Source organism: Cupriavidus sp. MEYA8 (genome assembly GCF_059278825.1).
This window is the reverse complement of record NZ_CM181221.1, coordinates 617,154-841,075: the sequence shown is the minus strand read 5'-3', so window position 1 is coordinate 841,075 and position 223,922 is coordinate 617,154. Positions and strand designations below refer to the sequence as shown.

Below are 223,922 nucleotides of genomic sequence, written 5' to 3'. Positions count from 1 at the left end.
GCCGAGGCTGATTTCCTCGTCCACGCGGCGGTCGATCAGCCGCTGGTCGATGGCCTCATAGCGGCCGCACAGCAGGACCAGGCCCGGCCGTTCGGCCAGTTCCATCACCTTGGCGTGCGACAGCGTCTTGCCTTGCGGCGACATCAGCACCACGTGCGGCTGCGGCACGCCGGCCTGCGCCTGCGCTGCCACTGCGGCATCGATCGCATCGTCCAGCGGCTTGGCCAGCATCACCATGCCGGGGCCGCCGCCATAGGGGCGATCGTCGATGGTGCGGTAATTGTCGACCGTGAAATCGCGTGGATTCCAGCTGCGCAACGCATACCGCTGTTGCTTGGCTGCCCGGCTGGTAATGCCCCAGTCGGTCAGCGCGCGGAACATCTCGGGAAACAGCGTGATCACATCGAACTGCATCCGCTCTCCCCTCCTGGGCACAATGCCGGGCCTGGCCCCGGGCTCAGTAATCGAGTCCCCAGTCCACCACGATGCGCTTGCCGGCGGTATCGACCGTGCGCAGGAACGCATCGACAAACGGGATCAGCCGTTCGCCGGCCTTGCCGTCCGGCAGCGCGTACGCGACCTGCAGGATCTGGTGGGCACCGTTATCGATCAGGCCGGATACTTCGCCCAGCAACTCGCCTTGCTCGTTGCTGACGCTGCAGCCGATCAGGTCGACCCAGTAAAACTCATCTTCTTCCGGCGCCGGAAAATCCGCACGCCGGATCCACACGCGACGGCCCCGGAGCGCTTCCGCAAGATTGCGGTCGGCAACGCCGGCGGCATTCGCCACCACCGTACCGCTGTGCTCGCGCGACTGCGCGATCTTCACGCAGACCGGCTGGGCCTGCTGCGCCCCGGCGGCAACCAGCCCCGCCTGCGGCGGCGCCAGCAACCACCAGCGACGCGCATGCAGCAGGGCGGATGCGTCATTGGCATGCGGCTGGACCTTGATCCAGCCACGGATGCCGTAGGCCGCGCCGACATAGCCGACTTCCACCAGGTCTTCCGGCAGGGCGTCGGCATACAGCAGCGCCGTGGGCATCTTGGGGGCCTTGGGGGCCTCACCCTGCGGGCCCTGCGGCCGGTTCAGCGGCCGCTGCTTGCGTTCAGTCACGTGCGCAACGAAGAACGTGCCCTTGCGGGCACGCTATAGTTCGCTCAGTCCGATGGACCGGCGGCAATCAGGCAGCAGCCTTGGTGCCTTGCTTGACCAGGCGGGCAACGGTCGGCGACAGCTGGGCGCCAACGCCTTGCCAGTAGGCCAGGCGGTCTTGCGCCAGGCGCAGGCCTTCTTCGCCTTCCGAAGCCAGCGGGTTGTAGAAGCCAACGCGCTCGATGAAACGGCCATCGCGACGGTTGCGCGAATCGGTAGCGACGATGTTGAAGAACGGGCGCTTCTTGCTGCCGCCGCGAGCCAGACGGATAACGACCATGGGATGATTCCTCAGAAAACGGGTGTCCGGGTGTTCAAACGAACACGAAACGCAAGAGTATAGCCCAGTTTCCGAGGCCAAACAAACACTTAGGTGATTGACGTGCCGGTGCCGTGCAGGCATCGTGGCAAAAACCGCGACGGGAGGCCTGCCATGCGTCCGCATCTGCACTTCTTGCTTCGTACTGCAAGGCGGTCCGCCCTGCTCGCCGTGGTTCTGCTGGCAGGCAGCGCGGCGGCGGCGCTGCCGCTCGAGCAGATCAAGCTGCCGGCCGGCTTCCGCATCGACGTGTTAACGCAGGAGGTGCCGGGCGCGCGCGCCATGGCGCTGTCGCCGTCGGGCACGCTCTTCGTGGGTTCGTTGCGCGAGGGCAAGGTCTACGCGGTCACCGACGCGCTCGGCGGCCGACCGCGCGTGCGCACTGTTGCCAGCGGGCTGCGCATGCCGGCCGGGGTGGCGCTGCGCGATGGCAGCCTGTACGCCTCGTCGGTGTCCAGGATCGTGCGCGTCGACAATATCGAAGCGCGGCTGGACAACCCGCCGGCACCGGTGGTGGTAAGCGACCGCTTTCCGTCAGACGATCACCACGGCTGGAAATTCATCGCCTTCGGGCCGGACGGCTACCTGTACGTCCCGGTCGGCGCGCCCTGCAATATCTGCGCGCCCGACGAGAACCGCTACGCCAACATCATGAAGATGAAGCCCGATGGTAGCGACCTGCAGGTGGCGGCCCGCGGGGTGCGCAATACCGTCGGCTTCGACTGGCACCCGGCCACGCGCGAGCTGTGGTTCACCGACAACGGCCGCGACCGCATGGGCGACGATGTTCCCGACGACGAGCTGAACCGCGCGACGGCGAACAACCAGCATTTCGGCTATCCGTATTGCCACGCCGGCAACGTCGCCGACCCGGAATACGGCAGCAAGCGCCCCTGCTCGGAATTTGTCCCGCCGGTGGCGCGGCTGGGCGCGCACGTGGCCGCGCTCGGCATGCGCTTCTATACCGGCAGCCAGTTTCCGGCGGCATACCGTAACAATGTCTTCATTGCCGAGCATGGCAGCTGGGACCGTAGCCAGCCATCCGGCTACCGCGTGGTGCGCGTGGTGCTGGACGAGTCCGGCAAGGCCGTCCGGCAGGAGGTGTTTGCCCAGGGCTGGCTGCGCGGCAGGCCGTGGGGCCGCCCGGTCGACGTGCTCGTCGCCCCTGACGGCTCGCTGCTGGTCAGCGACGACCTGGCTGGCGCGATCTACCGGATCCGCTACGCACCGTAGCTGGAGACGGCACAAGCGCAGCCCGCAAAGAGCCGCCAAAACACCAGGAATGGCAAGGCCATGTGTCCGAAACAATCCGTTACACCGGTAACTCGCTTGGCATAGCGCGACCTGATGGCCGATGCGTACCATGAACCCATCTTCCAACAGCAACTTAGCGCGACAGGAACCTGGGAATCCGCATGATCACCCGCTCTCTCCTGCGCGACCTGGTGGCTGGCATCCTGGTGGCCTCGGGCCTGGTCGGCGCGGTAGCCGCCAGTCATGCCCAGGTCGCGTTCTGGCAACAAAGCCGTGCTGATGCCCGGCCGGTGCGGCTGCAGGCTGGCGATGGCTGGCAGGTCGCCAGCGTGCGCGCCGAAAGCCGCGACCACGTACAGGCGCAGATCGACCGCATGGAAGCTCGCGCCCGCGCAGACGACCGCCTGAGTGGCCGCCGCGCCGCCGCCATGCAGGGCGCTCGCGACGACAACCGTGTGCGCGCCCAGGATCAGCGCAGCAACCCTTCCGACGCCCGCAACGACTCGCGCCCCACCAGCGTCGGTCCCGGCTGGCAGGCACACGGCCGCGACAACGGCGGACGCTGAATCCCCATGCGGCTGGCGCTCGCGTGGCGCCGGCGCCCTGGGAAGCGCGCCGAGGAACTCGCTGCGGAACTCGCCCCGCGCCCCCATTGTCTTTATCTGAGTGTGTGCCCCACTTTCCGGGTGCCACACACAGGCTGCCGCCCGGCGCTGCCCGGGGCTCACAGCGTGCCGTCCAGTGCAGACGGCAATCGAACTGACCTGCCTCTGCCCGACACCTCCTGTCGGACCCGATCACGACAGCTCGGGCGCAGCCTCCAGAATGACAATAATTCCGTGAGGTTTGTCATGTCACCCCTTCTAAGCGACCTGGTCGAACACGCCGGCCAGTTATCGCTGTCCGTCCTGTTCATGGGTATCCTTACCCTGGTCCTTTACGGCGAAACGCATATCAGCGAACACGCCGCCACCTTTATCAAGAGCCTGCTTACGGGCGGCTGGCATTAGCGTCGCCCTGCGCGTCTGCTGATGCACTTCCACTCCCTGGCCGTAACCGCCGGCGTACAATGACTGCCGGCTGGCACGCGTGTGCCGCCGTTTTTCCCGAACCGCCACGCACGCCCCTACGCCATGCCTGCCGCCACGCCAGCCAGTCCCGCAACCACTCGCGCCACCACCCCGGCACGCGGCAAGTCCAAGCTGCTGACGGTCGCGCTGGCGTTCCTGTTCGGCAGCCTCGGGGCGCACCGCTTCTACCTGGGCGGGCTGCGCGACGTGTACGGCTGGGTTCACCTGCTGGGGCTGCTGGCCGGCGTCGTCGGCATTGCCTCGATGGCGACCGATGCCGGGACGCCCGCGCTCAACTGGACGTTCGCCGTTGCCGGCGGAGTCTCGGTCATCAGCGCCTTCCTTGGCGCCATCGTCTATGGCCTGCGCCCGGACGACAAGTGGGACGCGCGCTTCAATCCCCATGGCAAGCCCACGCGCTCCGGGTGGCCGGTCGTGATCCTGGTGATCCTGTCGCTGCTGATCGGCACCGGCCTGCTGATGGCGGGGCTGGCCATCAGCTTCCAGACCTTCTTCGAATCGCAGGTCGAGGCGGCGCGCGAGCTGTCGCAATAGCCGCGCCGGCGGCATTCACTGCGACCTGATCGACCACGTACGCGGCAACCTGCGGGCGGATGATGGCAGGTGATCCGCGATGCCCACCCTGCCGGCATTCGCTTGAGCACCGCGGCGGGCGCCAAAAGCTGCCTGCATTTGCGCGTGGTCAATGCGGCCGCAATCGGCAATTCCCCTTTCGCGCAAATCGCCCATACTGGAAAGACCGTCCGATCCTGGCGGCGACATGCGCGGCAGAGCGTGGCTCTGGCGGCGCAAAGGAGCACCAATCGACATGCCAACGTATGACGAAGGACGCCTGGCAGCCATCGCCGTCAGGCTGGCGCTGTCCTCCGGACTGCCGCCATCGAGCGCGAAGGCCGCGCTGGACCTGGCCAGCCGCATGATCGGCGACCAGCAGGCCACTGAAGCAGCTCAGAACAAGGAGCCTTGCGGATCGTCCTTGCCGCGTGGTCCCGCGGGCGGCCGGAATCGCGAAGTATCCAGTTCGAACCGGTTATAGCGGAAGCCGAGCCGGTCGGCGGCCTTGTAGAAGCGCTGACGTAGCAAGTCCGCCCACACGCCCGTGCCCCGCATGCGCGTGGCAAAGCTGGCATCGTAGGCTTTGCCTTCGCGCATGTCGCGAACGCGGTTCATGACCCGCTCGGCGCGATCGGGGAAATGCGCCAGCAGCCATTCCTCGAACAGCGGCCGCACCTCCCAGGGCAGCCGCAGCACGATGTAGTTCGCATAGACGGCGCCCGCCTCTCGCGCCGCTTCCAGCACACGCTCAAGGTCAGGCTCGGTGATGAACGGGATCACCGGGGCAATGCTTACGCCTACCGGAATGCCGGCGTCGGTCAGCGTGCGGATGGTACGCAGTCGGCGTGACGGCGTCGCCGCGCGTGGCTCGAGCGTGCGCGCGATGTCCGCATCCAGCGTGGTGATGGTGACCGCCGCCACCGCGAGCCGCTTGGCGGCCATCGGCGCCAGCAGGTCGATATCACGCTCGATCAGTGAAGACTTGGTGATCAGTGCGACCGGATGGTCGTGTTCGCTCAGCACCTCGAGGATGCCGCGGGTAATGCGCTGCTCGCGCTCGATCGGCTGGTAAGCGTCGGTGTTGACGCCCAGCGCGATGGTCTCGCAGCGGTACGAGGGCCGCGCCAGCGCCTCGCGCAGCTTCTCGGCAGCGTTGGACTTGGCGAACAGCCGGGTCTCGAAGTCGAGCCCCGGCGACAGCTCAAGGTAGGCGTGCGTGGGCCGCGCAAAGCAGTAGATGCAGCCGTGCTCGCAGCCGCGGTACGGGTTCAGCGACACGTCGAACGGGATATCCGGCGACGCGTTGCGGGTCAGGATCGTGCGCGCGCGTTCGATGCGTACCTGCGTACGCAGCGGCGGCAATGGCGCTTGCGGTGACGGAGTGGTGTTGGAGGCAGCCTCCGGATGCGCCTGCCCGACGGCAGTCGCCGGCTCTTCCATTGCCGGACTACCCCAGCCGTCGTCGAAGGTCTCGCGCTGGTCTCGCTCGAAACGTCCCTGCAGGTTGCTGACCGCGCCGCGTCCCTTGCGCGCGACGGGCGCCCGCGGGCCCGCCTGCGTATCGGCGGCGGCGGTGGACGTGTCTTTGAAGGGATTGGTGGGGCGCTTCATGATTGCCCGGCTTCGTTGGCCTGGCGTGGGTGGTCAGGTCGGCTGGCTCTTGTCCTCGACCGAGATTGCAAGCGTTTCCTTGATTTCTTCCATGACGACATAGCTTTTCGACTGCGCGGCACCGGGCAGTTGCAACAGGATGTCGCCCAGCAGCCGCCGGTATTCGCCGATCTCGCGGATGCGCGCTTTGATCAGGTAGTCGAAATCGCCCGACACGAGGTGACACTCCAGCACTTCCGGGATGCGCAGCACCTCGCGCCGGAACTGCTCGAACATATTGCCCGATTTGTTGCCGAGCGAGATCTCCACGAACACTAGCAGTGCACTGCCCAGCAGGGTCGGATTCAGCCGCGCGTAGTAGCCCATGATGACACCATCGCGCTCCAGGCGCTTGACCCGCTCGATGCACGGCGTGATGGTCAGGCCGACCGCCTCCGCCAGGTCTTTCATCGAGATCCTGCCGTCTGCCTGCAGCAGCGTCAGGATCCTGCGGTCGAGCCGGTCGAGCGTGCGTACGGGCTGGCGGCTGGTTCTCATTAGTTTTTCCTGTTTTACTGAGAAATTCGGTAACTATGACTGGATTGTATTCAATAGTATAGAGACAAATCCTTCTTCAACCTGAGATCGTAGTTGGGAGCCCCCGAAATGCGTGTTCTCGTACTTGGCAGTGGCGTCATCGGCGTCACCAGTGCGTGGTATCTGGCCAAGGCCGGTCATGAAGTGACCGTCGTCGATCGCGAAGCCGGACCCGCGCTGGGCACAAGCTTTGCCAACGCGGGGCAGATCTCCCCGGGCTACGCGTCGCCGTGGGCGGCGCCCGGCGTGCCGCTGAAGGCGATCAAGTGGATGTTCCAGGACCACGCTCCGCTGTCCATCCGTCCGGACGGCACGCTGTTCCAGCTGCAATGGATGTGGCAGATGCTGCTGAACTGCAGTGCCGAGCGCTATGCCGTGAACAAGGAGCGCATGGTGCGGCTGGCCGAATACAGCCGCGACTGCATCCGCGCATTGCGCGCGGAAACCGGCATCGCTTATGAAGGCCGCCAGCAAGGCACGCTGCAGGTGTTCCGCACCGACGAGCAGCTGCAAGGCGCGGCCAAGGACATCGCCGTGCTGGAAGAAGCCGGCGTGCCCTACCAGTTGCTTTCGCGCGAAGAACTCGCCGCGAGCGAACCGGCGCTGGCCGCTGTCAGCCACAAGCTGAGCGGCGGCCTGCGCCTTCCCAACGATGAAACCGGCGACTGCCAGTTGTTCACGACGCGGCTTTCGCAGATGGCCGAGCTGCTGGGCGTCAGGTTCCTGTACAACCGTTCGATCGACAGCCTGCTGACGCGGGGCGATGCCGTCACCGGCGCCATCGTCAACGGCGAGCCGATCTCCGCCGACCTGGTGGTCGTGGCGCTGGGCAGCTGGTCGACGCAGCTGGTGAAGCCGTTCCTGTCGGGCATGTCCAACCTGCCGGTGTACCCGCTCAAGGGCTTCTCGATCACGGTGCCGCTCAGCGACGCCTCGCGCAGCCCGGTGTCGACGGTGCTGGATGAAACCTACAAGGTCGCCATCACCCGCTTCGACGACCGCATCCGCGTCGGCGGCATGGCGCAGATCGTCGGCTATGACCGCAGCCTCGACCCGGCCAAGCGCCGCACGCTCGAACACGTGGTCACCGACCTGTTCCCCGGTGCCGGCGATGTCAGCCAGGCCACCTTCTGGACCGGCCTGCGCCCGATGACGCCGGACGGCACGCCGATCGTCGGCCCGACGCAGGTACGCGGCCTGTGGCTGAACACCGGACACGGCACGCTCGGCTGGACCATGGCCTGCGGCTCCGGCAAGCTGCTGTCGGACCTGGTCTCCGGGACTTCGCCGGCGATCCGTGCCGATGACCTGTCGGTGGGACGCTATCTCAAGCCCACGCGCCATCACCTGGCACCGCGGCCGGCGCATGCCTGACAACGGCGACACACAGGCAATACAAGGGCGGCCCTACAGGCCGCCCTTTTTGTTTGCTGATATCGCCTACCCCCGTAGCTATCAATAGACGCAAAAAAGCCGTTCGCGGGAGATCCCGGGAACGGCTCCTTTTGCGAACATGGCCGGCCGTATCATCCACCTCACGGCCGGCAAGCTGACGGCATCAGCCCAGCGCGGCCACCAGTTCCGGCACCACGGTATTCAGATCGCCCACCAAGCCGTAGTCGGCCACGGAGAAGATCGGGGCCTCGGCATCCTTGTTGATCGCGACGATCACCTTGGAGTCCTTCATGCCGGCCAGGTGCTGGATCGCGCCGGAGATACCGACGGCGATGTACAGCTGCGGCGCGACGATCTTGCCGGTCTGGCCGACCTGGTAGTCGTTCGGCACGAAGCCGGCGTCAACGGCGGCGCGCGAGGCACCCAGCGCGGCGCCCAGCTTGTCGGCCAGCGGCGTCAGCACCTTGGTGTAGTTCTCGCCCGAACCCACGCCACGGCCACCCGAGACGATGATCTTGGCGGCGGTCAGTTCCGGACGGTCGCTCTTGGCCACTTCGCGCGAAACGAACTGCGAAACGCCCGCGTCGGCCACAGCCGGCAGGGTCTCGACGGCGGCCGAGCCACCTTCGGCAGCGGCGGCGTCAAACGCGGTGCCGCGCACGGTGATCACCTTGATCTTGTCTTCCGACTTGACCGTGGCGATGGCGTTGCCGGCGTAGATCGGACGCTCGAAGGTGTCCGGGGCGTCGACCTTGGAGATTTCCGAGATCTGGGCCACGTCCAGCTTGGCGGCCACGCGCGGCAGGATGTTCTTGCCGTACGGGGTGGCCGGAGCCAGGATGTGCGAGTAGTCGTTGGCGATGGCCAGCGCCTGCTCGGCCACGTTTTCGGCCAGGCCGTCGCCGAAGTAGGCGGCGTCGGCCAGCAGGACCTTGGTCACGCCGGCGATCTTGGCGGCGGCGTCGGCCGCGGCCTTGGCGTTGGAACCGGCCACCAGCACGTGCACGTCGCCGCCGCATTGGGCTGCGGCGGTCACGGTGTTCAGCGTGGCGCCCTTGATCGATTGATTGTCGTGTTCAGCAATGACGAGTGCAGTCATGTTCTATCTCCCCGGCGATCAGATAACCTTGGCTTCGTTCTTCAGCTTCTGCACCAGCGTCGCGACGTCCGGCACCATCACACCAGCGCTGCGCTTGGCAGGCTCGACCACCTTCAGGGTCGACAGGCGCGGCTTCACGTCGACGCCGAGGTCTTCCGGCTTGACGGTATCCAGCGGCTTCTTCTTCGCCTTCATGATGTTCGGCAGCGTGACGTAGCGCGGCTCGTTCAGGCGCAGGTCGGTCGTCACCACGGCCGGCAGCTTCAGCGATAGCGTTTCCAGGCCGCCGTCGACTTCACGGGTCACCGACGCCTTGCCGTCGGCAACCACCACCTTCGAGGCGAACGTGGCTTGCGGCAGGCCGGCCAGCGCGGCCACCATCTGGCCGGTCTGGTTGGAGTCATCGTCGATCGCCTGCTTGCCCAGGATCACCAGCTGCGGCTGTTCCTTGTCGATCAGCGCCTTCAGCAGCTTGGCCACGGCCAGCGGTTGCAGGTCTTCGTTCGACTCCACCAGGATGCCGCGGTCGGCACCGATGGCCATCGCGGTGCGCAGGGTTTCCTGGCACTGCGTGACACCGCACGACACGGCGACGACTTCGGTGACGACGCCGGCTTCCTTCAGGCGCACGGCCTCTTCCACGGCGATTTCGTCGAACGGGTTCATGCTCATCTTGACGTTGGCCAGATCGACGCCCGTGCCGTCCGCCTTGACGCGGACCTTGACGTTGTAATCCACCACCCGCTTGACTGCGACGAGTACTTTCATGCGCTCACTCCACTGATAGCTGATAGTCAGAAATTTTGTTCGCTCGTCATTATAACCACCGGGTTGGCGGCTCTCCTGTTTTTCGAACGATCGTACTATTTTATCGGCAAAATGATGCCGGGCATAGCCCGGCATCCACCAGCCGTCAGGAGATTGTGCCGGAAACTGAGGCTTACACGCATCGTCTGATTGGACGGAAGCCTCAAAGTGACCGGTACATAACCGCGATTGCCAAGGATTACCAGGCGGTGATCACGGATTCCTTGAAGGTCGAATTCACGTATTGCTTGATTTCAGGCGAGTGGTACGCCTTCACCAGCTTGGCCACCCAGGGCTTGCCCTTGTCGGCCTCGCGGATCGCGATCAGGTTGGCGTACGGACCCTTCGGGCCTTCCATGGCGATCGCATCCTTGGTCGGCGACAGGCCGGCCGATTCCGCGTAGTTGCCGTTGATCGCGGCGGCATCCAGGTCATCCAGCGAGCGCGGCAGCTGCGCGGCGTCCAGCTCGACGATGCGGATCTTCTTCGGGTTCTCGGCGATGTCCAACGGGGTCGCCTTCAGGCCGGCGTTAGGCTTGAGCTTGATTACGCCCTTGCTCTGCAGCAGCAGCAGGCCGCGGCCGCCGTTGGTCGGATCATTGGGCACGCCCACGCGCGCGCCCTGCTTGAGCTGGTCGAGCGACTTGATCTTCTTGGAGTACACGCCCATCGGGAAGGTCACGGTGTAGGCGATGTGCGTGAACTTGTAGCCGCGGTCCTTGATCTGGGCTTCCAGGTAAGGCAGGTGCTGGTAGCTGTTGGCATCCAGGTCGCCGGCGGCCAGCGCGGCGTTGGGCTGGATGTAGTCGCTGAACTCGACTACCTGGATGTTCAGGCCGTCCTTGGCGGCGACCTTCTTCACCTGTTCCATGATCTGCGCGTGCGGGCCGCCGGTGACGCCGATCTTGATCGGTTTCTCCTGGGCGATCGCGCCGGTGGCCAGCGAGGCGCCGAGCGCGGCGCCGAGAATCCATTGCAGCAGGTTGCGACGTTGCATGATGTACGTTCCTATTTCTAGAAGTAGTTTGGTTCAGCGGTGGCTGATGCGCCGGACCAGCCAGTCGCCGAAGCTCTGCACGGCCTGCACGAAGATGATCAGGATCACCACCACCGCCACCATCACCTCGGTGATGTAGCGCTGGTAGCCATAGCGGATGCCCAGGTCGCCCAGGCCGCCGCCGCCGATCGCACCGGCCATGGCCGAGTAGCCGACCAGGCTGACGAAGGTGATGGTCAGGCCGGCGACGATGCCAGGCATGGCCTCCGGCAGCAGCACCTTCCACACGATCTGGCCGGTCGTCGCACCCATCGACTGGGCGGCCTCGACCAGGCCCTTGTCGACCTCGCGCAGCGCGCTTTCGACCAGGCGGGCAATAAAGGGAATCGCCGCGATGGTCAGCGGGACGATCGCTGCAGTGGTACCGATCGACGAACCCACGATAAAGCGCGTGAACGGGATCACCACCACCAGCAGGATGATGAACGGGATCGAACGCACCGCGTTGACCACCACGCCGATGGTGCGGTTGAACAGCGGGTGCGACAGCACGCCACCGCGATTGGTCAGGTGCAGCAGCACGCCCAGCGGCACGCCCAGCAGCGAGCCGACCACGCCGGAGATCGCCACCATCAGCAGGGTCTCGTTGAACGAGGTCAGGAACAGGTCAAACATTTCAGACCACATGCTCGAACTCCTCCACCACGACGCCTTGCGCCTGCAGGTATTCCATTGCTGCCTTCACGTCGGCCAGCTCGCCAGTGGCCATGATCGCCAGCGAGCCGAAGGCCTGGCCCTGGATCTCGTCGATGTGGCCGTGCAGGATGTTGAAATCCAGCCCGTAGCGGCGGATCGCCTGCGCCAGTACCGGCTGGTCGACGCCCTCGCCGGTGAAGGCGAGGCGGTAGACGTGGTCGCGGCCATTGCCGAGCCGGCTTTCGACGCGCTTGAGCACGCTCGCCGGCAGCTCCTGCGAAATGACATCGCCGATCATGGCGCGCGTGACGTCGTGCTGCGGACGCAGGAACACGTCGATCACGCGGCCCTGCTCGACCACCTGGCCGGCCTCGAGCACGGCGACGCGGTCGCACACCTGCTTGATGACCTCCATCTGGTGCGTGATCATCACGATGGTCAGGCCCAGTTCGCGATTGATCTGCCTGAGCAGTTCCAGGATGGAACGCGTGGTTTCCGGATCCAGCGCCGAAGTGGCTTCGTCCGACAGCAGCACCTTGGGCTTGCTCGCCAGCGCGCGCGCGATACCCACGCGCTGCTTCTGCCCGCCGCTGATCTGCGCCGGGTGGCGGTCCTTCAGCGCCGACAGGCCGACCAGCTCCAGCAGCGGCAGCACGGTTGCGGCGATTTCCGCCTTGGGCTTGCCCGCCAGTTCCAGCGGCAGCGCCACATTGTCATAGACGGTGCGCGACGACAGCAGGTTGAAATGCTGGAAGATCATGCCGATCTCGCGCCGGGCCAGGCGCAGCGCGCCGTTGTCCAGCGCGGTCAGGTCCTGGCCGTCGACGACGACGCGGCCGCTGCTGGGCCGGTTCAGCAGGTTGATGGCGCGAACCAGCGTGCTCTTGCCGGCGCCGCTGCGGCCGATGATGCCGAAGACTTCGCCCGCTGCAATCGACAGGCTGACGTCCCGCAATGCATGCACGTCGCCAGACGCGCCCGGGAAGCGCTGCGACAGTCCTTGCAGTTCGATCATGTAAAGGTGACCAAAAGAAAACGGCAACAGGCGAGTTTGTCTCGAGCGCTGTTGCCGCACTTATTTTTGTGAAGCCGGTATTTTATGCGATTCGCTTCATACCATAAACGAATTTTTATCGATGTCTTTATGCACACCCAGCATAAAGAACCACAATAAGTCGACTATTCGCCACGCCACGACGGCGTGCGCTTGTCGAGAAAGGCCTGCACGCCTTCCAGCGCCGAGTCATCCATCATGTTGCAGGCCATGGTCTGGCCGGCGAGCTGGTAGGCGGCCTCGATACCCATTTCAAGCTGGCGGTAGAACAGCCCCTTGCCGGCGGCGACGGCCGCTGCCGGCTTGGCGCAGATACTGGCGGCCAGCCGCGCCACCTCGTCGTCCAGTGCGGCGGCCGGCACCACGCGGTTGACCAGCCCGCGCTCGCGCGCGGTGGCGGCATCGATCATATCGCCGGTCAGCAGCATTTCCATGGCCTGCTTGCGGTGCAGGTTGCGAGACAGCGCCACGCCCGGCGTCGAGCAGAACAGGCCGAGGTTGACGCCGGACACCGCAAAACGCGCGTCGTCGGCGGCGACCGCGAGGTCGCACATCGCCACCAGCTGGCAGCCGGCCGCGGTGGCGATACCTTGTACCCGCGCAATCACTGGCTGCGGCATCTTCTGGATCGCCATCATCACGCGCGTGCAGCGGTCGAACAGGCGCCGGTAGTAGTCGTGCGACGGCGTCGCGCGCATCTCGCGCAGGTCATGGCCGGCGCAGAAGGCCTTGCCCGCACCGGCCAGCACCACCACGCGCACGGCGTCGTCGGCGGCTAGCCGGCGGAAGGTCTCGGCCAGCGCGTCCAGCAGGCCTTCGGACAAGGCGTTGAAGGCCTGGGGCCGGTTCATGGTCACCCGCACCACGCCGGCGGCATCGCGCGTTTCGGTCAGCAGCGGCGCGTCCACGCGCGCATCGTTCTCGGCCATGGCGGATGCCTCCTATCGTTCCAGCAGGACTTTCAGGTGGGCCAGCACGCTGCGGCCGAGCGCGCTCAGGTTATAGCCGCCTTCCAGGCAGCTGACGATACGCCCCTGCGCGTGCGTGCGCGCCACGTCGACAAGCTGGCCGGTGATCCACGCATAGTCCTGCTCCACCAGGCCCATCTGCCCGAGGTCATCCTCGCGGTGCGCGTCGAAGCCGGCCGAGATAAACAGCATCTGCGGGCGGAACTCGTGCAGGCGCGGCAGCCAGATGGTCTCGACCACCTCGCGCACGGCCATGCCGTTGGTGTAGGCCGGCAGCGGGATGTTTGCCATATTAGCCTCCAGGTGCTCGGTGCCGCTGTACGGGTAGAACGGGTGCTGGAAGAAACTGCACATGAGCACATGCTCGTCGCCGCGGAAAGCCGCCTCGGTGCCGTTGCCGTGGTGGACATCGAAATCGATGATGGCGACGCGCTCCAGCCCATGCGCCTGCAGCGCGTGGCGTGCGGCAATGGCCACGTTGTTGAAGAAGCAAAAGCCCATGGCGCGGTCCGGCTCGGCATGGTGGCCAGGCGGGCGCACGCAGCAGAAAGCGTTCTCGAACTCGCCCGAGATCACCGCATCGGTCGCTGCCACCGCGGCGCCGGCGGCCAGCTTGGCCGCGCTCAGGGTGTGGGCGTTCATCGATGTATCCGGGTCGATCGGGTAGTAGCCGCTGGCCGGGCTGGTGCTTTCCAGCGAATCGACATAGTCGGGCCGGTGCACGCGCTCGATCTGCTCGCGCGTGGCCGGCGTGGGCTCGCGGCGCTCCAGCAGCCCGTCCAGGCCGTGCGAAATCAGGTGATCCTCGATCGCCTGCAGGCGTTCCGGACACTCGGGATGAAAATGACCCATCTCGTGCCGCTGGAACTCGGGGTGCGTGTAATAGCCTGTCGGCATCTCTTATCGTCGCTCGGTTGTCTCCATTCGCTACGTTAGCACAGGGCGGGCCTTGCCACCCAATGCGCGTCCTCGCTGGCGAGCCCGGGTTAGCCGGTTCGCGCGCCGGGTCGCGCAAGCTGGCGCCGGGTTGCTGCAGTGGCATCCGCTATACTCGGTGCGACTTGCAAAGGACACCATGACCGACCCCCAGCGCTCACTGCGACGCCCCCTGCTGGGCGCCGCGCTTTCCGCTGCCGCACTCGGACTCTGCGGCCTCTCCCCCAGCCTTCTCGCCGCCGGCAAGCGCCGCGTCAGCGTGCGTGAAGAAGAAATCGAACCCGGCCGCTACCGCGACAACCCGCAAACCCGCGCCTTTATCGATGAAATGGTGGCGCGCCACAGCTTCGACCGCGGCGCGCTGCAGGACTGGTTCGGCCAGGCGGTCTATTCCTCGACCGTGGTGCGGCTGATCATGCCGCCCGCCACCACCGGGCGCAAAAGCTGGCGCGCGTACCGCTCGCGCTTTATCGAGCCGATCCGCATCAATGCCGGCGTGCGTTTCTGGCAGGACAACCGCGACACGCTGCGCCGCGCCGAGGCCGAATTCGGCGTGCCGGCATCGGTGATCGTCGGCATCATCGGCGTGGAGACCATTTATGGGCGCGACATGGGCACGTTCCGCGTGCTCGATTCGCTGTCGACGCTGGCCTTCGACTATCCCGACACGCCGAACCGCGCCGCGCGCTCCACGCTGTTCCGCAACCAGCTGGCCGACTACCTGCTGTGGTGCCGCGATACGCGCACCGATGTGTACTCGGTGCTGGGCTCATACGCCGGCGCGATCGGCATCCCGCAGTTCATGCCGACCAGCCTGCGCGAATACGCCGTCGACTACGACAACAATGGCCGCATCGACCTGCGCAACAGCCCGACCGATGCGATCGGCAGCGTGGCGCGTTTCCTGCAGCTGCATGGCTGGGAACCGGGCCGGCCGGTGGTATGGCGCATTGCCGGCGACAGCGGTAGCCTTGGCGTCGCCACCGCGGCCGCGGATGGCGAACCGTGGCCGACGCGCACGCTCAACCAGCTGACCCGCGCCGGCCTGCGCGTGGACGAGCCCATCGACACGGCGCGCGAAGGCGAGACCGGCGTGCTGGTGGTGGACCTGCCCACGCCGGACCAGCCGACCGAGTACCTGCTGGGCCTGCGCAACTTCTATGTGCTGACGCGCTACAACCGCAGCTTCTTCTACGCACTGGCGGTGTACCAGCTGGGCGAAGCGGTCAAGGCGGCAATGGGCTGAGCCACGCCTGACACCCAGACGCAAAAAAACCTCGCTTGCGCGAGGCTTTCTTGTCTGCGGCCGCCGCCCGGATCAGGCCCGGATCAGGCCCGGATCAGGCCGGGAGCAGGCGGGAACATCAGGCCGGAAACACGCCGGTCGACAGGTAGCGGTCGCCGCGATCGCACACCACGAAGACGATGGTGGCGTTCTCCACTTCCTCGGCGATCCGCAACGCCACGCACAATGCGCCGGCCGCCGAGATGCCGCAGAAGATACCCTCCTCAGCCGCCATGCGGCGTGCCATGTGCTCGGCATCGGCCTGGCTCACCGGCTCGGTGCGGTCGATATGCGCGGGATCATAGATCTTGGGCAGGTAGGCTTCCGGCCACTTGCGGATGCCCGGGATGCGCGAGCCTTCGGCCGGCTGGGCGCCAATGACCTGGATCGCCGGGTTCTGCTCCTTCAAATAGCGCGACACGCCGGTGATGGTGCCGGTCGTGCCCATCGCCGAAACAAAATGGGTGACACGCCCGTCGGTATCGCGCCAGATCTCGGGGCCGGTGCCTTCGTAGTGGGCTTGCGGGTTGTCGGGGTTGGCGAACTGGTCGAGGATCACGCCCTTGCCTTCGCGCTCCATCGCGTCCGCCAGGTCGCGGGCGTATTCCATGCCGCCCTTCACCGGCGTCAGGACAATCTCCGCACCGTAGGCCGCCATGCTCTGCCGCCGCTCCAGGCTCAGGTCCTCGGGCATGATCAGCACCATCTTGTAGCCGCGGATGGCGGCCGCCATGGCCAGCGCAATGCCGGTATTGCCCGAAGTGGCCTCGATCAGCGTATCGCCCGGCTTGATGCGGCCCCGCGCCTCGGCGCGGGCAATCATCGATACCGCCGGGCGGTCCTTGACCGACCCGGCGGGGTTGTTGCCTTCCAGCTTGCCGAGAATCACATTGCCGCGCGCGTCGTTGGCGGCACCGGGAATGCGCTGCAGTCTGACCAGCGGCGTATTGCCGATGGTGTCTTCAATTGTCTTGTAAGCCATGGGGGAGGGGGTGGGCGATGGTAGGTCAGGTTCGCCGGCCATTGTAATCCAGTCACCTTTCCCTCGCCGACAGGCGGGATTTGCGCAAACGCGCCCCGCCTCGCTCCCCTTCCCTGCGCTACTCAGTCGGCCTCGTGGTTGCCTTCGCCCAGCAGGTGGTACAGCAGAATGCAGCCAAAGGTTGCGGTACCGATGCCACCCAGCGTCATGCCGCCCAGCTTCAGCGTCAGGTCGCCGGCGGCCACCGTCAAGGTGGCGCCGACCGTGATCAGGTTGCGCGAGCTGGAGAAGTCCACCCTGTTCTGCACCCAGATCCGGCCCGCGGTCGCGGCGATCAGGCCGAACACCACGATGGTCAGCCCGCCGATCACCGGCCCCGGGATGGTCAGGATCAGCGCACCGAACTTGGGCGAAAAGCCCAGCAGGATGGCCACCGCCGCCGCCACCACGAAGATCAGCGTGGAGTAGATCTTGGTGACCGCCATCACGCCCATGTTCTCGGCATAGGTGGTCACGCCAGTGCCGCCGCCGCTGGCCGACAGCATGGTCGCGATGCCGTCGCCGATAAACGCGCGGCCGATATACGGATCGAGGTTGCGGCCCGTCATCACGCCAATCGCCTTGATGTGGCCAAGGTTCTCAGCCACCAGCACGATCGCCACCGGCGCGATCAGCAGCATGGCGCTGACCTCGAACACCGGCGCGCTGAACGCAGGCAGGCCGAACCAGCTCGCCGCGGCAACGCCGGAGAAGTCGATCGGCTTGCCGAGGCCCATCACGCTGGTGCCCACGTAGTAGGCAAGGTACCCCGCCAGTCCGCCGATCAGTACCGGCAGGCGGCCAAGCATGCCCGGCGCGCGCACCGCAACCAGGCCCACGGCAAGCACCGTCAGCAGGCCCACCCAGGTATCGAGCGACGAGCCGCTGACCGCCTTGACCGCAACCGGGGCCAGGTTCAGCCCGATGGCCGCGACGATCGCGCCGGTGACCACCGGCGGCATCAGCTTTTCCACCCAGGCGTAGCCCACTGCCTGCACCACCAGGCCGATCACTGTGTAGAGCGCGCCCGCTGCAATGATGCCGCCCAGTGCCACCGGGATATTGGGGTTGGGGCCGCTGCCGGCATAGCCGGTGGCGGCGATCACCACGGCGATAAAGGCAAAGCTGGAGCCGAGATAGCTGGGCACCCGGCCACGCACGCACAGGAAAAAGATCAGCGTGCCGATACCGGAAAACAGGATGGCGATATTGGGATTGAAGCCCATCAGGATCGGCGCGATGGCGGTCGAGCCGAACATCGCCACCACGTGCTGGATGCCGGCCAGCAGCGTCTGGCCGGCCGGCAGCCGTTCGTCGGGCCCGATTACCCCTTCGGTCTTGAGCCGCCATTTCGGCAGGAAACCCGCGTCCTCGCCATTCGCCATATGTTGTGCTCCCTGTGTCCGGGCGGGCCGCTGCGTCAGCGGCCGCCGCGATTGTGGTTGGTGATCGCCGCCAACCGGCTGCATATTGCCGGCCGGCGCGCGCGCGCGGCAGATCCTGCCGGCGCGGCGTCCGCATGATACTCCGCAGCCGGATGGCTGCGAAGCCGCACAGGTGTAGCACGAGACGTACCAGCAACGACGAGCCCGGACGCATCCGGAGCCGGCACAGGGAGACAGGCTCCGGTTGAAGCTTCAGCGCGCTGCCTTGGCGGCACCGGCTGGCGGCGCGGCAGCCGCCTTGGCGGGCTTGGCAGCGGGAGCCGAGGGAGCCGGTGCAGCAGCGGCGGCGGCGCCGAATACCAGCCCCCCTTCCTGCAACCTGGCCACGGACTTCGGCCCTACGCCGCTGACACGCTCGGCAAGATCGGCGGCATCCTTGTACGGACCGCGCTTGTTGCGCTCGTTGACGATATTGCGTGCGGTGGCGGGGCCGACGCCCTTGACCGACGTCAGCGCGGCCTCGTCGGCCGTATTGACGTCGATGGCGGCATGCGCCGCGCCGCCCGCGCACAGGCACATCGCAGCCAGCAGGGAAAAACGACGGACGAGTTGCCAGACCCAATGCTTGAACATGAAAGCTCCTTTGCTGTGGATGGTGTGAAGTACCACCCCGCCATCGCGGCGAGGCCAGCTCAGGATAGGTTCAGCGCGCCACGACGGCGCATACGGCAACACAAGTTGACACCGGCCGCACGAAAACGTGTCGGCCGGTCATCGGGATCGAGGAAATGCTGGATGCGGTCGTCAGCCGTTGCGCCCGATCAGCCAGCGGCAGTAGCGCGCCACGCCTTCCTCGACCGTCAGAAAGGCCTCACCGTAGCCGGCGCCGCGCAGCTTCGACACATCGGACTGCGTAAAGCACTGGTACTTGCCGCGCAGCGCGTCGGGGAACTTGACGTACTCGACCAGGCCTTCCTGTACCAGCTCTTCCAGCGACAGGCTCGGCTTGCCTTCCGCCTCGCGCAGCGTATTGACCACGGTGACGGCGATGTCGTTGAACGGCTGCGCCCGGCCGGTGCCCAGGTTGAAGATGCCGGACTTCTCGGGATGGTCAAGGAAGTACAGGTTGACCTTGACCACGTCCTCGACCGAGATGAAGTCGCGGCTCTGCATGCCGGGACCATACCCGCCGTAGTCGCCGAACAGCTTCACGGTACCGTCGGCGCGGAACTGGTTGAAATTGTGGAAAGCCACCGACGCCATGCGGCCCTTGTGGTTCTCGCGCGGGCCATACACGTTGAAATAGCGGAAGCCGACGATCTGCGACAGTGCAGACGGCAGCCTGCGCCGCACAATCTGGTCGAACAGGAACTTGGAGTAGCCGTACACGTTCAGCGGACGCTCGAACTCGCGGTCCTCGCGGAACACCTGCGAGGCGCCGTAGGTCGCGGCCGACGAAGCATAGAGGAACTGCGCGCCCTGCTCCAGGCAACTCTCCATCAGCGACAGCGTGTAGCGGTAGTTGTTCTCCATCATGTAGCGCCCGTCGCTCTCCATGGTGTCGGAGCAGGCGCCTTCGTGGAACACCGCGCGGACCTTGCCGAACTGTCCCTTTGCAAAGCGCTCGAGGAAGTCCTCCTTGTCCAGGTAGTCGGAGATCTCGCAGTCGACGAGGTTGTGGAACTTGTCGGCGCGGGTCAGGTTGTCGACGGCGATGACATTGGTCTCGCCCCGTTCGTTCAGGCCCTTGACGAGGTTGCTGCCGATAAAGCCGGCGGCGCCGGTCACGATGATGGTCATGGTTGCTTCAGTAATGGGCGCCGCGCGTCACGGGGCGGTGCCGAACAATTCAGGGTAGGTAACGACGGCGGTGCCGAGCTTGCCGACCACGATGCCGCCGGCGCGGTTGGCATGCTGCACGGCTTCCTTGAGCGTCACGCCCGCGCCCAGCATGGTCGCCAGCGTGGCGATCACGGTATCGCCGGCACCCGATACATCATAGACCTCGCGCGCCTGGGCCGAGACGTGCAGCACTTCGGCTTCCGTGTAGAGCGTCATGCCCTCCTCCGAGCGCGTCAGCAGCAGCGCCTCCAGTTGCAGTTCGCGGCGCAGGTTCTGCGCGCGGATGGTGAGGTCGGCCTCGGTCTTCCAGGCGCCGACCACGGCACGCATCTCGGAGCGATTGGGGGTGATCAGCGTGGCGCCGCGGTAGCGCGAGTAGTCGTCGCCCTTGGGGTCGATCAGCACCTTGCGGCCGGCTGCGCGGCCGGCGTCGATCATGCGGGAAACGTGCGTCAGGCCGCCCTTGCCGTAGTCGGACAGCACCAGCACCTGGTAGTCGTTGATCAGGCCCTGGAACCGGTCCTGTACCGCGGCCAGCACTTCGTGCGCCGGGGCGTTTTCGAAGTCCACGCGCAGCAGTTGCTGCTGGTGGGCGACTACGCGCAGCTTGATAGTGGTATTTAGCTTGGAGTCGCGGTGCAGGTAGGGCTCGACGTGGCTCTCGGCGAGCAGCGCCTCGAGCGTGCGCGCCGGCTCGTCGTCGCCGACGACGCCCAGCATGCCCACGCGCGCGCCCAGCGCAGCGGCGTTGCGCGCCACGTTGGCGGCGCCGCCCAGGCGCTCGTCGCTGCGCTTGACCTGCACCACCGGCACCGGGGCTTCCGGCGAGATGCGTTCGACGTCGCCGAACCAGTAGCGGTCCAGCATCATGTCGCCGACCACCAGGATATGGGACTGCCGGATCTGTTCCTGCGGGATGGTCTTGTTCATGAAGATCCTTGGCGATTGCGAGGCAGCCAGCGCCGCCTCGTCAGCATGTCGTTGATCAGTCGTTGACCCGTGCACGCTCTATTTGTTCGCGGAATCGTGCGCCGCCTGTTGTCCGGGCCGGGCCGCGCGGCCGATGGCGTGGTACTCGACGCCGCTCTCGGCCATCGCCTGGGGCTCGTACAGGTTGCGCCCGTCGAAGATCACCGGCGTCTTCAGCCGCCGCTTGATCTGGCCGAAATCCGGGCTGCGGAATACCTTCCATTCGGTCACGATGGCCAGCGCGTCGGCACCGTCCAGCGCATCCATCTGGTTGTCGTGGAAGCTGACGCGCGCCATCGCGTCCGGCAGGTCGGACAGGTCGGACTCCAGTGCGCGGCGTGCTTCAACCATCGACACCGGGTCGTGCACGCGCAGCGCAGCGCCGCGCGACACCAGCTCCCGCGCCAGGACCCGCGACGGCGCCTCACGCATATCGTCGGTATTGGGCTTGAAGGCCAGCCCCCACATGGCAAAGGTGCGGCCGGCAAGGTCGTCGCCGAAGCGGCGCACGATCTTCTCGCCCAGCACGCGCTTCTGCGCACCGTTGACCGCTTCCACCGCCTCGAGCACGCGCATGGACTTGCCATGGTCGGCCGCGGTGCGCATCAGCGCCTGCACGTCCTTGGGAAAGCACGAACCGCCGTAGCCCGCGCCGGCATACAGGAAACTGTAGCCGATGCGGGGATCCGAGCCGATACCCATGCGCACAAGTTCGATATCGGCGCCGACCTCGTCGGCCAGGTTCGCCAGTTCGTTCATGAACGAGATCCGCGTGGCCAGCATCGAATTGGCGGCGTACTTGGTGAACTCGGCGGAACGCACATCCATGTAGAACGTGCGCTCATGGTGCCGGTTGAACGGCGCGTACAGCGTGCGCATGGTGGCCTGCGCATGGCGGCCGGCGGCGTCCGGGTTACAGCCCAGCACGATGCGGTCGGGGCGCATGAAGTCCTCGACGGCGGCGCCCTCCTTCAGGAACTCGGGGTTCGACACCACCGAGAACTGCAGGTCTTCCAGCCCGCGCGCGGCCAGTTCCTCGCGGATCGCGGCCGTGACGCGGTCGCCCGTGCCCACCGGCACGGTGGATTTGTCGACCACGACCTTGAAGCCGGTCATGTGCCGGCCGATATTGTGCGCCGCGGCCAGCACGTACTTCAGGTCCGCCGAGCCGTCTTCGTCCGGCGGCGTGCCGACGGCGATGAACTGCACGTCGGCATGCTCGACGCTGGCGGCGACGTCGGTGGAAAAAACCAGGCGGCCGGCGGCGCGGTTGCGCTGGATCAGCTCCTGCAGGCCCGGCTCGTAGATCGGCACGCCGCCCGCATTGAGCAGCGCGATCTTCTTTTCGTCCAGGTCGAGGCAGAACACATCGTTGCCCAGCTCCGCCAGGCAAGCGCCGGTGACGAGGCCGACGTAGCCGCTGCCGATAATGGTGACTTTCATGGCTTCAGGTCAGATTCTGTGGTGCTGCGCGCCGGGCTCAGCCGAGCGTCTCGGAACGCCGCGGGGCGTAGGTTTCCCAGCGGTTGCAACCCGGGCATTGCCAGTAGAACAGGCGGGCGCGGAAACCGCATTCGCGGCAGGTGTAGCGCGCCAGGTTGCGCGTGCGCGCCTGCAGCAGGTCGCGGATCGCGCCGGTTTCCTGATCGCGCTCGCTGGCGCCGTCCTCGGCGGGGGCATCGGCACCTGCCGGCACTTCGGCCGAGGTGACGGCGGCCTGCGCCTCAAAGTACTTTGTCAGCGCCAGCAGCGTGGGCTGGCGCCGCAATTGCTCGCGCATCAGGCGCGCCGCGGCCTCGGGGCCGTTCGTTTCGAGCTCGGCCTTGTAGGCGGTGTCGAGCAGTTCCGGCGCGAGCTTGCCCTTGAGCAGGCCGTGCAGCCACTCCAGCGCCGTACCTTCCTGCTGCAGGCTGGCGTAGGCCTTGACTACGCGGTCGGCGACCAGCGGCAGATAAGAGGCGTCCTGTCGTTCGATGCCCAGCCAGTGGCCGAGCGCGGCACGGGCGTCGCCAGCGGCGGCCGCCACGTCGCCCAGCAGGATGGGCGCGCGCACATTGGCCGGATTTTCTTCGATGGCCTGGTTCAGCCACTTCACCGCATCTTCGGGACGCTTGCGCTGCAGCGCATCCTGCGCCAGTTCGCAGCAGAACTGGGCGATCTGCAGGCTGTAGCTCTTCTGCTCCAGCGTCTGCAGTTCGCGCGCGGCGTCGATGGCCTTCTGCCACTCTTTCTCGACCTCGTACAGCTCGAGCAGCACGCGCTTGGCCGAGGCTGCGTACGGGCCGGACATCAGCCGGCGCAGCGACTCTTCGGCGCGGTCCAGCAGGCCGGCGCGCAGGAAGTCTTGGCCCAGTTCGTAGAGCGCATGTTCGCGCTCCGGCTCGGGCAGGTCGGGACGGGTTGCCAGGTTCTGGTGCACGCGGATGGCGCGCTCGGTTTCGCCGCGGCGGCGGAACAGCGCGCCAAGGGCAAAGTGAAGTTCGGTGGTCTCGGGATCAAGGCGGGCCACCTCGATAAAGGCGTCGATGGCCTTGTCGGGTTGCTCGTTGAGCAGGAAGTTGAGGCCCTTGAAATACGAACGCGGCAGCGCGCCCTGCTCGCTGATAAGCTGCCGCACGTCGAAGCGCGCCGCCATCCAGCCGAGGCCAAAGACAAGTGGCAGCGCCAGCAACCACCAGGTTTCAAACATCATGGATCAGACTTTCGGGCCGACTACGTTGTAAGGGACCGGCTTGGCGTCGCGCGGCGTGGCCGTGCTTGCAGCGGCCGGCTGCGGCGATGCTGAAGCGGCGGCCGCCTGCACCTGCGTCAGCGCGCGGCGCAGCTTGGCGACCTCCATGCGCTGGCGCATCAGGCCGGGCGCCACCGAGGCCAGCGCCGCGACCGCGCCAAGCACGAAGGCGGCGAACAGGATCAGGATCAGCGGGGCGTGCCAGACGGCGTTGAAGAACAGCTGCAGCGAAGCGTCGGCGGTATTGCGCAGCGCCAGCACGAACAGCAGCACGAATACGACGATACGGACGATCCAGGCGAACAGTTTCATGCAGGTAGGCAGCTTGGCAGCGTGACGGGCAGCGTGACGTTTAAGCGGCGCCGGCGCTTGCGCGCGGGCCGGCAATGACCCCGGCATTGTAGCGGAATCACTTCCTCGATTCGGTAACGCGGCGGTTACGGGAGGCTAACGCGCGTGGCTCTGCGGGCGCTGACACGTATTGCGCGGCGATGCCTCATCGGGCGCGAGCAGCAAGCATAGCGCTGCAGAATAAAAAAAGCGCCCTTTGGGGCGCTTTTTTTGACTTGCCAGACAACTGGGCAGGCAGCCGATGCTCAGGGCCGGACCAGGTTCAGTCCGCCCTCGTGCAGCGCCGCTGCAGCGGCGCCAGTGCTTGCCTTGCCCGGCACGGCCTGGGCCGTACCGACGGAATGGCCGTTGCCATTGACGCCCGCAGGCGCCGGCTGGCTGCGGTCAACCCGTTCGCGCAACTCCTTACCCGCCTTGAAGTGCGGCACCCGTTTTTCAGGTACCAGCACCCGTTCGCCGGACTTGGGATTGCGCCCCACGCGAGGCGGACGCTTGTTCAGACCAAAACTGCCGAATCCGCGGATCTCGATGCGATGGCCATCGGCCAGCGCCTCGGACATCGCGTCGAGTATCGTTTTGACCGAGATGTCCGCATCCCGCAGCAGCAGCTGCGGGAAGCGGGCAGCCAGTTTTTCGACGAGCTCCGACTTGGTCATGGGCATACGCGCAAGCGCGGGGGCCTGCGATTACTGGTTGTCCTGGCCGAGCTTGGCCTTCAGCAGGGCGCCGAGGTTGGTCGTGCCAGCCGTGCCGGTGTCAGCCTGGAACTTCTGCATCGCTTCTTGCTGCTCTGCGCTGTCCTTGGCCTTGATCGACAGGTTGATATTGCGCGACTTGCGGTCGACGTTCACCACCAGGGCGGTGATCTGCTCGCCTTCCTTCAGCACGTTGCGGGCGTCTTCCACACGGTCAGCGGAGATTTCCGAAGCACGCAGGTAGCCTTCCACGTCGTCAGCCAGCTGGACCACGGCGCCCTTGGCGTCAACGGCCTTGATGGTGCCGGTAACGATCGAGCCCTTGTCGTTGGCCGAGATGAAGTTGTTGAACGGATCGCCCGACAGCTGCTTGATGCCCAGCGAGATGCGCTCCTTGTCGACGTCGATGCCCAGAACCACGGCTTCGACTTCGTCGCCCTTCTTGTACTTGCGCACGGCGTCTTCGCCGGACTCTTGCCAGGACAGGTCGGACAGGTGCACCAGGCCATCGATGCCACCAGGCAGGCCGATGAACACGCCGAAGTCGGTGATCGACTTGATCTGGCCGCTCAGCTTGTCGCCCTTCTTGTGGTTGCGCGAGAAATCGTCCCACGGGTTGGCCTTGCACTGCTTCATGCCCAGGCTGATACGACGCTTGTCTTCGTCGATATCCAGGACCATGACTTCCACTTCGTCGCCCAGCTGGACAACCTTCGACGGAGCCACGTTCTTGTTGGTCCAGTCCATTTCCGACACGTGCACCAGGCCTTCGATGCCGGCTTCGATCTCGACGAACGCGCCGTAGTCGGTCAGGTTGGTCACCTTGCCGAACAGGCGGGTGCCTTGCGGGTAGCGGCGCGAGATGCCGACCCACGGATCTTCGCCCAGCTGCTTCACGCCCAGCGAGACGCGGTTCTTTTCCTGGTCGAACTTGAGGATCTTGGCGGTGATTTCCTGGCCAACCGACAGCACTTCGCTCGGGTGGCGGACACGGCGCCAGGCCAGGTCGGTGATGTGCAGCAGGCCGTCGATGCCGCCCAGGTCAACGAACGCACCGTAGTCGGTGATGTTCTTGACGATACCGTTGACGATGGCGCCTTCCTTCAGGGTTTCCATCAGCTTCTGGCGCTCTTCGCCCAGGGTCGCTTCGACCACGGCGCGGCGCGACAGCACCACGTTGTTGCGCTTGCGGTCCAGCTTGATGACCTTGAATTCCAGGGTCTTGCCTTCGTACGGGGTGGTGTCCTTGATCGGACGCACGTCAACCAGCGAGCCCGGCAGGAACGCGCGGATGCCGTTGACCATGACCGTCAGGCCGCCCTTGACCTTGCCGGTCACGGTACCCGAGATGATCTCGCCGTCTTCCAGCGCCTTCTCGAGGTTCAGCCACGATGCCAGACGCTTGGCCTTGTCGCGGGACAGGATGGTGTCGCCATAGCCGTTCTCGAGTGCGTCGATGGCCACGGAGACGTAGTCGCCGGCCTGCACTTCGAGTTCGCCCTGGTCGTTCAGGAACTCCTCCACCGGCACAAATGCCTCGGACTTGAGGCCGGCATTGACGACCACGAAGTTGTGGTCGATGCGCACGACTTCAGCGGAGATCACTTCGCCAGCCTTCATATTGGAGCGGGCGATCGATTCCTCGAACAGTGCGGCAAAGGATTCGTTAGTTTGCAGGTCGGACATAAACGTAAGGTGAAATCCGCAGTACGCTGGCCGGCGCGACTATCGCGCTCAGTCTGCCAGTGCAGCGGGGTCAGGTTTTACACAAGCCAGCGTCGGGCCGATCAGGCATGTCCGGGCTGGCCCCATCTGGTGCGGGCGAGGTCCGTTCGCTTGTCATGCGTCCGATGCATTCATGCACCGGACCGCACAGCGGCAAACCACTCCAGCACCTGCGCCACTGCCTGATCCACCGTCATGTCGGAGGTATCCAGCAGCTTTGCATCCTCGGCGGGACGCAGCGGTGCGGCGGCGCGGTTGCGATCCCGCGCGTCGCGCGCCTCGAGGTCACGCAAAAGGTCTTCGATATTAGCAGAAATTCCCTTATCAATCAATTGTTTATAGCGCCTGCGAGCACGCGCTTCAACACTTGCCGTGAGGAACACTTTCAACTGGGCGTCCGGAAAGATCACGGTGCCCATGTCCCGGCCGTCGGCGACCAGGCCTGGCAGCTTGCGGAAGTCGCGCTGCAGCTGGGTCAGCGCGTCGCGCACCGGCTGGTGCACGGCGATGGCCGAGGCGCGGTTGCCGATGGCCTCCGCACGGATCGCCAGGCTGACTTCCTCTCCCTGCAGCCAGACCCGGTCCGGGCCGAACTTCACTTCAAGGCGCGAGGCGACCTTTGCCAGGGTGTCCACGTCGGCCAGGTCAACGCCGGCGCGATCGCTGGCCAACGCCACCAGCCGGTACAGGGCCCCGCTGTCGAGCAGATGGAATCCCACCGCGTCGGCGACCTTGTGTGCGACCGTTCCCTTGCCCGAGGCGGTCGGCCCGTCAATGGTGATGACGCTGACAATAGTCATTGGTTATGAAACTCAAAGAAACGATTTATTGTTAAACCAACTGAGAATCATTATCATTTGATTCATGGCGCTTCGCCGCAATCGCGGCCAGCACCCTCCAGTTTTCAGTTGCGAGGCAATCTACCATGGCAAAAACCCTGACGTTCGGCATCATGCACCTCGGCATCGCTTTCAGCGTGACGTATGCGCTGACCGGCAGCCTTGCCATCAGCGGTGCCATCACGTTCATCGAACCGGCCGTCAATACCGTGGCGCACTACTTCTTCGATCGCTACTGGGAACGGCGCGAGCGCCGCCAGGCTCCTGCCAGCGGCGAAGCAACCAGGACCCGCGCCACGACCGGCGACCTGGTCAGCGCGTAACGCCGGCAAATACGCTGAAGTAGTCCGGGAACGTCTTCGCCACGCAACCCGGGTCGTTGATCCGCACCGGCAGCGGCCCGAATGCGGCCAGCGAGAAACACATCGCCATGCGATGGTCATCATAGGTGCCAATGCCGTCCGCCGGGGTCTGCCAGGCGGGCGGCGGCGTCACACGCAGATAGTCCGCCCCTTCTTCCACGACTGCGCCCAGCTTGCGCAGTTCCGTTGCCATCGCGGCGATCCGGTCGGTTTCCTTGACGCGCCAACTGGCGATATTGGTCAGGGTCGTGGTGCCTTCGGCAAACAGCGCCGCCACCGCCAGCGTCATGGCCGCGTCGGGGATGTGGTTGCAGTCGAGCTCGATGCCGTGCAGCCGGCCATCGTCGCGTTCCGTACCGCGCACTTCGATCCAGTTGTCGCCCGCCATGATGTTGGCGCCCATGCGGTTGAGCGCATCGGCAAAACGCACGTCGCCCTGGATGCTGGTCATGCCCACGCCCTCGACCCGCACCGGCCCGCCGCCGATCGCCCCGGCCGCCAGGAAATACGATGCCGAGGACGCATCGCCCTCCACATAGATCTCGCCGGGTGACTGGTAGGCCGCGCCGGCCGGCAGCACGAAGCGTTCCCAGCCCTGCCGCTCGACCTGGATGCCGAAACGCGCCAGCAGGTTCAGCGTGATCTCGATATAGGGCTTGGAAATCAGCTCGCCCACCACCTCGATCTCGATCCGTCCGCTGTCGCTCTGCGCCATCGGCAGGCTCATCAGCAGCGCGGTCAGGAACTGGCTCGACACATCGCCGCGCACGCGGATCGGCGCGTCGATGCGGATGCCGGCGGGCTGGATATGCAGCGGCGGGAAACCTTCATTGCCAAGGTAGTCGATCACCGCGCCGACCTGGCGCAGGCCGTCGACCAGGTCGCCGATCGGCCGCTCGTGCATGCGCGGCACGCCCGATAGCTTGTAGCTGCCGCCCTGCAGCGCCAGCGCGGCCGTCAGCGGGCGGATCGCCGTGCCGGCGTTGCCCATGAACAGCTCGGCCGACTTGTTCGGGAAATTGCCGCCGGCGCCGGCCACGATGTAATCGGCGCCGTCCTGCCGCCACGCCACGCCCAGCGTGCGCAGCGCCTGCAGCATCACGCGGGTGTCGTCGGAATCGAGCAGGTCGCGCACGCGGGTTTCGCCGGTGGCCAGCGCGGCCAGCAGCAGCACGCGGTTGGAGATGCTCTTCGAGCCCGGCAGCCGCACGGTGCCGGTGGCGCGAGTCAGGGGGCCAAGCGTCAGGTGTTCCATGGTCTCGGTAGGCGCCGGGGCGCCTCGGGGTTCGTATTACGGTTCGATATGGTTGTTGCCCGCGGCGCGTTCGGCGCCCCAGGCCAGCCGGGTCTTGCTGGCGCGCGTGAAGATGCGTTCAAGCGCGTCGCCGTCGCCCTTCTCGATCTGCGTCTTCAGGTGCGCAAGCACCGACTGGTAGGTGCCCAGTTCACGCAGCAGCGCCTCGCGGTTGGCTACGCAGATGTCGCGCCACATTTCCGGCGACGAGGCCGCGATGCGCGTGAAATCGCGGAACCCGCCACCGGCAAAATCCAGCTTCAGCGCAGCGTCTTCGGCATTGGCCACTTGCGCCACCAGCGCGTACGACAGCACGTGCGGCAGGTGGCTGACCGACGCGAACACCGCGTCGTGCTGCACCGCCGACATCACGTGGCATTGCGCGCCGGCTTGCTCCCACATTGCGCGGACCGCCGCGACATCGGCGCGCGAATTCTCCTGCAACGGGCACAGCACGGTTTTCTTGCCGACATACAGGTCGGCGAGCGCGGCTTCCACGCCGTTGAGCTCGCGCCCGGCGATCGGATGCGCCGGCACGAACTGCGCGACCTTGTCGCCCAGCGCGGTCTTGGCCGCCATGATCACGTCGGACTTGGTGCTGCCCGCATCGGTGACGATGGTGCCGGGCTGCAGGTGCGGCTCCAGCGCATGCAGCAGCGCAAAGTTCTGCGCCACCGGCGCGCACAGCACGATTACGCTGGCGCCGCGCGCGGCATCGGCGAGCGTCGCCGCCTCGTCGATCACGCCAAGGTCCAGCGCCTTCTGCAGCGACGCGGGCGAGCGGCCCACGCCGACCACCGTGCCCGCCACGCCGGCACGCTTGAGCGCCAGCGCGAGCGAGCCGCCGATCAGGCCGACGCCGACAATGACAACACGGGAAAAATGCAAAGCACTCACGATTTCAGGCCCGACGGGCAGTGGCTCGGCCGGGCCGAGCGATAGCAAAAAGGCACGGCGCCGGGCACAGCGGCCCGGCGCGAATCGCCGCGATTGTAGCGGGGCTTACGCCAGCGCCCGCTCCAGTGCCGCAATGAAGGCCGCGTTTTCCTCGGGCAGGCCGATGGTCACGCGCAGCCAGCGCGGCAGGTTGTAGTTGCCCACCGGGCGCACGATCACGCCCTGCTTGAGCAAGGCCAGGTTGACACGTGCACCGGCACCGTCGTCGTCGCCGACGCGGACCAGCACGAAGTTGCCCGACGACGGCACGTATTCGAGCCCGAGACGATCGCAAGCCTCGATCAGCTGCGCCTTGCCCGCACGGTTCAGCTCCGCGCTACGGCGCAGGAACTCGGCATCGCCCAGCGCCGCGATCGCCGCGGCCTGCGCCACGCTGTTGACATTGAACGGCTGGCGGATGCGGTTAAGCAGATCGGTCAGCGCCGGCTGTGCCACTGCATAGCCGATGCGCAGCCCCGCCAGGCCATACGCCTTGGAGAAGGTGCGCGACACCATCAGGTTGGGATAGCGGCGCACCCACTCGATCGAATCGTATTGCTGGTCGGCATCCAGGAATTCGTTGTAGGCCTCGTCCAGCACCACCACCACGTTCGGCGGCACCGACCGCAGGAAGGCCTCGATCTGCGCAGCCGGCAGGAAGGTGCCGGTGGGATTGTTGGGGTTGGCGATAAAGACCAGCCGCGTATCCGGCGCGATCGCCGCGCCCATGGCATCGAGATCGTGGCCGTAATCGCGCGCCGGCACTTCGATGGCCCGGGCGCCGATCTCCTGTGTCGCCAGCGCATAGACCGCGAACGAGTACTCGGCATAGACGATCGACTGGCCGGGCTCGACCAGCGCATGTGCGGCCAGCTCAAGGATGTCGTTGCTGCCGTTGCCGAGCGTGAGCCAGTCCTCCGGCACGCCGAAACGCGCCGACAAAGCGGCCTTCAGCGCAAAGCAGTTTGAATCAGGGTACCGCCCCAGGTCGGCGACGGCGGCAGCCACGGCGCGCTGCGCCGACGCCGGCATGCCCAGCGGATTCTCATTGGAGGCGAGCTTGACGATGCCGGCCTCGTCCAGGCCGAACTCGCGCGCGACTTCGGAAATCGGCTTGCCGGCCACGTACGGCGAGATCGCCCGCACATAGTCCGGTCCGAACACCGTGCCGCCATGCTTACCCTGTTCTGCCATCTTGTCTCCTTGCTCCGGTTGCGCTGGCCTTGGTTATTCACCTTACTTGCTCGACGGATACGAGCCCAGCACCTTCAGATAGGCCGCGTTGCGGCGCAGTTCGTCGATGGCGCGTGCCACCGCCGGCTCATGCTGGTGCCCTTCGACGTCGACGTAGAAGTAATACTCCCACGCACCGCTGCGCGCCGGACGCGATTCGAAGCGGCACATCGACACGCCGTTCTCGGCCAGCGGCGCCAGCAGCTGGTACACCGCGCCGGCCTTGTTCGGCACCGACAGGATCATCGAGGTCTGGTCGCTGCCCGACGGCTCGGTCTCGTAGCGGCCGATCACGGCGAAACGCGTGCGGTTGTGCGGATCGTCCTGGATATGCGTGCGCACCAGGTGCAGGTGGTAGCGGTTCGCAGCCGATTCGCCGGCGATCGCCGCGACGGTGGGGTCCTCGCTGGCCATGCGCGCGGCTTCGGCATTGCTCGACACCGCCTGGCGCTCCAGGTGCGGATAGTTGGCCGTCAGCCAGTGCTGGCACTGCGCCAGCGCCTGCGCGTGCGCGCGCACCACGGTCACGCCCTTCATGTCGGGCGTCGACGCCATCAGGTTGTGATGCACCTTCAGCGCGATCTCGCCGCTGATCTTCAGCGACGTCTGCAGGAACAGGTCGAGCGTGCGCGACACCGCGCCCTCGGTCGAGTTTTCCACCGGCACCACGCCGTATTCGACAGTGCCTGCCTCCACCGCGCGGAACACTTCGTCGATGCTGGGGCAAGGCACGCCGCTCACCTCATGGCCGAAGTGCGCATACAGCGCCTGCTCCGAGAACGTGCCGGCCGGGCCCAGGAAAGCGACTTCCAGCGGCTTCTCCAGCCCGCGGCAGGCGGACATCACCTCGCGCCAGATCGCGGCCACGCTCTCGCCCAGCAGCGGACCCGGATTGGCACCCTGCACCTTGCGGATGACCTGCAGCTCGCGCTCCGGGCGGAACACGGGCGCGCCATACTTCTTCTTGACCTCGCCAACCGCGAGCGCGAGCTTGGCCCGCTGGTTCAGCATGGCCAGCAGTTCGCGGTCCACCGTGTCGATCTGCTCTCGCAGCGGCGCCAGCTCGACCGACAGGTTGCGTTCGGCCTCGCTCAGGTGGTTGCCGTTGGGCTGCGTCTCCTCGTGCGCAGGGGTGCTGTCTTGACTTGTCATTGTATGAATCCGGTGGGCCGCCGGGGCGCGGCGGCCGGGGAAAAACCTGTCCGCGCCAGCCCGCGCGCGCGATGGCGCGTGGGCTGTGTCGCGGACACGCGCCTCAGGCCGAGGTGCGTTCGAACTCGCGCATGAAATCGATCAGCGCCGTCACACCTTCCAGCGGCATCGCGTTGTAGATGCTGGCGCGCATGCCGCCCACGGTCTTGTGTCCCTTGAGTTGCACCAGGCCATTGGCGCGTGCCTGCGCCAGGAAGGCATCGTTGCGCGATTCGTCGCCGAGGAAAAACGGCACGTTCATGCGCGAACGGCAGCCCGGAGCGATCTCGTTGCGGTAGAAGTCGCTCTGGTCCAGGAAGTCGTACAGCGCCGTAGCCTTGGCGATATTGCGCTGTTCGATCGCCGGCACGCCGCCCTGGCGCTTGAGCCATTTGAAGACCAGTCCGGCGATGTAGATGGCGTACGTCGGCGGCGTGTTGTACATCGAATTGTTCTCGGCCACCTGGCGCCAGTTGAATGCCGACGGGCACAGCGGATGCGCGTGGCCCAGCAGGTCCTCGCGCACGATCACGATGGTGACGCCGGCCGGGCCGATATTCTTCTGCGCGCCGCCGTAGACCACCTGCACGCGCGACCAGTCGATCGGGCGCGACAGGATATGGCTGGAAGCATCGGCCACCACCACGCGCTTGCCCTTGACCTGGCCGATATCGGGAATGTCCTGGAACTCGACGCCAACAATGGTCTCGTTGGTGCACAGGTGCACGTAGGCGGCGTCATCCGACAGCTTCCAGTCGGCAACAGCGGGAATGCGGTGGAATTTTTCCGCCTCGTTGGACGCGGCGATATTGACCGTACCGTAGCGGCGCGCTTCCTGCTCGGTCTTGATCGACCAGGTGCCGGTGACGACGAAGTCGGCCTTGGGCTGCTCGGCATTGCGCAGGCGCATCAGGTTCAGCGGCACGATGCCGTTTTCGCCAATGGCCCCGCCCTGCAGGAACAGCACGCGGAAATTGTCGGGGATATGCAGCAGCTCACGCAGGTCGGCGATGGCCTCGTTGTGGATGCCCTCGAACTCGCGGCTGCGATGGCTCATCTCCATCACCGAAACCCCGGTCCCGCGCCATGACAGCATTTCCTCGGCAGCCTGTTGCAGCACTTCGGCCGGCAGCATGGCCGGGCCCGGGGAGAAGTTGTAGACGCGTTCGGCCAATGCACGCTGCATCATGCCGGCAAGAGCGGGATTCTGGGGATCGTTCATGAGACGGGGAAAGGAAAAATGGCTGCCGGAGTTACCCAAGCAGCCATTATCCCTCAAACCCGTGCCCGGTTGGGCGCCCGGGGTTGGACCCCGGTGCAGCGCCGGCCCGCGCGAGGCGGCCTTAGCGACACATTACGGCGCATTGCGGCGCAATGCCTCAGGCCCCTGCGGCGAAGATCACTTCGACGCGGCGGTGATTTCCTTCTCGGCCGCGTCGCGCATCGACTTGCCGACCTGCGGGCCGTACTTCTGCATCATCGAGCCCCAGATCTCCTGGGTCGCCTTGCCCTGGTTGGCCATGAACTTCTGGCCGGTCGGCGACTTCAGGAACGTGGTCAGATCCTTCAGTTCCTGCGTGGAGTAGTACTTGCCGAAGGCGTCGTAGTGGGCCTGGATGGCGTCCTTGCGGAAACCGTCGGTGTTGAATGCCGTGCCGGCGCCGTCAACCATGCGCTGGACCGCGCCGTTCTTCTTCAGCTTTTCAACCGCGGCCTGCTTCTGCTTGTCGCTCAGGGTCTTGTTCTCGACCAGAACCTGCTCCAGCACCAGCGGGGCTTCCTGCTTGGCGCCTTGTTGCCAGTTTTCTGCCTGGCCCTTGACGGCCTGGTCAGCCTGCATGACGGAAAGCAGTTCCTTGATGGCTGCCGTCTTTTCCGCGTCCTGTGCATGGGCATGCTGCGCCACCATGAAGGTCGGAACGAAAGCGGCCAGAACAGCGATACGTCGATAGGTTTTGAGCATTGTGACTCCCTGGTAAATACGTCCGTTTTAGTCCGGACAGCCGCAAGTCGAGTTCCGGCTGACGTCCTGTTGTTGCAACAATTTACGTTTTAACGCGCGATGGGGCCAATTGGTTACGAATTGGCGTCGGCATCGGCGTTACCGCCCGCCTCTTCCGTCTCTTCCGGGCCGGCGCCATTGTCGGCGTCGCTCTCGACGATGCGCTGCAGGCCGGACAGCTTGGTACCCTCGTCGACGTTGATCAGCGTGACGCCCTGCGTGGCCCGGCCCATTTCACGGATTTCACCGACGCGGGTACGGATCAGCACACCGCCGGTGGTGATCAGCATGATTTCGTCTTCCGGCGAAACCAGCGCCGCCGCCACGACGCGGCCGTTGCGCTCGCTGGTCTGGATCGCGATCATGCCCTTGGTGCCGCGGCCGTGTCGAGTGTACTCGGCGATCGGCGTGCGCTTGCCGTAACCGTTCTCGGTCGCGGTCAGAACGCTGCCACGTCCGCCCGCCTCCGCTTCCTCGGCGGATTCGGCGGGCGCAACCAGCATGGCGATCACGGCCTGGCCGTCCTCCAGGTTCATGCCGCGCACGCCTCGTGCCTGGCGGCCCATGGGGCGCACGTCGTTTTCGTCGAAACGCACCGCCTTGCCGGCATCCGAGAACAGCATCACGTCATGCTGGCCGTCGGTCACGGCAGCACCGATCAGGTAGTCGCCCTCGTCCAGGTCGACGGCAATGATGCCGGCCTTGCGCGGGTTGGAGAACTCGGTCAGCGCGGTCTTCTTGACCGTGCCGCGTGCGGTGGTCATGAAGATAAAGTGCTCGGCGTCGAACTGGCGCACCGGCAGGATCACGTTGATCTTTTCGCCGTCAGACAGCGGGAACATGTTGACGATCGGACGCCCGCGCGAGTTGCGGGAACCCTGCGGCACTTCATAGACCTTCAGCCAGTACAGCCGGCCGCGGTTCGAGAAGCACAGGATGTAGTCGTGGGTATTGGCCACGAACAGGGTGTCGATCCAGTCGTCTTCCTTGGTTGCCGTCGCCTGCTTGCCGCGCCCGCCGCGCTTCTGCGCGCGATACTCGGAGATCGGCTGGCTCTTCATATAGCCGCTGTGCGACAGGGTGACCACCATGTCCTGCGGCGTGATCAGGTCCTCGGTGTCCAGCTCGGTCGCGTTCAGTTCGATCTGCGAACGGCGGTCATCGCCGAACTCGGCGCGGATAGCGGTGAGTTCATCGGTGATGATTGCAGTAATGCGCTCGGGACGGGCCAGGATATCCAGCAGATCGGCGATTTCCGCCATGATGTCGCGGTATTCCTGGACGATCTTGTCCTGCTCCAGCCCGGTGAGGCGTTGCAGGCGCATTTGCAGGATTTCCTGCGCCTGGCCGTCTGACAGCTTGTAGAGGCCGTCGGCCTGCATGCCGAACACCGCCGGCAGGCCGTCCGGCCGGTACGATGCGCGCCCCCCGGGGGTCTCGCTCTCGGCACGTGCAAGCATCTCGCGCACCAGGCCGGAATCCCAGGCCTTGGACATCAGCTCCTGCTTGGCGATCGGCGGCGTGGGCGCGGCCTTGATGATGGCGATGAACTCGTCGATATTCGCCAGCGCCACGGCCAGGCCTTCCAGCACATGGCCGCGTTCGCGCGCCTTGCGCAGCTCGAACACGGTGCGGCGGGTCACGACCTCGCGGCGGTGCGCGAGGAAGTACTCCAGCATCTGCTTCAGGTTCAGCAGGCGCGGCTGGCGGTCGACCAGCGCCACCATGTTCATGCCGAAGGTGTCCTGCAGCTGGGTGTTCTTGTACAGGTTGTTAAGAACGACCTCGGGGACCTCGTTGCGCTTGAGCTCGATCACCACGCGCATGCCCGACTTGTCCGACTCGTCGCGGATATCCGAGATGCCCTCGATCTTCTTTTCCGTAACCAGCTCGGCGATGCGCTCAAGCAAGGTGCGCTTGTTCACCTGGTAGGGCAGCTCGTCGACGATGATCGCCTGGCGCTGGCCCCGGTCGATATCCTCGAAGTGCGTCTTGGCGCGCATGACCACGCGGCCGCGGCCGGTGCGATAACCTTCGCGCACACCCTGGATGCCATAAATAATGCCGGCGGTCGGAAAATCCGGAGCCGGAATCAATTCAATCAGTTCATCCACCGTCGCCTGCGGATTGCGCAGCAGATGCAGGCAGCCGTCGACGATTTCATTCAGGTTATGCGGGGGGATATTGGTGGCCATACCCACTGCAATACCCGAGGAACCATTGATTAGCAGATTGGGAATACGGGCCGGGAGAATAGAAGGCTCTTTTTCGGAGCCGTCATAGTTGCTGTCGAAATCGACGGTTTCCTTGTCGATGTCATGCAGCATCTCGTGGGCGATTTTCGACAGGCGGATTTCGGTATAACGCATGGCCGCGGCGTTATCGCCATCGACCGAACCGAAATTGCCCTGCCCGTCCACCAGCATGTAGCGCAGGGAGAAGTCCTGCGCCATGCGGACAATGGTGTCGTATACAGCAGTGTCACCGTGCGGGTGATACTTACCAATCACATCCCCGACAATACGGGCCGACTTCTTGTACGGACGGTTCCAGTCGTTGTTGAGCTCGTGCATCGCAAACAGCACGCGCCGGTGCACCGGTTTCAGGCCGTCCCGCACATCGGGAAGCGCGCGCCCGACGATCACGCTCATGGCGTAGTCGAGATAGGAGCGGCGCATTTCCTCTTCGAGGGAGACCGGAAGGGTTTCTTTTGCGAATGGATCCATTGCGGCGTGGTTTATGCGGCAGGTTTAAGCGAATGACAGGCCCTTTTGCACGTGGCGCCGGCAGGCGCCTGACGGCTGGGCAACGTGCCATTCTAACATGCCGGCATCCCCGACTTACCGCCCCCGGACAGCCTCGCCGGAGCCAGCCGGCGGCCTTGCCCGAATCCCGGAAACCCTGATGCCACAAGGCTTTGCGGGCGACACAAGACCTATGTTGCACAAACACCACAGGCCCAAAACCCATGGGGCGAATCGAATATATTTACTTCTTAGGAAACGACCCTTGTGGCACAATTCCCCAGCGAAGAGCCAGACATTGTTCGAAGTGGAGCATACACCACATCGAGAATGTTATACTCCGAAGAATGTATGACTTGTTTTCGTCCATTTGCTCGCAGTAACCCTGCGGTGATCTCATCCTGAGAGGAGAAATATGAAAAAATTTGCCAAGCTCGCGCTCGTTGCAGCTACCGCAGTAATGGCTGCATCCGCTCAAGCCCAGTCCGTCCCCTACGAAAAGAAGGCAGTGAACGATAACTGGGGCAACGGTACGAGCGAGTACGTGTGGAAGAATGGCACGAACGAGCTCTGCTGGCGCGACAGCTCCTGGACTCCGGCCACCGCCAATGCCCTGTGCGACGGCGCGCTGGCTCCCGCAGCACCGGCACCGGCACCGGCCCCGGTGGCTCCGCCGGTCGTGTCGAGCGAGAAGGTCACTTTCGCTGCTGACACCCTGTTCGACTTCGACAAGGCTGTCCTGAAGCCGGAAGGCAAGGCCAAGCTGGACGACCTGGTCTCGAAGCTGCAAGGCATCACCCTGGAAGTCATCATCGCCGTTGGCCACACCGACTCGTTCGGCTCGGACAAGTACAACGATCGCCTGTCGATCCGCCGTGCTGAATCGGTCAAGGCTTACCTGGTGAGCAAGGGCGTTGAAGCCAACCGCGTCTACACCGAAGGCAAGGGCAAGCGCCAGCTGAAGGTCGACCCGAAGTCGTGCAAGGGCAACCGCAAGGCCCAGATCGCCTGCCAGCAGCCGAACCGCCGCGTGGAAGTCGAAGTGGTCGGCACCCGCAGCGCACGTTAATCGGATCCTTTCCGATCAAGAAAGCCCAGCGCAAGCTGGGCTTTTTTTTTGATACAGTTGCCCACACACCTCCTCCGCCGGCGTGGGCAGTTGCCGCCGGCCCGCATACGATGACGTTGCCCTCCCAGACCCTGTCCACCCATCCCGATCCGCTGCGCCGGAACGCCGACCCCAAGGAAATCGACAAGTTCAGCGAGCTCGCCCACCGCTGGTGGGATCCCGAGAGCGAGTTCAAGCCGCTGCATGAACTCAATCCGCTGCGCCTGGGCTGGATCGACGGCATTGCCGGACTGGCGGGCAAGCGCGTGGTCGACGTGGGCTGCGGCGGCGGCATCCTGTCCGAGAGCATGGCGCGCCTCGGTGCGACCGTGCGCGGCATCGATCTCTCCGGCAAGGCGCTCAAGGTCGCGGACCTGCACAGCCTGGAGTCCGGCGTTGCCGTCACCTACGAGGAAATCGCGGCGGAAGCGCTGGCGGCGCGCGAGCCGGGCAGCGTGGAGGTCGTGACGTGCATGGAGATGCTCGAGCACGTACCGGATCCGGCCTCGATCGTGCAAGCCTGCGCGACGCTGGTAAAGCCGGGCGGCTACGTTTTCTTCTCGACCATCAACCGCAACCTGAAGGCCTACCTGCTGGCCATCGTGGGCGCCGAGTACGTGCTGAACATGCTGCCGCGCGGCACGCACGATTATGAAAAATTCATCACCCCGTCGGAACTGGCGCGCTTCGCCCGCAACGCAGGGCTTGACCTGATCGAGATGCGCGGCATGACCTACAACCCGCTGTCGCAGGTCTATGCGCTCGGCCGCGACACGGATGTGAATTACATGATGGCGTTCCGCCGGGTGTCGGCATGAGCGGGGGCATCGCAGGCGTCTTCTTCGACCTCGACGGCACGCTGGCGGACACGGCGCCCGACCTGGCCGCCGCCGCCAACCGGCTGGTCGTCGAGCGCGGCCGCCCGCCGGTGGCGTATGAGAAGCTTCGGCCCGTCGCCTCGCATGGCGCGCGCGGCCTGCTCGGCGCGGCGTTCGGGCTGGTGCCCGACGATGCCGACTTTCCGGCGTTGCGGGATATCTTTCTCGACTATTACGAAGCCGACATCGCCGTGCACACGCGCCTGTTCGACGGCATGCCGCAAGTGCTGTCGGCGCTCGAAGCAGCGGGCATCCCCTGGGGCATCGTCACCAACAAGATTGCGCGTTTCACGGTGCCGCTGGTCGCCGCCATCGGGCTGGCGCCGCGCGCCAGCGCAGTGGTCAGCGGCGACACCACGGCCCACGCCAAGCCCCACCCCGCCCCGCTGCTGCACGCCGCCGCGAGTGCCGGTGTCGACCCACGCCGCTGCGTGTACGTCGGCGACGACCTGCGCGACATCCAGGCGGGCAAGGCCGCCGGCATGATGACGGTCACGGCCGCCTATGGCTACTGCGGCGACGGCGAGCCGCCGGAGGCATGGGGCGCCGACCACCTGGTGCGCCATCCGGCCGAGCTGATCCCGCTGCTGGTCCCCGTCGCGGTCGGCTAGCGGCGTGGCGGCCAGCGCACAGCTGGTGGCCATGGAACTCCCCGAGACACTTTCCATCCAACCGGGTACAATCCAGCTTCTTCTCACTGGGGCCGACCTGGTTTCGACGTGGGTTACAAAGCAGTGGAGGGCATACCGAGGACCCGTCACCTCGTTAATCAATGGGAATGCAATAACTGCTAACGACGAACGTTACGCACTGGCAGCCTAAGGGCCGCCGTCCTCGCACTGGCTCGCTGACGGGCTAGGGTCGCAAGACCACGCGAGGTCATTTACGTCAGATAAGCTCCGGAAGTGTCACGGGTCCGGGGACGAAAATTTAGTGACTCGCCGTCGTAGAGCGTGTTCGTCCGCGATGCGCCGGTTAAATCAAATGACAGAACTAAGTATGTAGAACTCTCTGTGGAGGGCTTGCGGACGCGGGTTCGATTCCCGCCGGCTCCACCAGTCAACACTTCGGAGACCTCCATCTCCGAAGCCCGGGAAACCCGTGATGACCAGCGTCTTCACGGGTTTTTTGTTTCCGGCGCACGCGGCGCGGCATGATCGGTTTCCGAGGTGACAACCGGGCGATCAGCCATTCCCATGACTGCGCGATACTACGAGACCAGCCCGGTGGCATCGAGCGGACTCGCAAATATCGTCGCAACGTTCTCGATGAACTACCATTAGCGTTCGCCGAACCGGGAAAGGCGACCGCCGCGCATTGGCGGCGGCACAGCGTTTCCTCGGGCATCCGGACGATTACAATACCCCGCCGAAGTCCTCCACATCTCTCCCCATGTCCGACTATCCCCGCTATACCATCAACCGCGCCATGGTCGCGCTGGTTCCGGAACAGCCGTTCCTGGACTGGATCCAGGCGGTCGATCCACAGCCGGTTGCCGGTCTCACGCTAGAGCAGGTGCGCGAGGACCAGAGCGTGTTCCTGCTGCCCGAAGAACTCGCGGATACGCACGCCAACGCGGTCCACTGGGTCGAGAAGCGCTGGCAGGAGTTCTTCGAATTCATGCTGGGCGAATGGTTCGACGATTCGCTATGGCCCGAGACCCTGACGCTGGAGATGTTCCGGGAGTGGTTCAGCGTACGCTACCACTCCATGGTCTTCGACATGGCGCCAGATGCGCCGATGATGCACGATGATTGGGACGAGGACGACGACTCGTCGGAGATGTTGCATTAGTCCTGCCCGCGCAGGGCACGGGTATTGCATCAACGGGCCGCCGTGGCCCGTTTTTCGTGTCCGCAAGCTGCTGAGCAGCGGTGACATTGTCAGCCTGGGCGCCGCAACTGCCGAAATTTTCCTAACGCATTCGGAATTTTCCGGTCATGGGCACAGAGCGGTACGACTAAAGTTGGCTCGTCCTTCAACCGCAAGGCAGCGCCGACTGCAGCGAACCCGAACTTCGCGCGGTCACAGCCGGCCTCCGCTACTGCCGACACCTATGCACATAGCCCTACCCATCGCCGCTCGCCTGCTCCGTGCGCTCAAACGCGGGCTAATGCTCGCCGCCTGCCTGGCAGCCCCGAGCCTCGCTCATGCCGACTGCACTGCCACGCCTGCCATGCCCTACCTCCAGACCATGAACAACATGGCGGTAGCGGTTAACCTGCCGGTGGGGAGCACCATTCCCGGCACGACGCGCTACTACACATTCACCGGCGCCTGTACCGAGAAACCGCCTGCCGTGGTAGCCGGCGCGCCCATCATCTCCTGCTACTACGGATCAGGCAGTGAAGTCATGCCTGGCGTCTATTCGACCGGTGTGGCCGGCATCGGCATCCGCTTGCGCAACGCCGCAGGGCAGCCGATGACCAATGCGAAAGGCATCAACTGCGATACGCGGACGGCCAACCTTGGCAGCCTGAATAACGACTTGACCTATTCCGTATCGGTATCGGTTGAGTTCGTCAAGACGGGCCCAATCGCAGGCGGCGATCTTGACCCAACCCAGACACGCTTTGGCTTCGGCGTGTACCAAGGCTCGCTTTCAGGCGCGCTCGGTGGCGGCTACGTCAACTACATCGGCTTTTCGGGCAATGCCTCGCCACGTGAGATTGCCTGCACAGTCAACTACCCCGCCGTGGTGACGTTGCCCAATGTCAGCGCCCGCACGCTGGCCACACAAGGCGCCGCCGGTAATACACCCTTCTCGATCCAACTGACCTGCAGCGGGGCTGCCATCGTCGGCCTGACACTGGACGGCGGGGGGAGCACGCCGGTGCAGTCGGCACCCAATGGCATCCTCGGCATCGCTGGCGCCGGCACGGGCGGCGTGGCCAGCAACGTGGGCGTGCAGATCGTCGACGCCATCGGCAGCGCGCCCGTGCCGCTGCAAGTACGGAATGCCATGGGCAACGTTGCCGCCAACGTGCCTTCCACCTACCGCTTCGGTGCGCGCTATGTCTCGCTGGGGGGCGCGCCATCGCCTGGCAGCGTGTCGAGCGCCATGATATTTACGCTCGACTACCAGTAAACGAAACGCTGCGTCGCCAGCCTGCCGTCAAAGGAACCGGTCCAGCAGCTTGCGGCTGTGCTTGTCCAGCGCCATCAGGTCACGGATCAGGTAATGAATGCCGTGGCTGTCGGACACCATCAGCGTGTTGCCTGACAGGCGACGGATCGCTTCTTCCCCGCGCAGCACGAGAGAGGTACGCCCGCGATCAGTCTGCACGGTCCATACGCTCGGCGTGGCAAAGGTCGACACCTCAACGATGCGCTCGATCTCCGGCATGAACTCGCGCGATGCGAGTTCTTCTTCGATCATCCTGCGCTCGTTGGCGGGAAGGGCCTCAAGCCGCGGAATCCACACCACCTCGTGCCCATCGGCGCTCATCATGCCGATGCCGCCTTGCGGCGCGGAGATCGGAAAGGCCCGCACCGGCACCACCCCTTCATAGATCGTGCCGTCGCCATGGTTCAGCGTCAGGCGGCCAAACGGATTGCGCGACAGCGTGAAGGCCGCGCTGGCTGCGGCATTGGTGTCCGCCCAGGTCATATCAGTGGGCATTGGCCACCTCCGGCAGTTCGGTCACGGCTTCGCGCTCGTCGTCATCCTCGGTATCGACGTTACGCGCCTGCGCCTGGTACAGCTTGAAGTAAGCGCCCTCGCGCAACAGCAGTTCGTCGTGGCTGCCGACTTCGACGATCTTGCCGCGGTCCATCACCACCAGGCGGTCGGCCTTGCGCAGCGTCGACAGGCGGTGCGCGATGGCGATGGTGGTGCGGCCTTGCACCAGGTTGTCGAGCGCCTTCTGGATTTCCTTCTCGGTCTGCGTGTCCACCGATGACGTCGCCTCGTCCATGATCAGGATGCGCGGGTTGATCAGCAGCGCACGCGCGATCGAGATGCGCTGGCGTTCGCCACCCGACAGCGCCTGGCCGCGCTCCCCTACCAGCGAGTCGTAGCCGTGCGGCAGGCGCAGGATGAACTCGTGCGCATGCGCGGCGCGCGCGGCAGCGATGATCTCCTCGCGCGTGGCATCCGGCTTGCCGTAGGCAATGTTGTCGGCGATGGTGCCGAAGAACAGGAACGGCTCCTGCAACACCAGGCCGATATGGCGGCGGTACTCGGACACCGGCAGCGAGCGGATGTCGACGCCGTCGACACGGATCGCCCCCTCGGAAACATCGTAGAAGCGACAGATCAGGTTGACCAGCGTGCTCTTGCCCGAGCCGCTGTGCCCGACCAGCCCGATCATCTCGCCCGGTGCGATCGACAGGTCCAGCCCGCGGATCACCGCCCGGTTGCCGTAGCGGAAGCCCAGGTCGCGCATGTCGATGGCGCCTTCGACCTTGTCGAGCTTGGTCGGACGCACCGGCTCCGGCACGCTCGAGACGTGGTCGAGGATGTCGAAGATCCGCTTGGCCCCCGCCGCGGCCTTCTGCGTCACCGAAACGATGCGGCTCATCGAATCGAGGCGCGTATAGAAGCGGCTGATATAGGTCAGGAAGGCAACCAGCACGCCCACGGTGATGGCGCTGTGCGATACCTGCCAGATGCCGAACACCCATACGATCAGCAGCCCGATCTCGGTCAGCAGGGTCACGGTCGGCGTGAACAGCGACCATACCGCGTTGACGCGGTCGTTGATGGCCAGGTTGTGCTTGTTGGCCTCGCGGAAGCGCGTCACTTCGCGCTTTTCCTGCGCGAAGGCCTTGACCACCCGGATACCGGGGATGGTGTCGGCCAGCACGTTGGTGATCTCCGACCAGATACGGTCGATCTTCTCGAAGCCGTGCCGCAGGCGGTCACGCACCAGGTGGATCATCCAGGCGATGAACGGCAGCGGCACCAGCGTCACCAGTGCCAGCCACGGGTTGATCGAGACCAGGATCACGGCCGTCATCACGATCATCAGCACGTCGGTGGCGAAGTCCAGCAGGTGCAGGGACAGGAACACGCAGATGCGGTCGCTTTCCGAGCCGATGCGCGCCATCAGGTCGCCGGTGCGCTTGCCACCGAAATATTCCAGCGACAGCTTAAGCAGATGTTCGTAGGTCGTTGTGCGCAGATCCGCACCGATGCGCTCCGACACGCGTGCCAGCAGATAGGTACGCGCCCATCCCAGGCTCCATGCCACCAGCGCGGCGCCAAGCAGGCCCCCCAGGTACATGCGCACGCGGTCGTAATCGATCGGTACCCCGTTCTGGTACGGAATCAGCACCTTGTCCATCAGCGGCATGGTCAGGTACGGCGGTACCAGCGTGGCGCCGGTGGACAGCACCGTCAGCAGGAAACCGGCCAGCAGCTGCCAGCGGTAGGGCCGGGCAAAGCGCCACAGGCGCAGTAGCGCCCAGGTCGACGGTGGCGTTTCCAGCTCGCGGTTGCACTGCGGGCACTCCTCTTCATCCGGGGGCAGCGGCGCCTTGCAGGTCGGGCACGCGACTTCGCCAGGCTCGCCAATTTCGGTAGCGGAGGTGGCATCGCGGCGCATCTCGAACTGGTCGGCCAGCCGCAGCGCGGCAGGATTGTAACCAAGCGTATATCGCCAGCTGGCCAGCCGACCCTTTGGGCCGGCCAGTTCGAGGGTGCCGACCCCCGCATGATCGGTATGGGAAAGGCGCAGTTCGGGCGAGATGTTCCATTCCCGCACATTTTTTTCACCTGGCGGGCGGGCAACGATGCGCTGGTCCGTCACAACCAGCCACCCTTGGGTAAAATGCAGCCTCGCGTCGAGGTCCAGCACCAGTCCGGCCAGGACGTTTTCGCCGGGACGGAGCCACGTTCCGGATTCGGCACGCCACGGCTCGTCGGCGGGGAAGGTGTTGAGGGCAGGCAGGGAGGACTGGGTCATGGATGGCGCAGCATGCAGCGTCCAGGGGAAAAGGACATAACTTGAAACAAATTTAGGCCGGGCGCCCACTGGCTGCCCGTGAATTCGCCCGCAGTATACATAACGACGTAAATAACAGCGAACCCGCGGGTTGCCCTGATGCACTGCACAAACACTTTTAATCGAAGAAAGTCAACCTGTACTAAGCTGTAACGTTATTGAAAGGTTAGGCTTCCATTTCTCGGGCGTTCCGCCCACTGCCTCAAGCAAATTCAATGAAAAAGAAGGACATTGAGATTTTCGATGTCATGTCGCTGCGCGGCCCGAATATGTGGACATATCGGCCCGTGCTGGAGGCATGGGTCGATATCGGGGAACTGGAGGACTTTCCCTCCAACACGATTCCGGGGTTCTACGAGCGCCTGTCGGCATGGCTGCCCTCGCTGATCGAGCATCGCTGCAGCATCGGCGAGCGCGGCGGCTTCCTGCAGCGCCTGAAGGAAGGCACCTGGCCCGGCCATATCCTGGAACACGTGACGCTTGAGCTGCAGAACCTGGCGGGCATGCCCGGCGGCTTCGGCAAGGCGCGCGAGACTCCGGTGCGCGGCGTGTATAAGGTGATCGTCCGTGCCTGGCACGAAGAAGTCACCCGCGCCGCCCTGTTCAGCGCGCGCGACCTGGTCATGGCCGCGATCGAGGACCGTCCCTTCGACGTCCCCGCCGCCGTGGACAACCTGCGCCGCCTGGTCGACGAGCACTGCCTCGGCCCCAGCACCGCATGCATCGTCGATGCCGCCGACGACCGGGACATCCCCGCCATCCGCCTGTCGGACGGCAACCTGGTCCAGCTGGGCTATGGCGCGCGCCAGCGCCGCATCTGGACGGCCGAGACCGACCGCACCAGCGCCATCGGCGAAAGCATCTCGCGCGACAAGGACCTGACCAAGAGCCTGCTGGAGTCGTGCGGCGTGCCGGTGCCGGAAGGCCGCATGGTCGACTCGCCGCAGGACGCCTGGGACGCCGCCGAAGACATCGGCGTGCCGGTGGTGGTGAAGCCCTACGACGGCAACCACGGCCGCGGCGTCTTTACCAACCTGGTCACCCGCGAGGAAGTCGAGACTGCCTACGCCGTGGCGCTGGGCGAAGGCAGCGGCGTCATCGTCGAGCGCTTCATCCCCGGCAACGAACACCGCCTGCTGGTGGTGGGCGGCCGCATGGTTGCCGCCGCGATGGGCGAGACCGCCTGCGTGGTCGGCGACGGCAAGTCCACCATCGACGAGCTGATCGAGCTGCAGATCAATTCCGATCCGCGGCGCGGCAGCACCGAAGATCACCCGCTGAACCGCGTGCGCCTGGATGCCGCCGCGCGGCTGGAGCTCAAGCGCCAGGGCATGGATGGCAGCTCGGTGCCGGCGGAAGGCCGCACCGTGCTGATCCAGCGCAACGGCAACGTCGCCTTCGACGTGACCGACCGCGTCCACCCGAGCGTGGCCGCGCATGCATCGCTGGCCGCGCGTGTGGTCGGACTGGACATCGCCGGCGTGGACCTGGTGGCCGAGGACATCTCGCGCCCGCTGGCCGAACAGCGCGGCGCCATCGTCGAGGTCAACGCCGGTCCGGGCCTGCTGATGCACATCAAGCCGGCCGAAGGCACGCCGCGTCCGGTTGGCCGCGCCATCGTCAACCACCTGTTCCCCGAGTCCGAGCAGGACGACTGCGGGCGCATCCCGGTGGTCGGCGTGACCGGCACCAACGGCAAGACCGTGGTGGCGCGCCTGGTCGCGCGCCTGCTGCAGCTGTCGGGCAAGCAAACCGGCCTGGCCAGCAGCGACGGCCTGTTCCTGGACCGCCGCCTGGTGCAGGGCGGCGACCGCGCCAACTGGGACGCCGGCCACCGCATCCTGATGAACCGCGCGGTCGAGGCCGCCGTGTTCGAGAACGACAGCGGCAGCATCCTGTCCGAAGGCCTGGTCTATGACCGCTGCCAGGTCGGCGTGGTCACCAACTTCGACCAGCCCGACCACCTCGGCGACTACTACGTCGAGGACGAGGACCGCATGTACAACGTGCTGCGCACGCAGGTCGACGTGGTGCTCAAGGATGGCGCCGCGGTGCTGAATGCGCGCGACGAGCGGCTGGTCGAGATGGCCGAGCTGTGCGACGGCGACGTGATCTTCTTCGGCCTGACGCCCGAGCTGCCCGCGATCATGTCGCATCGCGCCGCAGGCAAGCGCGCGGTGTATGTGCGCGAAGGCAAGATCGTGCTGGCCGTCGGCAGCAAGGAAACGCCGCTGGTCGACGTGGCCGCGGTGCCGCTGACCTACGCCGGCCGCGTGGCGTTCCAGGTCGAGAACGTGCTGGCGGCCGTCGCCGCGGGCTGGGCGCTGGGCATCTCCAACGACCTGATCCGCGCCGGCGTGGTGACGTTCGACGTCGGCCAGGTCGACGTGCCTGGCCGTTTCACGCTGTTCGAGCGCAACGGCGCCACCGTGGTCGTCGACGACGCCCACAACGCGCCCGCGCTGGAAGCGCTGGCGGCCGCGCTGGACCGCTTCCCGTCCGAACGCCGCATGGTCGTCTACGGCGCCGGCGTGCAGCGCCGCGATGAAGACCTGGTGCGCCAGGGCAAGGTGCTGGGCCAGCATTTCGACCGCGTCTTCCTGTGCGAAGACCGCAGCGTCAAGCGCGACCTGCCCGATGCCGAGGCGCGCGCGCTGCTCAAGCAAGGGCTGTACGAAGGCCGCCGCGTGACCAAGATCATCGACGAAGGCGCACGTGCCAATGCCATCGAGACCGCGCTCGGCCAGCTGGTGCCGGGCGACCTGCTGGTGCTGCAGTGCGACGAGGCCGCCACCGCGGCCACCGTCGACCTGGTGCACCACTGGATGGGCCAGCCTGCGCGCCGCGCCTGACGCGGCGCCCGAACACAGCGCATAGAAGACACGGAACCGTTCCATGGAAGTCTCCCGTATCCGGGCCCTGCGGGGCCCGAACCTGTGGTGCCGCCACACCGCCATTGAAGCCATCGTGGCCTGCCAGGACACCGCCGACATGCTGTCGGACCTGCCCGGCTTCGAAGACCGGCTGCGCGCGCGCTTTCCCGAGATCGGGCCGCTGCGCCCAGACGAGGAATCGGGCGAGCTCTCGCTCGCGCACGTGCTGGAAGTCGCCGCGTTGCGCCTGCAGGCGGCCGCCGGCTGCCCGGTCACGTTCAGCCGCACCGCGCAGACGGTGGAGCCCGGCACCTACCAGGTGATCGTGCAGTACAGCGAGGAAGAAGTCGGCCGGCTCGCGTTCGGGCTGGCCGAGGCCCTGTGCCTGGCCGCGCGCGACGACTCCGCCTTCGACCTGGCCGACGCGCTGCATCGCCTGCGCGACCTGGACGAAGACGTGCGCCTGGGGCCCAGCACCGGCTCGATCGTCTACGCCGGCGTGGCGCGTGGCATCCCCTACCGGCGCCTGACGCAGGGCTCGATGGTGCAGTTCGGCTGGGGCAGCAAGCAGCGCCGCATCCAGGCCGCCGAGACCGACCGCACCAGCGCCGTGGCCGAATCGATCGCGCAGGACAAGGAACTGACCAAGAGCCTGCTGCACGCCGCCGGCGTGCCGGTGCCGCTGGGCCGCTCGGTGCGCAGCGCCGAGCAAGCCTGGGCCGCCGCGCAGGAAATCGACGCCCCGGTGGTGGTCAAGCCGCGTGACGGCAACCAGGGCAAGGGCGTGGCGGTGCGGATCCGCACCCGCGAGGAAGTGATGACGGCCTACGAGGTCGCCTCGGACATCAGTTCCGACGTGATCGTCGAGCGCTACATCCCCGGCCATGACTTCCGCCTGCTGGTGGTGGGCAAGCAGCTGGTGGCGGCCGCACGCCGCGACCCGCCGCAAGTGACCGGCGACGGCGTGCACACCGTGCGCCAGCTGGTCGAGGAAGTGAACCGCGATCCGCGCCGCGGCGAAGGCCATGCCACCTCGCTGACCAAGATCCGCTTCGACGATATCGCGCTGGCCGTGCTGGCCAAGCAGAACCTGACCGCCGACTCCGTGCCGGCCAAGGGCACGCGCGTGGTGCTGCGCAACAACGCCAACCTGTCCACCGGCGGCAGCGCCACCGACGTGACCGACGACGTCCACCCGGACATCGCCGCGCGCGCCGTGGCCGCGGCGCAGATGGTGGGCCTGGACATCGCCGGCGTCGACGCCGTGTGCGAGACCATGCTCAAGCCGTTCGAGGAACAGGCCGGCGGCATCGTCGAGGTCAACGCCGCGCCGGGCCTGCGCATGCACCTGCAGCCGTCGTACGGCAAGGGCCGCGCGGTGGGCGAGGCGATCATCTCGACCATGTTCTCCGATGGCGACGATGGCCGCATCCCGGTGGTGGCCGTCTCCGGCACCAACGGCAAGACCACGACGGTGCGCCTGATCACCCATATCATGGCCACCAGCGGCCTGCGCATGGGCATGACCGGCACCGACGGCGTCTATATCCAGGGCGAGCGCATCGACACCGGCGACTGCAGCGGCCCGCGCAGCGCGCGCAACGTGCTGCTGCACCCCGATGTCGACGCGGCCGTTTTTGAAACCGCGCGTGGCGGCCTGCTGCGCGAAGGCCTGGCCTTCGACCGTTGCGACGTGGCCGTGGTGACCAACGTCGGCGAAGGCGACCACCTGGGCCTGTCGTACATCAATTCGGTGGAAGACCTGGCGGTGCTCAAAAGCGTGATCGTGCAGAACGTCGCGCCGCACGGCATGGCCGTGCTCAACGCCGGCGACCCGATGGTGGTGCGCATGGCCGACGCCTGCCCCGGCAGCGTGACCTTCTTCGCGCACGATCCGAACCAGCCGGCGATGGCCACCCACCGCGCGCAAGGCAAGCGCGTGGTCTTTGTCGACGGCGCCGAGATCGTGGCGTCGGAGGGCGATACCCAGGTGCGCATCGCGCTGGCGGAGATCCCGCTGACGCGCAACGGCACCATCGGCTTCCAGGTCGAGAACGCGATGTCGTCGATCGCCTCGGCGTGGGCGCTGGGCATCGACTGGGCCATCATCCGCCGCGGCCTGGCCACCTTCGTCAATGACGCCGCGACGGCTCCCGGCCGCTTCAACGTGTTCGACTACAAGGGCGCCACTCTGATCGCCGACTACGGGCACAACCCGGACGCGATCCAGGCATTGTGCAACGCGGTCGAGACCATGCCGGCCGGCCGCCGCGTGGTCGTGATCAGCGGTGCCGGCGACCGCCGCGACGAGGACATCCGCCGTCAGACGCAGATCCTGGGCGGCGTGTTCGACGAAGTGGTGCTGTACCAGGACCAGTGCCAGCGCGGCCGTGCCGACGGCGAGGTGCTGGCGCTGCTGCGCGAAGGCCTGCAGGGCGCGCAGCGCACCAGCCAGGTCGAGGAAATCCGCGGCGAATTCCTGGCCATCGATACCGCGTTGTCGCACCTGAAGCCGGGCGACCTGTGCCTGGTCCTGGTGGACCAGGTGGAAGAGGCGCTGGGGCATATTGCCAGGCGCATCGCGCAGGGCTGAGCGCGCGGGCCGGCAACGGCCCGCATTGCCGAAAAGAAGAGCCAGCTCTCCGGAGCTGGCTCTTTTGCTTTGGCAGCGGCGCGGCTCAGTGCCTGCCCGGCAGCGACAGCTTGCGCTCCAGCATATGCTGCAGCCCGGACAGCCCGGTGCTCAACACCCAGTAGATCGCCGCCACCGCCAGGTACAGCGGCAACGGCTGGTATGTCGCCGCGATGACCTCCTGCGCGGTGCGCAGCAGTTCGGTCACCGTGATCACCGACACCAGCGACGTATCCTTGATCAGGCTGATCAGGCTGTTCGACAGGCTCGGCACCGCCAGCCGCAGCGCCTGCGGACCCACCACGTAGCGCAGCGCCTGCGCCGGCGTCAGCCCCAGGCTGTACGCCGCCAGCCATTGGCCCCGCGCCACGCCGAGGATGGCGCCGCGCATGCTTTCCGACAGGTACGCCCCCACGTTCAGGCTCAGCGTCAGCACGCCGGCCGGCGTGGGCTCCAGCGCGATGCCGACGCCCGGCAGCCCGTAGTACACGACGAAGATCTGCACCAGCAGCGGCGTGCCGCGCATGATGCTGACGTAGGCGCGCGCCACCGCCTTGAGCGCGCGGCTGTGGCTGATGCCCATCAGCGCGACCACGGTGCCAAGCACCAGTCCGAACACCATCGACCACAACGCGAACTTGATGGTCAGCAGCGTGCCCTGCAGCAGCACGGGCAGGGAATCGATGACGAGCTGGAGAGCGGACATGGGCGTGGCGGCGGACTGAAGGTAATAAAACAAAGCGGCGCGGCAGCCCTGCAGGCCGCCGCGCCGCGACATGATACCGCCCGCCTCGCGGGCCGGCTTAGTTGATCCGCTTACTTGATGCGCTTACTTGATGCGCTTAGTTGACCGGCTTACTTGACCGGCTTGCCGGCGGGCTTGGTCACGTCGGTGCCAAACCACTTCACCGACAGCTTGCCAAGCGTGCCGTCCTTGCTCAGGTCTTCCAGCGCGTGGTTGATGGCCTGCGCGAACTTGGGATTGTCCTTGCGGAACGGGATGGCCACCTGCGTGGTCGCGCCCGCCACGATCGCGCCCGCCCGCAGCGGCAGGTTGGCGGTCTTGACCAGGTAGGCGACCATGAGCCGGTCATTCAGCGCGGCGTCGACGCGCTGTGCCGCCAGGTCGCGCAGGTACTCGGGCGCGCCGGGATAGGTCTTGACGTCGATGCCGGCCACCGACTTGGCCAGCTCGTTGTAGTTGCTGCCCAGGCTGACGCCGAGCTTGTGGCCCTTCAGGTCTTCCAGCGACTTGAACTGGCGCTTGTCGTCCTTGCGCTGGATCAGCTGCGCATCCGAGTAGACGTAGGGCGTGGAAAAGTCCAGCACCTGCTGGCGCTGCGGCGTGACGTTGACCTGGTTGACGATCACGTCGAACTTGCCTGCCTGCAGTCCGGCAATGATGCCGCTCCATTCGGTGGTGACGAACTCGGGCTTGACCCCCAGCTTGCCTGCGACCGCGCGCGCGACATCGACGTCAAACCCTTCCAGCTCGTTCTTGGCGCCGCGGAAGCCGAACGGCGGGTACGTGCCCTCCAGCCCGATCTTGAGCACGCCGGCCTGCTTGACGGTGTCGAGCAGGTCGGCGGCATGGGCCGCGGTGGCCGCCAGGCCGGCCCCCGCCATCAGCGAGGCCGCCAGCAGCGACTTGAACCAGCCAGTACGAATCGATCGCATATGTTCTCCAGTGGATGCGGATAGGCAGTAAGTGGGCAGGCAACGCCGGCTGGCCTCTCGTGGAAGGCTGCCGGCCGGTTGTGCTGCTATGAGCCTATATCGGGCTCTACACTACCGCAAACGCTATCGATGGCGAAATAACGATTCATTATGGCTATATAACCGCCGGGGCGATGCATCCGCCACGGCGGCTATGCCCTTCGCCGTTACTGGTAGGCCTTGTCGTTGGGCGCCGCGAACAGTGCCTTCATGTCGGCCGACAGCGGGTAGTTCATGTTGATGTTGCGGGGCGGGATCGGCGACATGAACCACTTGTTGTAGAGCTTCTCCGCGCGGCCGCTGGTCTGCAGGTCGGCGATCACGCCGTCGGCCAGCTTCTTGAACGAAGGGTCGTCCTTGCGGAACATGCAGGCGTAGTTCTCGATCTGCAGCGGCGCGCCGACCACCATCCAGTCGCCGGCGCTCTTGGCCTTGGTGCGCTCGCCATACAGCAGCGGCTCGTCCATGACGAAGGCCGCAGCGCGGCCGCTTTCCAGGATCAGGAAGGACTGGCCATGGTCCTTGGTGCTGATCAGGTTCATGTTCATCGCCTTCTCGCCGTTCATCTTGACCAGCAGGCGCTCGCCGGTGGTGCCGGCGGTGGTGACCACGTTGCGGTCCTTCAGGTCGGTGAACTCCTTCACGCCCGAGTCTTTCTTGGTCAGCATCTTGATGCCGTAGACGAACAGGCTGTTGGAGAACGCCACCTGCTTCTGGCGCTCCAGGTTATTGGTGGTGCTGCCGCACTCGATATCGATGGTGCCGTTCTGCACCAGCGGGATGCGGTTCTGCGAAGTGATCGGCGTCAGCCGCACCTGCAGGTTCGGCATCTTCAGCTCGCTCTTCACCTTGTCGACGATCTGCAGCAGGATCTCGTGCGAGTAGCCCATCACCTCCTTGCCGTCGGTGTACGAAAACGGGATCGACGATTCGCGGTAGCCCAGCGAGATCACGCCGCTGTCCTTGATCTTCTTCAGCGTGTCGCCGTCGGCAGCCTGGGCCGCGCCGGCGGCCAGCAACAGCGTGGCAGCCGCGAGCATACGTCGGGTGGCAAGGCGGGTGTGCAATGGTTTCATGTCGCGCTCCTTGTAGTGGGGCTTGGTCATTGAGGCTCGTTTTCTCGAGGTAATGCGGTAATGCGAACTCATGGGTACTGCAGGAACCATTGCTTCATGCCGCTGCGCTACGCGCGCGCGGCATCGAAATCCGCGGCGTCGAGGGCCGGGCGCCGCCCCGCCAGCCGGTCGGCCAGCAGGCCGGCGCTGCCCATCGCCAGCGTGAAGCCCAGCGCGCCATGGCCCAGGTTCAGCCACAGGCCCGACACGCGCGACGGCCCGATCAGCGGCAGCCCGTCCGGCGTGGCCGGGCGCAGGCCCGCCCACGGCTGCAGCTGCGCCAGCGGCAGGTCCGGCACGATGCCGTCGAACAAGGCGCGCGTCTGCGCCACCAGCGTGCCGACCCGCTCCGGGTCGATGCGGGTGCCGCCGCGCACCAGGTCGGCCATGCCCGCCACCCGCAGTGTATTGCCGATCCGCGCGTAAACGATCTTGTTGGCGAAATCCGTCACGCTGATATGCGGGGCGCGCGCGCCACTGGCCAGCGGTACGGTGATGCTGTAGCCCTTGAGCGGCCACAGCATCGGCCGCACACCCAGCGGACGCAGCAGCGGCACGCTGCCGATGCCGCCCGCGACCACGACCACGTCGGCCGGCACCTCGCCGGCATCGGTGCGCACCCCGGTCACGCGTCCGCCCTGCTGCTGCAGTCCGTGCACCACGGTGCCGAAGCGCAGCGACACGCCAGTGCGGCCGCCGCCGTGTTGCAGCAACCGTGCCAGCGACACGCAGAAGCGGTGGCAGTCGCCCACCTCCTCGCTCGGCGTATAAATGGCGCCGGCGATCTCTTCGCGGATGCCGGCCAGCGCGGGCTCCAGCGCGACGCAGGCATCGCGGTCCAGCGCCTGCTGCTCGCAGCCCAGGCTGGCCTGGTAATCCAGCAGCCGGCAGGCCGAGGCGAACGCCGCTTCGTCGCGGTGCACTACCAGCTTGCCGCGCCGCGCAAAATCGAAGCCGAAGCCGCTGTCCTCGTGCTCGTGCTGCGCCACGAACGCCTGCAGCTGGTCGCGCGAATAGAAGCCCAGGCGCAGCAGCTTGCGCGTGGTGGCCTCGCTGGTGCCGGCATTGCAGGCGCCCATGAAGGCCGCCAGCCAGCGCCATTGCGCGGGATCGGCCACCGGGCGGAAGCGCATCGGCGAATCGCGCCGCAGCAGCCAGCCCGGCACCTTGCCCATCACGCCCGGCCCGGCCAACGGCGCCACGTAGCTGTAGCTGAGCTGCCCGCCGTTGGCAAAGCTGGTTTCCTCGCCGGGACCCTGGTGCCGTTCCAGCACCGTCACCTCATGCCCGTCCTGGGCCAGGCGCCACGCCGTTGTCATGCCGACCACCCCGGCGCCCACGATCACTACCCGCATTGACTTCCTTGTTGCATCAAAAGACCGATGCCAGAGGGTAGATCAGCGGGGCCGGCTTGCCCAATGCGAATACGTGCCAGAATATGTCTTCAGGCTATGGATGGCCTGTGCCTATCGTTCCAGACGTCCCTAATTCCAGACGCCCTAAGCCAATGCGCCTGCGCCAGATCGAGGTTTTCCGCGCCGTAATGCTGACCGGCACCGTCAGCGAAGCCGCGCGCCTGCTGCACGTGTCCCAGCCCGTGGTCACGCGCGTGCTGCAGCATGCCGAGGCCTCGCTCGGCTTCCGCCTGTTCGAGCGCGTGCGCGGGCGGCTGCAGCCGACTCCCGAGGCCAACGCCTTGTACGGCGATGTCGAAAGGCTATACGGCGAGATCGAGCGCGTGCGCCGCGTCTCGGAAAGCCTGCGCCACAAGGGCGCCGGGCGCCTGCGCGTGGCGGCCACGCCGAGCCTGGCCAACCCGCTGCTGGTGCCGGCGGTGCGGCGCTTCTGCGCGCGCCACCCCGACACCCAGGTGCAGGTGCTGACCCACCATACCGACGAGATCGTCGGCGCGCTGCTGGCCAACCAGATCGACCTGGGTTTCGCCTTCTCGCCGCCGCGCCACGAGGCCATTTCCAGCGAACCGGTGGCCAGCGGCCGCATGTTGCTGGCGGTGCCGCGCGGCCAGCCGCTGCCCGCCGCGGGACGCCGCCGCCAGGTGCCGATGCAGCGGCTGATGGATCGCCCCTTCATCGGCTATGACGACAACAGCTCGCTCGGCCTGCTGGTGCGCCAGACGCTGGCGCGGCACGCGCTCGAGCCGCGCTCGACGCTGGAGGTGCAGACCTATTCGCTGGCGCTGGCGCTGGTCGATGCCGGACTTGGCCTGACGCTGCTGGACCAGTACACCGCGCTCAGCGCCAATCCCGGCCATGTCGCGCTGCATGACGTGGCGCCGGAACTGCCGTTCGAGATCCAGATGCTGCGCGCCAGCCACCGCGCCGGTTCCAGCCTGGCCGACGACCTGCGCGTGCAGTTTGCGCAGGCCGCGCAGGAACTGGCAGCAACGCTGCCGCAACGGCTGGAAGCGCCGGTGGTCAGCCTGGACGGCGCACTGCCGGGCGGCGCCAGGGTGCGCACGGCCATACTGGAATGACGGCCGCGCCGGCGCCGATTTGACAGCTTCACAGGCGGTGCACCATCATCAAGCCGCCTGCACTCGCTGGCCGCATGCGCCACACCGCCTATGTTCGTCCTGACCCTGACCGCCCTTGTCCTGGTCAGCGCCTTCTTCTCCATCTCCGAGATCGCGCTGACCGCCGCACGCCGCACCAAGCTGCAGGTCTTGTCCGAGCGCGGCGATGGCCGCGCCACGCGCGTACTGCTGCTCAAGGAAGAGCCAGGGAATTTCTTCACCATCGTGCAGATCGGCGTCAACAGCGTGGCCATCCTCGCCGGTATCCTCGGCGAGAAGCACGTGTCCGACCTGCTGCTGGAAACGCTGTCGCCGTATATGCAGGTGGTCCACGCGCAGCGCGTGGCCAATATCGGCTCGTTCCTGATCGTGACGCTGCTGTTCATCCAGTTTGCCGACCTGATCCCCAAGCGCATCGCGATGACATTCCCGGAAGCGTGCGCGCTGGCCGTGATCGACCCGATGCTGACGCTGCTGCGCGTGCTCAAGCCACTGGTGTGGGTCTTCAACGCCGCCGCCGATGCCGCGCTGCGGCTGCTGCGCCTGCCGACCAAGCCGGTCGACCAGATCACCACCGAGGACATCGCCGCCATGGTCGATGCCGGCGCCGAGGCGGGTGTGCTGCACAAGCATGAGCTGCACCTGATCGAGAACGTGTTCGAACTCGGCTTCAAGGGCATCACCGCGATCATGACGCCGCGCGACGACGTGGTCTGGCTGAGCCTGGACGAGCCCGCTGACAGCGTACGGCGCAAGCTGGTCAACCAGCCGCATGCGCAATACCCGGTGTGCGGGCACGACCTGGACGATGTGCAGGGCTATATCGATTCCAAGGACATCCTGCAGCTGCTGCTGGCCGACGAGAGCGCCGCGGTGATCGGCAATATCGGCCGCCACCATGACAAGAACGTGCTGGTGATCCCCGACACGCTGACGCTGTCCGAGGGACTGACGCGCTTCCGCGAGATGCACCAGAACTTTGCCGTGGTGATGAACGAGTACGGGCTGGTGGTGGGCATCGTCACGCTCGACGATATCGTCGGCGCGCTGATGGGCGACATCCTCTATTCCAGCGAAGACGAGCAGATCGTGCGCCGCGACGACAGCTCGTGGCTGGTCGACGGCCTGACGCCGCTGGTGGACCTGAAGAAAGCGCTGGAACTCGATGCCCTGCCCGGCGAGGACTATGTCGACACCGCCGGCGGGCTCGTGATCTACGCGCTCAAGCGCATCCCGAAGAAATCCGAGTCGATTACCGTGGCGGGCTATCGCTTTGAAGTGCTGGACATCGACCATCACAAGATCGACCAGCTGCTGGTATCGCGCCTGCCCGCGCCAGAAGAGCCTGCTGCGCAGCAACCGTAGCTGTAACCGCGCCTGCCTGCCGATAACGCTCCAGCGTATCCGGCATGCGGAACCAGGCCACGTAGCCGAACGCCACCACCACCGCGGCTGCCGCCACCGCGCCGAGCCGCCACGGCGCCACCGCATCCCGTGGCGCCGGCACATGGAGCGTATGGTAGGCAGTGCCGAGCAACGCGATCCACGCCAGTCCCAGCGCGTAGCCCGCGGCCACGTCGGACAGCCAGTGCATGCCCAGGTACAGCCGCGACACCCCGATCGCCGCCACCGCCACCACGGTCAGCGCCAGCACCGGGATGCGCACGCGCCATGGCTGGCGCAGGCACAGCAGGAACGCCAGGAAACCGTACGTCACCATGCTGCTGGTGGCGTGGCCGCTGGGAAACGAATACGACTCCAGCCCGCTGTAGATGCTGGCCGGCCGCACCCGCGCCATGCCGAGCTTGAGCGCCATCACGCAGGCGCGCGCGCCCAGCAGCGCCGCGGACCAGTACAGCGCCGTGACCCACGCGCGCAGCCACCACAGCCACGCGAACACCGCCACGCCGACCGCGACCGAGATGCGCGCACCGCCCAGCTCGGTCACCGCGACCATGGCGATATCGAGCCAGTCGCGGCGCCATGCGCGCCCCTGCGCGAACACAAGCTGGTCGAGACGGACCACTTGGTCGCCCTGCGCGATTTCGGCGGCGAGCCAGAACAGCGCTGCCCCGCAAGCCAGCAGCGCGGCGCCGGCCACGAGCACCAGCAGCAATTCGGCGATATCGCGTTCCAGCACGCGCAGCGTCAGCGTGCTCACGCGGCGCGGGCGATCCTGTGCGGCCACGCGCGTCGACAAGGCACCGGCGCCCCAGACGCGCATGCCGTCGAGCCAGCGCACCAGCGGGCGCAACAGCGCCACCAGCAGCGGCACCACGCACAGCAGCAGCACCGTGGCGAGCGTGAACAGGCCGAGCAAACCCAGCGCCGTCCCGGGCGTCAGCCAGGCATCGGCAACCGTGCCCACGCGCGCCGGCAGTTCAGGCACGCGCAGCCTGCGCGCCGCCGATGCGCGCGATATTGGCGCGCGCGGGCGCCTCGCAGTCGGCAAAGGGCGGCGTCAGGAACAGCCGCGGCCGCTGCGCCAGCTCGCCCAGGAAGGCCGCGCGCCGGCGCCCGAACTCCGCCAGCAGCGCATCGCCCTGCAAGCCGGTGCGCGCGGCCAGCATGGCGCGGTTCTCCGCGAAGACATCGGCGCTGTGGGCATCGAATACGTCAGGAGGCGCGGCCAGCCGGAACAGGTCGAGATCGAGCACGCTGTCCGCGCCGTCGATGGTCGGCGTATGCGTGCGCGTGTCGCGCACGATCTGCGCGGCACGATCGAGCGCCGCGCGCTCCAGCGCCGGTGCAATCGTCTCGATCAACGCAGCTGATGCCGATTCGTTGTGCTCGCAGCCCGGCACATAGACCGCGTCGTGGCACAGCACCGCCAGCGCCTGCGCCGGATCCAGCGCGACGCCGCGCGCGTGGGCGACTTCGAACATTTCCAGGATATGGCGGGGGCCGTGGTAGTGCCGGTACGGCGTGTCATGCAGCCCCAGCACATCCAGCACCGTCTTGCGCGGCAGGAAGTCGAGGCAGGCCAGCGCCGCGGGCCAGTCCGGAGCGAAGCGCGGCACCTCTCCGTGCGGCGTCGCCACGGGCTCGCTGAACACGTCGGCGCGGCGCACCCAGAGCAATGCGGGATCGCGCAGCGCGCGATAGACGACTGCCGGCGCGAGGTCGGCCTCCAGGCGTCCGATGCCGACCACCGCATAGGCACCGCCCTTGTGGTGGCGGTACGGCATACCGGCAATCAGATTGGGGTCGTCGGGAAGTTCCGCGGGGTCGCCGTGGAATTCGGCAGGCGTGGGGGATGGCTGTGTCATCGGTGGCCTCGTTCATGGCGGTCCGCTGGATCGCCATGATAGTGCACCGCAAGGCGCTGGCAGCGATGAAACCGACCGCCGGAAAAAACAAAACCGACGCTCACTTCCGCGAGCATCGGTCCGAGTTTTACTACACTGTTGTTGCCTGCCGGCGGTCGAGACCGACAGCTTTTTGTCATGGCGGAGAGGGTGGGATTCGAACCCACGGTACCGTCGCCGGTACGCCTGATTTCGAGTCAGGTACATTCGACCACTCTGCCACCTCTCCGGTAACTGCTTTGCCGTGTGGCGAAACCGAGATTATAGCCACACCGCACCAGCCAGCGCAAGAGGCCGGAAACAGATTTTTTACAGCTCCGGTTCCAGGCGAGTGACGCCGCCCATGTAAGGCTGCAGCGCGGCCGGCACCGTGACCGAGCCGTCGGCGTTCTGGTAGTTCTCGAGGATGGCCACCAGCGTGCGGCCCACGGCCAGGCCCGAGCCGTTCAGCGTGTGCACCAGCTCCGGCTTGCCCTGCCCCGCGCGCATGCGTGCCTGCATGCGGCGCGCCTGGAAGTCGCCCATGTTCGAGCACGAGCTGATCTCGCGGTAGGTATTCTGCGCGGGGATCCACACTTCGAGGTCATAGGTCTTGGTGCTGCCGAAGCCCATGTCCCCCGTGCACAGCACGATGGTGCGGAACGGCAGTTCCAGCTTCTTCAGGATCGCCTCGGCGTGGCCGGTCAGTTCTTCCAGCGCGTCGAACGATTGCGCGGCCGGAACGATCTGCACCATCTCGACCTTGTCGAACTGGTGCTGGCGGATCATGCCGCGCGTGTCCTTGCCGTACGAACCTGCTTCCGAGCGGAAGCACGGCGTATGCGCGACGAAGCGCAGCGGCAGCTTCTCGCCGGCGACGATGGCGTCGCGCACGATATTGGTCAGCGGCACCTCGGCGGTCGGGATCAGGTAGAAGTTTTCGATGCGCTCGCCTTCCTCGCTGCCGACCTTGCGCGGCACCTTGAACAGGTCTTCCTCGAACTTGGGCAACTGGCCGGTGCCGCGCATCGACGCGGCGTTGACGATATACGGCACGTACATTTCGGTATAGCCGTGTTCCTGCGTATGGGTGTCGAGCATCAGCTGCACCAGCGCGCGGTTCATGCGCGCCACGCCGCCGCGCAGCATCGAGAAGCGCGAGCCGGTCACCTTGACCGCGGTATCGAAATCCAGGCCCAGCTTTTCGCCCACGTCGACGTGGTCGCGCACGGCAAAGTCGAACTGGCGCGGCTCGCCCACGCGGCGCACTTCGACGTTCTGGGTCTCGTCATTGCCCACCGGCACGCTTTCGTGCGGCAGGTTGGGGATCGACAACATCAGCTCCGCCAGATGCGCCTGGATCTCGTCGAGCCGCGCGGCCGAGGCCTTGAGTGTGTCGCCGATGCCACCGACTTCGGCCATCACGGCCGAGGCGTCCTCGCCCTTGCCCTTGAGCATGCCGATCTGCTTGGACAGGCTGTTGCGGCGCGCCTGCAGTTCCTCGGTCTGCGTCTGCAGTTGCTTGCGTTCGGCCTCGAGTGCCTGGAACGCCGCCACGTCGAGTTGGAAGCCGCGCGTGGCAAGGCGTTGCGCCACGGCGTCGATGTCTTTGCGGAACAGCTGGATGTCGAGCATGTTGCTTGAGGTGAAGTGCAGGGCCAGCGACATGCCGGCGGACCCGCCATTTTACTGCACCCGCATGGGCCGGGACGAGCGAACTGGCGGCGGAAGACGCCGCTGGCCTGCGGAAGCTACTGGTCCTTGCCGCCGCCCTTGTCACCGTCCTTGCCAGCTTTCTCCCGCGCTTTGACCGCGCGCTGCTCGCGATGCCAGGCGTCGTCCAGCTCGCGCAGGTGGCGCAGCTTCTCGGCGATCTTGCCTTCCAGCCCGCGCGGCACCGGCTGGTACCAGCCCTGCGCCTTCAGGTCGTCCGGAAAATAGTGCTCGCCGGCGGCGTAGCCTTCGGGCTCGTCGTGCGCGTAGCGGTAGGCATGGCCGTAGCCAAGCTCCTTCATCAGCCTTGTCGGCGCATTGCGCAGGTGCACCGGCACCGCTCGCGACTTGTCCTTGCCGACGAAGGCGCGTGCCGCGTTGTACGCGTTGTAGCCGGCATTGGACTTGGGCGCGATGGCCAGGTAGATCAGCGCCTGGCCCAATGCGAGTTCACCCTCAGGCGAGCCCAGCCGCTCATAGGTCTCGGCCGCGTCCAGCGTGATGCGCGCGGCGCGGGGATCGGCCAGCCCGATGTCTTCCCACGCCATGCGCACGATGCGCCGCGCCAGGTAGCGCGGATCGGCGCCGCCGTCGATCATGCGGCAGAACCAGTACAGGGCGGCGTCGGGGTCCGAGCCGCGCACCGACTTGTGCAGCGCGCTGATCTGGTCGTAGAAGGCATCGCCGCCCTTGTCGAAGCGGCGCAGGTTTTCCGACAGCGCGCTGCCCAGCAGCGCGGTATCGATCTGCGCGGCCCCGGCGGTGCGTGCGGCACGCGCCACGATCTCTATGTTGTTCAGCAGCTTGCGCCCGTCGCCATCGGCCGAGGCCACGATCAGCTGCAGCGCCTCGTCCTGCCACGCGATGCCGCCGAGCTCTTCGCTGGCGCGCAGGGCCAGCTGCGTCAGCTCGGCATCGTCCAGGCTCTTGAGCACGTAGACCGCCGCGCGCGACAGCAAGGCGCCGTTGACCTCGAAGGATGGATTCTCGGTGGTCGCGCCGATGAAGGTGAACAGCCCGCTCTCGACGTGCGGCAGGAAGGCATCCTGCTGGCTCTTGTTGAAGCGGTGCACCTCGTCGACGAACACCAGCGTGCGCCGCCCGTGCGCGCGGAACTGTTCGGCGCGCTCCACCGCCTCGCGGATGTCCTTGACGCCCGACAGCACCGCCGACAGCGCGATGAACTCGGCGTCGAAGGCATCGGCCATCAGCCGCGCCAGCGTGGTCTTGCCCACGCCGGGCGGGCCCCACAGGATCATCGAATGCGGCTCGCCCGACTCGAACGCCACGCGCAGCGGCTTGCCCGGGCCCAGCAGGTGCTGCTGCCCGATCACCTCGTCGATGGTGCGTGGGCGCAGGCGCTCGGCCAGCGGTTGCCGGGAACGGTCAGGGGTATCGGAGAACAGCGAGTCCGCCACGTCATCAAACCTTGCGATTGCAGAACGCCACAGTGTAGACCATCGGCGCGCCGCGCTTGGTGCCGCGCCTGGTGCCGCGCCTGGTGCCGCGCCTAGTGCCGGGCCAGCGTGCCGGGCTAGGCGGCAAAGGCGACCACGTCCTCGATCTCCGCGCGGATGCCGATGCGCTCGCCCACCGCGTGGTTGTGGTGCGAGGGCACCAGCGCCAGCACCCGGCCGCCGCTGGCCAGCCGCAGCGTGTACAGGATCTCGGCGCCCCGGAAGGCCTTGTGCATCACCTCCGCCTGCATCGGGCTGGCGTCGTCGTGGACGATGTCGTCAGGACGTACCAGCACGTCGACCGGGGCATCCGCGGGCAGCTGCAGGGGCACCGCCGGGTGCAGCATGCCCAGCTCCACTTCGATCCGCCCATCGCCGCGCAGGTGCCCCGGCATCAGCACCCCCTGCCCGATAAAGCCGGCGACGAAGCGCGACGCCGGGCGGTGGTACAACTCGTGCGCACTGCCCCACTGCTCGATCACGCCGTCATGCATCACGCCGATCTCGTCGGCCATGGCAAAGGCCTCGTACTGGTCATGCGTAACCAGGATGGCGGTGGTGCCTTGTGCCTTCAGGATCGCGCGCACTTCCAGGCTCAGGCGCTCGCGCAGATCGACATCGAGGTTGGAGAACGGCTCGTCGAGCAGCAGCAGTTCGGGCCGCGGCGCCAGTGCGCGCGCCAGCGCCACCCGCTGCTGCTGGCCGCCCGAGAGCTCGTGCGGATACTTGCGGCCCGAGCCGGCAAGCCCGACCAGCTGCAGCACCTCTTCCACCCGCTCCGCACGCTCTGCACGGCCGGCGCGGGTCAGACCGAAACCGACGTTGGCGGCCACGTCCAGGTGCGGGAACAGCGCGTAGTCCTGGAACACCATGCCGATGCGGCGCTGCTCCGGCGGCACCAGCGCGTCCGACGACGACACGGTCCTCCCGTCCAGCACAATGCGGCCGTCCTGCAACGGCTCGAAGCCGGCGATGGCGCGCAGCACGGTGGTCTTGCCGCAGCCGCTGGGGCCCAGCAGGCAGGCGATGTTGCCGCGCGCCAGCGCAAACGACAGGCCCTTGACCACCGCTTGCCGGCCGAACGCATGCCGGATACGGTCGACCTCGATGACGGCGGCGCTGGCGGCAGCCTCGTGGGTGCCGCTGCGAGCCATCGGCCGCGTGCGTGCCTGGGCTTCGGGTAATCGGGAATAGGAATCGGTTCGCATGTGCGCATTATAGGGACGTGGCGTCGCGCCGCGGGCCCTCTAGTGCCCGGCATTGCTAAAATGGGGCAGCCCGCTGCCGCGCCGGCGCCACATTGTCCGGGCGCGCTCCCATCGAATCCACCGCATGCTCCTACCCAGCCGCCGCCGCTTCCACCCCCTGACCCTGGCCACGCTCGCGATGGCGCTGCTGATCGCCGTGCCCGTGCTGGTGGTCGCCTCGGCCGTGCTGCTGCCCGCCGGCGAGACCTGGCGCCACCTGATCGACACGGTGCTGGCAGAGTATGTGATCAACACCATCTGGCTGCTGCTGGGCGTGGCCGCGGGCGTGCTGCTGCTTGGCGTGACCACCGCATGGCTGGTCTCGACCTACCGCTTCCCAGGCCATGCCGTGATGGAATGGGCGCTGGTACTGCCGATGGCGATGCCGGCCTATGTGATCGCCTACGCCTACACCGATGCGCTGCAGTTCGCCGGGCCGGTGCAAGGCTGGCTGCGCGAACTGACCGGCTGGAAGGCGCGCGACTACTGGTTCCCGGACATCCGCTCGCTGGGCGGCGCCATCGCGCTGTTTTCGCTGGTGCTGTATCCCTACGTCTACCTGACGGCGCGCGCCGCCTTCCTGCAGCAGACCCAGAACACGATCGAAGCCGCGCGCTTGCTCGGCCACGGCACCTGGAGCCGGCTCTGGCGCGTGGTGCTGCCGCTGGCCCGGCCCGGCATCGTCGCCGGCACCGCGCTGGCGATGATGGAAACGCTGGCCGACTTCGGCACCGTGGCGTACTTTGCCATCCCCACGTTTTCCACCGGCATCTACCGTGCATGGTTTTCGCTCGGCGACAAGAATGCGGCGGCACAGCTGTCGGCATGCATGCTGCTGTTCGTCGCCGCGATCCTGCTGATGGAGCGCGCCAGCCGCGGTCGGGCGCAGGTCTACGGCAACCAGCGCCGCGCCGCGGCATGGAAGCTCGGCGGCACGCGCGGCTGGCTCGCGCTGGCGGCCTGCGCCGTGCCGGTGCTGCTGGGCTTCCTGGTGCCGGCGCTGATGCTGTGCCGCATGGCCTTTACCGACGGCGACGCCCATTTCGGTCCGCGCTTTGTCGGGCTGGTGCGCAACAGCTTCCTGCTGGCCAGCGCGACGGCGCTGGCGGCCGTGCTGGTGGCGCTGGCGATCGGCTACGCCGGACGCGCCGCGAACGGCCGGCGCGGGTGGCTGATGCGCGGGCTGACGCGGCTTTGCGGCATGGGCTATGCGCTGCCCGGGTCGGTCATCGCCGTGGGTGTGCTGGTGCCGGTGGCGCGCTTCGACAATGCCTTGTCGGCATGGCTGCAGCAGCAGTTCGGGCTGTCGGTCGGTTTGCTGCTGACCGGCGGCATCGCGGCGCTGGTGTATGCGCTGCTGGTGCGTTTCCTGGGCGTAGCGCTGCAGACGGTCAATGCGGGCCTGGGCAAGATCACGCCCAGCATGGACGCCGCCGCGCGCAGCCTCGGCCACGGCCCCGGCGCCACGCTGCGGCGCGTGCATTTCCCGATGCTGCGCGGCAGCCTGCTGACGGCGGCGCTGATCGTCTTTGTCGATGTGATGAAGGAGCTGCCGGCTACCTTCGTGATGCGGCCGTTCAACTTCGATACGCTGGCCGTGCAGGCGTACAACCTCGCTGCCGACGAACGCCTGACCGAAGCCGCGACCGCGTCGCTGGTGATCGTCGCCGTCGGCCTGCTGCCGGTGATCGTGCTGTCGCGCACGATCCGGCGCGAGGCGCAGCGCTGAGCCGCCCCACTAGCCCACTCGCTCAGTAGCCCGCTAAAGTCCCGCCGTGCCGCGCCGATAGCCTTTCATGGCCCGGCGCTCGCCCGGGGACAAGAACAGCGGCACGCCGGATCCTTTCGCGCCTGCCGCCGGAATGCCTGACGGGGGCGTATGCTGCGATACCACATCCTGTTGTTCAAGCTGAACCGGCTGGCCAGCCGCAACACGCTGAGCGGCGTGGAAGAAATCTCGCTGGCCGGCCAACTGGCCGAGATGATCGGATCCGCCGATACCGCGGCGCGCATCATCGACGACCTTGCCGACCACGCCAACCCGCAGGTGCGCCGTATCGCGCTCAACGCCATCCGCCGCGGGCGCCAGTTCACCTCGCCCAGCCTGCAGCCCGCGCTGGTACGCCGCATGGCGGATGCCGAAGCGGCAGTGCGCCATGATGCGGTGTGGATCGTGCAGGAATCGCGCATGGACGGCGCCGAACTGCGCGCGGCGCTGCGCCGGCTGGCGGGCAAGGTGCGGTTGCCATGGGACGCCGAGCGTGCCCGCGCCAATCCCGGCGACACGGCGCTCGCCGCGCAGGTGCGCGCCCGCATGGCGCTGGACAATCTGCTGGAAAAGAGTGCGGCGGAGCGCAACCAGGCGCTGGCCGCAATGGCGCTGGGAACGGTCGGGAACCAGCCCTATGCGGAAGGCACGGTCGGCCACAAGGGCCTGCTGCACCGCGCGCTGATCCGGCGCCAGGCCGGGCGGCGGCTCGACAGCAGCGTCAAGCTGACGTTCCGCAAGGTCGAGCCGGCCGGGGTGAAGGGCAACAAGCGGTTCCTGCTGTAACTCGGAACCGGCCGGCCGCCCTCGTGCAGGGACGGCCGGCCTGACCTGCGGCTTACTTGAAGCCCGCGCGGTCCAGCAGCTTCTGCGCCTGCGGCTGGTACTTGCCCAGCTCGGCCACGTTGATGCTGTCGGCCTTGAACTCGCCGAGCGAATCGAGCGCCGGATTGCTGACCTTCACGCCCTGCACCACCGGCCATTCATTGTTGCCGTCGGCAAAGTAGCGCTGCGCATCGTCGCTGGCCAGGTATTCCAGGAACTTGACCGCGGCCTCCTTGTTCGGCGCGTGCTTCAGCATGCCGCCGCCGGAGATGTTCATATGCACGCCCTGGCTTTTCTGGTTGGGCCACACCACCCCCAGCTTGTCGGCCACGGCCTTGTCTTCCGGCTTGGTCGACTTCAGCAGGCGTGCGATGTAGTAGGTGTTGGAGATCGCCACGTCGCACTCGCCCGCGGCCACGGCCTTGAGCTGGTCGGTATCGCCGCCCTTGGGCGCGCGCGCCAGGTTGGCTGCCACGCCGCGTGCCCATTGCTCGGTGCGCGCCTCGCCGTCGTGCGCGATCAGGCTGGACACCAGCGACAGGTTGTAGACGTGCCCGCTGGAACGCGTGCACACCTTGCCCTTCCACTTGGGATCGGCCAGGTCCTCGTAGGTGGCGATGTCGCCGGCCTTGACCGCGGTCTTGTTGTACGCGATCACGCGGCCGCGCGCCGAGAAGCCGAACCACTCGCCGTTCGGATCGCGGTAGTTGGCGGGAATGCGCGATTCCAGCACCTTGGACTTGACCGGCGCAAACACGCCGGCCTGCTGGGCCCGCCACAGGCGGCCGATATCGACGGTGATGAAGACGTCCGCCGGGCTGTTGGCGCCCTCATTGCGGATGCGCTCAAGCAGCGGATCTTCCTGGCCTTCGATGCGGTTGATCTTGATGCCGGTCTGCTTGGTGAAGTTGGCGTACAGCGCCTCGTCGGTCTGGTAGTGCCGTGCGGTATAGAGGTTCAGCACCTTTTCCTGCGCGGCGGCCGCCAGCGGCAGCGTCAGCAGGGCCAGCGCCGCGACACGCGGCAGCAAGGTTCGGATAGTGGTCTTCACGCGGATGGCTCCCCAGCATGGTTGGGCAGTCGCCAGCATCCGGGACACCCGGGACTGCCCGGTTATTGGATTCCGGACAGCCAGAAACAATATTGATTCTTGTTCAGCCGGTCAAATTACATTTTTGTCATGTTGGCGCATGTTGAGCAATCAATAATTGCGCGCCCGACGCACCATGTGGACGCGCTTGCACATCGCTTCAGCCGCGCCGCACCCACGCAACCTTGCCAGCCTTGATGCCGAGGGTGCGGCGCTGGGGGTTGTAGTCCATCGTGCCGGGAAACTGCTGCCCGTCGCGTTCGCCCAGCCGCCATGCACAGCCTTGCAGCAGGCCGACGGCCTCGGTCTCGCTCTTGCCCACCAGCGTGTCGTCGGCAACCTTGTCGGCGGCACAGCCGGCCGGGGTGCCCCGCGCACCTTGCGGGCCGGGCATTGGTGCCGGCTCGTTGGGCTGCGTCGCGCAACCGGCCAGCAAGGCCGCGCCCGCGGCCAGCCAGAGCAGTCGACGGGCATGTACTGTGGTTCGGATTGCAGGCATGTCGCTTCCTTTTTTGTTTCCGCTTGGATGTGGACGGTTCGACACATGTCCGCTGGCGGCGTTCCAATCGCAACGCATCAGCGCTGAAGCCGGCGCAATCAGCCTTTGGCGCGGTTGGCCAGCCTCTTCATCGCGTCGGCCGGCAACGGACCGTGGCACGTCCGTTCGCCGCCTGACTCGCTGACGACTAACCAGACCTGTTCGGGCTTGCCCTTGGGATGCAGCAGCCAGGCGGGGCCGCGCGCGTTGCTGCTGGGCGGCAGGTCTTCCAGCACGCCGGTGCTGGCGGACTGCAGCATGGCCGCGCATTCCGATGCGGGCACGCGCGTGGACTTCAGGAACTCCGCGTTGCCGAGCACTTCGGGCAACGCCGTGTCCGGCGCGCGCAGGAAGGAATCGACATCGAACTTGCTGGCGCCGCCGCCGACGCTGGCGCAAGCCGCCAGCGCCAGCGCGCCGGCACCCGCCAGGATCACTGCGCCGTAACGTCCGCGGGCAGCGACGATGCGAACGGCCATGGCTGAGTTGGCGATCATGGCGGGCCTCATTGCTTCATCACGTCGGCGCCCTTGGGCACCGTGAACCGGAATGCATCGGCCGCCAGCGGCGGGTTCTTCTGCATGTTCGTGAAGGTCAGCAAGGTGGTGTTGCCGAAGGCGTCGCGCAGTTCCATCGCTTCGAGGTTGCCGCCCTTGAAGCCAATGCCGATACGCTCAAACTGCGTGTCCTTGGCCTTGGGCGTCAGTTCCAGCCATTCCACGCCATCCCGGGTCGGGCCGTTCTTGATGGCGAAGTTCTTTTCCAGGTCGTTGCTGCCGAACAGGATCGCGGCCGGACTGGAACCCAGCGCGGCATCAAGCTTGCGCTCGGTGACCTGGTTCAGGTCCTTGTCGTAGATGTACAGGGTCTGGCCATCGGCCTGCAGCAGTTGCTCGTAGGGCTTGGTATAGCGCCAGGTGAACTTGCCCGGGCGCGCAAACACGAAGGTGCCGCTGGAGTTGCCGGTCACCTTGACGTTGGCGCCCTGCCCCTTGACCTGGCGCTGCGTGAACTCGCCGCGCGCGCTCTTCACACCGGTGACGAAGCTCTGCAGCTGGTCGGTAGCTGCGGCATGGGCCGGCGCCTGGATGGCAAACATCGCCAGCGCGGCGCAGGCCGACACGAGGATGCGGTTGCGCATGATTTGGATCCTGGTTGTTATCGAATGCGTTGACCCTGTGCGGCGTCTGACAGGCAGTCCACTGCACGGTCAACGTGTCTTGTTAGAGCCAGCTGCTGGTGCAGGATTCCGCGCCGCCCCTGCTTCGCGGGTAACCGGATATTACGGCAGATGGTGCGCGAACTGCGCCGGCTCAGGCACGAAAACTCTCAATTTGCGGTAAAGGACCCCGTAAAGCGAATCTCGTATCAGGACGAAACGCTTCTTTACTTGGCGTGGAAGACAATGCAGTGCATGTACGTAGAGCACTCGCCACGCCGCCTCTTGCTCGCTGCTTCGCCGGGAGGCGGCCAAATCCACTGGGCCAGCAATATGACCAACGCCAAACCTGCTGCCGGGCGTCAGCCATTCCGGCACGACGCCAGGCGTCTCGACCGCGACGAGATGAAGAGGATCGCGACACGCCAGGTCAGGATTGAACTCGACGCCTGGCAGGAAAAGACCGCTGCCAAGCCCTTTAATCCCGCCATGGTAGTCACGGGCATTCTGGCCGGTGTAGCGTTCGTCTTTTCCGTGATGTCGTGGCTGAATGAGAGCACCCAGGACAAGATCGAAAAGGCCACCGGTCCGCTCGCCTCTCGGATCACCGAAATGGACCGCCGCCTCACGGGTCGCCTGGACGCAGTTGATTCGCGCATCGAGCGCCTGGAGGTGCGGGTCGAAAAGGGCTTTGAAGAATTCAACGAGAAGTTAGAGAACGTCAACGCCAAGCTAGGGAACGTCAACGCGAAGGTCGACAACGTCAACGCGAAGGTCGACAACGTCAACGCGAAGGTCGACAACGTCAACGCGAAAGTCGACAACGTCAACGCCAAGGTCGACAACGTCAACGCCAAGGTCGACAACGTCAACGCGAAGCTCGACCTACTGCTTAAGCGCCGCTAGCACACTCAGGCTGCGCAATCCACGGCCAGCCTGAATGCCCGCCTCCGCTAGTCACTCATCATCCCGCGCAGCCGCGCCACCGCCCTGCGCCAGGATGTCGCGATTGCCATTGCCCGACATGGCCGAAACCAGCCCCGCCTTCTCCATATCCTCCAGCAGCCGCGCGGCGCGGTTGTAGCCGATGCGCAGGTGGCGCTGCACCAGCGAGATCGACGCGCGGCGATTCTTCAGCACCACTTCCACTGCCTGGTCATACAGCGGATCGGCCTCGCCGCCGCCACCGCCGATACCAGCGCCGCCGCCAAAGCCATCGCCGCCACCATCGTCCGTCAGGCCGCCTTCGAGGATGCCCTCGATGTAGTTGGCTTCCCCGCCTTCCTTCAGCTTCTCCACCACGCGGTGGACTTCATCGTCCGAGACAAAAGCGCCATGCACGCGCACCGGCAAGCCGGTGCCCGGCGCCAGGTACAGCATGTCGCCCATGCCCAGCAGCGTCTCGGCGCCCTGCTGGTCGAGGATGGTGCGCGAATCGATCTTGCTGCTGACCTGGAAAGCAATGCGGGTCGGCACGTTGGCCTTGATCAGGCCGGTGATCACATCCACCGACGGGCGCTGCGTGGCCAGCACCAGGTGCAGGCCGGCGGCGCGCGCCTTCTGCGCGATGCGGGCGATCAGCTCTTCCACCTTCTTGCCGACCACCATCATCAGGTCGGCCAGCTCGTCGATGACGATGACGATGGTGGGCAGCTTGTCCAGCGGCTCCGGCGCGTCCGGGGTCAGGCTGAATGGATTCGGGATCTTCTCTTCCCTGGCCGCGGCCTCGTCGATCTTCTTGTTGTAGCCCGCCAGGTTGCGCACGCCCAGCTTGCTCATCAGCTTGTAGCGCCGCTCCATCTCGCCGACGGCCCAGTTCAGCGCGTTGCCGGCCTGGCGCATATCCGTCACCACCGGGCACAGCAGGTGCGGAATGCCTTCGTAGACGCTCATTTCGAGCATCTTGGGGTCGATCAGGATCAGCCTCACGCTCTCAGGCTTGGCCTTGTACAGCAGCGACAGGATCATCGCGTTGATGCCCACCGACTTGCCCGAGCCCGTGGTGCCCGCGACCATGCAGTGCGGCATCTTGGCCAGGTCGGCCACCATCGGCTTGCCGGCGATGTCCTTGCCCAGCGCCATGGTCAGGCTGGAAGCGCTCTCGTTGTAGACCTGCGAGCCCAGGATCTCCGACAGGCGCACGGTCTGGCGCTTCGGATTCGGCAGCTCCAGGCCCATGTAGTTCTTGCCGGGGATGGTCTCGACCACGCGGATCGACACCAGCGACAGCGAACGCGCCAGGTCGCGCGCCAGGTTGACCACCTGGCTGCCCTTGACGCCGGTGGCCGGCTCGATCTCGTAGCGCGTGATGACTGGCCCCGGGTAGGCCGCCACCACCTTGACCTCCACGCCAAAGTCCTTGAGCTTCTTCTCGATCAGGCGCGAGGTGAATTCCAGCGTCTCGGCGCTGACCGTTTCCTGGTGCGGCGGGATCGGGTCGAGCAGCGACAGCGGCGGCAGGTCCGAGTCCTGGATATCGGCAAACAGCGGCTGCTGCTTCTCGCGTTCCACGCGCTCATGCTTGGGCACGGCCTGCGGACGCACGATCTGCACCGGCGGTGCCTCTTCGATGCGCACGCGCTGCACCTCGACGGTTTCCTTGCGCTCGACCTTGGCGGCCTCGCCGATGATGCGGTCCTGCTTGCTCTCGCGGCGTGCCTTGAAGCCCAGGAACATGGTCTCGACGAAACCGCCGATATGCTCGGCCACCGACAGCCACGAGAAGTGGAAGAACAGCGACAGCCCGATCGCGAACAGCAGCAGCAGCAGCAGCGTCGCCCCGGTGAAGCCCAGCGCCACCTGCATCCAGCCGCCCAGCGTGTCGCCCAGCACCCCGCCCGGCGCGCGCGGCAGCGCGGCGCGCAGCGGGTACATGCGGATCGCCTCCAGCCCCATGCTGGACAGCAGCGTCAGCACGAAGCCGACCCAGCTCACCGTCACGCCCTGGCGATGCTGGCGGTCGTCCGCGCGCTCGGGCAGCTCGGCCGTCAGCGTGCGCCAGCCGCGCCAGCAGCGCCGCACCAGCAGCACCGCCCACCAGTAAGCCGAGAAGCCGAAGATAAAGAACAGCACGTCGGCCACCCAGGCCCCGACACGGCCGCCCAGGTTATGGATATCGGCGACCTGGTTCGCATGCGACCAGCCGGGGTCGGTCTTGCTGTAGCTGGCCAGCACGCACAGGAAACCCAGCGTGACGGCCAGCAGCAGGAACCAGCGTACCTCGCCCAGCAGTTTGCCGATGCGGGATGGCAAGGCCGATGGATCGGTGCGGGTGGTCGTGGTAGCTCGGGCCATGCCTGGATAGGACTCTTTTAGGGTGATTCCGGATGCGTTTGGCGCCGCCGTCGGCCTGAGTCAGCGGACTGACGAGGTAACTGACGAGGTGACTGACGGGCATCGTGGCGGCCATTTTAACGTGGGCGGCGGCTATCGCACCCATTGGAATTTGCAACAGTGGGCAAATGCGGCTCCTCTTATAATGTCGGTTTCGAGCAATGCCGGTGGGCATCATGCCGCACCGGCCACAGGAACGCATCATGGCAAAACACGCAAAAGTGCTGATTCTCGGTTCTGGTCCCGCCGGCTATACCGCCGCGGTCTACGCGGCCCGCGCCAACCTCCAGCCGGTGCTGATCACCGGACTGGCCCAGGGCGGACAGCTGATGACCACCACGGACGTCGAGAACTGGCCGGGCGATGCCAAGGGCGTCCAGGGTCCCGAGCTGATGCAGCGCCTGCTGGCGCATGCCGAAGAGTTCAAGACCGAAATCATCTTCGATCACATCCACACCGCGAAGCTGGTGGATGAAAACGGCAAGCCGGCCCGCCCCTTCACGCTGATCGGCGACGCCGGCGAATACACCTGCGACGCCCTCGTCATCGCCACCGGCGCCTCGGCCCAATACCTGGGCCTGCCGTCGGAAGAGTCCTTCATGGGCCGCGGCGTGTCGGCCTGCGCCACCTGCGACGGCTTCTTCTACAAGAACCAGGAAGTCGCCGTGGTCGGCGGCGGCAACACCGCCGTGGAAGAAGCGCTGTACCTGTCGCACATCGCCAGCAAGGTCACCGTGATCCACCGCCGCGACAGCTTCCGCGCCGAGCCGATCCTGGTCGACCGCCTGCTCCAGCGCGAAAAGGAAGGCCGCATCGAGATCCGCTACGACAACGTGCTGGACGAAGTGCTGGGCGACGATTCGGGCGTGACCGGCATCCGCATCCGCAACGCCAAGACCGGCCAGACCGAAGACCTGAAGCTGGCGGGCGTGTTCATCGCCATTGGCCACAAGCCCAATACCGACCTGTTCGCCGGCCAGCTGGAAATGAAGAACGGCTACCTGGTGACCAAGTCGGGACTGCAGGGCGACGCCACCGCCACCAGCGTGCCGGGCGTGTTCGCCGCCGGCGACGTGCAGGACCACGTCTACCGCCAGGCAATCACCAGCGCCGGCACCGGCTGCATGGCCGCGCTGGATGCGCAGCGTTTTGTCGAAGCCCTGAAGTAATCCCGCCTCTCCGAACCGGCCACCGCGGCCGGTTCACCCCTTCCCCGCAGCCTCCGTGGCTGCCCTGCCCCAGTCGATATAATCCCGGCGAGTACCCGGAGATTTTTCATGACGCAAGGCGCCCGCAAACCCGACCGACCGACCCAGCGCTTCGGCCTGAACGACCTGTCCAGCCTGCGCGACAACCTCAAGGCCGATGCCGAGCGGCGCGAAGCCGAGCGCCTGGCCGCCGAGCAGGCGGCGCAGCGCGCCCGCGAGGAAGCCGACGTGTTTCGCGCCAGCGTGGGCCAGGTCAGCCAATTGCGCGACCGCAACCGCGCCCACCACCCCGTCAGCAAACCCGCGCCGGTACCGGTGCAATCGCAGCGCAACGACCAGGCGGTGCTGCAGGCCTCGCTGTCCGACGAGTTCGATGTCGAAAGCCTGCTGGAGACCGACGAGACGCTGTCGTTCCGCCGGCCTGGCATCGGCATGGACGTGATTCGCAAGCTGCGCCGCGGCGAATGGGTGCCGCAGGACAAGGTCGACCTGCACGGCCTGCGCAGCGACGAGGCGCGCGAAGCGCTGGCCGAATTCCTGCGCCGCTCGGTGCGCAACGGCGTGCGCTGCGTGCGCGTGATCCACGGCAAGGGCCTGGGCTCGCCCGACAAGCTGCCGGTGCTCAAGGGCAAGGTGCGCAGCTGGCTGGTGCAGAAGGAGGAAGTGCTCGCCTTCGTGCAGGCGCGCGAGGCCGAAGGTGGCGCCGGCGCGCTGATGGTGCTGCTGCGCCAGCCGAAGCCCTGATGCGCCGGGCCTGACCAGCGCCACGGATGCATCTCCCGCTCGAATTGCTGATGGGGCGGCTGCCCCTGATCCTCCATATCATGGAGGTCATCGGCGTACTCGCCTTCGCGGTATCGGGCGTGGTCGACGCGCGCAAGCAGCGGCTCGACGTGGTCGGCACCTTCGTGGTGGCGTTCGCCACGGCCTTTGGCGGCGGCACGCTGCGCGACGTGCTGCTGGACCGGCGCCCGTTCTACTGGGTCGAGCATGAAGGCTATGTGCTGCTGATCTTCGCGATGTCGTTTGGCGCGTCATTCGTGCTGCGCGTGGTCAGCCGCGTGGCGTCGGACCGGGCCTTGATCGTCGCCGACGCGATCGGGCTGGGGCTGTTCTCGGTCACCGGCACCTCGCTGGCGCTGGTGGGGCAGATGACGCCGACCGTGGCGGTAATGATGGGCATCATCTCGTCGGTGTTCGGCGGCGTGGTGCGCGACGTGCTGTGCAATGAAGTGCCGATGATCCTGCGCGACCGCTCGCCCTATGCGACCTGCTCCTTCGTCGGCTGCTGGATCTACATCGGCCTGACCTGGATGGAAGTGCAGCAGGAGGCGGCGCTGATGACCGGCGCGCTGGCGATCATCGCGATGCGGCTGGTGTCGGTGCGCTACGGCTGGAAGCTGCCGAGCTGAACAAGCCCCAAAAGAAAGAAAGCCGCCCGGTTGGGCTAATGCCGTTCAGTTAAGTCTGAACGGCATTTTTCTTTGCAGGGGTTGTAAACAAGGTGTCGAGCTGTTAACTTGCCGTTCCGATGCTATCGGAACAAGTCCACGCCACCCTTGAGCTTAGTGAGCCGGCCAGTTTTGCCCGGCTCAGCGAGCACCTGCCGATGGCTTGGATTGAGCAAGCGCTGGCAGCCTCGGGGACAGCGTCCGTTCGCCGGCGCCGACTGCCAGCAGAGCAGGTGGTCTGGCTGGTCATCGCGCTGGCGCTCTATCGGCACCAATCGATTCCCGATGTGCTGGAGACGCTGGACCTGGCACTGCCCAACGATGCCAACGCCTGTGTCAGCAAGAGCGGGATCGCCCAAGCCCGCGAGCGGCTTGGAGACAAGCCTCTGTTGTGGCTGTTCGAGCAGACCGCACGGGCGTGGGTGGCTCAGGATGCTGCGCACTACAAATGGAAGGGCTTGGCGCTTTACGCCATGGATGGGACCACCTTCCGCACTGCCGATAGCCCTGAGAATCGCCTCCACTTTGGCGCGCAGAGCTACGCCAGCGGCAAGGTCGCCAGCTATCCACAAGTCCGCGGGGTCTCGCTCACGGCTGTTCCCACCCATCTTGTTGCCGATATCGCCTTTGGCTGCTATGGGCGCAACGAGATGCTCTATGCCAAGGAGCTCATTGAGCGGATCCCGGATCATTCGTTAACGATCTTTGACAAGGGCTTTCTGGCCGCAGAGATCCTGTGGGGCTTGCGCATGGGCGGCAGCGAGCGCCACTTCCTGATCCCCGCTAAAAAGAATCTGCAGTGGGAGTTGCTCTCAGGCAACGAGGGCGATGGCATCGTCCAGATGAAGGTCTCGCCTCAGGCTCGCCGCAAGAATCCTGCCTTGCCAGAGACTTGGACAGCTCGCGCGATCCGGGACGAGGACTCAGACCGCGTCCTGTTGACCTCGTTGACAGACCGTCGGCGCTTCAAGGCAGCCGACATCATTGGGTGCTACAAGCGCCGTTGGGAAATCGAAACCAGCTATCGAGAACTGAAGCAGACGATGCTCGGGGCCGAACTGACCTTGCGCAGCCGCCAGCCTGAGGGCGTGCATCAGGAAATCTGGGGGGCACTGATTGCGTACAACCTGGTGCGTCTGGAGATGGCCAAGGCTGCGCTCGAGGCCCGCGCCGAGCCCACCGACTTGAGCTTTGTGCTGGCCTTGCGCCTGATACAGGGCGAGTTGATCTGGGCAGCCGGCATGGCCCCAGGCAAGCTGCCGGCCCACCTGCAGCGCATGCGCGCCAAACTTCAGTTGGCGATCGTCCAAAAGCGACGGGGGCGTAAGTGCCCCCGTGAAGTCAAAGCCCTGCCTAAGCGCTACACCGTCCGGTTCCTCAGAAAGGACCTTAACTGAACGGCATTAGCCCGGTTGGGCGGCTTTCTCGCATTTGCAGCCGGCGCTATCAGACCGCGGCTTCGTCCTGCTCGCCGGTACGAATGCGGATCACGCGTTCGATCTCGGTCACGAAGATCTTGCCGTCGCCGATCTTGCCGGTATGCGCGGCCTTGACGATGGCGTCAAGTACGGTGTCCAGCTGGTTCTCGGCCACCACCACCTCGATCTTGATCTTGGGGAGGAAGTCGACGACGTATTCGGCGCCTCGGTAGAGCTCGGTATGCCCTTTCTGGCGGCCAAATCCCTTCACCTCGGTCACCGTCAGCCCGGTCACGCCGACGTCAGCCAGTGCCTCACGCACCTCGTCGAGCTTGAACGGTTTGATGATGGCGGTAATCTGCTTCATGACTGGCCCCTGGTTATGTTTGTTCACGCGCCTGGCGGCGCACCACCGCGGACGCGGCGCTCTCCGGCTGGCATTTTAACAGCCATTGGCGCCATGCATTCCCCGCAATCCCGCGCCGGGCGCGGCCGGAACGTTCGACAGCGCGCATCGCAGGGCCGCGCGATGCCGCTTGTGCCTGTGGACAACCCTGTGGACAGCCCCCGGGAAATCCTGTGCAGAGCCTGTGCAAACCCTGTGCAAATCACCCGGTCACGCCGTGCTGAGGAAGCGGCGCCGATAGTCCGAAGGCGCCACTCCGACACGACGCAAAAAGGCGCGCCGCAGGTTGTTGGGATCGCCAAGCCGGCCAGGGCAGCCACGCGCTTGAGGGGATGGCGCGAACCTTCATCCGGCGCCTGCTTCCATAGCGTGGGGCCGCCCGCCACCAGCAGCGTGTCGATGTCGTCACTGGCGGTCTCCAGCGTCGCGTCCGGTTCGATGCGCATGCCGCTGGAGGCAGTGAGCATCCCAGGCGCCGGCGCGATGATCTCGAACTGGTACGCATCCGGTTGCCCGGCCTGGCGTGCAAATCCGCCAGCTCGGTATGCCTGCCCGCGCGCTGCAACGCCACCAGCCGGCTGCGCTGGTCACCTATCAGCGCAGCGTCGCCGCCGGCTTCGCGCACCCGGGAGGCAACCCGCTTCAGCAGGAAGCGCTCGCCGATCCACCCCTCCGCGGTTTCCACGGTGGTGTAGGCCAGCACCTCGTATGGTCGCGGCGGCTCGCCCCGCATCCAGATGTCGACGCCGCCGACGTGTTCCCGTGCGCCGCCCTGGCGGTGCCGCAGCAGCGGCTCGCCTTCGTGGCGCCGGATCGGCGCCTGGATGCAGGCCGCGAGACCCACGCAGCACAACAGCAGCAGGGCGGGAACCCTGGCCCGCTTCGTCAAAGTTGGCTTCATCTGATTTCCTCTGCTTCGAATGCAAACGGCGCGCAGTCTAGGCAGGAAATCCGGCGCTGCGTGGCCAGTGGCGGCGAGCGCTTGCCGCCTGACGGCGCTCCCGCAGGAAAATGGCCCGCACAGTGCTGGCCATTTCACTGCTCAGCGACACTGGGGCATCAGTCCGGCACCTTCTCCAGGTCCGCCAGCCACACCGCCGACTCCGAATCGCTCGGCGCGCGCCAGTCGCCGCGCGGCGACAGCGAACCGCCCGACCCCACCTTGGGCGCGTTCGGGATGCAGGACCGCTTGAACTGGCTGGTGCGGAAGAAGCGGTCGAGAAAGATCGCGAGGTTGCGCTTGATCTCTGCTAGCCCGTACTGGTTGCGCGCCACCTCGGGCCCGTACGGCCACACGCCGCGCTCGCGGTCGCCCCAGGCGTGCTGGGCCAGGAAGGCGATCTTGGACGGCGTGAAGCCGAAGCGCAGCGTGTAGTAGAGGTTGAAGTCCTGCAGCTCGTACGGCCCGATGGTGCTTTCGGTCTTCTGCTCCGGGCCATGGTTGCTGTCGCCGGGCACCAGCTCGGGGCTGATGTCGGTATCGAGCACTGCCAGCAGCACGTCCGCCCCACCCTCGCCGATCTGGCCGGTTTCGGCGACCCAGCGCACCAGGTGCGAGATCAGCGTCTTGGGCACGCTGGCGTTGACGTTGTAGTGGGACATGTGGTCGCCCACGCCATAGGTGCACCAGCCCAGCGCCAGCTCGCTCAGGTCGCCGGTGCCGATCACGATCGCGCCCTGGAAATTGGCCAGCCGGAACAGGTGGTTGGTGCGCTCGCCGGCCTGCACGTTCTCGAAGGTCACGTCATAGACCTTCTCGCCGGCGGCGTACGGATGGCCCAGGTCCTTCAGCATGGCCAGGCAGCTGGGACGGATATCGATCTCGGTGGCGCTGCAGCCCACCACCTGCATCAGCTTGCGCGCCTGGTCCAGCGTGCGGTCGCTGGTGGCGAAGCCGGGCATGGTGTAGGCGAGTATATTGGCGCGCGGCAGTCCCAGCCGGTCCATTGCCTTGGCGCAGACCAGCAGCGCGTGCGTCGAATCCAGCCCGCCCGAGACGCCGATCACCACCTTGCTGATCTTGCTGGCCGACAGCCGCTGCACCAGCGCCTGCACCTGGATGTTGTAGACCTCCATGCAGCGCTCGTCGCGCTGGCGCGGATCGGCCGGCACATACGGGAAGCGCGCCACGTTGCGTGCCAGCGGCAGCGACTTCTCGCGCGGCAGGTCGAGCGCGAAGGTGACCACGCGGAACGCTTCCACCTCGGCCTTGTGCCGGCGCACCGAATGGCCGAAGGTGACCTGGTGCATGCGTTCGCGCGACAGGCGCTCGACATCGACGTCGGCGAACAGCAGGTGCGAGTCGTCGGAGAAACGCTCGGATTCGGCCAGCATTTCGCCGTTCTCGTAGATCAATGCCTGCCCGTCCCAGGCCAGGTCGGTGGACGACTCGCCCTTGCCGGCCGAGGTGTACAGGTACGCCGCCAGGCAGCGCGCCGACTGCTGCGACACCAGCTGGTGCCGGTAGCCCGATTTGCCGATCACGATATTCGATGCCGACAGGTTCACCAGCACGGTTGCGCCCGCCATCGCGGCGAACGACGACGGCGGCACCGGCACCCACACGTCTTCGCAGATCTCGGCATGGAAGCGGAAGAACGGCAGCCCTTCGATATCGAACAGCAGCCCGGCGCCGAACGGCACGTCCTGGCCCAGCAGCCGCACGCTGTCGACCGTGGCGCAGTCGGCCGCGCTGAACTGGCGCCCTTCATAGAATTCCCAGTAGTTGGGCAGGAACGACTTTGGCACCACGCCCTGCACACGGCCCGCGGCCACCACCACGGCGCAGTTGAACAGCTGGTGCTGCACGCGCAGCGGCATGCCCACCACCATCGCCAGCGGCAGCTTGCGCGAAGCTTCGACGATGGTGCCGAGCGCCGCCTCGCACGCATCGAGCAGCGTGCGCTGGTGGAACAGGTCGTCGCAGGTGTAGGCCGACAGGCCCAGCTCGGGGAACGCGGCCAGCACCGCGCCGCGCTGCGCAGCCTGCGTGGCCAGCGCCAGCGTCTCGCGCGCATTGAAAGCCGGATCGGCCACGCGGCAGACCGGCACGCCGACCGCCACGCGGGCAAAGCCGTGGGAATAGAGGTTGAAAAACGGAGTCTTCATTTCGGGCCCTGGGGTATGGCAGGCATGGGGCGGGTCATCCGCGCCTGAACCTGGGGGTGACGCATATCCGCCATTCTACGTCGCTACCCGGGGGCGCGCCGCCCGTGCCTTGCCGCAGCGCCTGCACGCCGTTTCCGGTAGACTCGAGCCGCGCCATGCGCCGTCGCGCGCGGCAATCCCGTCTCCACCCCTTCAGCTACAGCCCATGCAGTCGGATTCCGGCGACACGGCGGCCACAGGCAGCCGCGCAGACGACCAGAAGGTCCACCAAGCGGACATTTCGGACTACCAGACGCGCATCGTCTCCGACCTGGCCGAGATCGACCCGGCCGCCTGGGACGCGCTGCTGGCGCGCCAGCCCGAACCCACGCCGTTCCTGCGCCACGCTTTCCTGCATGCGTTGCATGCCAGCGGCAGCGCATGCGCCGAGACCGGCTGGCATCCGCGCTTCCTGACGTTGTGGGCGGGCGACCGGCTGGCCGCGGCAATGCCGCTCTATGCCAAGGCGCATTCGTACGGCGAGTACGTGTTCGACTGGGCCTGGGCCGATGCGTATGCCCGCCACAACATCGAGTACTACCCCAAGTGGCTGTCGGCGATACCGTTCACGCCGGTGCGCGGCGCGCGGCTGCTCGCTGAAGATGCGCAGGCCCGCCGGCTGCTGCTGGAGGTGGCGCTCGCGCTGGCGGCGGAAAGCGGCATGTCGTCGCTGCATGTTCTTTTTCCCGACGAGGCCGAAGCCGGGCTGATGCAGCAGGCCGGCATGCTGATGCGGCACGGCGTGCAGTTCCACTGGACCAATGGCGGCGAAGGTGGCAGCAAGCCCTACGCCAGTTTCGACGACTTCCTCGCCACGCTGTCACAGAAGAAGCGCAAGAACATCCGCGCCGAACGGCGCCAGGTGGCGCAGGCCGGCATCACCTTCCGCCACCTGCGCGGCCACGAGATCGATGAAGAGGCCTGGCGCTTCTTCAACCGCTGCTACCGCCAGACCTATCGCGAGCACCATTCCACGCCCTACCTGAACCTGGACTTCTTCCGGCGCATCGGCGCGGCGATGCCGCAGCACCTGCTGCTGGTGGTGGCCGAGCGCGCGGGCCAGCCGATCGCCTCGTCGCTGCTGGTGTACGACGATGCGCCGCAGGTCAGCACGCTGTACGGCCGCTACTGGGGCGCGCTCGAATACCACCCCTGCCTGCACTTCGAGACCGCGTACTACCAGCCGCTGGAGTTCTGCATCGCCCACGGCATCCGCACCTTCGAAGGCGGCGCGCAGGGCGAGCACAAGATGGCGCGCGGCTTCCTGCCGGTGGCGACGCGCTCGGCGCACTGGCTGGCGCATCCCGACTTTGCCGATGCCGTGGAGCGCTTCCTCGCGCGCGAGCGCCACGGCATCGACGCTTACCTGGACGAACTGGGCGAACGCAATCCCTTTGCCCGTTCCTGAGCCGCCGTGGCGCTCAGCGCCACATGCGCCGCAGCGTGTTGTCGCCCAGCATGTAGTGGTGGAACAGCGAAGCCATCGCATGCAGCCCGATGACGAGGTAGAACGCGGTCCCCAGCGTTTCGTGGACGGCCTTGACCGTGTCCTTCAGCGCGGGGTCCGCCGCCACCAGCGCGGGCACTTCGATCCCCAGCGAAGGCAGCGCCAGCAGGTGCCCGCCGGCATTCATCGCCAGCAGTCCCAGCAGCGGCTGCGCCAGGATGAACAGGTACAGCACCCAGTGCATGGCTTCTCCCGCCAGATGCATCCAGCGCGGGCCGGGTTCCGGCGCCGGTGCGCCGCGCACCAGCCGCCACAGCAGCCGCGGCACCGCCAGAACCAGCACCAGCGCCCCGGCCCATTCATGGATGTCCATGGCCAGCACGCGCGCCGGCGTGCCCTTGTCGAAGTTGCCCTTCAGTTCGATGGCCGCATACGCCAGCGCCACCAGCACGAACACCGCCCAATGGAAGCACACCGCGAGCCGGTCATAGCGGCGCGATGGCGACAACACTTCCGGCAGGCCCTGCATCGGCTTGATGCCCTGAGTAGCGCGGTTCATGGTGGGTTCTCCTTCCTGGTTGACACGGACCGAGCGTAGCGCAAGCGGCACGGACGAGTCCTAACCGCCATCAAGCGACGGGCAACAAAAAACCCCGCCGCGGCGGGGTTTCTTCAGCGACGGTTCAGCTTACTTCTTGTAGTTGGCCACGCCGTCGGTGATTTCCTTGTGGGCTTCCTCGATGCCGGCCCAGCCTTCGACCTTGACCCACTTGCCGGCTTCCAGTGCCTTGTAGTGCTCAAAGAAGTGCTTGATCTGGTCCAGCAGGTTTTGCGGCACGTCCGACAGGCCCTTCATGTAGGCGGTGGCGGGCGACAGCTTGTCCACCGGCACGGCGACCAGCTTGGCGTCCACGCCCGACTCGTCGGTCATCTTCAGCATGCCGAGTGCACGGCAGCGCACCACGGCGCCGGCCAGGATCGGGAACGGGGACAGCACCAGCACGTCCACCGGGTCGCCGTCGCCCGACAGGGTCTGCGGAATGTAGCCGTAGTTGGCCGGATAGCGCATGCCGGTGCCGATGAAGCGGTCCACGAACAGCAGGCCGGTTTCCTTGTCTGCCTCGTACTTCACCGGATCGCTCTGGGCCGAGATCTCGATGATGACGTTGAAATCGTTGGGGATGTCCTTGCCCGGGGTGACGAGGTTGAAGCTCATGCGGTTCTCCAGATGCCTGCGCTGTGTTGTCGGATGGCGGGCATTATAACGGCTCGCGCCTGACCGGTTGCTGACAAGCCAGGCCCGTTCTGACTTCCCTGCCCGCTGCAACGCGTTGCAGCGACGCCCGCGTGCGCGATAATGGCGCATTCTTCAGCCGACACTGAATAGCCGCAGCCTTCGTGCTGCCCCGGAGCCACCCATGCATGCCCAGCACTTTGTTGCCAACCGCCTGATCGCGCCGGACAACGGCCTGCGCATCAAGGTGTTCGACCCGTCCAACGGCGAGCCCTTCGCCGAGATCGCCCGCGGCAACGCCACCGACGTCAACGTTGCGGTCCACGCCGCGCGCCAGGCCGCCGAGGGCGCCTGGGGCCAGATGGCCCCGGCCGAGCGCGTGCGCCTGCTCAACCGCGTCGCCGTGGCGCTGATCGCGCATGAAGAGGAACTGGCCGCGCTGGAAGCGCGCGATACCGGCAAGCCGCTGCGCCAGGCCCGCGCGGACGCCCGCGCGGTGGCGCGCTACTTCGAGTTCTACGCCGGCGCGGTCGACAAGCTGCACGGCCAGACCATCCCCTACAACCCCGGCTACACCGTGCTGACGGTGCGCGAGCCGCACGGCGTGACCGGCCACATCATCCCGTGGAACTACCCGCTGCAGATCTTCGGCCGCAGCGTGGGCGCGGCGCTGGCTGCCGGCAATGCCTGCGTGGTCAAGCCGGCCGAGGACGCCTGCCTGTCGCTGCTGCGCGTGGCCGAGATCGCCGCCGAGGCCGGCCTGCCCGAAGGCGCACTCAATATCATCACCGGCTACGGCCACGAAGCCGGCGCCGCGCTGGCGCGCCATCCCGGCATCCACCACATCTCGTTCACCGGCTCGCCGCAGACCGGCAAGCTGGTGTCGCAGCTGGCCGCCGAGAACCACGTGCCGGTCACGCTGGAACTGGGCGGCAAGTCGCCGCAGATCGTGTTTGCCGATGCCGACATCGATGCGCTGGTGCCGGTGGTGGTCAACGGCATCGTGCAGAACGCCGGCCAGACCTGCTCGGCCGGCAGCCGCCTGCTGGTGGAGCGCCCGGTCTATAACGCGCTGCTCGACCGCATTGCCTCGGTGTTCGAGTCGCTGCGCGTGGGCCCGGCCGAACTCGACCTCGAATGCGGCCCGCTGATCAGCCGCAAGCAGCAGCAGCGCGTGTGGGACTTCGTCTCCGACGCGCAGCACGCCGGCGTGGCGGTGATGGCGCAGGGCCAGATCGTGGCCGAGGCGCCCGAGGCCGGCTACTACCAGGTGCCGATGCTGTTCCGCGATGTGCCGCCCGCGCATCGGCTGGCACAGGAAGAAGTGTTCGGCCCGCTGCTGGCGGCCATGCCCTTCGACACCGAGGCCGAAGCCATCGCGCTGGCCAACGGCACGCCCTACGGCCTGGTCGCCGGCGTCTGGACCCGCGACGGCGGACGCCAGCTGCGCCTGGCGCACAAGCTGCGCGCGGGCCAGGTCTTTATCAACAACTACGGTGCCGGCGGCGGCGTTGAGCTGCCCTTCGGCGGCAGCGGCCAGTCCGGCTACGGCCGCGAAAAGGGCTTCGAGGCGCTGTACGGATTCACCACACTGAAAACCATCGCCATCCAACATGGGTAACATCAACTTCCTTTCCGTCGCATTTGCCATCTTCTTTTTCTGGATGGCGTGGCACGTGCGGAACAAGCGCGCCACCAATCCCTCCGGCATGCCGCGGCTGCAGGTGTTCAAGCGCAAGTGGGGCGATGTGGTGGGCGACCGCGTGCACTGGTGCCTGTATGTGGCGCTGCCGTTTTTGCTGGCGGTGATGATGGTCGCGAATGCGTTGCGCGGGCGGGGGCCGTTTTCGCATTGATATCGCCGCACTGAACGATTCCCCGCACCGATCACCGAAAATCACAACACAAGGAGACAAGCGATGAGACTGGCCAACAAGGTAGCGATCGTCACCGGCGGCGGTTCCGGCTTCGGCGAAGGCATCGCCCATACCTTCGCCCGCGAGGGCGCCAGCGTGCTGGTGGCCGACCTGCGCGAAGACGGCGCCGAGCGCGTGGCCGCGGCGATCCGCGAGGCCGGCGGCCAGGCGCGCGCGGTGCGCGCCGACGTCTCGCGCGGCGACGATACCGAGGCCATGCGCGAGGCCGCGCTGGCCGCCTTCGGCGACGTGCATATCGTCGTCAACAACGCCGGCACCACCCATCGCAACAAGCCCATCCTCGACGTCACCGAGGATGAGTTCGACCGCGTCTATGCGGTCAACGTCAAAAGCATCTACTGGTCGGCGCGCGCCTTCATCCCGCACTTCCGCCAGCGCGGCGGCGGCGTGTTCGTCAATATCGCCTCCACCGCCGGCATCCGCCCGCGGCCTGGGCTGGTCTGGTACAACGGCAGCAAGGGCGCGGTCATCACCGCCAGCAAGGCCATGGCGGCCGAGCTGGGCAAGGACAATATCCGCGTCAACTGCGTCAACCCGGTGATCGGCGCCACCGCGCTGCTTGAAGAATTCATGGGCATGCCCGACACGCCCGAGAACCGCGCGAAGTTCCTCGCCACCATCCCGATGGGGCGCATGTCGACGCCGCAGGACGTGGCCAATGCCTGCCTCTACCTGGCTTCCGACGAAGCCGCCTTCATCACCGGCACCTGCATCGAAGTCGACGGCGGGCGCTGCGTCTGAGCCCTGCTTCACCGGCATTTCCTTGTCGTAACACCGCTGTACCGCGTCGCAAGAACGCAAACATCCTCAGGAGACGGCATGACAACGACCGCAGTAACCCCCGGCGTCGGCGACGCCGCCTTTGAAGATGCCACCTACCGCAAGGTGAGCTGGCGCCTGGTGCCTTTCCTGCTGCTGTGCTACGTGGTGGCCTACCTGGACCGGGTCAACGTCGGCTTCGCCAAGCTGCAGATGCTCAACGACCTGAAATTCAGCGAGACGATCTACGGGCTGGGCGCAGGCATCTTCTTTATCGGCTACTTCCTGTTCGAAGTGCCCAGCAACGTGATCCTGCACAAGGTGGGCGCGCGCATCTGGATCGCGCGCATCATGATCACCTGGGGCGCGATCTCGGCGGCGATGATGTTCGTCACCACGCCGACCATGTTCTACGTGCTGCGCTTCCTGCTTGGCATTGCCGAGGCCGGCTTCTTCCCCGGCATCATCCTGTACCTGACCTACTGGTACCCGGCCAACCGGCGCGGGCGCACCACCACCTTCTTCATGACCGCGATCGCGCTGTCGGGCGTGATCGGCGGCCCGCTGTCGGGGTGGATCATGCAGTCGTTCGACGGCCACAACGGCTGGTCGGGCTGGCAGTGGATGTTCCTGCTGGAAGGCGTGCCGTCGATCCTGGTGGGGCTGTGGGTGCTGGCCTACCTGGATGACCGCATCGCGCACGCCAAGTGGCTGACAGGCGAGGAAAAGGCGCTGCTCGAGCGCAACATCGCCGCTGAAGACGCGCACAAGGAAGACCCGCCGATCCGCACCGTGATGTTCAGCCCGCGCGTCTGGCTGATGAGCGCGATCTACTTCTGCTTCGTCATGGGCCTGTACGGCGTCAGCTTCTGGCTGCCGACCATCATCAAGCAGACCGGCGTGAAGAGCGCGCTCGACATCGGCCTGCTGACCGCGATCCCGTATGGCTGCGCGGTGATCGGCATGGTGCTGGTGGCGCACAGCGCCGACCGCAGCGGCGAACGGCGCTGGCATATCGCAATCCCGGCGCTGCTCGGCGCGTTCGGCCTGCTGCTGTCGGTGCATTGGGCCACCGATACCACGCTGGCCATGTTCGCGCTGACGCTGGCCACCATCGGCATCCTGACCACGTTGCCGCTGTTCTGGAGCCTGCCCACGTCGTTCCTGGCCGGCACCGGCGCGGCCGCGGGCATTGCGCTGATCAACTCGCTGGGCAACCTCGCCGGCTTTCTCAGCCCGTATGCGGTGGGCTGGCTCAAGGACCTGACCAGGAGCACGGACTCCGGCATGTACCTGCTGGCCGCGTGCCTGGTGGTAGGCGCGGCGCTGACGCTGTCGGTCCCGGCCCGGCTGGTGAGCCGCAGGTAAGCAAGCGCGTCGCGGGTAGCCTGCAACGGCGCTTTCCGGCAAGGAAAGCGCCGTTTTTTCATGGGATCTGCGCAAGTGCCTGGCGCGGCGCTCGTGCGGCGACAATGCGCCATCCGCTGACGCCGATGTAGGACCACACCCGGCAGTGTGGTCCCGGCTTGCGCCCTAGCATGGAAAGGAAGACACCCGGAGTGATCCACACGGGGTCCTCCGGGCATGTGAATCCTTAAGATTGCCAAGGAGGCCACGATGCCGCACCTGCCCCCGTTTGCCCCTACCCAGTCACTGAAGCGCGTCGAAGCGCGGCTCGCACGCCGCACTCGCGTCAAGCGCCTTGTGATCGCGCTAAGCGCCGGCGTGGTCGCGCTGCTGGCCCTTGTCCCGGCGGCCAGCCATGCCCAGGCACCCGTGGTCGAAGCCGCGCCCGCATCCGCCACGCCTGCGCCAGCTCCGGCAGCTACTGCTCCGGCACCGGCTGCTCCGGCAGCGACCGCCCCTGCCCCGGCTGGTGCCATCGCGCCAACGCCGGGCGTGAGCCCGCCCGCGACGCAGCAGCCCACCACCATGCCGCCGCCAGTGGCCCAGCCTGCGCCGCCGGCACCGGCACCGGGTACTGCAGCCCCGCCGCCAACGGCCTCGCCGGCACCGGCACCGGGCGGCGCCGCACCTGCCGTGCCCGCTCCGCCGCCGACCGCGGCCCAGCCACGCCCGCCGCTGACCACGCCGCCGCCTCCGCCGCCACGGGACGCCATGGTGCAGCGTACCGCGGGACCGGTGACCTATATCTGCGGCGGCGTCGCCGAGGACGAGCAGGTCGCGCTGCAACGGCTGGCACGCAACTTCAACATGAGCCTGCTGTTTACCCAGGGCGATCGCGGCGAGTACCTGTCCGATGTCGACGTGAAGCTGATGCGCGGCAACAAGGAAGTGGCGAGCTTTGTCGCCGACGGGCCGCGCTGCCTGCTGAGGGCGCCGAGCGGCACGTACAGCGTGCGGGCGACTTACCAGGGCCGTACCAAGACGGCCACGGTGAGCACCGGCGGGCGCAACAACCAGATGCGCTGGTAGGTTTCAGGGTGGCAGCGCCGCGACGCGGCGTTGTTGGAGGAGAGGAACAGCGCGGCGTCTTGCGATGCCGCGCTTTTTCTTTTGGCGGGATGCTTTTTGCCGAATGCCTTACGCAAACTGACGGTGGTCTCCCTCTCCCGCAAGCGGGAGAAGGGAGCAAACACTCAGGCGGGCGGCCCCTCGCCCAGCATCTGCGCCACCGATGCCGCCGTCCCCGCAGCGCGCGCGCCCAGCAGGCGCTGCAGCGTGGCCAGCAGGTGGTCTTCGTTATACGGCTTGCCGAGGTAGACGTTGACGCCGATCTCCTCCGCATAGCGGCGATGCTTGTCCGCCGTGCGCGAGGTGATCATCACCAGCGGCATGTGCGCGGTACGCGAGTCGGACCGCACGTTACGGGTCAGGTCAAAGCCGTCCATGTTCGGCATCTCGATGTCCACCAGCATCGCATCCGGCATCACGTCCTGCAGCTGCTTGAGCGCATCCACGCCGTCGCGCGCCAGCACCACCTGGTAGCCGGCGCGGCCGAGCAGACGCTGGGTCGCCTTGCGCACGGTCAGCGAATCGTCAACCACCATCACCGTGGGCTGCAGCGCCAGGCCCCGCACCGGCGCGGCGCTGCCGTCGCCGGCCAGTTCGGCGACCGCGCCCAGCGGCCCGGCCACCGGTTGCGCCAACTGCGGCGCCAACTCCGGCGCGGACTCCGCGGGAACCACCTGCTGCGGCGCGGGCTGGCCGCGCTCGCGCAGCAGCCGCTGCGCCAGCACCACCGGGTTGTAGATCAGCACGATCTCGCCGTCGCCGAGCGTGGTCGCGCCGGCAATGCCTTCCAGCCGCGCCAGCTGCGGCCCGATGTGCTTGACCACCACTTCGCGGTTGCCGACCACCTCGTCCACGTGCACGGCGACACGTTCGGCGCCGCTGCGCACCAGCACCACCGGCGAGTACTTGCGGCCGGCTGCCACGCCGTTGCCCTCTTCCAGCAGCGCGCCGAAATAGAAGAACGGCACCTCGGCGCCGGCCACGGCGAAGCGTCCCTGGTTGTAGGCCTCCACCAGCGCCGGCGCGCGCAGCTGCTGCACCTGGTCGATCATGCCGCTGGGTACGGCATAGCGCCGCGCGCCCAGCGAGAACACCAGCACCTGCGTGATGGCCGTGGTCAGCGGCAGGTGCACGGTGAAGGTGGTGCCCTGCCCGGCCTTCGAGGCCAGCGTGATGCGGCCGCCCAGCGCCACGGTCTCGGCGCGCACCACGTCCATGCCGACGCCGCGCCCGGCCAGCTCGGAAACCGTGTCCGCCGTGGAAAAGCCGGGGGTGAAGATCATCTCGGTCAGGCGTGCCTCGCCGGCGTCGTCGTCCGGCGCGAGCAGGCGGCGCTCGACCGCGCGCGCACGGATGCGCGCCAGGTCCAGCCCGTTGCCGTCGTCGACGAAGTGCAGCACCACTTCGTTGCCTTCCTGCTGCACCTCGAGCGTCAGCGCGCCCGTGGCGGGCTTGGCGGCGGCGCGGCGTTGCGGCGCGGGCTCGATCCCGTGCACCACCGCGTTGCGGATCAGGTGTTCGATCGGGCCGGCCATGCGGTCCAGCACGGAGCGGTCGATCTCCACCGTGCCGCCCTTGATCAGCAGCCGCACTTCCTTGCCGGTCTCCGCGGCGGCCTGGCGCGCCACGCGGTACAGGCGCTCGGCCAGCGCGTCGAACTGCACCATGCGCGCCTGCATCAGGCTGCGCTGCAGCCCGCGCGTCAGCCGCGCCTGTGCGGCCAGGTCGCCGGCGGCGCGGTCGAAGCCGCGCTGCAGGTTCTGCTCGACGGTGGCCACGTCGTTGACCGATTCGGCCATCATCCGCGTCAGTTCCTGGAAGCGGGTGAAGCGGTCGAACTCGAGCGGGTCGAACTCCTGCTTGTGCTGCGCGTCGGCGATGCGCGACGCCATCTGCGATTCGGCCTGGATCTCGATCTCGCGCAACTGGCCGCGCAGGCGCGCCACGTTGTCGTTGAGTTCGCCCAGGTAGGTGCGCATCGCGTCGAGTTCGCTGTCGAGCCGCGCGCGCGTCGCGCCGACTTCACCCGCCTCGTTGATCAGCGTATCGAGCGCGCGCGCCTGCACGCGCACCAGCGCACGCTGCGGCTCGGCGGCCGGCGTGGGCCCGGTGGGCGGCATCGGCACCATCACGTCCGCGGGCCCGGGCATGACCGGCAGCATGGAGCCCGCACCGGCAACGTCGGCGGCAGGATCCAGGGCCGCTTCAGGGTGCGCTTCGGCAGCGGGTTCCGCCTCATCCTGCGGCGACACGCTGAGGCCGTTGATCACATCGGGGTCGTCGACGGGCAGCAGGCGTCCGGCCTGCAGCGCTTCGGCGTGCGCGAGGATGCGGTCGTACCAGGCGTAGAGGCGCGCGAACAGCTGCGGCCCGGCGCCCTGCCCGGCCTGCGCGCGCAGGCTGGCATCGAGCAGCGTCTCCATCTCGTGCGCGGCCTGGCCCAGCGCCATCGCGCCCGCCATGCGCGCACTGCCCTTGAGCGTATGCAACGCGCGCAGCACCAGTCCGCCGTGGCGCGTGTCCGCCGGCGCCGCTTCCCAGGTGCGCACCAGCTTGCCGAGTTCGGGCAGCGTGCCCTGGGCTTCCTCGAGGAATATCTGGACCAGCGCCGGGTCAGGCGCGGCGTCAGACGCGCGGGCCGCAGCGTCGCCGGCCGCCACCGCGACCGGCGGCCGGTGCGAAGTCGGCAGCGCGATCACCACGGCATCATGCTGCGCAGGCGGCGCGGGCTGGGCCGGCGCAGGCGCGGGCTCAGCCACCAGCGGCACTTCGTCGTCCCCGTGCGGCGGCTGGCCATAAAGCTGCGCCATGTCATCCACCGGCGCGGACGCTGCGGGCACGGCCACGCGCGGGCGCAGCAAGGCGCGTTCGCCGAATTCCACCAGGCTGCGGCGCAGGCCGGCGTCGGCTTGCGGCCACACGCCGGCGGCAAACTGGTGCAGCATGCCGCGCAGCCGTTCAACCGCCTGCTCCAGCAGGCGGAAGTCGCCCGGATGCATCGCCACCGGGTGCGAGCCCAGCTGCAGCAGCAGTCCTTCCAGCGCTTCGGCGATCTCGCGCACCGGCTCCAGCCCCACGGTCGAGGCACTGCCCTGCAGCGTGTGCGCCACGCGCAGCGCCAGTTCGCTCGGGCACGGATGGTCCTCGTGGCGCCATTCGGAGACATCGGTGGCGAACTGGCGCAGCAGGTCGTCGGCCTCTTGCAGGTAGACGTTGTAGAGCGCCAGGCCGATGCGCACCGGGCCGATGACCTTGTAGTTGTCCTCGTCGCTGGACAAGCCGCCGGCCAGGCGGAACGGAATGACGTTGTCGTCGTCGGCGGGCGTGTCCTGCGGTGCCGCCGCGCCCGGCTGGCTGTCGTCCGCGGACGCTGCGCGCGGAGCTCCTTCGGGGATGGAGGGCTCGGCTGGCACCGCCTCGTCGGCCGTCGCCAGGCCGCCGTCGCGCACCGCCTCGGCGGTCGCCACCAGCGGCGCGATGTCGTGCGCCGCAGCTGCATCGCGGTGCAGCTGTGCCACCCACACCGAGAGCTCGGCGTGCGCGCGGCGCAGCAGCGACAGCAGCGCCGGCGCCGGCGCGCGCGCCTCGGCGATCCACAGGTTCATCACCTGCTCCACCGCCCAGGCGGCTTCGCCGTAGCGATGCAGCCCGACCATGCGGCTCGAGCCCTTGAGCGTATGGAAGGCGCGCCGCACGCGGCTGAGCGTGTCGGCATCGCCCAAGGCATCGACACCTGCGTTGAGGTCGCCGGCAATACCGCCCAGTACCTCGTCGGCTTCGTTCAGGAAGATGTCGAGCAGCTCGGCATCGACCGCCGCGCTGTCGCCGGCGGCGGGCAGGGCCGGCTCTGCGGCAGCGGCAGGCAGGGGCGCGGGTTCGGGTTCGCCCGCGGCATCTGCCAGCGCCAGCATCAGGCGGCCGGCGGCATCGTCGCTGCCAGCCAGCCAGGCATTGCATTGGGTGGTGGCATCGGCGGCGCGGCGCCGCAGCGGCGCATTGTCGTCGATCGCGGCCTGGTCTGCCAGTGCCTGCAGCGCGGCACGCAGCCGCTGCACCTGCGGTGCGTCGGGCATGGGGCCGGCGTGCAGCGCTTCGGCCGCGGCGTCGCGCGCGGCAGCGAGCGGATGCTGGAAAGCGCGCCCGTCATCGGCGGCTGCGACTTCGGCGGGGATGTCTTGACGGCGGGCGCGGCCGAATTCAAGCGCATCGGCAAAGGCATGGACGGTGCCCAGCTCTGCCGCCACGGCGGCGAGCAGTTCGGTGCGCAAGGCGGCATCGGAAGCGTGGGAGGCATCGCCAACCGCGGCCAGCCGCTCATTGACAGCCTGCACCGCAGCCATGGCCCTGCCCGCGTCGCCGGTCAGCGCGGCCGGTAGCGCCGGCGACGCCTGCAGCCGCTCCAGCGTGTTGCCCAGCGCCGCGAACGCCTGGCGCGCATCGCGCAGGTGGCCGGCGCCGTCGGCACGCGCGGCGTTGCGGTCATAGCTGTCCAGCCACGATTCGCCGCTGTCGAGGTGCGCGCGCAGCTGCGCCACGGCCTCGCCGCGCAGCGCCTGCGCGCGCGCATCGTCGACCATGCTGGCCAGCCACGCCGGCGCGCCCACGGCGGGATCCGACAGCGACTGGTGCAGGCAGTCGGCCAGTGCCTCGCACTGCGCGGCAAAGCGCGCCGCGGCGGGATGGGCGGATTGTCCGTGCACGCGCCACGGCAAGGCGAGCGCACGCGCCAGGAACAACGCGATGCCGGTGGCGCCCAGCGCTGCGGCACGGCTACGCTCCCAGTCGGGCCCCGCGGCCGACACCGCCGCCTGCGACAGGCAGCGCTGCAGCGGCGGCTGTCCCAGCGGCTGCGCGGCTTCGGCGAGCGCCGCCAGCGCGGTTTCCCAGCCGGCCTGGTCGCCGGCAGCGGCCTGCTCCAGCCCCGCGGCGGCCTGCTGCAGGTTGCGCGTATCGATCGGGTCGAGCCAGCCGTAGTAGCGCAGCCGGAAGTCGGCATCGGCCACCGCGTGCGCGGCGTCGAGCCGGAAGGCCGCCAGCGTACGGGCGATGACGCTGCGCGCGGCAGCCGCGCCATCGGCCTGGACCGCGTCTGCGGCAGCCGTTTTCGCCAGCCCCGTGCACACCAGCAGGAACACGGCATCGTTCAGCAGCGCCTGCGGCACGCGCACATGCCCTTGCTGGTACTGGCGCAGCAGCAGGTTGGCACGCCCGGCAAAGCGCTTGGCCAGCAGGTCGGACGGCAGCAGTCCATATGCAAGCGCGCGGAACACCAGCCCCAGCACATGCCACACGTCGCGGTCCGGGTGGTCGGCGGCGCGGCGCGGCTCCTGCTCGTTGGCGCGCACTTCATCCAGCGCCGCATGCAGTGGCAGCCAGGCCTCGCGCAGCAGGGCCGGGTCCTGGCACGCGGCGGGCAGGCGCATGGCCTTCAGCAGCGTGGCCTCGAACTGCTGGCGCGCGCGCGTGATGGCGGCGGGGCTGCGCGCCGGCAGCAGCATGCCGGGCAGCATCTGCAGCTCGTCGAGCCACAGGTCGGCCGGATGCACGCGCTCCTCGCGCAGTTGCGCCAGCACGCCGGCGTAGGGCTGGAACAGCCGCAGCGGGGCCTCGTCGTCGCCGGCCATCAGGTCGTCGACATATTCGGCCAGTGCCTGCACGCCGGCGCGGAACACCGCCAGCGCCTGCGCATCGGCGGCAAGCTGGCCGGCATCGATGGCCTCGAGCAGGCGCCGCAGCGCCTGGCAGTACGGATCGGTGCCGCGCAGTCCGACGATATGCACCGCCCCGGCCGCCTGGTGCAGGTGCTGGCCGGCGAGCCGCAGCGAGGTGGTATCGCGCGCGCCCAGCGCCTCGGGCGCCTGGCGGATTTCATCGACGTAGTGGCCCAGCTCCGCGGCCGCGTCTTCGAGCGCGCCGCGCAGGCTCGGCGCGAGCCACGCCAACCCGGACAGGTCGCGCGCCGCGCCGCCGGCGTCGGCCGGCGCGGCAGTGGTGGCCGATGCGGGCAGCGGCGCCGCTTCCGGTTCGGGCATGGCGGGCGCCGGCAGCGATGCGTTGGCATCGGCCGCTTCGCTCGGGAGGGGAAAATTCATGGACATGACGGCTTCCAGTGCGGCGCCGCCAGGGCGGCCGCGGGCGGCCCGCCGCGGCGGCAGGCAGGCGCTGGGTTGGCTTGTTGGCAGGCGTGGCGGCAGTTGCCGCGCTGCGCGGAAGCAGTCGCAGGCGTCATCCGGCCACTCAGGCGATCTTGAAGCGCGACACCGAGTTGCGCAGTTCCTCGGACAGCAGCGTCAGCTGGCGCACGGATTGCGCGGTCTGGCGCGTGCCGCTGGTGGTCTGCTCGGTAACCTGCAGGATGCGTTCGATATGGCGCGCCACCGTGGTGGCAAGGTCGGCCTCGTGCGAGGTGGACTGCGAGATCTGCTCGATCAGCTCCGCCAGCTGGCGCGACACGCGGCCGATCTCGACCAGCGCCGCGCCGGCGTTGTCCGACAGGCGCGCGCCTTCGACCACGCCCTGCGTGCTGCGCTCCATGGCGTGCACGGCGTCCTGGGTATCGGTCTGAATGGTGCGGATCAGCGCGCCGATCTGCTTGGTGGCCTCGCCGGAGCGTTCGGCCAGCCGCTGCACTTCCTCGGCCACCACCGAGAAGCCGCGCCCGGCTTCGCCGGCCGAGGCGGCCTGGATGGCGGCGTTCAGTGCCAGCACGTTGGTCTGCTCGGTAATGTCGGAAATCAGCTCGACGATTTCACCGATCTCCTGCGACGATTCGCCCAGGCGCTTGATCCGCTTGGAGGTTTCCTGAATCTGCTCGCGGATGTCGTTCATGCCGGAGATGGCGTTCTGCACCGCCTGCTGGCCCTGCTCGGCCGCGGTCAGCGAGGCGCGCGCCACATTGGCCGACTCGGCCGCGCCGCGCGACACCTGCGTGATGCGGTCGGCCATCTCCACCACCGATTCGCCGGTCTGGCGGATCTGGCGCGACTGCTCCTCGGTGGTCGACAGCAGCTGGGTCGAGGTGGCCTGCACCTGCCCCGACGCCTGCGTCACCTCGCCCGCGGTCTGCTGCACCCGGCCGACCAGCTCGCGCAGTTCTTCCACGGTGTAGTTGACCGAGTCGGCGATGGCACCGGTGATGTCCTCGGTCACCGTGGCCTGCCGCGTCAGGTCGCCGTCGGCGATATCCTGCAGCTCGTTCATCAGTTGCAGAATGGCCTTCTGGGTGTTGTCGTTGTTGCGCTTTTCATCGAGGCGGCGCGCTTCGGCCTCGCGTTCGCGCGCCTCGGCTTCGAGGGCGCGCATGCGCGAATCGCGCAGGTACAGCGCGGCCAGGCCGACCAGGCACAGCAGCGTCAGCAACGCCGACACCACGGTCGCGCCCAGCGTCACCGGGCGCATGCGCGCCGACTCCGCATAGGCGCGCTGCAAGGCCGACAGCTCGCCGCGCAGCGCCTCGTTGTCGTTGAAGATCTGCTGCTGCGCGCGCTTGGCGGCGATCAGGCCGGGCAGGTTCTGCAGAATGGTCTGGGTGGTCTTCTGCACCGCGTCGAAACGCTGCGACAGCTGCTTCAGGTAGCCGCGCGTCTCTTCGTCGGTGGCGGCATTCAGGCGCAGCGCTTCGCTGCCGTTCATCAGGCCGTCGAGCGTCTCGCGGAAGGTGTTGGTGTCCTTGCCGAGCAGGAACGCGGTCTCGGGGTTGACGCCTTCGCCGGCCAGGAACTCGTTCAGGTTCTTGCCCAGGCGCTGCGTCAGCATCACCAGCTGCGCGGACGCCGCCACCTCGCGCGCATTGGCGCCGGACTGCAGCTTGATCGCGGCCACCTGCTCGGCGGCTTCCAGCAGTTCGGGGTTCGACGCGTTGAAGACCTGCAGGGTCTGGCCGATCGTTGTCAGCACAGGCCGCTGGGCCAGCACGTCGGCCGCGCTCTTCTCCGAGCGCTTCCACGACGTCATCGCGGTTTCCAGCAGCGGCGCGGCATCGCCCGTGGTGGCGCGCACGTGTTTCTCGTCGCTGCCGTCCTGCAGCGCCTTCAGGTCCTTCGCCAGCGTCTCCTTGGACTCGCGCAGCTGCGTAAAGGCCTGCGCATTGCCCAGCAGCGCCACCGGCACCGCCTTGCCCAGGCGCTGCGAGTGCATCAGCATGTCGCCGGCGATCTCGATCTGCGCCGCGGCATTGTTGGCGATGCGGTTATCCAGGTACACCGAGCCCAGCAGCGCCACCAGCGACACCACCACGCCCACGGTCAGCACCCGCTGCTGCGACGAGAACGGCATGCGGCCCATCCACGCCGACACGTGCTCCAGCGGCGTGGCGCCAAGCCCGGCGGGTGCGGCCGACGCGGCAGGTGTGGCAGATGCAGGTTCCGCGGGCGCGGCTTCCCGGCCGCCGGCATAGGCCATGTCCGGCCCGCCGCCAAGGGCGGCGGCGGCGTCGGCTGCCGGCGTACGCCGGCCCAGGCTGAATTTCTTGAAACCCATGGCACCCTCTTCCGTTCTATTCGTTGTTGTGCCCGGCGGCTCGTGCCGGGTGCGCCAGGCCGGGGCCAGCGCTTGTTTCTTGCCTGCTCGCGGCGCTGCGCGCCTCAGGCCGCGCTGCGGCCCACCTGCAGGAACGCCGGCGCGTCCAGCAGCGCGCGCACGTTGAGCACCTGCCAGTCGCGCCCGTCGCGGTCGGCAAAGCGCTGGCCCTCCCAGGCCGGCACCTCATCCAGTCCCTGCGCCGCCTCCTCGTGCGGCAGCCCCAGTTCCGTGGCATGGCGCAAGCCGGCCACGCGCGTGGCCAGGATCGCGCAGGCGCGCTCCACCTGGCGCGACAGCACCACCAGCTTGCTGCCGGGCTGCACCGGCGTGGGCGCGCCGCCGCAGAACAGGCTGAAATCGATCACGCCAAGCAGGCTGCCGCGCGCATTGACCAGGCCGCTGTACCACGGCTGCGTCAGCGGCACGCGGCTGGGCGGGCGCATGTCGAGCACCTCGCCGGTCTCCGCCAGCGGCAGCAGCCAGTGGCGCGCGCCGATCTGCAGCGCCAGGTAGCTGTCTGCGGCGGGCAGGGTGCGCGCCTCGCGCAGGCGCCGGGCCAGCATGGCCTGGTAGTCCTGCAGGCGGGTGTGGCGGGCGCGTAGGTCTTGGCGTGGCGCGTTCATGTGGCGGTCCCCGGTACTGGTGGTGGCATCCCGTACGGCCGGCGCTGGCGGCTCAGTGCGCCAGCGCGGCGATCTTGCCCAGCAGTTCCTCGCCGTCGACCGGCTTGACGATGTAGTCCGACGCGCCCTGGCGCATGCCCCAGATGCGGTCGGTGTCCAGGCCCTTGCTGGTGCACATGATCACGGGGATGTCCTTGAAGCGGTCGTCGCGCTTGATCGCGCGGGTCGCCTGGTAGCCGTTCTGGCCGGGCATCACCACGTCCATGAGGATCAGGTCGAAGCTTTCCGATTCCAGGCGCGCGAAGGCCTGGTCGCTGTTGCCGGCGACCGAGACCTTGAAGCCGCGCTTGCCGAGCAGGTCGGACATGAACAGCGCTTCGGTCGGAGAGTCGTCGACGATCAGGATCTTGTTGATGGCAGTCATGAGGTTTCCTTCGGTTCGTTCACGCCGTCAGCATGCCGGCAAGGCCTTTTCCGCCACGTCGGCGCGGACCGGCAGGCAGGCCTGCACGGCCTGCAGCAACGCCTCGCGGGTGAACGGCTTGGCTAGATGGTCATGCGCCCCCACCAGCCGGCCGCGCGAGCGGTCGAACACGCCGTCGCGCGACGACAGCATGATCACGGGGATGGCGTGGAAGCGCGGGCTTTTCTTGATCAGGGAGCAGGTCTGGTATCCGTCCAGCCGGGGCATCAGGATGTCGCAGAAAACCAGGTCCGGATGCAGCTCGCCGACCTTGGCCAGCGCCTCGAAGCCGTCCTCGGCCAGCATGACCTGGTATCCCGCCTGCGACAGGAAGATTTCCGCCGTGCGGCGGATGGTGCTGGAATCGTCGATGACCAGCACCTTGCGGCGCGCGTGCGCCTGGGTGTCCGGCATTGGTACGCCAGGCGCCGCAATGCTGGCGCCGGCGGCATTGACCCGCTGGTTTTCTTCTGTATGAGCGACCCGCATGTTGTTCCCGCGACCGGCCACGCCCTGCGGCGCGCCGGCAAGCACTAGAGAACACCCGTGCGGAGCAGCGCGACCCATGCGCGCCCCGACGGACCCCCGAAAAATGATTCTGCTTCCCTTCAAGGCCGGGCCAGACCCGGCAGTGGCGGTGCGTGGAACCCGCACCTGCCTGCCGTCTTCCCCACCAATGGCGGATGGACGGCCACATAATTTGCAACAGAGTGTGACAAGACGCCGGGGGGCCGTCAATCCGGAGCGGCGGGCCCTTGACGGCGTTCTGTCGTATCGGCGCGACGCGCGTGGCCAGTGTGGCGGCTTTCTATGAAGCTTCGATGGCGCACAAGCTGGCGTCGTGCCGGGCGGCTGCCAGCGTCAGATGGCCACCATCTCGAAATCTTCCTTGCGCGCACCGCATTCCGGGCAGGTCCAGTTGATGGGCACGTCTTCCCACCGGGTACCGGGGGCGATGCCGTCTTCCGGCGCGCCTGCGGCTTCGTCGTAGATCCAGCCGCAGATCAGGCACATCCAAGTCTTGTATTCCATAACAGGCTCTGGCCACTCTCCATTAAAATCCAGCGCAGATGGTACCGAAACCGTGCCGCCCGCGCCAGCCGGCGACCGCCAGAATCGTGCCAGTTCCGCCGTGTTCGCGCATGTTAGCGCCGGATTGGCAGTCAATTGCCGTGACATTCCACGGTATTGCCTGCATGTCGACGAGACGCCGGCCGCGCCGCCACGTTCCCAGCAGTCCTTGATCCCACTCAACGCCATGTCCCGTAACCAGCAGCTCTTCGACCGCGCCCAGCAGACCATTCCTGGCGGCGTCAACTCCCCCGTGCGTGCCTTCCGCTCGGTGGGCGGCACGCCGCGCTTCATCACGCGCGCCGAAGGAGCCTATATGTGGGATGCCGATGGCCAGCGCTATATCGACTACATCGGCTCCTGGGGTCCGATGATCGTCGGCCACGCCCACCCCGAGGTGGTGCGCGCGGTGCAGGAGACCGCGGCCCACAGCTTCTCGTTCGGCGCCCCGACCGAGGCCGAGATCGCCATGGCCGAGGAAATCTGCAAGCTGGTGCCGTCGATCGAGCAGGTGCGGCTGGTGTCTTCCGGCACCGAGGCGACCATGAGCGCGCTGCGGCTGGCGCGCGGGTTTACCGGCCGCGACCTGATCATCAAGTTCGAGGGCTGCTACCACGGCCATGCCGACAGCCTGCTGGTCAAGGCCGGCTCGGGCCTGCTGACCTTTGCCGACACCACGCAGAACGCCCCCTCCTCGGCTGGCGTGCCGGCCGACGTCACGCGCCACACCATGGTGCTGGAGTACAACAACGTCGAGCAGCTGGAGCAGGCCTTCGCCAAGCACGCCGGCGAGATCGCCGCGGTGATCGTCGAGCCGGTGGCCGGCAACATGAACCTGGTGCGCGCCAGCGACGCCTTCCTGAAGGCTATGCGCGAACTGTGCAGCCGCGACGGCGCGGTGCTGATCTTCGACGAAGTGATGACCGGCTTCCGCGTGGCGCTGGGCGGCGCCCAGGCCCACTACGGCATCCGCCCGGACATGACCTGCCTGGGCAAGGTGATCGGCGGCGGCATGCCGGCGGCAGCCTTCGGCGGGCGGCGCGACATCATGGCCAAGCTGGCGCCGCTGGGCGGCGTCTACCAGGCCGGCACGCTGTCGGGCAATCCGCTGGCGGTGGCCGCCGGCCTGACCACGCTGAAGCTGATCCAGGCGCCCGGCTTCTACGACCGGCTGGCCGCGCAGACCCGCAAGCTGGCCGACGGCCTGGCCGAAGCCGCGCAGGCAGCCGGCGTGCCGTTCGCCGCGGACGCCATCGGCGGCATGTTCGGCCTGTATTTCCGCGAAGACGTGCCGGGCAGCTTCGCCGAGGTGACCAAGAGCGACACCGCGCGCTTCAATCGCTTCTTCCATGCCATGCTGGACAACGGCGTCTACCTGGCGCCGTCGGCGTTCGAGGCCGGCTTTGTCTCGGCGCAGCACGACGACGCCATCCTGGGCGCCACCTTCGATGCCGCGCGCAAGGCGTTCGCGGCGGCCTGAGGCCATGCCGGCGGGCGACGTGCCGGGGCGTCGCCTGGGCCGTCGCCTGGCAGATGGGCGGTGCGCTACACTTGGGACTCGCCAGGCCATGCCTGCCATGCCTAACCTGCGGAGTCCCACGATGCGCGCCTCTTCCTCCCTGTCCTCGCAGCTGCGCTCGCCGCTGTCCGTGCTGCGCTGGCTGCTGCTGGCGGCCATGGCCAGCCTGCTGACCGCCTGCGGCTACAACGACTTCCAGGCCAAGGACGAGGCGGTCAAGGCGGCCTGGGGCGAGGTCATCAACCAGTACCAGCGCCGTGCCGACCTGATCCCCAACCTGGTCAACACCGTCAAGGGCTACGCCACGCACGAGCGCGAGACGCTCGAAGCGGTGACCAAGGCGCGCGCGGCCGCGACCAGCATCCAGGTCTCGCCCGAGACCCTGAACGACCCGGAAGCGTTCAAGCGCTTCCAGCAGGCGCAGGGCGAACTGTCCAGCGCGCTGTCGCGCCTGCTGGCGGTGTCCGAGAACTACCCTCAACTGAAGGCCGACGCCTCCTTCCGCGACCTGCAGTCGCAGCTGGAAGGCACCGAGAACCGCATCACCGTGGCGCGCCAGCGCTACATCGCCGCGGTCCAGGACTTCAACGTCCTGGCGCGCAGCTTCCCCACCAACCTGACCGCGATGATCTTCAAGTACCCGGTCAAGCCGTCGTTCACGGTGGACAACGAGAAGGCCATCTCGACGCCGCCGGCAGTCAAGTTCTGAGGCGGCGGCCATGGGCCTGACCACCGGCCGCTCGCAGCAGCCGTCCTCCTGGCGCACCGGCCTGGCCGCGCTGCTGCTGTGGCTGGCGGCATGGCTGTGCGCGCCGGCGCTGGCGGCCGACGGCTTCGTGCCGGTGCCGCCGCTGACCCAGCGCGTCACCGACCTGACCGGCACGCTCAGCTCGCAGCAGCGCACCGCGCTGGAAAACGTACTCGCCGAATACGAGCAGCAGCGCGGCAGCCAGATCTTCGTGCTGATGGTACCGACCACCGAGCCCGAGCCCATCGACGCCTACAGCATCCGCGTGGCCGACGCCTGGCGCGCCGGGCGCAAGGGCATCGACGACGGCGTGATCGTGCTGATCGCCAAGGACAACCCGCCCGGGCTGCGCAAGATGCGGCTGGAGGTCGGCCGCGGCGTGCAGGGGTCGCTGACCGATGCCATGTCCAAGCGCATCCTGCAGGACGTGATGGCGCCGCATTTCCGCCAGAACGATTTCTATGGCGGGCTGGCGGCCGGCATCTCCGCCATCCAGGCCACCATCGACAAGGAAGGCCTGGCCGGGCCGCAGCCGCGCAAGGCGCAGCAATCCTCGGCGCTGGCGGACTGGCTGCCGGTGCTGTTCCCGCTGGCGATTATCCTGTTTTTCTTTATCGGCGCCATGCGGCGCTCGCGCGGGCCGCAGATCGTCACCACCCGGCGTGGCCGTGACGTGATCGCCGGCGGGCTGGGCGGGCTGGGCGGCTACGGCATGGGGCAGGACTGGGGACGGCGCGGCGGCGGCTTCGGAGGAGGTTTCGGCGGCGGTGGCGGCGGCGGTGGAGGCTTCAGCGGCGGAGGCGGCGGCGGCTTCGATGGCGGCGGCGCGTCCGGCAACTGGTGACACAAGGAGGAGCGACGACCATGCCCCATCTCCGACGTGCCCTGCATCATTTCGCCACCACCGCCGGCACCGCCCGCAAGCACTTCCCGGCCGAGGCCCAGCAGCAGCTCCATGCGGCCGTGCATGCCGGCGAGTCACGCCATCGCGGCGAGATCCGCGTGGTCATCGAGGCCAGCCTGCCGCTGGGCCACGCCTGGGCCGGCGTGACCCCGCGCGAGCGCGCCCGCTTCCTGTTCGGCGCGCTTGAAGTCTGGAATACCGCCGACCATACCGGCGTGCTGCTCTATATCAACCTGGCCGACCACGCCGTCGAGCTGCTGGCCGACCGCGGCATCGACGCCAGCGTAGGGCCGGCGGTCTGGCGCGAACTGTGCGACGAACTGGCGCACGGGCTGAAGCAGGACCTGTCGGTGACGCCGGTGCTGGTGACGGTGGCGCGCATCCATGAGCTGCTGGCCAGCCATTTCCCGTCGGATGGGGGGCACAACCCCAATGAGCTGGACGACCGGCCGATCGTGATCTAGCGGATTCCCCTGCGCAAGCGTTCACGGGTGAAACATCCTTTTGCCCGATATGGCGACCCGGGGCCATGCCATTACGCTTGGTGGACAAGCAAGCATCACGGCGGGGCGAAGATTCCGCTGGATAGACGGGGGAAACCATGTCAGAAATCCTGGCGGCAAACGATCGGCCCAACGCGGCAGCCAAGTTGAACCTTCGGGAAGTACTGCTGGAGGTGATACTCAGATGTTCCACCGCCCTCATGCTGTGCCTATTCGCCTATTCGGCGATACGGCAGTGGCTGGCCGATCCATCACGCGTCACTCTGCTGTTGCTGGTGATTGCAAGCTGCCTGACGATCGGCCTGTCCCTCTTCGTCCGGGTGCCGAAAAAGCGGGACTGGAATCCGATCACCGTCCTGTGCTCGTTGGGGGCTTCTTACTATTTCCTTGGCATCAAGCTGGCACCTGGGCAACACCTGGCGCCGGAAATAGTGGGCGCGTGCCTGCAGCTTGTCGGGATTTCATGGCAGATCTACGCCAAGCTGACGCTGCGCTTCTCGTTCGGGATACTGCCTGCCAACCGCGGGATCGTATCGCACGGGGCTTACCGGTTCGTGCGGCACCCGATCTACCTTGGCTACCTCATCGCTGATGTGGGCTTCCTGCTCACAAACTTCGGCCTGCAGAATTTGTTAGTCTACACCGGCCTGTATGCGCTTCAGGCTGTGCGGATCAACCGGGAAGAGGCGCTACTGTCCAACGATCCCGAATATCGGCAGTATCGCGAGAAAGTCCGTTTTCGCGCCGTTCCAGGCATTTACTGATCAGTGTGTTCACCCGCGAAGGTTTCAGCGAAAACCAGCAGCCACCGGCGCGCGCCGCGCGCCCATCAGGTACCACACCGCCGCCAGCACCTGCAGGACCACCAGCCCCCCCCACGCCGTCATGTGCGCCGCCTTCGGGTAGTGACCGCCGCTGGACGGCCACAGGTCCAGAACAAATCCCACACCGACCTGGCACGCAAAGGTCGACAGGAACACCGTCAGCGTCAGCGCCGTGGTGGCCCGCCCGATCAGGGCGTCGGGGAAGCTGCGCGCCAGCACCGCGTAGGTCAGGATGCCGCTGGAGCCGAACACGCCGTAGGCGGCCCACAGCAGCACGGGCGGCAGCGGCACCTGCGCCATCAGCAACGCCTGCACCACGATAAAGCCGGTCATGCCGATGCCGGCAAACGCATAAAGGCTGACGCCGATGCGCTCCAGGTGGCGCGCCGCCCAGCCCGAACCGACGCAGCCCGCCATCATTGCAAAGCCGATCACCGAGACCAGCCGCGCACTGGTGGCCGGATCGAAGCCCGGCACATCGCGCAGGAAGGCACCGACCCACAGCGTCTGCACCGCCAGGAACACGCCCTGGTTCAGCAGCGTCAGCGGCACCACGCGCCAGAAGCGCTCGCTGACCACGATCTGGCGCGTGCCGCGCAGCTGCTCGCGCAGGCTTTCCTTGCCGGCGCGCGGCTTGTCGGGAACGACGAACCACAGCAGCGCCGCCATCGCCAGCGACACAACCGCCAGCCCGGCGCTGACCATGCGCCAGTCCGTCAGCGACAGCAGCCACGACAGCGGAGTGCCGACCAGCACCGCGCCGAACCCGCCGATCGCCATCACCACGCCGTTGAGCAACGGCATGCGCGACAGCGGGAACCACATCGACAGCGCCTGGATGGCGGCGCCAAGGCACACCGATACGCCCACGCCAATCAGCAGCCGGCCGGCGGCCAGCCCCGCCATGCCCGGCGCCAGCGCGAACACCAGCGAGCCGGCAACGGCCACCAGCAGCATCGTCGCCTCGGTGCGGCGCGGGCCGAAACGGTCCAGCAGGATGCCGGCGGGCAGCTGGGCACAGGCAAAGCCAAGGAAATAGAAGCTGGTGAGCAAACCCAGGTCGCCGGCATTGAGCCCCAGTTCGCGCGTCAGGTGCGGCGCGAAGCCCAGGTTGACCCCGCGGAACACATAGGACACCAGGAAGCCCAGCGAGAACACGGCCAGCACGCGCCAGCGCGCGTGGGCTTGTTCCGTTGGCGCCGGGACGGAAGACAAAGCGGATGAAGTGGTAGTCGTCATGGCCCGCATTGTCGTCCCCATTCCGGTGCAAGGCCAACGAAACATACCCGCGGCGATTGTGAGTAGAATTTGACGGCCATGTCCAGATCCCCCGGCAAACCCGCCCATCGCCCCGTCCACCTGCCCCCACTGCAAGCGCTGCGTGCGCTGGAGGCGGCCACGCGCCACCGCAGCTTCTCGCGCGCGGCCGAAGAGCTGGCGCTGACGCACAGCGCCATCAGCCACCATATCCGCGGGCTGGAAGCCAGCCTGGGCACCAAGCTGTTCCAGCGCAGCGGCAGCCAGATGACGCCGACCAGCGCTGGCGCGCGGCTGGCCGAACAGGTGCGCGCCGCGCTCGACAGCATCGAAAGCGCGCTGCGCGAGGCCGGCAACAGCGCCGCGCCGCCGGTGGTACGGCTGCAGGTCAGCGTGATGGAGGACCTGGCCAATGCCTGGCTGATCCGGCGGCTGCCCAGCCTGCATGCACAGGTGCCGTCGCTGGACCTGCATTTGCGGCTGCACGCCGAGATCAGCCCGCCCGACCCGTACAGCGTCGACGTCGGCATCTGGCACCAGCGCGTGGACCTGCCCGGCTTCGAGTGCCACAACCTGATCGAGGACCACGTCATCGCCGTAGCCAGCCCGGCGCTGCTGGCGCGCTACCCCGGCTTCACGCTGGCCGACGTGCCGCGCCTGCCGATGCTGCGCTTTGCGCTGCGCCCATGGCGCGACTGGCTGGAAGCTGCCGGCCTGCCGGGTGACGAGCCCGAGCGCGGCCCGATCTTCCAGGATGCGGGGCTGATGCTGCAGTCGGCCGTGGCCGGACTGGGCCTTGCCACCGCGCGCGCGCAGCTGGCGCATGACTACTTGTCCAGCGGCCAACTGGTGCAGATCGGCTCGACCCGGATCCCATCCAGCCTGCACTACTGGGTCACCTGGCGCGAAGGCAACCCGCGGGAAAAGGCGATCCATGCCTTCCACGCCTGGCTTCAGGAGCAGGTGCGCGGCGATGCCATGCAAACGCATGCCACCGTCGGCGGGCAACGCCAGCAGTTTCAATCATGAAATTGTTTCGTACGTCGAAGTTGACAATACGAATCATTTTCGATAACGCCAGGCAATTCAAAGGCTGGCCGGCGATCGCGGCGCCGGGGGCGGTGTTTCTGAACGCGACCTTCGACTCCCGCGAAAACCGCCTGAGTTTCATCAATGCAACCGATTTGTCAGCCGTGCCAGCGCGCAGGAATCTCCCGCGCCACCCATCCAAAAAGATGAGGCCGGGCCTTCGGCGTCATCCGCAAAACCATGCAAATGCTTGTCATCGGCCGTCCCAGGAGGCCTCCAGCACGGTTACGCCCGGCTGTAAAGCGCTAAAAGGTTGAGCCAGGCGAAGCCTGGCACACCGGTTCCGCTTAAAAAGGCTTCATCCCGTTGTAAAGGAAATGCAACTCCGGCGATCGGGCCGCCGCGTGCATCATCGGAGCCATGGCGCCCGAACCTCCAAAATGCCGCCTCCCCTCTTTCGGATGGCCGCGAATCCCTCCAGGTAGACCTTTCGGCACTCCATTTCGTAAAACTGTGACGTATACCTGACGTCGACAACCTCACTCATGCTGCATTGCACCATGAACCAGGCCGGGGATGTATCAGGATCGGAACGTTTTCTCACGCCACGGCGGCGGCCGGAACTCCCACTTTTTACGTTTCTCTTTTCGAATCAATGACTTGTGCCGCACTGGCACGTTCGTCGCACTTATGTCCCCGCGAACAGAAGCCCGACACAGGGGAAGTCTGAAACGGAAGCGGCAAACATACTGGCATGCGTTCGCCGAAGGTCAGTTTCAGAACGATCCTCGTATCCCAGGACGGGGCGTCGGGCTGGTGCTGTAAGCGTTGGGCCACGCCGCAGGGACTGGCTCGCACCGGCGGGTCGTTGCAGAGGCCGCCGACAAGATTAGAGGGAGGTCTTTCAGGACACGGGCCGCGCGCTTGCGCGTGGGCCGTGCAACCTGGAAGAACCCTGCCAGCCCGGACCACCGGGCGGCGAAAACGGGATCGCGGACGCACGGCTTGCCGGCGCGTCTGGAAAGAATGGGGTGCTGACCGGCCTGCCATGCAGGCGCTGCGAGACACCGCTGCCGTGACCGATGCCATCGACATCGGCGCGGCAGCGGCGGACTACGCGGCGCATCGGCGGGACGGCAAGAACAGAATTCGGGGAGGACGCCGGTTCGAGGCATCGATGATGCAGCGACGGCGCAGGCCTTATGGCCACCGAATCCGGTGCGTGGCAACCGCCGCCGCCGGTTTCGTCTGATAAGAAGAAATCCGGGGAAATCGTATGAGCGCGTATGCCAACCGCCCGCTGCTGTACCTGTCGCAGCATCACGACGCCATGCTCTGCAGGGTCCTGTCGCAACGGGGCTGGAAGCTCAGTTTCGCGTCAAACCTGCAGGAACTGCATGCGCTGGCCCACACCTCCCAGCCGGCCGCCGCGCTGCTCGACGTGCACAGCGGCTTCAGCGATGCCGAGCTGGAATCGTTCGAACCGTGGCTGGCCCAACCGCAATTCGGCTGGATCGGCATCGTCGCCAGCCGCGAGGCGCTGAGCGAAGCGGCACGCCGCCTGCTCGGGCTCTACTTCGTCGACTACTACACCTCCCCGTTCGAGTCCGCCGACCTGGCTCACTCGCTCGGCCATGCGCAGGGCATGGCGCAGATGCGGCCCGCCGTGCAGCGCGCGGCGGCCAGCTCGCGCCCGGACGGCATGATCGGGACCTGTTCCGCCATGCAAACGCTGTTCCGCGGCATCGAGAAGGTCTCGCGCTGGGACACCCCGGTACTGATCTCGGGCGAGTCCGGCACCGGCAAGGAACTCGCCGCGCAGGCCATCCACCATGCCAGCGAACGCGCGCAAAAGCCCTTCGTTGCCGTCAACTGTGCCGCCATCCCGCCCACGCTGCTGATGTCGGAACTGTTCGGCTACGAGCGCGGCGCCTTCACTGGCGCCACCAAGCGCAAGCCGGGGCGCATCGAGATGGCACAGGGCGGCACGCTGTTCCTCGATGAAATCGGCGACATGCCGCTGGAAAGCCAGACCAGCCTGCTGCGCTTCCTGGAGACCGGACGCATCGAGCGCCTCGGCGGCACCGAATCCATCGAAGTCGACGTGCGCATCATCTCCGCAACCCACGTCGACCTCGACGCCGCCATCGCCGCCGAACGCTTCCGCGGCGACCTCTACCACCGCCTGTGCGTGCTGCGGGTACGCCAGCCGCCGCTGCGCGAACGCGGCAGCGACATCATGCTGATCGCCGAGCACGTGCTCGACGGCGTGCGCAAGCAATCGCCGGCCCGCATCCGCGGCTTCTCGCCGACCGCGCTGCGCGCGATCCAGCAGCACAACTGGCCCGGCAACGTGCGCGAGCTGATCAACCGCATCCGGCATGCGGCGGCGATGTGCGAGGACGGCGTGATCCAGCCGGCGGACCTGGAACTGGCGACGCCTGTGGAAGAACGGCCGAAGACGCTGGCGGCGATCCGCGAGGAAGCGGAACAGCATGCGATCGTCGAGGCGCTGCAGCGTAATCATGAGCGGCTGATTGACGTGGCGGCGGAACTGGGGATTTCGCGGGTGACGTTGTTCCGGCTGATGCGGGATTACAAGCTGCAGGTGAGGAAGGGGGATATGGGGATGGTGTGTGTGCAGGGAAGTTGAGGCGGGAGGCCGCCCAGGCCAGCCGCACCATCACTCTCGACATTGCTGGCGGGGTCGATCGCGATTCCGCCAGAACTTGGCGCCTTCGGTGGTCTCGATCCACAGACCCAGGATGTCGCGGGTGCCGTCCGGCAGCACGCCCAAGGCCAGGTAGACGGCCTTGTTGCGCACCACGCCGTCCTCGCGCATCTTGACCCGCAGCGCGTCGAAGAACACCACCGGGTACATCACCTCCAGCGGACGGCCCTGCCAGGCGGTGACTTCGTCCAGAAGGTGTTCAATGATCTGAAGACCCGCGGCACCCAGGACATCCTGATCGCGGTCACCGATGGCCTCAAGGGCATGGAACAGGCTCTGAACGCGGTGTTCCCCCAAACGACGCTGCAGACCTGCATCGTGCATCTGATCCGGAACAGCCTGGAGTACGCCAGTTGGAAGGAGCGCCGGGCCGTGGCGGCGGCGCTCAAGCCTGTGTACACGGCCCCCAGCGTGGAGGCTGCGTTGGCCGAGCTGGAGGCCTTCGAGCAAGGGCAATGGGGTAAGGACTACCCTCCGATCGCCGCGTCCTGGCGTCGCGCCTGGGATCAGGTGATCCCATTCTTTGCGTTCCCGCCGGCGATTCGCAAGATCATCTACACGACGGATGAAATTGACAAGCGCCCGCGTTCTTCCACTCCTTTACGGCGTCCGTATTGGCGACCACGGAGCGCGTACCGCACTTGCCTGCGGCCGCGCTTGCTTCCAGCGCGAGAACAGGCGTTGGTAAGCCTGCTCGGCTTGCTCGCCGACTGCACGCTCCAAATCCCGGACGGACTTCAGATTGTAGGCCGCGGCAGAACCCTTGCGGCTACCGCAGCGCGCAGGAGGCATGCCTGCAATTCCAACTCACGGGTCTTTCGCGCTGTCAGCGCTGGGCGATCCCACGCGAAGGATTCGTTACGCGTGAGCACGTGCCAGACGATTATTGCCAGCTTGCGCGCGGTGGCAACAGCCGCGATCTGCTGACCACGATGATCCCGGATGCGCAAGAAGAAGGCACGAATGGGGCCGGCCGTTTGCGCTGCTGCCCAGGCAGCCTCGACTAGCATGGCACGCGCGTAGGAGCGTTCGCGCTTGCTGATGTGTCCGTGCTTTGCTGGTTGCAAGCCGGATTGGTAGACCGAAGGATTGAGGCCAAAGTAGCTGACCAGTTTCTCCGGCGATCGAAAGCGAGCAATATCGCCGATGGCTGAGAGCAAGCCGATCGCAATGGTGGTGTTGATGCCGGTGATGGTCAGGAGCTTGCACAGCCTGTCGTCCTGAATAGCGGATTGGGCCAGGATGCGCTCGACCTCCTGTAAATTCTCTGCCAGCCGGTCCAGCTCGTGCAACCGCTGGTCGATCCCGATGCGTTCATCCGTGGGTAGCTGCTGCAGGCTCAGCCAGGCTCGCCCTTTCTTGCCAAACAGGTCTGTCGCGGGACACCGCTCGATGAGATGTGCGGCAAGGACAGCGTGAATCTCATTCTTGAGCCGGGTCCGCTGCCGCACGATCTGGGCTCGGCGCGACACCTGCCGTCGCATTGCTTGCGTAGCCTCGTCTGGAATCCAAACCTCGGGCAGGAAGCCGCTCGCGTAGAGTTGCGCGAGGATCGCCGCATCGATCTTATCGGTCTTCACGCGCGCTTCCGCAATCAGACGGACTTGCAGCGGGTTGGCGACGATGACTCTGGCAACATGACCTCTCAATACATTCGCAATAGCGATCGTATTGCCGGTCGCCTCGAGTACCACGTGGTCGTCAGGCTTTAGCCTGGCAGCAAAGCGTGCAGCTCATCGCGTCGCAGTCCGACGCGCCCGCCGGCGCGTAGCAGGCCGTTGTCCAGATAGGCAATCTCAGCCACCGATCGCGATACATCCAGTCCTATCACTCGCATTGGCGTCTCCCATGGGAAACATCACAAATGGGAGCCGGTGGGACAGCACGACAACTACGGATTCGCGCTCGCAGCGCAACCGGGCGGGTCGCAGGCGCGGCCAACTACTAACACGAGCTCGCAGCTCAACGTATATGAACGGCCTGCCCACCCGAAGTGCTCCCCGGTGCCCCTGTCCCATACACCAAGTTACTCGGTGAGGACGAGGGGCACCGGTTCCTATCATGCCGGTTACCAACGCGATCGAGAGCCTCAACGCCCAACTGCGCAAGATCATCAAGACACGGGGCCACTTCCCCAGCGATGAGGCGGCGACCAAGCTCCTGTGGCTGGCCCTACGCAACATCACCGGGAAGTGGGGCAGTTCAACGCATGACTGGAAGGCCGCCATGAACCAGTTTGCGATCCTCTATGAGGAACGCTTCACCCATCCGCATCGTTGAGATAACGCTGGCTCACCGGCTAAGTTGACGGTGAGCCCAGCTGCCCTGAACACAAAAACGCTGACAGCCCCCGCCAGCAATGTGCCATTCATGCGTTACCAGCTTGGGGCCCGGCACGCTTCCCTGCCAATAAGAGGCGGCCGCAACGCTGGGCGGCCGCCCCCTGCACAGTCATCTGTCAGCTGCGCTTGCCGGCCACCAGTGAAATGATTTTGCCGTCCCCACCTGCGCGGCGCTGCGGACGGCGCGTATGGTATCGGCGCTTGACCAGGTAAATCGGCCTGCCTTTCGATTCCTCATAGATGCGCCCGATATATTGGCCAACAAGGCCAAGGCCAATCAGCTGCACTCCGCTGAAAAACAGCAGCAGCGCAATCACCGGCGCATGGCTGGGCACGTCCCCGTCTCCCATCGCACTACGTGCGACGATGGACAGGCCGTAGCAGATCGAAACCAGCGCGATGCACGAGCCAAGGTACATCCAGCCACGCAACGGAGCCGAACCAAAGCTCGCGATATCGGCCAGCGCAGCTCTCCACCGCCCGCCTCCCCGCTCGTTCGATGCGCCTTCACGGCCCCGATCGCGCTGATACGGCACGAGCACGGTACTGAAGCCCACCCAGGTGAACAGGCCCTTCATGAAACGGTGCGTTTCGGGAAGCTGCTTGAGGGCATTCACCACCGCACGATCCATCAGACGGAATTCACCGACATTGCGGGGAATCTTCACGCCCGACAGTGCGTTGTGCAAGCAGTCGCAAAAGGCTCCGGCCAATCGCTTCACGTACGAGCCATCACCGGGGCCCGTGCATTGGGCAAGCACTACCTCCGCGCCTTGTCGCCAGCACTGGACCAGCGTCGGGATCAGCTCGGGCGGATCACGCAGGTCCGCATCGAACGGAATCACGGCGTCCCCGAGTGCCTCGTCCATGCCCGCAGTCAGGGCTGCCTCCTTGCCAAAGCAGCGCGTCAGCTCGATCACGCGAATCCTGCCATCACGGCGCGCGGCTTCGACAAGTCTGGGCAGCGTATCGTCCGTACTACCATCGTTGATGCAGACGATCTCGAACTGCGTGGCGTGCAGGGATTCCAGGATCGGCAACACGCGCGCAAGGAAGGCATCGATCGCCGCGCCGTTGTTCTGGAACGGCACCACTAACGACAGGAGCTGGGTTTCATAGTTGGACATGACCTGGATCCTCCGATGCTCACAACAACTGCATCAGGGGGCGTGCGCGTGTGCAACCACACCGGCTGTCGATACGAACATCTTCCCCCGAACTTCTTTCTAGTCTTGTGCGGCGTCACCTTGATGTGCATAGCGGGCGCGCAACTGTTCTTCCTCGCCCAGTCTTGTCGCGCACAGAACGGAAAGCAAGGCGCGCGGGCGTCGGTAACGCATGGATAGGCGTCCCGGGCGGCGCCGGGGTTAGCAACGTTTCAGCCGTGAATCATGCGGCCTGCCTGCCCGGCAAGCCGCGCCAATACGGAGGTTGCAAGGAATCGGCCGGGTATTGCAAGGCATGCCAGGTGCGCCACGGAAGACGTCGACGTTTCTATCCGGAAACGCTGGCCCGCTGGTACGGCTTCCTCATCCATCAGGCGGCACAGTTCGCGCCGCAGTCGGCGAACCCCGTAATGCCCCAGCCAAGCGCTGTATGTATCGCTCTCATCCAAACCTGCCAAATCATGCTTTTGGTTGAAGCGCCTGCCTTGGTTTGAAAGTCGGCGCGCGCCAGCGCGCCCTGGGCCCTCATCCGTTAGTTGGCTCATCCGAAATGGCCTGTGCGGCTTGCGTTTCCCGCCGGCAACGAAGCGCGGTGAAATCACCGCATACGGTGCCGATGGCTTGCCACCGTTTCACCCCTGCTTCCCGGAAAGCCTTACGGCACAAGGGTTGCGCGTTAGCTGGCGCGCCGCTTGCCTATGTCCTGGCACCGGCACCGCCACAAAGGCGAATGCCGAGATGCCGGAGCAACTGGCCGGCATCAGAACCAAAAAGATACGGGGAACCTTGAGATGCCTGCCGCACGCCATTTCGCGCTGACGCACCGGAACGCTTATAACGCCGCATCCGCCCGCATGGGCGGCAGCGTGCCGTTCCGTTGCATGACACGCGCAGGCCATGCACACCACGTAGCGCGCTGCATGCACGCCTCGGCCGAACGCCGGCTGGAGGCGCGCAGCCCGCAGGGCATGTGCGGCGCTCCGGGCCGCTGGCCCTTCCATGCATGTGCCATCTGCGCTCCGCCGTGCTCCCATAATTCCCGGCACTGATAACCAGCGCCGGCATTGCGTTACCGCAGTTATGTAGTCCTGTAGTGCTTGATCCCAATCCAAGGAGTTAGCCATGCAAAAGTTGACCACTATGTTCAAGCAATTCATCCGTGATGAAGAAGGCGTTACCGCCATCGAGTACGGCCTTATTGCTGCGCTGATTGCCGTTGCAATCATTGTGACGGTTAAAGCCGTCGGCACGGACCTGAACGCTGTGTTCACGAAGGTCAGCACTGAGCTGAAAGCTGCTACCTAAGTAGCGTGCGCCCGCATGGCTACCATTCGCACCTGGCCATGCGGGCAATGCTGCCATCTCTTCCCATTGGATCAACAGGAAGCCCAGATGCCCAAGCTCCGAACCTCTTGGAAGGCCCTTCTTTATCAAGACGGCGGCGTCTCTTCCATCGAATACGCACTGCTCGGCTCCCTGATCGCAATGGCCATCATTGGTACTGTCGTTACGCTGGGCGACGCCGTGCAGTCGCTGTACCAGATGATTGCCGACAGTATGCACCGAAGCGTTTGACAAGGCTTGCTCTGGCCTAGCCAACCTCCAACCCCCGAACATCATGCAAGCTGCTGCCCTCGCCCCGTTTGTCGCACCGGTCACGATTGGTATCGTGCTAAGCGCCGCAGCCATCGACCTGGCACGGCGACGCATCCCCAACTGGCTGACTTTCGGCGCCTGGATCGCCGCGCTGCCAGTGCAGATGGTCATTCACGGTTTCGCGGGAGGCTCGCTGGCATGGCTGTATGGCTGGCTGGTGGGCCTGACCCTGTTTCTGCCCTTCTACCTGCTGCGCGGTATGGCCGCCGGCGACGTCAAGCTGCTGGCAGCCGTGGGCGCCTGGCTTGGCGCGGCCATGGTTGTAAACGTCGCGCTTGCGACCTGCGTGATAGGTGGCGTGTGGGCGCTGGTACAGCTTCTCGTCACCAGGCAGACGCTTGTGACCCTATCGCGAGTGAGCTACATGCTCAGCGTAGCGGTTCAACGTCGTGCGAGGCCGGTGCAGTCTGAAGCCGAAGCATCCGCTGGCTCGATACCCTACGGCGTCGCCATCGCCGTAGGCACGATTGTCATGCTTTTTGCCGGCACCTGAGAACCAACCGGACAGAGCAGCCATAACGACGCGCCTTGAAGAACTAGAGCACACAGATCAGAAACCGGGGATGGCAATGAACGAGTACCAAGACACGGGTCACGCCACGCAGCACCTCGAACCCGTCGCGACAGTCAGAAATACTCAGCCCGACCATGGCGCGGTGCCTCTGGCCCCCTGGCACGTCCTGCCGCGCACCATCGCCGACACCGGGCTGGAAGTGGCACTGTTGCTGAGCCTGCTGATGAAGGCCGCCTACCTGCACCGCACCGTCACACTGGCCGTGCTGACCGACACGCTGAAGCTGCCCGGCACCGTGGTCAACGAAGTCGCCTCGGTCGCCGTCCGTGAGCGCCTGCTGGAAATCGCCCACCGCGGCGCCAGCGACCTCGACGTTCGCTTCCGGCTGACGGACGCCGGATATGCCCGCGCGGCCGAAGCCTCGGCGCGCTGCAGCTACATCGGCGCCGCGCCGGTCACGCTGGACGCTTATGTCCAGGCGGTGAAGCGCCACTCGGTCGGCCAGGCATCGGTGACCAAGGCCGACGTCACCGCAGCCTTCCATGATCTGGTGATCCCGGTCCACCTGCTGGATGCCATCGGTATGTCGCTGAATACCTGCCGAGCCCTGATGATCTACGGGCCCGCCGGCAGCGGCAAGACCTACCTGGCGCAGCGCCTCGGGATGCTGCTGCCGGGCGCGGTGCCGGTGCCGCACGCCATAACCGTGGCCGGCGAGATCATCCAGGTATTCGACCCGCTGGTCCATGTGCCCTGCGATGACAGCGAAGGCTCGCTGGCACGCCGTTCGCTGGACCGCCGCTGGGTCCTCTGCCACCGCCCGGTGGTGCTGTCCGGCGGCGAACTGACGCTGTCCATGATGGACCTGCGCCACGACCCCGTCGCCGGCTTCTACCAGGCGCCGCCGCACATGAAGGCGAACAACGGCATCTACATCATCGACGACCTGGGCCGCCAGTTGGTTGGCGTCACCGACCTGCTGAACCGTTGGATCGTGCCGCTGGACCGCAACATTGACATGTTCACGCTGCAGACGGGCGTGCGCTTCTCGGTGCCATTCGACGTCTGGCCGGTGTTCTCGAGCAACCTTGAACCGTCCGCGCTCGGCGACGATGCCTTCCTGCGCCGGCTCGGCAGCAAGCTCTATGTCGGTGCGCTGTCCGTGGACGACTATCGCGAGGTGTACCAGCGCACTGCCGCCGAATACGGACTGGCCAGCAGTGAAGCCGTGTTCGACTTCCTTATCGACAGCCTGCACTACGCCAGCGATACGCCGCTGTTCGCCTGCATCCCGCGAGACCTGCTGCGCCTGGTGGCCTCCGGCGTGCACTACCACGGCGCCGCGCCGCAAGTCACAGAGGAAGGCCTGGTGGCGGCCTGGCAAGGCTACTACGGGCTGCGCACCTCGCCCGAAGGCATGCCACAGGCCGGCGGCGCCCGCCGCTGGTCAGACAACCACCGCGCCGCGAGCTGAACGGTAGCACCGACACGGAAACCATTGGGAATACTGGGGAGAGTCATCATGAAGAACATGCGCGCAATCCTGATGCTGCTGATTGCCCTGGTCGCCGGCGTGGCGGCAGTGGTGTCGGCGTCGCGATGGCTGGTGCAGCAGTCATCCAGCTCGGTCAGGCAAGTGGTGGTCGCCGCCAACGACCTGAACCTCGGGCAACCGCTCAACGGCAGCCAACTGCAGCTGGTCAGTTGGCCGGCGGGCAGCGTCCCGCCTGGCGCGTTCCAGGACGTGAAGGCTCTGGAGGGCCGTGTGGTCCGCACCAGCCTCCAGCGCGGCGAGCCGGTTCTCGACGGCAAACTGGCGCCGATCGGCACCAAGGGCGGACTGTCCGCGGTCATCAACGACGGCAAGCGCGCGATCACGGTTCGCGTCAATGACGTGGTGGGTGTTGCAGGCTTTGCGCTGCCAGGCAACTACGTCGACGTGATCGTCAACACCAATGAAGAAGCGCGCAACGCGCAGAACAGCAACATCTCCAAAATCGTGCTGGAGAAAATCCTGGTGCTGGCGGTAGCGCAACAGGTCAGCCGTGACGACACCCAGCCCAAGGTGGTGAATGCCGTCACGCTCGAAGTGACGCCCGAGCAAGCCGAGAAGCTCGACGTGGCCCGCAGTGTCGGCACGCTGTCGCTGGTGCTGCGCAACCAGATGGATGTCGCTGACATCAACACCGGCGGCGCCACCAAGGGCACGCTGCTGGGCAAGACGCCCGAAGCGCCGCCCGCCAAGGTCGTGACCCAGACCGCCACGCGCACCGTGGTGAAGACCCGAACGGTGGCAGCGCAGCCCGCACGTGGCAACTGCATCGGTGTGCTGGCAGGCATGCAGGGCGGCGTCGAGTGCTTCTGACCACGCCTCGTACGACGTTCAACGAATCCTGATCTGCATCACAGCTTCTCCGGGGGGAGATTCAAAATGAACCAGAAAAGATCCGACGCCGCAGGCGGCACCCGCATCCTGGTGTTTGCCGCCATCCTCTTCACTCCGCTGGCCGCCGCGGCGCAAGCCGCCATGGAGGCGGGCATCGTGACCAAGGCCACTGCACCAGCCGCGGCCAAGGCACCCGCGGCACCGATGCAGATGACCATCAGCATGACGCCAGGCGCCCCGACCACGGTGGCGCAGGGCTCGGCGCCTGCGCCCGCACCGGCTGCCGACGCGCGCGGCCCCAACTGCGTCGGCGCGATCCGCAGCGAATCCAGCGTGATGGTGCCGGTCGGCAAGTCGCAGCTGATCTCGCTGCAAGAGCCCGTGCGCAACCGCACGCTGGGCAATCCCAATGTCGTGCAGGCGACCATGGTCTCGCCCCAGACGCTCTACGTACTGGGCCGCAGCGTAGGCACCACCAACATGATCGTGCAAGGCCGCAGCGGCGCCTGCACCATCATCAACGTCGTGGTCAATGCCGATGCCGGCGGCCTGCAGACGTCGTTGGGGCAGCTCTTGCCCGGCGAGCCTGGCATCCGCGTGATGACCGCTGCCGATAACCTCGTGCTGACCGGCAGCGTCACCAATGCGCAGTCCGCCCAGCAGGCCATGGACATCGCCCAGGCGTATGCCAACGCGGCCCAAGGCACCGACGGCAAGAACGGGGACAAGAAGGGCGGCGTGCTTAACATGCTGTCCGTCGACAGCCCGCAGCAGGTGATGCTGGAAGTCAAGGTCGCCGAAGTGTCGAAGACGCTGCTGAACCAGCTAGGTTCCGCGGTCAACCTGCAGGGCGGCTTTGGCTCCTGGACGGGTGGTGTCGTGACGTCGCTGCTGACCGGCGCTTCGGGCGCAATATTCGGCAGCAAGGCCAACAACCTGCCGTTCGAATTCGCCGTCGACGCGCAGAAGAACGACAGCCTGGTCAAGATCCTGGCCGAGCCCAACCTGGTCACCATCAGCGGCCAGGAAGCGAGCTTCCTCGCCGGTGGCAAGATCTACATCCCGGTGGCGCAGGCCAACGTGCTGAACGGGGCCGGCACCGTCACGCTGCAGGAAGAAGAATTCGGCGTGGGGCTGAAGTTCACGCCGACCGTGCTGGCGAACGGCCGCATTCACCTGAAGGTCTCGCCGGAAGTGTCCGAACTGTCGCCCACGGGTGCCACCATCCGCGGCGGCACGCTAGCGGGTCAGACTATCCTGCCGGTCATCACCACCCGCCGCGCTTCCACCACTGTTCAGATGCGCGATGGCGAGAGCTTTGCCATCGGCGGACTGCTGACCGACAGCGCGCGCGGCTCGCTCAAGGCACTGCCGGGTGCGGGCGAGGTGCCGGTGCTGGGCACGCTGTTCCGCAGCACGCAGTACCAGCAGGACCTGACCGAACTGGTGTTCGTCATCACGCCGCGCCTGGTCAAGCCGATGCAGACGAACAACTACCCGCTGCCGACCGACAGTTTCTCCACGCCTAACCCGCTGTCGCTGTACTTCATGGGCAATATGGAAGGCCAGGGCAAGCCTGCGCCGCAGCCCGCACCGGTCCCGTCGCAGCCCGCCGCGCCGGCCCCCGCGCCTGTCACGCCGCCGTCGGCGCCACGCGGCGAAGGCACTGCCACATCGCTCTCGATGGTGCCGACCGGCCGTCCACTGGATCCGCCGGCAACTGCGGGGTCGCCAGAAGCGCAGGCAGCTGCGACCTCGATGCCCCGCACCGCAGACGCGCCACAACCGGCGGGTCCAGCTGCCCGCAATATCGCCGCCGCACCAACTGCCGAGGACACCGCCGCGCGCATCGCCCGCATCGAAGCCACCGCCGCGCGTCTGGCCCAGGCACGAGCCGCCGGCACCGCCACGCGCACCGCCGCGGGCGGCAACTGAACCGCTGCGCACACAGGAGAACGATCATGAGCAAGCAACTCAACCTTTCGCGCGGCGCCACCACGCTGGTACTCGGCAGCCTGGCCTGCATCACGCTGTCGGCCTGCATGACCTCCACGCCGGTGTGGGACGGCCAGCGCGGCGTGGCACTCGCCACGGTCACGCAGATGCAGATCATCAATCCCGATGCGCCTGCGGGGCTGCCCACCATCACGGGCACCGACGGCAAGACCGCGGTGGCGGCAATGAGGAACTTCGACCGTTCGCTGGCCAACGGCACGCAAGGCGGCACGCCCTCCATGACGATCGACTTCGGCGCCGGCGGCTACGGCGGCGTGGGCATGTCAGGTGGCGGGTCCCGCTGATCTGCGCAAACCACGGAGAGCCGATATGTCACGCCCTACCACCTACCGAGGCCGTCGGACGACCTGGCGCAAGCGGCAGCGTGGCGCGATCGCCATCATCGTCGGGCTGTCGCTGGCCGTCCTGATTGGCTTCGTCGGGCTGGCGCTCGACCTGGGCAAGCTCTATGTGACCAAGAGCGAGCTGCAGAACGGCGTCGATGCCTGCGCGCTGGCCGCCGCGCGCGATGTCACGGGGGCCACGCCGTTGCTCGTGTCGGAGGCGGCTGGCCTCGCCATCGGCACGAGCAACGCTGCCATGTTCCAGAACGAGGCAGTGAAAATGGTCAAGGATCTCAATGTCTCGTACAGCGACACGCCTGACGGTACCTACTACACCAAGGACAAGGTGCCCTACGCACTGGACAAGGTGAAGTACGTCAAATGCACCGCCGAGCGCACGGATATTGCCCACTGGTTCATCCAGATCCTTAACCTGCTGCCCGGCATCGACATCCAGCCCAGTACCGTTAACGCAATGGCCGTGGCCACCACCACCAGTTCGCAGACAGCCTGCGCAATCCCGGTCTATGTCTGCACGCCGCCAACGGCCAATCCGCCAAAGACCGCGTACAACAAGGGCGACTGGATCGCGTCCAAGGTCGATCCGAAGGATCCGTACGGCCCTGGCAGCTTTGGCTGGGCTGACCTGTCGCCTCCGGGGGGTGGTGCTTCCGAGCTGGCGGGCTTGCTTGCCGGAAGCGGACAGTGCGACCTGCCGGCAGTGGGTTCAAAAGTTGGTGAACCAGGCGAAATCTCGGCGCTGATTGCGGCGTGGAATACCCGCTTCGGCATTTATACCGGCTCTTACAAGGGGCCGGGTGATGGGGCGCCGGACTTTACCGGCTATGCCTACGACGTCACCACATGGAATCCGCCGAACGGCGGCAACGCCTACGCTGATTTCATTCAGAAGCGAAGTGCCAACGCGCCATACCAGACGGACGCAAATAGCGGCTTGACTACCAAGGGCACGGAATCGACACAGGCGGTGCACAAGGCCGGCGCTGACCGCAGGCTGGTACACGTGCCGATGGTGGATTGCACCGAATTCGCCTCTACCAAGCTGGCACAGGTGGTCTCCTGGAACTGCATGCTGATGGTGCAGCCAATGCAGGAGCCCAGCGTAAAGGATGTGGTTTACCTCGAATACCTGGGCAATTCGAAGGACTCCACCAGTCCCTGCGCGACTCAGGGTGTGCCCGGGTCCGATACGGGTTCAGGCCCGCGTGTGCCGGTGCTGGTTCAATAGGAGCAAATCATGGAGCGATGCAGGCAGCGCAGGGGCGACCGGCACGATCGGCACCATCGGCGCGGGGTGGTCGCGGTGGAATTCGCACTGGTCCTGGTACCGTTACTTCTGCTGGTGAGCGGGGTGGCGGAGTACGGCCGCGCCATCTACCAATACAACGCCCTGACCAAGGCCACGCGCGACGCCGCACGCTTCCTGTCGCAGTATGCGCCGAGCGAGCCCAACTATCCGCTGGCGCAGGCAAAGTGCATGGCCGTCTATGGCAAGACCGTCTGCGAAGGCGAGGTGCTGGTGAAAGGCCTCAGCACCTCGATGGTGGTCGTCTGTGACCGTGTCGACGCGAGCGGGTGTGGCGGCAAGCAATTCGCCAATGTCCCCATCTACGAGGGCGGCGACAGCTCAGGCGTTCAGGCCGGCACCATCAACCTGGTCGAAGTGAAGATATCGGGTTACTCATATTCGCCAATCCAGGCCTACATCCCGGTGGGAAACCTGGCGTTCTCCGATATCGCAACAGTGATGAGGCAAGTGCTATGACTCCGCATTGTGTCACCCGCCTGCGTCTGCACCAGGCCGGCGCCACCGCGATCGAGTTTGCCCTGGTTGCCAGCATCTTCTTCATGCTGCTGATAGGCATTGCCGAATTCTCGCGCGTGCTGTTTTACTGGAACACTGCAGGCGAGGCGACCCGGCTGGGCGCACGCATCGCCGCGGTGTGCGACGCCAAAGACGCGACCATCAAGGACAGGATGACCAATCTGATGCCCAAGCTGCAGGCCACCAATATCCAGATCGGGTACGAACCCAGCGGCTGCGACGCGGACGCCGATGTCGCCCGCAACACGTGCCGCTCGGTCACTGTCAGTGTCTCCAACGTCTCGGTCGAGACTTTCATTCCGGTCGTGCCGATCACGCTGGCGATGCCTTCATTCTCGACCACGCTGCCACGGGAAAGCCTGAATTCCTCAACCGGCGGCAAGATCTGCAATTAGCACGCATAACCAGGAGCACACCATGCTCAGAATTCTGATCGTTTCCGAGGATGCTGAAAGGTTGGGCGAGCTTTCGCGTATGGCGGACGCCTGTGGAACCTTCCAGATCATGCGGCTGCAGGATACTCCCGCGGCGCTGCGCACGCATGGCAGCCACCTGCGCAGCGCGGATGCGCTCATCCTCGACCAGGACTTCCGCGGCAGCACGCAGACGCTCGGCATCGAAGCCTTGCGCCAGCAGCATCCCGACCTGCCCTGCATCCTGGTGACAACGGCGCAACAGCCGGATGTCCTGATCCGGGCACTGCGTGCCGGGGTGCGCGATATCCTGCCGTGGCCGCTCGACAAGGGCCAGCTGAGCGAAGCGCTCGGGCGGCTGGAGGCAATCCACGTGCCCAGGGAGCGTAACGAAGCGCGCGTGATCTCCCTGGTTTCATGCAAGGGCGGCGCCGGCACCAGCTTCATCGCCGGCAATCTTGCCTACGCGCTGAGCGCCGGCGAGCGCAAGCGGGTACTCCTGATCGACCTGAACACCCAGTTCAGCGACACCGCATTCCTGGTCAGCGACAAGACTCCGCCAGCGACCTTGACGGACGTGTGCTCGCAACTGGAGCGCATGGACGATACCTTTCTCGATGCCTGCATGACCCGCGTCGACGAGGGCTTCGATATCCTGGCCGGCGCGATCGACCCGATCAAGGCCAACGAGGTCCGCAAGGACAGGATCGACCATGTCCTGTCCGTGGTCAGCCCGCGCTACGATTTCATCCTGATCGACGTCGGACAGCCGGTCACCCCACTGTCGCTTGCGGCCTTCGACCGCAGCCACAGCATCTGCGTGACTGTGCAGCCCAGCATCCCCTATGTCCGCACCGGCAAGCGCCTGCTGGATATCCTGCGCGCGCTGCACTACCCCGATGACAAGATCCGCATCCTGCTGAACCGTCAGGGCCGCCGCGACGAAGTGCCACGTGCCAAGCTGGAGGAAGTCTTCGGCATGAAGGTTTTCCACGTGTTGCCCGATGATCCTGCCGTGGTGGATGAATCGATCGGTCACGGCGTTCCCGTCCTCAAGGAACAGAAGCGCAGCGCCATCTCCAAGTCGCTGCTGTCTCTCGGCGCCACGCTGTCCGCGGGCACTGGTACCGAACGGCAGGCGCAGCCGGCCAGGCCGTCTCTGGCAAGGCTCTTCCTGCGCCCGAAGTCGAGCGCCGCCTGAACCGCAACACGAACCGGAGTCCATCATGTCGATCCGCGAACAGCTTTCCCTGCCAGAGAACCCACCGCTGCAAATGAACGGCCATGCTGCGCCCACCCGCGGCCATGGCACCACGCAGGCCTACCGGAATTTCAAGAAAATCGTTCACGACGCGGTGCTGGACCGGGTCGAACTCGAGCGGCTCGCGCGCTACCCACTGGAGCAGGTGAAGACGGAGATCGGCGTGCTGATCGACGCCATCATCGATGAAGAGCGCATCCTGATCAATGACACGGAACGCCGCCAGATGACGTCGGACATCTATGACGAGATGTTCGGCTTCGGCCCGCTCGAGCCGCTGCTGCAGGATCCGACTGTGTCCGACATCCTGGTCAACACGGCCAAGCAGACCTATGTCGAGCGGCGCGGCAAGCTGGAACTCACCGACATCGGCTTCTACGACGACGCCCACCTGATGAAGGTCATCGAGAAGATCGTGTCGCGCGTGGGGCGCCGCATCGACGAGACCAGCCCGATGGTCGATGCGCGCCTGCCCGATGGTTCGCGCGTCAACGCCATCATCCCGCCATCGGCGATCGACGGACCGCTGCTGTCGATCCGGCGCTTCGCAGTTAATCCTCTGCAGGTTTCCGACCTCGTGAACCTGAGGAGCCTGACCCCGCCGATGGCCCAGATGCTGCAGGCGCTGGCGCATGCCAAGGTCAACGTGCTGGTCTCTGGCGGCACCGGCAGCGGCAAGACCACGCTGCTGAACATCCTGTCCGGCTTCATCCCCGAGGACGAGCGCGTAGTCACCATCGAGGACGCGGCCGAACTGCAGTTGCGCCAGCCTCATGTGCTGCGCCTCGAAACCCGCCCACCGAACATCGAAGGCAAGGGCGAGATAACCCAGCGCTCGCTGGTGCGCAATGCACTGCGCATGCGCCCGGACCGCATCATCCTGGGCGAAGTACGCGGCGGCGAGGCGCTGGACATGCTCAACGCGATGAACACTGGCCATGAGGGCTCGCTGACCACCATCCATGCCAATACCCCGCGCGACGCGCTGACGCGCCTTGAGAACATGGTCAGCATGGCAGGCCTGACCATGCCGGCCAAGGCGATTCGCCAGCAGATCTCTTCAGCCATCACGGTGATCGTCCAGGCCGCACGCATGACCGACGGCCGACGCAAGATCATCAGCATCGCGGAGATCACCGGCATGGAAGGCGAAATCATCAACATGCAGGAGATCTTCACCTTCCAGCGCTCCGGCGTAGACAAGGACGGCACCGTGCGCGGCCATTTCCGCGCCACCGGGGTGTACCCCAAGTTTGCCGAGCGGCTGCGCGTGTTCGGCGTGGGCTTGCCCGACGAAACCTACGATCCGGCGCATCGCTATGAAGTGTGATCCGCGCCACGGACGCGGCACATTCTCTCGGGGGAGACACATATGAGCACGATCTTCTATGCCTTCGGCATCCTGCTGTTCGTGGCGGTGGTGCTCTGCATCGAAGGCATCTATCTCTGGTGGAGCAATTATCACGGTCCCGCCGCCAAGCGTATCGAGGCGCGGCTGCGTGCATTATCCGCAGGCGGGCATGTCAGTGCCGAACGCCTGTCGATCCTTAAGAAGCGCCTGCTCAGCGATTCACCGCGGATGCAGCAATGGCTGATGCGGATGCCGCGTATCGGCACGCTGGACCGCTGGCTGGAGCAATCCGGCAGTTCCTGGTCGGTATCGCAGCTGCTGGGCTACTGCGCGCTTGTGATGCTCTGCACGGTGGCACTGATCCCGCTGGTGCCGATGCCGGCACCGGTGGTGCTGGCCATTGCCGCGGTGGCCGGGTTGCTGCCCGTGCTGCACGTGATGCACCTCCGGGTCAAGCGGATCAAGCAAATGGAAAAGCAACTCCCGGACGCGGTCGACATGATCAGCCGCTCCCTGCGCGCCGGCCACTCGTTCAGCGGTGCGCTGGGCATAGTCGGCCAGGAAATCAAGGCGCCGATCGGCCCTGAGTTCCGCACCACGTTCGAGGAGATCAACTACGGCGTGGCGCTGGACGAAGCCATGACCAACCTAGCGATCCGGGTGCCGGTGGCCGACCTGCGCTACTTTGTCATCGCCGTGCTGATCCAGCGCGAAAGCGGCGGCAATCTTGCCGAGATTCTCGACACCATCGCCAACATGGTGCGCGAACGCCTGAAGCTGTTCGACAAGATTCGCGTGCTTTCGGCTGAAGGGCGCCTGTCCGCATGGATCCTGGGCCTGCTCCCGTTCGCGACCGCCGGCATGATCATGGTGGTCAACCCGGACTTCATGAAGGTGCTGTGGGAAGACCCGCTCGGCTTGCGCATGATCGGCGGCGCGCTGGTGTCGATGGTGTTCGGCGTGCTGTGGATGCGCAAGATCATCCACATCCACGTGTGAGACAACAACAAGCCGCGGCAGCGCAGCGGTCTTGAGGGGAGTCAATCATGCAGGGCATCATCGAGGGTATTCCCGCCGAGCAGTTGGTCGTGCTCGCGCTGGTCTTCGTGGCGGCATTCGGCACAGTACTTGCCGTGATGTACGCGTTCTCACCAAACCGCATGCACGGGCGCGTCGAGCAACTCACCGGCCAGGCAGGCACGCCCTCCGCTCCCGGCGCGCAGCAGGCCTGGATCGAGAGACTGGTGCGCTGGGCACAACCGGTGTCGCGGCTGTCCTTGCCCAAGGAAGGATGGGAAAATTCACAGTTGCGCGTGCGCTTCACCAACGCTGGCTGGCGCAGCGCTAGTGCAGCACCGCTGTACTTTGGCGCCAAGACCGTGCTGGCGGTGGTGCTGCCAATGACCGGGCTGCTGGCGCTGAATGGCAATCGGGCGGTCGACGACCAGTACACGATGTTCGCCCTGCTCGCGCTGCTGGGTGCGGTCGGCTACTACCTGCCCAACATCGTGCTGGCACGCAAGGTTGCCGAACGCCAGCGCACGGTATTCGAGGAATTCCCCGACGTCATCGACCTGCTGACCGTGTGCGTGGAAGCTGGACTCGGCCTGGACGCCGCGCTGATGCGGGTCGCCGACGAACTCGCGCTGCGCTGCCCGGTGATGGCCGACGAACTGCAGCTGATGCTGCTCGAGCTGCGCTCCGGGTTCTCCAAGGAGAAGGCGCTCTCCAACCTCTCGCTGCGCACCGGCGTGGAGGATGTGGACAAGTTTGCCTCGATGCTGATCCAGGCCGACCGCTTCGGCACCAGCCTCGGCGAGTCGCTGCGCGTACTGTCAGACATGCTGCGCACCAAACGCCGCATGCTGGCCGAGGAACAAGCAGCCAAGATCGCCCTCAAGCTGCTGTTCCCGCTGATTTTCACCATCTTCCCCTCGTTGCTGCTGGTCCTGCTGGGACCGGCATTCATCCAGATCTATCGCGTCCTGTTGCCGACCATGACGGGACAGGGAGGATAAGACTCTCGGGTAACCCTGAACGGTTCCCCCGGCTGTCTCCCGGTGCAACGCCGGCCAGACAGTCCCTTGCCCGGACCTGGTTCCGGGCTTTTTTGCTTTGGTGGCGGGTGTGCGGGCCGGGGACTTGACCGCGGCGCCAGGGTTCTGAAGAATGCCACCACTGCCTGCCGCCGCCGCGGCGGATGCAGCCAGACCCAATCGCCCCGGAGTCCCCATGAAACTGCGCATCCTGAGCGACCTGCATATCGAGCACAACATGCCGCAGCAAGTGCCCGGCTGCGATGCCGACATCGTGGTGTTGGCCGGCGACATCGCCAACGGCCGCGACGGCATCGACTGGGCCGCGCGCACGTTCGCGCAACCCGTGATCTATGTGCCCGGCAACCACGAGTATTACGAGAGCAATTTCGATGCGGTCGACTGGCAGATGGCCGAAGCCGCGGCGGAGCATCCCGGCATGCACTTGCTCAACAGCGCCGTTGCTGAATTCGATGGCACCAGTGGCCGCGTAAGGATCCTGGGCACGACCTGGTGGACGGATTACACGCTGTTCGGCGTTGACCGGCGCGAAGATTCGATGCAGGCCTGCGCGGGCGTGATGCTGGATCACCGCCTGATCGAACTCGACGGCACCGACGGCAAGGCCCGCCGTTTCACGCCGGAAGACGCGCTAACGCGCCACGAGGCCGCTTCGGCCTGGCTGGCTGCGCAGCTGGCGCTGCCGTTCGAGGGCAAGACCGTGGTCGTCACCCATCACGGCCCTGACCTGGGCAGTCTTGACCCGCGTTACTCGCATGACCTGGTATCCGGCGGGTTCCTGTCACGCCGGCCCGACCTGGTGGCGCAGGCGGACCTGTGGATCCATGGCCATACCCATACCAGTTTCGACTACTGCATCGACGATTCGCGCGTGGTGTGCAATCCGCGGGGTTATGTCAGCCGGCGCACGGGCGAGCTGGAAAACCAGTGCTTCGACTGGTGCTGCGTGGTAGAGGTCTGACGGGGGAGCCGGTCTCCTTCGCACTTCCGCCTTTAGCCGTGCTGACGGGATCGCCGTATCCGGCAATCACGGCGCAAACGGAACCTAGCGCCAGCGGCTTACCTGAACCCGGAACGAGTCGAGGGGGTACTGGCAAGCAGCATAGCGGCGGACGCGGCCACTACCTTGACACATGCCGGGTGGTTGGGCTGACCGAAGCGGCTACACCTTGTGCAAGGGTCGACAGCCGCGCCCGGCACAAGAGAAAAGCCAGCATTGTCAAGACTACTAGTGGGCCCATCTGAACCGACAGGATGCTGGCGCCAACTTCGCAAACCAGTGGTGAAAACCAAGCAACCACAAGCAGTTCCCGCTCGCCGCGAAGCCACCCCCGTCGCAGGCCATGAACGCCCATCCACGCAATAGGCAGGGCCAGCCAGGTGAGGTCATAGTCGAACATATGCGGGCTGACCAGCAGACTTGCCAAGATCAGCACCGACGCTCGCAAGCACAATGGCTGGGGCTTGCGCCACACAAGCACCACAGCCAACATGGCCAGAACGGCCACCGCAAAGTGAATACCATTGGCAAGCGATGCCCCTGCTCCCAGCAGGCGAGCGGCGCCAAATACGGTCGGCATCTTTACCAGGGGCAACGCACCCTCCGTGGCTAGCTGCCGGGCTATGCCAATGCTATGCACGAAGCCGGACGCCGTATCGACGCCGAGCACCAGCAGGCTGGCGATGAAAAGGCAGAGCGCGGTGGCGGCAGCTGCAAACATCGCCTTCCATGCGCGCGTGCAAAGCAGCGCTACAGGAAACAAGATGGCCAGGTGAGGCTTGATCGCCAGCAAACCGATACAGATGCCGGCCACAACTGGGCGCCGCTCCAGCAACATTAGCCCGCAGCCTGCCAGTGTTGCCGTCAGAAATGCGTTTTGCCCGTTGAAAGCAGTCAGAATCGTCGGGGGAAATGCAATGATCAGCAGACCAATTCGATGGGGCCTGGCAATACGCGCGAGCATCACGACATAGCCGACCAGCGTGCTCAGGGTGAAAACGGCATAGGAAAGCAGGTACGGGAGTACCGCTAGCGGCAGGACCGCCAGGAGGAAAGTCGGAGGATAAAACCAGTGGAACCATGCCCGCACCCGTACCAGCCCGGGATCAACACTCTGCAGAACAGGAAACAGTTGGTTGATATCATAGGCATCGGCAGCACGCCCCTCCAGCGCTAGGTGCGAAGCGCCCCAGAATACACGGAAGTCATTGGCAAAGGCCATGCTGGGCTCGTAGCCGGGCGCATCGCGATACAGATACAGCAAAATGCAGACCCCGACAAGCTGTGCTAGTAGCATCGCCGCCGGGTAGATATGCAGACGCTTAGAAGTCAACCAGTGTCCCGCCTTCATTTCAGCCCCCTATTTTGGCTTGCACGCTGAGGAGTGCTGCAGCTTCATCTCTGCGTTTCAGTGCACGCAAGCTATTGGCTCCGTCAAATACGGATCCTATACTTGAATGCGCATTAAAAAAATAGCGCCGCGGGCCTGCACCTTCTGTGAGTTGCCACGCCTTGCGTACCGCCTCGAATGGCGCACCAGCATTCCGGCAATCTCTAATGCCCGCTCACGGCAATCCGGAATACGAGGTCAAAAGGGGAACATCGCATGGGTCGTCCCGAACATTGGCTGAACCGCCAGCGGCTGGTCGCGTATTCGCGCATCGTACTGGCTCTCATCCTGCTAGCCATCGTGGTGCTGTGTTTCCGGGCGAAGGGTCTTGTGGATCCGAACGGGAAGCCGCTCGGCTATGACTTCATCACGTTCTGGGCAGCCTCGCGCATGGCACTGGACGGCGATCCCCAGCACGCCTACAACGTGGCGCGACTGTTCCAGGCCGAACAGGCGGCGGTACCCGGGGTTCGGGCCATGTACGCCTGGTTCTATCCGCCGTCGTTCTACCTGTTGATCCTCCCCCTTGCCCTGCTGCCATACCTGGTGGCCTATTTCGCGTTCCTGCTGACAACGCTCGCTGCCTACGTAGCCGTATTCCGGCGCATTGCGCAGGGCCGTGAAGCCTTATGGGGCCTGGCCGGTTTTTGCGGAGCATGGGTCAATATCCTCCATGGACAGAATGCCTTTCTGACTTCCGCGCTGGCAGCCGCAGCCCTGCTCTGCCTGGAGCGTCGGCCAGTGCTTTCCGGTATTTTCATCGGATTGCTTGCCATCAAGCCGCATCTGGCGGTGCTGTTCCCGGTGGCACTCTTGGCGACCGGTTCCTGGACCACCTTCTTTGTTGCAGGCGCGGTTGCCTTGCTCCTGATGGCGGCCGGGACTGCCGTCCTTGGTACCGCCACCCTGTCGGCATTTCTTGGCAGCCTGCCCGTCGCGCAAGCTGCGCTGGAAGCCGGCGCGCTACCGTGGATCAAGATGCCGACTGTCTTTGCCATGCTGAGGTTGTCGAACGTTCCAGTGCCTGCCGCCTGGGTTGCGCAGGCCGTCGCCGCAAGCGCCGCCGCCATTGCCGTCTGGATTGTGTGGCGCAATACCCGCATACTGGCGCTACGAGCTTCTATTCTGATGACAGCCACGTTCCTTGTCAGCCCGTACGCCTACGACTACGACCTTGCCGGCCTCGCCTTCCCTATTGCCTGGATTGTGGTCGACGGCATCCGCCGCGGCTGGCTCCGCGGCGAGCGCGAAGTCTTGCTGGCCGCGTGGCTCTTACCACTGCTGATGGCGCCACTGGTGGCCGCAACGTCGATTCAAGCAGGCCCGATCGTCCTGGTTGGCATGCTTTCTCTAATACTGCGGCGGTTGATGCTCTCACGTAAAACCACGGCTGGTGCCGAGGCCGACTGTACTTCGGGCAAGCCCGCACCAGCATTACCTATCAGGTAGGCTGGCACGAAGCGGCGTGCCAGGGTCCGATTGCACTGCGCCCGCACACCATGCTTCCCGAAAGAAGGCCCAGCAAATCAGGCAGACTGCGCCAAAATAGATGCCGCCACCGAGCGCTAGCACCAAGCCTGAGCTGCGGATGCTCGATAACGGGACATCAATTGGCACGAGGAGCAGACAGGCTGCCAGCGAAAGTGTTTTGCCCCATGGACGCTCGATCAAAGCGGGCAGAAGTAAGAGCGTGTAATGAAACCAAGCAAGTGGTGATGCAAGAATTGCCACTACCAAGCCTAGCTTGCTTGCCATGAACACATCAAGCCGCCGCCTCGCCACCCAGATCGCGAGGAAAGCAAGCAGCGCTGCGGCAACACCAGTTCCAAGTTCTTCGCACGCAAGCCTAGCGAAATACCCCCGAACTGACACGTCAGTAGTGATAATCTCGGCATGCCGGTCTCCAGCGATGGCGACAAGCCGATTGAGCTGGTGTGACGCTGCCCAGCCGGACGACCAGTAAGAGCCAAACACACGCAGCCGATCTTCAGACTGAGTATCGAACGACAGCGATGTACTGACGGCGAATAGCACCACGAAAACTATGCCGGCTCTGATCAAGAGTTGACGAGTCAACAATGGCCGGCCTGTCATAGCAAACTGCCATGAATCGGGAATGAGGTTCCGCGCTCATGCGAAGACGTCGCCATAGTCACAACCCATATTTGAAATGGCAAGCTTGCATATCAGAACGCCAGCCGCCTGAACACTACATCCGGCAGCCACCGGATCACGATCATGATGGCCCGCCAGAATCCAGGCACATAGGCTTCGGCGACGCCCGCATCGATTGCACGCACGATCGCCTTGCCAACATACTCAGGCTGGACCCACAGCGGGCCCTTGCGAAATCTGTTGGTCATCGGCGTATCAACCAGTCCCGGCTTGATCGTCACCACCGCCACTCCGCACTTGGCCATCCGTTGCCGCAGTCCCGACATAAAAGCCGTCACCAGCGCCTTGGCGCTGCCGTACACGTAATTGCTCTGGCGGCCTCGCTCGCCGGCCACTGAAGAGATGACAGCAATGGTTCCTTCACGTCGGTGCTCCATGCGGTTGGCAATGTGCGTCAGCAAAGCGACGACGGACAGTGCATTGGTCTGGATCTCCGCCAGCGCCAGCGATACCGATTGCTCACAGGTACGCTGGTCAGACAAGGTGCCGTGACAGATCAGCACCGTGTCCACGCTACCCATTGCAGCCTCGGCCTCGTCCAGCATGGATTCATGCGCGGAAGCGTCGTTGGCATCCATGACCCTCGAGGCAACGCTGGCACTACCGCGTACGCGTAAGTCTTCGGCGATGGCCTGCAGTCGGCCCACATTGCGCCCGACAAGGAAGAGTTGGTCGCCGCGTTCCGCGAAACGGCGCGCAGCCGCCTCGGCGATGGCTGAGGTTGCTCCGATGACCAAGATTCTTTTCATGTGTCCTCCATGACCCGCCTCCAGAAGCTGGATGAGAAGCCGGGATCGATATACGGGCTGAAGCGTTGCCATTGCGGGAACCCGGCACGAAACACCGCGCCGGGCATGCGCCCATCCTTGGCTGGATAGAGACGTCCCCGGACACTCATCACTACTGAGTCAAGGCAGGCGAAAAGGCGATGCAGGGAGCCACCCCGATTTGGGAAGTCCAGCGCAAGCGTGGTACCGGGTTGAGGAAATGACAACATCCCTGGTGAAGCCCTCTCGCCGAACTGCTTCAGCACCGCCAGAAAGGAAGCCATGCCACTGTCTGCAATCAGCCTAAGCAGTTCGGCGATGGCGTCGCGCCCTCCGCCATTATCTGGCACCACGCACTGGTATTGATAGAACCCTCTGGGCCCATATATGCGATTCCAGTGCAGCACATGATCTAGCGGATAGAAATACGACTCGCAATGCCCGGTTGTAATGACGGGCACCTTTCCAGCGCGATGGAAGTACAGGCTGTTGAACGCCCGCACTGACAATGTGTTCACCAGCGAGAGCGGCGGTGTGAAACCTACCACCGCCGGGCCTCGCTCATGCCAAGCGCCATCGTGGTGAAATCCGGCCGGTGCGTGATCGGCTCGGGTAAAAATGCCCCGCCCTATCCGACGGCCCGGCCCTGAACAATCCAGCCACGCCACTGTGTATTCGTGGCCTGAGCCGGCGTCGCTCAGCCTGAAGAAGTCGTCGAGATGCTCGAAGCGTTCGGCTTCCGAGACGATCCATGGATTCTCGATGCGGCGCAACTGGATCTCGGCCCAGAGGATCAGACCGGTCAAACCTAGCCCGCCGATGGTCGCGGAGAACCAGTCGGGATTCTCGTCCTCCGAGCAAAGCCTCTTGTCGCCGTCCGAACGGCGAAGCATGAAGCGGCGCACGTGGCAACCGAACGTGCCTTGATTGTGGTGGTTCTTCCCATGTACGTCATTGGCAATCGCCCCGCCGACGGTCACGAAGCGCGTTCCCGGCGTTACGGGCAGAAACCAGCCACGCGGAACCATCAATCGGGAGATATCGGCGAGAAGCACGCCGCTTTCACAGCGGAGGATGCCACTGCCGGGGTCGAAGGCAATGAAGCGATCAAGCCGGCGGGTGGAAAGCAACGCGCCGTTCGTATTTAGGCAACTGTCTCCATAGCTACGGCCGTTTCCGAATGGCAGGTAGGAATCAGCGAAGTCTGGCAACGGCGGCAGATTCTCCATGCGCCATTGCAGCGGCAGCAACGCGCAGTCAGATCGGACCGCCCTGCCCCAGGAATACATCGGCTGCCGTACCATGTCACGTAGCGAAGTACACGGTTAATGCCCCGCACAAGCCGACCGCGAGACTCGTTTTGTCCTTCAGCGCGAACACGACCGGATCGTCATGCATCATGCCGCGGTGGGCCAATATCCACATACGGCTAATCCAGTACAGCAGCAACATGCAAAGTACCCAAATGATCTGCGGACGTCGATACAGCATCTCAACGGCGGGACTGTTGATGTAGAGCGCAAGCACCGCGACACTGAGGTAGCCTGCGGCCGTCCCGAGGTTCTCGACAATTGCGAGGTCGTCCAGCTTATAACCCCGCCCCGCTGCCTCAAGCCGGCCTTCGCGCTGCATGACCTTCAATTCGGAGTATCGCTTCACGAGCGCCAGGCTGAAAAAGAGCGCCAGCGAGAGCATCAGCAGCCAGAATGACAGTGGTACACCTACCGCCATGGCGCCAGCGACGATCCGAATCGTGTAGAGCGTGGCCAGGACTGCGACGTCGGCCACCACCAGCCGCTTGAGCACGGTGGAATAAGCTAGCGTCAGTGCATAGTACGCGCACAACACGCTCTTGAATGCCCATGGCAGTGGCCAAGCGGCAGCCGACGCGCCAACAAGCAGCAAGGGGGCCAGGCAAATCCCTGCAAGCAACGACAACTGCCCTGAGGCGAAGGGCCGGCGGGACTTGCCGGGATGCTGGCGGTCCGCTTCAACGTCCAGCATGTCATTGAGCACATAGACCGACGACGCACACAGGCTGAATGCCACGAATGCCAGCAGGGCCGCACCCAGCGCTCCCGGCTCACCAAGCCTGTGTGCCGCCGCCAACGGCACCAGCAGCAGGATATTCTTTACCCATTGATGTGGGCGCAGCGTTTTCACGATGGCATGCATCGCATGCCCCTCGGGGGCGAACGTCTTATAAACATGCGTGACGGCACGGGCCCGGGCTTCCAGGCCCTTGCTTGCATTTACAACCACACCACCCCGGCTGACTGACCACACAGCCAGATCCACGCGGTGGTTGCCGCAATAGTCAAACGCCCTGTCCCCGAATTTCTGCGTCAATGAATGGGCTTTCTGGTGTCCCCTGAGATTGTGGCTATCGCTGCTGGCCAAAATCCCATCGAATAAATTGAGATGGTCCGCGACGGCCTGTGCCAGGCGATGATTGGCGGCCGTACAAAGCCAGAGCGGACGCCCGCACCGCTTCTGCTCCCTGAGCCAGGCGACCAGTTCGCGGTGGAACGGCAACGCAGCATGATTCAGCCGCGCTCGGCGAGCGATCTGGGCCTTGAGGTACGCCTTGCCCCGACATAGCCAACAGGGCATCAGAAGGAGATAGAGCGGGTTTTGCCTGAGCAGCGCAATGCACGACTCAAGCAGCAGATCCCCGGGAATCAACGTCCCGTCCAAGTCCACGCAAAGCGGAATCCTCGGCTTGCCCATACCTTCTCCCCGGCAGACTCTGAAGGCAGGGCAAACTGGCAAAGCCACAAGTACGCGGTGTTGTTTCCCCATGAAGGCGCTTCCGGGATACGGCCCGGGGTCTTCGCTACTTCGGAGAAATCCTGCGCCTGGCCTAACCGCCAACCGGGATGCCCACCCTCAATCGCCCGTCAAACAATCAGTTTTGATTTTTTTGGGGCGCCGGCCATACCTTGCCTGTTCTTACTCGGGCAATGAAGTACTTGCTTAGGGCCGGTACCTGAACTGGATTCTAGGCTGCGAGGCAGAGCGGACAATCCGCCAAACGCACTAATGCAGTGACCTCATTGACTGGCTGGATGGTGCGAGTTCAGACTCCGTTATCCACTCTATGGGTGATGTAACAGGCTATGCAGCTGGCAATTACCTATGCACTTCTTGCGCTCATCGCTACCGCGGCAAATATAGGTGTCCAGGACATTCTCGTCCGCAGCTATACAGGGCCGTTCCAGATATTACTTTCGGTGATAGCAGGGACTGGGGTGGGACTGCTCCTGAAATACGTCCTCGACAAGCGCTTCATCTTTCGGTTTCGCGCTCGCGACGTAGGCCACGACGGGCGGACCTTTATCGTGTATACCGGGACCGGACTGGCAACTACCCTTGTGTTCTGGGCATTTGAATTCGGCTTCGACTATATGTTTGACACCCGGGAGATGCGCTACCTCGGCGCGGTCATCGGCCTCGCCATTGGCTACGCGGTGAAATTCAGGCTGGACAGGCAGTACACATTCCACCCGGACTGAGCCGAGCCACCGGCTACGGCCGTTCGCAAGCCGGGGGCGTCGGATGCCGCGGCAAGAAACAAAAACCCCCGCGGGCTTTCACCCGCGGGGGTTTTCGTTCAGACAGCCTGCCGGCCATGACAGCCAGCAGTCAGTCGGCACAAATTACATCATGCCTTCCATGCCGCCCATGCCGCCCATGCCGCCCGGCATTGCCGGAGCCGACTCTTCCTTCGGCGTTTCGGCCACGGCGCAGTCGGTGGTCAGCATCAGCGAAGCCACCGAAGCGGCGTTCTGCAGCGCGGTGCGGGTGACCTTGGTCGGGTCCAGCACGCCCATTTCGACCAGGTCGCCGTACTCGCCCGAAGCCGCGTTGTAGCCGTAGTTGCCCTTGCCTTCGATGACCTTGGCAACGACGACCGAAGCTTCTTCACCAGCGTTCAGCACGATCTGGCGCAGTGGCTCTTCCATGGCGCGCAGCACGATCTTGATACCGGCGTTCTGGTCGGCGTTGTCGCCGGTCAGTGCCGAGATCGCAGCGCGGGCGCGCAGCAGGGCCACACCGCCGCCGGGGACGATGCCTTCTTCCACCGCAGCGCGGGTGGCGTGCAGGGCGTCTTCCACGCGGGCCTTCTTTTCCTTCATTTCGACTTCGGTGGCAGCGCCAACCTTGATCACGGCAACACCGCCGGCCAGCTTGGCCACGCGCTCTTGCAGCTTTTCACGGTCGTAGTCCGAGGTCGCTTCTTCGATCTGGGCGCGGATTTGCTTCACGCGGCCTTCGATCGCAGCGGCGTCGCCGGCGCCATCGATGATGATGGTGTTTTCCTTGCCGATCTCGATGCGCTTGGCTTGGCCCAGGTCGTTCAGGGTAGCCTTTTCCAGCGTCAGGCCGATTTCTTCGGCGATGACGGTGCCGCCGGTCAGGATGGCGATGTCTTCCAGCATGGCCTTGCGGCGGTCGCCGAAGCCCGGGGCCTTGACGGCGGCGGTCTTCAGGATGCCACGGATGTTGTTGACCACCAGGGTCGCCAGGGCTTCGCCCTCGACGTCTTCAGCGATGATCAGCAGCGGGCGGCCAGCCTTGGCCACTTGCTCCAGCACCGGCAGCAGGTCGCGGATGTTCGAAACCTTCTTGTCGAACAGCAGCACGAACGGGCTGTCCAGCTGGACAACTTGCTTTTCCGGGTTGTTGATGAAGTACGGCGACAGGTAGCCGCGGTCGAACTGCATGCCTTCCACGACTTCCAGTTCGTCGGCCAGCGACTTGCCGTCTTCGACGGTGATCACGCCTTCCTTGCCGACCTTGTCCATGGCTTCGGCGATGCGCTCACCGATCGAGGTGTCGCTGTTGGCCGAGATGGCGCCAACCTGGGCGATTTCCTTGCTGGTGGTGGTGGGCTTGCTGACCTTCTTCAGCTCTTCCACGGCGGCGGCAACAGCCTTGTCGATGCCGCGCTTCAGGTCCATCGGGTTCATGCCGGCGGCAACGAACTTCATGCCTTCGCGCACGATCGACTGGGCCAGCACGGTAGCGGTGGTGGTACCGTCACCGGCGTTGTCGCTGGTCTTGGAAGCCACTTCCTTGACCATCTGGGCGCCCATGTTCTGCAGCTTGTCCTTCAGCTCGATTTCCTTGGCCACGGACACGCCGTCCTTGGTCACGGTCGGGCCGCCGAAGCTGCGCTCCAGCACCACATTGCGGCCCTTCGGGCCCAGGGTCACTTTAACGGCGTTGGCGAGGATGTTCACGCCTTCGACCATCTTGGCACGTGCGGCGTCGCCGAACACTACGTCTTTAGCTGCCATTCTTGAAATCTCCTGAAATCTGTACGGGTGGCGGTCAGTTGGTGATTACTTGTTCACCACGGCCATGATGTCTTCTTCGCGCATGACCAGCAGTTCCTGGCCTTCCACCTTCACGCCCTGGCCGGCATACTTGCCGAACAGCACGCGGTCGCCAACCTTGACGTCGAGGGCGATGTTGTTGCCCTTGTCATCCTTCTTGCCGGGACCGACTGCCAGCACTTCGCCTTGATCGGGCTTCTCGGCAGCGTTGTCGGGAATCACGATACCGGACGCGGTCTTGGTTTCGTTGTCCAGACGCTTCACGATCACGCGGTCGTGCAGAGGACGCAGGTTCATACGGACTCCTAGATACAAAAGTGAGTGTTTAATCACAATCGGCCGGCTACCGAGGCGACGGCCGTCTGATATTTTCAGGTGTCGCAAGGGGCACAGAATGCTGTTAGCACTCACCCCCGACGAGTGCTAATTATAGGGACGGGGTATGGCCATTTCAAGACAGCGGCCAAATGGGGGTTTTCCCGGACGGAGGGAATTTGAGGTGGGAGCGGCGGGAACGGCGTGTCTCAACAGTCCCGGGGGCAACGGGTGGCAAGCCTTCAGGCCGTCAGGTGCTTGTCCCGTGCCATGGAAAGCGGAGGGAGGACAGCCATGGCTTCCTCCAGCCTCTGAACCAGCGCGGAACTTGCTGGGCGCAACGGCAGGCGGTAGATCAGGCCGACGCATTAAATCGATATCAAGAACCGGCGGCGCCGGCAAGGCGCGCTCAGAACGTCTTGGTCAGGGAAGCCCATGCGGTGCCACGGCCCATGTAGCGGCCCTTGGCATTGGTGTACACCGCCTTGTCGGCATTGGTGTCGATGTAGGCCACAGCCAGCGCGAGTCCGTTGCCCAAGTCCTTGGTCAGGCCGAGCTTCCAGTCCACGTACGAGGCATTGGCGACCTGCACCTTCTGGTAACCCACGTGGGCGTTCAGCGTGAGGTCCCAGACATCAAGCGGCACGTTGGCGGTCAGGTCTGCATACCAGCTGTGCTTGCTGTCGGCGAAGCCAAAGAGATTGGTCGGCGCGTACGAGTACTTGAGCGTCACGGGACCGTAGCCCAGGGCCGCGTACACCTCGGTGGTGTATGGGCGCGTGTAGCCGGCCGGATAGTCGCCCGGGTAGTAGTACTGCAGCACGCCGACATCGTAGGTCCAGTCGCCAGCGAACGTATTCTTGTAGCCCCCGTAGAAATCCATCTCGATCGGGGCCGACACCTCGGCATTGCTGTCGCCCAGCCAGCTGATGCTCGAGTTCCAGTTGCCGAGGTAGAAGCCGCTCGCATGGCTGTAGTCGAACCCGCCCTGGATCGCCGGCCGGCGGTTCGTCTGCATCAGCCCGCGGTAGCGGTAGTCGGTAGCCACCGTGACGTTAGTCGTGAAGGTATGCGGGGATGCCTCGGCGTCAGGCTGGGATTGCGCCATGGCGGGCATGGCAGCGAAGACGAGAACGGAAGTTGCGGAACAGGCGAGCAGTGCGGCCGCGGTATGGCGCAGGTCAGTCATTGTTGATGTGACGAGAGTTGATGGAATCCCCCGTTGCCGGGAGCCTCGCCACGATATGGGCTGACGCGTAAAAACGGCATCAAAAGCCGCAGTGCCCGTGTACAGATCCAGTAAAGGTGCCGGGATCCCGCGCAGGCGAGCCAGTGCCGCCGCGCACCTGCGCGGCATCGTCGTTGCACACAGGCGGGACGATCCCGCACGCAGCGAAATCGTCCCGCATCACCGGCACCGTGCTACTGCCGTGCGATGACATCCAATGCAAGGTTCAGCTTCAGGACATTGACGCCTGGATCGCCCAGCACCGGCAGTAGCGGCACGTCCGTGTTGGCGGCAACCAGTTGCTTCACCTGTTCAGTCGGTATCCCCCTGGCGCGCGCGACGCGCGCCACCTGGTATTCGGCGGCCGCAGGGCTGATGTGCGGGTCGAGCCCGCTGCCGGATGCCGTGACCAGGTCCACGGGCACCGGCGCCTGGTTGTCCGGATCCACGGCGCGCAGTGCGTCGAGGCGCGCGCGTGCGGCATCGGTCAACGCCGGGTTGGTAGGACCGAGGTTCGAACCGACCGAAGCCGCTGCGTTATACGGCATCGGCGCCGTGGCCGACAGCCGGCCCCAGAAGTACTTCGGGTCGGAGAACGGCTGGCCGATCAGTTCCGAGCCAAGCGTGCTGCCATCCTTTCCGATCAGCGAGCCGCCGGCCTGATGCGGGAACACGGCCCTGGCGATTGCCGTGATCACGCCGGGATACAGCAGGCCGGTCACCAGCGACAGGCCGACGAACACCACCAGCATTGGCCGCAACAGGCCGCCCTGCACCGGAGCCGGCAACGGCTGCCGGGATTGCACTTGCGTATTCATGAATGCTCCGAATCGTTGGAGAGAAAATCAGACCCAGCCGAACAGGGCCAGGATCATGTCGATCAGCTTGATGCCGGCAAACGGCACCAGGATGCCGCCAACACCGTAGATCAGCAGGTTGCGGCGCAGCAGTACCGCGGCGCCCAGCGGCCGGTAGACCACGCCCTTGAGCGCCAGCGGAATCAGCACGACGATGATCAGCGCGTTGAAGATCACCGCCGACATGATGGCCGACGCCGGCGTGGCCAGCCCCATCACATTAAGCAGGTTGAGCTGCGGATACGTGGTGGCAAACGCCGCGGGAATGATCGCGAAATACTTGGCGATGTCGTTGGCCACGCTGAAGGTCGTCAGCGAGCCGCGCGTCATCAGCATCTGCTTGCCGATCTCGACGATCTCGATCAGCTTGGTCGGGTTGCTGTCCAGGTCCACCATGTTGCCGGCTTCCTTGGCCGCCTGCGTGCCGCTGTTCATCGCCACGGCCACGTCGGCCTGGGCGAGTGCGGGAGCGTCGTTGGTGCCGTCGCCGGTCATCGCGACGAGCCGCCCTTCGGCCTGGTACTGGCGGATCAGCTTGAGCTTGGCCTCCGGCGTGGCTTCGGCCAGGAAGTCGTCGACGCCTGCTTCCGCCGCGATCGAAGCCGCGGTCAGCCGGTTGTCGCCGGTGATCATCACGGTCTTGATGCCCATTTTGCGCAGCTCGCCGAAGCGCTCGCGGATGCCGGTCTTGACGATGTCCTTCAGTTCGATCACGCCCAGCACGCGCACCGAATCGCCGTTGGCGTCGGCAACCACCAGCGGCGTGCTGCCGGCGCGCGCAACCTCGTCGACCGCCTGCAACACCGCGTCTGGGAACTTGCCGGCGCGTTCCGTGACGTACCGGCGCACGGCATCGGCGGCGCCCTTGCGCACGTGGCGTTCGCCGCCGCCGTCGCGCAGGTCCACGCCGCTCATGCGCGTCTGCGCGCTGAATGGCACGAATTCCGGCTTCAGGCTTGCCATCGCCGGCGCGGCCAGCCCGGGCAGCTGGCGTGCCAGTGTGATGATGCTGCGCCCTTCCGGCGTTTCGTCGGCCAGCGACGACAGCCACGCCGCTTCCGCGAGCTGCAATGGCGATACGCCGGGCGCCGGGATAAAGCGCGAGGCCTGGCGGTTGCCATGGGTGATGGTGCCGGTCTTGTCGAGCAGCAGTACGTCCACGTCGCCGGCGGCTTCCACCGCGCGGCCCGAAGTGGCGATCACGTTCGCTTCCATCATCCGGCTCATGCCGGCCACGCCGATCGCGGAAAGCAGCCCGCCGATCGTGGTCGGGATCAGGCACACCAGCAGCGCCACCAGCACGGTGATCGTCACCGGCACGCCCGCCTTGGCCACCAGCACGCTGTAGAGCGAGAACGGCTGCAGCGTGGCCGTGGCCAGCAGCAGGACAACGGTCAACCCGACCAGCAGGATCGTCAGGGCCAGCTCGTTCGGCGTCTTCTGCCGCTTGGCGCCCTCGACCATCGTGATCATGCGGTCGATGAAGCTTTCGCCCGGATTGGTCGTGATGCGCACCACGATCCAGTCGGACAGCACGCGCGTACCTCCGGTCACCGACGAAAAGTCGCCGCCAGACTCGCGGATCACCGGCGCCGATTCGCCGGTGATGGCGCTTTCGTCGACCGAGGCCACGCCGTCGATCACTTCGCCGTCGCCGGGGATCATCTCGCCAGCCTCGACCAGCACTACATCGCCGCGTCGAAGCGCGGTCGCGGGGCGCGCTTCGGTGGCGCTTCCGCGTTTGCCGTCCTTCAGCACGCGTGCGGTCACCGTGGTCTTCAGCCCACGCAGCGCCTCGGCCTGTTGCTTGCTGCGGCCCTCGGCGAGCGCCTCGGCAAAGTTCGCGAACAGCACCGTGAACCACAGCCACACCGATACCGCCAGGATGAAGCCGGCGGATTCGCCGCCCGCTGCCGGCGCCGCCACTGCCTTCAGGAACAGGATGGTCGTCAGGATGCTGCCGGCGTAGACCACGAACATCACCGGGTTGCGCAGCTGGTCGCGCGGCGACAGCTTGCTGAAGGCCGCGATCAGCGCGGGCTTCACCAGCTCCGGCGCGAACATGCTGCGCGCGGGCGGGCGATGATGGTGGGAACCGTGTTGCCGGTCTGACACCGGTGCGCTCTTCACCTGGGGCGTGTTGGAGGACGATGCGCCGGTCCTGTTGGCGCTGCCCTTGGCCACTGGGGCCGTCGATTCATGTTGCATGGTTTCTCCGCAATCCGCTAGAGACAGCGGCACCTGCATTGGCCGGGCCATGCAGGGGCTGAACTGGTGGCAATGCTCGCTATGTCTTCGTCAGTGATCGATCTACTTGGCTGCCGTTGCCGTCACCGCGCCCTGCAGTTGCTCGGCGACTGGACCCAGCGCCAGCGCCGGGACATAGGTCAGCGCGCCGACCAGCAGTACCGTGCCCACCAGCAGCACGACAAACAGCGGGCCGTGCGTCGGCATGGTGCCGCCGCTGGGCGGGATACGCTTCTTGGCCGCCAGCGAGCCGGCCAGCGCCAGGACGGGGATGATGATCCAGAACCTGCCGAACCACATCGCCGCGGCCAACAGCGTGTTGTAGAACGGCGTGTTGGCGGAGAGGCCCGCAAAGGCGCTGCCGTTGTTGTTGGCCGCCGACGAGAGCGCGTACAGGATCTCCGAGAAGCCGTGCGTGCCGGGGTTGAACACACCCGCGCGTCCCGCCTCGGCCATCACCGCCACCGACGTGCCGAGCAGCACCAGCAGCGGCGTGACCAGGATCGCCACGGCCACCATCTTCATCTCATAGGTTTCGATCTTCTTGCCGAGATACTCCGGCGTGCGGCCGATCATCAGCCCGGCGATGAACACCGCCAGCACGGCGTAGACCAGCATGCCGTACAGGCCCGAGCCAACGCCGCCGAACACGACTTCGCCCAGTTGCATCAGCAGCATTGGCACCAGCCCGCCGATGGCGGTGAAGGAGTCATGCATGGCATTGACCGCGCCGCAGGATGCCGCGGTCGTGATGGTGGCGAACAAGGCCGAGGCAGCGATGCCGAAGCGTGTTTCCTTGCCTTCCATATTGCCGCCGGCCTGCAACAGCGAACTGGCATGGTCGAGCGGCAGACCCGACAACGCGGGATTGGCCATCTGCTCTGAGATCGCCGCAACGCAAGCCATCGCCACGAAGAGGACCGTCATGGAGCCCAGCACGGCCACGCCCTGCCGCCTGTCCCCAACCATCTCGCCGAAGGTGAAGCACAGTGCCGCCGGGATCAGGAAGATCGCCAGCATCTCGATGAGGTTGGCCAGGGCATTCGGGTTCTCGAACGGATGCGCCGAGTTGGCATTGAAGAAGCCGCCGCCGTTGGTGCCGAGCATCTTGATGGCTTCCTGCGAGGCCACCGGACCCATTGCCAACGTCTGCTTGTCGGTCTTCAGGTCTTCCGTCACCGGCATGCCTTGCGCATCGAGCACCGGCTGCCCGGCCGCGTCGACCTTCGGCTGGCTGTATTCGACTGGCGTGACCAGGCTCACTTCCTTGTAGGCATCGAAGTTCTGGATCACGCCCTGGCTGACCAGCGCCAGCGCGATCACCGTCGCGATCGGCGCCAGCACGTACAGCGTGACCCGGGTCATGTCGACCCAGAAATTGCCGATGGTGGCGGCGCTCTGGCGCGCAAAGCCGCGAATCAGCGCGAACACCACGGCGATGCCGGTGGCCGCGGACAGGAAGTTCTGCACGGTGAGCGCGAGCATCTGCGCCAGGTAGCCCATGGTCGACTCGCCGGCATAGCCTTGCCAGTTCGTATTGCTGACAAAGCTGATGGCCGTGTTGAAGGCCGAGTCCGGCGTGACCGCGCCAAAACCTTGCGGGTTCAGCGGCAGCATGCCTTGCACGCGCTGCAGCGCATAGACTGCCACCACCCCAAGCAGGTTGAACGCCAGGACGGCGATGGTGTACTGCTTCCACCCCATCCCGGACTCGGCACGCACGCCGCCCAGGCGATACACCAGCCGTTCCAGCGGACGGCCCCAGGCGGTCAGCGAATAATTGCCGTCCTCGACAGCGCGCCGGATATAGCGTCCGAGAAAAGGCGCGCATGCCAGCAGGACGGCGAGATAGAGGACCAGCAGGCCCACGAATTGGGAGGACATCAGAATTTCTCCGGCCGGAACAACGCAATGAGGAGGTAGACAAAAATGGCAACGGCCAGTGCGCCGCTCAACAGATCCGTCCAGCTCATCACAGCCCCCTGTCCGTTGCGCTGTTCTTGCCCAGCACCTGGTGGTGCGAGCCGGCATGTTCGCCGTCCGCGGAAGACTTCGGTGCAAGCACAGCGCAAAGCCCCAGCAGGGCCGCGCTCAGCACTGCAAAGCAGATCAATACGATCAAGTAGATCCCGTCCATGACAAAGCACCTTTGAATGGTTTCGGCTTGCAGCTTAGCGACGGGGTCGTAAAAACCGGGTAGAAAGGTGACGGGTGCGTGTAAAGAACGCATAAAGATTCGTTCGGCCGCGATGGCAACGAAATCGCCTGGCACGCCTACCGTGCCCTTGCGTTGTGCTCGGACTCGATGCACGGGACCAACCCCGGTTGTTTGCGGACCTTGGCGCGCTTGCCGCCCGCTCACTGCTGGCGGCGGCCCTTGCGCCCGCCGCCGCCGCGGTCTCGCCCAGTCGCACCATCAATTCGACGAACGCGCGCAGGTGCAGCGGCTTGTCGGCATCGCGCGGCGCTGCAAAGTGGCGTCCGGCGCTCTCCATCCGGCGTTTGTTGCGGCCAGGCATCAACGCGGCCGTGTAGGAGTAACGCCGGCTCCGCATCAGCGCGCGCCCGACAGCGCAATACGGCCCCGCTGCCTAGACTGAGGGCTACCGCTGCACTGCCGCCACGGTGGCGACGCGCGGTCCCAGCCGCGCCGGGCCCCTCCACTGCCGGCGCGTCCGACAACAACTCTGGAGGTTTTCCATGGATCCGAAACAGCCCGCTCGCCTTCCCAAGATCGTCGGCGCGATTGCCGCCGGCCTGGCAGGCCTCAGCTGTGCCACCGTTTTCGCCCAGACCACGGCCGCGCCCGCGGCACCCCCGGCCGGCGCGCAAGGCGTGCCGCCCGGCATGACCCAGATCGAGCCGCCCAAGGACCCGCTGGTCGAGCGCCGCGAGGCACGCAAGCGCGCCTCCGACGAATACAAGGCGAAGAAGAAGGCCGCCAAGGGCGAGTACAAGGAAGAAGTCGGCGAGGCCAAGCAGGAGCGCAAGGTCGAGAACAAGGCCGCGGACGCCGCGGCCCGCCAGGAAATGGCAGCGCCCAAGCAATAGCGCGATCACGCAAGCCGCGAATGAGATCGATGGCCGGCGCAAGCCGGCCATCTTCTTTCCTGTCTCAACGCGTTCCTACTACTCTGCCCATGTCTGCGCTTCCTGCAGGCTGCGTACTGCCTCCCCGCTCTCGAGTCGCGCGCTTGCAAGTCCACGCTTGCAAGTCCATATTCCGCGCCTAGACTCCATATGGGCAAACCGCGCGCTTGCTTGCGCGGCTTGCAATCCCCGCCATGTCCGCTGTCCGCCCTTCCCGCTGGTTGGCAGGCCTGCTTGTGTCCGGCCTGATGGGCGCGTTCAGTCTTTGCGGACCTGCTGCCGTAGCCCAGCAAAAACCGCCATCGCAGAATCCGCCAGCCGCTGCGTCGGCCCCTGCCGCTACCGCTGCGACAGGCCAGGCAGCTCCCGCGAAGCCGCGCGGACTGAGCCTTGCCAACAAACCCCGTACCGGCGACTTCGACGTGATGCTCAAGAGCCGCGTCATCCGCGTACTGGTGCCATACAGCCGCACGCTTTACTTCAGCGACAAGGGCCGCGAGCGCGGGCTGACCGCGGAGCTGGTGCGTGACTTCGAGCGCTATCTGAACAAGAAGTACGCCGACCAGCTCGGCAAGCGCCCGCTGACCATCATCATCATCCCGACCACGCGCGACCGGCTGCTGCCCGACCTGATGGCGGGGCTTGGCGATATCGCCGCCGGCAACCTGACCGAAACCGAGAGCAGGCTGAAGCAGGTGGACTTCACCGCGCCGCGCGACCGCAAGCCGGTGCGCGAGCTGGTGGTCACCGGGCCGAAGGCGCCGCCGTTGCAGCGCCTCGACGACCTCGCGGGAAAGACCGTGCACGTGCGGCGCGCCAGCAGCTACTTTGAAAGCCTGACCGTGCTGAACGACGGCCTGCGCCACGCCGGCAAGGCGCCGATAAAACTGGTCATGCTGCCCGATGCGCTCGAAGACGAAGACGCGCTCGAGATGCTCAACGCGGGCGTGCTGCAGATCCTGGTGGTCGATGACTGGAAGGCCGCGATGTGGGCGCAGATCCTGCCGAACATCAAGGTACGCGAAGACCTGGCCGTGCGCGAAGGCGGCTATACCGGCTGGGCCTTCCGCAAGAACAGCCCGCAGCTGCGGCAGGCGATCGAAGACTTCTACGTCAATTTCGTCAAGAAACAGGGCGGTGCGGAGTACCGGCTCAAGCAGACCATGCTGCGCATCAAGCAGATCAAGAACAACACCGACGATGCGGAGTACAAGCGCTTCCAGCAGACCATCGCCTTCTTCGAGAAGTACGGCAAGGACTATGGCTTCGACCCGCTGATGCTGGCCGCGCAGGGCTTCCAGGAATCACAGCTGAACCAGGAGGCGCGCAGCCATGTCGGCGCGGTCGGCATCATGCAGATCATGCCGGCCACCGGCAAGGAGCTGAATGTCGGCAATATCCGCATGGCCGAGGCCAACGTCCACGCCGGCGCCAAGTACATGGACCGGCTGATGACGAAGTACTTCCCCGACGCGCATTTCTCGGAAGCGAACCGGCCGCTGTTCGCCTTTGCCAGCTATAACGCCGGGCCGGGCAATATCGCGAAGATGCGCAAGGAAGCGGCGGCGCGGGGACTGGATCCCGACAAGTGGTTCAACAATGTCGAGATCGTGGTGGCGGAGAAGATCGGCATCGAGACCACCACCTATGTGCGCAATATCTTCAAGTACTACGCAGCGTACCGGCTCATGCAGGACATGCAGGCGGCGCGCGATCGGGCGGTCAAGCAGATCCAGAAATAGCGGCTGGCGCGTCCCGCCAGCCGTGGCGGTCCGCGCGGCGCCCGATGCGCTTTGTGCCTGCTTAGTCAGCCAGCCCGCTGGCGTCGATGTAGCCGAGCGCTTCGGTCACGGCGCGCCGCGCCTTGAGCACGTAGCAGACCTTGCGTTCCTGGATCGACAGCGCCAGCACCTCGGCCTGCACCAGTTCCTGGAACAGGTGGCCGGCGCGCGCCAGGCTGACCTGCGCGATGTGGGCCAGGTCGGCCGCGGGCAGCCCGTTCTCGCCCGCATCGAGCAGCGCGCGGCACACGCGGGCCCGCGCGGGCTCCGTCATCAGGGCAAGGGTTAGGGTACTTTCCTGGGTCTCCATGGCCACACCTCGAACGTCCGGCGCGCCGGCCCGGTGCTGCCCGGGACGGCCGCCGCCAGTAGGCAGGGGGGCAGCGGGGCAGCCGGACGGCGCAGTGTCTCCACTTTCTACGCGGCCCGGCGCGCAAACGCAATAGGGTGCAGCCATGCCGGCGCAAACACTGGTGCGGTTACAACAAACGCACCCGCCAGCCGCGTTCGGGGGATGCGCCGGCGCGGCGCCCGGTGCAGGGCGCCACGCCACCCCTTGCGTCAGGCCGGTCAGGCCAGCACGAACGGCAATTGCCGCTGCCGCTTGCCGGTCAGCCGGAACAGCGCATTCGCCACCGCGGGCGCGATCGGCGGCACGCCCGGCTCGCCCAGGCCCGTGGGGTTGTCCTGCGACGGCACGAAGAACACCTCCACCACCGGCGCGTCGGTGATGCGCGGCGGCGGGAAGTCGGTGAAGTTGCTGTTCTTCACGGCGCCATTCTCGATCTCGATGGCAAACCCCGGCTTCGTCATCGCCAGCCCGAACACGCAGCCGCCCTGGATCTGGGCCTCGGCCGACAGCGGGTTGACCACGCGGTTGGCATGCACGCCGGCGGTCACGCGGTGCACGCGCGGCTCGCCCTTCACCAGCGACACGTCGACCACATAGGCCACCACGGTGCTGAACGACTCGTGCACCGCCACGCCCCACGCGTGCCCCTTCGGCAGCTTGCGCTTGCCGTAGCCGGACTTGTCCACCGCCAGCTGCAGCGCGGCACGGTGGCGCGCGTGCTTTTTCTCGTCGAGGCGCGCCAGCCGGAACGCCACCGGGTCCTGCTTCGCCGCGGCGGCGATTTCGTCGGCCAGCGTTTCCTTGACGAAGGCGGTATGCGTGTTGCCGACCGAGCGCCACCACAGCACCGGCACATCCACCTGCGGGTGATGCACCGACATCTGCAGCGGCAGGTCGTAGTCGTTCTCGACGATGCCCTCGGTCATGGTCGCGTCGACGCCGTTCTTGACCATGAACGGTTCGAACGGCGTGCCCTTCAGGATCGACTGCCCGACCACGGTGTGCTGCCAGCCCACCACCTTGCCCTGCGCATCGAAGCCGATGCGCGCGCGGTGCAGGTGCAGCGGACGGTAGTAGCCGCCGCGGATATCGTCCTCGCGGCTCCACATCACCTTGAGCGGCTCGGTGTGTCCCGCGGCCACCCAGGCCTTGAGCACGTTGGCCGCTTCGACGAGGTAGTCGGAAGTCGGCACCGCGCGCCGGCCGAAGCCGCCGCCGGCCATCATGGTATTGAGCACGACCTTGTCGGGCGACAGGGCGAGCGTGCGCGCGATCGCGGCCTGGTCGACGGTCTGGAACTGCGATCCCACCCACACCTTGACCGCCTGCAGCTTGCCGCCCTGCACGTCGGGCTGCAGCGTGCAGTTGAGCGGCTCCATCGGCGCGTGCGCGAGGTAGGGGAAGCGGAAGTCGGCTTCGATCTTGCGCGCGGCACTGTTGATGGCCGCACCAATATCACCCTCGCCCGCGCGCGCCACCGTGCCCGGCTGCGCGGCCAGCCTGGCGTACTCTTCGAACAGCGCCTGCGACGAGACTCTGGAGCCCGCGTCTTCCCACTGGACCTCCAGCGCATCGCGGCCCATCCTGGCCGGCCAGTAGCCGCTGCCGATCACCGCCACGCCGGTGCCGCCGCGGTCCACCGGCACCTGCATCACGCCATGCACGCCCTGCACCGCGCGCGCCTTGTCGGCGTTGAACGACTTCACCTTGCCGCCGAAGCGCGGCGGGCGCGCGACCACGGCCACCACCATCTTGTCGAGCCTGGTGTCGATGCCGAACGGCGTGGTCGCCGCCATCTTGCCGCGCGCGTCCAGCCGCGGCGTGGGCTTGCCGACGATGCGGAACTGCGCCGGGTCCTTCAGCGTGACCCGCTGCGGCACGGGCAGCTCCATCGCGGCGTGCGCCAGGTCGCCGAAGGTGGCGCGGTGGCTGCCTGAGGTCAGCACGCCCTGCTCGACCTTGATGCCGGCCGGATCGACCTGCCACTTCTGCGCGGCGGCAGTCACCAGCATGGCGCGGGCGCGCGCGCCCAGCTCGCGGTACTGCTGGAACGAATGGTTAAGCGCGGTCGAGCCGCCGGTCATCTGCATGCCGAAGGCAGGATCCTTGTACGCGTCGCCCGCGGGTGCCAGCGTTGCGCGCACGTTGCGCCAGTCGGCATCCAGTTCTTCGGCCAGCGCCATTGGCAGCGCGGTATGCACGCCCTGGCCGAATTCGAGCCGGTTCACGGCCACCGTGACGGTGTTGTCGGGCGCGATGATCAGGAACGCCTGCGGCGCCGGTGCCCTGGACCTGCCCGCGTCCTGTGCCTGTGCCTGCGCCAGCGGGGCCACGCCCAGCGCCAGCCCGCCGCCGGCCAGGCCGGTGAGTTTCAGGAAACCGCGTCGGGTGAGCGTGGCTATGCCACCGCCTTGCGCTGCGCCGCAGTTGTCGCCCTGGCCACCCTGGCCGCCGGCCAGTGCTTCAATGCCTCGGATTCGCATGATCGGCTCCTCGTGTTCAGGCCAACGACGCCAGCGCGCGCGCGGCGTCCTTGATCGCCGCGCGGATGCGCTGGTACGTGCCGCAGCGGCACAGGTTGCCGGCCATGGCCTGGTCGATATCGGCGTCGGTGGGGCGCGGCTTGCTGCGCAGCAGGCCGATGGCGCTCATCACCTGCCCGTTCTGGCAGTAGCCGCATTGCGCGACATCGTGCCTGATCCACGCGTCGAGCACGGCGCGGCCGACGCGGTCGGTGTCCACGCCTTCGATGGTGGTAATGCTGGCGCCCGCGGCGGCGGAAACCGGCGTCACGCAGCTGCGCGTCGCCTGGCCGTTGACATGCACGGTGCAGGCGCCGCACGCGGCCACGCCGCAGCCGAACTTGGTGCCGGTCATGTCGAGGTTGTCACGCAGCGCCCACAGCAGCGGCGTGGACGGATCCACGTCGACCGTGCGGGTCTTGCCGTTGACGTTGATGTCGAGGGTGGTCATGGGGGACACTCCTTGGGTACGTTTGCCCACTGGTCATGGCGTGTGCCCGGGCCCGCACGCGGCCCGCGCCAGCAGGGGCCGGCGCAGGGCGAACGCGTGGGGATGCGGGGGCACTGCCCGTGCGCGCGGCGTTGCGCACGGGACAAGTGAGGATAGTGCAATTCCGGTCACCTTGCCGGAGGCCGTGCGCCGGGCTCGGCGCAAACGCGCGTTTTGTCGGGCTTTGCACGAACTTTGTGCATCCTGCCGCGGTCCCTCATGGATTCATCGCTTGCGGATTCCTGCCGCTGAAACAGTGCCGTCGACTATTCCAGAACGCCATCATCCGGTGGCGGGTACGCCAGCACCGCCACGCGCCGTGCAGCCCGCGGCGCGCCCGTGCGGCGCCGAAGCTCCCGCCACGTCCCGCAGCGCTCCTGCCGTCTCTCCTGCCGTCTCTCCTTCCATCGCCCCTTCCATCGCCCGGCTGGACAGCATCCAGGCGCTGCGCGGCCTGGCCGCGGCCTTCGTGGTCGTCTACCACTCCGGCCTGGCGCTGGGCGGCGCCGACGCACCCGTGCTGGACTGGCTGACCGCCAACGTGATCAAGCGCGGCCATGTCGGCGTCGATGTGTTCTTCGTCATCAGCGGCTTCATCATTGCCTGGGTCGCGGTGCTGGCGCGGCCGCGCCCGGAGCGTCCGTTCAGCTTCCTGGTGCGGCGCGCGTTCCGGCTGGCGCCGCCGTACTGGGCCATGTCGGTGCTGCACGCGCTGCTGCTCAACCCGGTGACGCCGGCGCTGTTCGCCGCGTCGCTGGCATTCCTGCCCACCACCACCGCGCATGCGCCCTACTACGGCTATCCGGCGCTGTATGTGGGCTGGTCGCTCAACTACGAGATCGCGTTCTACGCCGCGTTCGCGCTCGGGCTGCTGCTGGCCGGGCGGCGCGCGCTGTGGGTGGTGCTGGCACTGTTCGCGCTGGTGACGCTGGTGCTGCCGTGGTGGCGCTTCGGCACGCTGGTCGCCGATCCCGCGCAGGGCTATCCGTTCGCATCTCCATGGCTGGCGATGGCGAGCAATCCGCTGGTGCTGGAATTCCTGCTCGGCTGCCTGCTCGCGTGGGCCTATGCGCGCTGGCGCCACCTGCTGACGCCGTCGATCGCGCTGGCGATGCTGGCCACCGGCTGCGCGGCGTTCGCGCTGTCGCTGCCGCTGGTCGGCCCGGACTTCAGCCTGGCCGGCCGCGGCCTGCCCGCGGCGCTGCTGCTGGCGGGCGCGGTCGCGGCGGAGCATACCGGCATGCTGCGCGTGCCGCGCGCGCTGGTGTGGCTGGGCGAGCTGTCATACGCGCTCTACCTGGTGCATCCCACGGTGATCGAAGGCGTCAAGCGATTGATGCCCGAACTGACGCCCGACCAGACCGGCCTGCAGCTGCTGCGCTTTGCCATCGACGCCGGGCTGGCGCTGGGCCTGGCGCTGCTGCTGCACCGCTGGGTGGAGCTGCCGGGCATCGCCGCCGGGCGCAGGCTGGCAAGGCAATGAAGCGCGGCAAGCCCGGCCTTAGCGCCGGGGCATGTCGGCGAGGAACAGGTACAGCGCGGTCAGCTCGGTATCGTTCATGCGCCCGAACGAGTCAAACGGCATCACGCGGCTGATCTGCGAGCCGTCGGGCCGCTTGCCGCTGCGCATCATCTCGATAAAGGCCCCAGCCTGGCCATAGCGCGACATGGCGCCGCCCGAGACCGGGCGCAGGTCGGCCGCCGGCGGCCAGTCGGGCGGCGCGCCGGGGATCTTGCCGCCGCTGAAATCGTGTCCGTGGCAGCCCAGGCAGGCATTGGCCACATAGCTGCCGTACTTCGCCGTGGGCGCCGGCACCTGCGCCGGCTGCACCGGCAGGCTGTGGTCGATCTTGGAAGCCGCGTCCCGCACCATGCCCACGCCGTACAGCGCCCGCACCAGCCACGGCAGGTTGACCTCGGCAGGCGCGCCCATGCCTGGCGGCAGGCTGCGCAGGTAGGCCACCAGCGCACTGAGGTCTTCGTCGCTGAGGCGGTTGTAGTCCTCGCTCGGCATGATCAGCAGCGGCCGGCCCGATGGCGCCACGCCATGGCGCACGCTGCGCACCCAGTCCTCGGCGCGGTACGCCGCGATGGCGGGGTTGCCGCGGGTCAGGTCGGGCGCACGCACGCGCAGGCCGTTGGGATCGTCGAACACCTGCTTGCCGCCGGCGCCGGCGCCGTGGCATTCCATGCAGCCGCGCGATTCATAGAGGTATTTGCCGTGGGCGATGGCGGCGGCGTCGTCGCGCAAGGCCAGCGGCGCAACCTGCACCGCCACGGTCCGCGACGCCTTGCGCTCGCCGACCCAGACCGCGGCGTAGGCCGCCACTGCCACGGCGGCGGCCACGCCGGCCAGCCCCCACGCCGCCACTCGCAGAACACGCGCCATCTTCGCTCCCCTGTCCGCCGCACTGGATGCAACAGCTTGCAGCCAGCGGGCAGGGGGCTGTCGGTGGGGCAGGCCACACAGGCACGCGCTTGCCGCGTTCAGGCCAGGCCGGCGGGGGCGCGGTCGATAAAGCCGGTCATGCGCGCCAGCCGGCCGTCGGCGCCGACGGTGGCGAAATCGGTGCCGACCACCAGCGCCGGCTCGCTCGCGGGGCCGAGCTCCCAGGTAAAGCGCAGGTGCTCGCCGTGCGCGTCGACGGGGCTGACGCGGGTGAAGCGGAAACCGGGAAACCTGCCCTGCACCGCCGCGATCATGGCATCGATGCCGGCATGGCCGTCGCCGCGCATCAGCGGATCGACATAGCTGGCCGATTCGGTCCACGCCAGCGCGATCAGCTCGCGGCGGCGCGCGGGGTCGGTTTCGTTCCAGGCGGCAAGGTAGCGGTCGGCGAGGCTGGCGGGATCGGCGGGCATGGCGGCAGCGGTGGACTGCGAGGACGGGACGGCAGCTGACATGGTGTTCTCCTGTGCTGGTTGGGTTTCCGGTCGGCCCGGCTGGCAGGCCATGGCTGCATGATGGATGCCGCCGCGCCGCGCCGCGATTACCCGCGAGGTCATCGCCGGACTGACTCCGCCACCCCGCCCCCGCCCCGCTGCCCTACCAAAAAATCGGCGCGAACACCAGTGGCAACAACGCCCACGGCAGCCCGCTGTCCGGCTTTTGCTCGGGTACCCATCCCCGTTACAGTTGCCGCTACGCTGGGCGGCAGTCCGTCCGCGCGCCTTGCCCCGATCGATTTGCACCGCCCTTTGCTCCGCCCTTTGCACCGCACCCGTCCATGACGCCCGATACGGCCCCGCCGCGCCACCAGGCCGCCACTGTCCATTCCGCCGCGCCGCGCCGCTGGCAGCCGCTGCTGCTCGCCGCTGCCGGCTATTTCGCCCTGGCGGCGGCGGGCCTGTGGCTGGCGCGGCTGCCGGGCAACGTGGCCGCGGTATGGCTGCCCAACGCCTTCGCGCTGGGGCTGCTGCTGCACCGCCCGCGCCGCGAGACGCCGTGGCTGCTGGCCGGCATGCTGGGCGCGAACCTGCTGGCCAACCATGCCGCCGGCGACAGCGCCGCGAGCGCGCTGATGCTGGCCGGCGCCAACCTGGCCGAGATCCTGTGCGCCACCGGCCTGCTGCGGCTGCTCGACCGGCACGCCGGGCTGGTCCGCCACGGGCCGCTGGCATCGTTCGCGGTGATGCTGGCGGTCGCAGGCATCGTCGCGCCGGCGCTGGGCGCCACTGCCGGCGCCGCAGCCATTGTCAAACTGCACGGCACGCCCTTTGCGTCGGTGTGGTGGACCTGGTGGCAGGCCAGCGCGCTGGGCATGGCGCTGCTGCTGCCGATGATGCTGTCGATGACACCGGCGCGCGTGCGCACCGCCTTCGCGCGGCCAGTGCTGGTGCCGCAGGCCGGCCTGCTGGCGCTGTGCCTGGCGATCGGCGCGCTCGCGCAATGGCAGGGCCACGACCCGTTTGCCGCGATGTCGCTGCCGCTGGTGCTGGTGGCGCTGGCGGGCAACCCGTTCGCCACCGCGCTGCTGACGCTGGTGGCGACGCTGTCGCTGCAGGCGCTGATGCTGGTCGGGCACGGCCATGAAGCGGTGCCGCTGTCGGCCGCGGTGATCATGGTGTTCCCGGTCTGCATCGCCTACCTGACCGAACAGAACCGCCATGGCCGCGCCAGCCTGCGCGGCAGCGAGAAGCGCTTCCGCCAGGCCATGGAGCATTCGGCGATCGGCATGGCGCTGGTTGGCATGGACGGCCGCTGGGAGATCGTCAACCGCGCCATGACCGAGCTGCTCGGCTACAGCGGCGAGGAATTGCGCGCCATCACCTTCCAGCAGGTGACCCACCCCGACGACCTGAGCGACGACCTGCGCCAGGCGGCGCTGCTGGTGGACGGCAAGATCGAGTCCTACCGCATGGAGAAGCGCTACCGCCACAAGGATGGCCAGTACCGCTGGGCGCTGCTGGCGGTCTCTCTGGTGCGCGACGAAGACACCGGCGCGCCGCTGCACTACATCGCCCAGGTGGAAGACATCCATGCGCGCAAGCTGGTGCAGGAAGAGCTGGAACGGCTGTCGCGCCGCATCCAGCTGGCGGTGGAAGCCGGCGGTGTCGGCATCTGGGAATGGGACTTCGGCAGTACCGCCATCACCTGGGATGCGCGCATGCATGCGCTGCACGGCACCGATCCCGCGCAGGGCACGCCGCAGGCCGAGCAGTGGATCGCCATGCTGCACCCCGAAGACGTCAGCCGCGTCAGCACCGAGATGCGCCAGGCCATTCGCGGCGCCGCGCCGTTCGACACCGAATACCGGATCCTGCGTCCCGGCGGCGCGGTGCGCCATGTGCGCGCCATGGCCACGGTCACGCGCGGCGCCGACGGCATCGCGCACGCACTGGTCGGCACCAACTGGGACATCACCGAGCAGCGCCGCCTGACCGAGGCGCTGTTCGAAGAGAAAGAGCGACTGCATATCACGCTGCGTTCGATCGGCGACGCGGTGATCTGCACCGACGCCAATATGCACGTCACCTTCATGAACCCGATCGCCGAGCAGCTGACCGGCTGGACCATGTGCAGCGCCGGCGGATTGCCGCTGGAGCAGGTCTTCCGCATCGTCGACGAAGCCAGCGGCGACCCGATCCCCAGCCCGGTCGAATCGTGCCTGCGTACGCTGACGCCTGCCTACCTGCAGGACGGCGCGGTGCTGCAGAGCCTGACCGGAGAACGCCACGACGTACAGGACTCCGCCGCGCCGGTGCTGACCGCCGCCGGCGAGGTGCTGGGCGCGGTGCTGGTGTTCCAGGACATCACCACCGCGCGCGCGCTGCAGCGCGAGCTGGCGCGCTCGGCCATGCACGACGCGCTCACCGGCCTGCCCAACCGCACCTGGTTCGAAAAGCGCCTGCGCGAGGCCTGCGACGCCGCGCGGCTGCATGGCCACCGCGCCGCGCTGTGCTTCATCGACCTGGACCGCTTCAAGATCGTCAACGACACCGCCGGCCACGGCGCCGGCGACGTGCTGCTGCGCGAGCTGGGCTACCTGATCCGCAACCACGTGCGCCCCGACGACCTGCTGGCGCGCCTCGGTGGCGACGAGTTCGCGCTGCTGCTCAAGGACTGCACCGTGGACCAGGCCGAGCAGGTCTGCCAGGGCGTGATCGACGCGATCCGCGGCCGCCGCTTCCCGTGGGAAGGTCGGGTCTATGACGTCGGCGCCAGCATCGGCATCGCCGCGATCGACCTCGACGTGCCGCCCGTCAGCGAATTGATGAGCCGCGCCGACGTTGCCTGCTACGCCGCCAAGGCCGCCGGCCGCAGCCGGGTCTCGGTCTACCGGCGCGACGAGAGCGACGCGCGCCGCCACCATCGCGAACTGGAAGTCGCCGCGGGCATCCACTCGGCGCTCGAAGCCAACCGCTTCCGCCTGTTCGCGCAGGAGATCCGCGCGCTGCAGCCTGCCGGCGCGGGCCGCGGCGAATCCCGCCACATCGAGATCCTGGTGCGCATGGTCGACGAGAGCGGGGACATGATCCTGCCCGGCGCCTTCATTCCCGCCGCCGAGCGCTACGACCTGATGGGCCATGTCGACCGCTGGGTCATCCACAACGTGCTGCACGGCTACGGCGAGCGGCTGCGTGCGGTGCCGGGGCTGTCGGTGTCGATCAACCTGTCGGCCAACTCGCTGGGCGAGCCGTTCCTGCTGCCCTTCCTGCATGCCGAGCTGGACGCCAGCGCGCTGCCCGCCAGCCGCATCCGGCTGGAGATCACCGAGACGGCGCTGATCAACAACATGGCGGCGGCCAACCGGCTGGTGTCGGAGATGAAGCGCGCGGGCTGCACCGTGTCGCTCGACGACTTTGGCTCGGGGCTGTCGTCGTTTGCCTACCTGAAGCAGTTCCCGGTCGATTTCCTGAAGATCGACGGCAGCTTTATCCGCCAGCTGGCGGACAACGCCGTCGACCGCGAGATCGTCAGCTCGATCAACGACATCGGCCACCGGCTCGGCGTGAAGACCGTGGCGGAGTGGGTGGAGGATGAGCGCACGCTCGAAGCGCTGCGCGCGATCGGCGTCGACTTCGCGCAGGGCTATGCGATCGGGCGGCCGACGCCGCTCGATGCGTTCCTGCAGGCGTGCGGGCCGCGCGGCGTCGAACAACGCCAGGGGGCGTGATACATTCGGCGGCTGTCGCCACCCGGGGGAAACCGTTGCCGCTCGAATCCACGCCGGCGCCGCTCTATGCGCGCGTCAAGCAACACATCAGCAGCAGGATTGCTGACGGCAGCTGGCCGCCTCACCATCGGGTGCCCTCCGAGGCCGAGCTGGTCGAAGCGCTGGGCGTCAGCCGCATGACCGTGCATCGGGCGCTGCGGGAACTGACGGCGGAGGGGATGCTGGTGCGGCTGCAGGGGGTTGGGACCTTTGTTGCGGAGCCCAAGCTGCGGACCGCGCTTTATGCGGTCAACAATATTGCGGATGACATTGCTGCTCGGGGGCATCGGCATCATGCGCGGGTGGTCAGCGTACAGGAGGAACGCGCCGGCGCGGCGCAGGCTGCTGCGCTGGATGTGCCGCTGGAGCAGCGCGTGTTTCACTCGGTCATCGTGCACTACGAAGACGATGTCGCGATCCAGCTGGAAGACCGCTACGTCAATGCCGCCGTCGCGCCGGATTACCTGGAGCAGGACTTCTCGCGCGAAACGCCCTACCAATACCTGACGCGCGTCGCGCCGCTGACCGAAGGTGAGCACGTGGTGGAGGCGGTGCTGGCGCATCCGGAGGAATGCGGGTTGCTGGACATCGACAAGGGTGAGCCGTGTTTGCTGATCCGTAGACGGACATGGTCGGCGGGGCGGGTTGTGACGTCGGTCAGGCTGGTGCATCCGGGGTCGTTGCACCGGTTGGAAGGTCGGTTCACTTCATAGCCCGGCCCCGCGATCCGCATCCTGTCCTGAGAGTTTCGGCGCAGCGCAGGCTAATGCGCAGGCCGCGCGGCCAGCCCCAAACGCTCGGCGAGCGCGAGCAGGCGACGATCCCGCGTCCATAGCGCACTGCCGGGCGTCAATCGGGTGGCGGCCAGCAGATGCGCATCCACGTAGCCAATCCCTATCCCGTAAAGCTTCTGGTCATCGATCATCCGGTCGACTTCGTCGTCCGTCGCCACGACGGCGCCTGGCAAATCACGCAAAGCGCCCAGCACCTCGTCCCGCTGCCGCAGGCTACCCAGCGCGATCTCGCCGATCACAAACGGATGCACCAGGACCCGGCTGGCGTCGAGCAAAGCCGCTAGTGCCGCGTCGCCGGTACGCAGATGGTCGATCCATACCGAAGTGTCGACCAGGATCATGCCGGCTCCGGGCGGCGGCGCGGCGCGGATTCCAGGTCGGGCTCGGTACCGCCGAGACGGCTTAGGCGCCGCGCGCTTTCGCGCTCGATCAGTGCCCGTAGCGCTTCGCGCACGAGCGAGGATTTTTCTGACAGGCCCGTCAGGGCCTGGGCCTTGCGCAGCAAATCATCGTCCAGGGCAAGCGTGGTACGCATGGAAACCTCCGTTAAGCATCTTGCATCTATTTTAGCATCAATCAATGCCTGAATTCGTGCCCGCCAGCGTCAGCTTCTTACGAAGGCTCGCCGGCAACATCACATGGCATTAGCCCGGCAGCCGAAGTTCCACATTGGCTCATCTACGGGATAACCCCGATTCATCCGTACCTGTATATACAAGAATATACATGCCTATGCGTCGCAATAAAAAGCGACACCCAAAGGCAAAGCACAGAGACACCGAAGGAGCCGTCCAAATGACCACCACCCGCTTCCGCGACACCGAAATCCGCGCCCCGCACGGCACCAAGCTCACCGCCAAGAGCTGGCTGACCGAAGCGCCCCTGCGCATGCTGATGAACAACCTCGACCCCGAGGTCGCGGAGAATCCAAAGGAACTGGTGGTCTACGGCGGCATCGGCCGCGCCGCCCGCAACTGGGAATGCTATGACCGCATCGTCGAAGCCCTGACCCGCCTGGAAGACGACCAGACCCTGCTGGTCCAGTCCGGCAAGCCGGTCGGCGTGTTCCAGACCCACCGCGACGCCCCCCGTGTGCTGATCGCCAACTCCAACCTGGTCCCCCACTGGGCCAACTGGGAACACTTCAACGAACTCGACGCCAAAGGCCTGGCCATGTACGGCCAGATGACCGCCGGCAGCTGGATCTACATCGGCAGCCAGGGCATCGTGCAGGGCACGTATGAAACCTTTGTCGAAGCCGGCCGCCAGCACTACAACGGCGAGCTGAAGGGCCGCTGGGTGCTGACCGCGGGCCTGGGCGGCATGGGCGGCGCGCAGCCGCTGGCCGCGACGCTGGCCGGCGCCTGCTCGCTCAATATCGAATGCCAGCAGAGCCGCATCGATTTCCGCCTGAAGACCCGCTACGTCGACGAGCAGGCCACCGACCTGGACGACGCGCTGGCCCGCATCGACCGCTACACCTCGCAGGGCAAGGCGATCTCGATCGCGCTGTGCGCCAATGCCGCCGAAGTGCTGCCCGAACTGGTGCGCCGCGGCGTGCGCCCCGATATGGTCACCGACCAGACCAGCGCGCACGACCCGCTCAACGGCTACCTGCCCGCCGGCTGGACCTGGGACGAATACCGCGAGCGCGCGCAGCGCGAGCCGGCCGTTGTGGTGAAGGCCGCCAAGGCCTCGATGGCCGCGCATGTGCAGGCCATGCTGGATTTCCAGAAGCTGGGCGTGCCGACCTTCGACTATGGCAACAACATCCGCCAGATGGCCAAGGAAGAAGGCGTGGCGAACGCCTTCGACTTCCCCGGCTTCGTGCCCGCGTACATCCGCCCGCTGTTCTGCCGCGGTATCGGCCCGTTCCGCTGGGCCGCGCTGTCGGGCGATCCGCAGGACATCTACAAGACCGACGCCAAGGTCAAGGAACTGATCCCCGATGACGAGCACCTGCACCGCTGGCTCGACATGGCGCGCGAGCGCATCAGCTTCCAGGGCCTGCCGGCGCGGATCTGCTGGGTCGGCCTGGGCCTGCGCGCCAAGCTGGGCCTGGCGTTCAACGAGATGGTCCGCAGCGGCGAGCTGTCGGCGCCGGTCGTGATCGGCCGCGACCACCTGGACTCGGGCTCGGTCGCCAGCCCGAATCGCGAGACCGAGGCCATGCAGGACGGCTCGGACGCCGTGTCCGACTGGCCGCTGCTGAACGCGCTGCTGAACACCGCCAGCGGCGCCACCTGGGTGTCGCTGCACCACGGCGGCGGCGTGGGCATGGGCTTCTCGCAGCATTCCGGCGTGGTGATCGTGTGCGACGGCACCGATGAAGCCGCCGCGCGCATCGCCCGCGTGCTGCACAACGACCCCGCCACCGGCGTGATGCGCCATGCCGACGCCGGCTACCAGATCGCTGTCGACTGCGCCCGCGAGCAGGGGCTGGACCTGCCGATGCTGCGTAACGAATCGCGCGGCTGATCCCGGCCGACAGGCCACTACAGGCCACTACAGGCCACCAAGAGCCGTCTTACCGGCCGGGGCGCCACGCGCGCATCCGGCCGTCGCCATACCCTTCACGGAGACACCATGTCCATCGACACCACCGCCGGCGTGGCGGTCGCGGCGCCGCAGCCGCCGCTGTCGCGCACGCGTGCCATTGCCGCCATCACCATCGGCAACGGCCTCGAGTTCTACGATTTCGTGGTCTACAGCTTCTTTGCCACGCTGATCGGCCGGCTCTACTTCCCTGTCGACAATCCCACCGGCCAGTTGCTGATGTCGTTCGCCACCTTTGGCGTCGGCTTCCTGATGCGACCGCTCGGCGGCCTGCTGATCGGCATGTACGCCGACCGCGCCGGCCGCAAGCCGGCTGTCGCGCTGACGCTGTGGCTGATGGGCCTGAGCTCGCTGATCTTCGTGGTCACGCCGCCGTACGCGCAGATCGGCATCCTCGCGCCGATCATGGTGGTGATCGCGCGGCTGGTGCAGGGCTTCGCCATCGGCGGCGAGATGGGCGCCTCCACCGCGCTGCTGCTCGAATACGCCGACGACCGCACGCGCGGCTTCTATACCGCCTGGCAGCCGTTCAGCCAGGGCCTGGCAGCGCTGCTGGGCGCGATCACCGGCCTGGTGCTGAGCAACGTGCTGGCACCGGCCGACCTTGAAGCGTGGGGCTGGCGCCTGGCCTTCCTGATCGGCATTCTGGTGATCCCGGTCGGCCTGCTGATCCGCCGCCGGCTGGAAGAAACCGCCGCGCCCGCGCGCCACGGCGAGCACGCCGCGCAATGGCCGCTGCTGCGCCGGCATGGGCGCGAGGTGATTGCCAGCATCCTGCTGATGATCGGCCTGGCCTCGTCCACCTACATCGTCGTCTACTACATCAGCAACTACGCCGTGAGCGTGCTGAAGATGCCGCTGTCGCTGAGCATCTGGGCCGCGTGCATCGCGGCGCTGGTGCAGGTGGCGCTGTCGCCGTTCGCCGGCCGGCTGGCCGACCGCATCGGCCGCAAGGCCGTGGTGCTGTGGTCGCGCGTGGCGCTGCTGGTGATGGTCTACCCCGCGTTCGTGCTGATCAATGCCGAGCCGTCGCTGGCGCGCCTGCTGCTGGTGGTGGGCTGCCTGTCGGTGCCGATGTCGATGACCGCGCCGGCGTCGATGGTGCTGGTCAGCGAGGTGCTGCCGCAGCGCCTGCGCGCCACCGGCCTGTCGATCGCCTATTGCGTGGCGATCGCGATCTTCGGCGGCTTCGCGCAGTATTTCTCGACCCGGCTGATCCAGATCACCGGTGACGCAAATGCCCCGGCGCTGTACGTGATCGGCTGCGGCCTGGTTTCGCTGATCGGCCTGGCGATGGTGCCCGAAACCCTGGGACGCCGCCTCAAATGAGCGGCCTGGCCGAACTCGTGCAGGCCGGCGACACGGTCTGGCGCGGCCGGCGCGATGCCGGCGAGGCGGGCGATACCCGCCGCCTGTTCGAAATCGTCGCCGGCCGTCACACTCCGCGCACGCCTGGCGTGCCGGTGCTGCTGGGCTTCTGCTGCGATGCCGGCGTGCTGCGCAACCAGGGCCGCCCCGGCGCCGCCGGCGGCCCGCGCGAGATCCGCCGCGCGCTGGCGGGCGTGCCGGCCCATGGCATCGGCCGCCTGATCGACGGCGGCGACATCCATTGCGAAGGCGATGCGCTGGAAGACGCGCAGCGGCGGCTGGGCCAGGCCGTCGCCGCCGAGCTGGCGGTGGGCGCCTGGCCGCTGGTGCTTGGCGGCGGCCACGAGGTGGCCTGGGGCACCTGGCAGGGCCTGCGCACGCACCTGGACGCGCACGGCGACCGCGGCCGCGTGCTGGTGGTCAACCTGGACGCGCACTTCGACCTGCGCGGCAGCCGGCCCGCCAGCTCGGGCACGCCCTTCGACCAGATCGCCATCGACTGCCAGCGCCGCGGCCTGCGCTTCGACTACGCCTGCCTGGGCGTGAGCCGGCTCGGCAATACGGCCGCGCTGTTCGCGCGCGCCAGCACGCTAGGGGTGCGGTATGTGGAGGATGTGGACCTGCAGGAGCGCCACCTCGACGCACGGCTGGCCGCGCTGGATGAATGGGTGGCGGAGGCCGACCATGTCTACCTGACGATCGACCTCGACGTGCTGCCCGCCGCGGTGATGCCCGCCGTGTCGGCACCGGCGGCCTACGGCGTGCCCTTGCCGGTGGTCGAAGCCATCGCCACGCGGCTGCGCGACAGCGGCAAACTGCGCGTGGCGGATATCGCGGAATTCAATCCGCTGTATGACCGGGATGGGTGTGGGGCGCGGGTGGCGGCAAGGTTGTGCTATCGGTTATTGGGCGGCTGAAACGCGCCCAACAAAACATCGAGCTGGCCTGAGCAAGGTGCACCCATACCGCCCGAACTAGCCTAAGCAAGGTGCACCCAAGCCGCTCGAACCAGCCTGAACAAGGTGTTCTCCCTCTCCCCTCATGGGGAGAGGGTTGGAGAGGGGTGGGCTAGCTAGGTACCACATCAAGCAAGGCCTCGGTTTTAACCCACAGGCCTCAGCCTTTGACCCTCCTGCCCTCTCCCCCAACCTCTCTTCCGCAAGCGGGAGAGGGCAGCAAACCGGCGGCAATTCAAACCCCTTCCGCCCCTCCAAATCCTCGGGTTTACACCTACATCACCGTTCGGATTCCCGAACACCACTCCGCGCCGCCCATCCGGATCTCCGAATCGTGCGCCGGAGTCACTTCAATTTCTCCTTTGAATTCAACGGGTTGCACAACCCGAAAGACCCCTCTCACCTGGCACGCCGCGTGCAATATAGGCCGCCGCTAACAGCGCCCAGACAGGTCGGCCGGCACGTTTCCCAGCGCGCCGGCCCCGCCAAAAAACAAAGGAGGAAACACATGACTGACCCCGCCTTGCCCACCCCCCCTCTCGCCGCCCCGGCGACCCGCTGGCACCTGTTGCCGCGCTGAAAAAAACCGCATGGCCGGTGCGGCGCCCTCAAAAGCCCTCCAGCCATCCCGCAATACCGACGTCCGACCCTGTCCGCGGGGAACGGACGCACAGGCCTGATCCACGATGAAACTGAATCGACTGCCCACCCTGATCTTCATTGCGATGCTGCTAGGCGTGCTGGCCGGCACCGCCGCGCACAACATGGCGCCGGACGCCGACACCGCCAAATCGATTGCGAACCACCTGTCCATCCTGACCGACATCTTCCTGCGGATGATCAAGATGATCATCGCGCCGCTGGTGTTCGCCACGCTGGTGACCGGCATCGCCAGCATGGGCGACGGCCGCGCCGTTGGCCGCATCGGCACGAAGGCGATGATGTGGTTCATCGGCGCCTCGGTCACCTCGCTGCTGCTGGGGCTGGTGATGGCCAACGTGCTGCACCCCGGCCACGGCATGAACCTGCCGCTGCCGGCCGCGGACGCCACCTCGAACCTGAAGACCGGCGCCCTGAACCTGCGCGACTTCATCGCCCACATGTTCCCCAAGAGCTTCGCCGAGGCGATGGCGCACAACGAGATCCTGCAGATCGTGGTGTTCTCGCTGTTCTTCGGCTTTGCGCTGGGTACCGTCAAGGACGGCGTGGGCAAGCCGGTGCTGCAAGGCATCGAGGGCTTGGCCGACGTGATGCTGAAGGTCACCAACTACGTGATGGCGTTCGCGCCGGTGGGCGTGTTCGGCGCAATCGCGGCGGTGATCACCGCGCAGGGCCTGGGCGTGCTGGTCGTGTACGCGAAGCTGATTGGCAGCCTGTACCTGGCGCTGGCGCTGCTGTGGGTGGCGCTGATCGCCGGCGGCTACTACTTCCTGGGCCGTGACGTGTTCCGCCTGCTCAAGCAGATGCGCGCGCCGCTGATGATCGGCTTCGCCACCGCCAGCAGCGAGTCGGCCTACCCGAAGGTGATCGACCAGCTGACCCGTTTCGGCGTCAAGGAGCGCATCACCAACTTCGTGCTGCCGCTGGGCTATTCGTTCAACCTGGACGGCTCGATCATGTACACCTCGTTCGCCGCGCTGTTCGTGGCCCAGGTGTATGGCATCGAGCTGTCGCTCTCCCAGCAGATCACCATGCTGCTGGTCCTGCTTGTCACCAGCAAGGGCATCGCCGGCGTGCCGCGCGCCTCGCTGGTGGTGGTCGCCGCCGTGCTGCCGATGTTCGGCCTGCCGGAGGCCGGCATCCTGCTGGTGCTCGGCATCGACCACGTACTCGACATGGGTCGCACCGTGACCAATGTGCTCGGCAATGCCATTGCCACCGCCGTCGTCGCCAAAAGCGAAGGCGCCATCGGCGCGCCGGTACTGTCCGACGAGGATGAACCCGTCGTCGCGGATACCACCACCAGCCTGGCATCGGTCCAGGCCGTGGCGGGCAAGTAATACAGCCTGCCAGGCGTGCCAGGGCCCGGTTGCCGACAAGGCAACCGGGCCTTTTTGCATCCATGACGCGGGCACGGTAGCGCCGGTGTGGTAAAAGTAGGCACCCGCGCCGCCCTGGTCTCCGAAAAGACTGCCATGGATCACTGTCCCGCCGGCGCGGCCGCTTCGCCCTTGCCTGACCAGACTTCCTGATGACCGGCCCGCTCCACCCTCCCGGCGACACTCCGCACGCGCCCGCCGCCACACCCGCCACGCCCTCGCGCCTGCCCCACGTCCTGCGCGGCGCCGCGCCGCTGCTGGCGTTGCTGGCGCTGGCCGTGCTGATCGGGCTGGCCGGCGCGCTCGGCTACCGCTACAGCTACGACAACGCGCTGGCGCGCCAGGCCGAGCGCGGCCAGGTGCAGCTGCGCCTGTACACGCAGGCGCTGGAAAGCGAGCTGGCGCACTACGACTACGTGCCCGGCCTGCTGTCGCTGGACGAACGCATCTCCGGACTGCTGCTGCGCCCGGACGACGCCGCGCGCGTGGCCCGCGCCAACGAATACCTGACTTCTCTCAATGCCCGTGCCGGCACGCGCGTGGTCTATGTGCTGGACGCCCACGGCAGGGTACTGGCCACCAGCAACTGGCAGCGCCCCGACAGCTACCTGGGAGAGGACCTCAGCTTCCGCCCCTACTTCCAGGCCGCCATGGAGGGCCAGCTCGGCCGCTTCTACGGGGTCGGCACCACGCGCAGCGAGTCGGGCTACTACCTGTCCGCGCCGCTGGGCGAGCGCGACAACCCGGCCGGTGTGGCGGTGGTCAAGATCGGGCTGGAGCCGCTGGAGAACCGCTGGCAGGGCGCCGACAGCCAGATGCTGCTGAGCGACGAGAACGGCGTGGTGATCCTGGCCTCGGACCCGTCATGGAAGCTGGCCGCGCTGCGCCCGCTGTCGGACGAGGCGCGCCAGCGGCTGTCGCGCAGCCTGCAGTACAACCGCGCGCCACTGCCGCAGCTGCCGCTGGAATCGGTGCGCAAGCTTGCCAACCAAAACGGCGGCAGCAGCGACGAACTGGTGCGCCTGCGCCGCGGTCCGCCGATGCTGGCGCAGCATGCCGCGCTGCCCGGCACCGACTGGCAGCTGACGCTGCTGACCAATACCTCGCAGGCGCGCGTGGCGGCGCTCAACAGCGCCGCGCTGGCGGGCGTACTGACTGCCTTCGTGCTGCTGCTGGGCGCGGCCTGGAACGTGCGCCGGCGCATCGTCAACGAGCGCCTGGCCGCGCGCGCCGCGCTGGAAGCGGCCAACAGCGAGCTGGAGCGCAAGGTGGCCGAGCGCACCGCCGACCTGTCCGCCGCCAACCACCGGCTGCAGGCCGAGGTGACCGAGCGCATCCGCGCCGAGACCGTGCTGCGCCAGGCGCAGGACGGCCTGCTGCAGGCCGGCAAGCTGGCCGCGGTGGGCCAGATGTCGACCGGCATCGCGCACGAGCTGAACCAGCCCCTGGCGGCGCTGCGCACGCTGTCCGGCAACACCGGCAAGTTCCTCGAGCGCGGCGACTATGCCACCGTGCGCACCAACCTCGACACCATCATCGGGCTGGTCGAGCGCATGGGCCGCATCACCGGCGCGCTCAAGTCGTTCGCGCGCAAGTCGGGCAACGGCCGCAACCAGGCCCGGCTGGGCGAGGCGGTGGACAATGCGCTGTTCCTGCTGCAGACGCGCGTGGACGCCGTGCAGCCCGAGCTGCAGCGCGACATCGATCCCGAACTGGCCGTGGTCTGCGACCCCAACCGGCTCGAACAGGTGCTGGTCAACCTGCTCGGCAACGCGCTCGACGCGGTCATCGGCCGGCCCGCGCCGCGCATCGCGCTGCATGCGCACGTGGGCGGCGGCATGGTCCACCTGACCGTGCGCGACAACGGCGCGGGGCTGTCCGAGGAAGCCTTCGCGCGGCTGTTCGAGCCGTTCTTCACTACCAAGCCCGCCGGGCAGGGGCTGGGGCTGGGCCTGACGCTGTCGGCCGGCATCCTCAACGAAAACGGCGGCAGCCTGTCCGCCGCCAACCACCCCGACGGCGGTGCCTGCTTCACGCTGGTGCTGCCGCTGGCGCCGCACGAGGCCAGGCCACAGGATTCCACGCATGCCGGCTGAACTGACCGTACTGATCGTCGAGGACGATGCCGACGTGCGCCTGGGCTGCGAGCAGGCGCTGCGCCTCGAAGGGCTGGCCACGCGCGGCGTGGGCAGCGCCGAGGCGGCGCTGCGCGAGGTCGGCCCCGGCTATGCCGGCGTGGTGGTCAGCGACATCCGCCTGCCCGGCATGGACGGCATGGCACTGCTGGCGCAGCTGCGCGAACGCGACCCCGCGCTGCCGGTGATCATGATCACCGGCCACGGCGACGTGGGCCTGGCGGTGCAGGCGATGAAGCAAGGCGCCTACGACTTCCTGGAAAAGCCGTTCTCGCCCGAGCAGCTGGTCGACGCCACCCGCCGCGCGCTGGAGCAGCGCCGGCTCGCGCTGGAAGTGTCAGAACTGCGCGAACGCCTGGCCGGACGCGAAAAACTCGAAACCCGCCTGATCGGCCATTCACAGGCGGTCGAGCGCTTGCGCCGGCTCATCGCCGACCTCGCCGGCACCGACGCCAACGTGCTGATCCACGGCGAGACCGGCACCGGCAAGGAGCTGGTGGCGCGCTGCCTGCACGAGGCCAGCCAGCGCCATGCGCGCCACTTCGTCGCCATCAATTGCGGCGGCCTGCCCGAACAGCTGTTCGAAAGCGAGATCTTCGGCCATGAAGCGGGCTCGTTCACCGGCGCCGCGCGCCGCCGCATCGGCAAAATCGAGCACGCCGAAGGCGGCACGCTGTTTCTCGACGAGATCGAGAGCATGCCGATGCCGCTGCAGATCAAGCTGCTGCGCGTGCTGCAGGAACGCGTGGTCGAGCGGCTCGGCTCGAACCAGCCGGTGCCGGTCAACGCGCGCGTGGTGGCGGCGACCAAGGCCGACCTGCGCGCGCTGTCCGATGCCGGCCAGTTCCGCGCCGACCTGTACTACCGCCTGAACGTGATCACGCTGGAGCTGCCGCCGCTGCGCGAGCGGCGCGAAGACGTGCCGGCGCTGTTCGAGCATTTCGTCGCGCAGGCGGCGCTGCGCTTCGAGCGCGAGGCCGTGCCCGCCAGCGCGGCCGAACTGGCGGCGCTGGTGGCCTACCCCTGGCCGGGCAATGTGCGCGAGCTGCGCAACCTGGCCGAGCGCCATGTCCTCGGGCTGGGCTGCAATCCTGGCCAGGGCACCGCCGCCCCGGAAGCGCTGCCGCTGGCGCAGGCGGTCGACCAGTTCGAGCGCGCGCTGATCGCCGATGCCATGCGCCGGCACGACGGCAACCTCAGCCGCGCCAGCGAGGCGCTTGGCGTGGCCAAGACCACGCTGTTCGACAAGGTTCGCAAGCACGGCCTGCAAGACCGGTAGCGGCCGGCCGCGCAGGCAATACATCATGTTGTGACATATATGTGCTTTGCAGCGGCCGCTGAATTCAGCGGCCGCTGCAAAGACGGCAGCAGCGTGGGGAACCACCCGGGCAGCACGGTGTCTGCCAGTTACTGGCTCTCGCGTCCCGTGGAGCGGCACAGTCTTCAGTGTGCGTTGAAAAACAAAAGTGCGATGAATTTGTAGTTTTTTCTTACTGATTGCCTGGTCTTTGCGGCATATTATGGGCTTCCGGCAAATCCGGAACCGGGACATGCAAAGCCATCAACTGCGGGCAGTCTGCGGGAAATGACAAAAACATCAAATCGACGATAAATAATCGTCCGACCAGCGGGGGAGCGGGTCAGGACACAGGGTCAGTCAACCATTGGCAGTAACAATACGCGGTGCAGGTGCCTGGCATCGCGCGCGCCTGGCCGGCGCGACCTGCCTTCAGGACTACGGGTGATTGGATGAAACTGGATCCGGCACTGGCTGAAAAGCCTTACTACAGCACGCGTACAGCGGCAAAACTGCTCAATGTCTCGCTGGGCACTGTCCAGAAGATGGTAGAGCGCGGCGAACTGGGAGCCTGGAAGACCAACGGCGGCCACCGGCGCATCCACAAGGAAACCGTGCATCGCCTGCTGGCGACGCGCATCGGGCCCGAAACCGCGGCGCCCCATGGCCTGGACCTGGTGGTGTTCCACCCCAACCACCAGGAAGCGCAGCGCATCCACGGCCAGCTGGGCAAGTGGGGGCTGCCGCTCAAGAGCCTGGTGGTCGACGACGTGCTCGACACCGTGATCACCTCGGTCAGCGCGCATCCGCGCGTGGTGCTGTACTACGTCGACGAACTGAACGACGCCGAGTCGGCCACCATCGAGAAGCTGCAGAATTTCTTTGCCAGCCAGCATGTGATCTTTGCTGTCATCACCAACCGCCAGGCCTATGACGGCGTGGCCGACGCGCTGCAGCACTGGGGCATCATGGTGTTCCTGAAGACGCCATCGCTGGAAGAGGTCAAGGGCTTCCTGCGCGCCCAGCTGATGATGGGCCGCGCCGGCTGAGTCGAGCGCTCCCCCTGAACGCTCAACCCAGGGGAGCGCATCGCGCTCAGGCCAGCGACGCCAGCCTCTGCGGCTCCAGCCCGGCCTCGCGCCCTTCGGCCTGCGCCATCATCCAGCCATAGAGATTGCGCGGGTCCGGCGGCATCGCCACCAGTTCCACCGCCCTGCCCGCCCGCCGGGCATGCGCGGCGGCATAGAGCCAGCGCAGCGCGGCGTAGTCTTCCAGCGCAAACCCCACGGAATCGAACACCGTCACTTCGTCGGCCGCGGCCCGGCCCGGCGCGGCGCCGGCCAGCACCTGCCACAGCTCGGTCACTGACGAGTCGGCGGGCAGCTGCTGGATCTCGCCTTCGATGCGCGTCTGTGGTTCGTACTCCACCACGATGCGCGCCTGGCGCAGGATGTCGGCATGCAGCTCGGTCTTGCCGGGGCAGTCGCCGCCAACCGCATTCAGGTGCATGCCCGGGCGCACCTGCGCCGGCGTGAGGATGGTGGCGCGGGTCTTGTCGGCGGTCACGGTGGACACGATGTCGGCGCCGGCCAGCGCGGCCGGCACCGACTCCGCGGCGCGGATCACCAGCCCCGGCACGCCGGCAAGGTTGCGCATCAGCCGTGCCGTGGCGGCTGGGTCGATGTCGTAGGCGGCAATCTCGCGCACGCCCAGCATGGCGTGGAAGGCAAGCACCTGAAACTCGGCCTGCGCGCCGTTGCCGATCAGCGCCATGGTGCGCGCGCCCGGCCGCGCCATCGCCTGCGCCGCCAGCGCCGAGGTGGCGGCGGTGCGCAGCGCGGTGGCCAGCGTCAGGTCGGCCAGCATCAGCGGGAACCCGGTTTCCACTTCGGCCAGCAGGCCGCACGCCATTACGGTCGGCATGCCATGCTGCGCGTTGCGCGGATGGCCGTTGACGTACTTGAACGCGTACTGGATGCCGTCGCTCACCGGCATCAGCTCGATCACGCCGCGCGCAGAATGGCTGGCCAGGCGGGCGGACTTGTCGAAGGCATCCCAGCGCAGGAAGTCCTGGCGGACATGGTCGGCCATCTGCACGATGGCGGGCTGCACGCCGACCGCGGCCACCAGCCTGGCCACGTCGTTGGCGTCGAGGAACAGCGAACGGGCGGTCTCTTTCATGATTGGCTCCATCATGCCGCGGCCGCGGCGATCCCCGGCCCGCTGCTGCGGTCGAGCCGCAGCGTCATGCAATAGGCGCCGCCGCCGGAGAGCATGAAGGGAGTCAGGTCGACCTCATGCAGCTGGTAGCCGCGCCGGCCCAGTTCGGTGCGCAGGTGCGGCGTGGTGCGGGTCATCACCACCTGGTCGTCCAGGTTGACGGCATTGACGCTGAAGTGGCGCAGGTCGTCGGCGCTGGCCTCGATGCGAAGGCGCGCCGGCAGCCGCGCGCGCAGCTCGCGCAGCGATGCTTCGCTGAATGCCGGCGGGTAATAGAGGATCTCGCCGCCGGACAGCGGGCAGAAGCATACGTCGAGGTGGTAGCTCTGTTCGGTGGCCAGTTCCAGCGCCACGACTTCCTGGCCGAAGAATTCCGACACGGCAGTGGCCGCCTCATGCGACGAGCGCGGCCCGAAACCGGCCCAGAAATGGCCGCGGCCGGCATCCCAGATGCAGTCCCCCGCGCCCTCCTGGAAGCAGCCTTCGGGCAGCAGCGCCACTTCATCGAGCAGGCCGCGCTCGCGCAGTGCGCCGAAGATTTGCGCGAACGGCGCTTCTTCGCCGCGGCGCTGCGGGTAGCGGAAGCGCGCCAGCAGTGCGCGGCCGTCGAGCACCACGGCGGCATTTGCCGGGAAAACCATGTCGGGCAGGCCGGGGGCGCCCGCGGCCACTTCCACCGCGAAGCCGGCCCGGCCCAGCGCCGTGCGCAGCGCGTCGAAGGACTGGATGGCGTCGCGGTGCATGCCGCGCGGGTCGCGCGCCCAGGCGTCGGGGTCCATCCACGGATTGATGCTGTACGACACGTCGTAGAAGGTCGGCTCGACAAGCAGGATCGTGGGGGTCTGGATCACGGCGGCTCCTTTTTTGGGGTTCTGGAAAGAATTCAGTCGATTGCATTCTGGTGCAGGCTGGTGTTAACTAATAGCCAGCAAGATGTGCAATTTGTGCGTTGCATCGAGCAAAACGCCAGACTTCATTGGCAAATCGCCAGAACACCTCTCAAGCCCATGGACGCGACCGATCAACAGCTGCTCTCCCTGCTGCGCGACAACGCGCGCACGCCGGTCACCGCGCTGGCGCAGGCGCTGCGCGTGTCGCGCGCGACCGTGCAGAACCGGATCGACAAGCTGGAGAAGGAAGGACTGATCGTCGGCTATACCGTGCGCCTGCGGCCCGAGGCCGAGGCGCATCGGATCCGCGCGTGGATGACGATCGCGGTGGAGGGCAACAAGGCGCGCACGGTGCTGCAGGCGCTGCGGGGCGAGCCCAATGTGCAGGCGCTGCATACCACCAACGGGCGCTGGGACATCATTGCGGAATTGCGCGCGGATACGCTGGAGGCATTTGACCGGACGCTGGACCGGATAAGGTTGATCGAGGGGATCAGTGCGACGGAGACGAGTATTTTGCTGTCGACTTATAAGTAGCGCCGCAGGTTTGCGTGCTACCAGCTGTGCAAGGCCTGGCGCAGGGCACGACATGGGGCGACTCCATGTTGCTCTTGTGCGGTGCATCACGCCCCAACACAGGGATGCGCTGCACCAAAGGCGGCCAAATATATCACCGCGTGATATATTACGTGCACCATTCCCAAGCCGCCCCCAGTCCAAGAATGCCAACTGCCCCCGCTGTCGCCTCGCTGGCGCAAAATACACGTGCATGGCTGCGCACTTTTGTGCCGCTGCCGGTCGCTGCCAACCGCCATGAGCGCATCAAGAGTTGCTTTGGCGCGCTGCTAGGCCTGTTCATCACCGAATGGATCAGCCACCAGACGCTGGGCGGATTCAATCCCTGGTTCGTCGCGCCGATGGGCGCCTCGGCGGTCCTGCTGTTCGCGGTGCCGTCTTCGCCACTGGCGCAGCCGTGGTCGGTCATCGGCGGCAACCTGTTTGCGGCGCTGGTGGGCGTGGCCTGCGCGCGCTGGATTCCGGACCCGGGCCTTGCCGCGGCGATAGCGGTGGCCGTGGCGATTGCCGTGATGTTCCAGTTTCGCTGCGTGCACCCGCCCAGCGGCGCCGTGGCCGTCACGGCGGTATTCGGCGGGCCGGCGGTCAGTGCACTCGGTTTCGGCTTCGTGGTGGTGCCGGTGCTGTTCAACTCGATGCTGCTGCTGCTGATGGCGCTGGCCTTCAACAACCTGTCGCGGCGGCGCTACCCGCACCGCCCCCCCGAGCCCGCGGTGCAGCATGGCACCAAGGACGTGCCGCCAACGCAGCGCGTTGGCTTTACCCGTGCCGACCTTGACGCGGCCCTGCAGGCGCGCGGCGAATTCCTCGATATCGAAGAAGACGACCTGGAAGCCATCCTGGTGGCGGCGCAGCTGCACGCGTACCGGCGCCACTTCGGCAACGTGCTGTGCGGCGAGATCATGTCGCGCGACGTCATCCTGGTGCGGCCCGAGCAGCCTGCGCACGAGGCCGGCCACCTGCTGTCGCGGCACCGCGTCAAGGCGCTGCCGGTGGTCGATGCGAACAACCGCCTCGAGGGCATCATCACGCAGAGTGACTTCTTCGCCGCGCAGCGTGATACCGGCGCGCGCCGGCTGGCCGGCACCGTGCGCGACCTGATGACGCGCGCCGTGGTCACCGCGCGCCCCGACCAGCCGATGGTGGAGCTGGCCCGAGCCTTCTCCGACGGCGGCCTGCACCATGCGCCGGTGATCGACGACAAGCACCGCGTGGTCGGCATGGTGACGCAATCCGACCTGGTTGCCGCGCTGCTCAAGAGCGGCGTGATGGCGGTGCCGGGCTGAGGCTGGCCCTTTCCCCCGGTGCCGGCCATGCCCGGCGCCTTCTAGCTCCGTTTCCGCCTCCCCGCGTTGACGCCACGGCCCGCCGCGCTGTTCAACGTCACAAAGCTATGGCACTGTGGATGCGTCCGGGCATGCTGCGCCGGCGCACCGCGGTGGTGGCGCCTGAAGCACCCTTCCAGCGCCCCTTTGGCATCGCCCGCCCCGGCGTAGGCTATATTTACGCCGTTTCCGTCACACCGGCGGGCCCAGGGAGAGCCATCGATGAGTTCCGGTCAGTTAATCGAGAAGATTGCTGCAGTCTTTGCGCTGATCGTGTTGATCGGCGGCTCGCTGCTGGTGCTCGCACCGTTCACCACGGCGCTGCTGTGGGGCGCAATCCTGGCCTACAGCTCGTGGTACCCGTACACGGTGCTGTCGCGCTGGCTCGGCAACCGGCGCAGCCTGTCGGCGCTGATCTGCGTGCTGCTGGCCACGGTGATCGTGCTGGGCCCGTTCGTCTACGCTGGCGCCAGCTTTTCGGCGCACGTCGACGACCTGTCGGCGCTGGTCAACCGCTATATGGAACAGGGCATCCCGCAGCTGCCCGAATGGCTGAGCAGCCTGCCCTATGTCGGCACTTACCTGCAAAGCTCGTGGAACAGCATCATCAACGCCGACTCCGAGATGGTGGCCAACCTGCGCAAGCTGATCGCGCCGGTCGGGCATGTGCTGCTCGGCGCCGGCCTGTCGATCGGCGCGGGGCTGGGGCAGCTGGCGCTGTCGATCATCCTGGCATTCTTCTTCTATACCGGCGGCGAGTTCGCCATCGCGTGGCTGCGCGCGGGCATGCGCCGCATTGCCGGCGAGCGCGCCGACCACCTGCTGGAACTGGCCGGCAGCACGGTCAAGGGCGTGGTCTACGGCGTGCTCGGCACGGCCTTTATCCAGGCGGTGCTGGCCGCCATCGGGCTGTGGATCGCCGGCGTGCCGGGCGCGGCCATCCTCGGCTTCGTCACCTTCTTCCTGTCGGTGGTGCCGGTGGGCCCGCCGCTGGTGTGGCTGCCGGCGGCGCTGTGGCTATACCACACCGGGTCCACCGGCTGGGCCATCTTCCTGGTGATCTGGGGCGTGGGCGTGGTCAGCATGGCCGACAACATCGTCAAGCCGCTGCTGATCAGCAAGGGCACCGGCATGCCGCTGATCTGGATCATGCTGGGCGTGCTGGGCGGCGCGCTGGCGTTCGGCTTCCTGGGAGTGTTCATCGGCCCGACGCTGCTGGCGGTGGCGTATGCGCTGCTGCGCGACTGGACCATCGGCTCGCAGGAGGAGCTGAAGCAGGATCTCGCGCGCGACCTGAAGCCGGGCGGCGCGCCGGCGGTGTCCGCGGCGACGCACCCCGCCGCGGCGGCCCCGGCGGCTCCGGCAGTCCCCGCCGTGGTCGACAATCCCGACGTGCCGCCGGCGACCACCGGCAAGCACCCCGGCTGAACGGCTGATGGCAGGTCCAGACAACGCCCCCGCACCCGCCTTGCCCGATACCTCGCCCGCCGCGCTGCACCGGCTGGTGGCGTGCGAATACTGCGATGCGGTCTACGAGCGCACCCCGATCTCGCCCGGCGAGCGCGCGCTGTGCCTGCGCTGCGGCGGCGAGCTGTACCGCGAGAGCCGCCGCCATTACCGGCGCCTGCTGCCGCTGGTGGTCACCGCGCTGATCCTGTTCCTGGTTTCCAACGCCTACCCCATCGTCGAGATGGACCTCAAGGGGGTGCGCACGCAAACCACGCTGCTGGGCGCGGTGCACGCGCTGTATGAAGACCACATGGCGCTGGTGGCGGCGCTGGTGTTCGCCACCACCATATTGTTCCCGCTGTCCGAGCTGCTGATGATGATCTACCTGCTGGTGCCGATGGCGCAGCACCGCATGCCCCTGGGCTTCGACCGCATCGTGCGCGGCATCCGCCAGACGCGGCCATGGGGCATGATCGAGGTCTTCATGATCGGCGTGCTGGTCACGCTTGTGAAGCTGTCCACGATGGCGCGCGTGCTGCCCGGCATCGCGCTGTGGTCGTTCTCCGCGCTGGTGATCGTGCTGGCGGCGATGCTGTCGTTCGACCCGCGCGACCTGTGGCGCTACCTGGAGACGCCGGACGATGAGGGCGCGACAGGCGGGTCCGGCGAGGGCGGCCAATGACGAACGCGCTCCCGCCACAACCGCCACGGCCTTCGCGCCCCGACCGCCTGGCGCACCCGCGCCGGCTCGCGCGCGAAGTGGTGGCCGAACTCACCGACGACGACGAACGCACGCCGCTGCCGCAGGTGCCCACCGCCGGCCGCCTGGGCCTGCTCTCCTGCCACGCCTGCGACCTGGTCAGCCCGCGCACGCTGGAAGGCGAGCCCTGCCCGCGCTGCGGCGCCACGCTGCACCACCGCAAGCCGGACAGCCTGGCACGCACCTGGGCCTTCCTGCTGGCTGCCTTTATCCTGTACATCCCGGCCAACATGCTGCCGGTGATGGTCACACAGTCGATCCTCGGCACCCAGCGGGACACCATCCTGTCCGGCGTGATCTACCTGTGGCTGTCCGGCTCGCACATGCTGGCGGTGCTGGTGCTGATCGCCAGCATCATCGTGCCGCTGCTGAAGATGCTGATCCTTACCTTCCTGCTGCTGTCGGTGCATTTCCGCGCGACCTGGCGCATCCGGCAGCAGACCCGGCTGTACGGGCTGGTGGAAGTGATCGGCCGCTGGTCGATGCTCGATATTTTCGTGGTGGCGCTGCTGGCCTCGCTGGTGCGGGCCGGGGCGCTGGCCACCATCATCCCGGGCGGCGGCGCGCTGGCCTTCGGCGCGGTCGTGGTGCTGACCATGCTGGCCTCGCTCAGTTTCGATCCGCGCCTGCTGTGGGATTCGCTGGAAGACGACAATGCCCGACACTGAACAACATCCGCCTGATCCCGCCGCCCCGCCCGGCCCTCCCGGCCTGCCGCGGCCCGAGCGCCGGCGCCGCGCGCGCTGGCTGCCATCGCTGGTGTGGCTGATCCCGATCGTCGCGGCGGTCGTCGGCGTGTCGCTGCTGGTGCACACGCTGGCCTCGCGCGGGCCGGAGATCACCGTCAGCTTCCGCACCGCCGAGGGCCTGACGCCGGGCAAGACCGCGGTGCGCTACAAGGACGTCGATATCGGCCTGGTCAAGTCGGTGCGGCTCGCGCGCGACCGTTCGCATGTGATCGCGTCGATCGACCTGACCAAGGACGCCGAAAACTTCGCCGTGGCTGACACGCGCTTCTGGGTGGTGCGCCCGCGCTTCGCCGCCAGCGGCGTGTCGGGGCTGGAGACGCTGCTGTCCGGCGCCTATATCGGTGTCGATGCCGGCAAGTCCGGCGAGACCACACACGAATTCAAGGGACTGGAAGTGCCGCCGGTGGTGACCACCGACGCATCCGGCAAGCAGTTCGTGCTGCGCGCCTCCGAGCTGGGCTCGCTCGACATCGGTTCGCCGGTCTACTACCGCCGCGTGCTGGTAGGCCAGGTGGTGGCCTACCAGCTGGAGCCCAACGGGCGCGACATCACGCTGAGGGTGTTCGTCAACAAGCCCTATGACAAGCTGGTCACCGCCGATACGCGCTTCTGGCATGCCAGCGGCGTCGACCTCAAGCTCGATGCCGGCGGCCTCAAGCTGTCGACGCAATCACTGGTGACGGTGCTGCTGGGCGGCGTTGCGTTCCAGGCGCCGGAGCGTACCACCGCCACCGATGCCGCCGCGGAAAACACGCAATTCCTGCTGGCCGCCGACCAGTCCGAGGCGATGAAGGAGCCCGAGGAACTGGCGCCGACGCTGGCCGTGCTCAACTTCGACCAGTCCGTGCGCGGCCTGTCGCCGGGCGCGCCGGTGGACTTCCGCGGCGTGATCGTGGGCCAGGTGCGCTCGATCGGCATCGAATACCAGCGCGACAAGAAGGCCTTCCGCATGCCGGTGGTGGTCGAGCTGTACCCGTCGCGCATGGGCTTCCGCGAACGCGACGTGGAAGACCGCGCGCGCGCCCGGCAGATCATCGAGGGCCTGCTCAAGCGCGGCATGCGTGCGCAGCTGCGCACCGGCAACCTGCTGACAGGCCAGCTGTATGTGGCGCTCGACTTCTTCCCGAAGGCGCCGCCCGCCAAGGTCGACCTGGATGCGCCGATCCCCGAGTTCGCCACCACGCCGGGCACCTTCGACCAGCTGCAGGCGCAGGTCGGCGATATCGTCAACCGCATCGACAAGATCCCGTTCGACCAGATCGGCCAGGACCTGCGCACCACGGTGGCAAGCCTGAACAAGACGCTCAACACCGCCGACCAGCTGGTGCAGCAGCTCAACGGCGACGTCGCGCCGCAGGTGCTGGCGGCGCTGCAGGACGCGCGCAAGACGCTGACCGCGGCCAACGGCACGCTGGCGTCGGATGCGCCGCTGCAGCAGGACACGCGCCGCATGCTGCAGGAACTGACGCGCACCGCCACGTCGCTGCGCACGTTGACCGATTACCTCGAACGCCATCCCGAAGCGCTGCTGCGCGGCAAGCTGGAGAAAGACTGATGAAGCGCCATCCCCCAACCTCCGCACCTGCCGCCGTGCTTGCCCGCTGCGCCATTGCCGGCGCCATTGCCAGCACACTGGGCGCCGCCGTGCTGGCCGGTTGCGCCTCGCCGGAGCCGCGCTACTACACGCTGGCCCAGGGGCCTGCAGGCGTCGCCACGCTGCCGGCGGCGACGCCGGCGCCGTCGACCAGCACGCTGTGGCTGGAAGTCGCGCCGGTACGCGTGCCGGAGCGCCTCAACCGGCCGCAGCTGGTGGTGCGCGACGGCGGCAATGACGCCAGCCTGCGCCTGCTCGACCTGGCGCGCTGGTCGTCGCCGCTGCCGGATGAGTTGCGCGATGCGCTGTCACAGCGCCTGCAGGCCACGCTGGGCGCGGTCGATACCTACCAGCAGGGGCTGTCGGACGTGCAGCCGCTGTATCGGATCACGACGGAAGTACTGCGGCTCGACGCGGATGTCGGACAGCGCGCCGGCGCCACGATCAACTGGACCGTGCGGCGGTTGCCGGACGGCAAGGTGGTCAGCGGCCGCACGCAGGCGGAGTTGTCCGCGCCCGGCGAGGTCGATGGCGTGGTGGCGGCTTACCGGGAGATCGTGGCAAGCACGGCGAAGGATATTGCGGCAGGGGTGGAGGCGCTAAGGCGATAAACCGAACGCGACGGAGCTTGCCGGAAGGAAGGTGCGCCCAAGCCGCGAGATCTGGCCTAAGCAAGGTGTTCTCCCTCTCCCCTCAGCGTCCCCTCAGCGGGAGAGCAAGGGAAGCAAACCAGCGGTAGAAAAAACGCCCTCAGTCATCCCCCCACACCGCGGCATCCCGCTCGCGCCGCGCAGCCGCCTCCGCAGCGCGCCGGTGGATGGCCTCGGCCATCGCCGCCAGGCATTCCGCCGCCCCGCCCCGCACCAGCCTCACCGGGCACGCCAGCATCAGGTTCACGGGCAAGCCGAAATCCTCCACCACAAACCCGCGTGCATCCAGCGGCCGGCCTTCCGCGTCGGTCACCACCGTGGCGCGATCGCGCACCGTTCCCAGGTCCGCGCTGTAGCCCCATACCGGCTTCTGCAGCGCCACCGCAAACCCCACCTCGAAGGCCGTGCCCGAGTCCGGCTCGCCCGGCCCGCGGAAATCGTCGAGGTTGGCCATCACCATGTCCGCGCGGCGCAGCAGCGCGATATTCGCGTCATAGATCCAGCGCGCCGCGTCTGGCGCCGACAGGCCTGCCGGCGCCGCCTTGTCGAGTGGATAGAGCCCGGTGAAGCCATGCGCCGCGCACAGCGACTTGAGTTGCTCGCCCCAGGCGATGGCGTCCTTGCGGAAGACGTCGAAGCCGGCCAGGTAGATGGTTTTCATGGCGGTGTGTTCTTCAGGAAAGAAACGGGATGCCGCAGCATAACCTGCCGCCGCACGAACATCGCACAAAGTTGCTCGCGCGCCGGGGCGGCAGCGGCTGTGTGGTGGCCGGCACGACGCGGGGGCTTGCGCTACCATCTCTGCTCCCTCCGCCGCTACCGCTCCCCCTCATGTCCGCCTCCCAGATCCTCCAGGTCGGCCCGCTCGCGCCCCAGACCAATGCCACGCTCCAGCAACAGTACGGCGCCATCGCGCTGTGGCAGCAGGGCGATGCGCTGGCGTGGGCGCGCGAGCATGGCCAGCAAGTGCGCGTGGTGGTGACCTCGGCGCGCCATGGCTGCAGCGCCGCGCTGATCGACGCGCTGCCGGCGCTGCAGGCCATCGTCAGCTTCGGCGTGGGCTACGACTCGATCGCACTGGATGCCGCCCGCGCGCGCGGCATCCAGGTCAGCAACACGCCCGACGTGCTCAACGACTGCGTCGCCGACCTGGCTTTCGGGCTGCTGCTCGACGCGGCGCGCGGCATCGCCCACGGCGACCGCTTCGTCCGGGCCGGGCGCTGGCCGCAGGGAGGCTTTCCGTTGACGACGCGGGTCTCGGGCAAAAAGCTCGGCATCCTCGGGCTGGGCCGCATCGGCGAGATCGTGGCGCGGCGCGCGCAGGGCTTCGACATGGAGATCGCCTACAACAACCGCCGCCCGCGCGACGGCGCGCCATGGCGCTTCGAGGCCGACCTGAAGGCGCTGGCCGCGTGGTCCGACTTCCTGGTGGTGACCTGCGTGGGCGGCCCGGAAACCGCCGGGCTGGTGTCGCGCGAGATCATCGACGCGCTCGGGCCCAGGGGCATCCTCATCAATGTCTCGCGCGGCAGCGTGATCGACGAAGACGCGCTGGTGGCGGCGCTGGCCGAAGGACGCCTGGGCGGCGCCGGCCTCGATGTGTTCCGCGACGAGCCCAACGTGCCGGCCGCGCTGCAGGCGCTCGACAACGTCGTGCTCGCGCCGCACATGGCCAGCGGCACGCACGAGACCCGCGCCGCGATGACCGCGCTGACGCTGCAGAATCTCGATGCGTTCCTGGCCGATGGCAAGGTGCTGACGCCGGTGCTGTAGTGGCCGGTCCCCCTGCCTATACTGGATACGCCGGCCGCGCGGCCGGTGACAGGAGGCACCATGGGACGCAAGTTTATCGATTGCCGCGAATACCCGAGCGACATCGGCTGCACGGTTGCGATGAGCGCCGACACTGAAGACGAACTGCTCGAAGCCGCGGTCCAGCACGCGGTCGCGGTGCACCAGCACCAGGACACCCCTGAGCTGCGCGCTCAGTTGAAGTCCTTGTTCAAGGAAGGCAACCCGCCGGCCTGAAGCCGGACAAGCTGGCGCCGCAACGGCGCCAGCCCTGGCACTTCCTCGCCGCGGGGCTCATTCGCAGATCCTGATACCGCACTTGCGGCTGCCGGAATACCCATGCCGGTGGTCATGGCGCATCATTGACGCACCGCTATATACGGACGTATATTGCGCCTGACAGTCCACCCATCCCAGCGCCAGCTTTTCTGGCCGCTTCGCCGAGGATTCCCATGTCCGCGTTCCGCTCCGCCCGCACCGGGCGCCGCTCCGTTCTTGCCGGCGCCGTCGGTGCCATGCTGGCCGCCGTGGCGCTGGCCCTGCCCGCCGGGCCGGCTTTCGGCGCCGACCTGGTGGTGTCCGCCGCGGCCAGCCTGACCAACGCCTTCAGGTCGCTGGCCGAGTCGTACGAGCGCGCCCATCCCGGAACCAAGGTGGTACTGAACTTCGGTGCGTCCGACGTGCTGATGCAGCAGATCGTCAAGGGCGCGCCGGCCGATGTGTTCGCCTCGGCCGACCAGGAAGCGATGAACAAGGCCGAGACCGAGAAGGTGATTGCTCATGCCACGCGCCGCAATTTCGCCGCCAACGAGGTGGTGCTGATCGTGCCATCGGACAGCAAGCTGAACATCGGCTCGCTGCAGGACCTGAGGCGGCCGGAAGTGAAGCGCATCGCCTATGGCAACCCGGCCTCGGTGCCGGTCGGCCGCTACACCCGCGGCGCGCTGGAAGCCGCCGGGTTGTGGGACGCGGTCGCCGCCAAGGGTGTGCCGGCGCAGAACGTACGCCAGAGCCTGGACTACGTAGCGCGCGGCGAGGTCGAGGCCGGCTTCGTCTTTGCCACCGACGCCACCGTGATGCCGGACAAGGTCAAGGTCGCCGTGCGCGTGCCGAGCCGCACCCCGGTGACCTACCCCATCGCCATCACCAGCCAGACCCGCCAGCAGAAGGAAGCGGCGCAGTTCGTCGACTTCGTGGCGTCGCCGCAAGGCCAGGCGATCCTGTCGCGCTACGGCTTCCAGAAGCCCTGATTTCCGCCACGCCATGGATGCCGTCTGGGTCCCGCTGCTGTTGTCGCTGAAGGTCGCGGGCTGGGCCACGGCGCTGAACGCCGTGCTCGGCGTCGGCGCGGCGTATGCGCTGGCGCGCTGGCGCTCGCCGCTGCGCGACGTGGTCGACGCGGTGCTGACGCTGCCGCTGGTGCTGCCGCCGACCGTGCTCGGCTACTACCTGCTGGTGCTGGTGGGCCGGCGCGGCGTGTTTGGCGAGTGGCTGTCCAGCCTCGGCATCGAGCTGGTCTTCACCTGGCACGGCGCGGTGCTGGCCTCGACCATCGTCGCCTTCCCGCTGGTGCTCAAGTCGGCCCGCGCCGCCTTCGAAGGGGTCGATCATCAACTGGAAAACGCCGCGCGCGTGCTGGGTGTTTCCGAATCCGGCATCTTCTTCCGCGTGACGCTGCCGCTGGCGGCGCGCGGCATCATCGCCGGCGTGCTGCTGGCCTTTGCGCGCGCGCTGGGCGAGTTCGGCGCCACGCTGATGATCGCCGGCAACCTGCCCGGGCGCACGCAGACGCTGTCGGTGGCGATCTACGAGGCCGTGCAGGCCGGCGACGACAACACCGCCAACCTGCTGGTGCTGGTGACCTCGGTCACCTGCGTGCTGCTGCTGGTGGTCGCCGGCCGGCTGGTGCCCGCTGCGGCGCGCAATCCCGCCGAAGTGTATGAACGCCGGCGCCTGCGCCCGCGTGCCGCGCGCTGAGGAACGCCATGGGCATGCATGTCAGCATCCGCAAGCAGATGGTGTCGGCCGACCGTCAGTTTTCGCTTGATATCGATTTCGACTCCGACAGCCGCCGCATCGCGCTGTTCGGGCCGTCCGGCGCCGGCAAGAGCCTGACGCTGCGCGCCATCGCCGGGCTGCTCGCGCCCGACAGCGGCCGCATCGAGCTGAACGGGCGCACGCTGTTCGACAGCGAAGCGGGCATCGACGTCCGCCCGCAGGAACGCCGCGTGGCCTACCTGTTCCAGGAATACGCGCTGTTCCCGCACCTGACCGTGGGCCAGAACGTCGCCTTCGGGCTGGCGCGCGGCTGGCGCAACCCGCGCCGCGGCGCGATCCCGCCGGAAGCGCGGCGCTGGATCGATGCCTTCGGGCTGGACGAGATCGTCGGCAACTATCCCGCCGAGATCTCCGGCGGGCAAAAGCAGCGCGTGGCGCTGGCGCGCGCGCTGGTGGCGCAGCCCGATATCGTGCTGCTCGACGAACCGTTCTCGGCGCTCGATCCCGCCCTGCGCGCCCGCATGCGCGCCGAGTTGCGCACGCTGCAGGCAAGCCTGGAAGTGCCGATGCTGGTGATCTCGCACGATCCCGCCGATGTCGAAGCGCTGGGCGACCATGTGCTCGAGATCCGCGAAGGCCGCATCTTCGGCAGCGGCGACAGCCGCCACCATGCGCCGGTCTACGCGCCGGTGTCGGCGCGCGTGGCCTGAGCGCGCAACAGGCCTTTCTGCATTACCCCACCACCCCCAGGATCACGCTGGACGCCTTGAACACCGCCACCGCCGGCACACCCGCCGCCAGGCCCAGCGTCTCGACGCTGCCATTGGTAACGATCGCGGCGATCGTGCCGCCGCCGTCCAGTTCGATCACCACCTCCGCATTGACCGCGCCCGGCATCACGCGCGACACCACGCCCGGCAGCTGGTTGCGCGCCGACAGCCGCACGCCCGGATCGGGCAACCCAACCAGCACCGAAGACGCCTTGATCAGCGCGAACGCTTCCACGCCCGCAGCCAGCCCCAGCGTCTCGACGCTTTCATGCGTGATCGTCGCCACGATCTGCTGGCCGCCCGGCAGCGCCAGCACCACCTCGTCGTTGACCGCGCCGCCACGCACGCTGGCGACGCGGCCGAACAGCTTGTTGCGCGCGCTGGTCTTGATCATCATTCGCCTCATCAGGTGGATATCGTCGGCAGCGCCCTCGCCGAGGCGCGACAGCTGCGCGACAAAGCGCCGGTGTTCGTCCTCGAGCGCGCGGTAGGTGTGGATCAGTTGCTCGCCCCGCGCCGTCAGGCGCGTGCCGCCGCCGCCCTTGCCGCCGGCGGCACGCACCACCAGCGCTTCGCCGGCGCTGTTGTTCATCAGGTCGATGGCGTCCCACGCAGCCTTGTAGCTGATGCCGACCGCACGCGCGGCGGCGGTGATCGAGCCGTGCTCGCCGATGGCGGCGAGCAGCGCGATGCGGTCCTTGCCGCCCCAGTCCTGCGAGCCGGAGCGGAACCAGATGGCTCCCTGGAGTTCAAGCATGAGTAGCCGGCACCGCGAACCGGTGCCGTGACAGAGTGGCAAACGCGGCTATGGTAATCCCAATCCCGTTTCCAGGATCAGCACCTGCACGCCCGCTCCGCTACGCCATGATGTGCACGCCGCCATCGACGTACACCGTATTGCCCGAAATCCGCCGCGCGTACGGCGTGGCCAGGTACGCCGTGGCAAAGCCCACGTCCATGATGTCGACCACCTCGCCCAGCGGGGCGCGCCCAGCGGCATCGGCCAGCATCTGGTCGAAGTCCTTCAGCCCAGACGCTGCGCGCGTCTTCAGCGGCCCGGGCGAGATCGCATGCACGCGGATGCCCTGTGGCCCCAGTTCATGCGCCAGGTAGCGGCAGCTGGCTTCCAGCGCGGCCTTGACCGGCCCCATCAGGTCATAGTTGGGGACCACGCGGTTGGCGCCTTCATAGCTCATCGCGAACAGCGTGCCGCCGTTGTGCATCAGCGGCGCGGCCAGCCGTGCCATGCGGATGAACGAATGGCACGAGACGTCCATGGCGCGCGCGAAGCCTTCCGCGGAGGAGTTGAGCAGCCCGCCCTGCAGGTCTTCCTTCGGCGCGAAGGCGATCGAGTGGACCACCGCATCGAGCCCGCCCCATACCGCTTCGATGCGCGCGAACAGCGCGCGCATCTGCTCGTGGTCTTCCACGTTCAGCGGCATCAGGATCGGCGCCTGCACGGCCTCGGCCAGCGGCGCGACGTGCGGATATGCCTTGTCGTTCAGGTACGTCATGGCGATCTGCGCGCCGAGCTCGTGGAAGGCCCTGGCGCAGCCCCACGCGATCGAGCCGTCATTGGCGACGCCGGCCACCAGCACACGGGAACCGGCGAGCGGCGGGTTGGATAAGTTGACCATCGATGCCTCCGGGGGAAGACTTCAAGCTGGACTGGGTGGAATAGGATGACTGAAGCGGATCACTCCGCGCACGGGTCAGCTGCCAGGCCGCGGCGCGGCCTTGCGCTGCGCCGAAGCACGCGAAGCCGGCTTGCCTGTGCTGTCGGCAGCCTGGGGCGCCGCGTGACGATCTGCGCCGACACGGCCTTCTCCAGCGTCAGGAAGGGATTGTCCGCGAGCAGCAGCACGTAACGCTGCCAAACATCGGCGAGGTCTTCCAGCGCCGGCTGGCCCGACGCTGCGAATGGATTGGCGCCATCGTCGGATGGATGCGTGGCGGTGCCGGTGTCTTGCTCGGGCGGAACGGCGGCTATGCGTGCGGTCATTCCACTTCCCCCAGTTGGCGCCGCTTGCGGGCGTTGCGCGCTGGCGGCGCAGGCCGGAGTGGCGCATGTTGCACTGCAACCAGGATTAAGCCTAGCAGCCGGCGCTGCCCGCCGCAAGGCGCCGGAGGTGTGGCGATGGCTACGCCTGCCGGCGCCAATTCCACCTGTCATCCTGCAGTCCGAATCGTCGCCTATGCGGCCCGGCGCACTTACGCGATGCAGTATTCCTGACACCGGGCGCAACCGCTGCGGGCCGTTCCGGCGCGTCAGTCTTCGAGGTAGTGCGCGCGCAGCCGCGCGACGTCGACGCCGAGCGCGTCGGCCAGGTAGTTGTCGACGCTGCCCCAGCCCTGCTCGATCGCCTGCAGCGAGGCATCGAGATAGCTGGCACGGACCTCGAGCAGCGGCATCATGGCCTCGGCGCTCACGCCCAGCCGCGCCATTCGCGCCAGCGCGGTCTCGTTGAAGCGGGCATTGCGCTGGTTCGATTCCAGGTAGTTGGCGAGGATGTCGTCCTGCGCCACGCCCAGCGCCGACAGCAGCAGCAACGAGGCAAAGCCGGTGCGGTCCTTGCCCGCGGTGCAGTGGAACAGCAGCGTCTTGCCCTCCTGCGCGGTCTGCATGAAGCCGCCGAAGGCGTCGCGGTAGCGCACCGGGAAATCGCGGTAGACCTCGAGCATGAAGCCGTCGATCTGCGCCGGCGTGCTGGCGCGCAGGCGCGGCATCAGCACGTCCATTGCCATGCTGCCATCGAGCACCGGCACCGCCACCCAGTTGAAGCGCGCACCGAAGCCGGCCTCGTCCGGCGACTTCTCGGCGGGGGAGCGGAAATCGACCACCATGTCGAGGCCGAGCGCATGCAGCCGGTCCAGGTCGGCCGCGCTGGCCAGCGCCGGGTTGCCGCTGCGATACAGCCGGCCGCTGCGCACGCGGCGTCCGGACGCGCCGCGCAGGCCGCCGAGGTCGCGGGCATTGCTGATGGTGTCGAATGCCAGCCCGGCGTCGCCGATCATGCCGTCCAATGCCGCCGGCCCGGGCGACACGACCGTGTGGGCATGCGGAAATGCCCGGCGGAACCACTTGTTCATTATTGCTCCCTGACTGTTCTTATCGATGCGGACCCGGCAGCCGTCAGTGGCTGAGGTCGGGCGCCCAACCTCAGCGGCCGCGGTACGCCGGCACATACCAGCGCAGGTGGGAGCCGGCGATATAGCGCCGGTCCAGCCGCGCCACCAGCTTCCACACCGCCAGCGCGCCGGCGTCGATATCGACCCAGGCCCACGGGCGCTTCGGGTCGCCGGCGTCGACCAGCTCGACCGAGCGGATGCTGGCGTATTGCGCCAGTGCCTTGCGCAGCGCCGCTGCGCTGAGTCCTGCCTTCAGTCCGCGCACCAAAACCTTCATCATCGGCTCCAATTATTTCAGATCACCCTGACGCATGCATCACCTGGCTGGCCGGGTGTGGCGACGCGTCCGCCGCATCAGCCGCCAGGCCTTGTGGCGCCTGCCTTTACAGATGGGATCACGAATCCGCCGCAGGATTTCGTCGTCCGAAGCAAAACTTGATCTGAATCATTGTCGGCGCAATAAGGCCCAATGAGGCGCTTTGGAGCCTCGACATCACCCCTACCGGCTCGGACAATTCCTATCATGTCGAACGCAACGGCCAGGCCAGAAGCCCGGCCGCCGGAGCAAGCCCGACGCGGATGCCGCCTCGCGACCGACAATGCCACCGCCGGTGCAGTTGGCGGCTTGTGCACCGATCGCCAGCACGCCGTGTCGAGGTATTCGACGAGGATCATCAACACAAGGATGACGGCGATGCCCGATACCTCTCACGCTTCACCTGCCTCCCCGGCCTCCCCGGCCTCCCCGGCCACCCCCACTCCGCCCACGGCGCCCCCGACCGCTGCAACCGCCAGCGCCACCGCGCCCAGGATGACGCTGCACTGGGGCCTGTTCGTCGCCGTCGCGGTGCTGCTCGGCGTACTCGCGATCCCGCAGCCCGAAGGCCTGACCATTGCCGGCCAGCGCATGCTGGCCATCCTTGCCTTCGCCATCGTGGTGTGGATCACCGAGGCGGTCTCGTACGAGGCCAGCGCGATCATGATCACCTCGCTGATGGCGGGCCTGATCGGCTTCGCGCCAACGGTCAACGACCCCAGCGTGCAATACGGCACCTCCCGCGCGCTGGGCATGGCGCTGGCCGGCTTCTCCAACACCGCGCTGGCGCTGGTGGCCGCCGCGCTGTTCATCTCCGCGGCCATGACCGTGACCGGGCTGGACCGGCGCATCGCGCTGGTGACGCTGTCGGCGATCGGCACCAGCACGCGCCGCATCCTGGTCGGCACGATCGCCGTCACCATCGCGCTGAGCCTGGTGGTGCCCAGCGCCACCGCGCGCAGCGCCTGCGTGGTGCCGATCATGATGGGCGTGATCGCCGCGTTCGGCGTCGACAAGAAGTCCAATATCGCCGCCGGCATCATGATCACGGTGGCGCAGGCGACCAGCATCTGGAACGTCGGCATCCAGACCGCCGCCGCGCAGAACCTGCTGACGGTGGGCTTCATGGACAAGCTGCTGGGCGAGCGCATCACCTGGCTGCAATGGCTGATCGCCGGCGCGCCGTGGGCGATCGTCATGTCGGTGGTGCTGTACTTCCTGGTGCGCTGGCTGCTGCCGCCCGAGACCGACGCCATTCCCGGCGGCAAGGAAGCGGTGCAGCGCGAGCTGTCCGGACTGGGCCCGATGACCGGCCCGCAGAAGCGCCTGGCCGCGGTGTCGATCGGCCTGCTGCTGTTCTGGGCCACCGAAGGCAAGCTGCACAGCTTCGACACCGCCACGGTGACCTTTGTCGGGCTGGTGATCCTGATGCTGCCGCGCATCGGCGTGATGGACTGGAAGACCATGCAGCAGCGCACGCCGTGGGGCACGCTGATCGTGTTCGGCGTCGGCATCAGCCTTGGCACCGCGCTGCTGTCCACCAAGGCCGGCCAGTGGCTGGGCGAGTTCGTGGTGACGCATTCGGGCCTGGCCACGCAGGGCGCGGTGATGGTGTTCGCGATCCTGGCGGCGTTCCTGATCCTGATCCACCTGGGCTTTGCCAGCGCCACCGCGCTGACCGCGGCGCTGCTGCCGATCCTGATCTCGGTGCTGCAGACCCTGCCCGGCGACATCAACCGCGTCGGCCTGACCATGCTGCTGGGCTTTACCGTGAGCTTCGGCTTTATCCTGCCGATCAACGCCCCGCAGAACATGGTGTGCCTGGGCACCGAGACCTTCAACGGCCGCCAGTTCGCGCGCATCGGCATCCCGGTCACCATCGTCGGTTATGGCCTGATGCTGCTGTTTGCGGCCACCTACTGGCGCTGGCTGGGCTGGGTGTAAGAGGCCATGAAGGAGGCCACGATGAGACTTTCCCTGGATTCCGCCCGCCGTTTCGCGCGCGACCTGCTGGTGGCGCAGTCGGTACCCGAAGACATCGCCGACGACGTCGCCGAGCACCTGGTCGAAGCCGACCGCTGCGGCTACGCCAGCCACGGCATCTCGATCCTGCCCAACTACCGCAAGGCCATCGAGACCGACAACGTCAACCGCGAAGGCCGCGCCACCTGCGCGCTGGACCGGGGCTCGCTGATGGTGTTCGACGGCCATCGCGGCTTCGGCCAGCACGTGGGCAAGACCGTGATGCAGGCGGCCATCGGGCGCGTGCGCGAGCACGGCCATTGCATCGTCACGCTGCGCCATTCGCACCACCTCGGCCGCATGGGGCACTACGGCGAGCTGGTGGCGGCGGCCGGCTTCGTGCTGCTGAGCTTCACCAACGTAACCAACCGCCCGCCGGTGGTGGCACCGTACGGCGGCCGCGTCGCGCGCCTGACCACCAACCCGCTGTGTTTCGCCGGCCCCATGCCGAACGGCCGCCCGCCGATCGTGGTCGACATGGCCACCAGCGCGATCGCCATCAACAAGGCGCGCGTGCTGGCGGAGAAAGGCGAAGCCGCGCCGGAGAACAGCATCATCGATGCCGAAGGCAATCCCACCACCGACGCCTCGACCATGTTCGGCGAGGATCCCGGCGCGCTGCTGCCGTTCGGCCTGCACAAGGGCTATGCGCTGGGCGTGGTGGCGGAACTGCTGGCGGGCGTGCTGTCGGGCGGCGGCACCATCCAGCCGGAAAACCCGCGCGGCGGCGTGGCCACCAACAATATGTTCGCGGTGCTGGTCAATCCCGAACTGGACCTCGGCCTGAGCTGGGAAAGCGCCGAGGTGGAGGCCTTCGTCAAATACCTGCACGACACGCCGACGGCCCCGGGCTTCGACCGGGTGCAGTATCCCGGCGAGTTCGAGGCGGCCAACCGCGAGCGTGCGGCCGATGCCCTCGACATCAATCCCGCGATCTGGCGCAACCTGGAACAGCTGGCGCAGGCGGTAGGCGTGCCGGTGCCGAAGGGCTGACCGCCGCGGTGCTGCCAGCCGCCGGCCATAGGTACGGCAAGGGACAGCAGGAACTCGCCCCCCGCCGCCCGCGGCTGGCACAATACGCGGCATGAAAAGCCTCTGGTCCGCCTTCGTCAGGCTGCTGGTGCTCGCCGTGGTCGGCGGCGCGCTGCTTGCCACCGTTGCCATCCTCGCCCTCCAGCGGCAATTGCCGTCGCTCGACGCGCTGGCGGATTTTCGCCGCAGCGCTGACTATGTCCCGCTGTCGCGCTATCCGCGCGGGCTGATCGACGCCGTGGTGGCGATCGAGGACGAGCGCTTCTACGTGCATGACGGCATCGACTACGTCGGCGTGATCCGCGCGGGCGTCGCCAACCTGTCCGACGACCTGTCGCAGGGCGCGTCGACCATCACCATGCAGGTGGCGCGCAACTTCTACCTGTCGCGCGACAAGACCTATACGCGCAAGCTGTACGAGGTGCTGCTGTCGTACCGGATCGAGGACGCGCTGAGCAAGGACGAAATCCTCGAGCTGTACCTGAACAAGATCTATCTCGGCCAGGGCGCGTATGGCTTCGCCGATGCGGCGCAGACCTATTTCGGCAAGCCGCTGGCGCAACTGTCGCTGGCCGAATCCGCGATGCTGGCCGGCCTGCCCAAGGCTCCCTCGGCGAACAACCCGGTCGCCAACCCTCGCCGGGCGCGGCAGCGGCAGGTCTATATCCTGCGGCGCATGCTGGAGCTGGGCAGGATTTCGCATCCCGAATATGACGGTGCCTTGCTGGAGCCCTTGCGCCTGAAGTGATGCCTGACGGGCGGGAAGAAGCTCAAGGTCTATGCAGACGTCGACAGCGCATTCACGCAGAACTTTGCGGCCCGTCTGCGGCAAGCAACCCTATTCCAGCACGCTCCGGTGCCGCGCCAGCGCCTCCTGCACGATCGCATCCAGCCCCACGCCGGATTCGCCGTCGACGTGTCCCAGCAACGCCCTGCGCATGCGCGGTTCCCAGAAGCGCTTGATATGCCCGGCGATATCGGAAACCGCCTCCTCGCGATCGGGCATCGCCTCGAAGAAGCTGCCGATCTGGTTGGCCATGGTGATCAGGTTCTCGACGTTCATACGAGGCTCGCTTCGTGTTGCAGGCCGTGTTGCAGGCGTTGTGGATGGGCATAGACCACGTGCGCGCCGGCGCGCACGAACCCGGCCAGCGTGATATTGGTCTGCTCCGCCAGCCGCACCGCCAGCGCCGTCGGCGCCGACACTGCCGCCAGTACACCGGCGCCGATGGCGGCGGTCTTGAGCACCATTTCATAGCTGGCGCGGCTGGTGACCAGCACGGCGCCCGTGGAGATGTCCTCGCCGCTGCGCGCCAGCGCGCCGGCCAGCTTGTCGAGGGCGTTGTGGCGGCCCACGTCTTCGCGCACCAGCGATACGTGGCCATCGGCGCGCAGCCACGCGGCGGCATGCGTGGCGCCGGTGTGGCGCTGCAGTGCCTGGCGCAGCTGGAGCTGCACGAACGCGGCCTGGATCACGTCGGTATGGAAGCTGCCGTCGCTGCGTACCGGTGCCGGGGTGCGCATCACCTGCTCCAGCGATTCCGTCCCGCACAGTCCGCAACCGGTGCGCCCCGCCAGCGAGCGGCGGCGCTCCTTCAGCTGCATGAACGCTTCCGAGGCAATTTCCAGCCGCACCGCGATGCCGTGCTCGCGCGTGTCGACTTCGATGTCATAGACATCGCGCGCCGTCGGCACGATGCCTTCGCTCAGGCTGAAACCGAGCGCGAAGTCTTCCAGGTCGGCCGGCGTGGCCAGCATCACCGCATGCGAGATGCCGTTGTATTCCAGCGCGACCGGTACCTCCTCGGCCACCTCGTCGGGGCTGAGCGAGATTTCGCCCTGCCGCCAGCGGCTGACGGCAAAGGTGCTGTGGGTCGGCATCTCGTCCAGCGCCACTGGATCGGCCTGCGGTGACTGCATGCAGCGCATCATGATGTCGCCCTCCGCTTAGTTCGCCGCCTGCGCCGCGGTTTGTGCCGGATCCGCGCTGGCGGCTTCCAGCAACTGCAGCTGCTGCGTGTTGAAGTCCTGGTACTGCTGCTGCCACGCCGACGGTTGCGCCACCGGCATCACCTGCACCGCGGTGACCTTGTATTCCGGGCAGTTGGTGGCCCAGTCCGAGTTGTCGGTGGTGATCACGTTGGCGCCGGATTCCGGGAAGTGGAAGGTGGTGTAGACCACGCCCGGCTGCATGCGCTCGCTGACGATGGCCCGCAGCACCGTATCGCCCGCGCGGCTCTGCACGCCGACCCAGTCGCCGTCCTTGATGCCGCGCTCTTCCGCGTCGTGCGGATGGATTTCCAGCCGGTCCTCGGCGTGCCAGTAGACGTTGTCGGTGCGCCGCGTCTGCGCGCCCACGTTGTACTGCGACAGGATGCGCCCGGTGGTCAGGATCAGCGGGAAGGCGCGCGTGATCTTCTCGGTGGTCGGCACGTACTTGGTGATGATGAACTTGCCCTTGCCGCGCACGAAGGCGTCGATGTGCATGGTCGGCGTGCCTTCCGGCGCGTCGGCGTTGCACGGCCACTGGATGCTGCCCAGCTCGTCGAGCCGCTTGTAGCTGACGCCGGAGAACGTCGGCGTCAGGCGCGCGATCTCGTCCATGATCTGCGACGGGTGGGTGTAGTCCATCGGGTAGCCGAGCGCGTTGGCCAGCAGGATGGTGGCTTCCCAGTCGGCGTAGCCGGCCTTGGGCGGCATCACCTTGCGCACGCGCGAGATGCGGCGTTCGGCATTGGTGAAGGTGCCGTCCTTCTCCAGGAACGACGAACCCGGCAGGAACACGTGCGCGTACTTGGCGGTCTCGTTCAGGAAGATGTCCTGCACCACGATGCATTCCATCGACGAGAGCGCCGCGGACACGTGCTGCGTGTTCGGATCCGACTGGACGATGTCCTCGCCCTGGCAGTAAAGGCCCTTGAAGCTGCCACCAAGCGCGGCCTCGAACATGTTGGGAATGCGCAGGCCCGGCTCGGGGCTGATCTCGACATTCCACGCGGCCTCGAACATGCCGCGCACGGTCGAGTCCGACACGTGGCGATAGCCAGGCAGCTCATGCGGGAACGAGCCGATATCGCACGAGCCCTGCACGTTGTTCTGCCCGCGCAGCGGATTCACGCCCACGCCCTCGCGGCCGATATTGCCGGTGGCCATGGCCAGGTTGGCGATGCCCATCACGGTGGTGGAACCCTGCGCATGCTCGGTGACGCCCAGGCCGTAATAGATCGCGGCGTTGCCGCCGGTGGCATACAGGCGCGCGGCAGCGCGCAGCTGGTCGGCTGGAATGCCGGTGACGGATTCCATCGCCTCGGGCGAGTTCTCCGGCAGCGCGACAAAGTCGCGCCATTGCCCGAAGGCACGATCCTCGCAGCGTTCGGCGATAAAGGCTTCGTTGAGCAGCCCTTCGGTGACGATCACGTGGGCCAGCGACGTCACCAGCGCGACGTTGGTTCCCGGACGCAGCTGCAGGTGGAAATCAGCGCGGATATGCGGCGAGTCGACCAGGTCGATCCGGCGCGGGTCGACCACGATCAGCTTGGCGCCGGCACGCAGGCGCTTCTTCATGCGCGACGCAAACACCGGGTGGCCGTCGGTCGGGTTGGCGCCGATCACCATGATCACGTCGGCCTTCTCCACCGACTTGAAGGTCTGCGTGCCCGCCGATTCGCCCAGCGTCTGCTTCAGGCCATAGCCGGTGGGCGAATGGCACACGCGCGCGCAGGTGTCGACGTTGTTGTTGCCGAAGGCGGCGCGCACCAGCTTCTGCACCAGGTAGCCCTCTTCGTTGGTGCAGCGCGACGATACGATGCCGCCGATCGAATCCTTGCCGTGCTGCGCCTGGATGCGCTTGAACTCGGAAGCCGCGTAGCCGATCGCCTCTTCCCACGACACTTCGCGCCACGGGTCGGTGATCTTCGCGCGGATCATCGGCTTGAGGATGCGGTCCTTGTGCGTGGCGTAGCCCCAGGCAAAGCGGCCCTTGACGCAGGCGTGGCCTTCGTTGGCCTTGCCGTCCTTGTACGGCACCATGCGCACGACCTCGTTGCCCTTCATCTCCGCCTTGAACGAGCAGCCCACGCCGCAGTAGGCGCAGGTGGTGACGGTGCTGTGCGAGGCCTGGCCCAGCTTGATGACCGAGGTCTCGGTCAGCGTCGCGGTCGGGCACGCCTGCACGCAGGCGCCGCACGAGACGCAGTCCGAGTCCATGAACGACTGGCTGGTGCCGGGCGACACGCGCGAGTCAAACCCGCGGCCGCTGATGGTCAGCGCGAAGGTGCCTTGCGTTTCCTCGCAAGCGCGCACGCAGCGGTTGCAGACGATGCACTTGGACGCGTCGTAGGTGAAGTACGGGTTGGACTCGTCCTTCTTCAAAGCCGTGTGCGTGGCAATCGGCTTCGCCTCGGGGCCGCCGTCGTTGTAGCGCACCTCGCGCAGGCCCACCACGCCGGCCATGTCCTGCAGCTCGCAGTTGCCGTTGGTCGGGCAGGTCAGGCAGTCGAGCGGGTGGTCCGAGATATACAGCTCCATCACGCCGCGGCGCAGGTCGGCGAGCTTGTCGCTCTGCGTCTTCACCTTCATGCCGGCTTCCACCGGCGTGGTGCACGAGGCCGGGTAGCCGCGGCGCCCCTCGATCTCGACCAGGCACAGGCGGCACGAGCCGAAGGCCTTGAGGCTGTCGGTCGCGCACAGCTTGGGCACGGCGATCTCGGCTTCCATCGCTGCGCGCATCACCGACGTGCCGGCGGGCACGGTGACGCTGACGCCGTCGACTTCAAGGGTGACCATCTCGGTCGATTCGCTGGCGGGGGTACCGAAGTCGATTACATCGCGGCAGTCCATCTTTGTCTCCCGTGTTCTGTTCTGGCGTCAGACTGTGTCGGCTTATGCAGCCTTGGCCGCCGTCGTGGTCCGATTGGGGGCGAGGCCGAAGTCCTCGGGGAATTCATTCAGTGCGGACAGCACCGGGTACGGCGTCATGCCGCCCATGGCGCAGAGCGAGCCGTAAAGCATGGTGTCGCACAGGTCGCGCACCAGTTGCACGTGCCGGATGACGCTTTCCTGCGGTTGCTCGCCAGCGATGATGCGGTCCATCACCTCGACGCCGCGGGTCGAGCCGATCCGGCACGGCGTGCACTTGCCGCAGGATTCGATCGCGCAGAACTCCATCGCGTAGCGCGCCTGCTTTGCCATGTCGACGGTTTCGTCGAACACCACGATGCCGCCGTGGCCGACCACGCCGCCGAACGCGGCATAGGCCTCGTAGTCCAGCGGCACGTCGAAGCGCGTCTCCGGCAGGTAGGCGCCCAGCGGCCCGCCCACTTGCACCGCGCGGATGGCGCGGCCGCTGCGGGTGCCGCCGCCGTAGTCAACCAGCAGTTCGCGCAGCGTGACGCCGAACGCCTTTTCCACCAGCCCGCCTTGCTTGATATTGCCGGCCAGCTGGAACGGCAGCGTGCCGCGCGAACGGCCCATGCCGTAGTCGCGGTAGTACTGCGCGCCGCGCGCCAGGATCACCGGCACGGTGGCCAGCGAGATTACGTTGTTGATCACGGTGGGCTTGCCGAACAAGCCCTCCAGCGCCGGCAGCGGCGGCTTGGCGCGCACCACGCCGCGCTTGCCTTCCAGGCTTTCCAGCAGCGCGGTTTCCTCGCCACAGACATAGGCGCCGGCGCCCTTGCGCACTTCGAGGTGGAAGCGCTTGCCGCTGCCGCGCAGATCGTCTCCCAGCCAGCCGGCCGCGTTGGCGATGGCAATCGCGCTTTCCAGCACGGCGATGGCGTGGGGGTATTCGGAACGGCAGTAGATGTAGCCCTGCTCGGCGCCCACCGCGAGGCCGGCGATGGTCATGCCTTCGATCAGCATGAAGGGGTCGTCTTCCATCACCATGCGGTCGGAGAACGTGCCCGAGTCGCCTTCGTCGGCATTGCAGACGATGTATTTGATGGCCGACTGCGCGCCCAGCACCGTCTTCCACTTGATGCCGGTCGGGAAGGCGGCGCCGCCGCGGCCGCGCAGGCCGGAATCGGTGACCTCCTGCACGATCTCGGCGGGCGCCATCGACAACGCGCGCTCCAGGCCGGCAAAGCCTTCGTGCGCGCGGTAGTCGTCCAGCGACAGCGGGTCGGTGATGCCGATGCGTGCAAAGGTCAGGCGCTCCTGCTTCTTCAGGAACGGGATCTCTTCGGTCAGGCCGTGCGCCAGCGCATGCGCGCCGCCCTGCAGCAGGCCCGCGTCGAACAGCGCCGGCACGTCTGCCGCGCTGACCGGGCCATAGGCCACGCGCCCCGCTTCGGTCTGCACCTCGACCAGCGGCTCCAGCCAGAACATGCCGCGCGAGCCGTTGCGGACGATTCGCACGGCTTCGCCGCGGCGGGCCGCCTCGCGTTCGATCGCGCGGGCGACTTCATCGGCGCCGAGCGCCAGCGCGGTGGAATCGCGCGGCACGAAGATGGTGTTGACGGTGGGATTGACAGCGGCGCTCATGCCTGGACCTCCGCGGTTTCGTTGGCGGCCTGCGCTTCGCGCAGCGACCGCACCAGCGCATCGAAGCGCTTCGCATCGACATAGCCGTGCAGCCGCTCGCCGACCATCACGGCCGGGCCGCACGCGCACTGGCCCAGGCAGTACACCGGCTCCAGCGTGACCGCGCCGTCGGCGGTGGTTTCATGGAAGTCGCAGCCAAGCGCCCGCCTGGCATGCTCGGCCAGCGCCTCGGCGCCGACCGCCTGGCACGCTTCGGCGCGGCACACCTGGATCACGTGGCGGCCGGCCGGCTGCTGGCGAAAGTGGTGGTAGAAGGTAATGACGCCATGCACCTCGGCGCGCGACAGGTTCAGCGCGCGGGCGATTACCGGGACAGCGGCGTCCGGTATATGGCCCTGCGTGTCCTGGATCTCGTGCAGGATCGGCAGCAATGCGCCCGGCATGTCTTGCCGCGCGGCCACGATGGCGTCAATCGTGGCCGCGCAGGCCTGGGCGTTGGGAGTATCTGGCATGGCGTCTCCTGTGGGGTCGCTTGGGGGCTCGCAGCATGGCCGCCAGGATCCCTCTATATGCTATTTTTTTCCTATTTACGGGCCTCCATCCCTGCCGTTGGGCCCGTGGATGCAATATATGAGAGTGACAACGGTCCATCAATAAGCTATTTTTTTCATATGCTTCGCATCTCGATCCTCCCCCACCTGCAAATCCGCGACGACGGCACCCCCGGCGCCGAGGCCCTCGACGTGTCGCGGCTGGTCGCCCTGCTAAGCCATGTCGGGGAATCGGGCAGCATCAGTCACTCCGCGCAGGCGGTGTCGCTGTCTTACCGCTACGCCTGGGGCATCCTGCGCGATGCCGAGGCCCTGTTCGGCGGCCCGCTGATCGACAAGACCCGCGGGCGCGGCAGCGCGCTGACGCCGCTGGCGCAGCAACTGGTGTGGGCCAGCAAGCGCATCGGCGCGCGGCTGTCGCCGACGCTGGACAGCCTGGCCTCCGAGCTGGAAATCGAACTGAAGAAGCTGATGGAGCAGTCCGAGGCGGCAGTGCGGCTGCATGCCAGCCACGGCTTCGCGGTGGCGGCACTGCGCGACTTCCTCGACGAGCAGCACGTGCGGCACGACCTGAAGTACTGCGGCAGCGTCGAGGCGGTGGCGGCACTGGCCGAGGGCGCATGCGATATCGCCGGCTTCCATGTGCCGGTGGGCGAGTTCGAGCACGGCATGTGGCGCCACTTCACCACCTGGCTCAAGCCCGACACGCACTGCCTGGTGCACCTGGCGGTGCGCAGCCAGGGACTGTTCGTGCGGCCGGGCAACCCCCTCGGGATCCGCACGCTGGAAGACCTGACCCGGCGCGAGGTGCGCTTCGTCAACCGGCAGGTGGGCTCGGGCACGCGGCTGCTGCTCGACCTGATGCTGGCCGCGCGCAACATCGACCCGGCACGGATCGAGGGCTACAGCAACGGCGAGTTCACCCACGCCGCGGTGGCGGCGTACATCGGCAGCGGCATGGCGGATGTGGGCTTCGGCGTGGAAACCGCGGCGCGGCGCTTCGGGCTGGAATTCGAGCCGGTGATCAAGGAGCGCTACTTCTTCGCCATCGAGAAATCGATGCTGCGCAGCGCAGCGCTGTCGGGCGCGGTCGGCGCGCTGACCAGCGAGGCGTTCCGCCAGCGCGTCAATGCGCTGCCGGGCTATGACGGCGCGCTGACCGGCAGCGTGCTGACGCTGGACGAAGCGTTTCCCGACTACGCCGGCACGCGCTAGCGCACCAGCAGCCCCAGGCGGTCAGGATGGTCCGCCCATTGCTCGTGGCCGGCGATCGGGCCCTTGGCCTGCAGCAGCGGCGGCCAGTCGGGCCGGCGCGACAGTTCGGCGTTCAGGGCGATGAAATGGCGCTTGTCGTCGGGCAGGTCATGCTCGGAATAGATCGCGCCCACGGGGCACATCGGCACGCACATCGAGCAGTCGATGCACTGGTCGGGATCGATGGCGAGGAAGTTGGGCCCTTCATGGAAGCAGGTCATCGGGCAGACTTCGACGCAATCGGTATGGCGGCACTGGATGCAGGCATCCGTCACGACAAAGGTCATGGGCAGGACAGTACGGCGGTACGGCTGTGAAGACCGCGCCATATTAGCCGCGTGCCGGCCGCGACGGGACGCGCTGCCTTGTGCGACTCTTTCAAATCGACTGATGTCCGCCCCTTTCGGGTCTGCTCCGGAGCGAGCATTGACGGGACCGGTGGGAGTCGTCTGGCGGTTAACGAACGCGAGCGGTGGCAGTTCACCAGCCACCGCTCGCGACCGGCGCGGGAAGCCGATCAGGCGGTTTCCTGCATCAGTTCTTCCTTGCGCGCCGCCAGGGCCCGTGCCACGTCGCGCAGGTTGATTTTCTCCCTGATCACGTTCTTGAACAGTTCGCCTTCCTCCTCCTCGATATGGTGGGCGACATACTCCGAGAGCACCGTGAAGCTGGCTACGAGCATATCGCCGGCCGGGTCTTGCTCGATCGCCGCGATCAGGTCCTTGGCGACCTGGTGCTCGACCTGGGCTTCGTCCAGCATGTCGTCGATGTCATCGCTGGCGCCGCGCAGCGCCGGGTAGAAAATCTCTTCCTCGATTGTGGCATGCACGGTCAGCTGGTGACAGGCTTCGAGCGCGATCGATTCCTTTTCATCGCGGTCCTCGGTGTCCTTGAACGCCTTGAACAGCTTCTTGACCGCGCGATGATCGTCCATCAAGGCGCCGAGGGCCTCGGCCTGGTCTGCGGGGATCTTCGACTTGTCCACGATTACCTCCTGGGAGCTTGAGGGGGAAGCCGGTCGCACCCGGCTTTGCCCCCCGTCAGCAGGTTCTGTGCCCAGCCAGCGCACCGCCGGGCCGTGGCAAGGGCGGGCACGGACCCGGCACGCGTGCGCGGCAAACATTGCAATTCCTGCGCGAAAGGGTTGTTATTCGTGCCCGCCAAGGCGCGCGCCGCCGCGGCCGGGCTAAAGCGCGTGGCGCCAGGTGCGCGCAGGTGCCGACGGCGCTGCACGCGCAGGACAGGAAGACCGGAAACACTGGAACGCCGGATGGCGCGGGCGTTGGCCGCCAAGGCGCGGCCGACGCTCGAGGCACTGCCTTCGAGCTGGCCGGGATCATGACGCCAGAGGTATCGCCCTGGCTTGCGGATCAGGCTCGCGGATCAGGCTTGCTGACGATGTGTATCACCCTGGCCACGGCTACGTTCTCGCCGCGGCAGGCTTGCGCGCGCCGGCACGCACGTCGGTGTAGCCACGCACTCGCATGTCGACCCAGACCTTGCCCCAGGCTATGCCTTCGGCAATGGCACGCTCGCGCGTCGGGTGGCAGCCCAGCGGCCCGGAGCTGTTCACCGGCGCACCGTCGTGCTCGACCAGACCGGACGCTTCAAACAGCCCGTTGGCGCCCGCGTGTGCCGTGCCGTGAACGAGATAGCCGAAATAATGCTGCGCTGTCATCGCCAACTCCTTGCCGCGGAGATACCGCTGGTCATCGCGATTGCCGTCGGTGTGGGCGCAGGGCACGCCGGGCACCAGGCATCCGGCGCAGGCCCAGCTCGCACTTATTGAACATCCTAGCCGAGGCGGGCATGTCACAGAGCGCCCAATTCAGGTACGTAAAACTTGCTTTACGTACATGTGAAGAATGCACACATCAGCACGTTAACCGTCACTATCTTGCCGCCCCCGCTGCTGGGACGAGTTTTGCTAATCAGAAGAAACAGGTCGCCTGCCGGATGCCGGGAGGGACGCCCGCCGCGCGACCGGAGACGAAAACCAGAACGAGGAATCCTCATGACGTCTACCTTCATCTACTCGAACCGCGCCCGTGACCTCGAAACGATGGAAGACGAATTGCGCATAGCCGACCGGGCCGGCTATACCGTCGACCTGCGCCGCGCCTTCTGGGAGTGCGAGCCGGCCTCGGTGCCCGCGGCCGAACGGCCGCGGCTGCTGTCGCTGCTGCAACGGGTGCGGGCCGGCGATACGCTGGTGACGATGCAGCTGAGCTGCCTGGGCTGGAGCGTGCAGGAAGTGCTGGGCACGATCCGCAGGTTCCGCCTGCTCGGGGTGGCGCTGCATTGCGTGCAGCTCAGCCGCGCCAACCTGGCCAGCGCCGCGCCGCCGGAGGCAGTCATGGTGCTGCGCGCAGTGGCCGCGCTGGAGGGCAGCACGCGCAGCGCGCGCGTGCGCGACAGCCTGGCGGCGGCCAAGGCCATGGGCCGTGCGGTCGGCCGCCCGCCCAAGCACAAGCCCGACGAGCGCGATGCCATCCTGCGCTCGCTGGCGGACGGCCAGTCGGTCAGCGAAACCGCGCGGCGCTTCAACACCTCGCGCCAGACCGTGCTGCGGATACGCGCCGCGGCGCCGGCCATCGTGCAGCCATCCGACACCGGCGCCGCTGCCGCGCCCGAAGCGCCGGCAGAGGTATCCACCGCGGAATAGACCAGCAGCCTGCCGATCCCCCTTGCTGCGGGCAGCGGCCTGAAACCAACCCGAGATCCCATGAAGCGCGACACCATAGTCCTGGGCACCTCTACCGGCGGCGTCGACGCGCTGCGGGAAATCGCCGCCGGATTGCCGCCGGACCTGGATGCGGCCGTACTGGCCGTGCTGCACATCGGCGCCAACCAGAGCATGCTGCCCGACATGCTGGCCAGCGCCGGGCCGCTGCCGGCCCGCCATGCCCGCGATGGCGAACCGCTGCGGCCCGGGGCGATCTATGTGGCGCCGCCCGACCAACACCTGATGATCGTCGACGAGCATGCGCAACTGGTGCGCGGGCCCAAGGAGAACTTCGCGCGGCCGGCGATCGACCCGCTGTTCCGCAGCGCGGCCGTGGCGCGCGGCAACCGTGTAGTGGCGGCACTGCTCACCGGCCAGCTCGACGACGGCGCGGCCGGCCTGCGCGAGGTGCGCCAGTGCGGAGGCGTGACCATCGTGCAGGATCCCGACAGCGCTTTCGCCGCCGACATGCCGCGCAACGCCATCCGCGCCTCGCCGCCCGACTACGTGCTGCCGCTGGCGGCGATCGCGCCCAAGCTGGTGGAACTGGCCGGCTCCGCGGCAGGTCCGCCCGCCGACCCGCCCGAATCGCTGCGCATCGAGCACGGCGTAGCGCTGGGCCCCTCCTCGATCGAGGCCGTGGAAAAGATTGCGCTCCCGTCGGCGCTGACGTGCCCGGAATGCGGCGGCACCCTATGGCAAGTGCGCGACAGCATGCCGCCGCGCTTCCGCTGCCACACCGGCCATGCCTTCGGCATTTCAACACTGCGCCACGCCGCCAATGGCGCACTCGAACACACCCTCTTCGAGGCCTTGCGCGCGCTGCACGAACAGCGCGAGCTTTACACGCAGATTGCGGCGTATCATACGCAAGTCGGCGAAACTGGCGAATCACGCCGGTATACCGAGGCAGCGGGCCGCGCTGCAGCGTCCGCGAAGCGCATCGAAGGCTGGCTTCGCGAGGGATAGCGCCGCATCCGGCCGGCGCACTAACTTATCCACGCAGCGATGGCCAAGAATCGTGAACGCCCCCTGCCCAGCCAGCTCGCCTTTCCCGTAGTCGGGATGGGCGCGTCGGCCGGGGGTATTGAAGCCCTGATCCAGGTGTTCGATGGACTGCCCGCCAGCACCGGCGCAGCCTTTGTCCTGGTCGTCCATCTCTCTCCCGACCACGCCAGCAACCTGGCGCCCGTGCTGCAGGCACGCACCACCATGCCGGTACGGCAGGTCACCGACACCACGCGCATCGAAGCCAACCACGTCTACGTGATTGCGCCCAACCATAGCCTGACCATGATCGACGGCTACCTGCGCGTGGGCCCGCAGGAACGCCGCGACGTCCGCAGCGCGGCCATCGACCTGTTCTTCCGCTCGCTGGCCGATGCCCATCGCCAGCGCGCCGTGTGCGTGGTGTTATCCGGCGCCGGCTCCGACGGCTCGGTCGGCCTGACCCGCATCAAGGAGCTGGGCGGCATCGCCATCGCCCAGGAGCCGGAGGAAGCCGAATACTCGAGCATGCCGCGCTCAGCCATCAGCACCGGCCTGGTCGACTTTGTGATGCCGGCCAACGAGATCCCGCAGCGCCTGCTCGACCTGTGGAATACCGCCAGCCATATCCAGCTGCCCAAGCCGCCCGAGGACGAGGACGCGCCCGAGCCCGCGCCGCAATCGGAAAGCAACGAGCGCGCGCTGCGCGAGGTGATGGTGATCCTGCGCACCCGCACCTCGCATGATTTCCGCCACTACAAGCGCGCCACGGTGCTGCGCCGCATCGAGCGCCGGCTGCAGGTCAATGGCCTGACGAACCTGCAGCAATACCGCGACTACCTGCACCTGCATCCGGAAGAAACGGCACCGCTGCTTCAGGACATGCTGATCAGCGTGACCAACTTCTTCCGCGACAAGGAAGCGTTCGACGTGCTGCGCGCCGACGTGCTGCCGCGCCTGTTCCAGGACCGTCCCGACAGCGACTCGATCCGCGTGTGGGCGCCTGGCTGCGCCACCGGCGAAGAAGCGTATTCGCTGGCCATGCTGCTGCAGGAAGCTTCGTCGCAGACACCCTACCAGCTGCCCTTCCAGGTCTTTGCCACCGATATCGACGAGCGCGCCGTGGCGATCGCGCGCAACGGGCTGTACCCGGAACCGATCATCGCCGACGTCGAGCCGGCGCGGGTACGGCAGTTCTTCACCAAGGACGGCACGCACTACCGCGTGCGCAAGGAACTGCGCGAGCGCGTGCTCTTCGCACTGCACAACGTGCTCAGCGATCCGCCGTTCTCGCGGCTGGACCTGATCTGCTGCCGTAACCTGCTGATCTACCTGGACCGCGACGCGCAGGCCGAGATCCTGCGCACCTTCCATTTCGCGCTGCGCCCGGGCGGCTACCTGTTCCTGGGCAGCTCCGAAGCCGCCGACAGCGTCAGCAACCTGTTTTCGGTGGTCGACAAGAAGGCCCGCGTCTACCGCGCCAACGTCGCGGTGCGCGCCGAAACTCCGTTGCCGCTGTCGGCCGGCATGCTCAATGCGCGCTCGCCGGTGGCGGTGCTGCAGCCGTCCGGCAAGCGCAAGTTCTCCTTCGGCGACCTCCACCAGCGGCTGATCGAGCAGCACGCGCCGCCGAGCGTGCTGGTCAGCCGCGATTCCGAGATCGTGCACCTGTCGGACCGCGCCGGGCGCTTCCTGCAGTACGCCGGAGGCATGCCGTCGCACAACATCATCGGCGCGGTGCGCCAGGAACTGCGGCTGGAACTGCGTACCGCGATCTACCAGGCGCTGCAGAGCAATCACAGCGTCGAGGCCAGGCGCGTGCAGCTCGAACGCGACGGCAGGCATTTCTTCGTCAACATGACCGCGCGCCCGGTACACGACGCCGAAGCCAATGGCGACTTCGTGCTGGTGCTGTTCGACGAGGTCGAGGACAGCATGAGCGCAGCGCCGCGCGGCCAGGCCCCCGACGAGCGCGACCCGATGATCGCGCAGCTCGAACGCGAACTGCATCGCACCAGGGAACAGCTGCAGGTCACCATCGAGCAGTCCGAGACCTCGACCGAGGAGCTGAAGGCCTCCAACGAAGAACTACAGGCGATCAACGAGGAACTGCGCTCGACCACGGAGGAGCTGGAGACCAGCAAGGAAGAACTGCAGTCGATCAACGAAGAGCTGACCACCGTCAACGCCGAGCTCAAGTCCAAGGTCGAGGAAACCGGCAAGATCAACGACGACCTGCAGAACCTGATCATGGCCAACGATATCGGCACGGTCTTCGTCGATCGCAACCTGTGCATCAAGCGCTACACCCCGCGTGCCACCGACGTCTTCAGCATCATCCCGTCGGACATCGGCCGGTCGCTGCTCGATATCACCCACCGGCTCGACTACGACAAGCTTGCCGACGATGCCGGCGAAGCCTTCGACTCCCTGCGCCTGATCGAGCGCGAAGTCAAGAGCAACGACGGCCGCTGGTACCTCGCGCGCTTCCTGCCGTACCGCACCACCGAGGACCGCATCGAGGGCGCGGTGCTGTCGTTCATCGACATCACGTCGCGCCGCGCCGCCGAAGAGCGCCTGAGCGAAGGCGAGAAGCGCATGAATATCGTGGCGGAAAGCACCCGCGACTACGCCATCATCACCTACGACGACGAAGGCCACGTCACCAGCTGGAACACCGGCGCGGAACGCATCTTCGGCTATACCGAGGCGGAGATGCTCGGACAGGAGGCGGAAGCCCTGTACACGCCCGAAGACCGCGCCGCCCGCGTCGCACAGGAAGAAATGGCGCAGGCGCGCCTGTACGGCCGCGTTGAAGAAGACCGCTGGCACCAGCGCAAGGACGGCAGCCGCTTCCGCGCCAGCGGCGTGCTGTCGCGCCTGGACAAGGGCGGTTTCAGCGGCTTTGCCAAGATCATGCGCAATCTCGACGAAGTGGCGCTGACGCGGCTGGCCACGCGCACGGGGCGCGGGGTGGGCGACGAGCCCGTCGACGCGCGCGCCGGCGAACGCGCCGACGCGCGTGCCGAGCGCGTGCGCGACGAGTTCCTGGCGGTGGTGTCGCACGAACTGAAGCATCCGCTCAACCTGATCAGCGCCAGCGCCGAGCTGATCAGCCGTTCGCCCGAAGCGCGCGGCAACCCGGTGATCCAGCGCGCCGCCGGCACCATCCGGCGCACCGTGATCGGCCAGGCGCACATCATCGACGACCTGCTCGACATGTCGCGCCTGCGCACCGGCAAGCTGTCGATCGCGCGCGCGCCGGTCGACTGGGGCGAAGTGGTCGACCGCGTCTGCCGCGCCATCGAGGAAGAGGCCGGGCGCAAGGACATCGCGCTGGAGCGCAGCTTACCGGCCCGCCCGCTGATGATCGACGCCGACCTGACCCGGGTCGAGCAAGTGGTCTGGAACCTGGTCAGCAATGCGCTCAAATACACCAGCGCCGGCGGCAAGATCACGGTCTCGCTATCCAGAGCGGGCGGCGACGGCGTGCTGGAGGTGCGCGACACCGGCGTTGGCATCGACGCGCAGAACCTGCCGCATATCTTTGACATGTTCCGCCAGGGCACTGTGCCGAGCGCGCGGCAGGGCGGCCTAGGCATTGGCCTGTCGCTGGTACGCGAACTGGTGACCATGCAGAACGGCACGGTGCGCGCGAATTCCGACGGGATCGGCAAGGGCTCGGTGTTCACGGTAACGCTGCCGCTGCGCGAAGAAATCGCTACCGACACCGCGCCGGCGCCGGCGCCCTCGCTGCCGCTGAATGGCACCGAGATCCTGCTGGTCGACGACGATTCCGGCACGGTCGAGACGTTCAAGCTGCTGCTCGAAATGGAAGGCGCCAGCGTGTCGGTCGCCACCAGCGGGCAAGAGGCACTGGACCGTCTCGGCGAGCATTGCCCCGACCTGCTGCTGTCCGACATCGGCATGCCCGGCATGTCGGGACTGGATTTCATTCGCGCCATCCGCCGCCAGCCGCACCTCCACAAGCTGACCGCGATTGCATTGAGCGGCTATGGCCGGCCGGACGATATCCGCGAGTCGATGCAGGCAGGCTTCGACGCCCACCTGACCAAGCCGGTCTCGCTGGAGGCCTTGCTGAACGCCATCCGGGAATTGCGCGTTGCCTGAAGCACCGCGGCGTACGTTTTGCGTGTGTTTTTTTGCGTTTCGCCGGGTGCGCCAACGAACGTAGCGCCGGATTTACGCGCAACGTTGCAATAATCCCTGCAGGCCAGGCGCCGCCCTCACCGGCGCCCCGCCTGCCGTCACGATTGCGCGTTGGAACGCTCCTTGCAGCGCTACCAGTGAGCGCGCAAGCGCAACAGACTCCGGCACCGCGGCCCGACTTCATGCTTCGCATAAGTGGCAGACGCGGGCGCCGCCCCACCGCCATGACCTTCTTCCTGCATCACGACGCGCCTGCGGAGACCGAGTCCGCGACTGGCGTCACTTCCGCGCAATCCCCCGGCTTACAGCCCCACGCCAGACGCCCCGCGCGGCCCACAATATTCCTCGAAGCCCTGCTGGCGACGCGCCTGGAACTGCTGAGCCGCGACCGCGTGTGGCCCGCGCATACCATGGCGCAACGAGAGCGGGTTCTATTGACGCTCTGGGCGCAACGGCCCGAAGACCTTTTCGAGCAGCATGGCACCGCCGACAGCATCGAGCATTGCTTGCACGAGGCGTTTGCCAGCGCCGAAGCGGGCTCGAAAGTGCAGGCCGCGATGGCGTTGAAACGCGCGTACTACCTGGTTTGCTGCACGGTCTCGGCCAGTACATCGGTGCGCGGAGGCGCAAGCGCGGCGCCGGACGGCGATGGCAATGGCAATGGCAATGGCAATGGCAGCGCCAACGGCAGTGGCCGTACCCACGACAAGCGCTGAACGGATGCGCTGCCTCCGGCTTATCCCGCCACCGTACGCAGGGCCTCGTCCCATTCCGCAACGAAGCGCCCGATGCCGAAGCGCTCGCGCGCCAGCCGGCAGCCACGCTCGCCCCATGCGCGCGCCAGCTCCGGATCGTCGAGCAGCTCGCGCATCACGCTGACCAGCACGTCCAGGCGCGTGTCGACGTAGCCGTTGCTGCCGCTCTGGATCACCGTGGCGAGTTCCGCGGTCGCCAGCCCCACCACCGGTACGCCCAGCGTCATGGCCTCCACCACGGCCAGCCCCAGGCTGGTATAGCGGATCGGATTGAAGAAGAAGCGGTAGCGCGCGACAAAGGCGGCCAGTTGCGGATTGGGTATTTCACCGAGCCCTCCCGCCTGCTGCGCCGCCATGCCGACCAGGTCCAGCGGCACCAGCTCCCGCACCTGCGCAAACACGTCCGCGCCCAGCCGGCGGCCCCGGCTCTGCAGGTTGTTGACGACGCTGATGCCGCGCGCCAGCTCGCCGCTGTATTGCACCTGGCTGTCGACGATCACGCCGTGCTCGATCACGCGCCACGGCGTCACGCCGCTGTCCCACATCAGCGCATTGAACGGTGTCACATGGACCAGCAGCACCGATGCATCCTGGACCGGATGCAGCGTATTGGTGGGATGTTCCTGCGGCGGGTCGTGCTCGAGGTAGATTGCCGGCAGCGCGCGCTGCGCGTCGCTCAGCAGTTCCACGCGATCGCGCAGGTAATGGTGCCGGTGCTGGTACAGCACGCAGTCGAACCGCCCTTGCGGCACTCTCTGGTACGGCACCTCGCGCACGTTGTTGCCCCATGCCAGCGCGCCGCCGGCGCCGGCATAGCCGGGCGTGCCGTCGTCGCGCGTCACCAGGTACAGGTCGTGCGGAATCTGCGACAGGTAGTACAGGTAGTTGCCATGGACGTGCCAGGTCAGGATGCGCAGGCGCCTAGGCATGGTCATACTCCCGCGCCGCCAGTTCCAGCGCGGTATCGACCACGCGCTTTACGCTGATGCCGGCGGCGCACGGGTGGCCGGCGACCGGGCATTGCTGGTGCATGCAGGGACGGCACGGCGGATGCTCGGCCAGCACGCGGTGCAGCGAGGCATCGAGCGGCGCCCAGCGCGCGCTGTCGCTGCCGCAGGACACCACCACGCTGGGCGTATCCATGGCCGCGGCGATATGCGAGGCGCCGGTGTCGTTGCACAGCAGCAGGCGCGCATGGCCGATCAGCGCGGCCAGCGTGCCCAGCGAAGTCTGTCCGCACAGGTTGACCACCGGCTTGCCGATGCGCCGCGCGAGCTGATCGATAAGCGCCGCTTCGTCGCGGCTGCCGGTCAGTACCACCTTCCAGTGGCGGCGCAGCGCCCTGCCGGCTTCGGCGAAGCGCTCCAGCGGCCAGCGCCGCGACAGCATGCGCGCGCCGGCGTGGATGCAGACATAGCCGGCCGGGCCGAGCCCATGCTCTTCGGCCAGCAGGCGCCAGCTGGCATGATCGAGCGGGCGCAGCGGGAACTCCAGGTGGGGATCGGCGGCGGGATAGCCCAGCGCCTGCATCAGTGACAGCAGCCGCACGACTTCATTGCCTTGCGGCCACGGTAGCAGCATGCCTTCGCGCGTACTGCGCACGCCCGTGGTATGGGCAGCGTCATGGTCGGCTGCGTCGGGGCAGAATCCTGCCGTGCGGCGCGCACCCAGTCGCCGCACCACCGCATTGCTGAGCGAGCCGCTGCCATGCAGCTGGATCGCCAGGTCGAAGCGCGCCGCGCGCGCGGCCGCGTAGAACGGTGCGGCGGCCGCCTCGGCGTAGGACTGCTCCGGCATGCCGGGCGCACCCGGGAAGACCATCAGCGCATCCACCAGCGCGCCGAAGCGCGAGACGAACTCCTGCGCCCACGGCAGCCCGATCAGCGTGATGTGCGCATCGGGCTCGCCTTCGCGCAGCGCACGCAGCGCCGGCACCGCGCACAGCATGTCGCCCAGCTGTAGCGCGCGGAACACCGCGATGCGGCGCGCCGGCGCATGCGGCTTGCGCCGCGCGGGCATCAGCGGCAGGTTCAAAGGGGAAATGGTTGCGCTTGTCATAGGAACACCACCCGGAATGCCAGTGCGCCGCGCAGGCGCCAGAACAGCGACAGCGGCGGGATCAATACGGAAGTGAGCGCCATCTCGGCCACATGCGCGGGCGTCAGCGCCGCGCCGCGCAGCCGGCGCAGGCAGAACGACACCGTCAGCGCCAGCCACAGCAGGCCGGCGCCGGCGGCAACACGCGGCGCCCCGGCCAGCAACGCCACCGGCGCGGCCAGCAGCGCCAGCACCGCCACGTAGTAATGCCACGGCGGCGTGCGGCGGATGCGCTGCCGGTACAGGCGCGGATGCTTCTTGTACAGCAGCGCGTCGTAATACACCTTGGCCTGCGCGGCGATACTGCTGCCCCATGCCGCCGGCCGCACCGGATGCACGACGACCGCGCGCGGCGCGCGGCCGACCGGGCAGACCTCGTTCATCAGCCGGAACTGCAGGTCCGAGTCCTCGCGCCACGCGCGCGTGAAGCGTTCGTCGAAGCCGCCGATGCGCCGCAGCGCTTCACGCCGCACGAGGCAGTTGGCGGTAACGAACTCCGCCTGCGCCAGTCCGCCGGTATCGCGCTCATGATCGGTCGGCCGCGGCGGCAGCGGCACCTCGACGGCGCCGGCCACGGCGCAGCATTCGGGCTGGCGCGCCAGCGCCGCGCAGCCTTCGCGCAACCAGTGCGGATCCGGCACGGTATCGTCGTCGGTGAATGCGATCACCGCGCTCGCAGCGCGGCGCCAGCCGGCATTGCGCGCCCCGGACGGACCCTGTGTGCCGGACACGGCCACGTAGCGCAGCGCATGCGCGGGATGCCGGGACGCCATCAGCGCCACCAGCCGTTCGATGCGCGCCTCGCAGCCGTCGTCGGCGACGATGATCTCGTACGACTGCGGCGGCAGCCGTTGCGCGCACAGCGCCTGCAGGCAGCGCGCCAGCAGCGCCGGGCGCCGCCAGGTGGGAACCACCACCGAGACCAGCGGCTCAGTCCTGTGCATGGGGTCCTCCCCGGCTGCCCGCCGCGGGCTTTTCCAGCAGGAACGAGCCGATCACCAGGGCATCCAGCGGCGAGGTCCAGAAGCACTCGACCGCATCGCGCGGCGTGCAGACGATGGGCTCGCCGCGCGTATTGAACGAGGTGTTGACCAGCACCGGCACGCCGGTGCGGCGCTCGAACGCGGCCAGCAGGTCGTAGTAGGCGGGATTCTGCTCGCGCCGCACCGTTTGCACGCGCGCGGTGCCGTCGACGTGGCGAACCGCCGGAATGCGCGGCGCCTGTTCCGGGCGCACGTCGTAGATGAACAGCATGAACGGCGCCTCGCCGCGGCCCGGCCTGGCCGCGGTGAACCAGTCGGCGGCGCGCTCCTGCATCACCACCGGCGCCACCGGGCGGAAGTCCTCGCGGTCCTTGATCTCGTTGAGCCGCTGCTGCATGCCGGCGTCGATCGGCGAGGCCAGGATCGAGCGCGCGCCCAGCGCGCGCGGGCCGAATTCCATGCGCCCCTGGAACCAGCCGATGATCTGGTTCTGCGCCAGCAGCTCGGCGGTCTGCGCGGCGATATCGTCAAGCCGGCGGTACGGCAGGTGCGCCCAGTCGAGGAACGCGGCGATCTCGTCGTCGGTATAGGCCGGGCCGAGGTAGGCGTGGTCCATCGACCACTGCCGCGCCGGCCGGCCGCGCTGCAGGAAGTCGACCCACAGCGCCGCGCCCAGCGCGGTGCCGGCATCGCCCGCGGCCGGCTGCACCCAGACTTCGTCAAAGGGGCTGCGGTCGCGCACGCGCGCGTTCATCACGCAGTTCAGCGCGACGCCGCCCGCCATCGACAGGTGGCGCTCGCCGGTCGCTTCGGCCAGCCACGTGGTCATGCCGACCACGGTTTCCTCCAGCACCTCCTGCAGCGAACCCGCGATATCGAGATGCCGGGGCCCGAACGCCTCGCCGCGCTGCCGCGGCGGTCCCAGCAGCGCCGTCAGGTCCGCTTGCGCCACGCGGTAACCGCCTTCTGCATCGCGGCTCACCATGCCGCGGAAGGCATCGAGGCAGGCCGGCTTGCCGTACGAGGCCAGCGCCATCACCTTGTACTCGTCCGACGAATGCAGGAAGCCGAGGTGCCTGGTCACCCGCTCGTACAGCAGTCCGAGCGAGTCGGGCAGGTCGATCTGCTTGATGCGGCGGTATTCCTTGCCGTCGAACACGCCGTAGCTGGTAGTGGCGCGCTCGCCGCGTCCGTCCATGGTCAGCACCGCGCAGCGCGTGAACGGCGCCGCGAGGAAGGCGCTGGCCTCGTGCGCCATGTGGTGCTCGACGAAATGCCAGCGGAACGGGCCGTCATGGGTAACGCCGCGGAAGCGCGCGGCCAGGTGGTGCGGCGCGCCGCTGGCCAGCTGGCGCGGCGCGTTGACCACGTACGTCAGGAACAGCGGGTCCCATGGCGATGCGTTGCCGGCGGGTGCGCCCTGCTTCGATGGCTCCAGCGGCAGCGTCACGGTGGCATCGTGCGTGCGCGCGCCCGGCATCAGCGCTGGGTCGAACGAGTAGGCCACGTGGTCGACGTCGCGCAGCGTGATGCCGGCTTCGGCCAGGCAATAGTCGATCGCGTGGAACGGCAGCTCCCACGCGGTGAACGGCACCGGGCGCTTGCCATGCTTGATGTGGGTGAAGCGCTCGTCTTCCGCGGCGGCGATCACCGCGCCGTCGTGCACGAGGCAGGCGGCGGAGTCATGGTACGCGGCGTTAATGCCAAGGGTGAACATGGGCAACCTCGTCGGGGCTCGGTGGATCGGCAGCCGGCACGGCCGGGGCGGCGCGTGCCGCGCCAAGGGCGGAAATGGCGGCGGGGACAAAGGGGGCAGCCGGGACAAAGCCCGCCGCCGGTTCGGTCAATGGAGCATCGGCGCCAGGCCACGGCAGCGGCTGCGCCGGCGGCGCGTCCGCATCGCCGGTAAGCAGCGCCAGCGCGGCCTGCACGGCGTGTGCGGCCGGCACGTCCTCCAGGCAGCGATGGTGGCCCTGCGGGCAGGTGCTCTTGTAGCAGTAGCGGCACGGCACGTCGGCGAACAAGGTGCGGTGCGGCACCTGCCACGGCGTGTGCTGCGGGTTGGTCAGCGCGTACAGGTCGACCACCGGCGTGCCAAGCGCGGCGGCAAGATGGACCGGACCAGTGTTGTTCGACACCAGCAGGTCGGCTGCCTCCAGCAGCGCGCCCATCTCGCCCAGCGTCAGCGCGCCCGCCAGCGGCACCACGCGCGCATGGTGTGCACCGGCGCAGACCGCCTGCACGATTTCGCGCTCGCTGTCGGCGCCGGTCACCAGCACGTGCGCGCCGGCCTGCGTGGCGAGCGCGTGCGCGACCTCGGCAAAGCGCGCCGCAGGCCAGCGGCGCGAGGCCGCGCTGGCGCCCGGATGCACCACCACCTGCGGGCCGCTGCGGCCGCGGCGCCAGCCCGCGATGCGGGCGGCGAGCGCGGCACGGTCGGCCGCCAGCACGCGGAAGCGCAGCCGGGTATCGCGCGCGCTGGCGCCAACCTGAGCGACCAGGTCGAGCTGCCGCCGGGTCTCGTGGCGCGGGCGCTGGCCGGGCTGCATCGCAGGCTCGCGCTCGGGCACCCAGTCGGTCAGCAATGCATAGGGATTCTCGCGGCAGCAGGCGAGCCGCAGCGGGATGCCCGCCAGCGCGCACAGCATCGCGGCCGGCAACGGGCTCTGGCTGTAGACCGTGAAGATCACCGCGGCATCGAAGCGGTAGCGCGCCAGCCAGCGCGCGCAGCGCAGCATCGCAGGACCGGGCGCGACTGGCGCAGCTTCATCGTGGCGCGCCCACGGCGCATCCCACGCCAGCACGCGCCTGACCATCGGCAAATGCGGTGCGAGCGAGGCGGCGGCATTCGAGGTCAGCAGCGTCAGCCGGCGGCCGGGCATCGACTCGGCCAGCGCCTGCATCGCGGGCGTGCTCATCAGCACGTCGCCCATGTTGTCGAGCCGTACGCATAGTACCTGCCGCGCCGTCTGCCAGGTCGTCATGGCGCCACCGTTTGCATGGCGGGGACGGTGCCGCAGGCGCGCATGCGGGCGGCCACGATGCGCGCGGCAGCGTCGAGCGTGGGCACCACATAGTGCGCCTGGCGCGCTGGCGAAAGCTGCCACTCGGTCTCGTTGCCGCAATCGACCAGCACGGTGCCGCAGCCGGCACGACGCCCGGCTTCGACATCGTTGAGGATGTCACCGACCATCCAGGACCGGCCCAGCGCGAAACGCAGCGCACTGGCGGCCTGCACCAGCAAGCCCGGCATCGGCTTGCGGCAAAGGCAGGCGCGCGTGTAGGCGGGGACCGTGCCCTGGGGGTGGTGCGGGCAGTAATAGAAGCCCGCGAGCGTGGCGCCGTGTTCGGCGAACATCGCCGCCAGCCGCTCGCGCACCGGCACGAGGTCGGCCTCGGCGTGATAGCCGTGCGCGACGCCCGGCTGGTTGGTCACCACCACCAGCGGCACGCCGAGGCTGCCCAGGTCGCGCAGAGCCGCCGCGGCGCCGCGCGCGAGCCACATCCGGCCGGGATCGACGTTGTACGGCACGTCGTCGAGCAGCGTGCCGTCCTTGTCGAGCAGCACCGCGCCAGGCAATACGCACGCGTTTTGAACCGGGTCGCTCATGGCCAGGAGGTTTCCTTCATCGGCAGCACCATGACCTCGGGGATCACGGTCTCATCCGGCTGCGTCAGCACGAAGCGCACGGCGTTGGCCACGTTGGCGGGATCCTGCAGGTTGCCCTGGTCGATGTCGGGGAAACGGTCGAGCAGGAACGGCGTGCGCATGCCGCCGGCGACGATCGCCGATACCTTGATGCCATGCGGGCGCAGCTCCGCATGCAGCGCATGCGAGAAGCCGAGCAGCCCCCACTTGGTGGCGTGATAGGCCGACGCATTGGGCCAGGCGCGCTTGGATGCGGTCGACGCGATATTGACGATGTGCCCGCCGCCCTGCGCCTTCATCAGCGGCACGGCCGCATGCGACATCAGGTAGGGACCGTACAGATTGACCATCAGCACCTTGCGCCAGGTCTCGGCATCGACTTCCTCGACCGGCAGCGTGACGTCGATGGCCGCGTTGTTGACAATGCCGTCGAGCCGCTGCACCCGTTCGCGCACGGCATCGAAGGCGGCACGCACCGAACCCGGCTCCGCCACATCGAGTCGCAGCGGCCACGCCTGGCCGCCGGCTTCGGTCAAGGTCTCGGCGCTGTCGCGGGCCAGCTTGTCGTCGATATCGGCAACGATCACGCCCGCACCGGCCTGGACCAGCGTGCGGCACACGGCGGCCCCAAGGCCACGTCCGCCGCCGGTCACGAGGTAATGACGGTCCTGCAGCGGCAGCGCCGCCGCGGTGTTTGGATCGGGACGTTGCGAAGGTTGCGGAGTCTGCATGGTGAATCCTCGTGCAAAGGTGAGCGGTTGCCGCGGCGCTCATGGCGTCCGCAGATTCGGACAGCCGGAATCGGACAGCGGGTCGGACAGCCGGTCGGCCCGGCCGGGAATCACGCCGCAGCGAAATATGTGCCAAGCCCCGGCCTGCGCGCGATGGCAGCACTCCTGCGCGACCCCACGCAACAGCGCCGCCACGCAGCCAGCGAAGGCTTCGTCGTACCAGGCATTGGCACCGCTTACCGCGACCACGATGCCGTCGAACACGGCCGCGCCGCCGAGCAGCGTGTCGTCGCTGCGCAACCGGTGCGGTGCGCAGTGGACCACCGCGGCGCTGGCCATGCCGGTGCGCCACGACAGGCTGGCCTTGGCGCGCGCGTACAGGCTGTAGTCCGCATCCCACGCCTCGCGCGAAGGCAGCGAATGCTCGTACAGGATGGCTTCCTCGAAGGTGCAGTCGCCGGGTTGCAGCGTCGGATCCATCACGACTACGTGCATGCATCCGCTCTCGCCGACGGCCTTGTCGCGCAGCGATGCCTCCAGCATCGGCAGCGCCAGTTCGACGGCTCGCCTCGCCGCGGCGCGATCGCTGAAGCGGCTGGCGCCGGCATGCGAGGCGCGCGGGGAAGGCTCGGCACCAGGACGTGCGTTGTCGCTCGGATTCATGGGCAGCTCCATGGTGGGTGGCATGTTTTGCGCCTTCGACGCTGCAAGCATCGCGCCCGATCCGGTATGCGCCCGGGCGTGTTGCAAGCGTTCCAAGGCTCATGCCTGAATGGAAAAACTCGTAAGCGCAAATTACAACCGGCGGCGTAAGAATGACTCAATGCGGTAGCAATGCCGCAAGGCGCCTGCTTCGATACGCACAAAGCGATCTGTGATCGAGAAGCGCCGAGAATCGCTATAACGCTTCTCGGTCGGTTCCCTTCCGTCCGTCCTTTTCAACGCCTTTCGCAGTCGCGCGATCACGCCAGCGCACTGGCACGCTAGCTGCTGAGGCCAGCCCCTGTCCGAGTCGCCCGAATCCGCGGGCGGAGCGGCAACCAGGGAGACCGCCATGCGCAAGATCGCGCTTATCAGTGAACACGCTTCGCCGCTGGCCAGTGTCGGCAGCACCGATTGCGGCGGCCAGAATATCTACGTGGCACACCTGGCGCGCCAGCTTGGCACGCGCGGCTACCTGGTCGACGTGTTCACCCGCCGCGACAAGGCGCTGCTGCCCGAGGTGGTCGCCTTTGCGCCCAATGTACACGTGATCCACGTGCCCGCCGGACCACCGGTGCAGGTGCCCAAGGAGCGATTGCTGCCCTACATGGACGCCTTCGGCGAGTTCCTGGTGGAGTTCATCCGGCACGATCCGGTGGGGTACGACGTGCTGCACGCGAACTTCTTCATGTCGGGGCTGGCCGCGCTGCAGGCACGCCGGGCGCTGGGCATTCCGCTGGTGATGACCTTCCATGCGCTGGGCAAGGTGCGGCGCCTGCACCAGGGCAGCACCGACGGCTTTCCCGATGCGCGCTTCGACATCGAAGACACGCTGGTGCGCGTGTCCGACTGCGTGGTGGCGGAATGTCCGCAGGACCTGGACGACCTGGTCAGCCTGTACGGCGCCGATCCCGGCCGCATCAGCACGGTGCCATGCGGGTTCGACGGCGCCGAGTTTGCCCCGGTAGCGCGACACGCGGCGCGGCGCGAGCTGGGCTGGCAGCGCGATGCCTTCAGCGTGCTGCAGCTGGGCCGGCTGGTGCCGCGCAAGGGCATCGACAACGTCATCCGCGCGCTCGGCTGCCTGCGCCGCGACCACGGCATGCGCGCCGCGCTGTACGTGGTGGGCGGCAATGCCGAGCAGCCCAGCGTGCAGGCCACGCCCGAAATCGGCCGGCTGCAGGGCGTGGCCAAGGAAGAAGGCGTGGCCGACAGCGTGGTGTTCGTCGGCCGGCGCGGACGCGACACACTGCGCCTGTTCTACAGCGCCGCCGACGTGTTCGTCACCACGCCCTGGTACGAGCCCTTCGGCATCACGCCGGTCGAGGCGATGGCCTGCGGCGCGCCGGTGATCGGCGCCGACGTGGGCGGCATCCGTTCCACCGTGGTCGACGGGCAGACCGGCTACCTGGTGCCGCCGAAGGCGCCGGCCGCGCTGGCGGCGCGGCTGGCGACGCTGGCCACGGACCCCGCGCATGCGCGCCAGCTCGGCGAAGCGGGACGGCGCCGCGCACAGCGCCATTTCACCTGGGCCGGCGTGGCGCAGCAGATGGAAGCCGTGTATGCCGGCGTGTGCGCCGGCGCGTGCCCCATCACGGCCGGCGCGCGCCGGGCCGCGGCGTGATCCCGGCCGAAGGAGAACAGAGATGAAGGAAAGCGACCGCAAGCGAATCCTGATCACGGGCGGCGCGGGGTTCCTTGGCTCGCACCTGTGCGAACGGCTGGTGCGGGCCGGGGAGGACGTGCTGTGCGTTGACAACTTCTATACCGGCACCAAGGAGAACATCGCGCACCTGCTCGGCAGGCCGAACTTCGAGCTGCTGCGCCACGACATTACCTTTCCGCTGTACGTCGAGGTGGACGAGATCTACAACCTCGCCTGCCCGGCCTCGCCCGTGCACTACCAGCACGACCCGGTGCAGACCACCAAGACCAGCGTCAACGGCGCGATCAACATGCTGGGGCTGGCCAAGCGGCTCAAGGCGCGCATCCTGCAGGCATCGACCAGCGAAGTCTACGGCGATCCCGAGATGCATCCGCAGCAGGAGGCATACTGGGGCCACGTCAATCCCGTCGGCATCCGTTCCTGCTATGACGAGGGCAAGCGCTGCGCCGAGACGCTGTTCATGGATTACCACCGGCAGCACCGGCTCGATGTCCGGATCGCGCGAATTTTCAACACGTATGGGCCGCGCATGCATCCCGCGGACGGCCGCGTCGTGTCCAACTTCATCACCCAAGCGTTGGCCGGAGCGCCCCTGACCGTCTATGGCGACGGCGCGCAGACGCGCGCCTTCTGCTATGTCGACGACCTGGTGGACGCGCTGGTGCTGCTGATGGAAGCACCCGCTTCCGGCATGCCGGTCAATCTCGGCAATCCGCGCGAGACGACTATGCTGGAGATTGCGCAGGAAGTGCTGCGCGCCACCGGCTCGCATTCGCCGGTCGAGATGCGCCCCCTGCCCGCCGACGACCCGCACCAGCGCTGCCCCGACATCTCGCTGGCGCAAAGCCTGCTGGGCTGGGCGCCGCGCACGTCGCTTGAAGACGGCCTGCGCCACACGGTCGATTACTTCGCGGCGCGGCTGGCGGCACAGGCGCATGCGCAGGGCGCGCCGGGCAACGTGGTGCCGGTATCCGCCACGGCACGAGAAGTCCGCGCCGTGGTGCTTAACAAATAGCGCGCGACACGAACCTGCCAGTGGCGATGGCAAGGGTGATTCGATGGTGACTGACATAGCCGGCCCGGTGACGGTGATTGCACCGCACCTGGACGATGCGGTGTTCAGCTGCGGCGGCCTGATCGCCGCGGCACGGGGCGCGCGCGTGGTGACGGTCTTCGCCGGCGTCCCGCCCGCCGATGTGCCGGCACCGGACTGGGACCGCGCCGCGGGCTTCGACAGCGCCGAGCAGGCAGTGCGCGCGCGCCGGCGCGAGGACAACCGCGCCCTTGGCATGCTGGGCGCGCAGCCGGTCTGGCTCGATTTCTGGGACAGCCAGTATGGCCGCCGTCATACGCCGCGCGAGATCGCGGACAGCCTGCAGCCCGTGCTGCTGGCGCAGACCGACGGCATGGTGGTTGCGCCGCTCGGCCTGTTCCATTCCGACCACGTGCTGGCGCATGAAGCCTGCCGCCTGCTGATGCAGGCGGCGCAGGTGCGCGCCGCGGCGTGGGCCGCGCTGCTGGTGCCATCGCGAGGGCAGGCGGCATCGGCGCTGCCGGTGCAGTGGCTGTACTACGAGGACGTGATCTACCGCCGGTTGCCCGGGGTGCTGCAGCAACGGCTGGCCGAATGCCTGGGCGCGGGACTGCAAGCGACCCCGGTCAACCTGCCGGTCAGCCAGTACCTCGCGCAGAAGAGCTACGCAGTCAATGCCTACCAGAGCCAGGTGCAGATGTTCGGCGAAGAACAGCTGTGCGACCTGTGCGCGCCTGAGCGCTACTGGTCGCTGTCCGCCGGCGAGTCTGCGCAACGCTGATTCCCCTTCGCGATACCGATAGCGATAGCGATGCCTGCCGACCAAGCCTTGCATGCCGCGCCGCCGGGCGCCTCGCTCGACATCAGCGTGGTGGTGCTGACGCACAACCGGCGCGACACCGTGCGGCACGCCCTGCGCCAGCTCAGCGCGCTGCCGGAGCGCCCGCCCCTCGTGGTGGTCGACAACGCCTCCGACGACGGCACCAGCGCGATGGTCCGTAACGAGTTCCCGCATGCCACGCTGCTGCGCTGCCGGCGCAACCTCGGCGCCGCGGGGCGCAACCTCGGCGCAAACTGGGCGCGCACGCGCTATGTCGCCTTCTGCGACGACGATTGCTGGTGGACGCCGGGCTCGCTCGCCACCGCCTGTGCCATGTTCCGCGACCATCCGCGCGTGGCCGCGCTGACCGCACGCATCCTCGTCGGCGAATGCGCACGCGAGGATCCCGCCTGCGCGCGCATGGCCGACAGCCCGCTGCCGTCGGCCATGCTGCCTGGGCGCGCCATCCTCGGCCTGATGGCTGGCGCCACCGCGTTCCGCACCGAAGCATTCCGCCAGGCCGGCGGCTATCATCCGCGCTTCTTTATCGGCGGCGAAGAAACCTTGCTGGCGCTGGACCTCGCGGCGAGCGGCTGGCACCTGGTCTACGCGCCGCAACTGGTGGTGCACCACCATCCCAGCCCGCTGCGCGACGGCGGCCGGCGCCGCTCGCTGCTGGCGCGCAATGCGGTGTGGGCGGCCTGGCTGCGGCTGCCGTGGCGCATGGCGCTGGAGGAAACGGCGGCTGAGTTGCCGGGCCTGCTGCGTTCGCAGGGGTGGCGCGGCATTGCGGAGGTGCTGAAGGGGATGGCGTGGGTGATGCGCGAGCGGCGGGTGATACCGCGGGAATTGGCCGCGTTGAGGCGGGATTTGCGGGGGCGGTGAAAGCCCTCATCCAGGCTCCTGCTCCGCCCGCGTCGCCAGTGACCTCAGCGCCGCCACCAGCTCGCCGATCCGCACCGGCTTTGACAGATGCAGCTGGAACCCCGCCATCATCGCGCGCATGCGGTCCTGCGGCTCGGCGTGTCCCGATAGCGCGATGGCCGTCATGCGCCGCCCCAGCGGCACCTGCATCTGCGCTTCCAGCCGGCGCACGCGGCGCAGCACGGTGTAGCCGTCTTCCTCGCCGAGCGCCAGGTCGCACAGCAGCACCTGCGGCCACTCGGCCTGCGGCGTCGCCGCCAGCAACCCGATCACTTCGTCGCCGCGCTCCTGCGCGATCGCATGCGCGCCGTAGTCTTCAAGCGCGGCGCTCAGCACCTCGCGCGTGGTTTCGTCGTCGTCCAGCAGCAGCACGCGCATGCCCTTGAGCGCTTGCGTGTCGGGCACTTCGAGCGCCTCGGGCGTGCCGGGCGCCGGGGCGCGCCGCGGCTCCGGCTCCTGCACCGCGCGCATCGGCATCAGCAACTGGCACGCATGAGCGCCGGGATCGGCGGTCAGCGTCACGCCGTGCTCGCCCAGCCATTCGCGCAGTCCCTCCACGTCTTCCAGCGGCCCCTGCTGCGGCGACGCCGACACGCGCAGCCCGGCCTGCCCGTCGTGCCGTTCCAGACGCAGCTCCAGCCGCCCGCCCGGTTCCGTGGTGGCAATCATCTGCTGGCAGAGTTCCCAGATGGCCTTCTGCAGCACGCCGGGATCGCCGGTCACGCGCAGCTCGGCTTCGCTCTGCACCGTGAACAGGTTGACGTGGCGCTCGGCGATGGTCTCACGCAGGCCATCGACCACGCTGGCCACCAGCGTCTCCAGCCGCACCGGCTGCAGCGCCAGGCGCCGCTCGGCGCGCTCCAGTTCGCGCTGCTGCTGCTGCAGCTGCCACATCTGCGTGTAGATGCCGCCGCGCGCCAGCAGCGTGGCGTGCGAGCCCTGCTCGACGATGCGGCCGTGCTCCATCACCAGGATCTGGTCGGCATCGACGATGGTGGAAAGCCGGTGCGCGATGATCAGCGCGGTGCGGCCGCGCGCCACCGCCGACAGCTCCTGCTGGATCGCGCGCTCCGAGCGCGTGTCCAGCGCCGAGGTGGCCTCGTCGAACACCACCAGTGGCGGGCGCTTGAGCATCGCGCGCGCGATCGCCACGCGCTGCCGCTCGCCCCCGGACAGGCGCACGCCGCGCTCGCCGACCTGGGTTTCGTAGCCGTCGGGCAGGCGATCGATAAAGGCATCGAGCTGCGCCGCGCGCGCCGCCGCGACGATATCGGCGCGGGTCGCGCCTTCGCGGCCGTAGCCGATGTTGTAGGCGATGGTGTCGTTGAACAGGATGGTGTCCTGCGGCACGATGCCGATCATCTCGCGCAGGCTGCGCTGCGTCACCAGCCGCAGGTCCTGCCCGTCGATGCCGATGCTGCCGCTATCGGGCTGGTACAGGCGGAACAGCAGCCGCGCCAGCGTCGACTTGCCCGAGCCGCTGCCGCCGACCACCGCCACGGTCTGCCCCGCCTGCGCGCGGAAGCTGACCTCCCACAGGGTCTGGTGGCTGGGGTCGTAGCTGAAGTTGACGCGGTCGAACACGATCTCGCCGCGCGTCACGCGCAGCGGCCGCGCCCCCGGCGCGTCGTCGTCCTCGCCGGGCCTGCCGCGCGCGTCGAGCAACGCGAACAGGCGCTCGACGTTGGTCATGGCGTCGTTCGACTCGCGGAAGATAAAACCCAGCGTATTGAGCGGCAGCACCACCTGGATGATGTAGGCATTGATCAGCACCAGGTCGCCCACCGACAGCGAACCCTGGATCACGCGCTGCGTGGCCAGCAGCATCACCGCCGCCACGCCGAGCGCAATGCATACGCTCTGGCCGATATGCAGCGTCGACAGCGCGTACTGGTTCTCGACGCTGATGCCGACCCAGCGCCGCAATATGTCGGACAGCCGCCGTGTCTCGAACGACTCGCGCGCGAAGAACTTGACCGTGTCGTAGTTGAGCAGGCTGTCGACCACCTTGCTGTTGGTGGTGGCCTCCACCGCATTGACCTTGCGCTGCACGCGCATGCGCCGCTGCGTGTAGTACCAGGTAAAGGCCGAGTACAGCACGAACACGCCCAGGATGATCGCGGCGAACGCGCCGCCATAGGCGCCGATCATGATGGCCAGCACGGAGACGATTTCCATCAGCGTCGGCACGATGGTGAAGACTGCCACGCCCAGCAGGAAGCCGATCGCCGCTGTGCCCTTCTCCAGGTCGCGGATCACGCTGCCGGTGGCGCGCCTGGCATGGAAGCGCGCGCCCAGCGCGTGCAGGTGCGCGAAGGTGCGCTCCATGAACGCTGCCACTGTGCTTTGCGTGACATAGGCGAAGACCACGTCGCGCAGTTCGCTGAAGGCATTGCCCATCAGCCGCAGGATCGCGTAGGCCAGCACCAGGAACACGGGCATGGCCACCAGCCCGAGCCGCGCCGCATCGGTGCCGGCCGCGGCCGGCGCGACTTCGTCGACCACGAGCTTGAGCAGCAGCGGCACCGCCACCGCGCAGGCCTTGGCCAGCAGCAACAGCGATACCGCCACCACCACGCGCAGGCGGAAACGCCATATCGCGCGGAACAGTTCGGCGGCAATGCGGCGGCGGGACGGGGGCGCGATCGGTTGCTGGGGCATGCGTGCTGGGAATCGGCGTTCAGGTCAACGGAGGAAGCGGCGGGACCGGCCGCCTCCGAGGTGTTGGGGCGAGGCAAATTCCGTACCGGTGCGTAGCGCCCGCGGCGCATGGCGCGGAACCTGCTGCGCACCGGCTAGCGGCGCCATGCGTCCCACTGCCAGACATCGATGATGCCCGAGCGCAAGAAGCCACCAGTCAGCCGTGCCGAACTGAACGAATGCCGGCGTTGCCCGCTATGGCGCAATGCCACTCAAGGCGTGCCCGGTGCCGGCGCGGCGCACGCGCGCATCATGCTGGTGGGCGAGCAGCCCGGCTCGCAGGAAGACCTGCAGGGCTCGCCGTTCGTGGGTCCCGCGGGACAGCTGCTGGACGATGCGCTGGGGCGTGCCGGACTGGACCGCGACAAGCTGTTCATGACCAATGCGGTCAAGCATTTCAAGTTCGAATTGCGCGGCAAGCGGCGGCTGCACAAGTCGCCGGGCCAGCTGGAGATCGAAGCGTGCCACCTGTGGCTCGAGCGCGAGCTCAAGCAGGTGGATCCGCGGATCATCGTCGCGCTGGGCGCCACCGCCGCGCGCGCGGTGCTGGGCCGCAAGAGTGTGACGCTGGGCACGATGATGGACACGCCGGTCGAGCACGAGGGCCGGCTCGTCATCGCCACCTATCATCCGTCGTTTGCGCTGCGCCAGCGTTCCGACGACGCGCGCGCGGCCGCATTCGATCGCATCGTGCGCAGCCTGCAAGCAGCCGCGCGGCTGGCGCGCGGCGAAGGCTAGGCGGCCTCAGGAACGGTTCACCGTGGGCGGCGCATCGGGATCGCGGCTGCCCGGGTCGAGCAGGTCGCGCTTGCCGACGCCGGGCGGGAATTCGCCGCGGCCGGGCTTCTCTTCGCTGCGCGGCGCGCGTGGGCTCGAGGATGGGTCCGCGGCCTTATCCTTTCGATGCGAAGCCGCATGCTCCCAGTCCGCAGCGGCGCGTTCGCGCGCACGCTGGTTTTCCGCCGCGTTCTCCCGCAGTTCGCGGTCATCCAGCCCCTGCCGCTTGTCGAGCGAGGGGTTGCCCGACGTGTCGTGCTTGCTTTGCTTCATGGCGCCTCCTGAGCATCAGGCCGCGGCGCGGCCACTCCAGCATGGCGCGCAACTTTCATTCCACGGCGGCACTGCTGCAGCGGGCCGGACACATGCATGCGCCGCGGCACCGCACGCCGCGGGTGACGCCTGTAAGAAGCGCCAGTGCTTGTAGAAAGTGCGATGCAGCGGGTGGCCACAGCGACACGGGCCGTCGTCGTATCCGTGGCCCGGCAAATGCTTTGCACAACAACAGCAGGACAACATCACGCCAGGAGAAACCAATGCGCATCCGCCTTGCGTCCGCTGTGACATCCACTTCCCGCTTTGCCGCGGCCGCCGCGCTGCTGTCGCTGCTGGCCGGCGGCGCGCTGGCCCAGAAGACAGACAGCACCGGTGTGCGCACCGACAAAGGGCCCATCGGCAGCCAGACCATTCCGCCGCCGGGCGCCGCGGTGGCGCCATCCAGCACGCCGGGTGCCACGCCGACCAATCCAGGCGGGCTCGCGCGCGAGCTGGGCGACGTGCCGAAGGAACCGCATACGGCTGGCGGCCTGCCCGGCCGCGACAAGCCCAAGCCGGCATCGGAAAGCGCCGGCAAGGCCGACCGCGATGGCTTGCACGGCAAGCCGCGCACCGGCAGCGGCGGCGCCAGCATCGACCAGACCCGCGTGCCCGATTCCAAGGGACGCTGACATCGATTCGAACTCGCGGCGGCCTTTTCCGCAGACATCACGACGGCGGGCTGATGGCGTAGAACGGACAACCCAGACAGGATTGAGGAGGCCATCATGATACGACCGGTCCATAAGATGATCCTGGCGGCGATGGCGCTGCTGCTTGCCACCGCCACCTATGCGGCGCCGTTGTCGGACAAGCCAGGCACCGCGATGGCGCCGAACAAGGACGCACTGTTCCTGCGCGACGCGGCCGAGGCCAGCGCGCTGGAAATCGCCGCCAGCAAGCTGGCGCAGACCCGCGCTGGCGGCGAACAGGTCAAGGCCTTCGCCGCGCAGATGATCCGCGACCATCAGGCCGCGGACGAGAAGATGCTGCAGCTGGCGAGGAAACTCGGCATACAGCTGCCGGCGTCGCCTCCCGAGCTAAAGAAGCAGCAACTGGAAGACCTCGGCAAGCTCAGCGGCGGCGCGTTCGATAGCGCCTACGCCCGGCAGTTCGGCGTCGAGGCCCACCAAGAGGCGGTGGCACTGTTCCGCAAGGCGGCCGACGATGCCAAGGACGACAGCGTCAAGGCATTCGCGCGGCAGACGCTGCCGACGCTGAACCACCACCTCGAGATGGCGCGGCAGCTGGCATCGCAGGCGAAGCAGTGAGCGGCGAAACACACGCGGCAATCCAACGCCAAACAAAAAGCCCCGGAATTTCCGGGGCTTTTTGCTGCTGCAAGGATGACCGGGGCTCAGGCGAAGTTCTTGCCGGCGAAGTCCCAGTTCACGACGTTCCAGAATGCCTCGACGTACTTCGGACGGGCATTGCGGTAGTCGATGTAGTAGGCGTGTTCCCACACGTCGCAGGTCAGCAGCGGCTTGGCATCGGTGGTCAGCGGCGTCGCGGCGTTGGAGGTGGACACCAGGTCCAGCGAGCCGTCGGCCTTCTTCACCAGCCAGGCCCAGCCCGAACCGAAGGTGCCGACGGCAACCTTGGTGAATTCTTCCTTGAACTTGTCGAACGAGCCCCACTTGGCGTTGATGGCATCAGCCAGCGCGCCGGTCGGCTGGCCGCCGCCGTTGGGCTTCAGCGAATCCCAGTAGAAGGTGTGGTTCCACACCTGGGCAGCGTTGTTGAAGATGCCGCCCGACGACTTCTTGACGATCTCTTCCAGGGTCGCGTTCTCGAACTCGGTGCCCTTGATGAGGTTGTTCAGGTTGGTGACGTAGGTCTGGTGGTGCTTGTCATGATGGAACTCCAGCGTCTCCTTGGAGATGTGCGGAGCCAGGGCATCATGCGCGTACGGAAGCGGGGGGAGCTTGTGTTCCATTGTTCTGTCTCTGTGGGTTGGGGTTGTAGGGTCCGGAATTGCCGATTGTAGGGGACTTGGAATACCCGCGCAAACCGCAGGCCTATGCCCCTGCTTCGATGTTAGTTTGTCTGGCGGCGGGTTTCCGGGGCGATTGAGAAAGGCGCCGGTTTGCTCCCGTCTCCCGCTGAGGGGAGAGGGAGAACACCTTGCCTGGGCAAGCTCGGGCCGCTCGGGAGCACCCAAGACCACGCTTTTCTTCGTGCCTCAGAAATCGCCCAGCTTCGCCTGCACGCCGGCAATCGACAGGTCGGCCACGCCCTCGGCCAGATGCGCCTCGACCACGCTGCCCGGGCGGATCTCGGTGGGCGAGCGCAGCGCACGGCCGCGCTGGTCGAGCAGCACCGCGTAGCCGCGCTCGAGCGTGCGCTGCGGTGCCAGCAGCTCCAGCGCACCGGCGGCGCGCGCCAGGCGCTGTCCGGCGCGCTCGTGGCCGCGAGTGGCGGCGGCCTGCAGCCGCTGCCATAGCCGTGCCAGGTCCGCTTGTGCCGCGGCGGTGTCGGGGCGGCATGCGCTCCAGCGCATCGCCAGCACCTGCTGGCGATGCCGCTGCGACACCACGGTGTCGCGCAATGCCGACCGCAAGTGTCGGGCCAGATTGTCGACGCGCGCGCGGCGTTCCTGCAGCTGCGCCTGCGGGCTGCGCACGCGCCGCG

General features: G+C 67.0%; 201 protein-coding genes, 1 tRNA gene, 1 other RNA gene and 4 pseudogenes (2 of these 207 cut by a window edge). 97 read left to right on the top strand and 110 right to left on the bottom strand.

Translation table 11 applies throughout. From position 1 onward, the window contains the following. The 3 genes from trmD to rpsP form a co-directional block, all read right to left on the bottom strand. A protein-coding gene (gene trmD / locus AC5WJ1_RS03885; protein ID WP_133094032.1) for a tRNA (guanosine(37)-N1)-methyltransferase TrmD crosses the window boundary here: on the bottom strand, nucleotides 1-414 show its 5' portion. 369 nt of this gene lie to the left of the window's left edge; only the first 414 of its 783 coding nucleotides appear in the window; it begins with the start codon at nucleotides 412-414; its stop codon lies off the left edge, out of view. 43 nt (nucleotides 415-457) lie between these two features. Then, nucleotides 458-1,042 carry a ribosome maturation factor RimM gene (rimM, locus tag AC5WJ1_RS03880; RefSeq protein WP_133094235.1) on the bottom strand — a complete coding sequence of 195 codons (585 nt, stop codon included), beginning with the start codon at nucleotides 1,040-1,042 and terminating at the stop codon, nucleotides 458-460. Nucleotides 1,043-1,181: 139 nt separating this feature from the next. Beyond that, the gene (rpsP, locus tag AC5WJ1_RS03875) at nucleotides 1,182-1,433 is read right to left on the bottom strand and encodes a 30S ribosomal protein S16 (protein ID WP_133094031.1); all 252 of its coding nucleotides are present in this window, start codon (nucleotides 1,431-1,433) and stop codon (nucleotides 1,182-1,184) included. Nucleotides 1,434-1,586: 153 nt separating this feature from the next. On the opposite strand from rpsP, the gene AC5WJ1_RS03870 reads away from it, so the two are divergent. The 4 genes from AC5WJ1_RS03870 (at nucleotide 1,587) to AC5WJ1_RS03855 (ending at nucleotide 4,351) form a co-directional block, all read left to right on the top strand. Then, a complete protein-coding gene (locus AC5WJ1_RS03870; protein WP_195428270.1) occupies nucleotides 1,587-2,705 on the top strand; it encodes a PQQ-dependent sugar dehydrogenase in 1,119 nt (372 codons plus the stop codon). Between the two features lie 182 nt (nucleotides 2,706-2,887). After that, on the top strand, nucleotides 2,888-3,292 hold the full coding sequence (locus tag AC5WJ1_RS03865) for a hypothetical protein (protein WP_135704797.1): 405 nt from the start codon (nucleotides 2,888-2,890) through the stop codon (nucleotides 3,290-3,292). Nucleotides 3,293-3,577: 285 nt separating this feature from the next. Continuing rightward, the gene (locus tag AC5WJ1_RS03860) at nucleotides 3,578-3,736 is read left to right on the top strand and encodes a hypothetical protein (RefSeq protein ID WP_165971452.1); all 159 of its coding nucleotides are present in this window, start codon (nucleotides 3,578-3,580) and stop codon (nucleotides 3,734-3,736) included. A 123-nt stretch (nucleotides 3,737-3,859) separates the two neighbouring features. Continuing rightward, nucleotides 3,860-4,351, top strand: a complete 492-nt coding sequence (locus AC5WJ1_RS03855) for an NINE protein (RefSeq protein WP_195428355.1) — start codon at nucleotides 3,860-3,862, stop codon at nucleotides 4,349-4,351. Nucleotides 4,352-4,765: 414 nt separating this feature from the next. On the opposite strand, the gene AC5WJ1_RS03850 is transcribed toward AC5WJ1_RS03855, so the two are convergent. Together AC5WJ1_RS03850 and AC5WJ1_RS03845 are read right to left on the bottom strand one after the other, a co-directional pair. Beyond that, complete coding sequence (locus AC5WJ1_RS03850; RefSeq protein WP_255519761.1) at nucleotides 4,766-5,983, bottom strand: PA0069 family radical SAM protein; 1,218 nt, start codon at nucleotides 5,981-5,983, stop codon at nucleotides 4,766-4,768. 33 nt (nucleotides 5,984-6,016) lie between these two features. Continuing rightward, nucleotides 6,017-6,520 carry an Lrp/AsnC ligand binding domain-containing protein gene (locus AC5WJ1_RS03845; protein WP_133094028.1) on the bottom strand — a complete coding sequence of 168 codons (504 nt, stop codon included), beginning with the start codon at nucleotides 6,518-6,520 and terminating at the stop codon, nucleotides 6,017-6,019. A 108-nt stretch (nucleotides 6,521-6,628) separates the two neighbouring features. On the opposite strand from AC5WJ1_RS03845, the gene AC5WJ1_RS03840 reads away from it, so the two are divergent. After that, nucleotides 6,629-7,933 carry a D-amino acid dehydrogenase gene (locus AC5WJ1_RS03840; protein WP_133094027.1) on the top strand — a complete coding sequence of 435 codons (1,305 nt, stop codon included), beginning with the start codon at nucleotides 6,629-6,631 and terminating at the stop codon, nucleotides 7,931-7,933. A 184-nt stretch (nucleotides 7,934-8,117) separates the two neighbouring features. Here the strand turns inward: AC5WJ1_RS03840 and AC5WJ1_RS03835 are convergent, their stop codons facing one another. From AC5WJ1_RS03835 to AC5WJ1_RS03805, 7 genes are all read right to left on the bottom strand, one after another. Next, nucleotides 8,118-9,053 (bottom strand): electron transfer flavoprotein subunit alpha/FixB family protein, encoded by a 936-nt coding sequence (locus tag AC5WJ1_RS03835; protein WP_029045693.1) that lies wholly within the window; start codon nucleotides 9,051-9,053, stop codon nucleotides 8,118-8,120. Between the two features lie 18 nt (nucleotides 9,054-9,071). Beyond that, nucleotides 9,072-9,821 carry an electron transfer flavoprotein subunit beta/FixA family protein gene (locus AC5WJ1_RS03830; protein ID WP_029045694.1) on the bottom strand — a complete coding sequence of 250 codons (750 nt, stop codon included), beginning with the start codon at nucleotides 9,819-9,821 and terminating at the stop codon, nucleotides 9,072-9,074. A gap of 238 nt (nucleotides 9,822-10,059) precedes the next feature. Continuing rightward, entirely contained in the window at nucleotides 10,060-10,857 is a 798-nt protein-coding gene (locus tag AC5WJ1_RS03825) for a MetQ/NlpA family ABC transporter substrate-binding protein (RefSeq protein WP_135704794.1), read from the bottom strand. Between the two features lie 33 nt (nucleotides 10,858-10,890). Further along, complete coding sequence (locus tag AC5WJ1_RS03820) at nucleotides 10,891-11,544, bottom strand: methionine ABC transporter permease (protein ID WP_116317402.1); 654 nt, start codon at nucleotides 11,542-11,544, stop codon at nucleotides 10,891-10,893. After that, nucleotides 11,534-12,568 carry a methionine ABC transporter ATP-binding protein gene (locus AC5WJ1_RS03815; protein WP_133094023.1) on the bottom strand — a complete coding sequence of 345 codons (1,035 nt, stop codon included), beginning with the start codon at nucleotides 12,566-12,568 and terminating at the stop codon, nucleotides 11,534-11,536. The genes AC5WJ1_RS03820 and AC5WJ1_RS03815 overlap by 11 nt, the downstream gene beginning before the upstream one ends. Before the next feature lie 164 nt (nucleotides 12,569-12,732). After that, the gene (locus AC5WJ1_RS03810) at nucleotides 12,733-13,536 is read right to left on the bottom strand and encodes an enoyl-CoA hydratase (protein ID WP_195428272.1); all 804 of its coding nucleotides are present in this window, start codon (nucleotides 13,534-13,536) and stop codon (nucleotides 12,733-12,735) included. Nucleotides 13,537-13,548: 12 nt separating this feature from the next. Continuing rightward, the gene (locus AC5WJ1_RS03805) at nucleotides 13,549-14,472 is read right to left on the bottom strand and encodes a histone deacetylase family protein (protein WP_195428274.1); all 924 of its coding nucleotides are present in this window, start codon (nucleotides 14,470-14,472) and stop codon (nucleotides 13,549-13,551) included. A gap of 178 nt (nucleotides 14,473-14,650) precedes the next feature. Between AC5WJ1_RS03805 and mltB the strand changes: the two genes are divergently transcribed. Continuing rightward, nucleotides 14,651-15,757, top strand: coding sequence for a lytic murein transglycosylase B (mltB, locus tag AC5WJ1_RS03800; protein ID WP_195428276.1), 1,107 nt, complete (start codon nucleotides 14,651-14,653; stop codon nucleotides 15,755-15,757). 118 nt (nucleotides 15,758-15,875) lie between these two features. On the opposite strand, the gene cysM is transcribed toward mltB, so the two are convergent. The 11 genes from cysM to cmk all read right to left on the bottom strand — a co-directional run bounded on the left by cysM (nucleotide 15,876) and on the right by cmk (nucleotide 27,315). Continuing rightward, a complete protein-coding gene (gene cysM, locus AC5WJ1_RS03795; protein ID WP_133094019.1) occupies nucleotides 15,876-16,778 on the bottom strand; it encodes a cysteine synthase CysM in 903 nt (300 codons plus the stop codon). A gap of 122 nt (nucleotides 16,779-16,900) precedes the next feature. Beyond that, nucleotides 16,901-18,202: a solute carrier family 23 protein gene (locus AC5WJ1_RS03790; RefSeq protein WP_195428278.1), complete on the bottom strand. Its 1,302-nt coding sequence runs from the start codon at nucleotides 18,200-18,202 to the stop codon at nucleotides 16,901-16,903. A gap of 252 nt (nucleotides 18,203-18,454) precedes the next feature. Further along, nucleotides 18,455-18,835, bottom strand: a complete 381-nt coding sequence (locus AC5WJ1_RS03785; protein ID WP_135704788.1) for a ComEA family DNA-binding protein — start codon at nucleotides 18,833-18,835, stop codon at nucleotides 18,455-18,457. A 171-nt stretch (nucleotides 18,836-19,006) separates the two neighbouring features. Further along, complete coding sequence (gene rfaD, locus AC5WJ1_RS03780; protein WP_195428279.1) at nucleotides 19,007-20,002, bottom strand: ADP-glyceromanno-heptose 6-epimerase; 996 nt, start codon at nucleotides 20,000-20,002, stop codon at nucleotides 19,007-19,009. 27 nt (nucleotides 20,003-20,029) lie between these two features. Next, nucleotides 20,030-20,974, bottom strand: a complete 945-nt coding sequence (gene rfaE1, locus AC5WJ1_RS03775) for a D-glycero-beta-D-manno-heptose-7-phosphate kinase (protein ID WP_133094015.1) — start codon at nucleotides 20,972-20,974, stop codon at nucleotides 20,030-20,032. 78 nt (nucleotides 20,975-21,052) lie between these two features. After that, the gene (locus AC5WJ1_RS03770; protein ID WP_133094014.1) at nucleotides 21,053-22,456 is read right to left on the bottom strand and encodes a UDP-glucose dehydrogenase family protein; all 1,404 of its coding nucleotides are present in this window, start codon (nucleotides 22,454-22,456) and stop codon (nucleotides 21,053-21,055) included. 37 nt (nucleotides 22,457-22,493) lie between these two features. Then, nucleotides 22,494-23,705 (bottom strand): lipopolysaccharide assembly protein LapB, encoded by a 1,212-nt coding sequence (gene lapB, locus AC5WJ1_RS03765; RefSeq protein ID WP_133094013.1) that lies wholly within the window; start codon nucleotides 23,703-23,705, stop codon nucleotides 22,494-22,496. Nucleotides 23,706-23,708: 3 nt separating this feature from the next. Beyond that, nucleotides 23,709-24,056, bottom strand: coding sequence for a LapA family protein (locus tag AC5WJ1_RS03760; RefSeq protein WP_133094012.1), 348 nt, complete (start codon nucleotides 24,054-24,056; stop codon nucleotides 23,709-23,711). A gap of 284 nt (nucleotides 24,057-24,340) precedes the next feature. Further along, the gene (locus tag AC5WJ1_RS03755; protein WP_133094011.1) at nucleotides 24,341-24,751 is read right to left on the bottom strand and encodes an integration host factor subunit beta; all 411 of its coding nucleotides are present in this window, start codon (nucleotides 24,749-24,751) and stop codon (nucleotides 24,341-24,343) included. 30 nt (nucleotides 24,752-24,781) lie between these two features. Then, nucleotides 24,782-26,476, bottom strand: coding sequence for a 30S ribosomal protein S1 (rpsA, locus tag AC5WJ1_RS03750; RefSeq protein ID WP_133094010.1), 1,695 nt, complete (start codon nucleotides 26,474-26,476; stop codon nucleotides 24,782-24,784). A 170-nt stretch (nucleotides 26,477-26,646) separates the two neighbouring features. Next, complete coding sequence (gene cmk, locus AC5WJ1_RS03745) at nucleotides 26,647-27,315, bottom strand: (d)CMP kinase (protein WP_135704780.1); 669 nt, start codon at nucleotides 27,313-27,315, stop codon at nucleotides 26,647-26,649. Between the two features lie 125 nt (nucleotides 27,316-27,440). Here cmk and AC5WJ1_RS03740 point away from each other — a divergent pair, with 125 nt between their 5' ends. Beyond that, complete coding sequence (locus AC5WJ1_RS03740; protein ID WP_133094009.1) at nucleotides 27,441-27,677, top strand: DUF2061 domain-containing protein; 237 nt, start codon at nucleotides 27,441-27,443, stop codon at nucleotides 27,675-27,677. On the opposite strand, the gene aroA is transcribed toward AC5WJ1_RS03740, so the two are convergent. From aroA to gyrA, 7 genes are all read right to left on the bottom strand, one after another. Next, nucleotides 27,667-28,971: a 3-phosphoshikimate 1-carboxyvinyltransferase gene (gene aroA / locus AC5WJ1_RS03735; RefSeq protein WP_133094008.1), complete on the bottom strand. Its 1,305-nt coding sequence runs from the start codon at nucleotides 28,969-28,971 to the stop codon at nucleotides 27,667-27,669. The two genes, AC5WJ1_RS03740 and aroA, sit on opposite strands and share 11 nt — an antisense overlap. A gap of 36 nt (nucleotides 28,972-29,007) precedes the next feature. Beyond that, nucleotides 29,008-29,907: a prephenate dehydrogenase gene (locus AC5WJ1_RS03730; RefSeq protein ID WP_133094007.1), complete on the bottom strand. Its 900-nt coding sequence runs from the start codon at nucleotides 29,905-29,907 to the stop codon at nucleotides 29,008-29,010. 105 nt (nucleotides 29,908-30,012) lie between these two features. Next, complete coding sequence (gene hisC, locus AC5WJ1_RS03725; RefSeq protein WP_195428281.1) at nucleotides 30,013-31,140, bottom strand: histidinol-phosphate transaminase; 1,128 nt, start codon at nucleotides 31,138-31,140, stop codon at nucleotides 30,013-30,015. 42 nt (nucleotides 31,141-31,182) lie between these two features. Then, on the bottom strand, nucleotides 31,183-32,331 hold the full coding sequence (pheA, locus tag AC5WJ1_RS03720) for a prephenate dehydratase (protein WP_133094005.1): 1,149 nt from the start codon (nucleotides 32,329-32,331) through the stop codon (nucleotides 31,183-31,185). Nucleotides 32,332-32,434: 103 nt separating this feature from the next. Next, entirely contained in the window at nucleotides 32,435-33,592 is a 1,158-nt protein-coding gene (serC, locus tag AC5WJ1_RS03715) for a 3-phosphoserine/phosphohydroxythreonine transaminase (protein ID WP_133094004.1), read from the bottom strand. A 177-nt stretch (nucleotides 33,593-33,769) separates the two neighbouring features. Further along, nucleotides 33,770-34,333 carry a DUF2059 domain-containing protein gene (locus tag AC5WJ1_RS03710; protein WP_029045717.1) on the bottom strand — a complete coding sequence of 188 codons (564 nt, stop codon included), beginning with the start codon at nucleotides 34,331-34,333 and terminating at the stop codon, nucleotides 33,770-33,772. A gap of 113 nt (nucleotides 34,334-34,446) precedes the next feature. After that, the gene (gyrA, locus tag AC5WJ1_RS03705) at nucleotides 34,447-37,098 is read right to left on the bottom strand and encodes a DNA gyrase subunit A (protein ID WP_133094003.1); all 2,652 of its coding nucleotides are present in this window, start codon (nucleotides 37,096-37,098) and stop codon (nucleotides 34,447-34,449) included. A 433-nt stretch (nucleotides 37,099-37,531) separates the two neighbouring features. Between gyrA and ompA the strand changes: the two genes are divergently transcribed. The 6 genes from ompA to AC5WJ1_RS03675 all read left to right on the top strand — a co-directional run bounded on the left by ompA (nucleotide 37,532) and on the right by AC5WJ1_RS03675 (nucleotide 42,190). Then, the gene (ompA, locus tag AC5WJ1_RS03700; protein ID WP_029045719.1) at nucleotides 37,532-38,185 is read left to right on the top strand and encodes an outer membrane protein OmpA; all 654 of its coding nucleotides are present in this window, start codon (nucleotides 37,532-37,534) and stop codon (nucleotides 38,183-38,185) included. Nucleotides 38,186-38,295: 110 nt separating this feature from the next. After that, nucleotides 38,296-39,042, top strand: coding sequence for a bifunctional 2-polyprenyl-6-hydroxyphenol methylase/3-demethylubiquinol 3-O-methyltransferase UbiG (gene ubiG, locus AC5WJ1_RS03695; protein WP_133094002.1), 747 nt, complete (start codon nucleotides 38,296-38,298; stop codon nucleotides 39,040-39,042). Beyond that, nucleotides 39,039-39,713, top strand: a complete 675-nt coding sequence (gene gph / locus AC5WJ1_RS03690; protein ID WP_133094001.1) for a phosphoglycolate phosphatase — start codon at nucleotides 39,039-39,041, stop codon at nucleotides 39,711-39,713. Before ubiG ends, gph begins: the two co-directional genes overlap by 4 nt. An 88-nt stretch (nucleotides 39,714-39,801) precedes the next feature. Then, nucleotides 39,802-40,160: a transfer-messenger RNA gene (gene ssrA, locus AC5WJ1_RS03685) on the top strand. A gap of 334 nt (nucleotides 40,161-40,494) precedes the next feature. Next, nucleotides 40,495-40,896 (top strand): hypothetical protein, encoded by a 402-nt coding sequence (locus tag AC5WJ1_RS03680; protein ID WP_133094000.1) that lies wholly within the window; start codon nucleotides 40,495-40,497, stop codon nucleotides 40,894-40,896. A 382-nt stretch (nucleotides 40,897-41,278) separates the two neighbouring features. Further along, entirely contained in the window at nucleotides 41,279-42,190 is a 912-nt protein-coding gene (locus AC5WJ1_RS03675; protein ID WP_240745931.1) for a fimbrial protein, read from the top strand. 27 nt (nucleotides 42,191-42,217) lie between these two features. On the opposite strand, the gene AC5WJ1_RS03670 is transcribed toward AC5WJ1_RS03675, so the two are convergent. Both AC5WJ1_RS03670 and AC5WJ1_RS03665 read right to left on the bottom strand, forming a co-directional pair. After that, on the bottom strand, nucleotides 42,218-42,724 hold the full coding sequence (locus AC5WJ1_RS03670; RefSeq protein ID WP_255519763.1) for a cyanophycin metabolism-associated DUF1854 family protein: 507 nt from the start codon (nucleotides 42,722-42,724) through the stop codon (nucleotides 42,218-42,220). Continuing rightward, complete coding sequence (locus tag AC5WJ1_RS03665) at nucleotides 42,714-45,011, bottom strand: cyanophycin metabolism-associated ABC transporter (protein WP_135704772.1); 2,298 nt, start codon at nucleotides 45,009-45,011, stop codon at nucleotides 42,714-42,716. Before AC5WJ1_RS03665 ends, AC5WJ1_RS03670 begins: the two co-directional genes overlap by 11 nt. Nucleotides 45,012-45,265: 254 nt before the next feature. Here AC5WJ1_RS03665 and cphA (AC5WJ1_RS03660) point away from each other — a divergent pair, with 254 nt between their 5' ends. Together cphA (AC5WJ1_RS03660) and cphA (AC5WJ1_RS03655) are read left to right on the top strand one after the other, a co-directional pair. Then, nucleotides 45,266-47,902, top strand: a complete 2,637-nt coding sequence (gene cphA, locus AC5WJ1_RS03660; RefSeq protein ID WP_195428283.1) for a cyanophycin synthetase — start codon at nucleotides 45,266-45,268, stop codon at nucleotides 47,900-47,902. Between the two features lie 43 nt (nucleotides 47,903-47,945). Next, nucleotides 47,946-50,516, top strand: coding sequence for a cyanophycin synthetase (cphA, locus tag AC5WJ1_RS03655; protein WP_195428285.1), 2,571 nt, complete (start codon nucleotides 47,946-47,948; stop codon nucleotides 50,514-50,516). An 85-nt stretch (nucleotides 50,517-50,601) separates the two neighbouring features. Here the strand turns inward: cphA (AC5WJ1_RS03655) and AC5WJ1_RS03650 are convergent, their stop codons facing one another. From AC5WJ1_RS03650 to AC5WJ1_RS03635, 4 genes are all read right to left on the bottom strand, one after another. After that, nucleotides 50,602-51,261 (bottom strand): amino acid ABC transporter permease, encoded by a 660-nt coding sequence (locus AC5WJ1_RS03650; protein ID WP_133093995.1) that lies wholly within the window; start codon nucleotides 51,259-51,261, stop codon nucleotides 50,602-50,604. Nucleotides 51,262-51,410: 149 nt separating this feature from the next. Next, complete coding sequence (locus AC5WJ1_RS03645; RefSeq protein WP_133093994.1) at nucleotides 51,411-52,232, bottom strand: transporter substrate-binding domain-containing protein; 822 nt, start codon at nucleotides 52,230-52,232, stop codon at nucleotides 51,411-51,413. A gap of 206 nt (nucleotides 52,233-52,438) precedes the next feature. Continuing rightward, on the bottom strand, nucleotides 52,439-53,347 hold the full coding sequence (locus AC5WJ1_RS03640) for a glutamate/aspartate ABC transporter substrate-binding protein (RefSeq protein WP_135706219.1): 909 nt from the start codon (nucleotides 53,345-53,347) through the stop codon (nucleotides 52,439-52,441). A gap of 107 nt (nucleotides 53,348-53,454) precedes the next feature. Beyond that, nucleotides 53,455-54,741: a D-amino acid dehydrogenase gene (locus AC5WJ1_RS03635; RefSeq protein WP_195428287.1), complete on the bottom strand. Its 1,287-nt coding sequence runs from the start codon at nucleotides 54,739-54,741 to the stop codon at nucleotides 53,455-53,457. A gap of 152 nt (nucleotides 54,742-54,893) precedes the next feature. Here AC5WJ1_RS03635 and AC5WJ1_RS03630 point away from each other — a divergent pair, with 152 nt between their 5' ends. Continuing rightward, nucleotides 54,894-55,880, top strand: coding sequence for a LysR family transcriptional regulator (locus AC5WJ1_RS03630; protein WP_133093992.1), 987 nt, complete (start codon nucleotides 54,894-54,896; stop codon nucleotides 55,878-55,880). 90 nt (nucleotides 55,881-55,970) lie between these two features. Next, a complete protein-coding gene (paeA, locus tag AC5WJ1_RS03625; RefSeq protein WP_195428289.1) occupies nucleotides 55,971-57,284 on the top strand; it encodes a polyamine export protein PaeA in 1,314 nt (437 codons plus the stop codon). On the opposite strand, the gene AC5WJ1_RS03620 is transcribed toward paeA, so the two are convergent. The 6 genes from AC5WJ1_RS03620 to AC5WJ1_RS03595 all read right to left on the bottom strand — a co-directional run bounded on the left by AC5WJ1_RS03620 (nucleotide 57,172) and on the right by AC5WJ1_RS03595 (nucleotide 63,584). After that, nucleotides 57,172-58,308, bottom strand: coding sequence for a phosphatase PAP2 family protein (locus AC5WJ1_RS03620; protein WP_195428291.1), 1,137 nt, complete (start codon nucleotides 58,306-58,308; stop codon nucleotides 57,172-57,174). The genes paeA and AC5WJ1_RS03620 overlap by 113 nt on opposite strands. Further along, nucleotides 58,301-59,188 (bottom strand): DUF1653 domain-containing protein, encoded by an 888-nt coding sequence (locus tag AC5WJ1_RS03615; protein WP_195428293.1) that lies wholly within the window; start codon nucleotides 59,186-59,188, stop codon nucleotides 58,301-58,303. Before AC5WJ1_RS03615 ends, AC5WJ1_RS03620 begins: the two co-directional genes overlap by 8 nt. A gap of 178 nt (nucleotides 59,189-59,366) precedes the next feature. Beyond that, nucleotides 59,367-59,456, bottom strand: a tRNA-Ser gene (locus AC5WJ1_RS03610). Nucleotides 59,457-59,536: 80 nt separating this feature from the next. Beyond that, nucleotides 59,537-60,841 (bottom strand): serine--tRNA ligase, encoded by a 1,305-nt coding sequence (serS, locus tag AC5WJ1_RS03605; RefSeq protein WP_195428363.1) that lies wholly within the window; start codon nucleotides 60,839-60,841, stop codon nucleotides 59,537-59,539. A gap of 116 nt (nucleotides 60,842-60,957) precedes the next feature. Then, the gene (locus AC5WJ1_RS03600) at nucleotides 60,958-62,337 is read right to left on the bottom strand and encodes a replication-associated recombination protein A (RefSeq protein WP_133093988.1); all 1,380 of its coding nucleotides are present in this window, start codon (nucleotides 62,335-62,337) and stop codon (nucleotides 60,958-60,960) included. 116 nt (nucleotides 62,338-62,453) lie between these two features. Beyond that, complete coding sequence (locus tag AC5WJ1_RS03595; RefSeq protein ID WP_195428295.1) at nucleotides 62,454-63,584, bottom strand: ABC transporter ATP-binding protein; 1,131 nt, start codon at nucleotides 63,582-63,584, stop codon at nucleotides 62,454-62,456. A 124-nt stretch (nucleotides 63,585-63,708) separates the two neighbouring features. Here AC5WJ1_RS03595 and AC5WJ1_RS03590 point away from each other — a divergent pair, with 124 nt between their 5' ends. Both AC5WJ1_RS03590 and AC5WJ1_RS03585 read left to right on the top strand, forming a co-directional pair. Then, nucleotides 63,709-65,352 (top strand): ABC transporter permease, encoded by a 1,644-nt coding sequence (locus AC5WJ1_RS03590; protein ID WP_195428297.1) that lies wholly within the window; start codon nucleotides 63,709-63,711, stop codon nucleotides 65,350-65,352. A 150-nt stretch (nucleotides 65,353-65,502) separates the two neighbouring features. Beyond that, the gene (locus AC5WJ1_RS03585; RefSeq protein WP_195428299.1) at nucleotides 65,503-66,177 is read left to right on the top strand and encodes a HEAT repeat domain-containing protein; all 675 of its coding nucleotides are present in this window, start codon (nucleotides 65,503-65,505) and stop codon (nucleotides 66,175-66,177) included. A gap of 52 nt (nucleotides 66,178-66,229) precedes the next feature. On the opposite strand, the gene AC5WJ1_RS03580 is transcribed toward AC5WJ1_RS03585, so the two are convergent. The 4 genes from AC5WJ1_RS03580 to lolA all read right to left on the bottom strand — a co-directional run bounded on the left by AC5WJ1_RS03580 (nucleotide 66,230) and on the right by lolA (nucleotide 68,985). Continuing rightward, nucleotides 66,230-67,267, bottom strand: a complete 1,038-nt coding sequence (locus AC5WJ1_RS03580) for a Fe(3+) ABC transporter substrate-binding protein (RefSeq protein WP_133093984.1) — start codon at nucleotides 67,265-67,267, stop codon at nucleotides 66,230-66,232. Between the two features lie 199 nt (nucleotides 67,268-67,466). Continuing rightward, nucleotides 67,467-67,805: a hypothetical protein gene (locus AC5WJ1_RS03575; RefSeq protein WP_195428303.1), complete on the bottom strand. Its 339-nt coding sequence runs from the start codon at nucleotides 67,803-67,805 to the stop codon at nucleotides 67,467-67,469. Nucleotides 67,806-67,903: 98 nt separating this feature from the next. Beyond that, nucleotides 67,904-68,341 (bottom strand): hypothetical protein, encoded by a 438-nt coding sequence (locus tag AC5WJ1_RS03570; protein WP_243736828.1) that lies wholly within the window; start codon nucleotides 68,339-68,341, stop codon nucleotides 67,904-67,906. Nucleotides 68,342-68,349: 8 nt separating this feature from the next. After that, complete coding sequence (gene lolA / locus AC5WJ1_RS03565) at nucleotides 68,350-68,985, bottom strand: outer membrane lipoprotein chaperone LolA (protein ID WP_135704747.1); 636 nt, start codon at nucleotides 68,983-68,985, stop codon at nucleotides 68,350-68,352. Nucleotides 68,986-69,135: 150 nt separating this feature from the next. Here lolA and AC5WJ1_RS03560 point away from each other — a divergent pair, with 150 nt between their 5' ends. After that, nucleotides 69,136-69,909: a hypothetical protein gene (locus AC5WJ1_RS03560; RefSeq protein WP_494476374.1), complete on the top strand. Its 774-nt coding sequence runs from the start codon at nucleotides 69,136-69,138 to the stop codon at nucleotides 69,907-69,909. A 51-nt stretch (nucleotides 69,910-69,960) separates the two neighbouring features. Here the strand turns inward: AC5WJ1_RS03560 and AC5WJ1_RS03555 are convergent, their stop codons facing one another. Continuing rightward, a complete protein-coding gene (locus AC5WJ1_RS03555; RefSeq protein ID WP_195428314.1) occupies nucleotides 69,961-72,297 on the bottom strand; it encodes a DNA translocase FtsK in 2,337 nt (778 codons plus the stop codon). 242 nt (nucleotides 72,298-72,539) lie between these two features. On the opposite strand from AC5WJ1_RS03555, the gene trxB reads away from it, so the two are divergent. The 4 genes from trxB (at nucleotide 72,540) to AC5WJ1_RS03535 (ending at nucleotide 76,392) form a co-directional block, all read left to right on the top strand. Further along, nucleotides 72,540-73,505 carry a thioredoxin-disulfide reductase gene (gene trxB / locus AC5WJ1_RS03550; RefSeq protein ID WP_133093979.1) on the top strand — a complete coding sequence of 322 codons (966 nt, stop codon included), beginning with the start codon at nucleotides 72,540-72,542 and terminating at the stop codon, nucleotides 73,503-73,505. Nucleotides 73,506-73,613: 108 nt separating this feature from the next. Continuing rightward, on the top strand, nucleotides 73,614-74,288 hold the full coding sequence (locus AC5WJ1_RS03545) for a Smr/MutS family protein (protein WP_133093978.1): 675 nt from the start codon (nucleotides 73,614-73,616) through the stop codon (nucleotides 74,286-74,288). A 26-nt stretch (nucleotides 74,289-74,314) separates the two neighbouring features. Continuing rightward, nucleotides 74,315-74,956 (top strand): trimeric intracellular cation channel family protein, encoded by a 642-nt coding sequence (locus AC5WJ1_RS03540; RefSeq protein WP_133093977.1) that lies wholly within the window; start codon nucleotides 74,315-74,317, stop codon nucleotides 74,954-74,956. A gap of 119 nt (nucleotides 74,957-75,075) precedes the next feature. Next, complete coding sequence (locus AC5WJ1_RS03535) at nucleotides 75,076-76,392, top strand: IS4 family transposase (protein WP_135704128.1); 1,317 nt, start codon at nucleotides 75,076-75,078, stop codon at nucleotides 76,390-76,392. A gap of 49 nt (nucleotides 76,393-76,441) precedes the next feature. Here the strand turns inward: AC5WJ1_RS03535 and glnK are convergent, their stop codons facing one another. The 3 genes from glnK to AC5WJ1_RS03520 all read right to left on the bottom strand — a co-directional run bounded on the left by glnK (nucleotide 76,442) and on the right by AC5WJ1_RS03520 (nucleotide 79,927). Further along, on the bottom strand, nucleotides 76,442-76,780 hold the full coding sequence (gene glnK, locus AC5WJ1_RS03530; protein WP_006162803.1) for a P-II family nitrogen regulator: 339 nt from the start codon (nucleotides 76,778-76,780) through the stop codon (nucleotides 76,442-76,444). 241 nt (nucleotides 76,781-77,021) lie between these two features. Beyond that, nucleotides 77,022-77,720, bottom strand: coding sequence for a hypothetical protein (locus AC5WJ1_RS03525; RefSeq protein ID WP_195431648.1), 699 nt, complete (start codon nucleotides 77,718-77,720; stop codon nucleotides 77,022-77,024). Nucleotides 77,721-77,878: 158 nt separating this feature from the next. Then, entirely contained in the window at nucleotides 77,879-79,927 is a 2,049-nt protein-coding gene (locus AC5WJ1_RS03520; RefSeq protein ID WP_195431649.1) for an NAD(+) synthase, read from the bottom strand. Nucleotides 79,928-80,132: 205 nt separating this feature from the next. Here AC5WJ1_RS03520 and AC5WJ1_RS03515 point away from each other — a divergent pair, with 205 nt between their 5' ends. After that, on the top strand, nucleotides 80,133-81,374 hold the full coding sequence (locus AC5WJ1_RS03515) for a GNAT family N-acetyltransferase (RefSeq protein WP_135704739.1): 1,242 nt from the start codon (nucleotides 80,133-80,135) through the stop codon (nucleotides 81,372-81,374). Between the two features lie 13 nt (nucleotides 81,375-81,387). Here the strand turns inward: AC5WJ1_RS03515 and AC5WJ1_RS03510 are convergent, their stop codons facing one another. Continuing rightward, nucleotides 81,388-81,972 carry a cytochrome b gene (locus tag AC5WJ1_RS03510; protein WP_494476373.1) on the bottom strand — a complete coding sequence of 195 codons (585 nt, stop codon included), beginning with the start codon at nucleotides 81,970-81,972 and terminating at the stop codon, nucleotides 81,388-81,390. 129 nt (nucleotides 81,973-82,101) lie between these two features. Then, the gene (gene ppa / locus AC5WJ1_RS03505) at nucleotides 82,102-82,629 is read right to left on the bottom strand and encodes an inorganic diphosphatase (RefSeq protein ID WP_029045751.1); all 528 of its coding nucleotides are present in this window, start codon (nucleotides 82,627-82,629) and stop codon (nucleotides 82,102-82,104) included. A gap of 202 nt (nucleotides 82,630-82,831) precedes the next feature. On the opposite strand from ppa, the gene AC5WJ1_RS03500 reads away from it, so the two are divergent. From AC5WJ1_RS03500 to AC5WJ1_RS03480, 5 genes are all read left to right on the top strand, one after another. Continuing rightward, nucleotides 82,832-84,268 (top strand): aldehyde dehydrogenase family protein, encoded by a 1,437-nt coding sequence (locus tag AC5WJ1_RS03500; protein WP_135704737.1) that lies wholly within the window; start codon nucleotides 82,832-82,834, stop codon nucleotides 84,266-84,268. Continuing rightward, a complete protein-coding gene (locus AC5WJ1_RS03495; RefSeq protein WP_133093973.1) occupies nucleotides 84,261-84,503 on the top strand; it encodes a hypothetical protein in 243 nt (80 codons plus the stop codon). The genes AC5WJ1_RS03500 and AC5WJ1_RS03495 overlap by 8 nt, the downstream gene beginning before the upstream one ends. A gap of 63 nt (nucleotides 84,504-84,566) precedes the next feature. Further along, entirely contained in the window at nucleotides 84,567-85,325 is a 759-nt protein-coding gene (locus tag AC5WJ1_RS03490) for an SDR family oxidoreductase (protein ID WP_133093972.1), read from the top strand. A gap of 78 nt (nucleotides 85,326-85,403) precedes the next feature. After that, a complete protein-coding gene (locus AC5WJ1_RS03485) occupies nucleotides 85,404-86,711 on the top strand; it encodes an MFS transporter (protein ID WP_133093971.1) in 1,308 nt (435 codons plus the stop codon). 249 nt (nucleotides 86,712-86,960) lie between these two features. Beyond that, nucleotides 86,961-87,779, top strand: coding sequence for a hypothetical protein (locus tag AC5WJ1_RS03480; protein WP_135704735.1), 819 nt, complete (start codon nucleotides 86,961-86,963; stop codon nucleotides 87,777-87,779). Between the two features lie 164 nt (nucleotides 87,780-87,943). Here the strand turns inward: AC5WJ1_RS03480 and AC5WJ1_RS03475 are convergent, their stop codons facing one another. The 6 genes from AC5WJ1_RS03475 to AC5WJ1_RS03450 form a co-directional block, all read right to left on the bottom strand. After that, entirely contained in the window at nucleotides 87,944-93,916 is a 5,973-nt protein-coding gene (locus tag AC5WJ1_RS03475) for a hybrid sensor histidine kinase/response regulator (protein ID WP_195431650.1), read from the bottom strand. Between the two features lie 139 nt (nucleotides 93,917-94,055). After that, the gene (locus tag AC5WJ1_RS03470) at nucleotides 94,056-96,296 is read right to left on the bottom strand and encodes a methyl-accepting chemotaxis protein (RefSeq protein ID WP_195431652.1); all 2,241 of its coding nucleotides are present in this window, start codon (nucleotides 96,294-96,296) and stop codon (nucleotides 94,056-94,058) included. A 104-nt stretch (nucleotides 96,297-96,400) separates the two neighbouring features. Next, nucleotides 96,401-96,961 carry a chemotaxis protein CheW gene (locus AC5WJ1_RS03465; protein ID WP_135704730.1) on the bottom strand — a complete coding sequence of 187 codons (561 nt, stop codon included), beginning with the start codon at nucleotides 96,959-96,961 and terminating at the stop codon, nucleotides 96,401-96,403. Nucleotides 96,962-97,013: 52 nt separating this feature from the next. Then, complete coding sequence (locus AC5WJ1_RS03460) at nucleotides 97,014-97,385, bottom strand: response regulator (protein ID WP_029045760.1); 372 nt, start codon at nucleotides 97,383-97,385, stop codon at nucleotides 97,014-97,016. A gap of 27 nt (nucleotides 97,386-97,412) precedes the next feature. After that, complete coding sequence (locus AC5WJ1_RS03455; RefSeq protein ID WP_133093966.1) at nucleotides 97,413-97,913, bottom strand: response regulator; 501 nt, start codon at nucleotides 97,911-97,913, stop codon at nucleotides 97,413-97,415. Nucleotides 97,914-98,285: 372 nt separating this feature from the next. Beyond that, nucleotides 98,286-98,456, bottom strand: a complete 171-nt coding sequence (locus tag AC5WJ1_RS03450) for a rubredoxin (protein ID WP_010813017.1) — start codon at nucleotides 98,454-98,456, stop codon at nucleotides 98,286-98,288. Between the two features lie 226 nt (nucleotides 98,457-98,682). Here AC5WJ1_RS03450 and hemL point away from each other — a divergent pair, with 226 nt between their 5' ends. From hemL to AC5WJ1_RS03425, 5 genes are all read left to right on the top strand, one after another. Next, nucleotides 98,683-99,975: a glutamate-1-semialdehyde 2,1-aminomutase gene (gene hemL, locus AC5WJ1_RS03445; protein WP_195431656.1), complete on the top strand. Its 1,293-nt coding sequence runs from the start codon at nucleotides 98,683-98,685 to the stop codon at nucleotides 99,973-99,975. Nucleotides 99,976-100,096: 121 nt separating this feature from the next. Then, nucleotides 100,097-100,723 carry a LemA family protein gene (locus AC5WJ1_RS03440; RefSeq protein WP_195431658.1) on the top strand — a complete coding sequence of 209 codons (627 nt, stop codon included), beginning with the start codon at nucleotides 100,097-100,099 and terminating at the stop codon, nucleotides 100,721-100,723. A 10-nt stretch (nucleotides 100,724-100,733) separates the two neighbouring features. After that, entirely contained in the window at nucleotides 100,734-101,606 is an 873-nt protein-coding gene (locus AC5WJ1_RS03435; protein WP_195431660.1) for a TPM domain-containing protein, read from the top strand. A 20-nt stretch (nucleotides 101,607-101,626) separates the two neighbouring features. After that, entirely contained in the window at nucleotides 101,627-102,130 is a 504-nt protein-coding gene (locus AC5WJ1_RS03430; protein WP_195431661.1) for a TPM domain-containing protein, read from the top strand. Nucleotides 102,131-102,267: 137 nt separating this feature from the next. Further along, entirely contained in the window at nucleotides 102,268-102,933 is a 666-nt protein-coding gene (locus AC5WJ1_RS03425; protein ID WP_195431662.1) for a methyltransferase family protein, read from the top strand. 24 nt (nucleotides 102,934-102,957) lie between these two features. Here the strand turns inward: AC5WJ1_RS03425 and AC5WJ1_RS03420 are convergent, their stop codons facing one another. Next, the gene (locus AC5WJ1_RS03420; RefSeq protein WP_195431663.1) at nucleotides 102,958-104,232 is read right to left on the bottom strand and encodes an MFS transporter; all 1,275 of its coding nucleotides are present in this window, start codon (nucleotides 104,230-104,232) and stop codon (nucleotides 102,958-102,960) included. A gap of 78 nt (nucleotides 104,233-104,310) precedes the next feature. Here AC5WJ1_RS03420 and AC5WJ1_RS03415 point away from each other — a divergent pair, with 78 nt between their 5' ends. From AC5WJ1_RS03415 to AC5WJ1_RS03400, 4 genes are all read left to right on the top strand, one after another. After that, nucleotides 104,311-105,279 (top strand): LysR substrate-binding domain-containing protein, encoded by a 969-nt coding sequence (locus AC5WJ1_RS03415; protein WP_133093959.1) that lies wholly within the window; start codon nucleotides 104,311-104,313, stop codon nucleotides 105,277-105,279. After that, a complete protein-coding gene (locus AC5WJ1_RS03410; protein WP_195431664.1) occupies nucleotides 105,276-105,596 on the top strand; it encodes a hypothetical protein in 321 nt (106 codons plus the stop codon). The genes AC5WJ1_RS03415 and AC5WJ1_RS03410 overlap by 4 nt, the downstream gene beginning before the upstream one ends. Before the next feature lie 758 nt (nucleotides 105,597-106,354). Next, nucleotides 106,355-106,531 carry a hypothetical protein gene (locus AC5WJ1_RS03405; protein WP_165971451.1) on the top strand — a complete coding sequence of 59 codons (177 nt, stop codon included), beginning with the start codon at nucleotides 106,355-106,357 and terminating at the stop codon, nucleotides 106,529-106,531. Between the two features lie 24 nt (nucleotides 106,532-106,555). Beyond that, entirely contained in the window at nucleotides 106,556-107,932 is a 1,377-nt protein-coding gene (locus AC5WJ1_RS03400) for a sigma-54 dependent transcriptional regulator (protein ID WP_195431665.1), read from the top strand. Between the two features lie 69 nt (nucleotides 107,933-108,001). Here the strand turns inward: AC5WJ1_RS03400 and AC5WJ1_RS03395 are convergent. Then, nucleotides 108,002-108,190, bottom strand: a pseudogene (locus tag AC5WJ1_RS03395) (transposase); the annotation flags it as partial. Between AC5WJ1_RS03395 and AC5WJ1_RS03390 the strand changes: the two are divergent. After that, nucleotides 108,185-108,586 (top strand): annotated as a pseudogene (locus AC5WJ1_RS03390) (IS256 family transposase); the annotation flags it as partial. The pseudogenes AC5WJ1_RS03395 and AC5WJ1_RS03390 overlap by 6 nt on opposite strands. A gap of 24 nt (nucleotides 108,587-108,610) precedes the next feature. Here the strand turns inward: AC5WJ1_RS03390 and AC5WJ1_RS03385 are convergent. Beyond that, nucleotides 108,611-109,847: pseudogene (locus AC5WJ1_RS03385) on the bottom strand (IS110 family RNA-guided transposase). Nucleotides 109,848-110,068: 221 nt separating this feature from the next. On the opposite strand from AC5WJ1_RS03385, the pseudogene AC5WJ1_RS03380 reads away from it, so the two are divergent. After that, a pseudogene (locus AC5WJ1_RS03380) lies at nucleotides 110,069-110,290 on the top strand (transposase); the annotation flags it as partial. A 178-nt stretch (nucleotides 110,291-110,468) separates the two neighbouring features. Here AC5WJ1_RS03380 and AC5WJ1_RS03375 read toward each other — a convergent pair. Then, on the bottom strand, nucleotides 110,469-111,479 hold the full coding sequence (locus AC5WJ1_RS03375) for a glycosyltransferase family 2 protein (RefSeq protein WP_195431666.1): 1,011 nt from the start codon (nucleotides 111,477-111,479) through the stop codon (nucleotides 110,469-110,471). Between the two features lie 1,161 nt (nucleotides 111,480-112,640). Here AC5WJ1_RS03375 and AC5WJ1_RS03370 point away from each other — a divergent pair. From AC5WJ1_RS03370 to AC5WJ1_RS03300, 15 genes are all read left to right on the top strand, one after another. Then, complete coding sequence (locus AC5WJ1_RS03370) at nucleotides 112,641-112,823, top strand: Flp family type IVb pilin (RefSeq protein ID WP_195431667.1); 183 nt, start codon at nucleotides 112,641-112,643, stop codon at nucleotides 112,821-112,823. A gap of 87 nt (nucleotides 112,824-112,910) precedes the next feature. Next, the gene (locus AC5WJ1_RS03365) at nucleotides 112,911-113,093 is read left to right on the top strand and encodes a Flp family type IVb pilin (protein WP_195431669.1); all 183 of its coding nucleotides are present in this window, start codon (nucleotides 112,911-112,913) and stop codon (nucleotides 113,091-113,093) included. Nucleotides 113,094-113,136: 43 nt separating this feature from the next. Then, on the top strand, nucleotides 113,137-113,667 hold the full coding sequence (locus AC5WJ1_RS03360; RefSeq protein WP_195431671.1) for an A24 family peptidase: 531 nt from the start codon (nucleotides 113,137-113,139) through the stop codon (nucleotides 113,665-113,667). Nucleotides 113,668-113,743: 76 nt separating this feature from the next. Beyond that, complete coding sequence (locus tag AC5WJ1_RS03355) at nucleotides 113,744-115,162, top strand: ATP-binding protein (protein WP_195431673.1); 1,419 nt, start codon at nucleotides 113,744-113,746, stop codon at nucleotides 115,160-115,162. A 48-nt stretch (nucleotides 115,163-115,210) separates the two neighbouring features. Further along, entirely contained in the window at nucleotides 115,211-116,053 is an 843-nt protein-coding gene (gene cpaB, locus AC5WJ1_RS03350; protein ID WP_195431674.1) for a Flp pilus assembly protein CpaB, read from the top strand. A 66-nt stretch (nucleotides 116,054-116,119) separates the two neighbouring features. Next, complete coding sequence (locus AC5WJ1_RS03345; protein WP_195431676.1) at nucleotides 116,120-118,009, top strand: type II and III secretion system protein family protein; 1,890 nt, start codon at nucleotides 116,120-116,122, stop codon at nucleotides 118,007-118,009. Nucleotides 118,010-118,035: 26 nt separating this feature from the next. Continuing rightward, entirely contained in the window at nucleotides 118,036-118,374 is a 339-nt protein-coding gene (locus tag AC5WJ1_RS03340) for a hypothetical protein (RefSeq protein ID WP_195431677.1), read from the top strand. 25 nt (nucleotides 118,375-118,399) lie between these two features. Continuing rightward, nucleotides 118,400-119,662, top strand: coding sequence for a pilus assembly protein TadG-related protein (locus AC5WJ1_RS03335; RefSeq protein ID WP_195431678.1), 1,263 nt, complete (start codon nucleotides 118,400-118,402; stop codon nucleotides 119,660-119,662). Between the two features lie 9 nt (nucleotides 119,663-119,671). Continuing rightward, a complete protein-coding gene (locus AC5WJ1_RS03330) occupies nucleotides 119,672-120,199 on the top strand; it encodes a TadE/TadG family type IV pilus assembly protein (RefSeq protein WP_195431679.1) in 528 nt (175 codons plus the stop codon). Continuing rightward, a complete protein-coding gene (locus AC5WJ1_RS03325) occupies nucleotides 120,196-120,654 on the top strand; it encodes a TadE/TadG family type IV pilus assembly protein (protein WP_195431680.1) in 459 nt (152 codons plus the stop codon). Before AC5WJ1_RS03330 ends, AC5WJ1_RS03325 begins: the two co-directional genes overlap by 4 nt. A gap of 22 nt (nucleotides 120,655-120,676) precedes the next feature. Beyond that, nucleotides 120,677-121,873, top strand: a complete 1,197-nt coding sequence (locus AC5WJ1_RS03320) for a CpaE/TadZ family protein (RefSeq protein WP_195431681.1) — start codon at nucleotides 120,677-120,679, stop codon at nucleotides 121,871-121,873. A 25-nt stretch (nucleotides 121,874-121,898) separates the two neighbouring features. After that, on the top strand, nucleotides 121,899-123,263 hold the full coding sequence (locus AC5WJ1_RS03315) for a TadA family conjugal transfer-associated ATPase (protein WP_195431682.1): 1,365 nt from the start codon (nucleotides 121,899-121,901) through the stop codon (nucleotides 123,261-123,263). 42 nt (nucleotides 123,264-123,305) lie between these two features. Continuing rightward, nucleotides 123,306-124,283 carry a type II secretion system F family protein gene (locus AC5WJ1_RS03310; RefSeq protein ID WP_195431683.1) on the top strand — a complete coding sequence of 326 codons (978 nt, stop codon included), beginning with the start codon at nucleotides 123,306-123,308 and terminating at the stop codon, nucleotides 124,281-124,283. A 47-nt stretch (nucleotides 124,284-124,330) separates the two neighbouring features. Beyond that, on the top strand, nucleotides 124,331-125,302 hold the full coding sequence (locus AC5WJ1_RS03305; RefSeq protein WP_195431685.1) for a type II secretion system F family protein: 972 nt from the start codon (nucleotides 124,331-124,333) through the stop codon (nucleotides 125,300-125,302). A gap of 214 nt (nucleotides 125,303-125,516) precedes the next feature. Continuing rightward, a complete protein-coding gene (locus tag AC5WJ1_RS03300; protein ID WP_195431686.1) occupies nucleotides 125,517-126,302 on the top strand; it encodes a metallophosphoesterase in 786 nt (261 codons plus the stop codon). Between the two features lie 160 nt (nucleotides 126,303-126,462). Here AC5WJ1_RS03300 and AC5WJ1_RS03295 read toward each other — a convergent pair whose 3' ends face one another. Then, nucleotides 126,463-127,692, bottom strand: a complete 1,230-nt coding sequence (locus AC5WJ1_RS03295) for a glycosyltransferase family 87 protein (RefSeq protein ID WP_195431688.1) — start codon at nucleotides 127,690-127,692, stop codon at nucleotides 126,463-126,465. A 255-nt stretch (nucleotides 127,693-127,947) separates the two neighbouring features. On the opposite strand from AC5WJ1_RS03295, the gene AC5WJ1_RS03290 reads away from it, so the two are divergent. Further along, nucleotides 127,948-129,180, top strand: a complete 1,233-nt coding sequence (locus AC5WJ1_RS03290) for a glycosyltransferase family 87 protein (protein WP_195431690.1) — start codon at nucleotides 127,948-127,950, stop codon at nucleotides 129,178-129,180. Here the strand turns inward: AC5WJ1_RS03290 and AC5WJ1_RS03285 are convergent. The 4 genes from AC5WJ1_RS03285 to AC5WJ1_RS03270 all read right to left on the bottom strand — a co-directional run bounded on the left by AC5WJ1_RS03285 (nucleotide 129,166) and on the right by AC5WJ1_RS03270 (nucleotide 133,403). After that, nucleotides 129,166-129,768 carry a hypothetical protein gene (locus AC5WJ1_RS03285; RefSeq protein ID WP_195431692.1) on the bottom strand — a complete coding sequence of 201 codons (603 nt, stop codon included), beginning with the start codon at nucleotides 129,766-129,768 and terminating at the stop codon, nucleotides 129,166-129,168. The genes AC5WJ1_RS03290 and AC5WJ1_RS03285 overlap by 15 nt on opposite strands. Before the next feature lie 149 nt (nucleotides 129,769-129,917). Then, complete coding sequence (locus tag AC5WJ1_RS03280) at nucleotides 129,918-130,655, bottom strand: SDR family oxidoreductase (RefSeq protein WP_195431700.1); 738 nt, start codon at nucleotides 130,653-130,655, stop codon at nucleotides 129,918-129,920. Continuing rightward, entirely contained in the window at nucleotides 130,652-131,902 is a 1,251-nt protein-coding gene (locus AC5WJ1_RS03275) for an FAD-binding oxidoreductase (RefSeq protein ID WP_255519932.1), read from the bottom strand. The genes AC5WJ1_RS03280 and AC5WJ1_RS03275 overlap by 4 nt, the downstream gene beginning before the upstream one ends. Before the next feature lie 76 nt (nucleotides 131,903-131,978). Further along, complete coding sequence (locus AC5WJ1_RS03270; RefSeq protein WP_195431703.1) at nucleotides 131,979-133,403, bottom strand: UbiA family prenyltransferase; 1,425 nt, start codon at nucleotides 133,401-133,403, stop codon at nucleotides 131,979-131,981. Nucleotides 133,404-133,792: 389 nt separating this feature from the next. Here AC5WJ1_RS03270 and AC5WJ1_RS03265 point away from each other — a divergent pair, with 389 nt between their 5' ends. After that, a complete protein-coding gene (locus AC5WJ1_RS03265; protein ID WP_195431704.1) occupies nucleotides 133,793-134,188 on the top strand; it encodes a GtrA family protein in 396 nt (131 codons plus the stop codon). Between the two features lie 144 nt (nucleotides 134,189-134,332). Here the strand turns inward: AC5WJ1_RS03265 and groL are convergent, their stop codons facing one another. The 8 genes from groL to AC5WJ1_RS03225 form a co-directional block, all read right to left on the bottom strand. Then, nucleotides 134,333-135,976 (bottom strand): chaperonin GroEL, encoded by a 1,644-nt coding sequence (gene groL / locus AC5WJ1_RS03260; protein ID WP_135704684.1) that lies wholly within the window; start codon nucleotides 135,974-135,976, stop codon nucleotides 134,333-134,335. Between the two features lie 45 nt (nucleotides 135,977-136,021). Beyond that, the gene (gene groES / locus AC5WJ1_RS03255) at nucleotides 136,022-136,312 is read right to left on the bottom strand and encodes a co-chaperone GroES (RefSeq protein WP_063237002.1); all 291 of its coding nucleotides are present in this window, start codon (nucleotides 136,310-136,312) and stop codon (nucleotides 136,022-136,024) included. A 427-nt stretch (nucleotides 136,313-136,739) separates the two neighbouring features. Beyond that, nucleotides 136,740-137,519 (bottom strand): TorF family putative porin, encoded by a 780-nt coding sequence (locus AC5WJ1_RS03250; RefSeq protein WP_195431705.1) that lies wholly within the window; start codon nucleotides 137,517-137,519, stop codon nucleotides 136,740-136,742. A gap of 233 nt (nucleotides 137,520-137,752) precedes the next feature. Beyond that, nucleotides 137,753-138,376 (bottom strand): potassium-transporting ATPase subunit KdpC, encoded by a 624-nt coding sequence (gene kdpC / locus AC5WJ1_RS03245; RefSeq protein WP_195431706.1) that lies wholly within the window; start codon nucleotides 138,374-138,376, stop codon nucleotides 137,753-137,755. Between the two features lie 27 nt (nucleotides 138,377-138,403). Beyond that, on the bottom strand, nucleotides 138,404-140,479 hold the full coding sequence (gene kdpB, locus AC5WJ1_RS03240; RefSeq protein WP_255519939.1) for a potassium-transporting ATPase subunit KdpB: 2,076 nt from the start codon (nucleotides 140,477-140,479) through the stop codon (nucleotides 138,404-138,406). Nucleotides 140,480-140,725: 246 nt separating this feature from the next. After that, a complete protein-coding gene (kdpA, locus tag AC5WJ1_RS03235) occupies nucleotides 140,726-142,546 on the bottom strand; it encodes a potassium-transporting ATPase subunit KdpA (RefSeq protein ID WP_494476372.1) in 1,821 nt (606 codons plus the stop codon). Beyond that, nucleotides 142,546-142,635, bottom strand: coding sequence for a K(+)-transporting ATPase subunit F (kdpF, locus tag AC5WJ1_RS03230; RefSeq protein WP_012352274.1), 90 nt, complete (start codon nucleotides 142,633-142,635; stop codon nucleotides 142,546-142,548). The genes kdpA and kdpF overlap by 1 nt, the downstream gene beginning before the upstream one ends. Further along, nucleotides 142,635-142,799 (bottom strand): hypothetical protein, encoded by a 165-nt coding sequence (locus AC5WJ1_RS03225; RefSeq protein WP_195431709.1) that lies wholly within the window; start codon nucleotides 142,797-142,799, stop codon nucleotides 142,635-142,637. Before AC5WJ1_RS03225 ends, kdpF begins: the two co-directional genes overlap by 1 nt. Nucleotides 142,800-143,362: 563 nt before the next feature. On the opposite strand from AC5WJ1_RS03225, the gene AC5WJ1_RS03220 reads away from it, so the two are divergent. Together AC5WJ1_RS03220 and AC5WJ1_RS03215 are read left to right on the top strand one after the other, a co-directional pair. Beyond that, nucleotides 143,363-143,713 (top strand): hypothetical protein, encoded by a 351-nt coding sequence (locus AC5WJ1_RS03220; RefSeq protein WP_133093932.1) that lies wholly within the window; start codon nucleotides 143,363-143,365, stop codon nucleotides 143,711-143,713. 233 nt (nucleotides 143,714-143,946) lie between these two features. After that, nucleotides 143,947-145,494 (top strand): MltF family protein, encoded by a 1,548-nt coding sequence (locus AC5WJ1_RS03215; protein ID WP_133093931.1) that lies wholly within the window; start codon nucleotides 143,947-143,949, stop codon nucleotides 145,492-145,494. Between the two features lie 61 nt (nucleotides 145,495-145,555). On the opposite strand, the gene AC5WJ1_RS03210 is transcribed toward AC5WJ1_RS03215, so the two are convergent. From AC5WJ1_RS03210 to AC5WJ1_RS03200, 3 genes are all read right to left on the bottom strand, one after another. After that, the gene (locus tag AC5WJ1_RS03210; protein ID WP_133093930.1) at nucleotides 145,556-145,843 is read right to left on the bottom strand and encodes a helix-turn-helix domain-containing protein; all 288 of its coding nucleotides are present in this window, start codon (nucleotides 145,841-145,843) and stop codon (nucleotides 145,556-145,558) included. A gap of 260 nt (nucleotides 145,844-146,103) precedes the next feature. Beyond that, nucleotides 146,104-148,368 (bottom strand): xanthine dehydrogenase family protein molybdopterin-binding subunit, encoded by a 2,265-nt coding sequence (locus tag AC5WJ1_RS03205; RefSeq protein WP_135704675.1) that lies wholly within the window; start codon nucleotides 148,366-148,368, stop codon nucleotides 146,104-146,106. 16 nt (nucleotides 148,369-148,384) lie between these two features. Further along, a complete protein-coding gene (locus tag AC5WJ1_RS03200; protein ID WP_133093928.1) occupies nucleotides 148,385-148,858 on the bottom strand; it encodes a (2Fe-2S)-binding protein in 474 nt (157 codons plus the stop codon). Between the two features lie 445 nt (nucleotides 148,859-149,303). Between AC5WJ1_RS03200 and AC5WJ1_RS03195 the strand changes: the two genes are divergently transcribed. After that, the gene (locus tag AC5WJ1_RS03195; protein ID WP_135706215.1) at nucleotides 149,304-150,380 is read left to right on the top strand and encodes an acyltransferase family protein; all 1,077 of its coding nucleotides are present in this window, start codon (nucleotides 149,304-149,306) and stop codon (nucleotides 150,378-150,380) included. An 18-nt stretch (nucleotides 150,381-150,398) separates the two neighbouring features. On the opposite strand, the gene AC5WJ1_RS03190 is transcribed toward AC5WJ1_RS03195, so the two are convergent. Together AC5WJ1_RS03190 and AC5WJ1_RS03185 are read right to left on the bottom strand one after the other, a co-directional pair. Further along, nucleotides 150,399-151,286, bottom strand: a complete 888-nt coding sequence (locus tag AC5WJ1_RS03190; protein WP_135704674.1) for a c-type cytochrome — start codon at nucleotides 151,284-151,286, stop codon at nucleotides 150,399-150,401. 98 nt (nucleotides 151,287-151,384) lie between these two features. Next, on the bottom strand, nucleotides 151,385-151,759 hold the full coding sequence (locus AC5WJ1_RS03185; protein WP_133094225.1) for a nuclear transport factor 2 family protein: 375 nt from the start codon (nucleotides 151,757-151,759) through the stop codon (nucleotides 151,385-151,387). A gap of 365 nt (nucleotides 151,760-152,124) precedes the next feature. Here AC5WJ1_RS03185 and AC5WJ1_RS03180 point away from each other — a divergent pair, with 365 nt between their 5' ends. Together AC5WJ1_RS03180 and hutC are read left to right on the top strand one after the other, a co-directional pair. Further along, a complete protein-coding gene (locus tag AC5WJ1_RS03180; RefSeq protein ID WP_135704672.1) occupies nucleotides 152,125-155,514 on the top strand; it encodes a diguanylate cyclase in 3,390 nt (1,129 codons plus the stop codon). A gap of 35 nt (nucleotides 155,515-155,549) precedes the next feature. Next, a complete protein-coding gene (gene hutC / locus AC5WJ1_RS03175) occupies nucleotides 155,550-156,266 on the top strand; it encodes a histidine utilization transcriptional repressor HutC (RefSeq protein ID WP_135704670.1) in 717 nt (238 codons plus the stop codon). A gap of 50 nt (nucleotides 156,267-156,316) precedes the next feature. Here the strand turns inward: hutC and AC5WJ1_RS03170 are convergent, their stop codons facing one another. Together AC5WJ1_RS03170 and AC5WJ1_RS03165 are read right to left on the bottom strand one after the other, a co-directional pair. Continuing rightward, nucleotides 156,317-156,688 (bottom strand): type II toxin-antitoxin system VapC family toxin, encoded by a 372-nt coding sequence (locus AC5WJ1_RS03170; protein WP_135704668.1) that lies wholly within the window; start codon nucleotides 156,686-156,688, stop codon nucleotides 156,317-156,319. Then, nucleotides 156,685-156,882, bottom strand: coding sequence for a type II toxin-antitoxin system VapB family antitoxin (locus tag AC5WJ1_RS03165; protein WP_133093923.1), 198 nt, complete (start codon nucleotides 156,880-156,882; stop codon nucleotides 156,685-156,687). Before AC5WJ1_RS03165 ends, AC5WJ1_RS03170 begins: the two co-directional genes overlap by 4 nt. A gap of 260 nt (nucleotides 156,883-157,142) precedes the next feature. On the opposite strand from AC5WJ1_RS03165, the gene hutU reads away from it, so the two are divergent. The 7 genes from hutU to AC5WJ1_RS03130 all read left to right on the top strand — a co-directional run bounded on the left by hutU (nucleotide 157,143) and on the right by AC5WJ1_RS03130 (nucleotide 167,747). Then, on the top strand, nucleotides 157,143-158,825 hold the full coding sequence (hutU, locus tag AC5WJ1_RS03160) for a urocanate hydratase (protein WP_135704666.1): 1,683 nt from the start codon (nucleotides 157,143-157,145) through the stop codon (nucleotides 158,823-158,825). A gap of 108 nt (nucleotides 158,826-158,933) precedes the next feature. Then, nucleotides 158,934-160,232 carry an MFS transporter gene (locus AC5WJ1_RS03155; RefSeq protein ID WP_133093921.1) on the top strand — a complete coding sequence of 433 codons (1,299 nt, stop codon included), beginning with the start codon at nucleotides 158,934-158,936 and terminating at the stop codon, nucleotides 160,230-160,232. Beyond that, nucleotides 160,229-161,188 carry a formimidoylglutamase gene (hutG, locus tag AC5WJ1_RS03150; protein ID WP_135704664.1) on the top strand — a complete coding sequence of 320 codons (960 nt, stop codon included), beginning with the start codon at nucleotides 160,229-160,231 and terminating at the stop codon, nucleotides 161,186-161,188. The genes AC5WJ1_RS03155 and hutG overlap by 4 nt, the downstream gene beginning before the upstream one ends. A 725-nt stretch (nucleotides 161,189-161,913) precedes the next feature. Next, nucleotides 161,914-163,227, top strand: a complete 1,314-nt coding sequence (locus AC5WJ1_RS03145) for a dicarboxylate/amino acid:cation symporter (RefSeq protein ID WP_133093919.1) — start codon at nucleotides 161,914-161,916, stop codon at nucleotides 163,225-163,227. A gap of 191 nt (nucleotides 163,228-163,418) precedes the next feature. Then, nucleotides 163,419-165,362 carry a sensor histidine kinase gene (locus AC5WJ1_RS03140; RefSeq protein ID WP_133093918.1) on the top strand — a complete coding sequence of 648 codons (1,944 nt, stop codon included), beginning with the start codon at nucleotides 163,419-163,421 and terminating at the stop codon, nucleotides 165,360-165,362. Next, a complete protein-coding gene (locus AC5WJ1_RS03135; RefSeq protein ID WP_135704660.1) occupies nucleotides 165,352-166,680 on the top strand; it encodes a sigma-54-dependent transcriptional regulator in 1,329 nt (442 codons plus the stop codon). The genes AC5WJ1_RS03140 and AC5WJ1_RS03135 overlap by 11 nt, the downstream gene beginning before the upstream one ends. A gap of 470 nt (nucleotides 166,681-167,150) precedes the next feature. Next, the gene (locus AC5WJ1_RS03130) at nucleotides 167,151-167,747 is read left to right on the top strand and encodes a helix-turn-helix domain-containing protein (RefSeq protein ID WP_135704658.1); all 597 of its coding nucleotides are present in this window, start codon (nucleotides 167,151-167,153) and stop codon (nucleotides 167,745-167,747) included. A gap of 46 nt (nucleotides 167,748-167,793) precedes the next feature. Here the strand turns inward: AC5WJ1_RS03130 and ocd are convergent, their stop codons facing one another. After that, complete coding sequence (ocd, locus tag AC5WJ1_RS03125; protein WP_135704656.1) at nucleotides 167,794-168,879, bottom strand: ornithine cyclodeaminase; 1,086 nt, start codon at nucleotides 168,877-168,879, stop codon at nucleotides 167,794-167,796. 11 nt (nucleotides 168,880-168,890) lie between these two features. After that, nucleotides 168,891-169,769: a dimethylarginine dimethylaminohydrolase family protein gene (locus AC5WJ1_RS03120; RefSeq protein ID WP_135704655.1), complete on the bottom strand. Its 879-nt coding sequence runs from the start codon at nucleotides 169,767-169,769 to the stop codon at nucleotides 168,891-168,893. 156 nt (nucleotides 169,770-169,925) lie between these two features. On the opposite strand from AC5WJ1_RS03120, the gene AC5WJ1_RS03115 reads away from it, so the two are divergent. From AC5WJ1_RS03115 to AC5WJ1_RS03085, 7 genes are all read left to right on the top strand, one after another. Then, a complete protein-coding gene (locus AC5WJ1_RS03115) occupies nucleotides 169,926-170,345 on the top strand; it encodes an Lrp/AsnC family transcriptional regulator (RefSeq protein ID WP_116317273.1) in 420 nt (139 codons plus the stop codon). Nucleotides 170,346-170,530: 185 nt separating this feature from the next. Further along, nucleotides 170,531-171,670 carry an HPP family protein gene (locus AC5WJ1_RS03110; protein WP_135704653.1) on the top strand — a complete coding sequence of 380 codons (1,140 nt, stop codon included), beginning with the start codon at nucleotides 170,531-170,533 and terminating at the stop codon, nucleotides 171,668-171,670. Between the two features lie 261 nt (nucleotides 171,671-171,931). Further along, complete coding sequence (locus tag AC5WJ1_RS03105) at nucleotides 171,932-173,137, top strand: AI-2E family transporter (RefSeq protein ID WP_195431710.1); 1,206 nt, start codon at nucleotides 171,932-171,934, stop codon at nucleotides 173,135-173,137. A 7-nt stretch (nucleotides 173,138-173,144) separates the two neighbouring features. Next, complete coding sequence (locus tag AC5WJ1_RS03100; protein WP_133093895.1) at nucleotides 173,145-173,840, top strand: paraquat-inducible protein A; 696 nt, start codon at nucleotides 173,145-173,147, stop codon at nucleotides 173,838-173,840. Then, complete coding sequence (locus AC5WJ1_RS03095) at nucleotides 173,837-174,586, top strand: paraquat-inducible protein A (protein WP_133093894.1); 750 nt, start codon at nucleotides 173,837-173,839, stop codon at nucleotides 174,584-174,586. The genes AC5WJ1_RS03100 and AC5WJ1_RS03095 overlap by 4 nt, the downstream gene beginning before the upstream one ends. Further along, nucleotides 174,573-176,222 carry a PqiB family protein gene (locus tag AC5WJ1_RS03090; RefSeq protein ID WP_135704649.1) on the top strand — a complete coding sequence of 550 codons (1,650 nt, stop codon included), beginning with the start codon at nucleotides 174,573-174,575 and terminating at the stop codon, nucleotides 176,220-176,222. Before AC5WJ1_RS03095 ends, AC5WJ1_RS03090 begins: the two co-directional genes overlap by 14 nt. Further along, entirely contained in the window at nucleotides 176,222-176,872 is a 651-nt protein-coding gene (locus tag AC5WJ1_RS03085; RefSeq protein ID WP_240745928.1) for a PqiC family protein, read from the top strand. Before AC5WJ1_RS03090 ends, AC5WJ1_RS03085 begins: the two co-directional genes overlap by 1 nt. Before the next feature lie 139 nt (nucleotides 176,873-177,011). Here the strand turns inward: AC5WJ1_RS03085 and AC5WJ1_RS03080 are convergent, their stop codons facing one another. Continuing rightward, nucleotides 177,012-177,572 (bottom strand): nucleoside 2-deoxyribosyltransferase, encoded by a 561-nt coding sequence (locus AC5WJ1_RS03080; protein WP_195431711.1) that lies wholly within the window; start codon nucleotides 177,570-177,572, stop codon nucleotides 177,012-177,014. A gap of 170 nt (nucleotides 177,573-177,742) precedes the next feature. On the opposite strand from AC5WJ1_RS03080, the gene AC5WJ1_RS03075 reads away from it, so the two are divergent. The 5 genes from AC5WJ1_RS03075 to AC5WJ1_RS03055 all read left to right on the top strand — a co-directional run bounded on the left by AC5WJ1_RS03075 (nucleotide 177,743) and on the right by AC5WJ1_RS03055 (nucleotide 181,410). Further along, the gene (locus tag AC5WJ1_RS03075; protein ID WP_135704645.1) at nucleotides 177,743-178,684 is read left to right on the top strand and encodes a 2-hydroxyacid dehydrogenase; all 942 of its coding nucleotides are present in this window, start codon (nucleotides 177,743-177,745) and stop codon (nucleotides 178,682-178,684) included. Between the two features lie 60 nt (nucleotides 178,685-178,744). Beyond that, nucleotides 178,745-178,939, top strand: a complete 195-nt coding sequence (locus AC5WJ1_RS03070) for a DUF1059 domain-containing protein (RefSeq protein WP_133093890.1) — start codon at nucleotides 178,745-178,747, stop codon at nucleotides 178,937-178,939. A 215-nt stretch (nucleotides 178,940-179,154) separates the two neighbouring features. Further along, nucleotides 179,155-179,952, top strand: a complete 798-nt coding sequence (modA, locus tag AC5WJ1_RS03065; RefSeq protein WP_195431712.1) for a molybdate ABC transporter substrate-binding protein — start codon at nucleotides 179,155-179,157, stop codon at nucleotides 179,950-179,952. 13 nt (nucleotides 179,953-179,965) lie between these two features. After that, nucleotides 179,966-180,679 carry a molybdate ABC transporter permease subunit gene (modB, locus tag AC5WJ1_RS03060; protein ID WP_135704641.1) on the top strand — a complete coding sequence of 238 codons (714 nt, stop codon included), beginning with the start codon at nucleotides 179,966-179,968 and terminating at the stop codon, nucleotides 180,677-180,679. An 8-nt stretch (nucleotides 180,680-180,687) separates the two neighbouring features. Continuing rightward, the gene (locus AC5WJ1_RS03055) at nucleotides 180,688-181,410 is read left to right on the top strand and encodes an ATP-binding cassette domain-containing protein (RefSeq protein WP_133093887.1); all 723 of its coding nucleotides are present in this window, start codon (nucleotides 180,688-180,690) and stop codon (nucleotides 181,408-181,410) included. 22 nt (nucleotides 181,411-181,432) lie between these two features. Here the strand turns inward: AC5WJ1_RS03055 and AC5WJ1_RS03050 are convergent, their stop codons facing one another. The 5 genes from AC5WJ1_RS03050 to AC5WJ1_RS03030 all read right to left on the bottom strand — a co-directional run bounded on the left by AC5WJ1_RS03050 (nucleotide 181,433) and on the right by AC5WJ1_RS03030 (nucleotide 184,876). After that, nucleotides 181,433-182,227, bottom strand: a complete 795-nt coding sequence (locus tag AC5WJ1_RS03050; RefSeq protein WP_135704639.1) for a TOBE domain-containing protein — start codon at nucleotides 182,225-182,227, stop codon at nucleotides 181,433-181,435. 100 nt (nucleotides 182,228-182,327) lie between these two features. Continuing rightward, a complete protein-coding gene (gene fabI / locus AC5WJ1_RS03045; protein WP_133093885.1) occupies nucleotides 182,328-183,107 on the bottom strand; it encodes an enoyl-ACP reductase FabI in 780 nt (259 codons plus the stop codon). A gap of 59 nt (nucleotides 183,108-183,166) precedes the next feature. Further along, nucleotides 183,167-183,472 carry a hypothetical protein gene (locus AC5WJ1_RS03040; protein ID WP_195431713.1) on the bottom strand — a complete coding sequence of 102 codons (306 nt, stop codon included), beginning with the start codon at nucleotides 183,470-183,472 and terminating at the stop codon, nucleotides 183,167-183,169. 266 nt (nucleotides 183,473-183,738) lie between these two features. Then, nucleotides 183,739-184,560, bottom strand: a complete 822-nt coding sequence (locus AC5WJ1_RS03035) for a tyrosine-protein phosphatase (protein ID WP_195431715.1) — start codon at nucleotides 184,558-184,560, stop codon at nucleotides 183,739-183,741. Between the two features lie 70 nt (nucleotides 184,561-184,630). After that, nucleotides 184,631-184,876 (bottom strand): RNA-binding protein, encoded by a 246-nt coding sequence (locus AC5WJ1_RS03030; protein WP_133094218.1) that lies wholly within the window; start codon nucleotides 184,874-184,876, stop codon nucleotides 184,631-184,633. Between the two features lie 534 nt (nucleotides 184,877-185,410). Between AC5WJ1_RS03030 and AC5WJ1_RS03025 the strand changes: the two genes are divergently transcribed. The 3 genes from AC5WJ1_RS03025 to AC5WJ1_RS03015 all read left to right on the top strand — a co-directional run bounded on the left by AC5WJ1_RS03025 (nucleotide 185,411) and on the right by AC5WJ1_RS03015 (nucleotide 188,717). After that, the gene (locus AC5WJ1_RS03025) at nucleotides 185,411-186,859 is read left to right on the top strand and encodes a DASS family sodium-coupled anion symporter (protein ID WP_240745979.1); all 1,449 of its coding nucleotides are present in this window, start codon (nucleotides 185,411-185,413) and stop codon (nucleotides 186,857-186,859) included. Nucleotides 186,860-186,880: 21 nt separating this feature from the next. Further along, nucleotides 186,881-187,930, top strand: a complete 1,050-nt coding sequence (locus tag AC5WJ1_RS03020) for an Ldh family oxidoreductase (RefSeq protein WP_195431716.1) — start codon at nucleotides 186,881-186,883, stop codon at nucleotides 187,928-187,930. Between the two features lie 91 nt (nucleotides 187,931-188,021). Continuing rightward, a complete protein-coding gene (locus AC5WJ1_RS03015) occupies nucleotides 188,022-188,717 on the top strand; it encodes a transglycosylase domain-containing protein (protein WP_133093880.1) in 696 nt (231 codons plus the stop codon). Between the two features lie 90 nt (nucleotides 188,718-188,807). Here the strand turns inward: AC5WJ1_RS03015 and AC5WJ1_RS03010 are convergent, their stop codons facing one another. Genes AC5WJ1_RS03010 through AC5WJ1_RS02990 form a run of 5 tightly spaced genes read right to left on the bottom strand, consistent with a single transcriptional unit; the run spans nucleotide 188,808 to nucleotide 194,964 of the window. Beyond that, a complete protein-coding gene (locus AC5WJ1_RS03010) occupies nucleotides 188,808-189,032 on the bottom strand; it encodes a formate dehydrogenase subunit delta (RefSeq protein WP_063236919.1) in 225 nt (74 codons plus the stop codon). Next, nucleotides 189,029-189,901, bottom strand: a complete 873-nt coding sequence (gene fdhD, locus AC5WJ1_RS03005; protein WP_135704630.1) for a formate dehydrogenase accessory sulfurtransferase FdhD — start codon at nucleotides 189,899-189,901, stop codon at nucleotides 189,029-189,031. Before fdhD ends, AC5WJ1_RS03010 begins: the two co-directional genes overlap by 4 nt. A gap of 15 nt (nucleotides 189,902-189,916) precedes the next feature. Continuing rightward, nucleotides 189,917-192,808 (bottom strand): formate dehydrogenase subunit alpha, encoded by a 2,892-nt coding sequence (fdhF, locus tag AC5WJ1_RS03000; RefSeq protein WP_434033150.1) that lies wholly within the window; start codon nucleotides 192,806-192,808, stop codon nucleotides 189,917-189,919. Between the two features lie 42 nt (nucleotides 192,809-192,850). Further along, nucleotides 192,851-194,452, bottom strand: a complete 1,602-nt coding sequence (locus AC5WJ1_RS02995) for a formate dehydrogenase beta subunit (protein ID WP_195431718.1) — start codon at nucleotides 194,450-194,452, stop codon at nucleotides 192,851-192,853. Continuing rightward, complete coding sequence (locus AC5WJ1_RS02990; protein WP_135704625.1) at nucleotides 194,449-194,964, bottom strand: formate dehydrogenase subunit gamma; 516 nt, start codon at nucleotides 194,962-194,964, stop codon at nucleotides 194,449-194,451. The genes AC5WJ1_RS02995 and AC5WJ1_RS02990 overlap by 4 nt, the downstream gene beginning before the upstream one ends. A gap of 159 nt (nucleotides 194,965-195,123) precedes the next feature. Between AC5WJ1_RS02990 and AC5WJ1_RS02985 the strand changes: the two genes are divergently transcribed. After that, nucleotides 195,124-196,218 (top strand): substrate-binding domain-containing protein, encoded by a 1,095-nt coding sequence (locus tag AC5WJ1_RS02985; protein ID WP_133093874.1) that lies wholly within the window; start codon nucleotides 195,124-195,126, stop codon nucleotides 196,216-196,218. On the opposite strand, the gene fdxA is transcribed toward AC5WJ1_RS02985, so the two are convergent. The 3 genes from fdxA to AC5WJ1_RS02970 all read right to left on the bottom strand — a co-directional run bounded on the left by fdxA (nucleotide 196,215) and on the right by AC5WJ1_RS02970 (nucleotide 197,935). After that, nucleotides 196,215-196,544 carry a ferredoxin FdxA gene (fdxA, locus tag AC5WJ1_RS02980; protein WP_133093873.1) on the bottom strand — a complete coding sequence of 110 codons (330 nt, stop codon included), beginning with the start codon at nucleotides 196,542-196,544 and terminating at the stop codon, nucleotides 196,215-196,217. The two genes, AC5WJ1_RS02985 and fdxA, sit on opposite strands and share 4 nt — an antisense overlap. Before the next feature lie 230 nt (nucleotides 196,545-196,774). Next, nucleotides 196,775-197,242 (bottom strand): hemerythrin domain-containing protein, encoded by a 468-nt coding sequence (locus tag AC5WJ1_RS02975; protein WP_133093872.1) that lies wholly within the window; start codon nucleotides 197,240-197,242, stop codon nucleotides 196,775-196,777. Between the two features lie 435 nt (nucleotides 197,243-197,677). After that, complete coding sequence (locus AC5WJ1_RS02970; protein WP_135704619.1) at nucleotides 197,678-197,935, bottom strand: DUF6566 family protein; 258 nt, start codon at nucleotides 197,933-197,935, stop codon at nucleotides 197,678-197,680. Nucleotides 197,936-198,271: 336 nt separating this feature from the next. Here AC5WJ1_RS02970 and AC5WJ1_RS02965 point away from each other — a divergent pair, with 336 nt between their 5' ends. The 4 genes from AC5WJ1_RS02965 to AC5WJ1_RS02950 all read left to right on the top strand — a co-directional run bounded on the left by AC5WJ1_RS02965 (nucleotide 198,272) and on the right by AC5WJ1_RS02950 (nucleotide 204,855). Then, nucleotides 198,272-198,922 carry a recombinase family protein gene (locus tag AC5WJ1_RS02965; protein WP_135704617.1) on the top strand — a complete coding sequence of 217 codons (651 nt, stop codon included), beginning with the start codon at nucleotides 198,272-198,274 and terminating at the stop codon, nucleotides 198,920-198,922. Between the two features lie 60 nt (nucleotides 198,923-198,982). Further along, nucleotides 198,983-199,951, top strand: a complete 969-nt coding sequence (locus AC5WJ1_RS02960) for a chemotaxis protein CheB (protein ID WP_195431719.1) — start codon at nucleotides 198,983-198,985, stop codon at nucleotides 199,949-199,951. Nucleotides 199,952-199,990: 39 nt separating this feature from the next. Next, nucleotides 199,991-204,100: a CheR family methyltransferase gene (locus AC5WJ1_RS02955; RefSeq protein WP_494476371.1), complete on the top strand. Its 4,110-nt coding sequence runs from the start codon at nucleotides 199,991-199,993 to the stop codon at nucleotides 204,098-204,100. 263 nt (nucleotides 204,101-204,363) lie between these two features. Continuing rightward, nucleotides 204,364-204,855: a hypothetical protein gene (locus tag AC5WJ1_RS02950; RefSeq protein ID WP_494476370.1), complete on the top strand. Its 492-nt coding sequence runs from the start codon at nucleotides 204,364-204,366 to the stop codon at nucleotides 204,853-204,855. Between the two features lie 20 nt (nucleotides 204,856-204,875). Here the strand turns inward: AC5WJ1_RS02950 and AC5WJ1_RS02945 are convergent, their stop codons facing one another. The 8 genes from AC5WJ1_RS02945 to AC5WJ1_RS02910 are packed head-to-tail and all read right to left on the bottom strand — an operon-like array spanning nucleotide 204,876 to nucleotide 213,017. After that, nucleotides 204,876-205,823 (bottom strand): glycosyltransferase, encoded by a 948-nt coding sequence (locus AC5WJ1_RS02945; protein WP_135704610.1) that lies wholly within the window; start codon nucleotides 205,821-205,823, stop codon nucleotides 204,876-204,878. Next, nucleotides 205,816-206,913, bottom strand: a complete 1,098-nt coding sequence (locus tag AC5WJ1_RS02940) for a glycosyltransferase family 9 protein (protein WP_135706214.1) — start codon at nucleotides 206,911-206,913, stop codon at nucleotides 205,816-205,818. Before AC5WJ1_RS02940 ends, AC5WJ1_RS02945 begins: the two co-directional genes overlap by 8 nt. 35 nt (nucleotides 206,914-206,948) lie before the next feature. Continuing rightward, nucleotides 206,949-207,935 (bottom strand): glycosyltransferase family 2 protein, encoded by a 987-nt coding sequence (locus tag AC5WJ1_RS02935; RefSeq protein WP_494476369.1) that lies wholly within the window; start codon nucleotides 207,933-207,935, stop codon nucleotides 206,949-206,951. Further along, on the bottom strand, nucleotides 207,922-209,691 hold the full coding sequence (locus AC5WJ1_RS02930; protein ID WP_494476368.1) for a carbamoyltransferase family protein: 1,770 nt from the start codon (nucleotides 209,689-209,691) through the stop codon (nucleotides 207,922-207,924). The genes AC5WJ1_RS02935 and AC5WJ1_RS02930 overlap by 14 nt, the downstream gene beginning before the upstream one ends. After that, on the bottom strand, nucleotides 209,672-210,958 hold the full coding sequence (locus AC5WJ1_RS02925; protein WP_494476367.1) for a glycosyltransferase family 9 protein: 1,287 nt from the start codon (nucleotides 210,956-210,958) through the stop codon (nucleotides 209,672-209,674). Before AC5WJ1_RS02925 ends, AC5WJ1_RS02930 begins: the two co-directional genes overlap by 20 nt. After that, the gene (locus AC5WJ1_RS02920; protein ID WP_494476366.1) at nucleotides 210,955-211,584 is read right to left on the bottom strand and encodes a D-glycero-alpha-D-manno-heptose-1,7-bisphosphate 7-phosphatase; all 630 of its coding nucleotides are present in this window, start codon (nucleotides 211,582-211,584) and stop codon (nucleotides 210,955-210,957) included. Before AC5WJ1_RS02920 ends, AC5WJ1_RS02925 begins: the two co-directional genes overlap by 4 nt. After that, complete coding sequence (locus tag AC5WJ1_RS02915; RefSeq protein ID WP_135704602.1) at nucleotides 211,581-212,354, bottom strand: SDR family oxidoreductase; 774 nt, start codon at nucleotides 212,352-212,354, stop codon at nucleotides 211,581-211,583. The genes AC5WJ1_RS02920 and AC5WJ1_RS02915 overlap by 4 nt, the downstream gene beginning before the upstream one ends. A 39-nt stretch (nucleotides 212,355-212,393) precedes the next feature. Further along, a complete protein-coding gene (locus AC5WJ1_RS02910) occupies nucleotides 212,394-213,017 on the bottom strand; it encodes a hypothetical protein (RefSeq protein ID WP_255519933.1) in 624 nt (207 codons plus the stop codon). 391 nt (nucleotides 213,018-213,408) lie between these two features. Between AC5WJ1_RS02910 and AC5WJ1_RS02905 the strand changes: the two genes are divergently transcribed. The 4 genes from AC5WJ1_RS02905 to AC5WJ1_RS02890 are packed head-to-tail and all read left to right on the top strand — an operon-like array spanning nucleotide 213,409 to nucleotide 217,460. Further along, nucleotides 213,409-214,680 carry a glycosyltransferase gene (locus tag AC5WJ1_RS02905; protein WP_494476365.1) on the top strand — a complete coding sequence of 424 codons (1,272 nt, stop codon included), beginning with the start codon at nucleotides 213,409-213,411 and terminating at the stop codon, nucleotides 214,678-214,680. A 22-nt stretch (nucleotides 214,681-214,702) separates the two neighbouring features. After that, nucleotides 214,703-215,737 carry a UDP-glucuronic acid decarboxylase family protein gene (locus AC5WJ1_RS02900; RefSeq protein ID WP_494476364.1) on the top strand — a complete coding sequence of 345 codons (1,035 nt, stop codon included), beginning with the start codon at nucleotides 214,703-214,705 and terminating at the stop codon, nucleotides 215,735-215,737. A gap of 43 nt (nucleotides 215,738-215,780) precedes the next feature. Then, on the top strand, nucleotides 215,781-216,536 hold the full coding sequence (locus tag AC5WJ1_RS02895) for a PIG-L deacetylase family protein (RefSeq protein WP_434033158.1): 756 nt from the start codon (nucleotides 215,781-215,783) through the stop codon (nucleotides 216,534-216,536). 30 nt (nucleotides 216,537-216,566) lie between these two features. After that, nucleotides 216,567-217,460 carry a glycosyltransferase family 2 protein gene (locus tag AC5WJ1_RS02890; RefSeq protein ID WP_135704593.1) on the top strand — a complete coding sequence of 298 codons (894 nt, stop codon included), beginning with the start codon at nucleotides 216,567-216,569 and terminating at the stop codon, nucleotides 217,458-217,460. A 6-nt stretch (nucleotides 217,461-217,466) separates the two neighbouring features. Here the strand turns inward: AC5WJ1_RS02890 and AC5WJ1_RS02885 are convergent, their stop codons facing one another. After that, nucleotides 217,467-220,160 carry an ABC transporter transmembrane domain-containing protein gene (locus AC5WJ1_RS02885; RefSeq protein ID WP_135704592.1) on the bottom strand — a complete coding sequence of 898 codons (2,694 nt, stop codon included), beginning with the start codon at nucleotides 220,158-220,160 and terminating at the stop codon, nucleotides 217,467-217,469. 171 nt (nucleotides 220,161-220,331) lie between these two features. Between AC5WJ1_RS02885 and AC5WJ1_RS02880 the strand changes: the two genes are divergently transcribed. After that, nucleotides 220,332-220,937, top strand: a complete 606-nt coding sequence (locus AC5WJ1_RS02880) for a UdgX family uracil-DNA binding protein (protein ID WP_195431772.1) — start codon at nucleotides 220,332-220,334, stop codon at nucleotides 220,935-220,937. Between the two features lie 6 nt (nucleotides 220,938-220,943). Here the strand turns inward: AC5WJ1_RS02880 and AC5WJ1_RS02875 are convergent, their stop codons facing one another. Then, a complete protein-coding gene (locus AC5WJ1_RS02875; protein ID WP_135704590.1) occupies nucleotides 220,944-221,249 on the bottom strand; it encodes a hypothetical protein in 306 nt (101 codons plus the stop codon). A gap of 263 nt (nucleotides 221,250-221,512) precedes the next feature. Between AC5WJ1_RS02875 and AC5WJ1_RS02870 the strand changes: the two genes are divergently transcribed. Together AC5WJ1_RS02870 and AC5WJ1_RS02865 are read left to right on the top strand one after the other, a co-directional pair. Next, nucleotides 221,513-221,923 (top strand): hypothetical protein, encoded by a 411-nt coding sequence (locus tag AC5WJ1_RS02870; protein ID WP_133093855.1) that lies wholly within the window; start codon nucleotides 221,513-221,515, stop codon nucleotides 221,921-221,923. Nucleotides 221,924-222,019: 96 nt separating this feature from the next. Beyond that, nucleotides 222,020-222,562 (top strand): DUF4142 domain-containing protein, encoded by a 543-nt coding sequence (locus tag AC5WJ1_RS02865; protein ID WP_243736825.1) that lies wholly within the window; start codon nucleotides 222,020-222,022, stop codon nucleotides 222,560-222,562. A gap of 86 nt (nucleotides 222,563-222,648) precedes the next feature. On the opposite strand, the gene sodB is transcribed toward AC5WJ1_RS02865, so the two are convergent. Both sodB and xseA read right to left on the bottom strand, forming a co-directional pair. Next, nucleotides 222,649-223,227: a superoxide dismutase [Fe] gene (gene sodB / locus AC5WJ1_RS02860; RefSeq protein WP_133093854.1), complete on the bottom strand. Its 579-nt coding sequence runs from the start codon at nucleotides 223,225-223,227 to the stop codon at nucleotides 222,649-222,651. A 246-nt stretch (nucleotides 223,228-223,473) separates the two neighbouring features. Continuing rightward, on the bottom strand, nucleotides 223,474-223,922 hold the end of the coding sequence (xseA, locus tag AC5WJ1_RS02855) for an exodeoxyribonuclease VII large subunit (RefSeq protein ID WP_135704586.1). It continues 937 nt past the right edge of the window; the window shows 449 of its 1,386 coding nt (coding positions 938-1,386); its start codon lies off the right edge, out of view; its stop codon occupies nucleotides 223,474-223,476.

Bases quoted from the DNA above. Each gene is read 5' to 3' on its own strand.
- AC5WJ1_RS03415 (WP_133093959.1), top strand. From the start codon at position 104,311: ATGTCCAGATCCCCCGGCAAACCCGCCCATCGCCCCGTCCACCTGCCC.
- AC5WJ1_RS02900 (WP_494476364.1), top strand. From the start codon at position 214,703: ATGAAGGAAAGCGACCGCAAGCGAATCCTGATCACGGGCGGCGCGGGG.
- AC5WJ1_RS03430 (WP_195431661.1), top strand. From the start codon at position 101,627: ATGCCCCATCTCCGACGTGCCCTGCATCATTTCGCCACCACCGCCGGC.
- cmk (WP_135704780.1), bottom strand. From the start codon at position 27,315: ATGACTATTGTCAGCGTCATCACCATTGACGGGCCGACCGCCTCGGGC.
- AC5WJ1_RS02965 (WP_135704617.1), top strand. From the start codon at position 198,272: ATGACGTCTACCTTCATCTACTCGAACCGCGCCCGTGACCTCGAAACG.
- AC5WJ1_RS03095 (WP_133093894.1), top strand. From the start codon at position 173,837: ATGACGAACGCGCTCCCGCCACAACCGCCACGGCCTTCGCGCCCCGAC.
- ompA (WP_029045719.1), top strand. From the start codon at position 37,532: ATGAAAAAATTTGCCAAGCTCGCGCTCGTTGCAGCTACCGCAGTAATG.
- AC5WJ1_RS03595 (WP_195428295.1), bottom strand. From the start codon at position 63,584: ATGCGAACCGATTCCTATTCCCGATTACCCGAAGCCCAGGCACGCACG.
- AC5WJ1_RS02910 (WP_255519933.1), bottom strand. From the start codon at position 213,017: ATGAATCCGAGCGACAACGCACGTCCTGGTGCCGAGCCTTCCCCGCGC.
- AC5WJ1_RS03100 (WP_133093895.1), top strand. From the start codon at position 173,145: ATGGCAGGTCCAGACAACGCCCCCGCACCCGCCTTGCCCGATACCTCG.
- AC5WJ1_RS03355 (WP_195431673.1), top strand. From the start codon at position 113,744: ATGAACGAGTACCAAGACACGGGTCACGCCACGCAGCACCTCGAACCC.
- rfaE1 (WP_133094015.1), bottom strand. From the start codon at position 20,974: ATGAACAAGACCATCCCGCAGGAACAGATCCGGCAGTCCCATATCCTG.
- AC5WJ1_RS03145 (WP_133093919.1), top strand. From the start codon at position 161,914: ATGAAACTGAATCGACTGCCCACCCTGATCTTCATTGCGATGCTGCTA.
- AC5WJ1_RS03740 (WP_133094009.1), top strand. From the start codon at position 27,441: ATGGCAAAAACCCTGACGTTCGGCATCATGCACCTCGGCATCGCTTTC.
- kdpF (WP_012352274.1), bottom strand. From the start codon at position 142,635: ATGAGCTGGACGGATCTGTTGAGCGGCGCACTGGCCGTTGCCATTTTT.
- AC5WJ1_RS03135 (WP_135704660.1), top strand. From the start codon at position 165,352: ATGCCGGCTGAACTGACCGTACTGATCGTCGAGGACGATGCCGACGTG.
- AC5WJ1_RS03325 (WP_195431680.1), top strand. From the start codon at position 120,196: ATGACTCCGCATTGTGTCACCCGCCTGCGTCTGCACCAGGCCGGCGCC.
- AC5WJ1_RS03265 (WP_195431704.1), top strand. From the start codon at position 133,793: ATGCAGCTGGCAATTACCTATGCACTTCTTGCGCTCATCGCTACCGCG.
- rimM (WP_133094235.1), bottom strand. From the start codon at position 1,042: ATGCCCACGGCGCTGCTGTATGCCGACGCCCTGCCGGAAGACCTGGTG.
- AC5WJ1_RS03345 (WP_195431676.1), top strand. From the start codon at position 116,120: ATGAACCAGAAAAGATCCGACGCCGCAGGCGGCACCCGCATCCTGGTG.
- AC5WJ1_RS03410 (WP_195431664.1), top strand. From the start codon at position 105,276: ATGAAATTGTTTCGTACGTCGAAGTTGACAATACGAATCATTTTCGAT.
- AC5WJ1_RS03320 (WP_195431681.1), top strand. From the start codon at position 120,677: ATGCTCAGAATTCTGATCGTTTCCGAGGATGCTGAAAGGTTGGGCGAG.
- AC5WJ1_RS03650 (WP_133093995.1), bottom strand. From the start codon at position 51,261: ATGTCCGCTCTCCAGCTCGTCATCGATTCCCTGCCCGTGCTGCTGCAG.
- AC5WJ1_RS03760 (WP_133094012.1), bottom strand. From the start codon at position 24,056: ATGAAACTGTTCGCCTGGATCGTCCGTATCGTCGTATTCGTGCTGCTG.
- AC5WJ1_RS03070 (WP_133093890.1), top strand. From the start codon at position 178,745: ATGGGACGCAAGTTTATCGATTGCCGCGAATACCCGAGCGACATCGGC.
- AC5WJ1_RS03205 (WP_135704675.1), bottom strand. From the start codon at position 148,368: ATGCGAATCCGAGGCATTGAAGCACTGGCCGGCGGCCAGGGTGGCCAG.
- AC5WJ1_RS02950 (WP_494476370.1), top strand. From the start codon at position 204,364: ATGACCTTCTTCCTGCATCACGACGCGCCTGCGGAGACCGAGTCCGCG.
- modB (WP_135704641.1), top strand. From the start codon at position 179,966: ATGGATGCCGTCTGGGTCCCGCTGCTGTTGTCGCTGAAGGTCGCGGGC.
- AC5WJ1_RS03295 (WP_195431688.1), bottom strand. From the start codon at position 127,692: ATGAAGGCGGGACACTGGTTGACTTCTAAGCGTCTGCATATCTACCCG.
- pheA (WP_133094005.1), bottom strand. From the start codon at position 32,331: ATGACAAGTCAAGACAGCACCCCTGCGCACGAGGAGACGCAGCCCAAC.
- AC5WJ1_RS02915 (WP_135704602.1), bottom strand. From the start codon at position 212,354: ATGCAGACTCCGCAACCTTCGCAACGTCCCGATCCAAACACCGCGGCG.
- fdxA (WP_133093873.1), bottom strand. From the start codon at position 196,544: ATGACCTTTGTCGTGACGGATGCCTGCATCCAGTGCCGCCATACCGAT.
- AC5WJ1_RS03020 (WP_195431716.1), top strand. From the start codon at position 186,881: ATGAGACTTTCCCTGGATTCCGCCCGCCGTTTCGCGCGCGACCTGCTG.
- AC5WJ1_RS02880 (WP_195431772.1), top strand. From the start codon at position 220,332: ATGCCCGAGCGCAAGAAGCCACCAGTCAGCCGTGCCGAACTGAACGAA.
- AC5WJ1_RS03190 (WP_135704674.1), bottom strand. From the start codon at position 151,286: ATGGCGCGTGTTCTGCGAGTGGCGGCGTGGGGGCTGGCCGGCGTGGCC.
- AC5WJ1_RS03300 (WP_195431686.1), top strand. From the start codon at position 125,517: ATGAAACTGCGCATCCTGAGCGACCTGCATATCGAGCACAACATGCCG.
- AC5WJ1_RS03835 (WP_029045693.1), bottom strand. From the start codon at position 9,053: ATGACTGCACTCGTCATTGCTGAACACGACAATCAATCGATCAAGGGC.
- AC5WJ1_RS03770 (WP_133094014.1), bottom strand. From the start codon at position 22,456: ATGAAAGTCACCATTATCGGCAGCGGCTACGTCGGCCTCGTCACCGGC.
- AC5WJ1_RS03050 (WP_135704639.1), bottom strand. From the start codon at position 182,227: ATGCTTGAACTCCAGGGAGCCATCTGGTTCCGCTCCGGCTCGCAGGAC.
- AC5WJ1_RS03055 (WP_133093887.1), top strand. From the start codon at position 180,688: ATGGGCATGCATGTCAGCATCCGCAAGCAGATGGTGTCGGCCGACCGT.
- serS (WP_195428363.1), bottom strand. From the start codon at position 60,841: ATGCTCGACATCCAGCTGTTCCGCAAAGACATCGACGCCGTGGCGCAA.
- lolA (WP_135704747.1), bottom strand. From the start codon at position 68,985: ATGCGCAACCGCATCCTCGTGTCGGCCTGCGCCGCGCTGGCGATGTTT.
- AC5WJ1_RS03585 (WP_195428299.1), top strand. From the start codon at position 65,503: ATGCTGCGATACCACATCCTGTTGTTCAAGCTGAACCGGCTGGCCAGC.
- AC5WJ1_RS03140 (WP_133093918.1), top strand. From the start codon at position 163,419: ATGACCGGCCCGCTCCACCCTCCCGGCGACACTCCGCACGCGCCCGCC.
- AC5WJ1_RS03680 (WP_133094000.1), top strand. From the start codon at position 40,495: ATGTCCGACTATCCCCGCTATACCATCAACCGCGCCATGGTCGCGCTG.
- AC5WJ1_RS03555 (WP_195428314.1), bottom strand. From the start codon at position 72,297: ATGGCCCGAGCTACCACGACCACCCGCACCGATCCATCGGCCTTGCCA.
- AC5WJ1_RS03010 (WP_063236919.1), bottom strand. From the start codon at position 189,032: ATGAACGTCGAGAACCTGATCACCATGGCCAACCAGATCGGCAGCTTC.
- serC (WP_133094004.1), bottom strand. From the start codon at position 33,592: ATGAACGATCCCCAGAATCCCGCTCTTGCCGGCATGATGCAGCGTGCA.
- AC5WJ1_RS03165 (WP_133093923.1), bottom strand. From the start codon at position 156,882: ATGCGTACCACGCTTGCCCTGGACGATGATTTGCTGCGCAAGGCCCAG.
- hisC (WP_195428281.1), bottom strand. From the start codon at position 31,140: ATGGCAGAACAGGGTAAGCATGGCGGCACGGTGTTCGGACCGGACTAT.
- AC5WJ1_RS03400 (WP_195431665.1), top strand. From the start codon at position 106,556: ATGAGCGCGTATGCCAACCGCCCGCTGCTGTACCTGTCGCAGCATCAC.
- AC5WJ1_RS03130 (WP_135704658.1), top strand. From the start codon at position 167,151: ATGAAACTGGATCCGGCACTGGCTGAAAAGCCTTACTACAGCACGCGT.
- AC5WJ1_RS03290 (WP_195431690.1), top strand. From the start codon at position 127,948: ATGGGTCGTCCCGAACATTGGCTGAACCGCCAGCGGCTGGTCGCGTAT.
- AC5WJ1_RS03675 (WP_240745931.1), top strand. From the start codon at position 41,279: ATGCCCTACCTCCAGACCATGAACAACATGGCGGTAGCGGTTAACCTG.
- AC5WJ1_RS03105 (WP_195431710.1), top strand. From the start codon at position 171,932: ATGAGTTCCGGTCAGTTAATCGAGAAGATTGCTGCAGTCTTTGCGCTG.
- AC5WJ1_RS03785 (WP_135704788.1), bottom strand. From the start codon at position 18,835: ATGTTCAAGCATTGGGTCTGGCAACTCGTCCGTCGTTTTTCCCTGCTG.
- AC5WJ1_RS02885 (WP_135704592.1), bottom strand. From the start codon at position 220,160: ATGCCCCAGCAACCGATCGCGCCCCCGTCCCGCCGCCGCATTGCCGCC.
- AC5WJ1_RS03630 (WP_133093992.1), top strand. From the start codon at position 54,894: ATGCGCCTGCGCCAGATCGAGGTTTTCCGCGCCGTAATGCTGACCGGC.
- hutG (WP_135704664.1), top strand. From the start codon at position 160,229: ATGAGCGGCCTGGCCGAACTCGTGCAGGCCGGCGACACGGTCTGGCGC.
- AC5WJ1_RS03040 (WP_195431713.1), bottom strand. From the start codon at position 183,472: ATGACCGCACGCATAGCCGCCGTTCCGCCCGAGCAAGACACCGGCACC.
- AC5WJ1_RS03440 (WP_195431658.1), top strand. From the start codon at position 100,097: ATGCGCGCCTCTTCCTCCCTGTCCTCGCAGCTGCGCTCGCCGCTGTCC.
- AC5WJ1_RS03155 (WP_133093921.1), top strand. From the start codon at position 158,934: ATGTCCATCGACACCACCGCCGGCGTGGCGGTCGCGGCGCCGCAGCCG.
- AC5WJ1_RS03310 (WP_195431683.1), top strand. From the start codon at position 123,306: ATGAGCACGATCTTCTATGCCTTCGGCATCCTGCTGTTCGTGGCGGTG.
- hutU (WP_135704666.1), top strand. From the start codon at position 157,143: ATGACCACCACCCGCTTCCGCGACACCGAAATCCGCGCCCCGCACGGC.
- AC5WJ1_RS02920 (WP_494476366.1), bottom strand. From the start codon at position 211,584: ATGAGCGACCCGGTTCAAAACGCGTGCGTATTGCCTGGCGCGGTGCTG.
- AC5WJ1_RS03515 (WP_135704739.1), top strand. From the start codon at position 80,133: ATGCAGTCGGATTCCGGCGACACGGCGGCCACAGGCAGCCGCGCAGAC.
- AC5WJ1_RS03865 (WP_135704797.1), top strand. From the start codon at position 2,888: ATGATCACCCGCTCTCTCCTGCGCGACCTGGTGGCTGGCATCCTGGTG.
- AC5WJ1_RS03670 (WP_255519763.1), bottom strand. From the start codon at position 42,724: ATGCCCACTGATATGACCTGGGCGGACACCAATGCCGCAGCCAGCGCG.
- lapB (WP_133094013.1), bottom strand. From the start codon at position 23,705: ATGATGTTTGAAACCTGGTGGTTGCTGGCGCTGCCACTTGTCTTTGGC.
- AC5WJ1_RS03540 (WP_133093977.1), top strand. From the start codon at position 74,315: ATGCATCTCCCGCTCGAATTGCTGATGGGGCGGCTGCCCCTGATCCTC.
- cysM (WP_133094019.1), bottom strand. From the start codon at position 16,778: ATGGCTTACAAGACAATTGAAGACACCATCGGCAATACGCCGCTGGTC.
- AC5WJ1_RS03365 (WP_195431669.1), top strand. From the start codon at position 112,911: ATGCCCAAGCTCCGAACCTCTTGGAAGGCCCTTCTTTATCAAGACGGC.
- ppa (WP_029045751.1), bottom strand. From the start codon at position 82,629: ATGAGCTTCAACCTCGTCACCCCGGGCAAGGACATCCCCAACGATTTC.
- AC5WJ1_RS03305 (WP_195431685.1), top strand. From the start codon at position 124,331: ATGCAGGGCATCATCGAGGGTATTCCCGCCGAGCAGTTGGTCGTGCTC.
- modA (WP_195431712.1), top strand. From the start codon at position 179,155: ATGTCCGCGTTCCGCTCCGCCCGCACCGGGCGCCGCTCCGTTCTTGCC.
- AC5WJ1_RS02890 (WP_135704593.1), top strand. From the start codon at position 216,567: ATGCCTGCCGACCAAGCCTTGCATGCCGCGCCGCCGGGCGCCTCGCTC.
- AC5WJ1_RS03815 (WP_133094023.1), bottom strand. From the start codon at position 12,568: ATGATCGAACTGCAAGGACTGTCGCAGCGCTTCCCGGGCGCGTCTGGC.
- AC5WJ1_RS03015 (WP_133093880.1), top strand. From the start codon at position 188,022: ATGAAAAGCCTCTGGTCCGCCTTCGTCAGGCTGCTGGTGCTCGCCGTG.
- AC5WJ1_RS03110 (WP_135704653.1), top strand. From the start codon at position 170,531: ATGCCAACTGCCCCCGCTGTCGCCTCGCTGGCGCAAAATACACGTGCA.
- AC5WJ1_RS02960 (WP_195431719.1), top strand. From the start codon at position 198,983: ATGAAGCGCGACACCATAGTCCTGGGCACCTCTACCGGCGGCGTCGAC.
- cphA (WP_195428285.1), top strand. From the start codon at position 47,946: ATGGAAGTCTCCCGTATCCGGGCCCTGCGGGGCCCGAACCTGTGGTGC.
- kdpA (WP_494476372.1), bottom strand. From the start codon at position 142,546: ATGTCCTCCCAATTCGTGGGCCTGCTGGTCCTCTATCTCGCCGTCCTG.
- cpaB (WP_195431674.1), top strand. From the start codon at position 115,211: ATGAAGAACATGCGCGCAATCCTGATGCTGCTGATTGCCCTGGTCGCC.
- AC5WJ1_RS02990 (WP_135704625.1), bottom strand. From the start codon at position 194,964: ATGCCAGATACTCCCAACGCCCAGGCCTGCGCGGCCACGATTGACGCC.
- AC5WJ1_RS03275 (WP_255519932.1), bottom strand. From the start codon at position 131,902: ATGGAGAATCTGCCGCCGTTGCCAGACTTCGCTGATTCCTACCTGCCA.
- AC5WJ1_RS02870 (WP_133093855.1), top strand. From the start codon at position 221,513: ATGCGCATCCGCCTTGCGTCCGCTGTGACATCCACTTCCCGCTTTGCC.
- AC5WJ1_RS03335 (WP_195431678.1), top strand. From the start codon at position 118,400: ATGTCACGCCCTACCACCTACCGAGGCCGTCGGACGACCTGGCGCAAG.
- rfaD (WP_195428279.1), bottom strand. From the start codon at position 20,002: ATGACCATCATCGTGACCGGCGCCGCCGGCTTTATCGGCAGCAACCTC.
- AC5WJ1_RS03030 (WP_133094218.1), bottom strand. From the start codon at position 184,876: ATGAAGGTTTTGGTGCGCGGACTGAAGGCAGGACTCAGCGCAGCGGCG.
- AC5WJ1_RS02875 (WP_135704590.1), bottom strand. From the start codon at position 221,249: ATGAAGCAAAGCAAGCACGACACGTCGGGCAACCCCTCGCTCGACAAG.
- AC5WJ1_RS03370 (WP_195431667.1), top strand. From the start codon at position 112,641: ATGCAAAAGTTGACCACTATGTTCAAGCAATTCATCCGTGATGAAGAA.
- fdhF (WP_434033150.1), bottom strand. From the start codon at position 192,808: ATGGACTGCCGCGATGTAATCGACTTCGGTACCCCCGCCAGCGAATCG.
- gph (WP_133094001.1), top strand. From the start codon at position 39,039: ATGAGCGGGGGCATCGCAGGCGTCTTCTTCGACCTCGACGGCACGCTG.
- AC5WJ1_RS03470 (WP_195431652.1), bottom strand. From the start codon at position 96,296: ATGGGTTTCAAGAAATTCAGCCTGGGCCGGCGTACGCCGGCAGCCGAC.
- AC5WJ1_RS03640 (WP_135706219.1), bottom strand. From the start codon at position 53,347: ATGAAACCATTGCACACCCGCCTTGCCACCCGACGTATGCTCGCGGCT.
- AC5WJ1_RS03425 (WP_195431662.1), top strand. From the start codon at position 102,268: ATGTCAGAAATCCTGGCGGCAAACGATCGGCCCAACGCGGCAGCCAAG.
- AC5WJ1_RS03820 (WP_116317402.1), bottom strand. From the start codon at position 11,544: ATGTGGTCTGAAATGTTTGACCTGTTCCTGACCTCGTTCAACGAGACC.
- AC5WJ1_RS03575 (WP_195428303.1), bottom strand. From the start codon at position 67,805: ATGCCTGCAATCCGAACCACAGTACATGCCCGTCGACTGCTCTGGCTG.
- AC5WJ1_RS03215 (WP_133093931.1), top strand. From the start codon at position 143,947: ATGTCCGCTGTCCGCCCTTCCCGCTGGTTGGCAGGCCTGCTTGTGTCC.
- fabI (WP_133093885.1), bottom strand. From the start codon at position 183,107: ATGGTCAACTTATCCAACCCGCCGCTCGCCGGTTCCCGTGTGCTGGTG.
- AC5WJ1_RS03185 (WP_133094225.1), bottom strand. From the start codon at position 151,759: ATGCCCGCCGATCCCGCCAGCCTCGCCGACCGCTACCTTGCCGCCTGG.
- AC5WJ1_RS03180 (WP_135704672.1), top strand. From the start codon at position 152,125: ATGACGCCCGATACGGCCCCGCCGCGCCACCAGGCCGCCACTGTCCAT.
- AC5WJ1_RS02985 (WP_133093874.1), top strand. From the start codon at position 195,124: ATGCTTCGCATCTCGATCCTCCCCCACCTGCAAATCCGCGACGACGGC.
- AC5WJ1_RS02865 (WP_243736825.1), top strand. From the start codon at position 222,020: ATGATACGACCGGTCCATAAGATGATCCTGGCGGCGATGGCGCTGCTG.
- aroA (WP_133094008.1), bottom strand. From the start codon at position 28,971: ATGGAACACCTGACGCTTGGCCCCCTGACTCGCGCCACCGGCACCGTG.
- AC5WJ1_RS03665 (WP_135704772.1), bottom strand. From the start codon at position 45,011: ATGACCCAGTCCTCCCTGCCTGCCCTCAACACCTTCCCCGCCGACGAG.
- AC5WJ1_RS03250 (WP_195431705.1), bottom strand. From the start codon at position 137,519: ATGACTGACCTGCGCCATACCGCGGCCGCACTGCTCGCCTGTTCCGCA.
- AC5WJ1_RS02955 (WP_494476371.1), top strand. From the start codon at position 199,991: ATGGCCAAGAATCGTGAACGCCCCCTGCCCAGCCAGCTCGCCTTTCCC.
- AC5WJ1_RS03850 (WP_255519761.1), bottom strand. From the start codon at position 5,983: ATGAAGCGCCCCACCAATCCCTTCAAAGACACGTCCACCGCCGCCGCC.
- AC5WJ1_RS02930 (WP_494476368.1), bottom strand. From the start codon at position 209,691: ATGTTCACCCTTGGCATTAACGCCGCGTACCATGACTCCGCCGCCTGC.
- AC5WJ1_RS03645 (WP_133093994.1), bottom strand. From the start codon at position 52,232: ATGCGATCGATTCGTACTGGCTGGTTCAAGTCGCTGCTGGCGGCCTCG.
- AC5WJ1_RS03435 (WP_195431660.1), top strand. From the start codon at position 100,734: ATGGGCCTGACCACCGGCCGCTCGCAGCAGCCGTCCTCCTGGCGCACC.
- ubiG (WP_133094002.1), top strand. From the start codon at position 38,296: ATGACGTTGCCCTCCCAGACCCTGTCCACCCATCCCGATCCGCTGCGC.
- AC5WJ1_RS03870 (WP_195428270.1), top strand. From the start codon at position 1,587: ATGCGTCCGCATCTGCACTTCTTGCTTCGTACTGCAAGGCGGTCCGCC.
- AC5WJ1_RS03830 (WP_029045694.1), bottom strand. From the start codon at position 9,821: ATGAAAGTACTCGTCGCAGTCAAGCGGGTGGTGGATTACAACGTCAAG.
- AC5WJ1_RS02925 (WP_494476367.1), bottom strand. From the start codon at position 210,958: ATGACGACCTGGCAGACGGCGCGGCAGGTACTATGCGTACGGCTCGAC.
- AC5WJ1_RS03590 (WP_195428297.1), top strand. From the start codon at position 63,709: ATGCTCCTACCCAGCCGCCGCCGCTTCCACCCCCTGACCCTGGCCACG.
- AC5WJ1_RS03825 (WP_135704794.1), bottom strand. From the start codon at position 10,857: ATGCAACGTCGCAACCTGCTGCAATGGATTCTCGGCGCCGCGCTCGGC.
- AC5WJ1_RS03075 (WP_135704645.1), top strand. From the start codon at position 177,743: ATGTCCGCCTCCCAGATCCTCCAGGTCGGCCCGCTCGCGCCCCAGACC.
- AC5WJ1_RS03170 (WP_135704668.1), bottom strand. From the start codon at position 156,688: ATGATCCTGGTCGACACTTCGGTATGGATCGACCATCTGCGTACCGGC.
- AC5WJ1_RS03570 (WP_243736828.1), bottom strand. From the start codon at position 68,341: ATGATCGCCAACTCAGCCATGGCCGTTCGCATCGTCGCTGCCCGCGGA.
- AC5WJ1_RS03360 (WP_195431671.1), top strand. From the start codon at position 113,137: ATGCAAGCTGCTGCCCTCGCCCCGTTTGTCGCACCGGTCACGATTGGT.
- AC5WJ1_RS02995 (WP_195431718.1), bottom strand. From the start codon at position 194,452: ATGAGCGCCGCTGTCAATCCCACCGTCAACACCATCTTCGTGCCGCGC.
- gyrA (WP_133094003.1), bottom strand. From the start codon at position 37,098: ATGGATCCATTCGCAAAAGAAACCCTTCCGGTCTCCCTCGAAGAGGAA.
- AC5WJ1_RS03220 (WP_133093932.1), top strand. From the start codon at position 143,363: ATGGATCCGAAACAGCCCGCTCGCCTTCCCAAGATCGTCGGCGCGATT.
- trxB (WP_133093979.1), top strand. From the start codon at position 72,540: ATGGCAAAACACGCAAAAGTGCTGATTCTCGGTTCTGGTCCCGCCGGC.
- AC5WJ1_RS03805 (WP_195428274.1), bottom strand. From the start codon at position 14,472: ATGCCGACAGGCTATTACACGCACCCCGAGTTCCAGCGGCACGAGATG.
- sodB (WP_133093854.1), bottom strand. From the start codon at position 223,227: ATGGAACACAAGCTCCCCCCGCTTCCGTACGCGCATGATGCCCTGGCT.
- AC5WJ1_RS03485 (WP_133093971.1), top strand. From the start codon at position 85,404: ATGACAACGACCGCAGTAACCCCCGGCGTCGGCGACGCCGCCTTTGAA.
- AC5WJ1_RS03210 (WP_133093930.1), bottom strand. From the start codon at position 145,843: ATGGAGACCCAGGAAAGTACCCTAACCCTTGCCCTGATGACGGAGCCC.
- AC5WJ1_RS02895 (WP_434033158.1), top strand. From the start codon at position 215,781: ATGGTGACTGACATAGCCGGCCCGGTGACGGTGATTGCACCGCACCTG.
- AC5WJ1_RS03375 (WP_195431666.1), bottom strand. From the start codon at position 111,479: ATGTCCAACTATGAAACCCAGCTCCTGTCGTTAGTGGTGCCGTTCCAG.
- AC5WJ1_RS03085 (WP_240745928.1), top strand. From the start codon at position 176,222: ATGAAGCGCCATCCCCCAACCTCCGCACCTGCCGCCGTGCTTGCCCGC.
- groL (WP_135704684.1), bottom strand. From the start codon at position 135,976: ATGGCAGCTAAAGACGTAGTGTTCGGCGACGCCGCACGTGCCAAGATG.
- AC5WJ1_RS03560 (WP_494476374.1), top strand. From the start codon at position 69,136: ATGGTGCGCGAACTGCGCCGGCTCAGGCACGAAAACTCTCAATTTGCG.
- AC5WJ1_RS03635 (WP_195428287.1), bottom strand. From the start codon at position 54,741: ATGCGGGTAGTGATCGTGGGCGCCGGGGTGGTCGGCATGACAACGGCG.
- AC5WJ1_RS03810 (WP_195428272.1), bottom strand. From the start codon at position 13,536: ATGGCCGAGAACGATGCGCGCGTGGACGCGCCGCTGCTGACCGAAACG.
- AC5WJ1_RS03340 (WP_195431677.1), top strand. From the start codon at position 118,036: ATGAGCAAGCAACTCAACCTTTCGCGCGGCGCCACCACGCTGGTACTC.
- AC5WJ1_RS02945 (WP_135704610.1), bottom strand. From the start codon at position 205,823: ATGCCTAGGCGCCTGCGCATCCTGACCTGGCACGTCCATGGCAACTAC.
- AC5WJ1_RS02940 (WP_135706214.1), bottom strand. From the start codon at position 206,913: ATGCCCGCGCGGCGCAAGCCGCATGCGCCGGCGCGCCGCATCGCGGTG.
- AC5WJ1_RS03855 (WP_195428355.1), top strand. From the start codon at position 3,860: ATGCCTGCCGCCACGCCAGCCAGTCCCGCAACCACTCGCGCCACCACC.
- AC5WJ1_RS03465 (WP_135704730.1), bottom strand. From the start codon at position 96,961: ATGAACGCGCCACGCCAAGACCTACGCGCCCGCCACACCCGCCTGCAG.
- AC5WJ1_RS03280 (WP_195431700.1), bottom strand. From the start codon at position 130,655: ATGAAAAGAATCTTGGTCATCGGAGCAACCTCAGCCATCGCCGAGGCG.
- glnK (WP_006162803.1), bottom strand. From the start codon at position 76,780: ATGAAGCAGATTACCGCCATCATCAAACCGTTCAAGCTCGACGAGGTG.
- AC5WJ1_RS03525 (WP_195431648.1), bottom strand. From the start codon at position 77,720: ATGAAGCCAACTTTGACGAAGCGGGCCAGGGTTCCCGCCCTGCTGCTG.
- AC5WJ1_RS03500 (WP_135704737.1), top strand. From the start codon at position 82,832: ATGCATGCCCAGCACTTTGTTGCCAACCGCCTGATCGCGCCGGACAAC.
- AC5WJ1_RS03420 (WP_195431663.1), bottom strand. From the start codon at position 104,232: ATGACGACTACCACTTCATCCGCTTTGTCTTCCGTCCCGGCGCCAACG.
- AC5WJ1_RS03755 (WP_133094011.1), bottom strand. From the start codon at position 24,751: ATGACCAAGTCGGAGCTCGTCGAAAAACTGGCTGCCCGCTTCCCGCAG.
- mltB (WP_195428276.1), top strand. From the start codon at position 14,651: ATGACCGACCCCCAGCGCTCACTGCGACGCCCCCTGCTGGGCGCCGCG.
- fdhD (WP_135704630.1), bottom strand. From the start codon at position 189,901: ATGATGCGCTGCATGCAGTCACCGCAGGCCGATCCAGTGGCGCTGGAC.
- AC5WJ1_RS03115 (WP_116317273.1), top strand. From the start codon at position 169,926: ATGGACGCGACCGATCAACAGCTGCTCTCCCTGCTGCGCGACAACGCG.
- AC5WJ1_RS02905 (WP_494476365.1), top strand. From the start codon at position 213,409: ATGCGCAAGATCGCGCTTATCAGTGAACACGCTTCGCCGCTGGCCAGT.
- AC5WJ1_RS03475 (WP_195431650.1), bottom strand. From the start codon at position 93,916: ATGTCCATGAATTTTCCCCTCCCGAGCGAAGCGGCCGATGCCAACGCA.
- rpsA (WP_133094010.1), bottom strand. From the start codon at position 26,476: ATGTCCGACCTGCAAACTAACGAATCCTTTGCCGCACTGTTCGAGGAA.
- AC5WJ1_RS03270 (WP_195431703.1), bottom strand. From the start codon at position 133,403: ATGGGCAAGCCGAGGATTCCGCTTTGCGTGGACTTGGACGGGACGTTG.
- AC5WJ1_RS03480 (WP_135704735.1), top strand. From the start codon at position 86,961: ATGCCGCACCTGCCCCCGTTTGCCCCTACCCAGTCACTGAAGCGCGTC.
- AC5WJ1_RS03025 (WP_240745979.1), top strand. From the start codon at position 185,411: ATGACGCTGCACTGGGGCCTGTTCGTCGCCGTCGCGGTGCTGCTCGGC.
- AC5WJ1_RS03035 (WP_195431715.1), bottom strand. From the start codon at position 184,560: ATGAACAAGTGGTTCCGCCGGGCATTTCCGCATGCCCACACGGTCGTG.
- AC5WJ1_RS03710 (WP_029045717.1), bottom strand. From the start codon at position 34,333: ATGCTCAAAACCTATCGACGTATCGCTGTTCTGGCCGCTTTCGTTCCG.
- AC5WJ1_RS03520 (WP_195431649.1), bottom strand. From the start codon at position 79,927: ATGAAGACTCCGTTTTTCAACCTCTATTCCCACGGCTTTGCCCGCGTG.
- AC5WJ1_RS03510 (WP_494476373.1), bottom strand. From the start codon at position 81,972: ATGAACCGCGCTACTCAGGGCATCAAGCCGATGCAGGGCCTGCCGGAA.
- AC5WJ1_RS03845 (WP_133094028.1), bottom strand. From the start codon at position 6,520: ATGAGAACCAGCCGCCAGCCCGTACGCACGCTCGACCGGCTCGACCGC.
- AC5WJ1_RS03330 (WP_195431679.1), top strand. From the start codon at position 119,672: ATGGAGCGATGCAGGCAGCGCAGGGGCGACCGGCACGATCGGCACCAT.
- hemL (WP_195431656.1), top strand. From the start codon at position 98,683: ATGTCCCGTAACCAGCAGCTCTTCGACCGCGCCCAGCAGACCATTCCT.
- AC5WJ1_RS03490 (WP_133093972.1), top strand. From the start codon at position 84,567: ATGAGACTGGCCAACAAGGTAGCGATCGTCACCGGCGGCGGTTCCGGC.
- AC5WJ1_RS03450 (WP_010813017.1), bottom strand. From the start codon at position 98,456: ATGGAATACAAGACTTGGATGTGCCTGATCTGCGGCTGGATCTACGAC.
- rpsP (WP_133094031.1), bottom strand. From the start codon at position 1,433: ATGGTCGTTATCCGTCTGGCTCGCGGCGGCAGCAAGAAGCGCCCGTTC.
- AC5WJ1_RS03545 (WP_133093978.1), top strand. From the start codon at position 73,614: ATGACGCAAGGCGCCCGCAAACCCGACCGACCGACCCAGCGCTTCGGC.
- AC5WJ1_RS03200 (WP_133093928.1), bottom strand. From the start codon at position 148,858: ATGACCACCCTCGACATCAACGTCAACGGCAAGACCCGCACGGTCGAC.
- AC5WJ1_RS03840 (WP_133094027.1), top strand. From the start codon at position 6,629: ATGCGTGTTCTCGTACTTGGCAGTGGCGTCATCGGCGTCACCAGTGCG.
- groES (WP_063237002.1), bottom strand. From the start codon at position 136,312: ATGAACCTGCGTCCTCTGCACGACCGCGTGATCGTGAAGCGTCTGGAC.
- AC5WJ1_RS03790 (WP_195428278.1), bottom strand. From the start codon at position 18,202: ATGGCGAATGGCGAGGACGCGGGTTTCCTGCCGAAATGGCGGCTCAAG.
- AC5WJ1_RS03495 (WP_133093973.1), top strand. From the start codon at position 84,261: ATGGGTAACATCAACTTCCTTTCCGTCGCATTTGCCATCTTCTTTTTC.
- AC5WJ1_RS03080 (WP_195431711.1), bottom strand. From the start codon at position 177,572: ATGAAAACCATCTACCTGGCCGGCTTCGACGTCTTCCGCAAGGACGCC.
- AC5WJ1_RS03615 (WP_195428293.1), bottom strand. From the start codon at position 59,188: ATGACACAGCCATCCCCCACGCCTGCCGAATTCCACGGCGACCCCGCG.
- kdpB (WP_255519939.1), bottom strand. From the start codon at position 140,479: ATGTTCGCGCCGGAGCTGGTGAAGCCCGCGCTGATCGCGGCCTTCAGC.
- AC5WJ1_RS02935 (WP_494476369.1), bottom strand. From the start codon at position 207,935: ATGCACAGGACTGAGCCGCTGGTCTCGGTGGTGGTTCCCACCTGGCGG.
- AC5WJ1_RS03315 (WP_195431682.1), top strand. From the start codon at position 121,899: ATGTCGATCCGCGAACAGCTTTCCCTGCCAGAGAACCCACCGCTGCAA.
- kdpC (WP_195431706.1), bottom strand. From the start codon at position 138,376: ATGAATACGCAAGTGCAATCCCGGCAGCCGTTGCCGGCTCCGGTGCAG.
- ocd (WP_135704656.1), bottom strand. From the start codon at position 168,879: ATGAAAGAGACCGCCCGTTCGCTGTTCCTCGACGCCAACGACGTGGCC.
- paeA (WP_195428289.1), top strand. From the start codon at position 55,971: ATGTTCGTCCTGACCCTGACCGCCCTTGTCCTGGTCAGCGCCTTCTTC.
- AC5WJ1_RS03225 (WP_195431709.1), bottom strand. From the start codon at position 142,799: ATGGACGGGATCTACTTGATCGTATTGATCTGCTTTGCAGTGCTGAGC.
- AC5WJ1_RS03460 (WP_029045760.1), bottom strand. From the start codon at position 97,385: ATGACTGCCATCAACAAGATCCTGATCGTCGACGACTCTCCGACCGAA.
- AC5WJ1_RS02970 (WP_135704619.1), bottom strand. From the start codon at position 197,935: ATGACAGCGCAGCATTATTTCGGCTATCTCGTTCACGGCACGGCACAC.
- AC5WJ1_RS03535 (WP_135704128.1), top strand. From the start codon at position 75,076: ATGCTATCGGAACAAGTCCACGCCACCCTTGAGCTTAGTGAGCCGGCC.
- cphA (WP_195428283.1), top strand. From the start codon at position 45,266: ATGAAAAAGAAGGACATTGAGATTTTCGATGTCATGTCGCTGCGCGGC.
- AC5WJ1_RS03455 (WP_133093966.1), bottom strand. From the start codon at position 97,913: ATGCGGGTCGCTCATACAGAAGAAAACCAGCGGGTCAATGCCGCCGGC.
- AC5WJ1_RS03090 (WP_135704649.1), top strand. From the start codon at position 174,573: ATGCCCGACACTGAACAACATCCGCCTGATCCCGCCGCCCCGCCCGGC.
- AC5WJ1_RS03860 (WP_165971452.1), top strand. From the start codon at position 3,578: ATGTCACCCCTTCTAAGCGACCTGGTCGAACACGCCGGCCAGTTATCG.